The organism is Cupriavidus sp. FW306-1B-F12B, from assembly GCF_058781795.1.
On the sequence record NZ_JBYSXC010000002.1, the window covers coordinates 222,600 to 449,417 of the forward strand.

The following is a 226,818-nucleotide window of genomic DNA, read 5'->3' on the forward strand; positions in this document are numbered from 1 at the left end:
GACGATGTAGTAGCCGTGCGGCGAGACCGATTCCACATCCAGCAGCCGCACCATCTGCCCCAGCGACAGCCAGTGCCGTGCCATGCGCTGGCGCACCAGCGCCACGCCCTGGTTGGACGCGATCGCCTCCAGCATCAGGCCGATGTCATTGAACTGCGGCCCGGTTTGCGGCTCGGCCCAGTCCAGCCCGGCAGTCTCGAACCACGGCTTCCACGGCTCCAGCGGACTGCGCAGCAGCACCAGGCCGTGCAGGTGCTCGGGCTTGGTGATGGCGCGGCCGTTGACGCGCTCGTAGTACTCGCGCCCGCACGCCGGGAACACCGGCTCGACCAGCAGCCGGGTGGTCTTCAGGTCGGGGTAGCGGCCGGTGCCGTAGCGGATCTCGACATCGGTGTCCTCGGCCTTGACGTCCAGGAACGGGATCGCCAGGTGCAGCTCGAGGTCGATATGCGGATACAGCGCGCCGAACTCAGGCAGGCGCGGCACCAGGTGCTGGCGCCCGAAGGTGGGCGGGATCGCCACCCGCAGCCGGGTGCGCAGCTTGTTGTATTCGGGCCGCGCCAGCTCGTTGAGCGACTTGAGCGCGTCCTGCACGTTGCGCAGGTAGCGCGTGCCGGCGGCGGTCAGCCGCAGCGCCGCGTTGGCGCGCACGAACAGGTCTTCGCCCCACAGCTCCTCAAGATTCTTGATGCGGTGCGAGACCGCGCTGGGCGTGACCGACAGCTCTTCGGCCGCGCGCGCGAAGCTGCCCAGGCGCGCCGCTGCCTCGAACGCGATCAGCAGGTGCAGCGGCGGGACGCGGTTGAACATCGAGGCCATCTGCCCGGTACGCCTTACTGCGTGCCCGCGCGCGTGGCGCTGAAGATCTTGCCCGGGTTCAGGATGTGGTTGGGGTCCAGCGCGTCCTTGATCGCGCGCATCAGGTCGAGCGCGTCCTCGCCGTGTTCTTCCACCAGGAAGCGCTGCTTGTGCAGGCCCACGCCGTGCTCGCCGGTGCAGGTGCCGCCCATCGCCAGCGCGCGCTCGACGATGCGCTGGTTGATGGCCTCGGCCTCGGCCATCTCTTCGGGCTTGTCGGGGTCGACCAGGATCGCCACGTGGAAGTTGCCGTCGCCGACATGGCCGACGATGGGGCAGGGCAGCGCCGAGGCGTTCAGGTCCTTCTCGGTCTCGGTGACGCAGTCGGCCAGGCGCGAGATCGGCACGCACACGTCGGTGGTCACCGACTTGCAGCCCGGCTTGAGCTGCAGCATGGCGAAGTAGGCGGTATGGCGCGCGTTCCACAGCCGGCTGCGGTCTTCCGGGCGGGTGGCCCACTCGAAGCCCTGGCCGCCGTGCTCGGCGGTGATCTGCTGCACGGTCTCGGCCTGCTCGCGCACGCCGGCCTCGGTGCCGTGGAATTCGAAGAACAGGTGCGGGGTCTCGGGCAGGGTCAGGTTGTCGTGGCGGTTGATGGCGCGGATCGCCAGCGCATCGACGAACTCCACGCGCGCCACCGGCACGCCCAGCTGGATGGTCTGGATCACCGCCTGCACCGCGCTGCCCATGCTGGGGAAGGCGCACACCGCGGCGGAGATCGCTTCCGGCTGCGGGTAGAGCCGCACCGTCACCTCGGTGATGATGCCGAGCGTGCCTTCGCTGCCGATAAAGAGCCGGGTCAGGTCGTAGCCCGCCGACGACTTGCGCGCCTGCGTGCCGGTGCGGATCACGCGGCCGTCGGCGGTCACCACCGTCAGCGCCAGCACGTTCTCGCGCATGGTGCCGTAGCGCACCGCGTTGGTCCCGGAGGCGCGCGTGGCGCACATGCCGCCCAGCGAGGCGTCGGCGCCCGGGTCGATCGGGAAGAACAGGCCGGTGTCCTTAATTTCCTGGTTCAGCTGCTTGCGCGTGACGCCGGGCTGCACGGTCACGGTCAGGTCCTCGGGCTGCACCACCAGCACGCGGTTCATCTGCGACAGGTCCAGGCTGATGCCGCCTGCCACCGCCAGCAGATGGCCTTCCAGCGACGAGCCGGCGCCATACGGGATCAGCGGCACGCCATGCTGGTTGCACAGGCGCGCCACCTCGGCCACTTCCTCGGTGCTGTGGGCGAAGACCACGGCATCGGGCACGGCTGGCGGGAACGGGGATTCGTCGCGGCCGTGGTGTTCGCACACGCCTGCGGAGGTGGTGAAGCGGTCGCCGAAGCGCGCCGCCAGGGCTTCGCTGAAGGCGGGCGGCAGCGGACGGCGGGCGAGGGTGGCGGGCGGCGTGGGGTGGTTCATGCGGGTCTCCGGCGGGTCGGCGCTACGGTGGTGCCGGCGGCGGCAGTCCGGAGCAAGCTCCGGTCTGGCCGGCAGGGGCGCGACCCGGTTATCGAATGGACGATGAATGGGGGTACCGGCATTCTACGCCGCGCGGCGGCTCATGCACCCTGGCGGGGCACCGCGGCGGCCGGTACTGGCCGATAGCCGCACAGCATGCGCCGGGACACAAGCGCTTGGCGCGCCGAGGCGGTCCGGCGCGATAATGCGTCTTTCCCCCTGGCGCACCGCGTTGCAGGGTGGACCACAACTAGCACACGCTTACGAGGAGACCGGCATGGGCAACCGCCTGTCCAAGATTGCCACCCGCACCGGCGACGCCGGCACCACCGGCCTGGGCGACGGCAGCCGCACCGGCAAGGCCAGCCTGCGCATCGCCGCCATCGGCGACGTCGACGAACTCAACTGCCACGTCGGCGTGCTGCTGACCGAGGCCCTGCCGGACGACGTGCGCGCCGCCCTGCTGCATATCCAGCACGACCTGTTCGACCTGGGTGGCGAGCTGTCCATCCCGGGCTACACCCTACTCAAGCCTGAGCAGGTGGCGCAGCTCGACACCTGGCTCGCCGACTACAACGCCAACCTGCCGCGGCTGGCCGAATTCATCCTGCCCGGCGGCAGCCGCGCCGCGGCGCAGGCCCATGTCTGCCGCACCGTGTGCCGCCGTGCCGAGCGCGCGCTGGTGGCGCTGGGCGCGGCCGAGCCGCTGAACGACGCCCCGCGCCAGTACCTGAACCGGCTGTCGGACCTGATGTTCGTGCTGGCGCGGGTGCTGAACCGGGCCGGCGGCGGTTCCGACGTGTTGTGGCAGCGTGATCGCGACGCGCCGGGAGGTATGGAATAGGCCACTTTCGCCGACCGCGCCGCGCCGGCGGCTTAACCTGCGGCGGCGGATGCCGTTGATAGCGTGCAGAAACCCAGAAAATTACTCGGATTTACCGGTTCTGCCCTTGAAAAGCCCCCGGACGGCCACATTTCGGCCTCAGGTTGAATTGCAGCCGCGCGGATAGCGCCGGCTCAAGAGGAGAGAATAATGGGTAAGATCATCGGTATCGACCTCGGTACCACCAATAGCTGTGTCGCGATCCTGGAAGGCAACACCCCCAAGGTCATCGAAAACTCGGAGGGTGCCCGCACCACCCCGTCGATCATCGCCTACATGGAAGACGGCGAGATCCTGGTCGGCGCGCCGGCCAAGCGCCAGGCCGTCACCAATCCGCGCAACACCCTGTACGCGGTCAAGCGCCTGATCGGCCGCAAGTTCGAAGAGAAGGAAGTCCAGAAGGACATCGGCCTGATGCCGTATTCCATCGTCAAGGCCGACAACGGCGACGCATGGGTGTCGGTGCGCGACCAGAAGCTGGCGCCGCCGCAGGTTTCCGCCGAAGTGCTGCGCAAGATGAAGAAGACGGCCGAGGACTACCTCGGCGAGCCGGTGACCGAAGCCGTGATCACCGTGCCGGCCTACTTCAACGACTCGCAGCGCCAGGCCACCAAGGATGCCGGCCGCATCGCCGGCCTGGACGTCAAGCGCATCATCAACGAGCCGACCGCGGCTGCGCTGGCGTTCGGCATGGACAAGAACGAGAAGGGCGACCGCAAGATCGCCGTGTATGACCTCGGCGGCGGCACCTTCGACATCTCGATCATCGAGATCGCGGACGTGGACGGCGAGAAGCAGTTCGAAGTGCTGTCGACCAACGGCGACACCTTCCTGGGCGGCGAAGACTTCGACCAGCGCATCATCGACTACATCATCAGCGAGTTCAAGAAGGACCAGGGCGTGGACCTATCCAAGGACGTGCTCGCGCTGCAGCGCCTGAAGGAAGCCGCTGAAAAGGCCAAGATCGAACTGTCGAGCTCGCAGCAGACCGAGATCAACCTGCCGTACATCACGGCCGATGCCTCGGGTCCGAAGCACCTGAACCTGAAGATGACCCGCGCCAAGCTCGAATCCCTGGTGGAAGAGCTGATCACGCGCACCATCGAGCCGTGCCGCATCGCCATCAAGGACGCGGGCGTCAAGGTCAGCGACATCGACGACGTGATCCTGGTCGGCGGCATGACCCGCATGCCCAAGGTGCAGGAACAGGTCAAGGAGTTCTTCGGCAAGGAAGCGCGCAAGGACGTGAACCCGGATGAAGCCGTGGCCGTCGGTGCCGCGATCCAGGGCTCGGTGCTGTCGGGCGACCGTACCGACGTGCTGCTGCTGGACGTGACGCCGCTGTCGCTGGGGATCGAGACCCTGGGCGGCGTGATGACCAAGATGATCACCAAGAACACCACCATCCCGACCAAGCATGCGCAGGTGTTCTCGACCGCCGACGACAATCAGCCGGCGGTGACCATCAAGGTGTTCCAGGGGGAGCGTGAAATGGCCTCCGGCAACAAGCTGCTGGGCGAGTTCAACCTGGAAGGCATTCCGCCCGCAGCGCGCGGCACGCCGCAGATCGAAGTGTCGTTCGACATCGACGCCAACGGCATCCTGCACGTGGGCGCCAAGGACAAGGCGACCGGCAAGGAAAACCGGATTACCATCAAGGCGAACTCGGGCCTGTCGGAAGACGAGATCCAGCGCATGGTCAAGGACGCCGAGGCCAACGCCGAGGAAGACAAGAAGGCCCGCGAGCTGGCTGATGCCCGCAACCAGGCCGACGCGCTGATCCACTCGACCAAGAAGGCGCTCACCGAATACGGCGACAAGCTGGAAGCCGGCGAGAAGGAAAAGATCGAAGCCGCGATCAAGGAACTGGAAGACGCCGCTCGCGGCGGCGACAAGGCCGAGATCGATGCCAAGGTCAACGCGCTGTCCGAAGTCAGCCAGAAGCTGGGCGAGAAGGTCTACGCCGACATGCAGGCCAAGGCTGGCGAAGGCGCCACGGCCGGTGCCGCTGCCGGTGCCGGCGCGGCCGGTGGCCAGCAGGCGCAGCCGCAGGACGACAACGTTGTGGACGCCGAATTCAAGGAAGTCAACGACAAGAAGTAATCGGGACACGCGGGCGGCGGTGCAGGCACTGGCCGGCACCGCTCCCGCCCCGACGCCGGGCGCGGCCATCGGACCCAGCGGGAAACCGCCGTCGGATGCCTCGCTCGGCTTTTTTGCTATTCGCCGGTATCGCGCCGCATGTGCGTGCCGGCCAAAAGGGTTTGAGCCACCATGGCAAAACGTGACTATTACGAAGTGCTCGGGGTAGGCAAGAACGCGAGCGACGACGAGATCAAGAAGGCTTATCGCAAGCTCGCGATGAAGTACCACCCGGACCGCAATCCGGAAGGCAAGGACGGCAAGATCGCCGAGGAAAAATTCAAGGAGGTCAAAGAGGCCTACGAGATGCTTTCCGACCCGGAGAAGAAGGCGGCCTACGACCAGTATGGCCATGCCGGTGTCGACCCCAATATGGCGGGCGGCTTCGGCGGCGCGCAGGGCTACGGCGGTTTCGCCGAGGCCTTTGGCGACATCTTCGGCGACATCTTCGGCCAGCAGGCCGGCGGCCGTCGCGGCGGCGGTGGCCCGCAGGCCTATCGCGGCGCCGACCTGCGCTACAGCATGGAGATCTCGCTGGAGCAGGCCGCGCACGGCCACGAGGCGCAGATCCGCGTGCCGCACTGGGACGACTGCGACCACTGCCACGGCAACGGCGCGGAGCCGGGCTCGAGCGTGGAAACCTGCCCGACCTGCCACGGCGCCGGCCAGGTGCGCGTGTCGCAGGGCTTCTTCACTATGCAGCAGACCTGCCCGAAGTGCCACGGCAGCGGCAAGTACATCCCCAAGCCGTGCACCAAGTGCCACGGCCAGGGCAAGCTGAAGTCGCAGAAGACGCTGGAGGTGAAGATCCCGGCCGGCATCGACGAAGGCATGCGCATCCGCTCGTCCGGCAACGGCGAGCCGGGTATCAACGGCGGCCCCCCGGGCGACCTGTATGTGGAAGTCCACATCAAGGCGCACCCGATGTTCGAGCGCGACGGCGACGACCTGCACTGCCAGATGCCGATCTCCTTCGCCACCGCGGCGCTGGGCGGCGACCTGGAAGTGCCGACGCTGAGCGGCAAGGCCACCTTCCCGGTGCCTGAAGCCACCCAGTCCGGCAAGACCTTCCGCCTGCGTGGCAAGGGCATCAAGGGCGTGCGTTCCGGCTATCCGGGTGACCTCTATGTGCATGTGAACGTGGAGACGCCGGTCAAGCTGACCGAGGCGCAGAAGGACATGCTGCGCCAGTTCGACCGCTCGGTGCATGAGGGCGGCTCGCGCCACAGCCCGCAGGAGCAATCCTGGCTGGACAAGGTGAAGAGTTTCTTCAGCTGACCGGGTTTGCAGTATCGGACCGGCCACGTGCGAGCGTGGCCGGTTTTGTTTTTGGCGCGCGATAATGCCAAGGTTGTCCCCACCGCTCCTTTCCTGACGATTTCCCCGTGGTAGCAAGCATCCAGCCCCCGCCCTCTCCCCCGGCCCCTCTCCCGCAAGCGGGCGAGGGGAGCACACCGCCAGCAAGCGGAGAGGCCTTCGTCCTTCTCGACGACGCCACGGCCCCGGCGGCGCAAGCCGCATCACGCCTCTACACCGGCTTCATCCGTGAAGACGTCTTGCCCGCCGGCAGCGACATCGCGCAGCTCGACACCATGCTTGCCGACGGCTGGCGCCAGGGCTGGCATGCCACCCTGTTTGCCCCCTACGAATTCTCCGGCGCGCTGGTCGATGCCCCGGTGCACACTGGCAAGGCGATGCCGTTCCACGACGGCGCGCTGCGCCTGCTGTGGTTCCGCAACCTGCGCCGGCTCGATGCCGCGGCGGTCACGGCGTGGCTGCAGGCGAAAGCCGACCCCAGGCCGGCGGGCCTGATGGGCGTGGCTTCCGATACCTCCCGCGAGGTTTTCGACGACGCCGTCGCCCGCATCCACCAGTGGATCGAAGCCGGCGACACCTACCAGGTCAACTACACCCAGCGCCTGCACTTCGATGCCTTTGGCGACCCGGTGGCGCTGTACGCCGCGCTGCGCGCCGCGCAGCCGGTACCGTATGGCGTGCTGGCCAGCCTGCCGGATGGCGCCACGGTGCTGTCGCTGTCGCCCGAGCTGTTCGTGCGCCACGACGGCCAGGGCCACCTGCTGACCCGGCCGATGAAGGGCACCGCGCCGCGCTCGGGCGATGCCGTGCGCGATGCGCAGGCCGCCGCCGCGCTGGCCGCCGATGCCAAGAACCGCGCCGAGAACGTGATGATCGTCGACCTGCTGCGCAACGACCTGGGGCGCATCGCGCAGCCGGGCAGCGTGGCGGTGCCGGAGCGCTTTGCGGTGCAGCCGTTTGGCGCGGTGCTGCAGATGACCTCTACCGTCACCGCGACGGCGCGGCCCGGCACGCGCTTTGGCGCGCTGATGGCGGCGCTGTTCCCGTGCGGCTCCATCACCGGCGCGCCCAAGCGGCGCACCATGCAGATCATCGCCGAACTGGAAGGCACGCCGCGCGGGCTGTACACCGGGGCGATCGGCTGGATCGATGCGCCAACCGACGAAGGCACCGCGGGACCGTTCGCGCTGTCGGTGGCAATCCGCACGCTGGTACTGGCGCCTCTCGCGGATACCGGCCTGCGCGCGGGTGAAATGGGCGTGGGCGGAGGCATCGTCCATGACAGCGTCGCGGCGGAGGAATTCGATGAGTGCGGCTGGAAGGCGCGTTTCCTGACGCGGCACGATCCCGGCTTTACGCTGTTCGAGACCATGCGCGTGCAGGACGGCGAGTGCCTTTACCTGGCGCGGCACCTTGCGCGCATTGGCGCTTCGGCACATACGTTCGGCTTCGCTTTCGATGCCGATGCGGCACGCAACGCGGTGGCCGCGCAGGTAGCGCAGCTGGGCACGGGGAGATGGCGCCTGCGTATGAGCGTGGACAAGCGCGGCGCGCTCGCATTTGCCAGCGGCGCGGTGGTACCGATGCCGGCCGGTCCGGTCAGGATCGATATCGCCCCCGAGCCACTACCCGCCGCCGATCCGCTGCGCCGCCACAAGACCAGCGCGCGCGCAGTGTTCGATGCGGGCTGGCAGGCCGCCGAGCGTGCCGGTGGCTTTGACCGGCTGTTCTTCAACACGCGCGGTGAACTGCTGGAAGGCGGGCGCAGCTCGGTCTTCGTCCGCATCGATGGCCGCTGGCTGACGCCGCCGCTGTCGGCCGACATCCTGCCCGGCGTGATGCGCGCGGTGGCGCTGGACGAGGGTGGGGCGGCGCTGGGCGCCCCCGGCGAAGCGGTGACGGAAGCGGTGATCACGCGCGCGATGCTCGCGCGCGCCGAGGCCATCGTCCTGGTCAACGCCTTGCGCGGCGCGATGCCGGCGACGCTGGGCCAGTAAGCCTGAAGACTAAGGGTGGTGCGTGTCCAGCACGCCGTCGCCCAGCTTCCAGCGCACCACGCCCGGCAGGTTGATCAGCTCGCGGTCGTGGCAGATCATCACCACGGTGCGGCCTTCCGCGGCCAGGTCGCCGACCAGCCCAATCACCTGCTCGCGCGCATGGCCGTCCAGGCTCGAGGTAGGCTCATCCAGCAGCAGCAACTCCGGCTCCAGCACCTTGGCGCGCGCCAGCGCCACGCGCTGGATCTCGCCGCCCGACAGGTATTCGGGCGCGGTGTCCTGCAGGTGCGACACGCCGGCCCAGCCCAGCGCCTCGCCCACGCGGCGGGCGATTTCGTCGCGCGGCATCCCGCGTGCGTGCAGGCCGTAGGCGATGTTCTCGCGCACCGAGGTGCGGAACAGGTACGGATGCTGGTGCAGGTAGGCAATGCGCTGGCGCAGCGCCGGCGGCAGCGGGGAGAGGGGGGCGTCGTGCGCCTGGCCGTGCGCGTCGGTCCACTGCGCGCTGGCGCCGGGTGCCGGCTCCAGCCCGGCCAGCATGCGCAGCAGCGTGGTCTTGCCGGCGCCGTTCATGCCGGTCAGCACGATCGCGGTGGCGCGCGGGATCACCAGCCTGTCGATGGCAAAGAGCTTGCGCAGGCCGATGGTGCGCGCCAGTCCGCGCACAGTCAGCAGCGGGCTGTGGTCATGGGCAACCGAGGGTGTCATCGGCGGAAGCCTCCGGCACCCTGCAGCCAGGCCATGCCGATATTGACCAGCAGCGCCAGCGCCACCAGCACGATGCCCAGCGCAATGCCCTGGGCGAACTCGCCCTTGCTGGTTTCCAGCGCAATGGCCGTGGTGATGGTGCGGGTGGAGCCTTCGATATTGCCGCCGATCATCAGCGCCGAGCCGACCTCGGCAATCACGCGCCCGAAGCCGGCGACCACCGCCGCCATCAGCCCGAAGCGCAGTTCGCGGATCACCGTCAGGAAGGTGCGCCAGCGCCCGGCGCCCAGCACCCAGGCGGTCTCGCGCAGGCGCACGTCGGCGCCCTGCAGGGTCGACAGCGCAAACGCCAGCACCACCGGGAAGCCGATCACTGCCTGCCCCAGCACCATGCCCGCCGGCGTGAACAGCAGGTGCAGGCTGCCCAGCGGGCCCTGGCGCGTCAGCAGCAGGTAGAGGACCAGCCCGACCAGCACGGTCGGGAACGACAGGAAGGCCTGCGCCACCACCACCACCGCACGCCGGCCCGGGAACTGCCGCGTGGCGATCAGCCAGGCCGCGGCGATCGCCGGCACCGTGGCCAGCGCCAGTCCCAGCACCGCCACCATCAGCGAGGTCCAGACGATGAACCACAGGCCGGCGTCGCCGCTGGCCAGCAGGCGGAAGGCGTCGGCGGTGGCGGTGCCGATCTCCACCGGCTCAGGCGGAGAAGGTGTGCTCGGCGGCGGGGAAGCTGCCGTCCTTGACGGCGGCCACGTAGGCGCGCACGGCCGCCTCGATCGAGGCCTGGCCGTCCATGAAGTTGCGCACGAACTTGGCCTTGCGGCCCGGGTAGATATTGAGCATGTCCTGCAGCACCAGCACCTGGCCGGAGCAGTCCGCGCCCGCGCCGATGCCGATGGTGGGGACCGTCAGCGATTGCGTGATCTCGCCGGCCAGCGCTGCGGGCACCGCCTCCATCAGCACCACCTGCGCGCCGGCGGCCTGCAGCGCCAGCGCGTCGCGCTTGAGCTGGGCCGCGCCGGCGTTGGTCTTGCCCTGCACCTTGAAGCCGCCCAGCGCGTGCACCGACTGCGGCGTCAGGCCGATATGCGCGCATACCGGGATGCTGCGCTCGACCAGGAACTTGACGATCGGCGCCAGCCAGTCGCCGCCTTCGAGCTTGACCATCTGCGCGCCGGCCTTCATCAGCGTGACCGCGCTGGCAAACGCGGCCTCAGGCGTGGGATAGGTGCCGAACGGCAGGTCCGTCAGCAGCAGCGAGGTCTGGTTGCCGCGCGCCGCGCATTCGGTGTGGTAGGCCATCTGTTCCAGCGTGACCGGCAGCGTGGTCTGCTGGCCCTGCATCACATTGCCCAGCGAATCGCCGACCAGGATCATTTCCACGCCGCAGTAGTCGAGCAGCGCGGCGAAGCTGGAGTCGTACGCGGTCAGCATGGCGATTTTCTCGCCGGCGTCACGCATCGCCTGCAGTTTGGGAATCGTGATGGTCTTGCGGGAGGGATCGAGGAGGTAGCTCATGGCAGTGCCCATATAGGACGGCTTTGCCGGTGCCGGGAGGGCCGCCCGCACGGCAACGACAGCCGTCGTTATTGTGTTGGGTCTGGCAGGCGGAGCCTGTCAGGGCGCAGCGAGATTGAGAAAGGCCTTGCGGCCGCGCATGTTTTCGATGCGCGACAGTAGTGTACGGAAATCGTCATCATTGTCCACCGGATTGAAGTGGGCGGTGTCGACCACCATCACCGGGGCGTCGTCGTACCGGTGGAACAATTCGCCGTAGGCGCTGGCCAGGCGCTGCAGGTAGTGTTCGTCGATGCCGGCCTCGCCGGGCTCGCCGCGGCGCACGATGCGCTCGCGCAGGAGCGACGGGGTGGCCTGCAGCACGATCACCAGGTCGGCGCGCTGCGGCGGCAGGTCAAGGCGTGCGGCGATGGCGTCGTAGAGCGCCAGTTCGTCGTCGGACAGCGTCAGCGCCGCGTGCAGCCGGTCCTTGGCCATCAGGAAATTGGTGACCATGCGCTGTCCGGCCAGCACCCCCGCCTGCCATTGCTGCAGCTGCACCGCGCGCTGGGTCAGGCACCACAGCTGCAGCGCCAGCGCATGGCGCGCGGGATCGCGGTAGAAGGGTTCGAGGAAGGGGCTGCGGCGTGCGCTGTCGGGCAGCTCCTGGGCCTGCAGCGTGCGCGCCAGGCGCTGGGCCAGCGAGGTCTTGCCGGATCCGACGGGGCCTTCGACGACGATGCGGCGCAGGTGATCGAGCATGGCGCTCCGGGCTTCAGTGGGGTGGAAGGCTGCGCCGCGGGCGCCGCCGGGCGGGGTCAGCCAGGGCTGCCGCCATCGCCGGTCTCGCCAGCGGCGGCCTGCATGCGCAGGCACTTGCAGGTAGAGACCTTCTCGATGCGCTGCGCGCCCACGCCGGCCAGGTAGTCGGCGGCGCGTCCGCGCCCGGGGATGGCCAGCGCGGCGTCCAGCTCCAGCAGCGGTACCAGCGTGAAGGCGCGCTCGGTCAGGCGCGGGTGCGGCACCGTCAGGTGCTCGTGGTCGTGCTGCTCGTCGCCGAACAGCAGCAGGTCCAGGTCCAGCGTGCGCGGCGCGTTGCGGAACGGACGCTCGCGGCCGAACTGGTCCTCGATGTGGTGGCAGATGCGCAGGAGCTGCGCCGCGGTGAACGAAGTCTGCACCTTGACCACCGCGTTGTAGTAGTCGTCGCCGCCGGCATCGACCGGGGCGGTGCGGTAGAGCGATGAGCGCGCCAGCACCGTGATGCCGACCTGCTGGGCCAGACACACGATGGCGTCCTTGATGGCCTGGCGGGCATCGCCAAGATTGGCCCCGATGCCGATGAAGGCAAGCGTCATTTAGGTTTCCTCCGGCTGGCCGGGGCCGGCATGTGCTGCCTCGCCCGCGTCCGTGTCGCTCCGGGAAGACACTTTATCCGATTTCCGCGGACCGCGCCGGCGGCGCTTCTTGCGTGCCGGGCCTTCGCCCTCGGCGCCCTGGCCACCCTGACTGCCATGACCACCTTGACCACCTTGACCACCGGGGCCGCGCGCGCTGCGTACCGCGTCGATCAGGTCCTCGCGCTCGCCCGGGTCGGCGTCCTGGAAGTCCTGCCACCAGGCGGCCAGTTCCTCGGGCAGCTCGCCCGACTGGCAGCGCAGGTGCAGGAAGTCAAAGCCGGCACGGAAGCGCGGCGACTCCAGCAGGCGGAACGGCATGCGGCCCACGCGCTTTTCAAAGCGCGGCTGCATGCCCCAGATATCGCGCATGTCGGTGACGAAGCGGCGCTGGATCGCCAGCTGGCCGGTCTGCTTTTCCAGCACCATGTCCATGGCGGTGTTCAGCGCGGCAATGGCGTGCTCGCCCTCTTCGCGCAGCCTGGTCCAGCGCTGCAGCACGTGGTGCCACAGCAGCGCGGCGAACAGGAAGCCCGGCGAGACCGGCTTGCCGGCCTGCACGCGGCGGTCGGTGTTGTCCAGCGCCAGCTGCACGAAGCGCTGGCCCATGGGCTGCTCCAGCGCCACGTCCAGCAGCGGCAGCAGGCCCTGGTGCAGGCCTGCCTTGCGCAGCTCCTGCAGCGAGGCCCAGGCGTGGCCGGACATCAGCAGCTTGAGCATCTCGTCGAACAGGCGCGCGCTGGGCACGTTGTGGATCAGCGACGCCAGGCCGGCGATCGGGTGGCGCGTGGCCTCGTCGATGTCGAAGCCGGTCTTGGCGGCGAAGCGCACCACGCGCAGCATCCGGATCGGGTCTTCGCGGTAGCGCGTGACCGGGTCGCCGATCATGCGCAGCGTGCGCGCGCGGATGTCTTCCATGCCGTGATGGTAGTCATGCACGGTCTGCGCGGCCGGGTCGTAGTACATCGCGTTGATGGTGAAGTCGCGGCGTTCCGCGTCTTCGGCCTGCGAGCCCCACACGTTGTCGCGCAGCACCCGGCCCGAGGCATCGATCGCATGGGTCTTGCTGTCGAGCTCGGCGCGCTTGAGGCGGCGGCCTTCGGGCAGGGTCTCGCTGGCGATGGCGTCGACCAGCGCGCGGAAGGTCGAGACCTCGATGATTTCCTGCTCGCGCCCGCCGTAGAAGGTCACGTGCACGATCTGGAAGCGCCTGCCGATGATGCGCGAGCGCCGGAACAGCGCCTGCACCTGGTCGGGCGTGGCGTTGGTCGCGACGTCGAAATCCTTGGGCTTGATGCCGAGCAGCAGGTCGCGCACCGCGCCGCCCACGATGTAGGCCTGGTAGCCGGCCTGCTGCAGCGTGGAGGTGACCTTGACGGCATTGCGCGACAGCAGCGCGGGGTCGATCTGGTGTTCGTCGGCGCCGACGATGCGCGGCGTATGGGCGCGGCCGGTGCGGCGCAGCTTGGGGCTGGGTTTGCCCAGCAGCCGGGTAATGAGCTTCTTGATCACGTCAGAACAGATCCATGATGCGCCAGCCTGCCGCGGCGGCGTGGTGGCGCAGGCGATCGTCCGGGTTGGTGGCGATCGGCTCGGAGACTTTTTCCAGCAAGGGCAGGTCGTTGGCCGAGTCGCTGTAGAAGGTGGTCGTTTCGAAGTGGTCCCACTGCGCGCCCTGGCTCCTGAGCCAGGATTCGACGCGGGTGATCTTGCCTTCGCGGAAGCTGGGCACGCCGTGGACCTCGCCGGTGAACTGGCTTTCCGGCTTGCCGTCGATGGTGGCGGGCTCGGTGGCGATCAGGTGCTTGATGCCGAAGGCCGCGGCGATCGGCGCGGTGACAAAGCTGTTGGTGGCGGTCACCACGGCGCACAGGTCGCCGGCTTCCAGGTGCTTGTAGACCAGCGCGCGCGCCTGCGGCGTGATCACCGGGTCGATCACCTCGTGCATGAAGCGCACCCGCATGGCATCGAGCCGGTCGCGCGGGTTGGCCGCCAGCGGCGCCAGCGCAAAGCGCAGGAAGGCCTGGATATCGAGGGTGCCGGCCTTGTAGTGGCCGTAGAACTCGTCGTTCTTCTGCCGGTAGGTTTCCTCGTCGACGACGCCCAGGCGGACCAGGAAGCGGCCCCATTCATGGTCGCTGTCGGTCGGGATCAGGGTGTGGTCGAGGTCAAAGAGTGCCAGATTCATGGGCGGCGATTTTACCTTAAGGCGAGAGGTCGGGCGGGCAGGCAGGCAGGCGCCGGGGCCGCATTGGGTGCGGTATGGGCGCCGATCCGGCGCTAATCCCGGAATTCAGCAAACATTTCACGCAGCAGCGGCAGCGTCACAGGGCGCTTGCGTTCCAGCGAGTAGGTGTCGAGCGCGTCCAGCAGCGCCATCAGGCTGGGCATGTCGCGGTAATGCCGCGTCACAAGCCAGTGCGTGATCTCCGGCGACAGCTGCAGGCCGCGCTCGCGTGCCGCATGCAGCACAGCGGCCTTCTTGTCGTCGTCCGACAGCGGCGCGACCTGGTACACCAGGCCCCAGCCCAGGCGCGTGCGCAGGTCTTCGCGCACCGGCATCGCGCGCGGGGCCAGGCCGCCGGCCACCACCAGCGCGGTGCGCACGTGGGCGCGCACCTCGTTGTAGAGCGAAAACACCGCGATCTGGCGCGCTTCATCCAGCAGCTCGACGTCATCGACGGTGTAGAGGTGGCACCACGGGTCGAACAGGAAGTCCGACAGCGGGTGGTGCGGGCTCAGGTAGCGGCTGCGGATGCCGTGCTGCGGCCCGGCCTCGCATAGCGCGTGCAGCAGGTGGGTACGGCCGCAGCCGACCTCGCCCCACAGGTAGACCAGCCGGTCGCTGGCGTGCTCCTGGGCGAGCGCGGCGGGCAGTTCGCGCAGGCGCTGCACCGCCTCGCGGTTGGATGCCACCACGAAATTCTCGAAGGTCGAAGGCGGCGGGCTGCCCAGCTCGAGCGACAGTTGCTTGGGACGCGGGGACATGACGTATGGCTAACTTGCGGGTGTGGGCAGCAGTGGGGCAGCCGTTATTTTCGGTACAGGTCGCTGGCCAGGTAAACCCGCCGCAGCTGCCGCGCGCCGACCAGCAGCACGGCACAGGTCGGCAGCGCCAGCAGCACGCCGAAGAAGCCGAACAGCTGGCCGAAGGCGAGCAGCGCGAAGATCACCACCAGCGGGTGCAGGCCGATGCGCTCGCCCACCAGGCGCGGCGTCAGGTAGAAGCTCTCGATAAACTGGCCGAAGCCGTAGACCACCGCCACCGCGGCCAGCCCGTACCAGTTGCCGAACTGCAGCAGCGCGGCCAGGATCGCCATGACCAGCCCGACACCAAAGCCAATATACGGGATAAACACCGCCAGTCCCGTGAAGACCCCGACCGGCACGCCGATATCGAAGCCGGCGATGGTCAGGCCGATCGAGTAGATCGCCGCCAGGATCACCATCACCAGGATCTGGCCGCGCAGGTATTGCGACAGCAGCGCGTCGGTCTCGTTGGTCAGTTCGCGCACCTTGGGCACCCAGCGGCGCGGCACCACGCCCTCGATGCGGCGCATCACCATGTGCCAGTCCATCATCAGGTAGAACATGACGATGGGCACGATAAAGACGATGCCGGCCACCGTGATCAGCGCCGAGCCCGACATCTTGACGTAGTTCAGCAACACCACCAGCAGGTCTTCCGGGCTGGCGGAGAAGCGGTCCGACAGCATGTTGCGCAGGCCCGGGAAGTCAAAGCGGATGCGCACGCCGAACTCCGCCAGCCGGGGCGAGACCACGGAGTTGAGCTTCTTCAGCAGGATCGGCAACTGTTCGCGGATCTGCGGGATCTCGCGTTGCAGCACCGCGATCGCCAGCAGTACCAGCATCACGCAGATCACCGTCAGCAGCAGGATCATCAGCGTCACGCCGACCGCGCGCGGCACCCGGCGGCGCTGCAGCCAGTCCACGCCCGGGTTGAGGATATAGGCGAAGATGAACGCGAACAGGAACGGCGTCAGCACCGGCGCCAGCGCGATGATGGCGGCGAACAGCGCGACGGCCACGACGACCCAGAGCAGGATACGCTTGGCCTCTTGGTTCAACAGCGGGGCATTCATCAATAGTTGGGGGGACGGGCGACTGCGCCGTTTGCGGCGGAATCTCGCCGGAAACTGGAAGCGGGGGGCCTCTATCCGTTAAAATTGCAATTCTACTGGACTCGCGCCCGCCTTCCGATGCCAAGCAACGGAAGCCGCAGTGGCCCGAGCGCCGGATTCCTCACTTTATTTCCTCCAGGACAAGCAGGTTCCCATGAGCGCATCCCCGACCGCCGGCCAGGCAGGCCTTTCCTACCGCGACGCCGGTGTTGATATCGATGCCGGCGACGCACTGGTCGACCGCATCAAGCCGTTTGCCAAGCGCACCATGCGCGAAGGCGTGATGGCGGGCATCGGCGGGTTCGGTGCGCTGTTCGAACTGTCGAAGAAGTTCCAGGAGCCGGTGCTGGTGTCGGGCACCGACGGCGTCGGCACCAAGCTCAAGCTTGCGTTCCAGCTCAACCGCCATGACACCGTCGGCCAGGACCTGGTCGCCATGAGCGTCAACGACATCCTGGTGCAGGGTGCCGAGCCGCTGTTCTTCCTCGACTACTTCGCCTGCGGCAAGCTGGACGTGGACACCGCCGCCACCGTGATCCAGGGCATCGCCCGCGGTTGCGAACTGGCCGGCTGCGCCCTGATCGGCGGCGAAACCGCCGAAATGCCCAGCATGTACCCGGACGGCGAATACGACCTGGCCGGCTTTGCCGTCGGTGCGGTCGAAAAGAAGAAGATCATCGACGGCAGCACCATCACCCCGGGCGACGTGGTGCTGGGCCTGGCTTCGTCGGGCGCGCACTCCAACGGTTACTCGCTGGTGCGCAAGATCATCGAAGTGGCCAAGCCGGACCTGAACGCCGACTTCCACGGCCAGCGCCTGCAGGACGCGATCATGGCGCCGACGCGCATCTACGTGAAGCCGCTGCTGTCGCTGATCGAAACCCTGCCGGTCAAGGGCATGGCCCATATCACCGGCGGCGGCCTGACCGAGAATGTGCCGCGCGTGCTGGCGCAGGACGTCACCGCCGTGCTCAAGCGCGATGCCTGGACGCTGCCGCCGCTGTTCCAGTGGCTGCAAGCGCAGGGCCGCGTGGCCGACGACGAAATGCACCGCGTGTTCAACTGCGGCATCGGCATGGTCGTGATCGTGGCCAAGGAAGATGCTGAGCGCGCTATTCGCCACCTGCAAGCGGCCGGCGAGGCCGTGTGGCAGATCGGTGAGATCCGCGAACGCGCCGAGGGCGAGGCGCAGACCATCGTGGTCTGACGACACCGAAGCCTTCCGGCAAGAACGGCGCATGCCTTAGGGCATGCGCTTTTTTTTCGTCCAGCGTACGGCTCATCAGGGTTTACCCAAAGCCTCACACCCGCTTTGTGCCCTGCGCTGCCCGAGTCCCGTTTTCGTGCATCGCACCAAAATCCAGCATGCATCTGCACCAAGTCTGACAAACAATATTTTGCTTGATTGTATGGCGGTTTATCGCCTAATGTACTGAGCAAAGACGCGGCACACGTATGCCGCGTCCGGAGACAACGCCTCCGCGCGATGCCGGCAACCACCGGCGGCGCAGGGCGCAGGCCAGGACCATTGGAGGATCCACCATGCAAGCAGTCAGCATCGACGCAGCGGCAAAAGGCGCGTCGGCCCAGAAGCAGTCCGTCGCGCGCGTCGCCGGGGCCAGCCTCGCCGGCACCACGCTCGAGTTCTACGACCACTTCATCTACGGATCGGCCGCCGCGCTGGTCTTCCCCAAGCTGTTCTTCCCGCAGAGCGACCCGCTGACCGCGACGCTGCTGTCCTTTGCCAGCTACGGCGTGGCCTTCGTGGCGCGGCCGCTGGGCGCGGCGATCTTCGGCCATTTCGGCGACAAGATGGGCCGCAAGTCCATCCTGATCATTACGCTGCTGATGATGGGCCTGGCCACCTTCGGTATCGGCCTGCTGCCGACCTATGCCGCCGCGGGCGCGCTGGCACCGGTGCTGCTGGTGCTGCTGCGCGTGGTGCAGGGCCTGGCGCTGGGCGGCGAATGGGGCGGGGCGGCGATCATGGTCAACGAGCTCGACCCTGAAGGGAAACGGCGCGGCATCCTCGGCAGCCTGGTGCAGCTCGCCGCGCCGATCGGCCTGCTGCTCGCCAACGGCGTATTCGCGCTGGTGACCTGGCAGGTCTCGGAAGAAGCCTTCCTGAGCTGGGGCTGGCGCGTACCGTTCCTGCTGTCGGCGCTGCTGGTGGGCGTCGGGCTCTACATCCGCTCCAACGTGCGTGAATCCAGCATGTTCGAGAAGCTGGAGGAATCCCACGCCGAAGCGCGCGCGCCGATCATGGAAGTGCTGCGCAACTACAAGAAGCAGCTGCTGATCGCCTTCGGCGCGCGGCTGGGCGGCGACATCGCCTTCTATGTGTTCACCCTGTTCCTGCTGTACTTCGTGCCGACCAAGCTGGGCCTGCCCAAGAGCATCGCGCTCAATGCCGTGCTGCTGGGTGCGGTGGCGCAGATCCTGTTCATCCCGGTGGCCGGTTACCTGGCCGACCGCATCGGGCGCCGCCCGGTGCTGATGATCGGCGGCATCGGCGGTGCGGTGTGGGCCTTTGTCTTCTTCACGCTGGTCAAGACCGGCAGCCCGGCTTTGATCATGCTGGCCTCGTTCGTCGGCATGGTGCTGGTGTCGTTCATGTTCTCGCCGCTGGCGTCGTTCCTGCCGGAGCTGTTCGCCACCCGGGTGCGCGTGACCGGTGCTTCGCTCGGCTTCCAGTTCGCTGGTGTGTTCGGCGGCGCGCTGGCCCCGCTGATCGCGGTGGGCCTGCTCGACCGCTTCGGCAGCACCGCGCCCGTTGCGCTGTACCTGGCGGCGGTGTGCGCGCTGATCGCAATCGCCGCGGCGGCCGCGCGGGAAACCAATCGCATGCACCTGTCCGACGCGGACCGCTGAATGCGGACCAAGGCGAGCGGCAGCAACAATCTTCTCGTGAGCAGTATCGTGAAACAGTTCGACCTGATCATCCGCAACGGCACCGTGGTGACCGCCAGCGACACCATGCAGTGCGATATCGGCATCGCCGGCGGCCGCATCGTGCAACTCGGCCACGACCTGGGCGAGGCCGCGCAGACCATCGACGCCAGCGGCAAGCTGGTCTTGCCGGGCGGCGTCGATGCGCACTGCCACCTGGACCAGCCGATGCCGGACGGCCTCAGGATGGCTGACGACTTCCGCACCGGCTCGGTGTCGGCGGCCTGCGGCGGAACCACTACCGTGATCCCGTTCGCCGCGCAGGAGAAGGGCCATTCGCTGCGCGCGGCGGTGAACGACTACCACCAGCGCGCCGACGGCAAGGCTGTGGTCGACTACGCCTTCCACCTGATCGTGGCCGATCCTACCGAGGCGGTGCTGCAGGACGAACTGCCGGGGCTGATCCGCGAGGGCTATTCGTCGTTCAAGGTCTACATGACCTACGACGACCTCAAGCTGAACGACCGCGAGATCCTTGAGGTGCTGTCGGTGGCGCGCCAGGAGGGCGCGCTGGTGATGGTGCACGCCGAGAATTCGGACTGCATCGCCTGGCTGACCGAGAAGCTGGGAGCGGCGGGCAACACCGCGCCGAAGTTTCACGCGCTGGCCCGGCCGATGGCGATCGAGCGCGAGGCCACGCACCGCGCCATCACCTTCTCCGAACTGGTCGACGTGCCGATCCTGATCGTCCATGTATCGGGCAAGGAAGCGGTCGAGCAGATCCGCTGGGCGCGCAACCGCGGCATGAAGATCTTTGCCGAGACCTGCCCGCAATACCTGTTCCTGACCGCCGACGACCTCGATCAGCCCGGCTACCACGGCGCCAAGTGCGTGTGCAGCCCGCCGCCGCGCGATCGCAGCAACCAGGAAGTGATCTGGGACGGCCTGGCCGACGGCCTCTTCACCATCTTCTCGTCCGACCATGCACCGTTCCGCTACGAAGACGCGCAGGGCAAGAAGCCTGGCGGCAAGGAAGTCCCGTTCCAGTACATCCCCAACGGCATTCCCGGCCTGGAAACGCGGCTGCCGCTGCTGTTCTCGGCTGGCGTGGTGGGCGGCCGCATCTCGGTCAACCAGTTCGTCGCGCTGACCTCGACCAACCCCGCCAAGCTCTACGGCCTGCATCCGCGCAAGGGCACCATCGCCATCGGCGCCGATGCCGACCTGGCGATCTGGGATCCGCAGCGTGAGGTGACGATCCGCAACGCCGACCTGCATCATGCTGTCGACTACACCCCGTATGAAGGCCTGCGCGTGACCGGCTGGCCGGTGACCACGCTGGTGCGCGGCAAGGTCGTGGCGCATGAGGGCGAGGTGCTGGCCGAGGCCGGCCACGGCCGGTTCCTGCCGTGCGGCCTGCCGGAGATGGCCAGGCCGCGCTATCGCACCTCGGGTGGCAGCCTGTGACGGCAGCCTTGCCGATGCTTTGACTGAAACGACTGACATGGAACTGACCAACCGCCTGGACGCCACCACTATCGCGGCCCGCGTCGCCGCCGGCCGCCTCGATCCCGCCGAGGTGGTCGCCGCCTTCCAGGCCCGCATCGCGGCGCGCAATGACCAGCTCAACGCCGTGTTCGAGCAGCGCCAGGAACTGGTCGATGCCGACCTGGCGCAGCTGCGCGCGCGCCTGGCGCAGGGCGAGCGCCCGTTGCTGGCGGGCGTGCCGGTGATCGTCAAGGACGTGATCTGGAGCCAGGGCCGTCGCGTCACGCAGGGCTCGCAGCTGTACCGCGACTTCATTGCGCCCGCCGACGCGATTGCGGTCGAGCGCCTGCACCAGGCCGGCGCGATCGTGCTCGGCATGGGCAATACCTCGGAGTTCGCCTGCAAGGGCCTGACCACCAACAAGGTCTACGGGCTGACGCGCCATCCGCTCGATGCCACGCTGACCGCGGGCGGCTCGTCTGGCGGCTGCGCGGTGGCGGTGGCGGCCGGCATGGCGCCGCTGGCGCTGGGCACCGACGGCGGCGGTTCCAGCCGGCGCCCGCCAGCGCATGCCGGCGTGGTCGGCTTCAAGCCTTCCTACGGCGCGATTCCCGATTCGGTCGGCTTTCCCCATGCCTTCAATGGCATCCAGGTGATTGCGCCGATCACGCGCACGGTGGCTGACGCCGAGCTGATGTTCGAGGCGCTGGCCGGCGCCGATCCGCGCGATCCCGATACGCTGGGCTTCTCGCTTGGCGCCGCGCGCCCGCTGCATACGCTGAAGATCGCGGTCAGCCCGCGCCTGGGCCTGGACACCCCGGTCGACGACGATGTCGCGCAGGCCTTCGAGCAGGCCGTGGCCCGGCTGCAGGCCGCGGGCCTGACCATCGAGCGTGCCGACCCGGCCTGGCCGAAGGGCGCCGACGAGGCCGCGCTGATGCCGCTGCAGCATGTCGGCCTGGCCAATCTCTACGGCGAGGCCTGGCGCCGCGACCCGGAGCTGTTCGATCCCGACGTGGCGCGCCAGATCGAGCGCGGGCTGGCCTGGAGCGGCGCCGACGTGGCCCGCGCGCGCGAAGCCAGCCACCAGATCGCGCTGGCCATGGCCGGGTTCTTTACCGGCTATGACCTGCTGCTGTGCCCGACCACCCCGTGCGTGGCGTGGCGCAACGACCGGCTCGGGCCGGAGCGGATCGGCGGCGTGGCGGTGGAGCCGCGCGCCCATGCGGTGTTCACGCCCTTCTTCAACCATGCGCTGGCGCCGGCCATTTCGGTGCCCTGCGGCCATGGCCGCGACGGGCTGCCGGCGGGTCTGCAGATCGCCGGCCCGCGCGGTGCCGACCGCAACGTGCTGGCCGCGGCCAGGCTGGCCGAAAGCGTGCTGGCGCCGTTGCTCAACCCTGCCGGATAACGTCATGCGAATCCTTGTCCTGAATCCGAACACCAGCGCAGGCATCACCGCGCGGCTGATGGCCGCTGCCACCGAGGCCGCGGCCGCCGGCACCGAGCTGGTGCCGCTGACCGCCAGCCGCGGCGTGCCCTATATCGCCACGCGCGCCGAGGCGCAGATCGGCGGTGCCATCGCGCTCGAGATGCTGGCCGAGCACCATGGCCAGTTCGACGCGGCCATCATCGCGGCCTTCGGCGACCCCGGCCTGATGGGCGCGCGCGAACTGTTCGACCTGCCGGTGGTGGGCATGGCCGAGGCGGCGATGCTGTCGGCCTGCATGCTGGGCCGGCGCTTTGCCATCGTGACCTTTGCGCGGGCGCTGGGGCCCTGGTATGAGGAGTGCGTGGACATGCATGGCCTGCGCGGCCGGCTGGCCGGCATCCGCATGCTCGATGGCAGCTTTGCCTCGGTGTCGGACGTGCAGGAAGAGAAGGAAGCCGTGCTGGTGGAACTGGCCAACCGCGCCGTGGCGGAGGATGAAGCCGATGTGGTGATCCTGGCCGGCGCGCCGCTGGCCGGCCTGGCCGCGCGCGTGCGCGACCGCATTCCGGTGCCGGTGGTCGACCAGATGGCCGCCGCCGTCAAGCAGGCCGAGGCGCTGGTCGCGCTGCAGCCGCGCAAGGCCACAGCGGGCACGTTCCGCCGCCCGGATGCCAAGCCCACGCTGGGTTTGCCCGCGGCGCTGGCGGCGCGCATCGAGCACCGCTAAGCCGCCTCGCCGCCGATGACGCCGCGGCTCAGACCGCGGCGAACACCGCTTCCAGATCGACCTTTTCCTCAGCCGGCAGCTCCAGCCGCAGCGTGCTTTCGACATGGCCGAGGTGCTCCGCCATCAGCCGCGCGGCGCGCTCGCCGTCGCCGGCTTCCAGTGCATCGACGATGTCGTCGTGTTCATGGTGCGGGCACGACGGCACGCCCGGCGCGTCATAGAGCGCGATGATCAGGCAGGTCAGCGAGCACAGCTCGCGCATGTACTTGCCCAGGTACTGGTTGCCGGTCATTTCCGCCAGCTTGCAGTGGAACTCGCCCGACAGCCGGATGATGGCGCGGCGGTCGTTGCTGTCGCGCGCCTGTGCTTCCTGGCGCGTGGTTTCGCGCAGCGCGCGCACACCCGGCGCGCCGATGGCGCCGGCCAGGTCGCGCACCAGCGCGGGTTCCAGCAGGTGGCGTGAATGCAGCACCTGGCGCGCTTCGGCCACGCTCGGGCTGGAGACGAAGGTGCCGCGGTTGGGATGCACCGTCAGCACGCCTTCATGCGCCAGCTTGGCAAAGGCCAGCCGCACCTTGGTGCGGCTCACGCCGAACACGCCGCCCAGCTTTTCCTCGACCAGCTTGGTGCCCGGCGGCAGCCGGTGCTCCCAGATCGCGGTCAGGATGCGGTCGGCGATGGCCTCGACCGACGCGCCGCGCGCACTGTCCGCGTCGGTCTCATTGATACCGTCGGTGGCGGGCAGGTCGGCTTTGGTTCGTGGCATGGTGGTTGGCGTTGGCGGCCGGAAAAAAGACAGTCGATGTCGTTATTGTATGGCGGCTCGCCATCAAGTGTATAACAGCGGCGTCGGGCCGGTTGCCGTTCTTACTTCGCGCCGAGCTTGTCCAGCGCCTCGCCGGTCACGCGGCAGATGCGCCAGTCAGGAAGCACGTCGGCGCCCATGGCCTGGTAGAAGTCGATCGACGGCTGGTTCCAGTCCAGCACCGACCATTCGAAGCGGCCACAGCCGCGCTCGACCGCCAGCGCCGCGAGGTGCTTGAGCAGCGCCTTGCCCAGGCCGTGGCCGCGCCAGGCCGGATCGACATAGAGGTCTTCCAGGTACAGGCCGGGCCTGGCCAGGAAGGTCGAGAAATTGTGGAAGAAGAGGGCAAAGCCGACGGCTTGCCGGCCGCCATCGGTGCCGACTTCGACCAGCACCGCTTCGGCATGCGGCGTGGCGCGGAACAGTGCATCCTGGATCTTCTGCGGCGTGGCTTCGACGATATGCGTCAGCTTTTCGTATTCGGCCAGCGCCAGGATCAGGTTGAACAGCGTCTCGCTGTCGGCGGCGGTGGCGGGGCGGAGCGTGAAGGCGGGCTTGGACATGCTGGGTCGGCTCTCCGGAAAACAGGGATTCGGAATTATCGCCTGTGCGTCACTTGCCGCGCCAGCTTGCATGCAATCGGGTCAGTGCCCGAAGTCCGCCAGCTTGCGCACCTGGTCGACATACCCGGGCGCCAGGCAATCCACCACCAGCCGCTCGGGCGTGCTGCGCAGCCAGGTCAGCTGGCGCTTGCACAGCTGGCGCGTGGCGGCGATGCCGCGCTCGCGCATGGTGGCAAAGTCTGCGTCGCCGTCGAGGTACTCCCATACCTGCCGGTAGCCGACGCAGCGGATCGACGGCAAGCCCGGATGCAGGTCGCCGCGCCGGCGCAGCCGCTCGACTTCCTCGATAAAGCCGTTGGCCAGCATCGCGTCATAACGCTGCGCGATGCGCGCGTGCAGCGCCAGGCGGTCCGATGGCTCCAGCGCAATCACGCGGAAGCGCTGGTCCGCCGCGCCGGCAAAGGTGCGCCCCTCGGCCTGGCGCGCCAGCAGCGCCGACATCGGCTGGCCGGACAGGCGATGGATCTCCAGCGCGCGCTGGATGCGCTGCGCGTCATTGGGCGCGAGCCGCGCCGCGGTGACCGGGTCGACCTCGGCCAGCATCGCATGCAGCGCCGGCCAGCCGCGCTCGGCGGCAAGCTGGTCGAGCTCCGCGCGCAGCGCGGCATCGGCCTGGGGCAGGTCATTGAGCCCCTGCGTCAGGGCCTTGTAGTAGAGCATGGTGCCGCCGACGATCAGCGGCACATGGCCGCGCGCGCGGATCTGTGCGATCAGCCGTTCGGCATCGGTGACGAACTGCGCCGCGGAGTAGCTGTCGGCCGGGTCGATGATGTCGATCAGGTGGTGCGGCGCGGCTGCAAGTTCTTCGCGCGTGGGCTTGGCGGTGCCAATATCCATCTCGCGGTACACCAGCGCCGAATCCAGGCTGATGATCTCCACCGGCGCGTCGGCCGCCAGTGCCAGCGCAGCCGCGGTCTTGCCCGAGGCGGTGGGGCCGAGCAGGCAGACCACGGGCGGATGCGTGGCGGAATCGTGGGGTACGGCGGACATCGGAAACCTTGGATGAGTCGTGCGGGCGAGCGGCTTACTGCCCGCGCAGGAACAGCCGGTCCAGCTCGGTCACGGTCAGTTGCACCCAGGTCGGGCGGCCGTGGTTGCACTGGTCGGCGCGCTCGGTCTGCTCCATCTGGCGCAAGAGCGCGTTCATTTCCTCGAGCGTGAGCTTGCGGTTGGCGCGCACCGCGCTGTGGCAGGCGAGGGTGGCCAGCAGTTCGTTGCGGCGCTCGGCCAGCACGCGCGAGCCGCCATAGGCATGCAGGTCGCGCAGCACGTCGCGCGCCAGCGCTTCGGCATCGGCCTGCTGCAGCAGCGCCGGCACCGCGCGCACCGCGAGAGTGGTGGGCGACACCGGGGCGATATCGAAGCCCAGCAGCGTCAGCGTCTCCTGGTGTTCTTCGGCCACGCCGATCTCGACCGGGCTGCCGGGCAGCGTGACCGGGATCAGCAGCGGCTGCACCGCCAGGTCGCGCGCGTCCAGGCCGGCCTTGATCTGCTCGTACAGGATGCGTTCGTGCGCGGCATGCATGTCCACCAGCACCAGCCCGCGCGCGTTCTGTGCCAGCACATAGATGCCATGCAGCTGGGCGATGGCGTAGCCGAGCGGGTGGTCGTCGGGGGCGTCGGCAGGATCGGCAAAGCCGGCGCGCGCCGCCGGCGGCAGCCGGTCCAGCAGGCCGGGCGGGTCGTCGGCGCGTGCCGCCTGGGCGTCGGCCAGCCAGGCCGGCGGCTGCGCCGGGGTGCCGGGCATGGCGCCATAGGGCCGCGCCGCCGGTGCGGCGGCATCGCGCACCATGCCCAGGTAGGCCTGGCGTGGCTGGGCGATGCCGAGTTCGGTCTGGCGTGCCGCGGAATAATTGATCCACTGGCCGCCGCCACCACTGCCGCCGCCATAGCCTGGCCGTGCGCCGGCCGCCGGGGTCGCGCCGCCAGGCGGCAGGGTGATCTCGCCGTCGGCGTCGGTATGCAGGCTGTCGCCGTTCCCGCCGGCCTGCCGCGCCAGGCAGCGCTGCACCGCGTGGTAGACGAACTGGTGCACGGCGCGCGATTCACGGAAGCGCACTTCGATCTTCGACGGGTGCACGTTGACGTCGACCATCTCCGGCGGCAGGTCCAGGCACAGCACATAGGACGGGAAGCGGTCGCCGTGCAGCACGTCCTGGTAGGCGCTGCGCACCGCGTGGTTGAGCAGCTTGTCGCGCACGAAGCGGCCGTTGACAAAGAAGTACTGCTGGTCCGGCCGCCCGCGCGAGGCGGTGGGCAGCCCGGCAAAGCCATACAGGTGCAGCGTGTCGGCCTCTTCGTCCAGTGGCAGGCGGGCGCGGGCAAAGTCATTGCCCAGCACCTGCGCGGTGCGGGTCGCGACGTCGCCGGCATTCCAGTGCTCCAGCGGCTTGCCGTTGTGGTGGACCGAGATGGTCACGTCGGGCCGCGCCAGCGCCACGCGCCGCACCATCTCCAGGCAGTGCCCCAGCTCGGTTTGCTCCGATTTGAGGAACTTTCGGCGCGCTGGCGTGTTGAAGTAGAGGTGCTGCACGTCGACGGTGGTGCCGACCCCGCCCGAGGCAGGCTGCACCGTGCCGGTATCGGCGCTGACCTGGGTGGCATGGGCATCGGCCGCGGTGCGGCTGGTCAGGGCCAGCTGGGACACCGAGGCGATCGAGGCCAGGGCCTCGCCGCGGAAGCCCAGCGTCAGCACCGATTCCAGTTCGTCGAGCGACGCAATCTTGCTGGTGGCGTGGCGCATCAGCGCGACCGGCAACTCTGCCGCAGGGATGCCGCAGCCGTTGTCCGTGATGACGATGCGCCGCACGCCGCCTTCTTCCAACCGGATGCCGAGCTGCGTGGCGCCGGCGTCGAGCGCGTTTTCCAGCAACTCCTTGACCACCGAGGCCGGTCGTTCCACCACTTCGCCGGCGGCGATCTGGCTGATGAGCTGGTCCGGCAGCGGCCGGATCGGGCGCGGCTGCTGGGTGGTGCGCAGGGCGGTGCTGGAGGCGGAGGCAGGCATCCGGCGATTATACGTGGACGCCCGCACGGAGTCGGACGCGCAAAGGCGCCGCAGGTGACGGATTGGCGCGGCGGCTCTTGTATGATTCAGGCCAAGGCGGCCCAGGCCGCATCGGACAGAACGCAGTCAACCAAACCATCAACGGGGAACGACTTGGATCTCGCTTTGCAGCTCATCGACATGCTGGTGCATGTCGACAAATACCTCGGCACGGTCATCGACCAGTACGGCCACTGGGTCTATGCCATCCTGTTCCTGATCGTCTTTGCCGAAACCGGTCTGGTGGTCCTTCCATTCCTGCCGGGCGACTCGCTGCTGTTTATCGCGGGCGCCTTCTGCGCAACCGGCGCCATGAACGAGTGGGCACTGATCGGCCTGCTGCTGGTGGCGGCGATTTCCGGCAATACCGTCAACTACCTGGTGGGCAGCTGGATCGGGCCCAAGGTGTTCGACCACCAGTGGCGCTTCCTGGACCAGGATGCGCTGCGCCGCACCCATGACTTCTATGAGCGGCACGGCGGCAAGACGCTGGTGATGGCGCGCTTCGTGCCGATCGTGCGCACCTTCGCCCCGTTCGTGGCGGGCGTGTCGCAGATGACCTTTGCGCGCTTCCAGATGTTCAACGTGGTCGGCGCCGTGGCCTGGGTGGTCGGCCTGGTCTTTGCCGGCTACTTCTTCGGCAACCTGCCGTTCATCCGCCAGTACCTGAACCTGATCGTGCTGGCCGGCATCGGCGCGGCCGTGGTGCCGCTGGTGCTGGGCGGGCTGTGGAAGCTGGTGCGCGGCAACCGCCGCCGGCCCACGCGCGTGGAGCGCTGAGCCAGTGAGGGGCCGCGCAGCCTTCGCGCCCCTTTTTCACTATGAAGCGGGTTCTTAGTTGAGGCTGCGGCTCATCATCCGCAGCGCCGGCATGCGCTCGCGGATCTGGCCGATATCGGCCGCATCGGGCCGGGCCAGCACATAGGCTTCCAGGTCGGCCAGCGCGGGTCGGAAGCACTCCAGGTTGGCGTACGCCAGCCCCCGGTCGCGCACTTCCTCGATCGAACCCGGCAGCAGGATCACCAGCCGGTTCTGCACCGCCAGTAGCCGCTGCCAGCGCGACTCCTGCAGGTAGATTGCCTTCAGGTTGCGCAGCATGCGCGCGACGATCTCGCGGTGGCTGGCCGCGCGCAGGAACAGGCCCAGCGGCACCTGGCTGGCATCGCTGATGCCTTCGCGCTCCAGGTACGGATCCAGCATTTCCTGCAGCCGTTCCTTCGACAGGGTCTCGCCGGTGAGCGGGTCCAGGATCACCTCGCCGGCAGGAATCGTCATGCGCAGCAGGAAATGGTTGGGGAACGACACGCCCTTGAGCGGCAGGCCGATCTGCTGGCCCAGCTCCATGAACAGCACCGCAAGCGAGATCGGGATGCCGCGCCGCTGGCGCAGCACCACGTTCAGGTAGGAGTTGTCGGGGTCGTAGTAGTCGTTCGCGTTCGGGCCGAAACCCAGGTCGCGATAAAAGAAATGGTTCAGCAGGCGCAGCCGCTGGATCGCGGGGGTGCCTTCGGCGATCCGGCGCTTCAGGCGCAGCGCCAGCACGTCCAGCGCCGCAAGCTCGGCCTGCAGGTCCAGGTCGGGGTAGGCGTCCTGCGCGATGGACAGCGCGGTTTCGGTCAGCGGGATGCCGTTTTCGTCAGCCACGAGGCTGGCGAAATAATCCAGGACTTTGGTGGATGTCATGTCGGTTTCCCGGTGCAGCCGCCGGCACCGCGCGCAGCGTGGGTCACCATTGCCGGCTCGTTAGGTGGCCCATGCGTTGGCAGATTCGCTGGCCCATCAGCCGGCGCGGCGCCTGAAGGCAGAGTAGCGCAGTCCCATGAGCCACAGTGTACCGAAGTAGACCACCGCTGCAAGTACCAGGCACGAAGCCAGCAGCGCGATGCGCAGCAGCGGCGTCGCGCCCAGTCCGATCCAGTCGAAGTTGCGCGCGAACCAGAGCAGCATGCCGGACAGCAGCAGCACCGAGGCGCACAGCTGCGCCAGGAACAGCCACCAGCCCGGCGCCGGCCGGTACAGGCCGCGCCGGCGCAGGCCGAAGAACAGCAGCAGCGCGTTGATGGTGGCGCCGGCGCTGATCGACAGCGCCAGCCCGGCATGGCCGATCCACGGCACGAACGCATAGTTGCAGGCCTGCGTGATCACCAGCACCAGCAGTGCGATCTTCACCGGCGTGCGGATATCCTGGCGCGCATAGAAGCCGGGCGCCAGGATCTTGATCGAAATCAGCCCCATCAGGCCGACGCCGTACGAGACCAGCGCCTGGCGCGTCATCTCGACCGCGTGGGCGTCGAACTTGCCATAGTTGAACAGCACGGCGGTCAGCGGCGCGCCGAACACGAACAGCCCCACCGCGCAGGGCACCGCCAGCAGGAAGGTCAGGCGCAGGCCCCAGTCGAGCAGGCTCGAGTACTCGGCATGGTCGCCCGAGGCGTTGGCCTTGGACAGGCTCGGCAGCAGGATCGTCCCCAGCGCCACGCCCAGCAGCGCGGTCGGGAATTCCATCAGCCGGTCGGCATAGGTCAGGTAAGAGACGCTGCCCGCGGCCAGCCGCGAGGCGATATTGGTATTGATGATCTGGCTGATCTGCGCCACCGACACGGCCAGCAGCGCCGGCCCCATCTGCCGCAGGATGCGGCGCACGCCGGGATCGGACCACGCCGCGCGCAGGTTGAAGCTCAGCCGCGGCATCACGCCCAGGCGCCGCAGCGCCGGCACCTGGATCGCCAGCTGCAGCACGCCGCCGACCAGCACGCCCCACGCCTGCGCGTAGATCGGCTGGTCCATGTGCGGGCCGACGAACAGGGCCGCGATGATCAGGCACAGGTTGAGCAGCACCGGCGTGAAGGCCGGCACCGCGAACTTGCGCCAGGTATTGAGGATGCCGGACGCCAGCGCCACCAGCGAGATCAGGCCGATATACGGGAACATCACCCGCGTCATGAACACGGCCGCGGTATACGTTTCGCTTTGCCCGCGGAAGCCGGTGGCGACCGCGGTCATCACCAGCGGTGCCCCGATCACGCCAAGCAGGGACACGCCCATCAGCACCCAGGTCATGACCGTGGCGACGGCGTCGATCAGTGCCTTGGTCGGCTCGTTGCCGCGCTTGGTGTGGTATTCGCCGAGGATCGGCACGAAGGCCTGCGAGAACGCGCCTTCGCCGAAAATGCGGCGCAGCAGGTTGGGAATGCGGAAGGCCACGTTGAACGCGTCGGTCATCTCCGACGCGCCGAAGGCGCGGGCGATCAGGATCTCGCGCACGAGGCCGGTGACGCGCGAGAGCATCGTCAGGCTGCTGATGGTGGCGAGCGCTTTGAGCAGGTTCAAGGTGCGGGTCGGTGCGGGACGGTGGATCGGTGCGGGCGCACCGCATGCCGGGGACGCCACTGAGACGCGGTCCGGGCGATAAAGTTGCCGGCGCGCCACGTGCCCCGGCACAATGTGGCGTTTATTATACGGATCGGCCCGGCGCCCGCCCGGCCTGAGCTGGCAAAGTGTCCGCCGTGTTGCTTTGTGCGCCGGCATCTGTGTATAATTGCCGATTCACAAGGACAGTTGCGTTCCGGATTCGTGTGTCAGTGCATCCCGGGTCGCTCGATATGACTTAATTGTTGTGTCCCCCGCGGCACGCATCTGAATTCAGGATATTTTTACATGGCAAATTCCGCACAAGCTCGCAAGCGCGCCCGCCAGGCCGTTGCCCAGAACGCTCACAACTCCAGCCTGCGTTCGCGTCTGCGCACCGCCGTCAAGGCCGTCCGCAAGGCCATCGACGCTGGCGACAAGGCCGCTGCCGCCGAGATCTTCAAGAACTCGCAAGCCGTGATCGACAGCATTGCCGACAAGAAGATCGTGCACAAGAACAAGGCTGCACGTCACAAGTCGCGCCTGTCGGCCGCCATCAAGTCGATGGCTGCCTGATCGCTGCCCGGGCCGCCCCGGCGGTCCAGCAGAGGCGGGTGCCCAGGCATCCGCCAACAAAAAAGCTCGTCATCCGACGAGCTTTTTTGCTTTCCGGCGCCAGGCCGGCAGGCTTATTCCAGCGAACAGGCTTCAACCAGCTGCAGGTTGTTGTCGCGCGCAAAATTGAGCACGAAATCCAGCGCCTTGGGTTCAATGTCGCGCAGCCGCACGTCCACCACCACGCATTTGACATTGCCGGCGAAGATCGGCCGCACGTAAGGGGAGTAGGTCAGGCGCGGGTCGCCGCTGTCGCCCTCGGGGCGGAACTGCGCCATCACGCCGCACAGCCGTTCGGCCCAGTCGCTCGGGCGGAAGGTCTTGCCTTCCTTGGTAATGCCTTGGATAAAGAATTCGCGAACGTTGGGGTTCATGAGGCTGGACACTGCGGGTGAGGCGGACGACTCGACGGTAAACCCGCTGGACGGGCGCCCGTTTGACGCGGCCGGGGCGCGTTTGGTTCGCGCTGGTTCCAGCCGGAAGGCGGGGCGTCGGTGTCTTGCGGGGGCACTTTTGATGCCGGCGGCGGGCAGCGGCATGGGTATGCCGGGCCCCGCGTGAATCAGCGGGTATTATATCTTATATAAGAGTTGCGCATAAGGGCGAATCCTGTCGGGAACCTGTCAGCGGGCCCGGGCAAGTGCAGGGCGCAAGTCCGTGCCGGGTTGTCCCGGACTCGCCAAAGCAGAAATAATCCCTTATGATTCTTGCAGTTAAATTGCGTATGCGACGCGAAAGGCGGCTCCGCGGCGCGCTTGAGTCATGAACACTTCGTGACGGCGCGTCCCCACCGAGCCGCCTTCTTTGTTTTATGAGCTCAACCCCGATCAAGCATTACCTCCAGTTCAGCGACTTCACTCCCGACGAGTATGAGTACCTGCTGGATCGCGCGCGGATCCTGAAGGCCAAGTTCAAGAACTACGAGACCTGGCACCCGCTGCACGACCGCACGCTGGCCATGATCTTCGAGAAGAATTCCACGCGTACGCGCCTGTCGTTCGAAGCCGGCATCCACCAGCTCGGCGGCCACGCGGTGTTCCTGAACACGCGCGACTCGCAACTGGGCCGCGGCGAGCCGATCGAGGATGCGGCGCAGGTGATCTCGCGCATGGTCGACATCATCATGATCCGCACTTTCGGCCAGGACATCATCGAGCGCTTTGCCGCGCATTCGCGCGTGCCGGTGATCAACGGCCTGACCAACGAATACCACCCGTGCCAGGTGCTGGCCGACGTCTTCACCTACATCGAGCAGCGCGGCAGCATCCGCGGCAAGACCGTGGCGTGGATCGGCGATGCCAACAACATGGCCTACACCTGGATCCAGGCCGCCGAGCGGCTGGGCTTCACCTTCCATTTCTCGGCGCCGCCGGGCTACCAGCTCGATCCGGCCATGGTGCCGGCGTCGGCCGCCGGCCTGGTCAAGGTCTTCGACGATCCGCTCACGGCCTGCCAGGGCGCCAGCCTGGTCACCACCGATGTCTGGACCAGCATGGGCTTCGAGGCCGAGAACGACGCCCGCAAGCGCGCCTTCAAGGACTGGATGGTCACCACCCCGATGATGGACCGCGCCGAGCCCGACGCGCTCTTCATGCACTGCCTGCCGGCGCACCGCGGCGAGGAAGTCGAGGCCGCCGTGATCGACGGTCCCAAGAGCGTGGTCTGGGAAGAGGCCGAGAACCGCCTGCACGTGCAGAAGGCGCTGATGGAATACCTGCTCTGCGGCCGCTACTGAACCAGCGCGGCGCGGGGGCGAACAGGGAGGGGCCGCGATGGCCCCTCTTTTTACGTCTTTCGTACAGAAACCAAAGGAGATGGAAGTGAGCCAGTTCGACAACGTGTCGGTCGTCAAGAAAGCCAACCTGTACTTTGACGGCAAGTGCGTCAGCCACACCGTGCTGTTCCCGGACGGCACCCGCAAGACGCTGGGCGTGATCTTCCCGGCCGCGCTGACCTTCAACACCGGCGCGCCCGAGATCATGGAAATCAACGCCGGCACCTGCCGCGTGCGCCTGGCCGGTTCGGAAGACTGGCAGACCTATGGCGCAGGCCAGCAGTTCAGCGTGCCGGGCAACAGCAGCTTCGATATCGAGGTGCAGGAAACGCTGGACTACGTCTGCCACTTCGCGTGACAGGCGCGGCGGGCCGGTCCTGGCCCGCCTGCTTTACAGCACTACCGGCTCCGGTTCGATGCGCACGCCAAAGCGCGCCTGCACCGCATCGGCGATACGGTTGGCCAGTGCCAGCAGCATCGCGCCGGTGCCGCCGCCGTGGTGCACCAGCACCAGCGCCTGCTTGCCGTAGACGCCCACCGGCCCATCGGTTACGCCCTTGAAGCCGCAGCGGTCGATCAGCCAGCCGGCGGCCAGCTTGTACGAGCCGTCCGGCTGCGCATAGCTGACCAGGTCCGGGTTGGCCTGCAGCAGCGCGTCGCGCTGCGCGGCGCTGACCAGCGGATTCTTGAAGAAGCTGCCCGCATTGCCCAGCTGCGCCGGGTCGGGCAGCTTGCGCGAACGGATCGCGACCACGGTGTCGCGAATCGTGCCCGCATCGGGCGCGGCCCGGCCATCGAGTTCGCGCGCCAGCTCCCCGTACGACAGCACCGGTTGCCACGCCTTGGGCAGGCTCAGCGTCACCGCCGTGATGATGTAGCGGCTGGCGCCGGCGCGCTTGAACAGGCTGTCGCGGTAGCCGAAGCCGCAGGCCCGCAGGTCCAGCCACACGAATGCGCCGGTGTGGCGGTCATAGGCGCGCACGCCTTCGAAGCGCTCGCGCAGTTCCACCCCGTAGGCGCCGATGTTCTGGATCGGCGCGGCGCCCGCGGTACCGGGGATCAGCGCCAGGTTTTCCAGGCCGGGCATGCCGTCGGCGATGGTGCGGTTGACCAGCGCGTTCCAGTTCTCGCCGGCGCCGGCGGTGACCAGCCAGGCATCGCCAGTCTCCTCCGGGTGGTAGCCGGGGATTTCCATCAGCAGCACCAGCGCGTCCAGGTCGCCGGTCAGCACCACATTGCTGCCGCCGCCCAGGACCACCAGCGGCAGGCCGTCGGCACGCGGGTCGGCCAGGGCCGCGGTCAGGTCGCCTTCGCTGCGCACATGCACCGCAAAGCGCGCGCGCGCGTCGAATCCGAATGTATTGTGGCGACGCAGGGGATAGAATTCGTGGAAATCTGCCATGCAAGGGAAAGGTGACGCGGCCGCCGCTGGAGGGCAAGCGACCCGGAACTGCGAGGTAGGCTGGATTATACGGAAGGCGCCGTGCGCGGCCGGCTTCCGGGCATACGGATCACAAGGAGAATGCAATGCCGTCGTTTGATGTAGTGTGCGAAGCGAACATGGTCGAGGTGAAGAACGCCGTCGAGCAGGCCAACAAGGAAATCTCGACGCGCTTCGATTTCAAGGGTTCGGACGCCCGGGTCGAGCACAAGGAAAATGAACTGACTGCCTTTGCCGACGATGATTTCAAGCTGAGCCAGGTCAAGGATGTGCTGATCAACAAGATGGCCAAGCGCAACGTGGACGTGCGCTTCCTGGACTACGGCAAGATCGACAAGATCAGCGGCGACAAGGTCAAGCAGGTGATCACGATCAAGAAGGGCGTGACCGGCGACCTGTCCAAGAAGATCGTGCGCATCATCAAGGACAGCAAGATCAAGGTGCAGGCCAGCATCCAGGGCGATGCGGTGCGCGTGTCGGGCGCCAAGCGCGACGACCTGCAAAGCGTGATGGCGATGCTGCGCAAGGACGTGTCCGAGGCGCCGCTGGACTTCAACAACTTCCGCGACTGATTCTTGCCCTCCGCGCCGGCGCTCCTGCCGGCGCCGCCTGGCGCTGCCGCACTCAGCGAGGCTGCGGCAGTCCGCCGATTTTCGCGCCGGCCTTGATGCCTTTCTGCGCGAACCATCCCTTGTTCATTTCCAGCGCATAGCGGATCGCCGCCTTCGGGCAATGGTTGCTCTCCGTGCGCGGCGCCATGTCCTCGATATTGACGATGGTGCCGTCATCGGCCAGGAAGGCGATCGACAGCGGCAGCTCGGTGTTGCGCATCCAGAAGCAGTGGCCCGCCTTCTGCTCGAACACGAACAGCATGCCGGCGTTGGGGGCCATGGTCGTGCGGTACATCAGCCCCTGTTCGCGCGCTGCCGGCGTGGCGGCAACCTCGGCCTGGATCGCAAACATGCCCGCGGTGAGCGGCACCACCGGCAGCGCGGCCTGCGCGTGCGCGATCCCGGCGCTCAGCGCGAGCAGGCCGGCAATCGAGGAGCATCGTGACAACAGCGTGTTGGACAGGAAGGGCATGGTGTTCAGTCTGAAATGGCGCGGGCAGCAGCCGCAAGCATAGCGCACGCGCGCCGTGCCGATGTGCGGCGGGCGGTACGTCGCGCATCACGAGCAATCGCGGCAACAAAAAAGGCAGGCGCCTGGCGGCAGCCTGCCTTCTCTTTCCTGCCTCGCGAGCGCACGGGGCAGGGAGGGGCGCCAGCGATTACTGGGCAGCCGGGGCCGAAGCGGCGGGGGCAGCCTTCTTCTTGCTGTGCTTCTTGTGGGTGGTCTTCTTCTTGGTCGTGGTCTTCGGGGCTTCCTTGGTGGCCGCGGGCGCTGCAGCGTCGGCGGCAGCAGGTGCCGAAGCCTGGGCGAAGGCGCCGGTGGCGAACAGGCCAACAACCAGAGCAGCGATCAGTTTTTTCATGACGTATTACCTCGAAGGATGAGAACAGTCGGAAAGATTGACGCGTGATAGGACGTGTCCCCGACAAGAACGAGGCCGCGGTCGCCAGCGTTGACCCGCGACTTGTTAGTTTTTGTAACGAGAACGCCGCTTGGTGTCGTTCGCCTGTCTGGTCTTCGAGACATGGGATCGCGGTGCCGGCTCCTGGCGCATGTGCGGTGCTGCCGGTGCCAGTCCCAGTTGCGCGGGCAACACCTCGCAGCAGGCCCCGGGCGCGAGGCCGAGCGCCCGCAGGTCGAGCGGGCCGATCCCGACGCGCACCAGCCGCAATGTGGGAAAGCCGACCGCGGCGGTCATGCGGCGCACCTGCCGGTTCTTGCCCTCGCGGATCTTCAGCTCCAGCCACGCGGTCGGGATCGCCGCGCGAAAGCGCACCGGCGGCTGGCGCGGCCACAGCCAGTCTGGTGCCTCGATCGCGCGTACCCTGGCCGGCTGCGTGACGAAGTCGCCCAGGTCTACCCCGGCGCGCAGCCGGGCCAGCGCGGCGGCATCCGGAATGCCTTCGACCTGTGCCAGGTAGGTCTTCTCCAGCTTGTGGCGCGGGTCGGCGATGCGGGCCTGCAGCGCGCCGTCGTCGGTCAGCAGCAGCAGGCCCTCGCTGTCGGCATCGAGCCGCCCGGCCGGGTAGACGCCGGGCACGCTCACGCACGCGGCCAGCGTCGGGCGCGTCGGGTGTTCCGAGAACTGGCTCATGGTGCCAAACGGCTTGTTCAGGGCAATCAGGGTCATGGGGCGCAAGTATGCCCCAGCGGCGCGCCGGGCCGGGAGATCGAAGGATCTGGGGTCCGGCCCGATTGGCGGATGATGAAAAATTGCTGCATAATACGAAATTAGTCTTGTGTCTTATATAAGACTGAAGGCAGCCCAGGGTGGCGCAAGGGTGATGCAATGCAGCACGGGCGCGCGGTAAGGCCCGCTACAATGCCACAGCGCCATCTCCCCGAATCTCGCCGACCGGCCACGAACCGGCGGCAGTCACAACCGTTCCGTACTGGAGACGTCATGTACCAACATATCAAGGTTCCGGCCGGCGAAAAGATCACGGTCAACCAGGACTTTTCGCTGAATGTCCCGGACAATCCGATCATTCCTTACATCGAAGGCGACGGTACGGGCCTCGATATCACCCCGGTGATGATCAAGGTGGTCGATGCGGCCGTGGCCAAGGCCTATGGCGGCAAGCGCAAGATCGCCTGGATGGAGATCTACGCCGGCGAGAAGTCGACCAAGGTCTACGGCCCGGACGTGTGGCTGCCGGACGAAACCCTGGAGGTGCTCAAGGACTATGTGGTCTCGATCAAGGGCCCGCTGACCACGCCGGTGGGCGGCGGCATCCGCTCGCTGAACGTGGCGCTGCGCCAGCAGCTGGACCTGTACGTCTGCCTGCGCCCGGTGCGCTACTTTAAGGGCGTGCCCTCGCCGGTGCGTGAACCGGAAAAGACCGACATGGTGATCTTCCGCGAGAACTCGGAGGACATCTACGCCGGCATCGAATGGGCGGCCGAGAGCGAGCAGGCGAAGAAGCTCATTAAGTTCCTGCAGGACGAGATGGGCGTCAAGAAGATCCGCTTCCCGGCGACCTCGGGCATCGGCATCAAGCCGGTCTCGCGCGAGGGCACCGAGCGCCTGGTGCGCAAGGCGATCCAGTACGCCATCGACAACGACAAGCCGTCGGTGACGCTGGTGCACAAGGGCAACATCATGAAGTTCACCGAAGGTGGCTTCCGTGACTGGGGCTACGAACTGGCGCAAAAGGAATTCGGCGCCGAGCTGGTCGACGGCGGCCCGTGGTGCAAGTTCAAGAACCCGAAGACCGGCAAGGACATCGTGGTCAAGGACGCCATTGCCGACGCCTTCCTGCAGCAGATCCTGCTGCGTCCGGCCGAATACTCGGTGATCGCCACGCTGAACCTGAACGGCGACTATGTCTCCGACGCGCTGGCCGCGCAGGTCGGCGGCATCGGCATCGCCCCGGGTGCCAACATGTCTGACTCGGTCGCCATGTTCGAGGCCACCCATGGCACCGCGCCGAAGTACGCCGGCAAGGACTACGTCAACCCGGGCTCCGAAATCCTGTCGGCCGAAATGATGCTGCGTCACATGGGCTGGACCGAAGCCGCGGACCTGATCATCTCGTCGATGGAGAAGTCGATCCTGTCCAAGAAGGTGACGTATGACTTCGCCCGCCTGCTGGAAGGCGCGACGCAGGTGTCGTGCTCGGGCTTTGGCCAGGTGATGATCGACAATATGTAAGCACGGACTCCCGCTGCGGCGGGCGACCTGCCAAGGAAAACCCCGGTGCCGTCTGGTCGGCGCCGGGGTTTTTTCTTGCCCCGGGCGCCAGTGTTGCCTAGAACGTCAGGGGTTGGACTGACGGGCCTGGCGGCCCGAGGAGACAGGCATGGACGATCCCTTCCGCCGCACCGCGTTCGGTGCGGCCCTCTTCTACAAGGACCCGCTGGCGGCCCTGGACTGGCTGGAGCGCGCCTTCGGCTTTGAGCGGGTCATGGTGATCCGTGACCAGCAGGACCAGCTGGTGCATTCTGAAATGCGTTTCGGCGACAGCTACCTGATGGTGGGCAGCGAGTGGGCAGACTTTACCGCCAGCCCGGCCTCGATCGGGGGCAAGAATACCCAGACCCTGCACGTGCACCTGCAGGAAGGGCTGGACCAGCATTGCGAGCGCGCCCGCGCCGCCGGGGCCGTGATCCTGCGCGAGCCGCAGGACGAGTTCTACGGCGACCGGACCTATACGGCCCGGGACGCGGAGGGCCATGTCTGGACCTTCGGCCAGACTGTGCGCAAGGTCACCAGGGAAGAAGCCGAGCAGGCCAGCGGGCTCAAGATCGACGGCTGGGCCTGATGGCCCGGACCCCGGGGCCCAAGCAGAAAGCCCGGCGCAAGGCCGGGCTTTCGGTCGGATGTGGAGCGTGCAGCTGATCCGAGCCGGCACCCGCCGCGCCGCCGTGTCGGCAACGCGGGGCGCCGGCATCGATCCCGTCCCGGGGGAGCTCCCCCCACATCCTGGTTGACCGCTCCGCGGCTCTGCGGCCGGGATGCGGTCGCGGCGCGCTTTAGCTGGCGTCCTGGATATTGGTGGCTTGCTTGCCCTTGGGGCCCTGGACCACCTCGAACGAGACGCGTTGACCTTCCTTCAGCGTCTTGAAGCCGGACATCTGGATAGCCGAAAAGTGCGCAAACAGTTCTTCTTCGCCCTCGTCCGGCTTGATGAACCCGAAGCCCTTGGCGTCATTGAACCATTTGACGATACCGCTTGCCATATACTCCCCCACGAAATAGCAGATTTCAAAGCGGGGAAGCCTTGCCAGCCAGACGGCACGGACTGCGGCGCCATGACCTGCCGCGTCCTGAGGTGCGGCCGGCGATGACGCGCGGCGAGGTGCAATCGCGTGGCGGCCAGTCTCGATGCTGACTCGCCGCCGCGGCGGCCGTGGCCTCCCTGCTCACGGATCACCTGCCTCGGCTGTTGCTTTGGCTCGTTGGCCGTCGACAGGTGTGCGAACGATTCTTCTGGCAAAGCAGGATACTGTCAAGTTGGCGGATTCCCCACTGCCAGCAGGGTGTGGCGGGAATGGGACGGCACCTGGTGGTACCTTGGCGGCATGCGCCAGGGCCGCCGTGCTTGCTGTCCCGCCCGCGCCGGCCACGTGCCTTGCAATGCCTCCCGCGTGAAATCCCGCGTCCTTCCACCACCGGAAACAGGTGGCCCGGCTCTTGAATCCGGCGCCTTTTCCCCAAATTGCAGAGTTGCGAGTAAGGGTTAGAATAAAGCCATGGCTACACGGCTTGCGAATGTCCCACAACGCGAAGCAGGCACCATCCTGGAGCGGAAAGAGCAGGCGCTTAAACCGCCCGCCATGTTCAAGGTGGTGCTGCTTAATGACGACTACACTCCGATGGAGTTTGTAGTGATGATCCTGCAGCAGTATTTCAGCAGGGACCGGGAAACGGCGACGCAGATCATGCTCACCGTGCACCGGGAAGGAAAGGGCGTCTGCGGTATCTACACCAGGGATATTGCAGCGACCAAGGTCGAGCTGGTGTCAACGCACGCGCGGCAGGCGGGGCATCCCCTGCAGTGCGTGATGGAGGAAGCATGATTGCGCAAGAATTGGAAGTGAGCCTGCATATGGCGTTTGTCGAAGCCAGGCAGGCACGCCACGAGTTCATTACCGTGGAGCACCTGCTGCTGGCATTGCTCGACAATCCCACGGCAGCGGAAGTCTTGCGCGCCTGCGCGGCCAATATAGAAGACCTGCGCACCAGCCTTAAGAACTTCATCGCGGATAACACGCCGGTAGTGCCGGGTACCGACGAGGTCGATACCCAGCCCACGCTCGGTTTCCAGCGCGTGATCCAGCGCGCGATCATGCACGTCCAGTCCACTTCCAACGGCAAGAAGGAAGTGACGGGTGCCAACGTGCTGGTCGCGATTTTCGGCGAGAAGGATTCGCACGCCGTCTATTACCTGCAGCAGCAGGGCGTGACGCGGCTGGACGTGGTCAATTTCATCAGCCACGGCATCCGCAAGGACCAGTCCGAGCCCGCCAAGCATGGCGATGCCGCCGGCGAAGGCGAGGGCGGCGACGGCAAGGAAAGCCCGCTCGAGCAATACACCCAGAACCTGAACACGCTGGCCAAGGCCGGCAAGATCGACCCGCTGATCGGCCGCGAGAGCGAAGTCGAGCGGGTGGTCCAGGTGCTGTGCCGCCGGCGCAAGAACAACCCGCTGCTGGTGGGCGAGGCCGGCGTCGGCAAGACCGCGATCGCCGAGGGCCTGGCCTGGCGCATCACCAAGAACGAGGTGCCGGACATCCTGGAAAAGGCGACCGTCTACTCGCTCGACATGGGCGCGCTGCTGGCCGGCACCAAGTACCGCGGCGACTTCGAGCAGCGCCTGAAGGGCGTGCTGAAGTCGCTCAAGGACAATCCGAACGCGATCCTGTTCATCGACGAGATCCACACGCTGATCGGCGCGGGCGCTGCCTCGGGCGGGACGCTGGACGCCAGCAACCTGCTCAAGCCGGCGCTGTCGTCGGGCCAGCTCAAGTGCATCGGCGCGACCACCTTCACGGAATATCGCGGCATCTTCGAGAAGGACGCGGCGCTGTCGCGGCGCTTCCAGAAGATCGACGTGGTCGAGCCTTCGGTCGACCAGACCGTGCAGATCCTGCGCGGCCTGAAGTCGCGCTTCGAGGAGCACCACGGCGTCAAGTACGCGGCCTCGGCACTGACCGCGGCGGCGGAGCTGTCGGCCCGCTTCATTACTGACCGCCACCTGCCCGACAAGGCGATCGACGTGATCGACGAAGCCGGCGCGGCGCAGCGCATCCTGCCGAAGTCCAAGCAGAAGAAGACCATCGGCAAGGGCGAGATCGAGGACATCGTCTCGCGCATCGCGCGCATCCCGCCGCAGAGCGTGAACCAGGACGACCGCAGCAAGCTGCAGACCCTGGACCGCGACCTGAAGTCGGTGGTGTTCGGCCAGGATCCGGCGATCGAGGCACTGGCCTCGGCGATCAAGATGTCGCGCGCCGGCCTGGGCAAGACCGACAAGCCGATTGGCTCGTTCCTGTTCTCCGGCCCCACGGGCGTGGGCAAGACCGAGGTCGCCAAGCAACTCGCCTTCATCATGGGCATCGAGCTGCTGCGCTTCGACATGTCCGAGTACATGGAACGCCACGCGGTGAGCCGCCTGATCGGCGCGCCGCCGGGATACGTCGGCTTTGACCAGGGCGGCCTGCTGACCGAGGCCGTCACCAAGAAGCCGCACTGCGTGCTGCTGCTGGATGAAATCGAGAAGGCGCATCCGGATATCTTCAATATCCTGCTGCAGGTGATGGACCATGGTTCGCTGACCGACAACAACGGCCGGCGCGCCGACTTCCGCAACGTGATCATCATCATGACCACCAACGCGGGGGCGGAGACCATGAACCGCGCCACCATCGGCTTCACCAGTTCGCGCGAGCAGGGCGACGAGATGGCTGACATCAAGCGCATGTTCACGCCGGAGTTCCGCAACCGGCTGGATGCCATGATCAGCTTCCGCTCGCTGGACGAGGAAATCATCCTGCGCGTGGTCGACAAGTTCCTGATGCAGCTGGAAGAGCAGCTGCACGAGAAGAAGGTGGAAGCCAGCTTTACCGAGAAGCTGCGCAAGTTCCTGGCGCACAAGGGGTTCGATCCGCTGATGGGCGCGCGCCCGATGCAGCGCCTGATCCAGGACATGATCCGCAAGGCCCTGGCCGACGAACTGCTGTTCGGCAGGCTGGTTTCGGGCGGCAAGGTGGTGGTGGACCTGGACGAGCAGGACCAGATCAAGCTCGATTTCTCCGAGATCGAGCCGGAACCGCCCGAGGCGCCCGAGGAACAGCGCGCAGAAGCCTGAGCGGTTATCGGCCGCGTTGCCAGCAACGTGGCCGGTCATCGGGCAAAATACGGGGGCGGCAGTCATGCCGCCCCTTTTCTTTTTGTCCCGGCGGTCGCCGGCCATGCCCGTCGGGGCACGGGTTTGCGGCCGCAGCTGGCCGCGCAACCGGCCAGGAATCCAGCCTGAAAACCCTGATGTCCTCTGCCGAACGCACGCGGCGCCGCCGCCTGCTGCTCAAGATCCTGCCGCTGGGCGCCATGCCCGTCCCGATGCTCCACGCCGCTGCCGCCACCGGCGCCGAACCGCTGGCGGGCAACCGCCCGATCGCGCTGGTGCTGCCGTTCCCGCCAGGCGGGAGCGTCGACATCGTGGCCCGGCAGCTGCAGCCCGGGCTGAAGGCGGCGCTGGGGCAGACCGTGGTGGTCGACAACAAGCCGGGCGCGGGCGGCCTGATCGCATCGAGCACCGTGGCGCGCGCGAAGCCGGACGGCACCACCCTGTTGATGGCCTTCGACACCCACGCCATCAACCCTTTCGCCTACAAGCAGCTGCCCTACGACACCTTCCGCGATTTCTCGCCAATCTCGCAGCTGGTGCGCTTTCCGCTGGTGATTGCCGCCAATCCCGCGCTGCCCGTGGCCAATGTGCGCGAGCTGGTGGCGCTGGCCAAGGCCAGGCCCGAAGGCGTGCGCTATGCCTCGTCCGGCATCGGCAGCCTGAACCAGCTGGCGGCCGAGGCGCTGGCGACCGAAGCTGGCGTGCGTATGCTGCATGTGCCCTACAAGGGCGGCGGGCCGGCCGTGCAGGCGGTGCTGTCGAACGAGGTCGATATTTTCTTCAGCAGCTATGCCGCGGTGCAGGCGCACGTGGCCGCACGCACCATCAAGGTGCTGGGCGTGACCGGCACCAGCCGGCTGCGCCAGCTGCCCCAGGTGCCGACGGTGGCCGAGCAGGGGCTCAAGGGCTTCGAGGCCTACTCCTGGATCGGCGTGTTCGGCCCGGCCGGCCTGCCGGCATCCACGGTCACGCGCATTCACGACGCGCTGGTCGAATCGCTGCGCCAGCCGCGCGTGGTCGATGCGCTGGCCGCGCAGGGCTTCGAGATCGTGGGCGGCAGCCCGGCCGACCTCGGCAACCTGGTGCGCCGCGAGCATGACAAATGGCAGGCCGTGGCGCACAAGGCCAATATCCAGTTCGAATGACGATGTCCGGCGCCGGTGCGCCGTGAAACCGAGAGGATGCCGATGGCAACGCAAGCGGAAATGTTCGACCACGCCGTGGTGGTGTGCCCAGACCTCGATGCCGGGGCCCAGGCCTGGCGCCGGCTCGGCTTTACGCTGACGCCGCGCGGCTACCACACGCTCGGCTCGCAGAACCACTGCATCATGCTGCGGCGGGACTACCTTGAGCTGCTGCACGTGACCGCGCCCAGCCCCAACCGCCAGTACTACTGGGATGCGCAGGCGCATGGCGGCGGCTGCGCGGCGATGTCGTGCAAGAGCGCCGACGCCTTTGCCACCGCGGCACGGCTGCGTGCGGCGGGCTGGCACACCTCGGACCCGATCGAGTTCTCGCGTCCGGTGCGGCTGGATGACGGCAGCGAGCACCCGGCCACCTTCCGCGTGACCGCGCTCGACGATGCGCCGGGCGCGCGCTACTTCGTCTGCGAGCACCGTACGCCCGAACTGCTGTGGCGGCCCGAATGGACCCGCCATGCCAACGGCGCGCACAGCATCGCCACCATGTTCCTGGTGGTGGCGCCCGCGCTGGTGGACGCCGCCGCGCGCGCCTACGCGGAGCTGACCGGCGGCGAGCTGACGCAGCTGAGCGAACATGTCTGCAGCCTGGCGCTGGACGATGCCACGCTGGTGGTCAGCACGCCGCAGGCGCTGGCCTCGGCCACCGGCACCGCGCATATCCGGCGCGAGGGGCCGGGCTACGCGGCGATCCGCCTGCGCACCAATGACCTGGCGGCCGCGCGTGCCGGCTGGCGCGAACAGGGTGTGCCGACCCACGACCTGGGCCCGCGCGAGACCCTGGTGCTGGCGGATGCCGCCAGCGGCGTGGCGCTGCTGTTCGAGCAGCAGGGCTGAAATGCAAACTGGCGCCCCGCGGGGCGCCAGTGTCTTGTGCGGCCAGAGGCTGCGTCAGGCGCTGGCCTTGGCGTGATGCACGCCGGTCGAGCCAAAGCCGCCCGCGCCGCGTTCGCTGTCTTCGCTGAATTCTGCCACCGTCGAAAACACCGGCCGCAGCACCGGCACGAACATCATCTGCGCGATGCGCTCGCCCGGCTGGATCACGATCGGCTCGGTGCCGGGCGCGTTGCGGTTCCACACGCTGACCATGATCTGGCCCTGGTAGTCGGCATCGATCACGCCGATCGAATTGCCCAGCACCAGGCCCTTCTTGTGGCCCAGGCCCGAGCGCGGCACGATGGTCGCGGCCATGTACGGGTTGCCCATGTGCACGGCGATGCCGGCCGGCACCAGTTGCGCGGGCGTGCCCGGCGCGATCGATACCGGGGCGTCGACGCAGGCATGGAGGTCGATGGCTGCGGCCATTTCGCTCTGGTAGGCGGGCAGGCCCCATTCATTCAGGCGCGCATCGAGCACCTTGATTTCGACGGTCGGGTTCAGTGGCTGGGTCATGGGAATCCTGGGGGGAATCGGTTCAACGGAATAGGTGGCAGCCGCGCATGATACCGGACGCGCGCCCGCCATCAGGGCCGTGCGCGCCCGGGCAGGCGCTGGCCGATCGCCGCCACCAGCTGGCGCGCCAGCGACAGCTTGTCGGCGCGCGGCAGCCGCGTCATGCCGGCGGCGTCGAACAGCACGATCTCGTTGTCGTCCAGGCCGAAGGTATGGTGGCCGATATTGCCGACCAGCAGCGGCACGCCCTTGCGCTGGCGTTTCTGCTCGCCGTACTGCTCCAGGTTCTCGCTCTCGGCGGCAAAGCCGACGCAGTAGGGGGCGTCGGCCCGCGCCGCGACCGTGGCCAGGATGTCGGGGTTCTGCACGAACTGCAGCGTGGGGGTGTCGGTATCGTTGGCCTTCTTCAGCTTCTGCTGCGCGACTTCAGCCGGGCGCCAGTCCGCCACCGCGGCCACGGCGACAAAGACATCCACGCCGTGCAGCTGCGCGATCGCCGCGTCATGCATCTGCTGCGCGCTGCGCACGTCGGTGCGGACCACGCCACGCGGGGTGGGCAGGCCGGTGGGGCCGGCCACCAGCAGCACCTCGGCGCCGGCCTCGCGCGCCGCGCGTGCGATCGAGAAGCCCATCTTGCCGGACGACAGGTTGGTGATGCCGCGCACCGGGTCGATCGCCTCGAAGGTCGGGCCGGCGGTGATCAGCACGCGCTTGCCTTGCAGCGGCTTGGGCTGGAAGAAGGCGATGATGTCGTCGAGCAGTTCTTCGGGCTCCAGCATGCGGCCGTCGCCGACCTCGCCGCAGGCCTGGTCGCCGCTGCCGGGGCCCAGGATCATCACGCCGTCGGCGCGCAGTTGCGCGGCGTTGCGCTGGGTGGCGGGGGCGGCCCACATCTGGCGGTTCATCGCCGGTGCCACCAGCAGCGGGCAGTCGCGCGCGATGCACAGGGTGCTGAGCAGGTCGTCGCACAGCCCGTTGGCCAGGCGCGCCATGAAATCGGTCGAGGCCGGGGCGATGACGATGGCATCGGCCTCGCGCGACAGGTCGATGTGCGCCATGTTGTTGTCGATGCGGGCATCCCACTGCGACAGGAAGACCGGCCGGCCGGACAGGGCCTGCATCGTCACCGGCGTGATGAAATGCGTCGCCGCCTCGGTCATGGCCACCTGCACGGTGGCGCCGGCCTTGGTCAGCAGGCGGACCAGTTCGGCCGACTTGTAGCAGGCGATGCCGCCGGTCAGGCCGAGAACGATGTGCTTGCCGCGCAAATCCATGGTGGGGAACCTGGCTGGGGAGAAAGGGAAATGATACCGGGGAAGCCGGCTGAGGGTTGGCTCCCCATTCCCGCACGGCGGGAGTGGGGCCGGGGGTGAGGGCGGGCGGTTCTGGTGGCGTGGTGCCTTGCTGAACCGCCCCTCACCCTAGCCTCTCCCCGCGAGGGGAGAGGGGAACACAATCAGGGCGCTCAGTGGCGCCGCACCCTGCGCAGCTCGTCCACGATCAGCAGCACCGCGCCGACCGTGATCGCGCAGTCGGCCACGTTGAAGGCCGGCCAGTGGTAGTTGCGCACATAGAAGTCCAGGAAATCGACCACGTGCCCGTAGGCCACGCGGTCGATCACATTGCCGACCGCGCCGCCCAGGATCAGCGACACCGCGAAGCAGAACAGCCGCTGGCCGGTGTGGCGATACAGCAGCCACACGATGAACGCGCCCACCACGATGCCCAGCCCGGTAAAGAACCAGCGCTGCCAGCCGCCGGCATCGGCCAGGAAGCTGAACGCCGCGCCCTTGTTGTAGACCAGCACCAGGTTGAAGAAGCCGGTCACCGGGCGCGATTCACCATAGGTGAAGGTGCGCACGATGACGATCTTGAAGAACTGGTCGAGCACCACCACCAGCAGTGCGAAGGCCATCCACAGCAGCGGGGTGGTGCTGGCGGCCTTGTTGTTGCGGCGTGCCGGGCGCGCGGAACGGGACGTGGTCGATGCCATCAGGCATGGCTCCTGTGTTCACCGGCGCCGAACAGGTTGCTGTCGCAGCGCCCGCAGAGGGTCGGATGGTCCGGGTTGTGGCCGACATCGGCGCGGTAGTGCCAGCAGCGCTCGCACTTGGCATGGGCCGACGGGGTCACCGTGACCAGCAGGTCGCCGGCCTCGGGCGCGTGCGTTACCTTGGCCGACGAGGTCAGCAGCACGAAGCGCAGGTCGTCGCCCAGGCTCTGCAGCGCTTCCAGCACCGGGCCGCCGGCCTGGATGGTCAGCTCGGCCTGCAGCGACGAGCCGATCTCGCCTTCCACGCGCACCGCTTCGAGCTGCTTGGTGACTTCGGCGCGCACTTCGCGCAGCGTGTGCCACTTCTGCAGCAGGTCGTCGGCGCCGTCGTCGACTTCCGGCACCGCGTAGTAGGTGCTGGTGAAGATGGTGTCGGTGTGCTCGGTGCCGTGGGCGAAGATCTGCCACGCTTCCTCGGCGGTGAACGACAGGAACGGCGCCATCCAGTGCAGCATCGCCTGGGTGATGTGGTACAGCGCGTTCTGCGCCGCGCGGCGGGCCTTGGAGTCCGGCGCGGTGGTGTACAGGCGGTCCTTCAGCACATCGAGGTAGAAGCCGCCCAGGTCCTCGGAGCAGAAGGTCTGCAGCTTGGACACCACCGGGTGGAATTCATACGACTCGTAGTGCGACAGCACTTCCTTTTGCAGCTGCGCGGTCAGCGCCACGGCGTAGCGGTCGATCTCCAGCCATTCCGACGCCGGCAGGGCATGCCTGGCGTGGTCGTAGTCGGACAGGTTGGACAGCAGGAAGCGCAGCGTATTGCGGATGCGGCGGTAGCCTTCCACCACGCGCTTGAGGATCTCGTCCGAGATCGACAGCTCGCCGGAGTAGTCGGTCGAGGCCACCCACAAACGGATGATCTCGGCGCCCATCTTGTTCGAGATGTCCTGCGGCGACACGGTGTTGCCGATCGACTTGGACATCTTGCGGCCTTCGCCGTCGACGGTGAAGCCGTGCGTCAGCAGCGCCTTGTAGGGCGGCTTGCCGTACAGCATCGACGCGGTCAGCAGCGACGAGTGGAACCAGCCGCGGTGCTGGTCCGAGCCTTCCAGGTACAGGTCGGCGAGGCGGCCATCGGCTTCATCGGCGGACGGATCGTACAGGTCGTCGCGGTGCGAGCCGCGGATCACGGACCAGTGCGTGGTGCCGGAGTCGAACCACACGTCCAGCGTGTCGCGGTTCTTCTCGTACTGGCTGGCCTCGTCGCCCAGCAGCTCGGCCGGGTCCAGCGTCTGCCAGGCCTCGATGCCGTGCTGCTCCACGCGCCTGGCCACTTCTTCCAGCAGCTGCGGCGTGCGCGGGTGCAGCGCGCCGGTTTCCTTGTGCAGGAAGAAGGCCATCGGCACGCCCCACTGGCGCTGGCGCGACAGCGTCCAGTCCGGCCGGTTGGCGATCATGTTGTGCAGGCGCTGCTTGCCCCAGGCCGGGAAGAACTCGGTGGCGTCGATGCCGGCCAGCGCGGTCTCGCGCAGGGTGGGGCCGGTCTTGCCGTTCTCGTCGGCCGGGTCCACGTCCATGCCCGCGAACCACTGCGAGGTGGCGCGATAGATGATCGGCGTCTTGTGGCGCCAGCAATGCATGTAGCTGTGGGTGTACTTGTGCGAATTGAACAGGTTGCCCGAGGCCTGCAGCACCTCGACGATCTTCGGGTTGGCGTCCCAGATCGACAGCCCGCCAAAGAGCGGCAGCGTGCCGGCATAGACGCCGTTGCCCATCACCGGGCTGATGATGTCCGAATCGGCCATGCCGTGCGCCTTGCACGACTGGAAGTCTTCCACGCCGTAGGCCGGCGCCGAGTGCACGATGCCCGAGCCGGTATCGGTGGTGACGTAGTCGCCCAGGTAGACCGGCGACAGGCGGTCATAGCCCGCGTCCATCTTGGCCAGCGGGTGGTGGAAGCGGATTTCCGACAGTGCCGCGCCGGTGGTGGTGGCCACGACCTTGCCTTCCAGGCCGTAGACCTTGAGCTGCTCCTCGACGCGCTCGGTGGCCAGGATCAGGTAGCCGCGCGGGGTCTCGACCAGCGCGTATTCCACTTCCGGGTGCACGTTCAGCGCCTGGTTGCTCGGGATGGTCCACGGCGTGGTGGTCCAGATCACGATCCAGCCGGGCTTGCCGTCGAGCTGCTCGAAGGGCACCTTGAAGGCGTGCGCCAGCTTGTCGGCTTGCGCGAACGGGAAGCCCACGTCGATCGACAGGTCGACCTTGTCCTTGTATTCGACCTCGGCCTCGGCCAGCGCCGAGCCGCAGTCGAAGCACCAGTTCACCGGCTTCAGGCCCCGGAACACATAGCCCTTCTCCATGATCTTGCCGAGCGCGCGCAGTTCATCCGCCTCGTTGCTGTAGTTCATGGTCAGGTAGGGGTGGTCCCAGTCGCCGAGCACGCCCAGGCGTTCGAAATCCACCATCTGGCGCTTGATCTGCTCGGTGGCGTAGGCGCGCGCCTTGGCCTGGACCTCCTGCACCGGCAGGCCCTTGCCGAATTTCTTCTCGATCTGGATCTCGATCGGCATGCCGTGGCAGTCCCAGCCCGGCACGTAGACGGCGTCGAGCCCGGTCAGGCCGCGCGCCTTGATGATCATGTCCTTGAGCACCTTGTTGACGGCGTGGCCGATATGGATGTCGCCGTTGGCATACGGCGGGCCGTCATGCAGCACGAACTTCTTCGCGCCCTTGCGTGCCGCGCGGATCTTCTTGTAGAGCTGCTTGTCCTGCCACTGCTTGACCCACTGCGGCTCGCGCTTGGGCAGGTCGCCACGCATCGGGAAGGGCGTGTCGAGCAGGTTGACCGGATACTTGCTTTTCTCGGGCTTGGCGCGTTTGTCGTCAGACATTTCGATTCTCAGGGCAATTCGGGTTGGCGCGCGGGCGGCGGCAGGCCGGCGGGCGCGCGGAAAGACTGGGGCGGCGGCGTGCGTGCCGGGCCCGCGCCACTGGCGTGCGGGCGGGCGCCGGCCGCTACCTAATTCGGTCGGTGGCGGAGGTGGCGAAGTCGCGCCCGCCGCTGCCTTCGGCCGCGCCCGGGGCGGTCAGACCGAAGAAGGCGCGCGCATCGGCGCTGTCCTTGGCGATGGCGGCGGTGAGCTCGTCCAGGTTGTCAAAGCGCGCTTCGTCGCGCAGCTTCTTCATGAATTCAACCCGCACCAGCTTGCCGTACAGGTTCTCTTTGAAATCGAACAGGTGGACTTCCAGCAGCACCCGGCCGGCGTCCTCGATGGTGGGGCGCACGCCGATGCTGGCCACGCCCGGCAGGGGCTGGTCGGCGATGCCGTGCACCTGCACCACGAAGATGCCGCTGACTGCCGGCCGCTTGTGCGAGATGCGCAGGTTCAACGTCGGGAAGCCCAGGTCGCGGCCCAGCTTGCGGCCGTGGATCACGTGGCCGCTGATGGCATAGCCGTGGCCGAGCAGGCGCCGGGCATGCTCCAGGTCGCCGTCGGCCAGCGCCTGGCGCACCGCGGAGCTGGAGATGCGGATGCCGCCTTCGGACACCGATCCCATCTGCTCGACATCGAAGCCGTAGCGGCGCCCGGCTTCCTGCAGGTAGGTAAAGTCGCCGGCGCGCTTGGCGCCGAAGCGGAAGTCGTCGCCGACCAGCACCCAGCGCGCGTGCAGGCCATGCCAGAGCACGTTCTCGACGAACGCCTGCGGCGACTGGGCGGCAAAGTGGGCGTTGAAGTGTTCCACCACCACCCGGTCCACGCCGTTGCGGCGCAGGCTTTCCAGCTTGTCGCGCAGCAGCGCGATGCGGGTAGGGGCCTTGTCCGGGGTGAAGAACTCGCGCGGATGCGGCTCGAAGGTCATCACGCACAGCGGCAGGCCGCGTGCGTCGGCGGCTGCGCGCGCACGCGCGAGCAGCGACTGGTGGCCGCGATGCACACCGTCGAAATTGCCGATGGTGAGCGCGCAGGGCGCCCGGCTTTCGGCGTTGGGCAGGCCGCGGAAGACTTTCACGGGGACGGCGGGAAACGTTTCAGGTAAAGCGAGCATTATAAGGCGAATGGGTCCGCTTGCCGCTCCCGCCGCCCGCGGCCGGTGCCGCGCTGCTGTTTTTGTGCCGCAACCGGCCCTCGCGGCATGGCGCGATGCCGCAAAAGGCGGCATGATATGCCCCACTTCGGCTTCACTTCGGCGCTGGCACCTGCTGCCACCGACATCCGCCCATTCCAAGCCAGCCACACTTGAAAGCGCTGCCCAACCGGTTCTTTTCCCGGCTCCTGCCCCGAGTCCTGCCTCAGGCGACCGCCCAGCTCGACGTCGAGACGCGCGCCAAGCTGATGGCCATCGTGCACAAGAACTCGCCCACGGCGATCGTGGCCTCGGTGCTGCTGCCCGCGCTGACCACACTGGGATTCTGGAACGACGTGAGCCACTCGGCCTTGCTCGGCTGGTGCGCGGTGATGCTGCTGCTGACGGCCGGCGGCCTGTGGTTCTATGTCGGCTACCAGCGCGACCATGCCTCGATGAGCCGTTCCGCGCACACGCGCAAGTGGTGGAACAATATGCGCGCGGTTGCCTTCCTGACCGGCGTGACCTGGGGCAGCTCGGCGCTGCTGCATTTGTATGCAGGCTCGTCGGTGTTCTCCAGCGTGCTGTACCTGCTGACCCTTGGGGTGCTGGCAGGCGGCGCGGTGTCGCAGGCGCCGGTGCCGTCGAACCTGGTCTATGCCGGCGTGCCGATCCTCGTGCCCAATATCCTGATGGCGGAATTCGCCTTCCCCGGCCATGGCGTCTATGTGCAGGTGCTGCTGGTGATCTATGGTCTGATGCTGTCGCGCCATGCCTTGCACCTGCAGGTCACGCTGGTGCGCGCCATCCAGCTCGAGGGCGACAGCCGCCGCCTGGCCAAGCAGTTCCAGGAGGAAAAGGAGCGCGCGCTGCATGCCAGCGAGGAGAAGTCGCGCTTCCTGGCTGCCGCGAGCCACGACCTGCGCCAGCCGGTGCATGCGCTGGTGATGCTGGTGGAGGCGCTGCGCGCGCGCAACCAGTCGTCGGCGCTGCATCCGCTGGTGGAGCAGGTGGCGGCGGGTACCCAGACCATCGACCTCTTGTTCCGTTCGCTGCTGGACCTGTCCAAGCTGGAAGGGCGCAAGGTGTTGCCGACGCTGGAGCCATGCGAGCTGGGTGCGCTGATCCGCGACGTGATGAGCCAGTTTGCCGCCGATGCGCGCGAAAGCGGCCTGACCCTGACCCCGCGCGTGCCCGACGAGCTGTACGCCATGGCCGAGCCGGTGCTGTTGCGCCGGGCCCTGTTCAACCTGGTGCAGAACGCGCTGCGCTACACCCCGCGCGGCGGCGTGCTGGTGACCGCGCGCCAGCGCCGCAAGCATGTGCGGCTGGAAGTCTGGGATACCGGCGCCGGCGTGACACCCGAGCACCTGCCCGACATCTTTTCGCCGTACTACCAGGTCCATAACCCGCAGCGCGACCCGTCGCAGGGCCTGGGCCTGGGGCTGGCCATCTTCAAGGAATGCGTGCGCCTGATGCGCGGCACCTATGGCGTGCGCTCGGTGCCGGGCAAGGGTTCGGTGTTCTGGTTCGCGCTGGCGACGGTGCCGGCCGAGACCGTGGCCAGCGTGCGCGAGATGCGCGCGATGGCGCAGGCGGAAGAGGCCAAGCCCGACCGCCTGCAGGGCACGGTGCTGGTGGTCGACGACGACAGCCAGATCCGCAAGGCCTGGATCGCGCTGATGGAGGCCTGGGGCATCCGCGTGGCCTGCGCCGCGCACGGCGCCGAGGCCGACAAGCTGTTTGCCAAGGGCCTGCGCCCCGACATCATCTTCTGCGACCTGCGCCTGCCCGGCAGCGAGAACGGACTGGATTTGCTCGAGCGCTGGCAGAACACGCAGCCGCAGGCGCGCAGCGCGCTGCTGACCGGCGACCTGAAATCCGCCGCGCTGGCGGCGGCGGAAGAGGCGGGATATTTCGTGCTGCCCAAGCCGGTGGACCCGGCTTCGCTGCGGCTGCTGCTGCGACGCTGGCTGCGGCCGGCCTAGGGCGGGGTGCCGGCCTGCGTTACTGGCGCAGGCGGAACCGCTCCATGCGCGACATCACCTGCATGCGCGTGCGCACGCCCAGGCGCTGCAGGATGGCCGACACGTGCTCCTTGACGGTGTTCTCGGTCAGCCCCAGGCGGCGCGCGATCACCTTGTTCGGCAGGCCTTCCAGCACCAGCGCCAGCACCGAGCCCTGGCGCGGCGTCAGGCCGAGCTCGGCCGGCGTGACCGGAATGCCGTGGGCGGGCCCGAACGACTGCGCGCGGCCGTTCAGGGCCTCATCGGTGGGGAAGGAGGTGTCGCCTGCCAGCACCTTGCGCACCGCGGCGGTGAAGGCATTGGCATCAAGGTGCTTGCCGACGAAGCCGCAGGCCGACAGCGCGCGGGCGCGGCCGACGATCTCGGGGGTGGCCTCGGCGGACATGAAGATGAAGCGTGCGCCGGGGATGACGGTCTTGAACGACTGCATGGCATCGAAACCGGTGCCATCGTTCAGCCAGATATCGAGCAGCACGATATCGGGGCGCAGCCCCTGCTGCAGGCTTGTCAGGGCTTCGCGGGCACTGCCGGCGGCATGGACTGCCACATCCGGCATGACTTCGGCGAGGAAAGCCGTAGTGCCTGACAAAGCCATAGGATGATCATCGACCACCAACAACGTCGGTGCAGCGTTCGACATGCGAATTCCCGTTCAAATTCCCGTTTCGTCCTTGTTGTCACCAGCTCTTGGCGAGCACTGTGTCATGCACAGGGTTGGCGCGTGGACGTAGCGCCCACTCTAGCAGAGGGGGCGAAGCGTCACAATCCATCAATCGGGGGTATACGGGCATGCCGTCACATGTTAGACACATCGCGCCCTGTCCGAATCTCGTGAATTAAGCACGTAATGCGTTGGCTTTACCAGAGTTTAGCGCCTTGCCTTGGTAGAATTGCGCGATGAAAAAAATTGTCATCTTGATTTCCGGGCGAGGCTCCAATATGGAAGCCATCGTCCGTGCCTGCGCGGGTGGCGGCTGGCCCGCCCGGGTGGCGGCAGTACTGTCGAACCGGCCGGACGCCGCCGGGCTGCAATTCGCGCAGCAGCATGGCATCGAAACCGGCGTGGTCGACCATCGCCAGCACCCTGACCGTGCCGCTTTTGATGCGGCTTTGGCCGAGGCCATCGACGCCCACGCGCCCGACCTGGTGGTATTGGCCGGTTTCATGCGTATACTCACGCCCGGCTTCGTCGACCGCTATGCGGGCCGGCTGCTGAATATCCATCCGTCGCTGCTGCCATGCTTCCCGGGCCTGAACACCCACAAGCAGGCGCTGGACGCCGGCGTCAAACTGCATGGCGCCACCGTGCACTTTGTCACCCCAGAACTCGACCATGGCCCGATCGTGATCCAGGCTGCACTTGATGTGCAACCCGCGGACACGCCCGAGAGCCTGGCCGCGCGCCTGCTCGAATGCGAGCACGTGATCTATCCCCGCGCCGTGCAATGGTTCGTCGAGGACCGCCTGCAACTGCAGGACGGCGTAGTCAACGTTATCAACCCGGCCGAATCGCAATTGCTGATGGCCATCTCCGCCGATACCCCGGCGGGAGGAGTCAAGGCATGAGTCGCACCCAGGCAGGAACCCGATCCCCGCGCAGCGAAGGACATGCCCCCGCGCGCAGCAAGGGCAAGGGCAGCCCCATCCGCAAGTCGCCCAATGCCAACGGTGCCCCGGTCCGCTCGCATGGCGGCCTGCATGCCACCCATATCCAGCATATCGACCGCCTGCTGGGCAAGGTGATGCTGTTTGCGCGCCCGGCCGATGCCGTGGTGAGCTATTACTTCCGCGAGAACAGCAAGCTTGGCCACCGCGAGCGCGGCATCATCGCCGAGGCCATCTACGCGGTGCTGCGCCGGCGCGTCGAGTTTGCCCAGTTTGCCGAAAGCGGCACGGGCGCGACCTCGCGCCGGCTGGCGCTGCTGGGCCTGGCCGCGACCCTGGGCCGCGACACGCTGACGCCGTTCCTGCATCCCGAAGAAGCCGAGTGGCTGGACCGCCTGACCACGATCGAGCGCTCCAGCCTGGCGCCGCGCGTGCGCGCCAACCTGCCCGAGTGGCTGTACGACGAACTGGTGCGCGGCCACGGCGAGGCCTTCGCCGCGGCCCTGGGCGACGCGCTGCTGCGCCCGGCGCCGCTGGACCTGCGCGTCAACCTGGCCAAGACCAGCCGCGAGGCCGCGCTGGCCGAGCTGCACGCCGCCGGCCTGGGCGCCGAGCCCACGCCGATGGCGCCGGCCGGCATCCGCATGGCCGGCAAGCCGGCACTGAACCAGTTGCCGATCTTCGTCAACGGCCTGGTCGAGGTGCAGGACGAGGGCAGCCAGCTGCTGTGCAACCTGGTCGCACCCAAGCGCGGCGAGATGGTTGTCGACTTCTGTGCCGGCGCGGGCGGCAAGACCCTGGCGCTGGGCGCGGCGATGCGCTCGACCGGCCGGCTCTATGCCTTTGACGTATCGGAAAAGCGCCTGGCCAACCTGAAGCCGCGGCTGGCGCGCAGCGGGCTGTCCAACGTCCATCCGGTGCTGATCGACTCCGAGCGCGACGCCAAGATCAAGCGCCTGGCCGGCAAGGCCGACCGCGTGCTGGTCGACGCGCCCTGCAGCGGCCTGGGCACGTTGCGCCGCAACCCCGACCTGAAATGGCGGCAATCGCCGGAGTCGGTGCTGGAACTGACTGCCAAGCAGAGCGCGATCCTGGACTCGGCCGCGCGGCTGGTGAAGGGCGGCGGCCGCGTGGTCTACGCGACCTGCAGCGTGCTGGAAGCCGAAAACGAGCAGATCGTGCGCGACTTCCTGGCTGCGCACCCCAACTTCCGCCTGGTGCCGGCCGCCGAAGTGCTGGCCGAGCAGAAGATCGAAGTGACCGGGCTGCCGGACAACGGCATGTTTGCCCTGTATCCGCACCTGCACCAGACCGACGGGTTCTTTGCCGCGGTGCTGGAACGCACCAGCTGAACGCCGGTGCCTGCCGGGCCGCCCGCTGATCGCGCGGGCGGCCGCGCCAACCCTGAGTTTCCTCGATGAACGGTGAGACCCTGTCCGACCTGGGGGGCCTGAAAGACCTGAAGGCCTCCCCTTCCATGTTCGGCAAGATGCTGGACGACCTGATCCGCGACGCAGGCGGGCCGGGCTTCTTCTGGCAGTTGCTGGTGCTGGCCGGCTGCCTGCTGGTGGCATGGCCGCTGGCGCGCTTCGTGGTGCGGCGCCTGGAAGCGCGCTACCAAGGCTCAAGCTTTTCCGTGCGCTTTGCCGCCGCCAGCCTCGAGCGCGCCATGTTCCCGCTGGCCGGCTGGGTGCTGGTGCTGATGGCCCGCTTTGCGCTGGAGCCGCTGATCCCGATCAGCGTGCTGCGCCTGGCGCTGGTGCCGCTGTTCGGCATCACCTTCCTGAATTTCACCTTCTATGTGCTGCGCCGGGTGATGTCGGGCAGCGGCCAGCTGCATGGCATGCTGCTGCTGGTGGAGAAGGTGCTGACCACGCTGGTGTGGGCCGGCATGGCGTTGTACGTGCTGGGCGTGCTGGCGGACGTGGTGGCGTGGATGCAGGGCGTGCGCTTCGCGATCGGCGGCAAGCAGAAGATCAGCCTGGCCGAGACCCTGATGGCAGTGGTCTGGATCCTGCTGACGGTGCTGGTGGCGCTGTGGTTCGGTTCCTGGCTGGAAGAGCGGCTGATGCGCTCGGCCAACCTCGACGGCAACCTGAAGGTGGTGCTGACGCGCATCTCCAAGGCCTTGCTGCTGCTGGTGTCGCTGCTGCTGAGCCTGTCGCTGGTGGGGATCGACCTGACCGTGCTGTCGGTGTTCGGCGGCGCGCTGGGCGTGGGCCTGGGGCTGGGTTTGCAGAAGATCGCCAGCAACTACATCTCCGGCTTCATCATCCTGCTGGACCGCTCGGTCAAGCTGGGCGACCAGATCACGGTGGACAAGTACACCGGCATCGTGTCGCAGATCCGCACCCGCTATACGGTGGTGCGCAACGGCGATGGCGAAACCCTGGTGCCGAACGAGCAACTGGTGGCGCAGCCGGTGCAGAACCATTCGTTTTCCAATACCAATGTGCGCGTGGCTACCCGGGTGCAGGCAGACTACAACGCCGATCCGGAAACGGTGATCACGCTGCTGACCGCATGCGTGCGCGACCTGCCGCGCGTGCTGCCCGACCCGGAGCCCGCCGCTTTCCTGGTGCTGTTTGCCGACAGCGGCATCGAGTACGAGGTTGCGGTCTTCGTGGCCGATCCGCAGAACGGCAAGCTGGGCGTGCAGTCGGCGATGAACCGCGCGATCTGGCGCACGCTGCGCGAGCATGGGATTTCCATCCCCTATCCGCAGCGTGAACTTCGCGTGCTGGGCGAGGCACCCTTGCCCGGCAACGATCTGCCCCCATCTAAGGGGGTAGCGGATGCAGCGAATGCGGCGAGTGCCGCATAGACCGCAAGATGGGCGCAGCATGCGCCACTCACGGAACGAAAACTGTGGCGCCCCGTCCAAATCCGGGAAATAGCGTATGCTTGCGCGTCGCGCGATCCGGTAGAATGCCGGGTTGTCGCGGGTTGCAGCCTCAGGTTGCAGCGCACGCTCCCACATCAGACAGCCGCCAGATTGCAGCGGCTCGTACCTTGTCCCGCCAGCGCAGGGCCATCCCGGCGCCGGCGCGAGACTCGTGTGCCTGGGAGCCCGGAATGACTTCGGGTCCCGTGGCAGGCGCCAGAAAGCTATCGCAATCACTTGGATTCGCAGCCTTTTTTCTGCGCGTTGCGTGCACCGGCCCCGCCGGGCTGCACGGGAAAGTCCCTGTTTAACCGACGGAGAACAGTTTGTTCGACACTATTCTTGACTGGGCCGCCAACGGCCTTGCCAACTGGACCTGGTGGGAGATCGTCATCTACACGCTCGTGATGACGCATATCACGATCGCCAGTGTCACCATCTTCCTGCACCGCTGCATGGCGCACCGGTCGCTGGATCTGCACCCGATCGCCCAGCATTTCTTCCGCTTCTGGCTCTGGCTGACCACGGGCATGGTCACGCGCGAGTGGACCGCCATCCACCGCAAGCACCACGCCAAGTGCGAAACCGAAGAAGATCCGCACAGCCCGCAGACCCGCGGCATCCGCAAGGTGCTGCTGGAGGGAGCGGAGCTGTATCGTGCCGAATCCAAGAACAAGGAAACCATCGCCAAGTTTGGCCATGGCTGCCCCAATGACTGGGTCGAGCGCAATGTGTACTCGCGCTTCGGCTGGCAGGGTGTCGGCCTGATGCTGATCATCGACCTGGCGCTGTTCGGCGTGATCGGCATGACCGTTTGGGCCGTGCAGATGCTGTGGATCCCGATCCATGCCGCCGGCATTATCAATGGCCTGGGCCACTGGTGGGGCTATCGCAACTACGATTGCGAGGACGCCTCGACCAACGTGTCGCCGTGGGGCCTGATCATTGGCGGCGAAGAGCTGCACAACAACCACCACACCTACCCGACCTCGGCCAAGTTCTCGATCAAGTGGTATGAGTTCGATGTGGGCTGGGGCTATATCCGCGCGATGCAGGCAGTCGGCCTGGCCAAGGTCAAGAAGACTCCGCCCAAGGCACGCCTGGTGGAAGCCCGCCCGGTTGACCACAACACGCTGGAAGCGATCATCGCCAACCGCTATGACGTGATGGCGCGCTACGCCAAGGCCGTCAAGGGCGCGTTCCGCCAGGAACTGGAAAAGCTCAAGGAAGGCCGCGTGGCCGAGTACCGCAGCTTCAAGCCCGCCAGCAAGTGGTTCCACCGCGAGGAAACCAAGCTGGCCGCGCCGCAGCGCGAACAGCTAGCCAGCATCGTGGAACAGAACAAGGCGCTGCAGACCTTCGTCGAAATGCGCCGTGAACTGGCCGCCATCTGGGGCCGGTCCAACCTGACGCGCGAGCAGCTGCTGCAGCAGCTGCAGGCCTGGTGCCATCGTGCCGAGGCCAGTGGCATCCAGGCGCTGCAAGATTTCTCGCTGCGCCTGCGCCGCTACGCCTGATACAATCCGGCCGCGCCGTATGGTTTGACAAAGCCCCGCCCATGGCGGGGCTTTTGTTTTAGATAAACTCCCCAATATTCTGGCCGGGCCGCATCCTTGCTGGCGAAGGTCTAGAGGAGTACCGGAGATGACCCCACAATCGATCAAGACCGTCGAGTTCGAAAAGCCGAACCTGGCGGATGCCGAAAACGCCACTGGCAGCAGCTGCGTGGCCCATGCCTGGGCCAAGGTGCCGCCGGTGCTGACGCCCGACGAGCGCCAGTCCCTGAAGATGCGTATTCGCCGCCTGCTCAAGGAGCGCAATGCGGTGCTGGTGGCGCACTATTACGTCGACGCCGACCTGCAGGACCTGGCCGAGGAAACCGGCGGCTGCGTCTCCGACTCCCTGGAAATGGCCCGCTTCGGCCGCGACCACGAGGCCCGGACCCTGGTGGTGGCGGGCGTGCGCTTCATGGGCGAGACCGCCAAGATCCTGAGCCCCGAGAAGACCGTGCTGATGCCGGACCTGGACGCGACCTGCTCGCTCGACCTGGGTTGCCCGGCCGATGAGTTCGCCGCCTTCTGCGATGCGCACCCGGACCGCACCGTGGTGGTCTACGCCAACACCAGCGCCGCCGTGAAGGCGCGCGCGGACTGGATGGTGACCTCCAGCATCGGCCTGAAGATCGTCGAGCACCTGCATGTGCAGGGCAAGAAGATCCTGTGGGCGCCGGACAAGCACCTGGGCAGCTATATCCAGAAGCAGACCGGTGCCGACATGCTGCTGTGGCAGGGCTCGTGCCTGGTGCACGACGAGTTCAAGGGCATCGAGCTGGACCTGCTGCGCCGCGAATTCCCCAACGCCAAGATCCTGGTGCACCCGGAATCGCCGGAAAACGTGGTGGCACAGGCCGACGTGGTCGGCTCGACCTCGCAGCTGATCGAGGCCGCACAGAAGCTGGACGCGACCGAGTTCATCGTCGCCACCGACAACGGCATCCTGCACAAGATGCGCATGGCGGCGCCCGGCAAGCACTTCATTGAAGCGCCCACGGCCGGCAACAGCGCGACCTGCAAGAGCTGCGCGCACTGCCCGTGGATGGCCATGAACGCGCTCACCAACCTGGCCGAGGTGCTGGAAACCGGCCGCAACGAGATCCATGTCGACCCGGTGATCGGGCGCCAGGCGGTGACCTGCATCAACCGCATGCTGGACTTCGCCGCCGCGCAGAAGCGCAATGTGCGTCCGTCGGCAGACCTGGCCAAGGAACAGGCGCTGTTCCAGGGGATTGGCCCGGCATGAGCGTGAATTCGATTTTCGACAGCTACGGCCCGGCGCTGCAGGCAGCGCTGCAAGCCAATGTGCAGGCCGCCATTGACGAGGATGTCGGCAGCGGCGACCTGACCGGCCTGCTGGTGCCTGCGGCCAAGGCGGCACGCGCGCGCGTGATCGTGCGCGAGTCCGCAGTGCTGTGCGGCCAGCCGTGGTTCGATGCCTGCATGCGTGCGGTCGACCCGGCGCTGGAAGTGCACTGGCTGCAGCAGGAAGGTGCCCGCATGGCGCCCGATTCGGTGGTCTGCGAGATCACCGGCCCGGCGCGCTCGCTGCTGACGGCGGAGCGCCCGTCCCTGAATTTCCTGCAACTGCTGTCGGGCGTGGCCACCGCCACGCGCCGCTATGCCGACCTCATCGCCGGCACCCGCGCGCGCGTGCTGGACACGCGCAAGACGTTGCCGGGCCTGCGCCTGGCGCAGAAGTACGCGGTCCGCATCGGCGGCGGCGAGAACCAGCGGCTGGCGCTGTACGACGGCATCCTGATCAAGGAAAACCATATCGCGGCGGCTGGCAGCATCAGCGCGGCCATGCAGGCGGCGCTGGCGCTCGATACCAGGGCGTCGGTGCAGATCGAGGTGGAAACGCTGGCCGAACTGGAAGAAGCGCTTGCGGCCGGTGCGAAGTCGGTGCTGATCGATAACTTCACCGTGCCGATGATGCAGGATGCGGTCAGGATCAACCGGGGCAGGGCGCTGCTGGAGGTGTCGGGCGGCGTCAATGCCGATACTATCCGCACCTTTGCCGAAACCGGCGTGGACCGGATCTCGGTTGGTGCGCTGACCAAGGACGTGCGGGCGACGGACTATTCGCTGCGGATCATCGGCTGACGCTTCGCGCGATACCAGCAAAACGGGGTGGGGCCTTGCGGCCCCACCCCGTTTTGCTTTGCCTGGCCAGCCGTCAGCGCTTCCTTGTGGCTGGCGGCTGAATCACCGTCGGCAGCGCCTTGGGCAGGGTATCCGGATAGTCCCGGCTGAAGTGCAGGCCCCGGCTTTCATGGCGCGAGTAGGCGCTGTCCACGATCAGCGAGGCCACTTCGACCAGGTTGCGCAGCTCCAGCAGGTCGCTGGTGACGCGGAAGTTGGCGTAGTACTCGGCGATTTCCTCGCGCAGCAGGCCGATGCGGTGCTGAGCGCGCTCCAGCCGCTTGCTGGTGCGCACGATGCCGACGTAGTTCCACATCATGCGGCGCAGCTCGTCCCAGTTGTGCGACACCACCACTTCCTCGTCGGCATCGGAGACGCGGCTTTCATCCCAGGCCGGCAGCGTGATGTCAGGCAGGCCGGCCTTGTCCTTGGAAGCGATGTCCTCGGCCGCGGCGCGGCCGATCACCATGCATTCGAGCAGCGAGTTGGAGGCCAGCCGGTTGGCGCCATGCAGGCCGGTGCAGGCGGTTTCGCCCACCGCGTACAGATTGCCGATATCGGTGCGCCCGGAGGTGTCGGTGACCACGCCGCCGCAGGTGTAGTGGGCGGCCGGCACCACGGGAATCGGCTCGCGCGTGATGTCGATGCCGAGCTCCAGGCAGCGCGCGTGGATGGTCGGGAAGTGTTCTTTCAGGAAGGATTCGGGCTGGTGGCTGATGTCCAGGTAGACGCAGTCCAGGCCGCGCTTCTTCATCTCGAAGTCGATCGCGCGCGCCACCACGTCGCGCGGGGCCAGTTCGGCGCGCGCATCGTGTTCGGGCATGAAGCGGGTGCCATCGGGCAGCTTGAGCAGGCCGCCTTCGCCGCGCACCGCTTCGGAGATCAGGAAGGACTTGGCGTAGGGGTGGTACAGGCAGGTCGGGTGGAACTGGATGAACTCCATGTTCGAAACCCGGCAGCCCGCGCGCCAGGCCATGGCGATGCCGTCGCCGGTGGCCGTATCCGGGTTGGTGGTGTACAGGTAGACCTTGCCGGCACCGCCCGCGGCCAGCACGGTGTGCGTGGCGGTGAGGGTGCGCACCGCGCCGGTGCTGTCGTCCAGTACGTACAGGCCGTAGCAGCGGTTGCCCGGCAGCCCCAGCTTGCGCGAGGTGATCAGGTCGATCGCGAAGTGGTCTTCCAGGATGGTGATGTTCGGGTGCTGCATGGCCTGCTGCAGCAGCGTGCTGACCACGGCATGGCCGGTGGCGTCGGCGGCGTGGATGATGCGCCGGCGGCTGTGGCCGCCTTCGCGCGTCAGGTGGAAGCCCAGTTCGGCCTGCTCGTCGCGCGTGAACGGCACGCCGCGGTCGATCAGCCACTGGATGGCCTCGCGCCCATGCTCCACGATGAAGCGCGTGGCCTCTTCGTCGCACAACCCCGCACCGGCGACGAGCGTGTCCTGCGTATGCTCGTCATGGCTGTCGCCGGAATCCAGCACGGCGGCAATACCGCCCTGCGCCCAGTCGCTGGCGCCCTGGGTCATGGCGCGCTTGCTGAGGATGGCCACCCGGTGGGTGTCGGCCAGTTGCAGCGCGACCGTAAGGCCGGCCAGGCCGCTGCCGACGATGGCGACGTCGAAATTCATGGTGCGGAGTGCGCTGGGGGGCGCCAGGCAAAAAGGAGGAAACGGGAAAGTCTACACCTGAAGCGCCATCCCGCGCATCAGCGCGTCGCGTGGGGGTGGGCGCTTATCGCCGCGCGGGCCTGCGCGGCGCGCAGGCAACAAAAAGCCCCGCGGCATGGCGGGGCTTTCTGGCGGGAACCGGGATCAATTACTTGATCTTGGTTTCCTTGTAAGCGACGTGCTTGCGGGCGACGGGATCGAACTTCATGATCTCCATCTTTTCCGGCATGGTGCGCTTGTTCTTGGTGGTCGTGTAGAAATGACCCGTACCTGCGGTCGATTCCAGCTTGATCTTGTCGCGGCCGCCCTTGCTTGCCATGATGTGCTCCTAATTAGACTTCGCCGCGTGCGCGCAGGTCGGCGAGCACGGAGTCGATGCCTTTCTTGTCGATCAGGCGCAGGCCGGCGTTCGAGACGCGCAGGCTCACCCAGCGGTTTTCGGATTCAACGAAGAAACGACGATTCTGCAGGTTGGGCAGAAAACGGCGCTTGGTCTTGTTGTTTGCGTGGGAAACGTTGTTGCCGACCATCGGCGCTTTCCCGGTCACTTGACAGACGCGTGCCATGAAGCACTCCTAAATCTTCTATTCGTGGACAATGTTCGCAACAGATCAACAAAAGGCGCGCGGGCCCGGACTGCAGCGGTTGAGACTTCAGCAAAACGGGCATTATAGACCGGATTCCCTCGCCGAATCAATGCCTTCTGTGCTTTGGCGTTATCCGGTGTTGCTGCGCTGTATATGCCGTGGCGTTGGCGTCACAGCCCGGGCAGGCGGTCGCAGCAGTCGGCCAGCGAGCGGATTTCCTGGCCGGCCACGATGAAATGGTCGAGCAGCCGCACGTCGATCAGATCGAGGGTGCGCGCCAGTTCGTGGGTCAGGCGGATGTCGCTCTGGCTCGGCGCGGTGGTGCCGCGCGGGTGGTTGTGCGCGACGATGATGCCGGCCGCATTATGCACCAGGGCCTGGCGCGCCACCTCGCGCGGGTAGACGGCGGTGCGCGTCAGCGTGCCGCGGAACAGTTCTTCACTGGCCACCATGCGGTTGCGCGGATCCAGGAACAGGCACAGGAAGACCTCGTGCGGCAGCGGCGCCAGCGTCAGGCGCAGGTAGTTGCGCACCGCCGCCGGGCCGTCGAAGCCGGTGGGCAGGCGCAGCGATTCAGCCAGCGCGCGCCGGGCCAGCTCCGGAATGGCCTGCAGCTGGGCATACTTGGTTTCGCCCATGCCCCGGACGCTTGTCAGTGCGCGCCCCTCGGCCGCGAACAGGGCTGTCAGCGAGCCGAAGCGGTGCAACAGCTCGCGTGCGAGGTCCACGGCACTTTTTCCGGCAGCGCCCACGCGCAGCAGGATGGCCAGCAGCTCGGCGTCGGACAGGGCGGCGGCGCCGCTTTCCATCAGTTTCTCGCGGGGCCGCTCGCAGGCGGGCCAGTTGGCAATGGTCATGAGCACTCCAGGGTAGTCACGCCGTGATGAGGGTGAGGCCGGGCCCGGGGCGGCGGGCAATGGGCCAGTCGAATACAATACGGGTTGTTGACCGGTTGATCACCCATGAATTTGCAAACTTTCGCGTCGGAAACCGACGGCGGCACGGCTGGCCGCAAGACTGTCCAGGCCGACTCTTTCCTGACCCTGCACTACAGCATCGCGCTCGAGAACGGCACCGAGGTCGTCAGCACGTTCGAGGAGAAGCCCGCCACGCTGCTGCTCGGCCAGGGCCAGTTCGCGCCGACGCTGGAGCAGGCGCTGCTCGGCATGCCCGAAGGCGAGCGCATGACCTACCGGCTGGCGCCGGAGCAGGCCTTTGGCCCGCGCAACCCCGAGCTGCTGCAGTGGGTGTCGCTGGCCACGCTGCGCGAGAACAGTTCCTTCGAAGAGGACTACAGCCCGGGCGACCTGGTTGAGTTCAACGCGCCCGGCGGCGGCAAGTACGCGGGTGTGCTCAAGGAGTTCGGCGAGACCGCCGCGCTCTTTGACTTCAACCATCCGCTGGCCGGGCAGACCATCCTGTTCGACGTGCAGCTGATCGGCATTCTCTGAGCGCGCCGCACGTGTGCCGAACCATCCTGATACCGCAGCATGCCTGACCTGACCCCCGCACCCGACGCAGAAATCCTGATGGCGCAGCCGCGCGGCTTCTGCGCCGGCGTGGATCGTGCCATCGAGATCGTCGAGCGTGCGCTCGAGCGCTTCGGCGCGCCCATCTACGTGCGCCACGAGATCGTTCACAACGCCTATGTGGTGGCCGACCTGCGCCGCAAGGGCGCGGTGTTCGTGCGCGAGCTCGACGAGGTGCCCGCGGGCGCCACCGTCATCTTCAGCGCCCATGGCGTGTCGCGCGAAGTGCGTGCCGACGCCGCCGCGCGCGGGCTGCACGTGTTCGATGCCACCTGCCCGCTGGTGACCAAGGTGCATGTCGAGGTGAGCAAGATGCGCGCCGAGGGCTGCGAGATCGTGATGATCGGGCATCGCGGCCATCCGGAAGTGGAGGGCACCATGGGCCAGGCCAGCAGCGGCATGCTGCTGGTGGAGTCGGTGGCCGACGTCGCCACGCTGCAGGTTGCCGACCCGTCGCGGCTGGCCTACGTGACCCAGACCACGCTGTCGGTGGATGAGACCCGCGAGATCGTGGCCGCGCTCAAGGCGCGCTTCGCGCAAATCCGCGAGCCCAAGAAGCAGGACATCTGCTATGCCACGCAGAACCGCCAGGACGCGGTGAAGTTCATGGCGCCGCAGGTGGAGGTGGTGATCGTGGTGGGCAGCCCCAACAGCTCCAATTCCAACCGCCTGCGCGAGCTGGCCGAGCGCCTGGGCGTGCCGGCCTATATGGTGGACGCCCCCGAGCAGGTGCGCCCCGAATGGATCGCCGGCAAGCGCCGCATCGGCCTGACCGCCGGGGCTTCGGCGCCCGAGGCGCTGGCCCAGTCCATCGTCGAGCGCCTGCGTGAGCTTGGCGCGCGCCAGGTGCGCCCGCTTGACGGCATCGAAGAGAACATGGCCTTCCCGCTGCCGCGCGGGCTGCTGCCGGCCAGCGCCGCCGCCTGATCCGGTGCGGGCCGTGCCCGCCTGCCAGCCCCGCCTTGAACAAGGGCGCCGCTTGATGCGGCGCCCTTTGTCTTTGGTACGCCCGATTTGCAGCCGGCCGGCGCGAATAATGCACGGCGATGGTGCAGGTAATACATGGCTGTCCTGCGGATCAGACAAATCAGGGTAATCCCCCGGTTTGGGGTTTTCCCTATTATGGTGCGGCGCTACATTCTGCACATTAGAGAACGGTGCAGCTGAATTTAAATGAAACACCTAATTAATAAAGGCGCATTATAGGTGGTGCCGGCGATGCTTATCCGCCCCATCGGGCGGCGCAGGCACGATTCTTGTAAGTAGGTGAGGCGGCCGCGTCATGTGAGCGGGAATTGCCGCAATCTGTGCATTGGGGAAATTCCCTAGCTCATTTGACCGGTAAATGGTTAAGGATGTTGCGTCGCGTATTGCATCGACTAAGAAAGGGGATACAATGCGCGCGTTTCAAATTGAAACTAAACAAAGGCGGTCCAGGGAAACGTCCGGGAGGCGTTGAAAATCCCTGTCTTCGTGAATCCTAGGAGATCACTCATGCAAATCACGTTTGCCAAGATTCTGCCGATTGCGGCCGCAGTGGCGCTGGTAGCAGCTTGCGGCAAGAAGGAAGAGAAGCCGGCTGATGCGGCGCCTTCGGCGCCGGCGGCAGCCGCTCCTGCAGCGGGCGGCGGTGAAGTCGTCGTCAAGATCGGCCACGCGGCCCCGCTGACCGGCGGCATCGCGCACCTTGGCAAGGACAACGAAAACGGCGCCCGCCTGGCCGTGGAAGAAGTCAACAAGACCGGCCTGGAGATCGGTGGCAAGAAGATCAAGCTGGAACTGATCGGCGAAGACGATGCCGCTGACCCCAAGACCGGCACCTCCGTGGCGCAGAAACTGGTCGACGCCAAGGTCGTGGCAGTGGTCGGCCACCTGAACTCGGGCGTGTCGATCCCGGCCTCGAAGATCTACAGCGACGCCGGCATCGTGCAGATCTCGCCGTCGTCGACCAACCCGGACTACACCAAGCAGGGCTTCAAGACCACCTACCGCGTGGTCGCCACCGATGCCCAGCAAGGCCCGGCACTGGCCAACTACGCCGCCAAGACCCTGCATGCCAAGAGCGTGGCCATCGTCGACGATGCCACCGCCTACGGCAAGGGCCTGGCCGACGAGTTCGAGAAGACCGCGAAGGCGGCCGGCGTGAACGTGGTGGCGCGTGAAGCCACCAACGACAAGGCCACCGACTTCAAGGCCATTCTGACCAAGATCAAGGGCAAGAAGCCTGACGTCATCATGTACGGCGGCATGGACGCCACCGGCGGCCCGTTCGCCAAGCAGGCCAAGGAACTTGGCATCGGCGCCAAGATCGTCGGCGGCGACGGCGTCTGTACCGACAAGGTGGCTGAACTGGCCGGCGATGCCGTGTCGAACATCATCTGCTCGGAAGCAGGCCTGGCCCTGTCGAAGATGGAGACCGGCGCCGAGTTCAACAAGCGCTACCAGGCTCGCTTCAACGCCCCGGTGCAGATCTACGCACCGTTCACGTATGACGCCGTGATGGTCGTGGTCGACTCCATGAAGCGCGCCAACTCGACCGAGCCGGCTGCCATCCTGGCCGAAATGCCCAAGACCAATTACAAGGGCGTGATCGGCAATATCGCCTTCGACGAGAAGGGCGACATGAAGGAAGGCACCATCACGCTGTACGAGTACAAGGACAAGAAGAAGTCCGTCCTCGACGTCGTGAAGATGTAATCTGGGCTTACCGGCCCATCCGAACGGCACCGTGAGTATTTTGCGGTGCCGTTCTTTTTAGCCTCGCCTAATGTAGAAGCATCCTTACCATGGATGGAGCAGGGCAGGTCGCTTACCAGCAAACCAACCACCGCAACGTTACCCATTACACACCATGGTCCCCCCCCGGCATCCACACCATGCCGCAAGGTCCGGGACTGAAGCAGGAGTTTTCATGGATATCTTTATCCAGCAGATCGTGAACGGTCTGGTGCTCGGCAGCATCTATGCGCTGATCGCACTGGGCTACACCATGGTCTACGGTATTCTCGGCATCATCAACTTCGCCCACGGCGATGTGCTGATGATCGGCGCGCTGACCGCCCTGTCAGCCATCCTCGGATTGCAGAAGTTCGCCCCCGGCCTGCCTGAATGGCTGACGCTGGTGATCGCCACGCTGGTCGCGATGCCGGTCTGCGCGATCCTGTCCTATTCGATCGAGCGGATCGCCTACCGGCCCTTGCGCAATGCGCCACGGCTGGCCCCGCTGATCACCGCCATCGGCGTCTCCATCATCCTGCAGACGATGGGCATGCTGATCTGGTCGCGCAACCCGCTGACCTTCCCGCAGCTGCTGCCGTCTGAGCCGATCGACATCGGCACGACCGGCGCCACCATCACCGGCAAGGAAATGGTCATCATCGGCATGGCCGTGATGGTGATGTCCGGCCTGCTGGCCCTGGTCAACCGCACCAAGCTCGGCCGCGCCATGCGCGCCACCGCCGAGAACCAGAAGGTGGCCGGCCTGATGGGCGTGAACCCCAATTTCGTCATTTCCGCCACCTTCATGATCGGCGCCACGCTGGCCGCGCTGGCCGGCGTGATGATGGCCACCAACTACGGCAATGCCCACTTCTACATGGGCTTCATCCCCGGCCTGAAGGCGTTTACCGCCGCAGTGCTGGGCGGCATCGGCAACCTGGCTGGCGCCATGGTCGGCGGCATGCTGCTGGGCCTGATCGAAGCGCTCGGCGCCGGCTATATCGGCGACCTGACCAACGGCGTCTTCGGTTCGAATTACCAGGACGTCTTTGCCTTTATCGTGCTGATCACCGTGCTCGTCTTCCGTCCGTCCGGCATCATGGGCGAACGCGTGGCGGATCGCGCCTGAGGAGAGCGAATCCATGAATACTCCGATTCCATCCACGGCAGCCGTCGCGGCGCCCACCAAGGTGCCGGCCAAGACCCTGGCCGCACTGATTGGCTTCCTGGTGATCGCCCTGTGCGCACCGTTCTTCGTCCAGACCCTGGGCGGCAACTACTGGGTCCGCGTGCTGGACTTCGCGCTGCTGTACATCATGCTGGCGCTGGGCCTGAACATCGTGGTGGGCTTTGCCGGCCTGCTTGACCTGGGCTATATCGCGTTCTACGCGGTCGGCGCCTACCTGATGGCGCTGCTGGGCTCGCCCCACCTGGCGAACCAGTTCGAGTGGATCCAGCAACTGTTCCCCACCGGCATCCACCTGTCGATGTGGTTCGTGTTGCCGATCGCGATCCTGGTAGCCGCCACTTTCGGCGTGCTGCTCGGGGCGCCAACGCTGAAGCTGCGCGGCGACTACCTCGCCATCGTGACGCTGGGCTTCGGCGAGATCGTCCGCATCTTCATGAACAACCTTGACCGCCCGGTCAACATCACCAACGGGCCCAAGGGCATCACCGCGGTGGACCCGGTCCATATCTTCGGCTTCGACTTCTCGAAGTCGCACGAGATCTTCGGACTCAAGTTCACGCCGGTGTTCATGTACTACTACCTGCTGGTGTTCCTGGTCATCGTGATCGTGTTCGTGAGCCTGCGGCTGCAGACCTCGCGTATCGGCCGCGCTTTCGTGGCCATCCGCGAAGACGAGATCGCCGCCAAGGCAATGGGCATCAACACCCGCAACATCAAGCTGCTGGCCTTCGCCATGGGCGCTTCGTTCGGCGGCGCCTCGGGCGCGGTGTTCGGCGCATTCCAGGGCTTCGTGTCGCCGGAATCGTTCACGCTGTGGGAATCGATCTACGTGCTGGCCATCGTGGTGCTCGGCGGCATGGGCCATATCCCGGGCGTGATCCTGGGCGGCGTCCTGCTGGTGGGCTTCCAGGAGTTGCTGCGCGTGGTGGCGGAGCCGATGCAGACCGGCTTGTTCGGCCATGTCATCGTCGATGCCGAAGTGCTGCGCCAGCTGCTGTTCGGCCTGGCCCTGGTCGGCGTCATGCTGTATCGCCCGGCAGGCATCTGGCCGTCGCCGCGCAAGGAAGACCGCCCGGTGGTGCGCCGTGCGGGCAGCGTGGGCCGTTTCTGACCAGGAGGACAACATGAGCAACAACGATTTCCTCCTGTCGGTACAGGGGGTCAACAAGCGTTTCGGCGGCCTGCAGGCACTGTCCGAGGTGGGCCTGCAGATCAAGCCGGGCGAGATCTACGGGCTGATCGGCCCCAACGGCGCCGGCAAGACCACCTTCTTCAACGTGATCACCGGCCTGTACACGCCGGATTCAGGCGAGTTCGTGCTGGGCGGCAAGCCCTACCAGCCGACCGCCGTGCATGAGGTGGCCAAGGCCGGCATCGCGCGCACGTTCCAGAACATCCGCCTGTTCGGCGAGATGACCGCGCTCGAGAACGTGATGGTGGGGCGCCACGTGCGCTCCAAGGCCGGCGTGTTCGGGGCGATCTTCCGCCCGCCCGCGGTGCGCCGCGAGGAAGAGGGCATCGAGGACATGGCGCACGACCTGCTCGACTATGTCGGCATCGGCAAGTACGCCAACTTCACCGCGCGCAACCTCTCCTACGGCCACCAGCGCCGGCTCGAGATCGCGCGGGCGCTGGCGACCGAGCCCAAGCTGCTGGCGCTGGACGAACCGGCCGCGGGCATGAATGCGACCGAGAAGGTGGAGCTGCGCGGACTGCTCGACAAGATCCGCAACGATGGCAAGACCATCCTGCTGATCGAGCACGACGTGAAGCTGGTGATGGGCCTGTGCAACCGCATGACGGTGCTGGACTACGGCAAGGTGATTGCCCAGGGCCTGCCGCACGAAGTGCAGAACAACCCCGCGGTGATCGAGGCCTACCTCGGCGCATCGGCACACTGATGGCCGGAGGACAAGCAATGACACAGACAGTACTGAAGATCTCCGGCCTCAAGGTCGCGTACGGCGGCATCCAGGCCGTCAAGGGCATCGACCTGGAAATCCGGGACGGCGAGCTGGTGACGCTGATCGGCGCCAACGGCGCCGGCAAGACCACCACCATGAAGGCCATCACCGGCCTGCAGGGCTGGGCCAGCGGCGACGTGGAATACATGGGCAAGTCGATCAAGGGCGTGCCCAGCTACGCGCTGCTTAAGCAGGGCCTGGCGATGGTGCCGGAAGGCCGCGGCGTGTTCGCGCGCATGACCATCACCGAGAACCTGCAGATGGGCGCCTACACGCGCAACGACGACGCCGGCATCAAGGCCGACGTCGAGCGCATGTTCGGCATCTTCCCGCGCCTGAAGGAACGCGCCAACCAGCTGGCGGGCACCATGTCCGGTGGCGAGCAGCAGATGCTGGCAATGGCGCGCGCGCTGATGAGCCAGCCCAAGGTGCTGCTGCTGGACGAGCCATCGATGGGCCTGTCGCCGATCATGGTCGAGAAGATCTTCGAGGTCGTGCGCGACATCTCGGGCCAGGGCGTGACCGTGCTGCTGGTGGAGCAGAACGCGCGTCTGGCGCTGCAGGCTGCCCACCGCGGCTATGTGATGGAGTCGGGCCTGATCACCATGAGCGGGGACGCCAAGCAGATGCTCGACGATCCCAAGGTGCGGGCCGCCTACCTGGGCGAGTAAGGCGCGCGCTGCCGCCTCCCACCCCGCCGCAAGAGGGGTGAGGGAGAGGGCAGGCGCACGCAGGCGCAAGGCCTTTCCCCTTGCTGCGGGGCCCCGCGCAACGCCTGCTCAGGCTGGCGTGCGCGGGTTCTGCGGCGCTGGCTCTCTCCCTCACTCCTTTGCGGCACCACAAAGAAAAAAGCCTCGCGCGAGCGAGGCTTTTTTCCGTCTGGCGAATGAGCAGGCTCAGGCCAGCTTCTTCAGCAGCGTGCGCAGCATGCCGATCATCTGGTCGATCTCTTCGCGCGTCACGTTCAGCGCCGGCATGAAGCGCAGCAAATTGGCGCGCGGCGCGTTCAGCAGCAGGCCTTGCGGTGCCATGTCGCGGGCTTCTTCCACCAGTTGCGGGCCGATGTCCTTGCCCAGCATCAGCGCGCGCAGCAGGCCGTTGCCGCGTTCGCCGGCCAGGCCGAACTCGGCGGACAGCGCCAGCAGCTGTTCCCTCAGGTATTCGCCCTTGGCCTTGACGTCGTCGAGGAAGCCCGGCGCGGTCAGCTGCTCGATCACGGCGCTGCCCACCGCGGTCATCAGCGGGTTGCCGTTGTAAGTGCCGCCCTGGTCGCCGGCCTCGAAGCTGGCGACCTCGGCCTTGCACAGCAGCGCCGACAGCGGCACGCCGCCGCCGATGCCCTTGCCCAGCGTCATGATGTCCGGCTCCACGCCCGCCAGCTCGTAGGCGAACAGGGTGCCGCAGCGGCCGCAGCCGGTCTGCACTTCATCGACGATCAGCAGCAGCCTGTGCTTGTCGGCCAGCGCGCGCAGGCCCTGCATGAACTCCCGCGTGGCGGGGATCACGCCGCCTTCGCCCTGCACCGGTTCCAGCATGATGCCGACGGTATTGTCGGTGATCAGCTTCTCCACCGAGGCCAGGTCGTTGAGATCGGCGCGCGGGAAGCCCGGCACCTGCGGCGCGAAGATGGTGTCCCAGCCGGCCTTGCCCGACGCGCTCATGGTGGCGAGCGTGCGGCCATGGAAGCTGTGGTCCATGGTGATGATCTCGAAGGCGCCGTCCTTGTGCTTGCGGCCCCATTTGCGCGCCAGCTTGATCGCGCCTTCGTTGGCCTCGGCGCCGCTGTTGGCGAAGAAGACCTTGTCGAAGCAGCTGTGGTCGGTCAGCTGCCGGGCCAGCTTGAGCATCGGCTCGTTGTAGAAGGCCGGGCTCGGGTTGATCAGCCGGTGCGACTGGGCCACCAGCGCGTCGATCATGCCCTGGTTGGAATGGCCCAGGCAGTTCACTGCCCAGCCCTGCACGAAGTCCAGGTATCGCTTGCCGTTGTGATCCGTCAGCCAGGAGCCCTTGCCCTCGGTGAACACGAGCTCGGGCCGGTTGGTGATGTACATCAGGGATTGGACGGGATACTCAGCAAATGCCATGGCGGACTCCAGGGGTCGGCTTTAAACGATGGACGGACGGGCGTAACAACCGGGACAAAAACAAAAAGCCACGGGGGTTGCCCGTGGCTCGTTGACATGAACAGACGCAGTCGACGGTCAGCCGCGCGGCACCCCAGCGGGGAGCGACGTACGGAAGCTGCGGCGTCGGTTGAAGGTCATGTGCATGCGGGCAAATATAAGGCGCATGCGCCCGGGTGTCAAAACGAATTTTGGCTGGCCCAGGCATTGTTGCGCTGAGGGAACGGCTCTCGGGCGGCCTCAGGCCGCGGGAGTGGCCGGGTGCATGTCGGCCTCGGAGGTGAACGAGTCGGCGAAGAACGCGTCCTCGTGCAGCTTGCACTGGCGGGTGAAGTCGCCGCGCGCGGCATTGATCATCACCGGGGCGCCGCAGGCATAGACCTCGTGGCCCGACAGGTCGGGATGGTCGGCGATCACGGCCTGGTGGACAAAGCCGGTGCGGCCCTGCCAGTTGTCTTCAGGCAGCGCGTCGGAGATCACCGGCACGTAGCGGAAGTTGGGCAGCTCGCGCGCCCACTGCTCGCACAGCGCGTGCATGTACAGGTCCTTGGGCCGGCGGCCGCCCCAGTACAGGGTCATCGGGCGCTGGATGCCGGTGTAGGCGGCGTGCTCGACGATGGCCTTGATCGGCGCGAAGCCGGTGCCGGAAGCCAGCAGGATGATCGGGGCCTCGGACTCCTCGCGCAGGAAGAAGCTGCCCAGCGGGCCCTCGAAGCGCAGGATGTCGCGCTCCTTCATGGCCGGCTGGCCTTCCCTGGCGCCGAAGACATAGTCGGTGAAGGCGCCGCCGGGCATATGGCGGATATGCAGTTCGATCGGGCCGTCTGCATGCGGTGGCGTGGCGATCGAATAGCTGCGGCGCTTGCCGTCGCGCAGCAGGAATTCCACGTACTGGCCGGCCAGGTACTGCATGCGCTCGGTCGCCGGCAGCTGCAGCTTGATGGCGATCACGTCGTCGGCCAGGCGCTCGATCGCGGTCACGCGGCACGGCACCTTCTTGATCGGGATGTCGCCCGCGCCGTGGACTTCGCGGCACTCGATGGTGACGTCCGAGGCGGCGTTGGCGCAGCAGAACAGGGCGCGGCCCTCGGTCTTCTCCTGCGCGGTCAGTGCCGCCGGGGCGTGGTCGCCCTGCACGATGGTGCCTTCGAGCACGCGGCCCTTGCACGAGCCGCAGGCGCCGTTCTTGCAGCCGTAGGGCAGCCCGATGCTGTGGCGCAGGGCCGCGCCAAGGATGGTTTCGTCCGCTGCCACTTCAAACTTGTGGCCGCTGGGCATGACGGTTACTTGATAAGCCATAATCGGTCTATGAGCCAAATTCTGTCGAAGCTGCAGCCCTCGCGCCTCCCACAAGTCCCGCGGCTGCCGGCGCCTTCGCGCCGGCTGGGCCGCCCGCGCCTGTTGATCGTCGGCTGCGGGGATGTGGGGACGCGCTGCCTGCGAATCCTGTCGTCGCGCATGCGTGTCTTTGCCGTGACTTCACAGCCGGCGCGCCGCGCTGAACTGCGCGCCGCCGGCGCGGTGCCGCTGGTGGCGGACCTGGACCGGCCGGCCACGCTGGCACGGCTGCACGGGCTGGCCACGCAGGTGCTGGACCTGGCGCCGCCGCCCGGGCAGGGCGAAGGCGATCCGCGCACGCGTGCCTTGCTCGCCGCCTTGCGCCGGGCGGCCTGGCGCAAGGCCAGGACGTCGGCCGGCATGCTTCCCGGCGAGCCCGCCATTCTACCCGACCGGGGCAGGCCCCGCGCTGCGTTTGTCTACGCCAGCACGTCGGGCGTGTACGGCGACCGGCAGGGCGCCCGGGTCTCGGAATTCCACGCCGTGCGGCCCCAGACCGCCCGCGCGCGCCGCCGCGTGGCCGCCGAGCAGGCAGTGCGCGGCTTCGGCCGCGATGCCGGCTGGCGTGCCAGCATCGTGCGCATCCCCGGCATTTATGCCGAAGACCGCCTGCCGCTGGCGCGCCTGCACCGCGGCACGCCCGCGCTGGTGCCGCAGGACGATGTCTACACCAGCCATATCCATGCCGACGACCTGGCGCGCACCATGGTCGCGGCGCTGTTCCGCGGCCGCGCGCAGCGCGTGGTCCATGCCAGCGACGACACCGAGCTGCGCATGGCCGACTACTTCGACCTGGTCGCCGACCGCCGCGGCCTGCCGCGCCCGCCGCGCATCACGCGCGGGCAGGCGCATGAAGTGATCGACAAGACGCTGCTGAGCTTCATGAGCGAATCGCGCCGCCTCGACAACCGCCGCCTGAAACGCGAGCTGCGCCTGCGCCTGCGTTACCCCACCGTCACCTCCTTCTTCGACACCTGACCGCCTTGCCGGCGCGCCCCAGTGCGCCTGGCACGGGGTTTGCTGCGCCTTTGCGTCATTTTATTCCTGTCTATACAGCAGCACTTCCATGGCCCCGGCCTGGTGCCGGCACCGCAATCCGTGAACCGGGGTGGTGCGAGGCCTGTTGAGGAGTCCGCTCTGGAAAGCGCCTTTCAAGGTGTTTATCCGCCTGGTTGCTTGGTGGAAGCCCTACGTTGACTTGTATATACAGGTACTGTTTAATGTCCGAAAACGAGCGCGGCCGCACGCATGGCCTGCCGTCGACGGACACACCAAAGGAGCGTACAGATGAGGAATCACAGCAGGATTCGCGGTCGGATGGCAGTGCAGGCCGCGGTGCTGGTTGCGGCATTGGGGGCTGGTGCGGCCCAGGCGCAGAACACCCAGGTCACGCTGGGCATGAGCGGCTGGACCGGTTTCGCGCCGCTGACGCTGGCCGACAAGGCCGGCATCTTCAAGAAGCACGGCGTGGACGTCGACATCAAGATGATCCCGCAGAAGGACCGCCACCTGGCGCTGGCCTCGGGCGCGATCCAGTGCGCGGCCACCACGGTGGAAACGCATGTGGCCTGGAACGCCAACGGCGTGCCCATCACCCAGATCGTGCAGCTCGACAAGTCCTACGGCGCCGACGGCCTGGCCGTGCGCAGCGACGTCAAGACCTTTGCCGACCTGAAGGGCAAGACCATCGGCGTCGATGCGCCGGGCACCGCGCCGTATTTCGGCCTGGCCTGGATGCTGAAGAAGAACGGCATGACGCTCAAGGACGTCAAGACTACCACGTTGTCGCCGCAGGCGGCCGCGCAGGCCTTCGTGGCCGGCCAGAACGACGGCGCCATGACCTATGAGCCGTACCTGTCGACGGTGCGCCAGAACCCGGACAAGGGCAAGATCCTGGCGACCACGCTCGACTACCCGATGGTGACCGACACGCTGGGCTGCGGGCCGAAGTGGCTTAAAGAGAATCCCAAGGCCGCGCAGGCGCTGGTCGACAGCTACTTCGAGGCCCTGGAGATGATCCAGAAGGAGCCGGCCAAGGCCAACGACATCATGGGCGCTGCGGTCAAGCAGACCGGCGAGCAGTTCGCCAAGTCCTCCGCCTACCTGCGCTGGCAGGACCGCGAGGCCAACCGCAAGTTCTTTGCCGGCGAGCTCGCCAGCTTCAGCAAGGAAGCAGCGGCGGTGCTGCTGGAAATCGGCGTGATCCGCCAGGTGCCGGACGTGACGGCGCTGTATGACGCGCGTTTCCTCAAGTAACCGACAGTCTTCAGGAGGCGTGACGTCATGACGCAAGCCAGACTTGGAACACCCGCCCCGGCCGCTGCCGCGGCGGTCCCTGCCGCAGCGGCGGCGCCGGTGCGCCGGCGCCACCCGTGGCTGGCCCCGCTGGTGCCGGTGGCGCCCAACACGCGCTGGATGCTGGGCCTGTCCTTCTTCGTGCTGTTCTTCGGCATCTGGGCCGTGGTAACGCTGGGCGGCTTCGTGCCGCGCACGTTCCTGGCCGACCCGATGACGATGGCCAAAGAGGGCTTCATCCTGTTCACCGAGCACAACTTCATCGGCGACATCGGCATGACCGTGTGGCGCGTGGTCGGCGGCTTCGTGCTGGCCGCGGTGCTGGCGGTGCCGCTGGGCATCTTCATGGGCGCGTACAAGGCGGCCGAGGCGTTCTTCGAGCCCTTCGTGTCGTTCTGCCGCTACCTGCCCGCGTCGGCCTTTATCCCGCTGCTGATCCTGTGGGCCGGCATCGGCGAGACCCAGAAGCTGCTGGTGATCTTCATCGGCTCGTTCTTCCAGATCGTGCTGATGGTGGCGGTCGCCGTCGGCGGCGCGCGCAAGGACCTGGTGGAGGCGGCCTACACGCTGGGCGCCAACAGCGCCGGCATCGTGCGGCGCGTGCTGATCCCCGGCGCCGCGCCCGAGATCGCCGAGATCCTGCGGCTGGTGCTGGGCTGGGCCTGGACCTACGTGATCGTGGCCGAGCTGATCGGCTCGTCGTCGGGCATCGGGCACATGATCACCGACAGCCAGGCGCTGCTCAATACCGGGCAGATCATCTTCGGCATCATCGTGATCGGCTGCATCGGCCTGGTCTCGGACCTTGTCTTCAAGCGCGCCAACCAGCGCCTGTTCCCGTGGAGTTCGATCCAATGAGCGCACTGTCCATCCAGCAGGTCTCGCGCACCTTCTCCAACCCGCGCGGCGGCCAGACCCTGGCGCTGCAGCCGGTCGACTTCGAGGTCCGCGACAATGACTTCGTCACCATCCTCGGGCCTTCGGGCTGCGGCAAGTCCACGCTGCTGCGCATCGTCGCGGGGCTGGATACACCCTCCAGCGGCCGCGTGCTGCTCGACGGCCAGCCGGTGTCCGCCCCCGGCGCGGACCGCGGCATGGTATTCCAGTCGTACACACTGTTCCCGTGGCTGACGATCGAGCAGAACGTGCGCTTCGGCTTGCGCGAGCGCGGCATGAGCGCGGCCGAGCAGAAGGAGCGCAGCGACTTCTTTATCCAGCGCGTGGGACTGCGCGGCTTCGAGCACCATTTCCCCAAGCAGCTGTCGGGCGGCATGCAGCAGCGCACCGCGATTGCGCGCGCGCTGGCCAACGATCCCAAGATCCTGCTGCTCGACGAACCGTTCGGCGCGCTCGACAACCAGACCCGGGTGCTGATGCAGGAGTTGCTGCTGGGAATATGGGAGGCGTCGCGCAAGACGGTATTATTCGTGACCCATGATATCGACGAGGCCATTTTCATGGCCAACCGGGTGGCGGTGTTTTCTGCCAGGCCGGGTCGGATCAAAAGCGAGATCGCGGTGGATTTCCCGCATCCGCGCCATTACACCGTCAAGACCACTCCGGAGTTCTCCGCGCTCAAGGCGCGGCTGACCGAGGAGATCCGCGCCGAGGCCATGGCCTCGGCCGAGCACTAGGCATCCAACCAACGCCATGAACCACGCCGCCGGCACCGCTTCTTCCGCTTCTGCCTCTCCCACCGCGCTCTACCAGCAGGTGAAGGAGTACATCGCCCGCCAGATCCAGAGCGGCGCGTGGCAGCCGGGCGACCGGGTGCCGTCGGAGCAGGAGCTGGTGAACCGCTTCAGCGTCTCGCGCATGACCGTCAACCGGGCGCTGCGCGAGCTGCAAGAGCAGGGCCGGGTGGTGCGGGTGGCCGGCGTGGGCACCTTCGTGGCGGAGCACAAGCCGCAGTCGACGCTGCTGTCCGTGGTCAACCTGCAGGACGAGATCCGCATGCGCGGCCATGACTATGCCTGCGACGTGATCCTGGTTGAGCGCGTCTCGGCCTCGATCGAGGTGGCCGCCGCGCTGGAGCTGCGCACCGGCGAATCGGTGTACCACTCGGTCTGCGTGCATCGCGAGGACGGCGTGCCGGTGCAGCTGGAGGACCGCTATGTCAACCCGCGCGTGGCGCCGGACTTCATCGGCCAGGATTTCAGCGAGACCCAGCCCGGCGAATACCTGCTGCGCCATGTGCCCTACGATCAGGTAGAGCACGTGGTCGATGCCATTGCCGCCACGCCGGAGCAGGCCGCGCAACTGGAAATGCCGGCCACGCAACCTTGCCTGATGCTGACGCGCCGCACCTGGACCAACGGCGTGCCGGTGACTTTCGTGCGCTGCCTGCATCCGGGCAACCGCTACCGCCTCGGCAGCCGCTTCCGCGCCGACGGCAACCCTGCTTTCGGCTGAATTACAAGATCCGGCCGCGCGGTCCAACTTTTACTCTAAGCTGTATAGACAGGAACATACAAATGAGCGCCAGCCAACACGACGACCAAGCTTCCCGCCCGCTGCTGACCTTGCAGCCGGGCCAAGTCACCCTGGCCGACCTGCGCCGCATCTACCGCGGCGAGGTGCGCCTGGCCATGGCCGAATCGGCCTGGGCCGGCGTGCGCGCCGCGCAGGCCACGGTGCAGGACATCATCGACGCCGACGCCGTGGTCTACGGCATCAACACCGGCTTCGGCAAGCTGGCGCAGAGCCGCATCCCGCACGACAAGCTGGCCCAGCTGCAGCGCAACCTGGTGCTGTCGCACAGCGTCGGCACCGGCCCGGACCTGGCCGAAGACACCGTGCGCCTGATCCTGGCGATCAAGGCCGTGAGCCTGGCGCGCGGCCATTCGGGCGTGCGGCCGGAACTGATCGAGGCGCTGCTGGCGCTGGCCAACCACGGCGTGACGCCGTGCATCCCGGCCAAGGGGTCGGTGGGCGCCTCGGGCGACCTGGCGCCGCTGGCGCATATGTCGTGCACGCTGATCGGCGTGGGCGACGTGCTGGTCGACGGCAAGCGCGTGCCTGCCGCCGAGGGCCTGGCGCACGCCGGCCTGCAGGCCTTCGAGCTGGGCCCCAAGGAAGGCCTGGCGCTGCTCAACGGCACCCAGGTGTCGACCGCGCTGGCACTGGCCGGCCTGTTCGCCGCCGAAGACGCCTTTGCCGCCGGGCTGGTGGCGGGCGCGCTGTCGCTGGAAGCGATCAAGGGCTCGGTCAAGCCGTTCGACGCCCGCATCCATGAGGCGCGCGGCCAGGCCGGCCAGATCGCCGTGGCCGGCTCAGTGCGCGCGATGCTGGACCGCAGCGAGATCGTCGACTCGCACAAGACCTGCGGCCGCGTGCAGGACCCATACTCGATCCGCTGCCAGCCGCAGGTGATGGGCGCGTGCCTGGACAACCTGCAGCACGCCGCGCGCATCCTGCAGATCGAGTCCAACGCCGCCTCGGACAACCCGCTGGTGTTCTCCGCGCAGGGCGACGTGGTCTCGGGCGGCAACTTCCACGCCGAGCCGGTGGCCTTTGCCGCCGACATCATCGCGCTGGCGATTGCCGAGATCGGCGCGATTTCCGAACGCCGCCTGGCGCTGCTGCTCGATACCGGGCTGTCGGGCCTGCCGCCGTTCCTGGTGCGCGATGGCGGCCTGAACTCGGGCTTCATGATCGCGCAGGTGACCGCGGCCGCGCTGGCCTCCGAGAACAAGGCGCTGGCGCATCCGTCCAGCGTCGACAGCCTGCCGACCTCGGCCAACCAGGAAGACCATGTGTCGATGGCCACCTACGGTGCGCGCCGCCTGGGCGAGATGGCCGCCAACACCGCGGTGGTGGTCGGCATCGAGGCCATGGCCGCGGCGCAGGGCATCGAGTTCCACCGCCCGCTGAAGTCGTCGCCGCTGGTGGAGCAGGAACTCGCCCGCATCCGTGCGCGCGTGGCCTTTGTCGAAGAGGACCGCTATCTGGCACCGGATATCGAAGCGATGAAGCAATGGGTGGTGCAGGGCGATGCGGGCGCGGGCTGGCCCGATGCCGTGCGCGCGATCCTGCCGACCAACCTGTCGTAACGCGCCCCGCGCCGACACTGCCAGACCAGACCCGCAGCAGGAGAACAAGACATGAACGCCAACGAAAACCAATTCATCCAGCGCGGCCAGCGCGAAATCCGCGCGCCACGCGGCAGCCAGCTGCACTGCAAGAACTGGCTGATCGAAGCCGCCTACCGCATGATCCAGAACAACCTCGACCCGGACGTGGCCGAGCGCCCGCAGGACCTGGTGGTCTACGGTGGCATTGGCAAGGCGGCGCGCAACTGGGAGTGCTTCGACGCCATCCTGGACAGCCTGCGCCGCCTGGGTGAGGACGAGTCGCTGCTGGTGCAGTCGGGCAAGCCGGTGGGCGTGTTCCGCACCCATGCCGATGCGCCGCGCGTGCTGATCGCCAACTCTAACCTGGTGCCGCACTGGGCCAACTGGGACAAGTTCAACGAGCTGGACCGCGCCGGCCTGATGATGTACGGCCAGATGACTGCGGGCTCGTGGATCTACATCGGCACGCAGGGCATCGTGCAGGGCACCTACGAGACCTTTGTCGAGGCCGGCCGCCAGCACTACAACGGCGACCTGTCGGGCAAGTGGATCCTGACCGCGGGCCTGGGCGGCATGGGCGGCGCGCAGCCGCTGGCGGGCGTGCTGGCCGGCGCCTGCGTGCTGGCGATCGAGTGCCAGGAGTCGCGCATCGATTTCCGCCTGCGCACGCGTTATGTCGACAAGAAGGCCACCACGCTCGACGAGGCGCTGGCGATGATCGCCGAGGCCACGCAGAAGAAGGAAGCGATCTCGGTCGGCCTGCTCGGCAACGCCGCCGAGATCCTGCCGGAGCTGGTCAAGCGCGCGCAGGCCGGCGGCATGCGCCCGGACATCGTCACCGACCAGACCTCGGCGCACGACCTGGTCAACGGCTACCTGCCGGCCGGTTGGACTGTCGACCAATGGGAAGCGGCGCGCACGCAGGATCCCAAGTCGGTGGAAGCCGCCGCGCGCCCGTCCATCGTCAAGCACGTCCAGGCCATGCTCGACTTCCAGAAGATGGGCGTGCCGACGGTCGACTATGGCAACAATATCCGCCAGGTCGCGTTCGACGAGGGCGTGAAGAACGCCTTTGATTTCCCGGGCTTCGTGCCGGCCTATATCCGTCCGCTGTTCTGCCGCGGCAAGGGCCCGTTCCGCTGGGTCGCGCTGTCGGGCGATCCGGAGGATATCTACAAGACCGATGCCAAGATGAAGGAGCTGTTCCCCGAGGACAAGCACCTGCACCGCTGGCTCGACATGGCGCACGACCGCATCGCCTTCCAGGGCCTGCCCGCGCGCATCTGCTGGGTGGGTCTGGACGAACGCCACCGCGCCGGCCTGGCCTTCAACGAGATGGTCAAGTCTGGCGAGCTGAAGGCGCCGGTGGTGATCGGCCGCGATCACCTGGACTGCGGCTCGGTGGCTTCACCCAACCGCGAGACCGAGGCCATGCGCGACGGCTCGGATGCGGTGTCGGACTGGCCGCTGCTCAACGCGCTGCTGAACACCGCGGGCGGTGCCACCTGGGTCAGCCTGCACCATGGCGGCGGCGTCGGCATGGGCTTCTCGCAGCATTCGGGCGTGGTGATCGTGTGCGACGGCACCGATGCCGCGGCCCGGCGCATCGAGCGCGTGCTGTGGAACGACCCGGCCACCGGCGTGATGCGTCATGCGGATGCGGGCTATGACATCGCCATCGAATGCGCGCACGAGAAGGGCCTGAACCTGCCGATGGTGAAGGGCGCATGAGCCTGACGCTATTTCAACGATTCGCGCTGGCCGAGATCGCGCCCACGCGCTGGAAGAACGGTGGCGGCAACACGCGCGAGATCGCGGTGTGGCCGCCGGGCGCCGGCATGGATGAATTCATGTGGCGCCTGAGCGTGGCCGATATCGGGCAGGACGGCCCGTTCTCGGCGTTTCCCGGCATCGATCGCCAGATCGTGCTGCTGGAGGGCGCCGGCGTCACGCTGCGTGCGGACGACGCCAGCTTCAGCCACCGCCTTGAACATATCGGCGAGCCCTTCGCCTTCTCCGGCGATACCAGCCTGCAGGCGACGCTGATCGACGGCGTTACGCGCGACTTCAATGTGATGACGCGGCGCGGCCACTGCCGCGCGCGCGTCGAGGCGTTCCGGCATGGGTTTGCGCCTGGCGCCGGCGGCCATGCCGTCTGCCTGCTGGCCGTCAGCGGCGCATGGCAGGCGCAGGATGCCGGCCTGCTGCTGCAAGCGGGCGAAGGGGCGCTCTACGGCGCTGCGGAACCCCCATCCACGCCATCGTTTGAACCTGTGGGCGACGCGGCCCTGTGCCTGTGCGTCACCCTTGAGACGGAGCCCGGTCAATGACGCTACCCTCTGTATCGTCCGCGCCCAGCGCGGACGGCGTCTGGCACAACTGCCACCTGCTGCCCGATGCCGATCCGGCGCACGCGATCCCCGATGCCGCGCTGGTGGTGGAGCATGGGCGCATCGCCTGGCTGGGCGCCGCCGCGGACCTGCCCGACGCCTATCGCGGCGCGGCGCGCCATGATGCCCACGGGGCATGGATCACGCCCGGGCTGGTCGACTGCCATACGCACCTGGTCTACGGCGGCCAGCGCGCCGACGAGTTCGCGATGCGGCTGGCCGGCGCCGGCTACGAAGAGATTGCGCGCGCCGGCGGCGGCATCGTCTCGACCGTGCGCGCCACGCGTGCCGCAGATGAAGACACGCTGTTTGCCCAGGCCGCCGCGCGCCTGCAGCCGCTGCTGGCCGAGGGCGTCACCGCCATCGAGATCAAGTCGGGCTACGGGCTGAACCTTGAAGCCGAGCGCAAGCAGCTGCGCGTGGCGCGCCGGCTTGGCGAGCACTTTGGCGTCTCGGTCCACACCACCTTCCTGGGCGCGCATGCATTGCCGCCGGAATACGCGGGCCGTGCCGATGACTACATCGACCTGGTCTGCAACACCATGCTGCCGGCACTGTCCGACGAAGGGCTGGTCGACGCCGTCGATGCCTTCTGCGAATCGATCGGCTTTTCGATTGCGCAGACCGGGCGCGTGTTCGAGGCGGCGGCGCGCCATGGCGTGCGCGTCAAGCTGCATGCCGAGCAACTGAGCAACCTCGGCGGCGCCGCGCTCGCCGCTCGCCACCGCGCCTTGTCCGCCGATCACCTCGAGCATCTCGACGAGGCCGGCGTCGCGGCGATGGCGGAGGCCGGCACGGTGGCGGTGCTGCTGCCCGGCGCCTACTATTTCCTGCGCGACACCAACCTGCCGCCGATCGCGCTGCTGCGCCAGTACGGCGTGCCGATGGCAATCTCGACCGATCACAATCCGGGCACGTCGCCGGTCACTTCGCTGCTGCTGATGATGAATATGGCCTGCACCCTGTTCCGCCTGACCGTGCCCGAAGCGCTTGCCGGCGTGACCGGGCACGCCGCGCGTGCGCTGGGCGCATCGGATCGCCACGGGCGGCTGGAAGCGGGGCGCGTGGCCGACTTCGCGCTGTGGCGCATCGATTCGCCCGCCGAGCTGGCGTACTGGTTCGGCCGCAACCCGGTCGCGACGGTGGTGCGGCAAGGGCGTGTGCATGCGCACGAAGGAGCCTCGGCATGAGCGGCACGCAACTCTTCGCTCCGTTTGCGCTGCTGCCAACCGGCTGGGCGCGCGATGTGCTGCTGGCCTGGGATGAGCAGGGCCGCTTCACCACCGTGCAGACCGGCGTACTGCCGGGTGCAGGCGTGCCGCATGCGGCCGGTCCCGTGCTGCCCGGCATGCCCAACCTGCACTCGCATGCGTTCCAGCGCGGCTTTGCCGGCCTGACGGAATTCCGAAGCCGCCCGCAGGGCGACGATCCGGCTGGCGCCGATTCATTCTGGAGCTGGCGCACGCTGATGTACCGCTTCGCGCAGCGGCTCTCGCCGGACACGCTGGAGGCCATTGCCACCCAGCTTTATATCGAGATGCTGCGGGCGGGCTACACCAGCGTGTGCGAGTTCCACTACGTCCATCACGATGCCGGCGGCAAGCCCTATGCCGATGCCGCCGAGATGTCGCTGCGGCTGCTGCGCGCGGCGCAGCGCACCGGCATCGGCATGACGCTGCTGCCGGTGCTGTACCAGACCGCCGGCTTTGGCGGCAAGCCGCCGCTGGCCGAGCAGCGCCGCTTCCTGCACGACACCGACGCGATGCTGCGGCTGCTGGAACGGCTGGCTCCCGCGTGCGCGCAGTCCGGCGCGCGGCTGGGGCTGGCACCGCACTCGCTGCGCGCGGTGCCGGAGGAAAGCCTCGCGCACGCACTGGCGGGACTGCAGGCGATCGATCCGCAGGCGCCCATCCATATCCATATCGCCGAGCAGCAGAAAGAGGTCGACGACTGCATCGCGTGGTCGGGCACGCGCCCGGTGACGTGGCTGTTCGACCATGTACAGGTCGACGCGCGCTGGTGCCTGGTGCACGCTACCCATATGGACTGGGACGAGCGCCGGCGCCTGGCGCACAGCGGCGCGGTGGCTGGCATCTGCCCGACCACCGAGGCCAACCTGGGCGACGGCGTGTTCGAGGCCGCGCCCTACCTGGCGCAGCAGGGCGCATGGGGCATCGGCTCCGACAGCCATGCCAGCGTCAGCGTGGCCGAGGAGCTGCGCTTGTTCGAATACGGCCAGCGGCTCGGCCTGCAGCGGCGCAATGTGCTGGCGTCCGACACGCATGCACAGGTGGCTGACCGGCTGTATCTCGAAGCCGTGGCTGGTGGCACGCGTGCCAGCGGCCGCGCCGTGGCGGGGCTTGTGCCAGGGCAGCAGGCCGATTTCGTGGTGCTGGATGGCGCGCATCCGACGCTGGCGGGCCTCGACGGCCCGCAGGCGCTGGCCACCCATGTGTTTGCCTGCCACGGTCATGAGACACTAGCGGATGTCCGCACCGCCGGACGCAGCCGCGTGCAGCATGGCGCGCATCCGCTGCAGGCGGATGCGGGGCGCCTGTTCATCGCGGCGCGCGCCGGCCTGCTGGCCGACTGAAACCGGGCTACGCCCACTGCATCGCAAAGACAATGTCCTTCTCCACCGATACCCCCGCCTTCACCCTGCATCGCGGCACGCGCCCGTTGCTGGTATCGATGCCGCACGTCGGCACGCACCTGCCGGCTTCGGTCTCGCAGCGCCTGACGGCCGAAGCGCGCACCGTGCCCGACACCGACTGGCACCTGGAACGCCTCTACAGCTTCGCCCGCGAGCTGGGTGCGTCGGTGCTGGTGGCCACGCATTCGCGCTACGTGGTCGACCTGAACCGCCCGCCCGATAACGCCAACCTGTATCCCGGCCAGGACACCACGGGCCTGTGCCCGGTCGACACCTTCGACAAGACGCCGCTGTACGCCGACGGCAACGGCCCCGACGATGCGGAAATCGCCGCACGCCGCGATGCGATCTGGCGCCCGTACCACCAGGCGCTGGCCGCTGAACTGGCCCGCCTGAAGGCGGAGCACGGCACCATCGCGCTGTGGGATGCGCATTCGATCCGCTCGGTGCTGCCGCGCTTCTTCGAAGGCAGGCTGCCGGACTTCAACCTCGGCACGGCCAACGGCGAGAGTTGCGACGCGTCGCTTGCGGACCAGCTGCTCGAGCAGGCCGGCGCGGTGGCCGGCCATACCGCGGTGCTCAACGGGCGCTTCAAGGGCGGCTATATCACGCGCCAATACGGCAAGCCGCAGGACGGCGTGCACGCGGTGCAGCTCGAGCTGTCGCAGGTCGCCTACATGAGCGAGACGTATCCGTTCGCCTACGACGAGGCGCGTGCGGCGGCATTGCAGCCGGCTTTGCGAGGGATGCTGGCGACGGTGCTTGAGTTCGTCGAAACGCGCTAGGGCGCTGGCGCGGCACGATGGCTGCCGCGCAGCGCTGCCAGCTCACGCCAAGCGCTGACCAAGCCGCAGGCGGTAGAGCGAAGTGCTGGCGGCGATGAACAAGGCATTGCCCTCGGCGCCGCCGAAGGTGAGGTTGCCGACCTTCTCCGGCACGGGAATATGCGCCAGCCGCGTCCCGTCCGGATGGAAAACCTGCACGCCGCTGGCGCTGCTGGCAAAGAGCCAGCCGCGCCGGTCCACGCGAAATCCGTCCGGCAGTCCGGGCGCGATGACGGCGAAGACCCGCGGGTTGGCCAGCACCCGCCCCGCAACGACGTCGAAGGCGATGATGTGGTGATGACCATCGTCGCGCAATGCCGCCGAGGTATCGGAGACATAGAGCACGTCTTCATCGGGCGAGAATGCCAGCCCGTTTGGCTCTTCTATAAGGTCGCTGGCGACTTCCAGCGCACCGACGGCGGGATCGTAGCGAAACACATAGTTGTGCCGCAGCTCGGGATCGGCCCGGTGGCCTTCGCGGTCCGACAGGATCCCATACGGCGGATCGGTGAACCACAGGGTGCCATCGCGCTTGACCACGATGTCGTTGGGCGAATTCAGGCGACGCCCCTGATAGTGGCTGACGACCAGTTCGTCTTCGCCCTGGCGGGCACCGCTGCGATGCGTCCGCACGATGGCCCGCTGTCCGTGCGAGCAATGCAGCAGCGAGCCGTCCGCTTCCAGGGCGTGGCCGTTGGTGAACTCGGCGCCAGCGCGCCAGACCGACATGCCATCCGCGGCGCTCCAGCGCAGGATGCGGTCGTTGGGGATGTCGCTCCACAGCACCGCATCTTCGTCAGGCAACCATACCGCCCCCTCGCTCCAGGTCGCCCCGCGTGCCAGTTGCTCGAGCCGTTCGCCCGCCAGCGGCAGCTCGCGTGCGCGCTCATCGAATATCTGGACTGTATCCATGGTCTTCCTTTATCCCGTTGCAAAGACACCCAGGCGGTCTTTACACGAACTGCCACAGCAAGAGGACCAGGCCAAGGGCTGCGATACCGGCAAGCGTCGTCAGCACCGTCCAGCTCCTTAGTCCATCACCGACGCTCAGGCCCAGCATCCGGGTCACGATCCAGAAGCCCGCATCGTTGACATGGGAGACCGCCATGCCGCCCGCTCCCATCGCCAGGCCGATCAGGGCCAGATGGTTGGGGCCGAGCGATGCCTGCTTGACCAGCGGGGCGATGATGCCGGCAGTGGTCATCAGCGCTACGGTGGTGGGCCCCTGTGCCGCGCGCAACAGCATCGCCAGCAGGAACGCGAGGACGGCCAGCGGCAGACCCGAAGACTGCAGCGACGTCGCCAGCGCGGGGCCGATTCCGGTCGACACCAGGATCTTGGCGAAAGCGCCGCCGGCGCCGGTGATCAGGATCACCACCGATACGGTCGGGATGGCGGCGCCGGCCACCTCGGACACCGTCGCCAGCGGCGCGCCGCGACGGATGCCAAGCAGGTAGGCACAGAGCATCAGGCCCAGCAACAGCGCGACGTACGGGATGCCGAGAAATATCAGCGCCGAGCGCCCGAAGAAGTCTTGCGGCAACAGCAACTGGGCCAGCGTCCCGGCCAGGATCAGCACGATCGGCAGCGCGATCAGCCCGGCGACGAGACGGGCGCCTGGCGGCACGCCGCTGCCCAGACTGGCGGATGCCGCATGGACCTTTGGCGCGCTGCCTGTGACCTGGCCCGTTTCGGCGGCGATATCGGCTGCCATCTGGAACGGCCGCCTGGTCACTCGCCGCGATGCCAGGAAAGTCACGAGGCCAGTGACCAGCGCGACCGGCAGGCCGATCAGCAGCAGGCGACCGATCTCGATGCCGAGTTCTCCGGCCACTGCCACCATGCCCGGGTGCGGCGGCAGCAGGGCATGCACCACCAGCAACACCGCGCACACCGGCAGGCCAATCACCACCAGCGGAATGCCGCGGGTGCGCGTGAGCCCGTAGACCAGCGGCATCAGCATCATGACGCCGACTTCAAAGAACACCGGAATGCCGACGCCGAATGCGGTACAGGCCATCAGCCGGTTGGCCAGCACCTGCGCGCCGCCCGACAATTCAATCATGCGCCCGATCATCGCGCCGAAGGCGATGATCACCGCGACATGGCCCAGGGTCTTGCCCAGGCCGCCTTCGACCGCATCGGCGATCTGGCTCACCGGCACGCCGGCCACGACGGCGACGCCCGTGGCCACCAGGATCAGTGCCAGGAAGGGGTGCAGCTTTGCGATCAGGATCAGGGCGAGCAACAGCAGGATCGCTGCCGCACCGCCGAATATCAGTATTGCCACGTCTATTCCTTGTGTTCGGCCGGCCACGCCTGCGGCCGGTGCGTGCCGGACGACGATGCCGGCTGTGAGGGAAAGCTGGTGATGCCCCAGCCGATGGGCCGTCGTCGATTGCCCGGGTGCCTGGAATCGGGGCCCCAGATCGCCTGATAGGTGTCGATGCAGAAGCCCGCGTGCTGCAATGCCAGCGCGAGCGCCGCCAGCGTCAGCCACCAGGCGCCCAGCAGCAGCGGCATCCAGCGCGGCGCATCGGCGAGCGCGAGGCCGATGCCGATGGTTGCGATGGCAAGCGGCAGCGAACTCCAGCCAATGACCTTGTGCAGCCACTCGAACACGACCCGGCGCGCGCTCATGTCGTAGTGGTCGCCGCGCAGGCAGTCGCTGGTGGGCCCGCCCTTGCTGCCGCGCAACAGCCCGCCGCCTACCTGCAGCGCGGCGCAGGCCACCAGTGCCCAGCCGCCGAGGTGGTGCCAGCGCGCCAGCGCATCGGGCATGCCGCCGTGGCCCAGGACCAGCAGCACGCCCACCGACATCAGCGCAACGCCGCTGCCCTGCATCCACAAGTGGGCGCGCCACCAGGTCTTGCGATCGAGCACGGCAGGCCAGGCTTGCGACGGCGTCACCTTGAAGAAGCGGGCGACCAGGATGCCGAGCGGCAGCAATAGCCCCCAGCTGAGCACCATCAGGCGCCCATGCCAGGCGACCCAGGGCACGACGTGGTGCGGCGCGGCGGTGCCGGACAACGGCAGGCTCAGCCATTGCGCGGGCCTGCCGGGCGCGGCCAGCGCGGCGAGAATGACGAGGCAAAGCGTGAGGCCGAGCGGCAATATCCAGCGCACGGCTGCGGGAAGCGCAGGTGGCATTTCCGATCTCCTGATGCGCGGAGAATTCCTTTGAATGGGACAGAAGGTGAATGGCGGCGGCGAGGTTTCGCTATACCGGGATCGCCCGCGTGCTGGCGACGCGCTGTGGCCGGTGTTGTGCCGTCACCCTTGTCTGGCAGCGCGGGCGCAGCTAGATGGCGGTTGCGGCGGCCAGCAACGGCGCCGCATGTGATACGCCTGAATTGAGTGGGACAGCAGTTTGCATGACCGAATGTCTCCATCCACCCTTTCAAAGGGCGGTGATCTTATTGGAATGGGTAATTGGCGGCGCCGCGCAACCAGAATGCGGCTTGAGCCTGCTGCAGGGCCAATGGCCAGCGCGCAGGAAAGTGGAGACAACTATAGCAATGGCCGGAATATGCTTCTAATCAAATGATCGAATCTCCGCTTTACCTCAGGTTATCGCTTGGGGATTCTGGAAAACGCTGCGGCGTTATCGGGCGCAGGATCCGCTTGAGGGTTTGATCGCACCTCGGCCCCGACATAACGCAACACTGAACAAAAAAAGCCCGGCCTGAAGCCGGGCTGCGAGCCACGCCAGCGAAGGCCTATTTCTTCACGACATTCTTGTCGGCCTTGCTCCCCGTCGCCGCGTTGTACTTCTCCACATACGCTTCGAACAACTTGCGGATCGAGCGCCCGATCTTGGCGTAGTCAGCTTCATTCAGGTTGGCCAGCGACACCCGCCCTGACGGGTGGCGCGTGCCGAAGCCGCGGCCCGGCAGCAGCACCACGCCTGCCTCATCGGCCAGCTGGAACAGCAGTTCGTTCGGCTCGACCGAGTTCATCACCCATTTGACGAAGTCCGGACCGATCGCCTTGCCGCCCAGCTGCTCGATATCGAGCAGCGTGTAGTAGTCCACGGCATTCGGGTCGTCGCTTTCCGGCGCGATGCCGATCTCGCGGTACAGCGCGGCCTTGCGGCTGCGGATCAGCCGCTTCATCGCATTCTTGTAGTTGTCCGGCGTATCCATCAGCGAGAACAGCGAGAACAGCACCATCTGCACCTGCTGCGGGGTCGACAGGCCGGCCGTGTGGTTCAGCGCCACCGTGCGGCTGTCGGCCACCAGGCGGTCGATGAACTTGAGCTTCTGCGGCTCGGTGGTGATCGAGCTGTAGCGCTGGTTCAGTTGCTGGCGTTGCGCGTCGGGCAGCTTGCCGATCTGCAGGTCGAAGATATTGTCGCGGTGCGTGGCGATCACGCCCAGGCGCCAGCCGGTCGCGCCGAAGTACTTGGAGAACGAGTACACCAGGATGGTATTCTTCGGGCACATCGCGAACAGCGAGACGAAGTTGTCGGCAAAGGTGCCGTAGACGTCGTCGGTCAGGATGATCAGGTCCGGGCGCTCCTTGACGATCGAGGCCAGGTACTCCAGGCTTTCGTCGCTCATGCGCACCGAGGGCGGGTTGCTCGGGTTGACCAGGAAGAAGGCCTTGACCTTGGGGTCGCGCAGCTTGTCGAGCTCCTTCTTCGAATACTGCCAGTGCGACTCGGGATCGGCATTGACCGACACTTCCACCAGCTGGTAGTCGTTCAGTTCCGGGATCTCGATATACGGCGTGAAGATCGGCATGCCCAGCGCGATGGTGTCGCCGGCCTTGAGCAGGTGGTTCTCGCGAATGGAGTTGAACAGGTAGGTCATCGCCGCGGTGCCGCCTTCAACCGCGAACAGGTCGAAATCGCCGATGAACGGATGGTCGCCGATCATCTCCTTGCGGATGTACTGGCCGACCACGACCTCAGACAGCTTCAGCATGCGGTCCGGCACCGGGTAGTTGCAGGCCAGGATGCCTTCGCACATTTCATAGAGGAAATCTCCCGCGCTCAGGCCGAGCTGGTCGCGCACATACGACACCGCGCCGGCCAGGAACTTCACCCCCGGGGTGTCGGCAAACTCGCGCGCAAACAGGTTGAAGCGTTCCTCGATGCCTTCGCGGCGCGGGAAGCCGCCCACGCCCTCGGGCATGTAGGAGAACGAGCGCTCGGACTCGCGCATGGCAAACAGGCCCAGTTGCCAGAAGCCGTGGCGCGGCACGGTGGCGAGAAAGTTGGGGTTGCCGCGGCCGGCGTTCAGCATCAGGCGTTCCGCGTCGCTGCTGGCCAGCTTGATCAGCTCGTCCTTCAGCTCGAAGGGGGAGAGGCTGGACAGCTTGGAGATATCGAACTTGCTCATGGCTTGCTCCTGTGTGGACGCTTGTCGGTAGGGCTGGCGGGCCGGGGGGAGAGGGAAGACCCGCGCAGCAGGAGAGATATCGAAGGAAACGCGCGCTAGACGAGCCCGACCACCAGTGGCCCCAGCAGCGTTAGCAGCACGTTGGCCAGGGCGTAGGTGATGGCGAACGGCACCGTCGGCACCGGGCTTTCGGCCTTGTCCAGGATGCCGCCGAAGGCCGGGTTGGCACTGCGCGAGCCTGACAGCGCGCCAGCCAGCACGGCGGCGTTGTCGTACTTCAGCACGTAGCGGCCGAACAGCATCGTCAGGAACAGCGGCAGCAGCGTCACCACCGCGCCCAGCAGGAAGATGGTCAGCCCGCTCTGGCGCAGCGTGGTCACCGCCTGCAGGCCGGAGTTGATGCCGACGATGGCCACGAACGCGGCCAGCCCGAAGTCCTTCAGCAGCTGGCACGCCGCGGTCGGCATCGCGCCGAACATCTTGTGCTTGGACCGCGCCCAGCCAAACACCAGGCCCGACAACAGCGCGCCGCCGCCGGCGCCGAGCGTCAGCGGGATCGAGCCCACACGCCACACCAGCAGGCCGATCAGCAGGCCCACCAGCACCCCGGCGCCGAAGTAGACGAAGTCCGTCTTCTCGCTGGGCACCAGCTCATAGCCGGCGGTCTGCGCGGCACGCTTGGTGTCGGCGGGGGTGCCGTACAGCGTGATGATGTCGCCGTGCTGCAGCTTGAGGTCCGGCAGCAGCGGCAGCGGATGGTCGAAGCGCTCGATGCGCTCGATATACACGCCGTGGCGCATGTCGCGGCCGACAGTGTCGACGATCTCGGCCACGGTCTTGTTGTTCATGCCCTTGGCGGTGAACACCACGTTGCGTGACTGCATCACCGCGCCCATACCGTCGGCATCGGCCACTTCCACGCCGATCTGCGCGGCCGTCGGCACGATTGCATCGCGGCGACCGACCAGCAGTACCAGGTCGTCGTGCTGCAGCACCAGGTCCTGCGTGACTTCGATCTGCTTGCCGCCGCGCTGCACCTTCTCCACGGTCACCAGGTCCTCGCCGCCGATCTCTAGCTGCGAGACGGTCTTGCCGGAGGCATCGTTCACGCGGTACAGCCGGCCCACCAGGCGCGGCAGCGCGCCGCGCTGGCCCGGGCCATATTGCGGCAGGCCGCCGCTGAGCTGGGCTTCCATCTTCTTGGCGTCGGTCTTCAGGTCCGACTTCATGAAGCGCGGCAGAATGTTCACGCACACGATGATCGCACCCAGCGAGCCGAACACATAGGTCACGGCATAGCCGATTGCCACATTGGCCTGCATCGTCTTGACCTGGTCGGGCGGCAAGCCCAGCTTGGTGATGGCGTCACCTGCGGTGCCGATGATCGCCGACTGGGTCATGCCGCCGGCGGCCAGGCCAGCCGCCAGGCCCTTGTCGAGGTGGAACAGCCTGGCCAGCACCACCACCGTGACCAGGCCGCACACCGCCATGAACACCGCCATGGCGATCTCGCGCAACGAGCTGCGGTTCAGCGAGTTGAAGAACTGCGGACCGCTTTCATAGCCCACGGCGTAGATGAACACCGCGAACATCACGGCCTTGACGCCGTTGTCGATCTCGACGCCGACCTGGCTGATCACCACCGCGGCGAGCAGCGAGCCAGCCACGCCGCCCAGCTGGAAGCGCCCGAAGGTGATCTTGCCGATGGCGTAGCCGACCGACAGCGCAAGGAACAGCGCCGATTCCGGCGACTTCTGGAAAATCTCATGCAACCATTCCATCGAAGGCTCCTGAAGCGAGTGATGCGGGTTGGGTGAGTCGTTGCATCGGATTGCGGGGGTGGCGGAAATTCGGGGCAGGACGGGGCAGCGCAGGACTACGGGTGCGGGGCGAGCGGAGGCGGGGCATGTCCATGGCGCGGCGGCGTGTCCTTCGGGCATGAAGGTGATCATGGCGATCACGGCAATCACGGTGGCGGCGCGCACACCGCAGCTGGCAGGTGCAGCGTTGGCGCCGCGGATCGCGCATGCAGTGGCGCGACCGCATCAACCGCGTTAATGCAGCGTGAGGCATTATCCCCGCCGGTTTCCGAACAGCGTAGTGAAAGCTTTTGTCGGCGAATTAAGCGCAGTCAACACGCCGCGCGCATGACGGCGCGAGTGTGGAAGCGGTGTCGGGAGCGGTGCGCGAGGGAAGTGACGCGGGGCAGTCGGGAGGGAGGTGCCGCCTCACCCGAACGGGTGCGGCGGCAAGGGCAAATGCGCCGCTGTCAGCGCCCGCCGGCCAGGCGGGCTTCGATATGCTTGGCGCGCTCCAGCGATCCCGGGTGCGAGCTGAGCATGCTCGACTGTCCGCCATCGAGGGTCGACATCTTGCGGAACGCCGATGCCAGGGCCTGGCGGTTGGCGCCGTTTTTGGTCAGCAGGTCGAACGAATAGTCGTCGGCCGCGGTTTCCTGCCGCTGCGAGAACTGCGCATTGACGAACTGCTCGGCGAGCGCGCCGATCTGCGACGACGACAGCGCCGTCAGCGAAGCCACGCCAGTCGACCCCAGCAGCCCGCGCGCCGCAGCCGTGGTGTAGGCCACCTGCATCGCGGCCTTGGTATGGCCCAGCGACACATGGCCGATTTCATGGCCCACCACGCCACGCACTTCATCGTCGCTGAGCAGGTCCATCAGGCCGCTGTAGACCCGCACGCAACCGTTGGCCATGGCCCAGGCATTGACGTCCTTGGTCACATACACCTTGGCATTGAGTGGCAGCCCGGTGTTGCCCAGCCCGCTCATCACATTGGCCAGGCGCTTGGCGTAGGTGCTGTCCGCCGGCGCGATGGTGTTCTTCTGGTCCATTTCCGCGCAGGACTGGTCGGACAGCATCTTGACGTTGCTGTCCGACAGCGTGGCGGCGGTAAAGAGGCTGCCGCCGGCCTGCGTCAGGCTTTCCATATTGGCGCCGGCACAGCCGGCCAGCAGCGCGGAACAGGCGAGGGCGGAAAGGGCGAGTCGCTTCATGGTTCGCTCCGGGAACGGGGGTTGGCAATGCCATAGGATAGGAAGCCGGGCGAGGGCGCGCCAGTGGGCGCCGTCCGACAGGCGCTCAGGCAAAGTGGCTGGCAGGGCACGTCCGAGGCCAGGAGGCGTGCGCCGACCCGCGGCCGGGATGGCACCACGGAGGCAATGCTGGGAACTAGTCGGGAAGAAGCTGATGGTGCCCGGGGTCGGACTCGAACCGACACGCCTTGCGGCGGGGGATTTTGAGTCCCCTGCGTCTACCTGTTTCACCACCCGGGCAGGGTGTAGGGCACCGGAACCGGTACCTTGCTGAGCCGGCGATTATGCCGGAAATCCCGTCGTCGGACAACCGGCGCGGGGCCGCGCAAATCCGGTAGCATGGCGCCCAGCCTCTCACACGCCCACCGTCCCGATCACTCCCGAACTGCCATGACCGACCAAGCTTCGCTGGCGCGCCTCGCCAGCCTGCCTTCGCAGGACCCCGGCTTCTACGACCGGGAATACAACAACCGTGCCAATGTGCCGGACAACGCCGTGCATATGGCGCGCTGGGCGCAGTGGTCCGCCGGCGTGCGCGCACGCAGCCGTTATCTGGCGGACCTGAGCTATGCCGGCGAGGACTCGCGCCATGCGCAGGGCGAGACGCTGGACTACTTCCCCGCGCAGCGGGCCAACGGGGCGCTGCCGCCGCTGCTGGTCTTCGTGCACGGCGGCTACTACCGGGCGCTGGACAAGCACGACCACAGCTTTGCCGCCAGCGCGCTGCCGGCGCTGGGGGTGTCGGTGGCGGTGGTGAATTACACGCTGGTGCCCGCGGTGACGGTGCCGGAGATCGTGCGGCAGGTGTTGCGCAGCGTCGCCTGGCTGTACCGGCAGGCGAACCGGCTGGGCCATGATCCGGACAAGCTTTTCCTGGCCGGGCATTCCGTCGGCGGCCACCTGGTGGCGATGCTGATGGCCGCGCGCTGGCCGCAGCTGGGCGCGGACCTGCCGGCCGACCTGGTCAAGGGCGGGCTCTCGGTCAGCGGGCTGTACGACATGGAGCCGCTGCGGCGCGCGGCCTTCCTGCAGCGCGACCTGCGGTTCTCTGAAGACGATGTCGCGCGGCTGTCGCCCGCGTATATGCCGCCGGCCAGCGGTGCCCCGCTGGCGATCGCGGTGGGGGAACTCGAGGCCGCCGAATACCACCGCCAGCACGCGCTGATCCGCGCGGCGTGGCCGGCCAAGGTTGCGCATCCGGCCGCGAGCGACCTGGTGCTGCCGGACTGCCATCACTTCAATGTGCTGGACAGCTTTGCCAGCCCGGACGGTGCCCTGACGCGCGCGGTGCTGCGGCTGATGGAGCGCTGAGCGCGCACCGGGCGCGAGGGCGTCAGCCCTCCAGCACGCGCAGCAGCGACGAGGTGTCGTCCTTGCCCCAGCCATTGGCCATCAGCGCGCGCAGCTGCGCCGAGGTGGCCTGCATCGCGGGCAGGTCCAGGCCGATTTCTTCGGCGATATCGCGCGCCAGCCCGAAGTCCTTGTCGTGCAGCCGCGCCTCGATGCCGGCGGCAAAGTTGCGCGCCACCATCTTGGGGCCCATCAGGTCGAGCATGCGGCTGCCGGCCATGCCGGTCGCCATGGCTTCGAACACGCGGCCGGTGTCGACGTTCTGCGCGGCGGCAAAACGCATGGCCTCGGCAATGCCTTCGATATTGACCACCTGCGCGATCTGGTTGCACAGCTTGGCAACCTGGCCCGCGCCGTGGTCGCCGATATGGGTGATGGTCTTGCCCAGCTGCTGCAGCAGCGGGCGCACGCGCTCGAGCATCTCGGGCTTGCCGCCGACCATGATGGTCAGCGTGCCCGCCTCGGCGCCCATGGTGCCGCCCGAGACCGGGCAGTCCAGCGCCTCGATGCCGCGCGCGGCCAGCGCCGCGGCGATCTCGCGCGTGACGATCGGCGAGATGGTGCTGTGGTCCACGCAGATGGTGCCCGGCGCGGCGCCGTGGATCACGCCCTGCTCGCCCAGCAGCACTTCGCGCACGTCTTCGGACGAGGTCACGTTGGTGAAGACGACGCTGGCGCCGCGTGCCGCTTCGGCGGGGGTGAAGAAGGGCTCCGCCCCCAGTGCGCGCGCGGCCCCGGCGGCTTCCGGGCGACGCACGAAGGCGCGCACGGTGTGGCCGGCGGCCAGCAGGTGGCGGACCATGTGCGAGCCCATGGCGCCCAGGCCGATGAAGGCGACGGTGGTGGGGGTGAGAGTGGTGCTCATGCCATGCTTCCTTTCTTGATGCGGCGGGCTACTTATCGCCCGCATAGGCGAACTTGCCGTTGCGGATCACCCCCATCACGCGCGAACGCTGGTCGAAGCCCTGGTGGTCCTTCGGGTTCAGGTTCATCACGCCGTTGGGGATGGTGAGATTGGTGGTGGCTTCCAGCGCGTCGCGCATGGCGGCGCGGAAGTCGCGCGTGCCGGGCTGGGCGCCGGTCTTCAGCGCGCGGCGGGCGGCGTCGTCCAGCAGCATCCACGCGCCCCAGGCGTCGCCGGCAAACTGCGTGACGCTGTCGGCGCCGTACTTGCTTTCGTAGCGGTTGACGAAGTCCAGCGCCACCTTGCGCACCGGGTGGCTCTCGGGCAGCTGGCGCGCGACCACCACCGGCCCGGTCGGGAACAGCGTGCCTTCCACATCCTTGCCGCCCATGCGCAGGAAGTCCCAGGTGGCGATGCCGTGAGTCTGGTAGACCTTGCCCTTGTAGCCGCGCTCGCCCAGCGTCTTCTGCGGCAGTACGGACGGCGTGCCGGCACCGGCGATCAGGATCGCGTCCGGGTTGGCAGCCATCAGCTTGAGCACCTGCCCGGTCACCGAGGTGTCGTTGCGCGAGAAGCGCTCGTTGGCGACCACCTTGATCTTGCGCACCTCGGCCAGCTTCGAGAACTCGCGCCACCAGCTCTCGCCGTAGGCGTCGGCAAAGCCGATAAAGCCGACGGTCCTGACGCCATGGTTGCTCATGTACTCGGTCAGCACGGTCGCCATGTGCGAGTCGTTCTGCGGCATCTTGAAGGCCCAGCGGCGCTTGGCGTCGGTCTGCGGCTCGACGATGGAGGCCGAGGCGGCCAGTGCCACCATCGGGGTCTCGCCCTCGGCCACGGCGTCGAGCGCGGCGATGGCGGTGGGGGTGATGTTGGGGCCGACGATCACGTCGACCTTTTCCTCGGAGATCAGCTTGCGCACGTTGCGCACCGCCGCGGCCGGGTCGCTGCCGTCGTCCAGGATCACGTAGTGCGCCTTCTGGCCGCCCAGCGTCTGGGGCCACATCAGCACGGTGTTCTTGGAGGGGATGCCGATCGAGGCCGCCGGACCGGTGGTGGACACATCGATGCCGACACGGATGTCGGCATGTGCGGCGGCGCTGGTGAAGAGCAGGGCGCCGGCCAGCAGCAGGGGGCGCAGGGGCAGGGTCAGCATGGTCTCCTCCGTTCTTATATGTGACGGGAAGGATAGCCGAACTCGGCCGCCGGGGCACGCCTGCGCCCCGCCACGGCCGTGCTGGTCAGCGCACGCCCAGGCGCCAGAGCGTGGTCACCTCGGCGGAACGCGCCGCGTGCAGCGGGTCGGCGGCATCCGTCGCGCGCGGGTGGCGCGGGCGGATATCGGAGCGGCCCAGCACCTTCAGCCCGGCGGCGTCGATCCAGCCCATCAGTTCCTCGCGCGGACGCAGGCCGAGATGCTCGGCCAGGTCCGACAGCAGCAGCCAGCCTTCGCCGCCCGGCGCCAGATGCTCGGCCAGCCCCTGCAGGAAGCCGCGCAGCATGGCGCTGTCAGGGTCGTAGACCGCGCGCTCCACTGGCGAGCTGGGCCGGGCCGGCACCCAGGGCGGGTTGCACACTACCAGCGGGGCCCGGCCTTCGGGGAACAGGTCGGCCTGGACGATCTCGACCTGCCCGGTGTAGCCAAGCTGGGCGATGTTCTCGCGCGCGCAGGTCAGCGCACGCGGATCCTGGTCGGTGGCGACCACGCGCTGCACGCCGCGGCGGGCCAGCACCGCGGCCAGCACGCCGGTGCCGGTGCCGATATCGAAGGCGAGGGTCTTGGCCGGCAGCGGCTCGGTCGCGGCCAGGTCGACATACTCGCCGCGCACCGGCGAGAACACGCCGTACCAGGGGTGGATGCGGTCTTCCAGCGCCGGGATCTCCACGCCCTTCTTGCGCCATTCATAGGCGCCGATCATGCCCAGCAGCTCGCGCATCGATGCCACGTAGGGCTCGCTGGCCGGGCCGTAGACCTGTTCGCAGGCGTCGCGCACATCCGGCGCGCGGCGCAGCGGCACCTCGTGGCTGGCATTGAACGGCAGCAGCAGCATGCCCAGCGTGCGGGCGCGCTGCGACTGGGCCAGCCGGTGCAGGTTGAAGGCCTCGATTGGCGAAACGGCCCCGCCCTTGGCCTTGTCCTTGGCTTTCTGGCCGGGGCGGCTGGCCTTCTTGGGCTTGCGCTCGGTGCGGCGGGCCAGCGCGTGCAGCAGCTGGCGCGCGTTCTGGAAGTCGCCGCGCCACAGCAGCGCGGTGCCCTCGCAGGCCAGGCGATAGGCGGTGTCGGCGCTGGTGGTGTCGTCGGCGATGACCACGCGGCGCGGCGGCGGCAGGCCGGCTTCAGAGCGCCAGGCGGCGCTGCGCTCGACGCCGTCCTCGGTCCAGTGAATGCGGGGCAGGTCGCTCACAGGGCCTCCGGCCGGCAGGGCATGATGGGCAGCAGATGCATGGTTGGGTTTGCTTCTTATATAGGGAGAGGCGGCGGCGGGCCGTCCTCAGAGTTCGTAGGCTTCGTGTTCGCCGGACATGGCCTGCTCAACCAGCTTGCGGTTGAGCGTCGGCGAGAACAGCTCGATGAAGGTGTAGACAAAGCTGCGCAGGTAGGCCCCCTGCTTGACGGCCAGGTGGGTCACGTTGCTGCCGAACAGGTGGCCGGCCGAAATGCCGCGCAGGTTGCGGTCGCGCTCGGCATCATAGGCGACGCCGGCGACGATGCCCACGCCCAGCCCGATCTCCACATAGGTCTTGATCACGTCCGCGTCGATGGCCTCCAGTACGATGTCCGGCTCCAGGTGGCGCAGCGCGAAGGCCTTGTCGATCTTGGTCCGGCCGGCAAAGTTGGCATCGTAGGTGATCAGCGGGTAGCCCATCAGGTCTTCCAGCGCCAGGTGCTTCTTGTCGAGCAGCGGATGCTCGGGTGGCGTAATCACCATATGGGTCCACTGGTAGCCCGGCAGCGACACCAGGTTCTTGTCGGCGGAGATGCCTTCGGTCGCGATGCCGATATCGGCCTGGTCGTGCAGCAGCATGTCGGCGATCTGCGCCGGGTTGCCCTGCTGGATCGACAGCCGCACCTTGGGGTAGCGCTTGGTGAACTCGCTGATCACCCGTGGCAGGGCATAGCGCGCCTGGGTGTGGGTGGTGGCGATGGTGAAGTTGCCCTGGTCCTGTGCCGCATAGTCCATGCCGACGCGCTTCAGGCTTTCCACCTCCTGCAGGATCTTCTCGACCGAGCTCAGGATGCGGCGGCCCGGCTCGGTCAGGCTGCGGATGCGCTTGCCGTGGCGGGTAAAGATATCGACGCCCAGCTCTTCTTCCAGCTCGATGATGGCCTTGGACACGCCGGGTTGTGACGTGTAGAGCGCTTTTGCGGCCTCAGTCAGGTTGTAGTTCTGCCGGACGGCCTCACGCACGAAGCGAAACTGGTGCAGGTTCATATATCTGGGTTCGTATAAACAAACAACTTCTTATTAGTTTGAGGTATGAGGCCAGTTTATTACGATTCTCGAACTTTGTTAATTAATGGCCAGCCCTCAGTGCGTCCTCTCGCAGCAGCCACTTTGTGATGCGAGACCCACGGGCCAGGTTCCCACCGAGTCCCCCATGTCTGTTGCCTATACGGTTTCCGGTCTGTTTGTAGGCGTCCTCGTCGGTCTGACCGGGGTGGGTGGGGGCTCGTTGATGACGCCGCTGCTGACGTTGCTGTTCGGCTTTTCGCCGGCCACCGCGGTTGGCACCGACCTGGCCTTCGCCGCCATCACCAAGGGCTTCGGCACCATCGCGCACCGTGCCCACGGCCATGTGCAGTGGCAGGTGGTGCGGCGCCTGTGCATCGGCAGCCTGCCGGCGGCAGTGGCCGCCATCCTGGTGCTAAAGAGCGCCGGCGAGCTCAACGCCCAGTGGCTGCACGCGATTCGCGTGACCATCGGCGTGTCGGTGCTGCTGACCGTATTGTCGCTGCTGTTCCGCAAGCAGATGCTGGCCTGGCTGGAACGCAATCCGCGCTTCCAGCTGCACGGCCGCGCCCAGGTCATTGCCACCATCGTGGTCGGCGCCGTGATCGGCGTGCTGGTGACGGTGTCGTCGATCGGCGCCGGCGCGGTTGGCGCCACGCTGATCCTGCTGCTGTATCCCCATATGAAGCCGGCTGAAGTGGCCGGCACCGACATTGCCTACGCCGTCCCGCTGACGGCGCTTGCCGGGCTGGGCCATGTGTGGCTCGGCACGGTCGACTGGAATTTGCTGCTGGCGCTGCTGGTGGGTTCGATCCCCGGCATCTGGCTGGGCGCGCAACTGTCGCGGGCGCTGCCCGAACGGCTGGTGCGTGCCGCACTGGCGACCACGCTGACGCTGGTCGCCATCAAGCTCGTTTCCTGAATTCAACGAATACTGAACGGACCCCGCCATGTATCAGTACGACCAATATGACCAGCGCATCGTCGCCGAGCGCGTCGCCCAGTTCCGTGACCAGGTGCGCCGCCGCCTGTCCGACGAGCTGACCGAGGAAGAATTCCTGCCGCTGCGCCTGCAGAACGGCCTGTACATGCAGCGCCATGCCTACATGCTGCGCGTGGCGATTCCGTACGGCCTGCTGTCGTCGAAGCAGATGCGCAAGCTGGGCCATATCGCGCGCGAGTACGACCGCGGCTATGGCCACTTCTCCACGCGCCAGAACATCCAGTACAACTGGATGGAGCTGGAGCGCGTGCCCGACGTGCTGGCCGAGCTGGCCAGCGTCGAGATGCACGCCATCCAGACCTCGGGCAACTGCGTGCGCAACATCACCACCGACCACTTCGCCGGCATCGCGCCGGACGAGTCGGTGGACCCGCGCGTGCTGGCCGAACTGCTGCGCCAGTGGAGCACCTTCCAGCCGGAGTTCGCCTTCCTGCCGCGCAAGTTCAAGATCGCCATCTCGGCCTCGGCCAATGACCGCGCCGTGGTGCAGATGCATGATATCGGCATCTACGCCTACAAGAACGCCGAAGGCGAAACGCGCCTGCGCATCCTGGCCGGCGGCGGCCTGGGCCGCACGCCGATCCTGGGCACGATCATCAAGGACGACCTGCCGTGGCAGCACATGCTGTCCTACGTCGAGTCGGCCATCCGCGTGTACAACCGCTATGGCCGCCGCGACAACAAGTACAAGGCGCGCATCAAGATCCTGGTGAAGGCCATCGGCGCAGAGAAGTTCGCGCAGGAAGTCGAGGAAGAGTGGCAGCACAGCAAGGACGGCCCGGCCACGCTCACGCAGGCCGAGTTCGACCGCGTGGCGCAGTACTTCACGCCGCCCGCCTATGAAAAGCTGGCCGACACCGATGCTTCGTACGAGAACCACCTGCTGGAAGACAAGGCCTTTGCCCGCTGGGTCAGCCGCAACGTGCACGGCCACAAGGTGCCGGGCTACGCCGCGGTGACGCTGTCGACCAAGCCGGGCGTGGCCTCGCCCCCGGGGGACGCCACCGACGCGCAGATCGAAGCCGTGGCCGACCTGGCTGACCAGTTCGGCTTCGGCGAGCTGCGCGTCGCGCACGAGCAGAACCTGATCCTGCCGGACGTGAAGAAGCAGGACCTGTACGCGCTGTGGCAACTGGCCAAGAAGGCCGGCCTGGCCACCCCGAACATCGGCCTGCTGACCGACATCATCGCCTGCCCGGGCGGCGATTTCTGCTCGCTGGCCAACGCCAAGTCGATCCCTATCGCGCAGGCGATCCAGGACCGCTTCGACGACCTCGACTATGTCTATGACCTGGGCGAGATCTCGCTGAACATCTCGGGCTGCATCAACGCCTGCGGCCACCACCACGTCGGCAATATCGGCGTGCTGGGCGTCGACAAGGACGGTTCGGAGTGGTACCAGGTCACGCTGGGCGGCGCCCAGGGCAACCAGACCGCGCTGGGCAAGGTGATCGGCCCGTCGTTCAGCGCCGAGGAAATGCCCGAGGTGGTGACCCGCATCATCGACACCTTCGTGGCCAACCGCATCGAAGACGAACGCTTTATCGAAACCCTGTCCCGCATCGGCATCGCCCCGTTCAAGGAGCGCGTTTATGCCGACAAGCAGCCGCGCGAGCGCGCTGAAGCCTGAGGACCGGAGACTGAACATGGCAAAGATCATTCAACTGCAACAGGACGGCGCTACCGTCGCCCCCGTCATCGTCGATGACGCCTGGACCGTGCTGCGCGGCACCGCCGAGCAGCCGCTGACCGACGAGCAGATCGCAGCGGCCGTGCAAAGCCAGGACGCGGTGCTGTTCCCGCTGTCGGTGTTCAAGGCCAACGAAGCGCTGCTGGCCGGCCGCGACGCGGCCCGCACCGGCGTGTGGCTGGCCCCGGAAGACGAGCCGGGCGATGCCGAGGCGTACTTCGCGCGCGTGGCGCTGGTGGCGGTGGACTTCCCGGTGTTCCGCGACGGCCGCGGCTTTTCCACGGCCTACCTGCTGCGCACCCGCTACCACTGGAAGGGCCAGCTGCGCGCCATCGGCGACGTGCTGCGCGACCAGCTCAACTTCATGAAGCGCTGCGGCTTCGATGCCTTCGCGGTGCGGGCCGACAAGAACATCGAGGACGCCATCAAGGGCTTCACCGAGTTCACCGTGACCTATCAGGCTTCGGTGGATGAGCCGCTGCCGCTGTTCCGCCGCGCGCGGGCAGAGGTTGGCGCGCAACCGAAGGAAACGGCATGAGCACGGTGCTGAGCGAAATCGCCGTGGTCGACGCCGGTGCGGCGTCGGTGCTGCGTCCGCCTGCGCTGTGGGTTGCGCCGGAATACACCGGCAGCATTGCCGCGCTGGAGCAGAAGGAGCGCGAGCTGGGCGAGCGCCTGGCGGGCATCGCCGGCCGCTTCTTCCGCGCGCGCTTTGCCTCGAGCCTGGCGGCCGAGGACATGGTGCTGACCGACGCGATCCTGCGCGGCACCGAAGCCGTGCGCGCCGGCATCCGCGTGTTCACGCTGCAGACCGGGCGCCTGCACGCCGAGACGCTGGCGGTGCTGGACAAGGTGCAGGCGCACTACGGCTACAGCATCGAGCAGTTCACGCCGGACGCCGAGGCCGTCGAGAACTACCTGAAGAAGCATGGCCTGAACGGCTTCTACGACAGCATCGACCTGCGCAAGGAATGCTGCGGCATCCGCAAGGTCGAGCCGCTCAACCGCGCGCTCTCGCACGCCGACGCCTGGCTGACCGGCCAGCGCCGCGAGCAGGCGGTCACGCGCGCCGAGCTGCCGTTCGAGGAACTGGACGAAGCCCGCGGCATCCCGAAGTTCAACCCGCTGGCGGACTGGAGCGAGCCGGAGGTGTGGGCTTACCTGAAGCGCCACAACGTGCCGATCAATGACCTGCACGCCAAGGGCTATCCCAGCATCGGCTGCGAGCCGTGTACGCGTGCGGTGCGCGCGGGCGAGGATGTGCGCGCGGGACGTTGGTGGTGGGAGAGCAAGGACTCGAAAGAGTGCGGGCTTCACGAACAGAACATCAAGCATTGAGGCCGGACAAAATGGGCATCATGAACGACATCGCAGAAGCCACCAGCAGCGTGGCGCACCTGTTGCAAGTACAGAACGATCACCTCGACCGCCTCGAAGCGGAGTCGATCTACATCATCCGCGAGGTGGTGGCCGAGTGCCGCAACCCGGCGCTGCTGTTCTCGGGCGGCAAGGACTCGATCGTGATGCTGCACCTGGCGCTGAAGGCCTTCCGCCTGGGCGAGCGCAAGATCGAGCTGCCGTTCCCGCTGGTGCATATCGACACCGGCCACAACTATCCGGAAGTGATCGCCTTCCGCGACCAGCGCGTGGCTGAGCTGGGCGCGCGCCTGGTGGTGGGCCATGTCGAGGACTCGATCAAGCGCGGCACCGTGCGCCTGCGCAAGGAAACCGATTCGCGCAACGCGGCCCAGGCCGTGACGCTGCTGGAAACCATCGGCGAGCACCAGTTCGACGCGCTGATGGGCGGTGCCCGCCGCGACGAAGAGAAGGCCCGCGCCAAGGAGCGCATCTTCTCGTTCCGCGACGAGTTCGGCCAGTGGGACCCCAAGGCCCAGCGCCCCGAGCTGTGGAGCCTGTACAACGCCCGCATGGCGCAGGGCGAGCAGATGCGCGTGTTCCCGATCTCGAACTGGACCGAGCTGGACGTGTGGCAGTACATCGCCCGCGAGAAGCTGGCGCTGCCGCCGATCTACTATTCGCACCAGCGCGAAGTGGTGCGCAAGAACGGCCTGCTGGTGCCGGTCACGCCGATCACGCCCAAGCAGGACGGCGACGTCAGCGAAGTGCTGTCGGTGCGCTTCCGTACCGTTGGCGACATCAGCTGCACCTGCCCGGTGGCCAGCGTTGCCGATTCGCCGGAAGCGATCATCGCCGAGACCGCGGTGACCGAGATCACCGAGCGCGGCGCCACCCGCATGGACGACCAGACGAGCGAAGCCTCGATGGAACGCCGCAAGAAGGAAGGCTACTTCTAAGCCGCACGCAGCAAAGGATCCAGAAATGACTCACCAAGCAACCCATCAAGGCCTGCTGCGCTTTATCACCGCCGGCTCCGTCGACGACGGCAAGAGCACGCTGATCGGCCGCCTGCTGTACGACAGCAAGGCCGTGCTGTCGGACCAGCTGACCGCGCTGGCCAATGCCAAGAACAAGCGCACTGCCGGCGAGCAGATCGATTTCTCGCTGCTGACCGACGGCCTGGAAGCCGAGCGCGAGCAGGGCATCACCATCGACGTGGCTTACCGCTACTTCTCGACCGCGCGCCGCAAGTTCATCATCGCGGATACGCCGGGCCACGAGCAGTACACCCGCAACATGGTCACCGGCGCCTCGACCGCGGACGCGGCCATCGTGCTGGTCGATGCCACGCGCGTCACCGTCACCGACGGCCGTGCCGAGCTGCTGGCGCAGACCAAGCGCCACTCGGCGATCCTGAAGCTGCTGGAGATCCGGCACGTGATCGTGGCCGTCAACAAGATGGACCTGGTCGACTACAGCGAACAGCGCTTCAACGAAATCCGCACCGCCTACACCGAACTGGCCGAGCAGCTGGGCCTCAAGGACGTGCGCTACGTGCCGGTCTCCGCGCTGCGCGGCGACAACATCGTGCACGAGAGCGATGCCATGCCGTGGTACCAGGGCGAGCCGCTGCTGCCGTTGCTGGAAGAACTGCCGGTGGAAGAGGCCGCGCCCGAGGACGACGCCGCGCTGCGCTTCCCGGTGCAGCTGGTGATCCGCCAGGACGGTTCGCAGTCGGACGACTTCCGCGGCTATGCCGGCCGCATCGAAGCCGGCACCGTGCGCGTGGGCCAGAAGCTGCGCGTGCTGCCGGCCAACCGCGAAGCCGTGGTGGCTGAAGTGCTGACGCCCAATGGTGCCGCTGAATCGGCCAACGTCGGCGATACCGTCACGGTGCGCCTGGCCGAGGACGTCGATGTATCACGCGGTGACATGTTTGTTGCCGCCGATGCGACCACGGCTTCGGCAAAGAAGCTGCAGGCCGACCTGTGCTGGTTCGACGACGAGTCGCTGAACCCGGCGCGCAAGTACGTGCTCAAGCACACCACGGCCAGCGTGTTCGCGCGCGTGTCGGCGGTGGACCGCGTGCTGGACGTGCACACGCTGTCGCACGAGACCGGTCGCCACGATATCCGCCTGAACGACATCGGTTCGGTGCAGATCTCGCTGCAGAAGCCGATCGTGTGCGATGCATACGGCGACAACCCGGCAACGGGCGCCTTTGTGCTGATCGACGAAGCGACCAACCACACGGTGGCCGCAGGCATGATCCGTGCGTTCTCCTGATCGGTAACGACAGGAAAGGGGCAGCAGATGGACAAGCAGGCGCAGAAGACTTACGGCAAGGTGTTCCTCATCGGGGCAGGCCCCGGTGCGGCAGACCTCATTACGGTGCGCGGTGCACGGCTTTTGGGCGAAGCCCAGGTGGTGCTGCATGATGCACTGGTAGCGCCGGAGATGCTGGCCTGGTGTCCGCAGGCCGAGCTGGTCGAGGTGGGCAAGCGCTGCGGGCAGCGCTCCACCGCGCAGCTGTTCATCAACCGCCAGATCGTCGACCTGGCCGGCAAGTACGAGCGCGTGGTGCGCCTGAAGGGCGGCGACCCGATGCTGTTCGGTCGTGCCGACGAGGAACTGCAGGCGCTGGAAGCCGCTGGCATCGAGTATGAAGTGGTGCCGGGCATCACTGCGGCGCTGGCGGCTGCTTCGGCGATCGGCAAGCCGCTGACCAAGCGCGGTGTGTCGCGCAGCGTGGCGTTTGCCACGCAGGCGAAGGCTGCGGATGGCGAGGGCTCGGCCGATATCGAAGCGGCGGTCAAGGCCGATACGCTGGTCTACTACATGGGCCGCGACCAGGCGGCGTCGATTGCCGCGCAGCTGATCGCGCATGGCAAGCCGGCGTCGACGCCGGCGTGGGTGGTGGAAGCCGCCAGCACGCCGCGCCAGCGTAGCCGTGAATTCACGCTGGGCCGGATGGCAGCAGGCGAGGCCGGTGCCTGGATCGATCCGGTGCAGCCGAGCCTGCTGATGATCGGGGCGGCGCTGGCTGCGCGGGCTACCGAAACGCCGCGCGAAGGCGTGGGCGAAACCGTCGTGCAGACGCCGCGCGCTGCCTGATCACGTTCCGCGCCACTAAGCAAAAAGCCCTGTATCGGCATGCCGGTACAGGGCTTTTGTCATGGAGGCCGCCTTGCAGCTCAGGGCTGGCCGCTTGTGGGCAATGAGGCAACGCAGTACGCCGCCATCGCATCCAGCACCGGATCGGCCTCGCCCACGGCCGTCGCGCAATGGATGCGCAGCCCGGGATGCGCTTGCCGGCATTGGTCGAGCAAAGCCGGCAGGTCACGCCGCAGGTGGCCGCCCTGGCCCAGGAACACTGGCACCACGGTGGCGTCGGACACGCCGCGCGCTGCCAGGTCGGCGAGCGCGTCGGGCAGCGCGGGCGTCATCAGTTCCAGGAACGCCAGCCGCACCTCGCATCCGGGCAGGGCAGCGGCCACCTTCTGCTGCAGGCGGTCGAACGGCTCGCGCCAGCGCGCATCGCGCGCGCCATGCGCAAACAGGACCAGGGCCCGGGTGGGTGCGGTCATGGCAGCCCGCCCCTCAGTGCCGGTCCACCCACCGCAGTGCCAGCAGCGCCACCATCAGGTAGAGCGTGCCGGGCACCAGTGCCGAGATGATCGGCGGCCAGGTATGCAGCAGGCCGACGTGCGAGAACAGCGTGTTCGACAAGTGGAACGACAGCCCCAGCATGATGCCCCCGAACACCTTCACGCCGACGGCGCCGGCACGGGCGTGCAGGTAGGCGAAGGGCAGGGCCAGCGCCATCATCACGAACAGCGTCAGCGGGTAGATCACCTTCTTCCAGAAGGCGATCTCATAGCGCTGCGTGTCCTGCTTGTTGTCGCGCAGGTGGCGGATATAGCGGAACAGGTCCAGCGTCGACATCCGCTCAGGCGTCACCAGCAGCACCGACAGGATTTGCGGCGTCAGCTCGGAATGCATGGTCACGCGCGGGAACTTGACTTGCTCGGCGCGGAAATCCGGGGCCAGCGAATCGCGTGCCGGCTTCGCGCCCTGGGCCGGGGGCGCCAGTTCGATGAAACGGGTCTCGTTGACGCCCTGCAGCTCCCACAACTGGCCACCCTGGTAGCGCCCCTCCTGCGCCACGCGGATCACGCGCAGGCGGTATTGCGGGTCGAACTCATACATGGTGATGCCGGTGATGGTCTGGTCCGGCCGCAACCCCGCCACGTTGACGAAGCGGGTGATCTCGCCGCCGCCGGTGGCGGCATCCTTGTCGCGGTCCTTGACCCAGACGCCGGAACGGAAGCCTGACGACACGGTTGCGCCGATCGCCTCGAGCTTGATCTTCTGCGCGTACTGCTCGGCGCGGGGGCCGATGAACTCGCCGAAGATAAAGGTCACGATGGCCAGCGGCACCGCCAGCTTGAACAGCGAGAACAGCGCCTGGCGCGTGTTCAGGCCGGCCACGCGGAAGATGGTGTACTCGGACTGGCTGGCCAGCTGCGAGAACACATAGATCGCGCTGATCAGCACCGCGATCGGCAGCACCTCATACACCCGCGTGGGTGCCTGCAGCAGGACGTGGAACAGCGCGACCAGCGAGGTGTACTGGTTGTTGACGTTCTCCAGCTCGTTGAGCATGTCGAAGAACACGAACAGGGACAGCACCGCGAACAGGATGAAGGCGAACACGCCATAGACCAGCCGGCCGAAGTAGCGTTCGTAGACGCGCAGGATCCTCATGCCCGGCCTCCGGTGGCTGCGGCATCACGCCTGCGCAGGCCGAACACGGCGCGCCACCCGCCCAGGCTGCGGTTCTGGCGGTAGCGGAACAGCAGCAGCGCCCCCAGGAACACCGCCAGGTGGATCGGCCACCACGCCAGCCAGAACGGGATCGCGCCCGAGCGCACCCAGGACTGCGTCAGGTTGATCAGGTTGCTGTAGGTCAGGTAGATCAGCACCGCGAACACCAGCGGCGTGTAGCGGCCCAGGCGCGGGTTAACGTAGGCCAGCGGGATTGCGATCATGACGAAGTTGAAGGCCAGGATCGGCAGCGAGATGCGCCAGATCAGCTCGCCCAGGTTCTCGCGCGTGGGGTTGCGGATCAGCTCGATGGTGTCGCGGCTCTTGGGTGGCAGCTTGGCTTCGGACTCGGGAGCCTTGTTGTCCACCTTGACCGCGTAGCGTTCGAACTCGACGATGCGGTAGTCGATCTGGCCGGGCGTGCCCGAGTAGCGGCGGCCGTTTTCCATCACCACCAGGCGGTCGCCGTTGGGCATGGTCTCGAACTTGCCCTGGTGCGCCAGCGCCACGCCGATCTTGTCGGCCTCGGAGTTGGCGACGAAGACATTGCGCGCGTACTTCATGTCGGCATCCATGCCCTCGATGAACAGCACGTAGTTGGCCTTGGCCGGCTCGATGAAGCGCCCCGCGGCAATCATCGACATCACGCCGCGCTGCTCGAAGCGGTCGCGGAACAGCGCGCTCTGCTGGTTGGCCCAGGGCCAGGCAAACATGCCCAGCAGCAGCGCCAGCACGACGAAGGGTGCCGCGAACTGCAGCACCGGCTTGACCAGGTCGCGCAGCGAGATGCCCGCCGAGAACCACACCACCATCTCCGAATCCTTGTACCAGCGCGTCAGCACGATCAGGGTGGAGATGAAGAGCGTGGCCGACAGCAGGATCGACAGGTAGCCGATGGTGGCCAGGCCGATCAGCATCAGCACGTCGTTGGGACTGGCCTTGCCGCTGGCAGCCATTCCCAGGATGCGGATCACGAGCGAGGTGAGCATGAAGGTCAGCATCACCAGGAACACCGCCCCGGCGGTGTAGGCAAGCTCGCGTCGCAGGGCTTGTTGAAGGATCATGCGGGTTCGGTTCCGGGCTGCCGGCCGGAGCGGGCGATGTGCCGTGCGAGGTGCCTGGCAGAACAGCTGGCTGGCAGCACAGCATGCTGTCAGCGTGACCGGGGCGTATCAGCGGCGGCAGGTCGCGGGATAAAAATCGCGGATAATGGAGGCTTTCGTGTCTAACGAGCCCCTGGAAGGAAGCGCGATGGAATTTAGCACAAAAGCCTTGGATTGGAGCAAAGCCGGCCAAAATGGTTTCCTGGCGACCAAGACCGACTGCCTGGTGGTCGGCCTGTTCGAAGGCCAGAACCTGGCCGGAGTGGCCAAGGCACTGGACGTGGCCACCAAGGGCTTGGTGGGACGGCTGGTCAAGCAGGGCGACTTCGAAGGCAAGCGCGGCACCCAGCTGATGCTGCATGAGGTGGCCGGCGTGGGCGCCGCGCGCGTGCTGCTGGTGGGCCTGGGCAAGGAAGCCGACTTCAGCGACAAGGCCTTTGCCGACGCGGTCCGCACCGCCGTGCGTGCCTTGTCGTCCACGCGTGCGGCCTCGGCCCTGTGGTGCCTGGCGCAACAGGCGCCGCAGCAGCGCGATGTCGCCTGGGCGGTGATCACCACCATCACGCTGGTGCGCGAAGCCGGCTATCGGCTGCTGGAGCGCCATCCGGGCCTGAAGCGCGCCAATGCCAACGGCAAGCCCAACGGCAACGACAAGTCCTCGCTGCGCAAGGTCGTGATCGCGGTCGACAGCGGCGATGCCCGCGCCGCCACCCAGGCCGTGGTGCGCGGCACCGCCATCGCCAACGGCATGGAGCTGACGCGCGACCTGGGCAACCTGCCGTCCAATATCTGCACGCCGACCTACCTGGCCAATACCGCCCGCGGCATTGCCAAGCGCCACAAGCTCAAGGCCGAGGTGCTGGGCCGCAAGCAGATCGAGGCCCTGAACATGGGGGCCTTCCTGGCCGTGACCAAGGGCAGCGAAGAGCCGCCGCAGTTCATCGTGCTGCGCTACGACGGCGCCGGCGCCAAGCAGGCCCCGGTGGTGCTGGTGGGCAAGGGCATCACCTTCGATACCGGCGGCATCTCGCTCAAGCCGGGCGAGGGCATGGACGAGATGAAGTACGACATGTGCGGCGCCGCCTCGGTGCTGGGCACGATCCAGGCCGTGGCCGAGATGGGCCTGAAGCTCAACGTCATCGCCGTGGTGCCGACCTGCGAGAACATGCCCAGCGGCATCGCCACCAAGCCGGGCGACGTGGTCACCAGCATGTCCGGCCAGACCATCGAGATCCTGAACACCGACGCCGAAGGCCGCCTGATCCTGTGCGACGCGCTGACCTATGTGGAGCGCTTCAAGCCGGCCGCGGTGATCGACGTGGCCACGCTGACGGGCGCCTGCATCATCGCGCTCGGCCACATCAACAGCGGCCTGTACGCGCGCTCCGACGCGCTTGCCGATGCCCTGCTGCAGGCCGGCCGCCGCGCCATGGACACCGCCTGGCGCATGCCGCTGGACGACGAGTACCAGGACCAGCTCAAGTCCAACTTTGCCGACATGGGCAATATCGGCGGCCGCCCGGCCGGCAGCGTGACGGCGGCATGTTTCCTGTCGCGCTTTACCGAGAAATACGACTGGGCCCACCTGGACATCGCCGGCACCGCCTGGAAGAGCGGCGCGGCCAAGGGGGCCACCGGCCGCCCGGTGCCGTTGCTGGCGCAGTTCCTGATGGACCGCGCGGCCTGATGGCGGCGGCAGGCAACAGAGGCAGCAAGGGTCCATGACGCGCATCGATTTCCACAGCAACGTGCCGGACGTGCTCGGCTATGTCTGCCGGCTGGTCCGCAAGGCCTACGGCGCCGGGCAGAAGGTGGTGATCCACGGGGCGCCGGCGCAGCTGGCGGACCTGGATGCGCGCTTGTGGACCTTCTCCGCGCTGGACTTCCTGCCGCATTGCGGGCTGGAAAGCCCCAATGCGGCGGTCACGCCGATCCTGCTGGCCGCCACCACCGAAGGCGTGCCGCATCACCAGCTGCTGATCAACCTGGCAGACCAGGCCCCGGCGCAGTTTGCCAGCTTCGAACGGCTGATTGAAGTGGTGGGCGCGGGCGATGCCGCGCGCGAGGCCGGCCGCCAGCGCTACCGTTTCTACCGCGAACGCGGCTATCCGCTGACGCACCACGACATCGGCCAGCCCAAGGGAGACGCCGCATGAGCGAACGCACCACCTCGCGGGTGATCCCGCGGCTCGATCCGAACGACAGCATCCCGCTGCTGACCGAGGTGTTCGAACTGCCGGACGCAGGGGCAGCAGCGCCGGCTGCCGCTGCGCAGGAGGGCGTGATCGATACCTTCGGCATGGCCGATTCGGGCCTGGTCATGCATGTCGGCGATACCGGCGACGCCGTGGCGGACGAGGGCGCCGCACCGGCGATGCCGGCAGATAGCGGCGCGCCGGGCGAGGACGACCTGCGCGCGGTGCGCACCGAGTTGCTGACGCGCGTGATGATGCGCTTCCGGACCGAATGGCCGCAGGTCGTGGCGGCCCATACCGAGGCCACGCTGCAGTCGCGCCTGGCGCCGCTGACGGCGCAACTGGCCAGCGAGCTGACGCAGTCGCTGGAGGCGCGGCTGGTGGAATGGCTGGATGCGACGCTGGAGGAGATCGAGAAGACGCCAGGTGAGGATTAACGGCGGCTGAAGGGCTGGAGCGGACCGGCGGGTCTCGACAGACGTCGGCAAACAAAAAAGCCTGCGATCGCTCGCAGGCTTTTTTGCATTAGCGCGGCCGAGAGTCAGTCCGTCACTGCACCCTTGCTCGCCGTCGACGCCAGCTTCGAGAATTTCGCCAGCACCCCACGCGTATAACGCGGCGCCGGCTGCTTCCAGTTGGCCCGGCGCCTGGCCAGTTCTTCATCCGCCACGTTCAGCTGCAGCAACAGCTTGTGCGCATCGATGGTGATCGAATCGCCTTCCTGCACCAGCGCAATCGTGCCGCCCACATACGCTTCCGGCGCCACGTGGCCAACCACCATGCCCCAGGTACCACCAGAGAAGCGGCCGTCGGTAATAAAGCCGACCGATTCGCCCAGCCCCTTGCCGATGATGGCCGAGGTCGGGGCCAGCATTTCCGGCATGCCGGGGCCGCCCTTGGGGCCGAGGTAGCGCAGCACCAGGATGTCGCCGGCGTTGATCTTGTCGGCCAGGATCGCTTCCATCGCGCTCTGCTCGTCTTCGAACACGCGCGCCGGGCCAGTGATGACCGGGTTCTTCAGGCCGGTGATCTTGGCGACCGCGCCTTCTTCGGCCAGGTTGCCCTTCAGGATGGCCAGGTGGCCTTCGGCGTAGAGCGCCTTCTCGATCGGCAGGATCACGTCCTGGTCGGCACGCGGGGTGTCGGGAACGTTTTCCAGCTCTTCAGCCAACGTGCGGCCGGTGATGGTCAGGCAGTCGCCATGCAGCATGCCGGCCTTGAGCAGGATCTTCATGACCTGCGGGATGCCGCCGGCCTTGTGCAGGTCGGTCGCCACGTACTGGCCCGACGGCTTCAGGTTGCAGATCACCGGCACCTTGCGGCGGATGCGCTCGAAGTCGTCGATGGTCCATTCCACCTCGGCGGCGTGGGCGATGGCCAGGTAGTGCAGCACGGCGTTGGTCGAGCCGCCCGTGGCCATGATCAGCGCCACGGCATTCTCGATCGACTTGCGCGTGATGATGTCGCGCGGCTTGATGTCCTGCTTGATCGCCTCGACCAGCACGCGCGCCGATTCGGCGGCGCTGTCGACCTTCTCCTGGTCCGGGTTGGCCATGGTCGACGAGTACAGCAGCGACATGCCCAGCGCCTCGAACGACGAGCTCATGGTGTTGGCGGTGTACATGCCGCCGCACGAACCGGTCGACGGGCAGGCGTTCTTTTCCACGCCCTCGAAGTCTTCCTGGCTCATGCGGCCGGCGGTGAATTCGCCCACGGCCTCGAACGACGACACGATGGTCAGGTCCTTGCCCTTCCAGTTGCCCGGCTTGATGGTGCCGCCATAGACGTAGATGCCCGGCACGTTGGTGCGCGCCAGCGCGATCATGCCGCCCGGCATGTTCTTGTCGCAGCCGCCGATCACGACCACGCCGTCCATCCACTGGCCCTGCGCGGCAGTCTCGATGCAGTCGGCGATGACCTCGCGCGAGATCAGCGAGTACTTCATGCCCTCGGTGCCCATCGACATGCCGTCCGAGATGGTCGGGGTGCCGAACACCTGCGGGTTGGCGTCCGAGGCCTTGATCGCGTCGATGGCCGCATCGGCCAGGCGCTGCAGGCCCGCGTTGCAGGGGGTGATGGTCGAGTGGCCGTTGGCGATGCCCACCATCGGCTTGTCAAAGTCTTCCTTCTTGTAGCCGAGTGCGTAGTACATCGAACGGTTGGGCGAACGCGCCACGCCTTGCGTGATGTTCTGCGAGCGTTTGTTGAATGCCATGATGGGGAATCTCCGGGGGGTCTTCAGTGCCGCTCCGCGCTGCGCCCGAAGACCTGGAGGCACGAACGCACGGCGGCGATGTTGTGGACCAAAGAATGACGCTTGCGTTTTGGAGTGTCAAATATATTATTTGACCTTTATTGAGTCGAAAAACATATCAGGAGCGCGTTTGGACCTGCGTCAGTTGCGTTACTTCATCACTGTGGCGGAAGAGTTGCATTTCGGCCGCGCGGCAGGCCGCCTGTCGATGACGCAGCCGCCCTTGTCGCAGCAGATCCAGGCGCTGGAAGAGGAAATCTGCGTGCAGCTGTTCGTGCGCACGCGGCGCTCGGTGGCGCTGACGCCGGCCGGCCAGCAGTGGCTGCCCGAGGTGCGGCGCGTGCTGGCCGATGCCGCGGCGCTGCCCGGGCTGGCGCAGCGGCTGGCGCGCGGCGAGGTGGGGTCGCTGTCGCTGGCCTTTGTCAGCACCGCCGACTACGGCATCCTTCCCGACTTGTTGCGGCGCTTTCGCGCCCGGCACCCGGAGGTGCAATTGCAACTGCGCGAGGCCACCAGCGACGTGCAGCTCGAGGGGTTGATGGAGGGGGCGATCGACGCCGGCCTGGTGATCCGGCCGCAGCTGCCGGCCATGCCGCACGGGCTGGCCTACCTGCCGCTGGTGAGCGAGCCGCTGGTGCTGGCCGTGCCCGACGGCTGGCGGCCGGCGGGCGCGGTGCTGGCGGGCGACGCCGCGGTGTCGCTGCGCGAGGCCGCCCATGAACCGCTGATCATCTTCCCGCGCCGAAGCGCGCCGGCGTTTTATGACATCATTACGGGCTACTATGCGCGCGAGGGCCTGGTGCCCGTGATCGCGCAGGAAGCCATCCAGATGCAGACCATCGTCAGCCTGGTATCGGCGGGCATGGGCGTGGCGCTGGTGCCGGCCTCGCTGTGCAACCTTCGCCGCACCGGGGTGTCCTACCTGGCGCTGCGCGAGGCCGGCCCGCAGATCGAGACCGGGCTGGTCTGGCGCGACGGCGCGTCTGCCGGCGTGGCGCCGGTGCTGCGCTCGTTCATCGATATTGCGACCGCGCTCGCGCAAGAAGCAGGCGCAGCCGGGCCCGCCCCTCGCTGACACGTCACCAATGTCACCGAGGCCACTGACAATACGCAGGCCGCGGCCTTTACAACCTCCATTCACGCCAACATGCTGATTCATCCCCAGTTCGACCCGGTTGCCATCCACCTGGGCCCGCTTGCCATCCGCTGGTACGGGCTGATGTACCTGGCCGGGTTCATCATGTTCCTGGGCTTCGGGCGCCTGCGCATCCGCCAGCCGCATATCGCGGCCAAGGGCTGGACCACGCGCGACCTGGACGACATGCTGTTCTTCGGCGTGCTGGGCGTGATCCTGGGCGGGCGGCTGGGCTATGTGCTGTTCTACAAGCCGTCGTACTACCTGGCCCATCCGCTCGAGATCCTCAAGGTGTGGGAAGGCGGCATGGCCTTCCATGGCGGCTTCCTGGGCGTGGTCGTGGCGATGTGGCTGTTCGGCAAACTGCGCCGGCGCCACTGGATGGAGGTGACCGACTTCATCGCGCCGATGATCCCCTGCGGGCTGGCCGCCGGCCGCATCGGCAACTTCATCAACGGCGAGCTGTGGGGCCGCGCCACCGACCTGCCGTGGGGCATGATCTTCCCGCAGGCGGGCGACAACATCCCGCGCCATCCGTCGCAGCTGTACCAGTTTGCCGGCGAGGGCGTGGCGCTGTTCATCGTCCTGTGGCTGTTCGCGCGCAAGCCGCGGCCGATGGGCGCGGTGTCGGGGGTATTCCTGATCGGCTATGGCGCCTTCCGCTTTGCCGCGGAATTCGCGCGCGAGCCCGACAACTTCCTGGGCCTGCTGGCGCTGAAGCTGTCGATGGGCCAGTGGCTGAGCCTGCCGATGATCCTGGCCGGCATCGCCATGGTGGTCTGGGCCTACCGGCGCCAGCCCGGCGCCGGCGCATCACAGCCGGCGGCCTGAGAATCCGCCGGCGCTATTTGCCGGCGCGGCGCAAGGCGTCGATGCGCGCCTGCGTTTGCGGGTGGGTCGACATGAAGTCCTGGCCGCGTTCCGGCTCGGCGTCCGACGCCGCACCGCGCCGATTGTCCAGCCTGACCAGCACATCGGCCAGCGCCGCGGGCGGCAGGCCGTTGCGCTGCATGACCTCGATCGCAAAGGCGTCGGCCTCGCGCTCATGGTCGCGTGAATAGCGCAGCGTCAGGATCGCGGCCGGCACCCCGGCCAGCACCGTCGAGATATCCCCGAACAGGTAGGCCGACAGCGCCGCCAGCGCCGACCCCTGGATCACCTGCTGCAAGCCGTGCCGGTTGGCGACATGGCCGGCTTCATGGGCCAGCACGCCCATCATGCCGGCACCGGTGCCGGCCAGGCTGACCAGTTCGTCGGTGACCACGATGGTGCCGCCCGGCAGCGCCAGCGCATTGGCGCCGATCTCGCCGCCCTGGCGGAACAGGATCTGGTAGTCGTGGCCGGCATCGCGCGGGCGCTTCAGCGCCGCGAAGGCCGAGCGGATGCGTTGCTGCTCGGCGGGCGGCAGCTGCGTCGGCTTGACCATGCCGTTGTCCAGGCTCGCCAGCGTCAGCTTGCCGAGATGGGCCTCCACCTCGGGCGGCACCGTGCGCGCCATCATGCCGGCGCCCCATGGCAGCAGCACGTAATAGCCCAGCACCAGCACCGCCACCAGCCCCGCCACGGCCAGGCCGGCCAGGCGCCAGCTGTTCTGCGCGCGCGCCACCAGGCTGTCGCGATGGCCGGTGGCGGCCAGCAGGTGGTCTAAGGCGGCGTGGTCGGTGATCTCGCAGAAGGCGCCGTCGGCAAAGGTGACCAGCCGCGGCGCGCGGCGCACGCGCTCGGACACGCGCACGTCCGACAGCGGCGCGCGCCGCAGCTCGGCGCCGGAGTCGTCGCGCAGCACGGCCTGCTGCGCCTCAACGGCCAGCGTGGCCGGATGCGCGCGCGACGAGCGGCCATCGAAGAAGGTGACTGGGATCATGGTGCGGGCGGGGTCAGCGCACGGCGTGCTCAGAGCGCGATGTCGATGTCGTACCAGTCTACCGCCGCATCGCCCAGCGCACCGACTTGTTGCGCCTCGCCGGCCACGAAGGTGTCGAGCGGGCCCGCCGCCAGCATGGTCACGCATTCGAGCCGGTAGCGCGCCGAACGCACCCGCGCGAACGGCAGGTACAGGCCCAGCGTCAGCGCGATCGCGATCAGGTTGGTGACGAAGATAAAGACCATGCGGCCGGCCCCCACCTCGCTGCGGAACGCATGCGGCGCCAGCGTGGTGTGGCTCCACACGACATTCTGCAAGCGTGCCATCACGTAAGGGCTGACGGCCAGCAGCGCCAGGTAGAAACCGGTCACGCCGATGCCGAACGACAGCATCGCGCCCGCCTTGCCCGACGCGGTCACGCCCAGCACGAAGCCGGCCAGTGCCGCGGCCGCCACCAGCGCGACCATCACGCCGAAGGCACGCAGGTAGACGCCATAGAAATCGCCCGCGCCGGCGTCGAAGGCAAACGGTGCGGTGCCGAAGCGGGTGTGGTTGTGCTGGTAGCGCTTGAAGCGCTGGTGCGCCAGCGGCCCAAGCAGGCCCAGCGTGGCCACCGCGGCCAGCGGCCACAGCACGAACACCTTGTAGGCATCGGCATCGCCGCCGGTGAAGGCGAAGCGCAGGCCGCGGTAGCTGGAGTTGGCCATGCGGAAACGCAATGAGCGCACCAGCAACAGGGGGAACACCGCCAGCAGCGCCACCAGCATCGCCAGCGCAAGGAAGGGCGAGACCGTCGAGGCGAACTGGAAGGCGAGCACCAGCGCGAACACGATGGCGCGGCCTTTCAGGATCGCGGACGGCTTGCCGTGGTAGTCAAAACTCGCGCCGTCGAGCCGCGTGTTGCGATAGAAATACTGCAGCGTGCGCACCTTGGCCCAGGCCGAATAAATGCCGAAGGTGACGATGGTCAGCAGTGCATTGACGATCCAGATACGGAAGTACTCTGAACCGGATCCGGTAAAGGACAGGCCCAGCGGCCGCGGCACGGCGTAGCGCGGCTCGGCAGGCGCCGGTGTCTCGTCTGCCGGGGTACCGGCCAGGGTGAAATCGCTGCCAGCTTGCATGGCGGAGCTCCAGTGTGTGTGGAAAGCGACAGTCAGGATTGCGGCCTCGGCCGCAGTTTCAGAAATGCAACCACTTTAGATCGGGTATTTGCGGCGATGCGCTCACATTCTCGCACTGATAAATAGCGACCACGGCACAATCTGCATATGCCATTGCCGCCAGGCGGGCACGCGTATAAGAAAATGTGGGAAAACCCTCGTAACACTCTAGAAACATCCTGTTACACTAGACGTATTCTGTAACAACTTTCCAATGCGTGTTGCCAATAAAATCAGTGACTTATTCACGCTGGCACGTAAATCGCTATCTTGATTGTTACAAAGATGAGCGGCAAGCCACAGCCGCCAACGGAAGTGCCAGGGAGGGAGTGACGGCTGACAGGCCACACTTGCCGGCACTTCACGTACAGCCAGGGCGACGGGAAAATCCGCGCGCAAGCGCGTTTCAAAGGGGGGCGCAGGGCCAGCGCCGGCAATCCATGGACCCACGCGGCAGATACTTTTGAAAGTACCCGCCGACGATGAAAAGCAGTACTGCAGTACTTTCAGGCGCGGGCGTTTCCTTGCAGGGAGGCATGGAAACGCCCGCCGCACCTCATATCGCACCCACGCCGTACCCCACGGACCGCATCTCGCCGGTCAACCACCAGAACACCACCACCCGCTCCGGCTTGTTTGCAGCGCAGCATCGAAATTCCTTGTATCGTTCGCGTCCTAATCCATAATTATGAATTATGGCTGACCGGGCGCATCTGCCTGGCCGACGCCAGATCGTGACCGGGACGCGTCGGTCACGCGATCCGACCCGGGGGAAGCATGCGCATCGTCCAGCAGGCGTTGTACCTGGAAGTGGCAGACCGGCTGCGCGCCATGATTGACGCGCATACGCTGGTGCCCGGCGCATGGATCGACGAGAGCGCGATGGCCGAAACGCTGGGCATCTCGCGCACGCCGCTGCGCGAAGCGCTCAAGGTGCTGGCCGCCGAAGGCCTGGTGCGGCTGGAGCCGCGGCGCGGCTGCTTCGTCAATGAGCTGTCCGAGCAGGACCTGGACGAGATCTTCCCGCTGATGGCACTGCTGGAAGGGCGCTGTGCCTACGAGGCCGCGCGCAACGCCACGCGCGCCGACCTGGACGCACTGGACGGCCTGCATGCCGACCTGGCGCGCTATGCGCAGGCGGGCGACATCGACGCCTACTACGAAACCAACTTCCAGATCCACGAATCGATCCAGCGGCTGGCCGGCAACCGCTGGCTGTCGGGCCTGATCAGCGACCTGCGCAAGGTGCTGCGGCTGTCGCGCCACAAGAGCCTGAAGCTGCCGGGCCGGATCCAGGAATCCTGCGCCGAGCACCTGTCCGTGTTTGCCGCGCTCAAGGCCCGCGACCCGGAAGGCGCCGAGGCGATGATGAAGACCCACCTGCTGCGCCAGCGCGCGGCGCTCAAGACGCTGGATGCCGGCGCCACCGCCGGCGCAGCCGAGGCCCAGGCCGTGCGCGCGCCGCCGGTGCTGCGCGTGGCCGGCGCCGAAGAGTAGCCGCGGCGCCGCAACCCCAGTCCGATGTTTTTCCCACATTCCGATCGATGCATCAAGGCAGGTACCGCATGAATTCCTTCGACACGGGTGACCAGAAGATCAGTGCGCCGCTGGGCGAAAGCGAGCCGGCAGGTTCCAAGTTCCTGTCGCGGCTGGGCCGCTGGTGGGGACGCAAGGGCGAGGGCGACGCCAAGGCCAGCGCCAAGGCCCCGGCAACGCCGGTCGATGGCGAGGCGCCGCTGCCGGCGCGCGCGGTGCGCCGCCAGCGCGAGCAGCTGCGGCTTTGCTTCGACGCGCGCCTGACCGATGGCGCCGCCAATGCCGCCGCGCAGGCATGGCAGGCCGAGTATGAGGCCGCCGGCGAGGCCACCCGGCGCGGCATGCTGGCGGTGCTGGGCGAAGTCGCCAGCAGCGGCGGCAAGGGCAGCGAAGAAGCCGGGGCCGACGGCGACAAGGGCGCGCGCGCCGCCCGCGCGCAGGCCGCGTCTTCGGGCCTGGCCCAGGCCCTGTCCAATGCGCGCATCCGCTTCTTCAAGCGGCTCGCCGCGCTGCACGGCCAGCGCGGCAACAGCGCTTGCGGCCTGCACTTCTTGATCCAGCTGCGCGCCGACATGCTGCGCTGGCAGCGCCGCATGCCGGGGCTGCGCCCGCTTGACGACGATCTCGAGGCGCTGTTCTCCAACTGGTTCGACGTGGGCCTGCTGGAGCTGCAGCCGATCACCTGGGATTCGCCGGCATCGCTGCTGGAAAAGCTGATCCGCTACGAGGCCGTGCATGAAATCGCTTCATGGACCGACCTGCGCAACCGCCTCGATTCCGACCGCCGCTGCTATGCGTTCTTCCACCCGCGCATCCCGCGCGAGCCGCTGATCTTTGTCGAGGTGGCATTCGCGCCGGAGATGGCGGCCAATGTCCATACATTGCTGGATGAAGCCGCGCCGCTGGAAGACCTGCGCCGCGTCAAGTGGGCCATCTTCTATTCGATCAGCAATACGCAGGCGGGCCTGCGCGGCGTGAGCTTCGGCAATTTCCTGCTCAAGCGCGTGATCGAGGAGGTCCAGCGTGAATTCCCAAAAGTGAATCAGTTCGCCACGCTCTCGCCGATCCCCGGGTTTGCCGACTGGCTGCGCAAGCAGGATGGCGATGCCATTGCGCGCGTGCTGGGCGACAAGCGCCTGGCGCGCTGGAGCGAGCGCCACGGCAAGGCGCCAGCGGACGGCGCCGGGTGGCTGGAGGCGCTGGTGCCGGACGCCGCCGATACCGTGATCCGCGATACCGCGATGACCCTGGCCGCGCATTTCCTGGTGCGCGAACGCAACCAGTCGATGCCCGCCGACCCGGTCGCGCGCTTCCACCTCGGCAACGGGGCCTGCGTGGAGCGGCTGAACTGGGGCGCCGACCTGTCGCGCAAAGGCCGCAGCCAGAGCTGCGGGATGATGGTCAATTATCTTTACGTGCCCGAGGCGCTGGATGACAATCTGGCACGCTTGGGCGCCGGCAACCCGCGCATCAGCCGTAGCGTCGGGAAGCTGCTGTGACCCTGGTCCGGTCACGCGGGTCGCCCCCGCACCCGCGGCGCCTGGCGCGCCGCGTTTTCTTGTCGGGACCTGAGCAGTAACTTCGCGCCGCGGCAGTGCCGCGCGGCCATCAGATTGACTTTCCGCAGAAGAGAGAGGAGACAACCAATGAATCGTCGTCAGTTCAGCCTGGCCGCGTGCGCGCGCGCAACGGGCGTGGCCCTGGGCCTGGCCGGCCTCGGCACCGGCGCAATGCTCGCCGCACCCGCAGCGCATGCCGATACCTGGCCGTCCAAGCCCGTCACCGTGATCGTGCCGTTTCCCGCCGGCGGCGGCACCGACGCCTTTGCGCGGCCGCTGACCGCGCAGTTGTCCAAGCAGCTCGGCAAGCAGTTCGTGATCGACAACCGCGGCGGCGCCGGCGGCACGGTCGGCGCCAGCATTGCGGCCAAGGCTGCGCCGGACGGCTACACGGTGTTCATCGGCGGCGCGCACCACGCGATTGCGCCGTCGTTCTACAAGAAGCTGGACTACGACATCGAGAAGGACTTCATCCCGGTCACGGTGATCGCTCAGCCGCCGCAAGTGGTGGTGGTCAATCCCAACCGCGTCAAGGCCAACACGCTGCAGGAGCTGATTGCCTACGCCAAGGCCAATCCCGGCAAGCTGAACTACGGTTCGGCCGGCAACGGCTCGTCGCACCACCTGGCGGGCGAGCTGTTCAAGCTCCAGACCAAGACCTTCATCACCCACATCCCCTACAAGGGTGCGGGCCCGGCGCTGTCCGACCTGATCGCGGGCCAGGTCGACCTGATGTTCGACGGCCTGGGCTCGTCGGCACAGCATATCCGCGCGGGCCGCATCAAGGCGCTGGCGGTGGCTTCGAGCAAGCGCTCGGCGGCGTTCCCCAACGTGCCGACCGCGGCCGAGGCAGGCGTGCCCAACTATGACGTGTCGACCTGGTATGCGATGTGGGTGCCCAAGGGCACGCCCAAGGAGATCGTCGACCGCCTGCATGCAGAGACCGAGAAGGCGCTGAACACGTCGGAGCTCAAGCAGGTCTGGCTTAACAACGGCTCCGAGACGCCGGCGTTTACGCAGGAGCAGTTCGCGCAGTTCCAGCACGCCGAGATTCGCCGCTGGGCCCAGGTGGTGCAGCAGTCCGGCGCCAAGATCGACTGACGGGGCGCCATGTCAACGCTGATCCGATGCAAGGGGGCGCGGCGATGAGCGGCACCGTATTGTTTGCCACGCAGGGCACCACCGCCACCGTGACGCTGTCGCACGCGGGCAAGCTCAACGCCATTTCCGCGCAGATGTGGCGCGAGCTGGCCGCGGGCTTTGCACGCCTGTCCGCCGATACCTCGCTGCGCTGCGTGGTGGTGCGCGGTGCCGACGGCAACTTTGCCGCCGGCGCCGACATTGCCGAGTTCCCGGCAGAGCGCGCCGACGAGGCCGCGGTGCGCCACTACCACATGGCCACCATCGCGCCGGCACTGGCGGCGGTGGCGCAATGCACGCACCCCACCGTGGCGATGATCGAAGGCGTATGCGTGGGCGGCGGGCTGGAAATCGCCAGCCACTGCGACCTGCGCATCGCCGCCTCGGACAGCCGCTTCGGCGTGCCCATCAACCGCCTGGGCTTCCCGATGGCGCCCGGCGAGCTGCAGGGCCTGCTGGCGCTGGCGGGCCGCGCCGCCGCGCTGGAGATCCTGCTGGAAGGCAGGGTCTTCGACGCCGCCGAGGCGCGCGACAAAGGGCTGCTGACCCGCGTGGTCGAGCCCGGCGCGCTGGCCGCTGAGGTCGAGGCCACGGCGCGCCGCATTGCCGCCGGCGCGCCCGTTGCCGCCCGCATCAACAAGGCCACCATCCGCCGGCTGGCGCCGCTGCCGGCACCGCTGTCGCCCGCCGAGCTGGACGCGCATTTTGCCTACGCCGAAGGCGCGGATCATGCGGAAGGGGTGGCCGCCTTCCTCGCGCACCGGCCACCGCAGTTCCGTGGGGAGTAGGGCACGCCGCCAGCACTGCTTCCACACGCCATTGTTTTCTTCGTTTTCCTCAGCCTTTCGTTCGATCCCCGACATGAACGCCAACCTGTTCGCCCTGTTCGAATCCCGCTTCCCCGCCGACCGCACCGCCTGCTGCATCGAGACCCATGACGGACTGTACTACAGCTGGGACGACCTTGACCGCGCCACCGCCAAGCTCGCCAACCTGCTGGCCTCGCTGCACCTGCCCGAAGGCGCACGCGTGGCGGTGCAGGTGGAGAAGTCCCCCGAAGCGCTGTTCCTGTACCTGGCCACGCTGCGCGCCGGCTACGTCTACCTGCCGCTGAACACCGCCTACCAGGAGGCAGAGATCGACTACTTCGTCGGCAATGCCGAGCCGTCGGTGGTGGTGTGCAGCAGCAAGAATTTCGGCTGGGTGTCCAAGGTGGCGTTCCGCCACGGCGTCAACCACGTCTTTACCCTGGACGACGACCGCAGCGGCTCGCTGCTGTCGCGCGCGGCGGGCAAGTCAGATACCTTCGAGACGGTCGCACGCCAGGATGACGACCTTGCCGCCATTCTCTACACCTCCGGCACCACCGGCCGCAGCAAGGGCGCGATGCTGACGCACCGCAACCTAGCCTCCAATGCGCAGACGCTGCATGAATTCTGGGGCTGGCGCAGCGACGATGTGCTGCTGCACATGCTGCCGATCTTCCACGTGCATGGCCTGTTCGTGGCTTCGCATGGCGCGCTGCTGGCCGGTGCCAAGATGATCTGGGCGCCGAAGCTGGACATGGCACAGGTGCTGAAATTCCTGCCGCGCTGCACGGTCATGATGGGCGTGCCGACCTACTACGTGCGCATGCTGCAGGAGCCGCGCTTCGACGACGACACCTGCCGCCGCATGCGGCTGTTCGTGTCCGGCTCGGCGCCGCTGCTGCTGGAGACCTTCGATGCCTTCCGCGAGCGCACCGGCCATACCATCCTGGAACGCTACGGCATGAGCGAGACCGTGATGCTGGTGTCCAACCCATACGATGCCGCGCTGGGCGAGCGCATCGGCGGCACCGTCGGCATGCCGCTGCCGGGCGTGTCGGTGCGCGTGGTCGATGGCGAGGGCCAGCCGTGCACGCCGGGCGAGATCGGCAATGTCGAGGTCAAGGGCCCGAACGTGTTCAAGGGCTACTGGCGCATGCCGGAGAAGACCAGGGAAGAGTTCACCGAGGACGGCTGGTTCAAGACCGGCGACGTCGGCCGCTTCGGCGGCGCCATTGCCAGCCAGGCCGGCGAGCGCGCGGTGCCGGACAACTACCTGACCATCGTCGGGCGCAGCAAGGACCTGATCATCTCGGGCGGCTACAACGTCTACCCGAAGGAAATCGAGAGCTTTATCGACGAGATGCCAGGCGTGGCCGAGAGCGCCGTGATCGGCGTGCCGCACGCGGATTTCGGCGAGGCCGTGGTGGCAGTGGTGGTGCGCAAGCCGGGTGCGGATATCGATGAAGCGGCGCTGATCGGCACGCTCAAGGGCCGCATCGCCAACTTCAAGGTGCCCAAGCGCGTGCACGTGGTGGACGAGCTGCCGCGCAATACCATGGGCAAGGTGCAGAAGAACGTGCTGCGCGAGCAGTTCGCGGTGCTCTGAGGGTCTTTGGGAAAGGCTGAGCGACTTCAACTGCTGCGGGTTTGCTCCCTCTCCCGCAGGCGGGAGAGGGAGCAAACAGAGGGGCGGCAGCGTGCCCTTCTTCGTTACTTCAGCATCTGCACCGACCCGTTGACCGACACCGTCACCTGCGTCTTGCCGCCCTCAACCGGCACCGCCACCGCGGCGTCGGCCATCATGGCCTTGGCAGCACCGTACATGCGCGGCATCGGCGGCACCACGCCGGTTTCATTCAGGCTGACTTCGCGGATCGTGTAGCTGTTGTAGCCGAACAGCTTGGTGGTCGACTGCGCCTTGCTGCGGAACGAGGCGATGGCCTGCTCGGCCAGCTTGGCTTCGGCCGCCTCGCGCGCTTCGCGCGACAGCGAGAAGGCGATGTTCTGCACCTGCATCTGGCTGGCCAGCTCGCCAGCGAGCTTGGACACGGCCGAGAAATCGCGCGACTTCAGGATGACTTCGGAACGCCCGCGCCAGGTGCTGATGCGGCCGTTGCGGTCGGTGTTGGGGTGGATGGTGAAGCCGCCCGACTCGGCGGTCACGCCCTGGACGCGGCGCGCCTGCGTGATGACGGCCTGCGTCCGGGTCGACAGGCCCGAGGAAATCGCGGCCGGTTCAGCGCCTTCCTGCTCGGCGGCAAGCGTCAGGTGCACGATATCGGTCGGCACTTCGGTGACCGCCTGCGCGCTCAGCGAGAGCACGCCCGACGGCGTTTCAGTGGGGCCACCGTGCGCCGAGGCAACGATGGCGGTGGTGCCCAGCAGGGTGGCGGCAAGCCATTGTTTCATGTTGTTCTCCCGTTCAAACGTGATGGGTATCAGACGTGACCGGGTGCCCGATCGTTCCGCGACATTGCAAACGATTGTTGCGAAGCCGGCGCGGGCGCGCCTCCCCCGTCCGGGTCAGAATGCCTGCCAGGCCTTCCACAACATATAGCTCGCCAGGCACAGCAGCAGCGCGGCAAAGACCTTGCGCAACTGGCTCACATCCATGCGGTGCGCGGTGCGCGCGCCCAGCGGCGCGGTCATTACGCTGGCCGCTGCGATCACCAGCAGGGCCGGCAGGTAGAGATAGCCGAGCGATCCCGCCGGCAGCCCCGGCGTCTGCCAGCCGCTCCAGACATAGCCGGCCACGCTGGCCGCTGCAATCGGAAAGCCGAGCGCGGCCGAGGTCGCCACCGCGTTGTGGATCGGCACGTTGCACCACGTCATGAACGGCACCGAGACAAAGGCGCCGCCCGCGCCAACCAGGCTGGACAGGAAGCCGATCACGCCGCCCGCGCCCGCCATGCCGGCAAGGCCGGGCAGCTGCCGGCCGGGCCTGGGACGACGGTTGCGCAGCATCTGCAGCGCGGAAAACCCGACGAAGCCGGCAAACGCCAGCGACAGCCAGCTGGTCTTGAGCGCCGCGAACACCTTGCCGCCGCCGATCATGCCGCCGAGCACGATGCCCGGCGCCAGCGCCAGCACGATCGGCCAGCGCACCGCGCCGCGCTGGTGGTGCGCGCGCACGGACGACAACGAGGTGAACAGGATGGTGCCCATCGAGGTGGCGATCGCCATATGGACGATGGCCTCGTCGGCAACGCCCAGGCTGGTGAACAGCAGCGTCAGGAAGGGCACCATCATCATGCCGCCGCCGACGCCGAGCAGCCCGGCGCAGAAGCCGGTGAAAGCGCCCAGGGCAAGCAGGGCAGGAACCAGCACCGGCAGGTTGTCGAACTGCATCGTGTCTTCAGGGTTGTTGTGATCAGCCTTGCCTGGGCCGGCCGGGCAGGGTTCAGCGCATCAGCTTGCCGGTGATGAAGCGCCATTCGGCCGGTGTCACCGGCGTGATCGACAGCCGGTTGCCGCGACGCAGCACCACCATGTCGGCCAGTTCCTCATGCTCGCGCAACGCGGCCAGCGGGATCAGCGCGCTCTTGCGTTCGAAGCGCACGTCGACCAACAGCCAGCGCGGCGCGTCGGCCTTGGAGGCGGCGTCATAGTACGGGCTCTTGCGGTCGAACTGGGTGGGGTCGGGGTAGGGCACGGAGCAGACCTCGGCCAGGCCGGCAATGCCGGGCTCCGGGCACGACGAGTGGTAGAACAGCACGCCGTCGCCGATCCGCATGGTGTCGCGCATGAAGTTGCGCGCCTGGTAGTTGCGCACGCCGGTCCAGGGCAGCGTGCCTTCCCGGGCCAGGTCGTCGATGCTGGCTTCATCCGGTTCTGATTTCATCAGCCAGTACTGGCGGGCGCGTTGGTTCTGGTTCGGGCTCACGGCGCAGCTCAGGAATGGAAGCAGATCAGGGCGCCGCGTGCACAGCGTGTGCACGCGGACGCGCAGGCAAGAAAAAAGGCGATGGTTCAGAAAACCACCGCCTTTTTAAGGGGTCCCCGCCTTGGCCGCTGGGTCGGCATCCTGAACCCAAGTGAGGTTCAGAGTGGCTGCGGAAGTCGCATTTCGGGTACATCATCCACTCAGGGAGTCCAGGCCAGGCCCAGACTATGAATGCGACGACGCGCTCGCCCACGCGACATGATCCCGCACCATGCAATGCATATCGGTTCAAGGAGTTTATGACCCTCACGAACCAGGCAGGGAAACTGTCAAACGTCTGACTTTCCAGGCGCATCATCGTGCCCGGAAAACCGGATCCGCGTGCGGGATGTCAGACGTTTGCCGTTTCTGACTAGGATGGGATGAGAACGGCGGCCGGGCGCGATAACCTGGCCTGTAGCTGCACATCTATGGTGCCTCGTGCAGTCTGGCTACACTATACACCGCGTTGCAGGGCATACCAAGTCCACTCGCGCGTATCGTTACATTTTGCGCGGCAGCGCGGCATCCGCAGCACATCCCCCTTTCATTGCTCAGCCGCGCGTACCGGTGCCCACGTGCGCATACTGGCGCAGGGCTTCGTCGGCGCGGTCGTTGAGTTCGCGGATGCGCGCGCGGATGGCATCGACCGGGATCGCGCCCTCGGCCTGCTGCTTGCGCTGCATCGACAGCAGGTCCGAGGCGATGCTGATGGCGGCCATGACCGCCACGCGCTCCACGCCCTTGGCCGCGGTGCCGTTGCGCAGCTTGTTCATTTGCGTGTCGACCAGAGCCACGGCTTCGAGCAGCGCGGCCTCGTTCTCGGGCGCGATGGCAAAGCGGTAGGGCTGGCCGGCGATATTGACTTCGACTTGCTTGTTGCTCATGCGTGTTCTCCGGGAGCCTTGTGCGGCTCGGCGTCCTGCGCCGCAGCCTCTTCGCCGAGCAGGTCGAGCTGGCGCGTGTCGCTGGCAGTCGGCAGCTTGTCAAGGATGGACTGGATGCGCAGCTGCGCTTCCTCGATCTTGATATTGAGCAGTTCGCGGTCGGCTGCCATGGCCTCGCGCTCGCCGCGCAACTGCGCGGCTTCGCCCTCCAGCCGGGCGATCTCGTCGCGCAGCCGCTGGTTCTCCGCCGCCAGGGTGTCCGCATGGTGCAGCACGCGCCCGATCTTGGCGGCCAGTTGTTCGAGTTCGGTGAGCATAGGGCCTGTCATGATGGGAGAAGTGTCAGGTATCGCGATTCTAGCCGATGCGCCGGCTTGCACAATGCGGAGGAAAGGGTTTGTGACTGGCGACCCGCGTGGAAGTTGCAGGCTTCTGCACCTAAAACGCCACCAGAGTTGTGACAAAACACTACTGGCAGCCGCGTTGACGCGGGGGGCGAAACGCCCTAGACTCGCGCACGTTCCAGGTGCTCGCCCTTTTCGTCCCTGGCGAAAGGGCAGTTCAACGGGAAACAGGGAGCCGGGCCGGCTGCGCGCCGGACAGGCCAACCTGTGCTGCCCCCGCAACGGTAAGCGACCGCGGTGCGCATCTGCCAGACCCCGACATAGCCGACAGCCAGCCTGCCGGCAACGCCGCTGGCAAGGCCGGATTCCATTCCCGGCCACACGCACCGCAGGACCGGCCACACGCCACTGAACCGCAGGTTCGGGAAGGCGCCGGCCCAGTGTCGCCAGCCCGGATACCGGCCTGAACGCGGGCTGCCGCCCGTGCGCGGCACGCCTCATCGCCATATGGTCCGCGGGGGAACGGGCCCGGCCGTTCCTATCCAGTCCTGCATCATGCGTTCATCGCTCCACAGGTCGACCCGCCCGGCAACCCCGGCGGTGCGTCCGTCCGTGCCCGCCATCCTGGCGGCCATTGCCTCGTTCACCCTGGCTCCGGCCACTTCGTTCGCGCAGGCGGCCGACAGCGGCACCGACAGCCGCACCACGCAGCTCGCGCCGGTGGTGGTCACCTCCACCCGTACCGCGCAAGCCATTACCGAGGCGCTGCCTCACACCACGGTGGTGACGCAGCAGGACATCGTCAATTCGCAGGCGCCCGACCTGCGCACGCTGCTGCGCAACCAGGCCGGCGTGGAGTTCTCGGCCAACGGCGGCATGGGCACCAACACCACGCTGTTCATGCGCGGCGCCAACTCCAACCAGACCCTGATCCTGATCGACGGCGTGCGGGTATCGTCAGCGAGCAGCGGCACCGCGCAGCTGGCCAATATCCTGCCCGACCAGATCGAGCGCATCGAGGTGGTGCGCGGCAATGTGTCGGCGCTGTACGGCTCGGACGCCATCGGCGGCGTGGTGCAGATCTTCACCAAGAGCGGCGCGGGCCAGGCGCCGGCGGCCAATGCGCAGGTGGAATACGGCAGCAACAACACGCGCCAGGGCACGGTCGGCTATGGCGGCCAGGTCGGCGATACCTCGTTCAACCTGACCGGCTCGGCGTTCAAGACCGACGGCTTCTCGTCGATCAACACGAAGCAGGCGCCGCGCGCCAATCCCAACGACAACCCGTACGAGAACCAGAGCGTGTCGGGCCAGGTCAAGCACCGCTTCGCGCCGAACTGGGACGCGGGCTTCACCGGCTATTACTCGAAGAGCAAGCTGTCGTTCGACAGCGCCTTCGGCCGCCCGACCGACGACAACCGCACCAACAGCGAGCTGTACACGCTGTCGGCCTTCGTCAACGGCAAGGTGGGGACGGACTGGTCCACCCATTTCAAGCTGTCGCAGAGCGAGGACCGCAGCGACACCTTCCTCAACGGCAGGCCCAACGGCACCTTCAATACCCGCAACCGCCAGTTCAACTGGCAGAACGAGTATGCGCTGGCCGCCAACCACACGCTGCTGTTCGGCACCGACTACCTGCAGCAGGAGCTCGACTCCAGCGCCTACGGCGCGCCCACGCGCAATGTGTTCTCGGTGTTCGGCGGCTATGACGGGCGCATCGGCAAGCACCAGCTGCAGCTCAACGCGCGCAACGACCATTATTCCGACTTCGGCAACCAGGGCAGCTTCCGCGCCGGCTACGGCTACTACGTGACCGATGCGCTCAAGCTGATCGCCAGCGTCAGCAATGCCTTCCGCGCGCCGACCTTCAACGAGCTTTACTTCCCCAACTTCGGCCAGCCGAACCTGCAGCCCGAACGTGCCAAGTCGGTCGAGGCCGGCGTGCAGTACGCCACCGCCAGCGCCGGCCTGCTGCGCGTGACCGCCTTCGAGACGCGCTACGACGACCTGATCGTGTCGGCGCAGCAGCCCAGCGGCATGTTCCTGGCGCAGAACGTCAACAAGGCCAAGGTGCAGGGCATCGAGGCTTCGTGGCGCGCCACCGTGTATGGCACCGACTTCGGCGCCAGCGTGACCTTCCAGAACCCGGTCGACGAGCAGACCAACACCCAGCTGCTGCGCCGCGCGCGCCGCCATGCCGCGCTCGACGTGGGCCGCGACTTCGGCAACTGGCGCTTCGGCGGCGAATGGCTGGTGTCGTCGTCGCGCATGGATTCCGGCTCGCGCCGGCTGGGCGGATACGGTATCGTCAACCTGAACGCCCGCTACAACATCGACAAGCAATGGTTCATCGCCGCCCGCGTCGAAAACCTGTTCGACAAGGATTACCAGCTCGCCTACCCCTACAACACGCAGGGGCGCGCGGGCTTCATCACGCTGGGCTGGCGCCAGCGATGAGCGCACGGGCGCGCCATGTCTGAGTTCCGGCGCGCCCTGGCGATCTGGCTGGTGCTGGCGCTCGCGGCGCTGCTGGCGTTCGCGTTGTCGCTGGCGCTGGGCAGCGTGCCACTCGATGCGCGCGAGCTCTGGCTTGCGCTCAGCGGTGCCGACACCGGCACCGCCGCAGCGATCGTGCGCGAACTGCGGCTGCCGCGCGCGGCAGCGGCGTTTGCCTGCGGCGGGCTGCTGGCCCTGTCCGGCGCGCTGATGCAGGTGCTGCTGCGCAACCCGCTGGCCGAGCCCTATGTGCTGGGCGTGTCGGGCGGCGCCTCCACTGCCGCGCTGCTGGCCATGCTGCTGCTGGCGCCGTGGTGGGGCGTGCAGGCCGCCGCCGCCGCCGGTGCACTGGGGGCGATGGTGCTGGTGGCGTCGCTGGCGCGGCGCGACCTGCTGCATCCGCAGGTGCAGGGCGGCCACCGCGAGGCGGGCGCCCGGCTGCTGCTGACCGGCGTGATCCTGGCCGCGGGCTGGGGCGCGGTCATTACCCTGATCCTTTCCATTGCGCCGGAGTCGCGCCTGCGCGGCATGCTGTTCTGGCTGACCGGCGACCTGGGCGGCACCGCCGCCTACGGCGGCGCGCTGGCCATGCTGGTGGTGGCGCTGCTGCTGGCCATGCCGATGGCGCGCGCGCTCAACGTGATGCTGCTGGGCGAGACCGTGGCGCAGTCGCTGGGCGTGCGCGTGGGCCGCGTGCGGCTGGCGACCTTCCTGCTGGCGTCGCTGTGCATTGCCGCTGCCATCACCACGGCCGGCTCGATCGGCTTTGTCGGGCTGGTGGTGCCGCACCTGGTGCGCCTCGCCTGGGGCAACGACCAGCGCCTGCTGCTGCCGGCCGCCACGCTGCTGGGCGGCGCGCTGCTGATGGCCGCCGACCTGATCGCACGCACCGTGGTCGCGCCCGCGCAGCTGCCGGTGGGCGTGATCACCGGGCTGCTGGGCGTGCCGACCTTCCTCTACCTGCTGCTGCGGAGGCCGCGATGAGCCAGGCCCCGCACTGGTCCCATCCGCTCACTGCCTGTCCGCAGCTCGTGCTGCGCGATGTGAAGCTGCGCACCGGCCAGCGCGTGCTGGTGGAGCGCCTGACGATGACCATCGGCGCGGGGCAGCTGTGGTGCATTGCCGGACCCAACGGTGCCGGCAAGTCCACGCTGATGACGGTGCTGGCCGGGCTGCGCCACGCCGACGGCGGCAGCGCGGAGATCGACGGCACCGCGGCGGCGCAGATCGCGCCGGCGGTGCTGGCGCGCCAGCGCGCCTACCTGCCGCAGGCCGTGCATGACACCTTCTCGATGTCGGTGCAGGATGCCGTGCGCGTGGGGCGGCATCCGCACCTGTCCGGCTGGGGCTGGACCGGGCGCGAGGATGACCGCATCGTGCACGAAGTGATCCGCGCGATGGATATTGAGGCGCTGGCCGCGCGCGATGTGCTGACCCTGTCCGGCGGCGAGCGCCAGCGCGCCTCGCTGGCCGCGGCGCTGGCGCAGCAGGCGCCGCTGCTGCTGCTGGACGAACCGGTCTCGCACCTGGACCTGCGCCACCAGATCCTGGTGCTGGAACAGCTGGCCGCGCTGGCCCGGGCCGGGCGCCATGCCATCGTGGTGATCCTGCACGACCTGACGCTGGCGCTGCGCTACGCCACCCACGCCCTGCTGATGGCCGAAGACGGCACTACGCTGCATGGCACTGCCGCCCAGGTGCTGACCCCTGAACACTGCTCGCGCGCGCTGCGCACCGCCATCGTCAGCGTCACCGACGGCGCGCATACTGCGCTGATCCCCGACGGCGCCGCCCCACCCATACCCGACACACGTCATGACTGATACCCAGACCCCCCCTGCAGAAGACCCGGACCGCGATGCCCGCCACAAGGCGCGCATGGAGCGCAAGAAAGAAATCGTCGACGCCAAGATTGCCGCCGCGCAGGATGAGCGCGGCGTGATCGTCATCACCACCGGCAACGGCAAGGGCAAGTCCAGCTCGGGCTTTGGCATGGTGGTGCGCGCGCTTGGCCACGGCATGCGCACTGGCGTGGTCCAGTTCATCAAGGGCGCGCAGCCCACCGGCGAAGAGATGTTCCTGCGCCGCTTCCCGGACGAGTGCGCCTTCCACGTGATGGGCGAGGGCTATACCTGGGAAACGCAGGACCGCGCCCGCGACGTGGCCAAGGCCGAGGCGGCCTGGGAAGTGGCGCGCGGCATGCTGCGCGACCCCGGCATCGGCCTGGTGCTGCTCGACGAACTGAACATCGCGCTCAAGCTGCACTATCTTGATGTGGAGCAGGTCATTGCCGACCTGCGCGCGCGCCCGCCGATGCAGCACGTGGTCATCACCGGCCGTGGCGCGCCGCCGGCCCTGGTGGAGGCGGCCGACACCGTCACCGACATGACGCCGGTCAAGCATGCCTTCCAGCAGGGCATCAAGGCGCAGCGCGGCGTCGAGATGTAGCCGCATCGTTTTTGAATACAAGGTCAACGCATCATGCAGTTTCCGGAAATCACTCCCCTCGACGATGCCCTGCGCCCCGAGCTGCAGGCCGCCATCGACGACAAGACCAAGCCGCTCGGCGCACTGGGCCGGCTGGAATCGCTGGCCTTGCAGCTGGGCCTGATCCTCGGCACGGCGCGGCCGGTGTTGCAGCGCCCGACGGTGATCGTGTTTGCGGCCGACCACGGCGTGGCCGACGCCGGCGTCAGCGCCTATCCGGCCGAGGTCACCGCGCAGATGGTGCAGAACTTCCTGTCTGGCGGCGCGGCGATCAATGTGTTCTCGCGCCAGCACGGCATTGCGCTGGAGATTGTCGACGCGGGCGTGCGCGTGCCGCTGCCGGCGGCACCGGGCCTGGTCAACTGCCGCATTGCCGACGGCACCCGCAACTTCGCCGTCGAACCCGCGATGACGCCGGAGCAGGCCGCCGCGGCGATGACTGCCGGCATGGCGCGCGTGCTGCGCCATGCGCAGCAGGGCTGCAACGTGATCGGCTTCGGCGAGATGGGCATCGCCAATACCTCGGCGGCCGCCTGCCTGATGCAGCGGCTGACCGGCCTGCCGCTGGCAGACTGCATCGGGCGCGGCACCGGGCTGGACGATGCCGGCCTCGCGCGCAAGCGCGAGGTGCTGGAGCGCGCGCTGGCGCTGCATGCCGATGCGCAGGCGCCGCTGGATGTGCTGGCCACCTTCGGCGGCTTCGAGATCGCGATGATGGCAGGCGCCTTCCTGGCCGCCGCCGCGAGCCGCATGGTGATCCTGGTCGATGGCTTTATTGCCACGGCCGCGCTGCTGGTGGCGCAGCGCCTGGACCCCAATGTGCTGCAGTACTGCGTGTTCACGCACTGCTCACATGAGCGCGGCCACCGTGCGCTGCTGGACCAGTTCGGCGCCGCGCCGCTGCTGGCGCTGGACCTGCGCCTGGGCGAGGGCACGGGCGCCGCGCTGGCGTGGCCGTTGCTGGCCTCGGCGGCGGCGTTCCTGAACGAAATGGCGACCTTCAGCGGCGCCGGCGTCAGCACCGCCTCGCCATGAGCGTGCCGTCCGACCCGGTGCCTGCACAAGGCAGCGCCGCCGGCGTGGCCGGCGAGTTGCGCTATTTCCTGACGGCGCTGGGCTACTTCACGCGCGTGCCGCTGCCGGGCTGGCTGGCGCGCTGGGCCGGATTCGAACCGCACTACCTGCACGCCGCCGCGCGCTACTTCCCGCTGGTCGGGCTGCTGGTGGGCGGCGTGGGCGCGCTGGTCACCTGGGGCGCGATGCTGTGGTGGCCGCCCGGCGTGGCCGTGCTGCTGGGCATGGCCGCCACGCTGCTGCTGACCGGCGCCTTCCATGAAGACGGCCTGGCCGATTGCGTCGATGCCTTCGGCGGCGCGTGGCAGCGCGAGGACGTGCTGCGCATCATGCATGACTCGCGCATCGGCGCGTTCGGTGCGATCGCGCTGGTGGTGGCGTTGCTGCTCAAGTGGCAGTTGCTGGTGGCGATCGCGGGGCGCGGCGGGTTGATGGTGCTGCTGGCGGTGATCGTCGCCGCGCACGCCGCCAGCCGCGCGATGGCGGTCAGCTATCTGGCCACGCTGACCTACGTGCGCGCGCAAGGCAAGGCCAAGCCGGTGGCGCAGAAGCTGGCCGGCGCCGGGCTGGCGTTCGCGCTGCTGTGCGGGCTGGTGCCGCTGTGGCTGGTGTCGCCGTGGTTCTGCGCGGCGGCAGTGGTCGCGCTGCTGGGGCTGCGCCTGCTGCTCGGCCGCTACTTCGTGCGCCGCATCGGCGGCTATACCGGCGACTGCCTCGGCATGGCCCAGCAGTGCGCCGAGATCCTGCTCTACCTGGTGGCCGCGGCATGGATGTGGTCCTGATCCGCCATGCGCAGCCGCAGGTGCCGGCGGGCACCTGCTATGGCTGCCTCGACCTGCCGCTGGTGGCGCCGCTGGCGCCCGCGGCGGCGCGGATCGCCGCGGGCCTGCCCACGCCGGATCGCATTGTCGCCAGCCCGCTGGCGCGCGCGCTCGGCACCGCGCAGGCGCTGGTGCAGGCGCTGCCGGGCGGTGCACCGGCCATCGACACCGAACCCCGGCTGCGCGAAATCGATTTCGGCAGCTGGGAGGGCGTCGCCTGGGATTCGATCGACCGCGCCGCGCTCGACCAGTGGGCGGCCGACCTGCTGCACGCGCGCCCGCATGGCGGCGAAGCGCCGGCGCAGGCCATGGCGCGGGTTGCCGGCTGGGCGGGAACGCTTGCCACGGATCGCGCCGAGTGTCTCTGGGTGGTCGGCCATGCCGGCCCGATGCGCATGCTGGCCGCGCACTGGCTGGGCGTGCCGCTGGCGACGACGGTCAACTGGGCGTTGGGCTTCGGGGCTAGTTGTGGCTTCACGCTGGGGCCGGGCGGGGTCCGGCTCGGCTGGTGGAACCGCGCCGCCTGATCAGCGTGCGGGCCGGCGCTTGCGCGCCGTGTCGAGGTCCTTGCAGATCAGCTCGGCGCCTTGCGCCACGCGCGGACCGGCGCGGTTGACCAGGTCGCCGTCGATCACGAACAGGTTGTTGCGCGCCACCGCCGTGACCTGCTTCCAGCGCCGCCACATCTCGAAATCCGGCAGCGGCTGATCCGAGCGCGTGGCGCCCATGCCCGCCGTCAGCATCGCCTCCGGGTTGCCCGCGATCACCGCTTCGACCGACACGGTCGGCACCAGCGGCGTCTCGGCCGCGAACAGGTTGCGCCCGCCGCACAGCGCCAGCATGTCGCTGACCAGGTGCTGGCCGTTGAGGGTCATCAGCGGCTGCTGCCAGACCTGGTAGAACACCGTCACCGGCGGGCGGGCCGCGTAAGTCTTGCGCAGCGTCTCCACCTGCTGGCGGAAGCCGTCGGCAGCGCGCCGCGCGGTGGCTTCGGTGCCCAGCAGCGTGCCGAGCTTCTCCATGTTCTCCGGGATCGCGGCCAGCCTGCGCGGCTCGCTGTAGAACAGCGGGATGCCGAGCGCGCGCAGGCGGTCGGTCTGCTTCTGCGCATTGCCGTGGCGCCAGACCACGATCAGGTCCGGCTTGAGCGCGGCGATGCGCTCCAGGTCCAGCGCCTTGTTGTCGCCCACGCGCGCGATCTCGCGCGCCTGCGGCGGGTAGTCGCTGTAGCTGACCGTGCCGACGATGCGGTCGCCGCCGCCGGCCGCGAAGATCATCTCGGTGACGTGCGGCGCCAGCGAGATCACGCGGCGCGCGGGCTGCGGCAGCGTCACCGTCTGGCCAGCGTCGTCGACGGCAGACACCGCGGCGGCGGCAGGCAGGGCTGCCAGCAGCAGCGTGGAAGCGATAACGGGCGTCAGGCGGTTCAGCATGGAATCGGGGAAAGTGGTTCAGGCAGTGACCGCGGCCAGTGCCGCTTCCAGCCGCTGCCAGGCGTGCGGCTGGTCCGGCGGCAGGCCCAGGCGCAGGCTCGGCGGACAGCCGCCGGCGGCGTCGAAGCAGCGGGTCCAGACGCCATGCTGCGCGAGCCCGTGCTGCAGCCGTGCGGCGTCGCCATGCGGCACCCAGCAGAACAGCGGATGCATCACCGGCGCCAGGCCATGGCGGTCCAGCAGCGCGGCCAGCTTCGCCCCGCATGCTTGCAGCCTCGCTCGGTTGGCATCGTGCCAGGCATGGTCGGCCAGGGCGTGCCGCGCGACCTCGCGTGCCGGGCCCGATACGGTCCAGTGGCCCAGGCGCTGGCGCAGCGCGTCGAGCAGTGCCGGCTGCGCCAGCACGAAGCCGCAGCGGATGCCGGCCAGGCCATAGAACTTGCCGATCGAGCGCAGCACCACCAGGCCGGCCTTGCCGCTGTGCGCGGCCACCGAGCCATCGGGCAGGCAGTCGATAAAGGCTTCATCGACCAGCAGCGTGCCGCCGCGCGCCGCCAGCTTCGCATGCCAGCCCAGCAGCGTGGCGGCGGGCAGCACGCGGCCGGTCGGGTTGTTCGGGTTCACGACGACGAGATGGTCGAGTTCGTCGGCGAGCGCCGCCTGCGTGAAAGCCGCTTCATCCAGCGGCGCCACCGCATGGCCCGCGGCAGCGAAGGCCGGCGCGTATTCGCTGTAGCCGAGCGCGGCGATGCCAACGCGGCCCGGGCGCAGCAGACCCGGCAGCGTGCGGATGGCGGCCTGCGAGCCGGCGACGGGCAAGGCCCGCGGCGCGCCGCAGGCCTGCGCGGCCAGCTCGGCCAGTCCGTCGTCATCCTGCGGCAGCCGTTGCCACGCTTGCGCAGGCAGAGTCGGCACCGGATAGCCGTCGGGATTGATGCCGGTGGACAGGTCGAGCCAGTCGCCGGCGGGGCGGCCGTAGCGGCGCACCGCGGCAAGCAGGTCGCCGCCGTGGCGGATCGGGGGCAGGGCGGTGTTCATGCCGGCGTGGCAAGCGCAAGGACGGCCAGCGCGCTGGCGCCTGCCAGCGCGAGCCACAGCCACAAGGTGCGCTCGACCAGCCGCAGGCAGGCCATCACGTGCGCGGCTTGCGGCGCAGGGCCAGCACCCAGCGGCGGGCGTTGCTCGATCTCGCCGTGATAGCGCGCCGGGCCGCCGAGCCGCACGCCCACCGCACCGGCGCCCGCGGCCATCACGGGGCCGGCATTGGGACTCGACCATGCCGGCGCCTGCGTGCGCCAGCAATGCAGCGCCTGCGCGGTGGCGCCGAGCAGCGCATAGGACAGCGCGGTCAGGCGCGCGGGCACGAGGTTGAGCCCGTCGTCGATGCGCGCCGCGGCCCAGCCAAAATACAGCAGCCGCGGCGTGCGGTAGCCCCACATCGCATCGAGCGTATTGGCCAGCCGGAACACGATCACGGCGGGCGCGCCGCCGACCAGGAACCAGAACAGCGCCCCGAAGACCGCGTCGTTGCCGTTCTCCAGCGCCGACTCGCAGGCGGCACGGGCCAGTGCTTCAGCATCGGCATCGGCGGTGTCGCGCGAGACGATGCGCGCGGTCAGCGTGCGCGCGGCGGGCAGGTCTGCGGCGGCGAGGGCGGTGGCGATCGGGGCGATATGCTGGTGCAGGCTGCGCGCGCCGAGTGCCGCGTACAGCGCCACCGCATGCAGCGCCAGGGCGGCAACAGGATGCAGGCTGGCCGCAGCGTCGACCAGCCACCATGCGAGCGCTGCCGGCACCAGCACCAGCACACACCAGCCGGCGAGACCGGCAAGGCGCTGGCGCCAGGGCGCGCCGCGGTGCGGCGCAGGGTTGAGCCGCCGCTCAAGTGCGGCAGCGATGCGGCCGAAGCCCACCAGCGGATGCCAGCGGCGCGGCTCGCCCAGCCAACGGTCCAGCACAACGCCCGTCAGTGCCGCTGCCACGCATGCCGGCCAGGCCAGCATCAGCATGTGGGATCGGCGCCTTTCACCGCAACCGGAATGCCTGCCACCATCAGCCGCACGCAGTCGGCGGCGGCGGCCAGCTTCTGGTTCAGGCGGCCCAGTTCATCGACATAGAAGCGGGTGATGGCGCCCATCGGGATCACGCCGAAGCCGATCTCGTTCGAGACCAGGATCACATGGCCCGGCAGCGTCGGCAGCGCGGTGAGCAGCGCTTCGATTTCCTCGGTGAAGGCATCCGGCGGCGTGATCACGCCATGCTCAGGGTACGCGCGGCCGTCGGGGAAGATCAGATTGTTCATCCACAGCGTCATGCAATCCACCAGGATGCAGCCGTCGTGGCGCGCGTTGGCGTAGAGCGCATCGGCCAGGTGCACCGGTTCTTCCACCAGGCGCCAGTCGGCGGGGCGGCGGGCGCGGTGCAGGGCGATGCGGACCTCCAGCTCCTGGTCGGCGTGCGCCGGGTCCTGGTGCGCGGTGGCGATGTAGGTGACCGGGCCGCCGGTGATGGTGGCATGGTCGGTGGCGAGCTGTTCGGCGTAATGGCTCTTGCCGGAACGCGCGCCGCCCAGCACCAGGGTGAGCTGGCGGTTACCGTGTCCGCCGGCGGCACGCGGCTGGCTGGCGGTGTCGGGGGCGGAGGCGGGTGCGATGGCCGGGGTTTCCATCCGCGTATTGTAGCCGCCGCATCCGGGCATCGCACGGGGAGGTGTTGCAGGCACCGGTGCGATAATCCGCCAATGCAGACCGACTCCTCGCAATCCCTGCCGCCGGGTGCCCTGCGCGGCACGCTGATGGTCCAGGGCACGACTTCCGATGCCGGCAAGAGCACCATCGTGGCCGGCCTGTGCCGGGTGCTGGCGCGTGCCGGCACGCACGTGGTGCCATTCAAGCCGCAGAACATGGCGCTGAACAGCGCGGTCACCGCCGACGGCGGCGAGATCGGCCGCGCGCAAGCGCTGCAGGCACAGGCCGCGCGGCTGGCACCGCATACCGACATGAACCCGGTGCTGCTCAAGCCCAGCAGCGACACCGGCGCGCAGGTGATCATCCACGGCCGCGCGCGGCTGGACCTGGATGCGCGCGCCTACCATGCCTACAAGCCCGAGGCGATGAAGGCCGTGCTGGCTTCGCACACGCGCCTGGCGCAGGCCTATGAGGTGGTGCTGGTGGAGGGCGCCGGCAGCCCGGCCGAGGTCAACCTGCGCGAGCGCGACATCGCCAACATGGGCTTTGCCGAGCGCGTCGACTGCCCGGTGGTGCTGGTGGCGGACATCGACCGCGGCGGCGTATTTGCGCACCTGGTCGGCACGCTCGACTGCCTGTCCGACAGCGAACGCGCGCGCGTGACCGGCTTCATCATCAACCGCTTCCGCGGCGATATCGGCCTGCTGGAGCCGGGACTGGACTGGCTGGTGGCGCGCACCGGCAAGCCGGTATTCGGCGTGCTGCCCTACCTGCACGGCCTGCATCTCGATGCCGAGGACGCCATCATCGGCGCGCAAGCGGACAAGGCCGGCACGCCGGCGCAGCGCCTGCGCGTGATCGTGCCGGTGCTGCCGCGCATCGCCAACCATACCGACTTCGACGCGCTGCGCGCGCACCCGCAGGTGGACCTGCAGTTCGTCGGGCCCGGCATGCCGATCCCGCCCGCGGACCTGGTGGTGCTGCCCGGCAGCAAGAACGTGCGCGGCGACCTGGACTTCATCCGCGTCAATGGCTGGGACGCGGCGCTGGCCCGGCACCTGCGCTACGGCGGCAAGCTGATCGGGATCTGCGGCGGCATGCAGATGCTGGGGCGGCAGGTGCACGATCCCGATGGCCGCGAAGGCCCGGCCGGCAGCAGCGCCGGGCTGGGCTGGCTGGACTTCGAGACCACGCTGGCCGCAGAGAAGCAACTGCGCCAGGTCGGCGGCCGGCTGGCGCTGGATCAGGCCGATGCGCCGGTGCGCGGCTACGAGATCCACCTTGGCGTCACCACGGGCGCGGGGCTGGAGCAGCCGGCCCTGTGGCTCGAGCGCGGCGACGGCACGGTGCGGCCCGACGGCGCGCGCTCGGCCGACGGCCAGGTGCTGGCCACCTATGTCCACGGCCTGTTCGACGAGCCTGCCGGTTGCCAGGCGCTGCTGCGCTGGGCCGGGCTCGACGGCGCCCAGGCGGTGGACCTCGATGCATTGCGCGAAGCATCGATCGAGCGGCTTGCCGACACCATGACCGCGCACCTGGACCTGGAAGCGATGCTGGCGCCGCTGCGGCGCTGACGCACGCGGCACGGCCGCCTGGCAGGGCCCTGCTAGAATCGCGAATCTTTCGCATTTGCATTCTGCGTGGAGGTGGCTTGTGCGCCATATTCCACGCAGGCAGCGTCCGCTCAACGTACTTCAGCCCCCACATGGTCACCGGCCGCCTGCGCGTCGTCCTCGTCAAACTGCACCTGTATATCGGCCTGAGCCTTGGCCTGCTGTTCGTCCTGTTTGGGCTGACCGGCATGACCATCGCCTGGCGCGAAGAACTGGATGCCTGGCTCAACCCTGACCTGCTGGTGGCGTCCGCGCCGATGACGCAGCCGGTGTCGCCGGCCACGGTCCAGGCAGTGACCGAGCGGCTGGCCGCGCCCCCCTACGGCAAGCCCAACCTGCTGATGCTGCCGGTCCATGCCGACGGCGTCTTTATCGCCTGGTATCCGGTCAAGGGGCCCGACGGCGTGGTGCCGGGCCGCTCGCGCCAGGTGATGGTCGATCCGGTCACGCTTGCGGTGAAGGGCGAACGCGTCTGGGGCGAGGCGGGCCTGTCGCGCCGGCTGCTGCTGCCGACGCTGTTCCACCTGCATCGCTACCTGCTGTCGGGCGACACCGGCAAGACCATCACCGGCATCGCCGGCATGCTGCTGTTGCTGACCACGCTGGTGGGCGTGGCGGTGTGGTGGCCCAAGATGAAGCTGCGCTCGGTGGTGCAGGCGTTCCGCATCACCCATGGCGGATCATGGTCGCGCTTCAACTATTCGCTGCATCGCGCCGGCGGCATCCTGGCCGCGCCGGTGCTGGCCACCATCGCCTTTTCGGGCTGGTACCTGAACCTGCCGAAGTGGGTGACACCGATGGTGGCCGGCGTGATGACCGTGACGCCGCCGGTGAAGCACGTCTCGGCACCGGCGCCGGCCGGGGCCCGGCCGCTGGGCGCGGGCGAGATCATGGCGGCGGCGCAGGCCCAGTACCCGCAAGCGCAGGTGACCCGCATCAGCTTCCCGCGCAAGCCGGGCGATGCGTTCGAGATCCGGCTGCGCCAGCCCGGCGAGGTGCGCAAGGATACCGGTGCGACGCGGCTGTGGCTCGATGCCTGGAGCGGCAAGCCGCTGGGCGTGCGTGATCCGCAGCAGGCGCCGGCGGGGGACACGTTGCTGAACTGGCTGTTCCCGCTGCATACCGGCGAGGCCTTCGGGCTGCCGGGGCGGATCTTCATCACGCTGTTCGGGCTGGCGCCGCTGGCGTTTGCCGTGACCGGCGTGCTGATCTGGTGGAAGCGGCGGCGGGGACACCAGCGGCATGTGGTGAAGGCCGCACAGCGATCCGGCATGCGCCGGGCATGAAAAAAGCAGGCCGCCGGCCTGCTTTTTTTGTCTGGCGCGGCGCCGCCGCTCAGATTTCCAGGTTGTCGATCAGCCGGGTCGCGCCCAGCTTGGCGGCAGTCAGGATCACCAGCGGCTCGCCGGCGAGAAATTCCTCGCGCGTCGGCGCCTGCAGGTCGACGCGCTTGCGGATCGACACGTAGTCCGGCTTCCAGCCGCGCCTGGCCAGCGATTCCTTCGCATTCGCCTCGACCGCAAGCAGGTCGGCGGAAGCGCGGTCGCTGCCCAGCACGGTGTCGCGCACGTCATGCAGCGTGCGGTACAGCACCGGCGCCTCGGCGCGTTCGTCGGGGGTCAGGTAGCGGTTGCGCGACGACAGCGCCAGGCCGTCTTCGGCTCGGATGGTCTCGGCGGGGATGATGTCGATCGGCAGGGCAAACTGCTGCACCATGCGGCGCACGATCATCAACTGCTGGTAGTCCTTCTTGCCGAACACCGCCACGCGCGGCTGCGCGCACGAGAACAGCTTCATCACCACCGTGCACACGCCCTTGAAGAAGCCGGGGCGGAACTCGCCTTCCAGGATGTCACCCAGGTCATGCGGCGGCTCGACGCGGTATTCCTGCGGTTCGGGGTACATATCGCGCTCGGACGGCGCGAACAGCACGTAGACGCCTTCCTTCTGCAGTTTTTCGATATCGTCCTGCAGCGTGCGCGGGTACTTGTCGAAATCCTCGTTCGGGCCGAACTGCAGGCGGTTCACAAAGATCGATGCCACCACCGGGTCGCCGTGCTGGCGCGCCAGGCGCATCAGCGACAGGTGGCCTTCGTGCAGGTTGCCCATGGTGGGGACGAAGGCAGCGCGGTTCTGGCCGCGCAGTTGGTCGCGCAGCTCTTGGATGGAGGAAATGACTTTCATCTGCCTTGGTGTGCTGGTCGTGGTAGGTGTGACCCGGGCGCCGGTCCGTCGAGGGGCGGCACATGGACTACCGGTCTCGGCCTTCTGTCGGGCGCGGGGCCTTCTGGCACTTGCCTGCGGGGCCTGCACCGTGGGCCATTTGGCCGGCTGTCGGCGGATTGTAGAACATGTTGGGACGGGGCCGGACCCCGCAGCGCGGGTGGGTCAGGTCGGGCTGTACGCCAATCGCACATAAATTGGTGCGAACGGTTCGGCCTGGGTGATCTCCACCAGCGCTTCGCGCGACAGCTCCAGCATGGCGATAAAGTTCACCACCACCACCGGCACGCCCTTGCCGGAGCGCACCGCGTCCTCGAACAGCTCGGAGAATTCCATGAAGCGCGCGTGCTGCAAGCGGCGCAGGATCTGGCTCATGTGCTCGCGCACCGACAGTTCCTCGCGCGAGATCTTGTGGTGCTGGTTGAGCTTGGCGCGCTTGAGCACATCGGCCCAGGCGGCCTGCAGGTCGATCGTCTCCACTTCCGGGAAGCGCGGCGCCAGGCTCTGCTCGATATACACCTGCGAGCGCAGGAAGTCGCGGCCCAGCTGCGGCACCGTGTCCAGGCGCTGCGCGGCCAGCTTCATCTGCTCGTATTCCAGCAGGCGGCGCACCAGCTCGGCGCGCGGGTCCTCGGCCTCATCGTCGCTGTCGGCCTTCTTGACCGGCAGCAGCATGCGCGACTTGATCTCGATCAGCATGGCCGCCATCAGCAGGTATTCGGCGGCCAGCTCGAGGTTGGTCTTGCGGATCTGCTCGATGTAGGACAGGTACTGCCGGGTGACCTGCGACATCGGGATGTCGAGGACATTGAAGTTCTGCTTGCGGATCAGGTACAGCAGCAGGTCCAGCGGGCCCTCGAAGGCTTCCAGGAAGATCTCGAGCGCATCCGGCGGGATGTACAGGTCCTGCGGCAGCTTGAACAGCGGCTCGCCGTACAGGCGCGCGAAGGCCATCCCGTCGACCATGTCGGCGGGGCCGGCTGCAACGGCCGGGGCCACGGCAGGCAGCTCGACGGGCAGTGGCAGCTTGTCCTGGTCGCCTGCGCTCATGGGCGGCGTGCGCTCGCGGGGGCGGCGGGAATCAGTTGTCCTGCGCGTAGACGTATGGCTTCTGCGCCACGCGCGAAGCTTCGGCGCGGGCGCGCTCTTCCAGGTCGATCGGCGACTTGTCCCACAGCAGGGCACGGCCGTCGCGCTGTTCGGCCTCCAGCGTCGGGCGCTCTTGCTTGAGCTGCTTCAGGAACTGGGTGATATCGGATTCGTAGATGGCCATGTTCAACCGTGATGCGCCCGCGCGGGCGCCAGATAGGTACAGTGGGCCACGATTTTACAGTATCGGCCCCCCGGGATGCATCCAGGCCGGGTGCAAGGCGCCGGAAAGTTCCGGGCACAAGGCCGGGTGTGGTCAAATACCGACTTTGTATGTGTGGACAATCGGCGATGCCGCAAGACACCGCTATTACCGCTGACTCTGCTGGCCGCGCGCGCGTGGCCGTTCGCGTACTGGCCGCGCTGGGCGCGGTGCTGGCGCTGGCGGCCGCCCCGGCGCGCGCCGCCTACAAGGTCGAAGTCGAGGCGCCCAAGCCGATCCGCGAGATGCTGGAAGAGCATCTGGACCTGGCACGCTACCAGGACCGCGCCGACCTTTCGCCGGACCAGCTCGACTATATGATCGAGACCGTCGGCGAGCAGGTGCGGGCGTTCACCTCAACCGAGGGCTACTTCGACCCGACCACCACCACCCGCGTGGAAGGCGAGGGCGACAAGCGCGTGGTCCACGTGATGGTCGACCCCGGCGCGCGCACGCTGATCCGCAATGTCGACGTCCAGGTGACGGGCCCGGCGGCCACGCGCTCGCCCGAACAGGTGGCCGAGCTGCAGGCCAAGTGGGGACTGCCGGTGGGCGAGCCGTTCCGGCAGGGTGACTGGGACAAGGCCAAGGAGGACGCGCTGGTCACGCTGCAGAGCCACAACTACTACGGCGCGCGCCTGGCCGCGTCGCAGGCGCGCGTGGAGCCGGACGACCAGCGCGCGGACCTGTCCGCGCATTACGCCAGCGGCCCGGCCTACCTGCTGGGGCCGCTGAAGGTGACCGGCACGCGCCGCTATCCGGAACAGATCATCTACAACGTCAACCCGCTGAACGAGGGCGAGCCGTACCGCGTGGAGCGGCTGCTCGAGCTGCAGCGCGCGATCCAGAACCAGCCGTACTTCTCCAACGTGCAGGTCGACCTGGAACCGCCCCCGGACGCCGACAAGGCGGCAGACGGCGTGGTGACCGCGCCGGTCTCGGTGCGCGTGCGCGAATATCCGGCGCACCGGCTCAACAGCGGCGTGGGCTTTACCACCGACACCGGCGCGCAGGTCGAAGGCCGCTATTCGTACTACAACCTGTTCAACCGCGCCTGGACCTTCGACTCGCAGGCGCGGCTGGAGCAGAAGCGCTCCTATCTGTTCGCCGAGGCCGCGATGCCGCCGGACCGGGGCAACTACCGCAACAGCGTGTACAGCAGCTACGAGCGCACCATCGACATCGAGAACACCGACACCACCAGCCTGCGCGCGGGCCTGAAGCGCTCGCGCTCGCGCGAGAAGTACGATGTGACGACGTCGCTGGATTTCTACTACGACAAGCTGCTGCCGGATGGCCAGGCCAGCCAGATCAGCAAGGCACTGGTGCCGGCCTTTGCCTGGACGCGGCGCGACGTCGACAATCCGGTGTTCCCGCGCCGCGGCAACGTCATCAGCACCCAGATCGGGGTGGCCGCCAGGGGTTTCCTCAGCGATGCCACCTTCCTGCGGCTGTACGGCCGTATCCGCCAGTACATACCGGTGGGCAAGCGCGACCTGGTGGTGGCACGGCTGGAACTCGGTGCCGACCTGACCGGCGACAGTTCCAGCCAGATCCCGGCCACGCTGCGCTTCCGCGCCGGCGGCACCGATTCGATTCGCGGCTACACCTACCAGTCGATCGGCACGCCCAGCGGCTCCAGCATCTTGCCGGCCAAGTACCTGGGCACCGGCAGCCTGGAGTACCAGTACTGGTTCAAGCCGGACTGGGGCGTGGCGGTGTTCTGGGATCTCGGCACCGCCGCCGACAACCTGCGCGGCGTGACCATCTACAACGGCGTGGGCGTCGGCGTGCGCTGGCGCACGCCGGTGGGCCCGCTGCAGCTGGACGTGGGCTACGGCATCCAGGAGCAGCAGTTCCGCCCGCATATCTCGCTGGGGGTGGCGTTCTGATGCGGCACCCTCGTCTTTCACGCCTGACCCGGACGCCGGCATGAGCGCCCACGATCTGCCTTCGGTGCCCGGCAGCGATTCGGCCCGGACTCCGACCCCGCCCGCGCCGCGCAGGCGGCGGCGGTTGTGGCGCGTGCTGGCCTGGCTGGCCGGCATCCTGCTGCTGCTGATGGTGGCGCTGGCGGCGGCGGGCGTGGCGGCGCTGCGCACCGAGACCGGCACCCGCCACCTGTGGACGCTGGCCACGCGGCTGTCGGCCGGCATGCTCAGCGGCCGCCTGGAAGGCGGCACCGTGGCGCACGGCCTGCGCCTGCGCGACGTGGTGTTCGCCAGCGGCCAGACGCGCGTGGCGGTGGACCGCGTGGATGGCAACTGGGTGCTCGGCTGGCAGGCACGGCACCTGCACGTGCAGTGGCTGCGCATCGGCAAGGCCGAAGTGAGGCTCGGCCCGTCCGAGCCGAGCACCGAGCCGATGCAGAAGCCCACCTCGCTCGAACTGCCGCTGGCCATCGATGTCGATTCGCTGACGCTTGAGCGGCTGTCGCTGCTGCAGGGCACGGCGCCCGCGGCCGAGCCGATGGTGTTCAGCAACCTGGCCGGCGCGCTGCACAGCGACGGCCAGCGCCACCGCGTCAGCGTGGACAAGCTGGAAACACCGTACGGCAAGCTGGCGGCCAACGCCCAGGTGGGCGCACGCGCGCCGTTTGCGCTCAGCGCCGAAGCCTTGCTGGAGAGCAGCTGGCAGGATGAGTCCTTTGCCGTCAACGCCACCGCCAAGGGCAACCTGGACGCGCTGCGCGCCGAACTGCAGGCCAGCGGCGACCGCATCCACCTGCGCGCCGGCGTCGACCTGATGCCGTTCGGCAAGGTGCCGTTCACGCACCTGCTGGTCGATGGCGATCGCATCAACCCGCGCCTGTTCAGCCCGTCGGCGCCCCAGGCCAACCTGACCGTGCATGCCGAACTGCGGCCGGTGGGCGGCGTGGCGGCATCGGCGCCGCCGGCGGCATCGGGGGTCTCCGCATCCGCCCCTGCCGCTGCGCCTGCGCCCGCACCGCTGGCTGTCGCCGGCGACATCGAGATCCGCAACCTGGAAGCCGGTCCGCTGGACAAGGAGCGACTGCCGGTGCAGTCGGTGCGCGCCCATGTCGAGCTGAGCGAGATGGCACAGGCCGTCTCGGACCTGCGCGTGGCGCTGGCCGGCAAGGCCGAGATCTCCGGCGGCGGTTCGCTGCGCGGCGGCCGGGGCGGTTTCGACCTGGACGTGCGCAGGCTGGACCCGGCCGCGCTGCATGGCTCGCTGACCAGCGCCAGCCTGTCCGGCCCGGTGGTGGTGCGGATGGAGCCGGGCCGGCAAAGCGTGGCGCTGGACCTGTCGGGCGGGCCGCTCAAGCTTTTCGCCGATGCCAGCATCGATGCCGAGGCGCTCACGCTGGCCACGCTGCGCGCCGCGGTGGGCCCGGGTCTGCTGACCGCGGAAGGCAAGCTCGGCCTGAAGGACAAGCAGCCGTTCAGCTTCAAGGGCAAGCTGGCCTCGTTCGATCCCTCGCGCCTGGCCAAGGTTGCCGCCGGCCGCATCAATGCGGACTTCACCACGACCGGCGAGATCGCGCCCGAGCTTGGCGTGGCGCTGGATTTCGCCGTGCATGAGAGCGAATACGCGGGCCTGCCGATGACCGGCGGCGGCAAGGTGCGCCTGGCGGGCGAGCGGCTCTTGCCGAGCGAGGCTTCGCTCAGCATGGCCGGCAACCAGGCCAACCTGCGCGGCAGCTTCGGCGCGCGCGGCGATGCGCTCAAGCTGGCGGTCGATGCGCCGCAGCTGGAGCGGCTCAAGTTTGGCGTGGCCGGCAAGCTCAAGCTCGACGCCACCATCACCGGCACGCTGAAGAAACCCGAAGTGGTGGCCGACTACAACGCGCAGGCGCTGGAAGTGGGCCCGCACAAGGTGGCCAGCGCCAGCGGCCGCGCCGAGGTGCGTGGCGGCCTGGACGGCCCGCTCTCGGTGCAGCTGGCCGCGCGCGACTACCGTGGCCCGCAGGCCAGCCTGAGCACGCTCGACGCCACGCTCAACGGCACCCAGGCCAACCATACCTTCGACGTCAAGGCGGCCGGCAGCCTGAACAAGCGGCCATTGCAGCTGGCGCTGGCGGGGCAGGGCGCGTGGAAGGGCAAGGACGGCTGGAACGGCACCATCCGCACGCTGGAAGAGCGCGGCACCGTCAACCTGCGCCTGGCCGCGCCGACGCAGCTGCTGGTGGCCGACCAGCGCGTGCGCCTGGGCGCAGCGCGCCTGCTGCTGGACCGCGCCACCCTGACCATCGACAGCCTGGACTGGGACCACGGCCGCATCCGCAGCGCGGGCAGCCTGGACGGCCTGCAGGTGGGCCATGTGCTGGAGCTGATGGAAACCATCACCGGCGAGAAGCCGCCGGTGCGCTCCGACCTGGTCATCGACGGCCGCTGGAACCTGGCGCTGGCCGAGACCGCGACCGGCTTTGCCGAACTGCGCCGGCGCAGCGGCGACCTCTCGGTCAACGCCGGCCGGGGCTTCACCACGCTCGGCCTGGGCGAGACCAGCCTGCGCGCCGACGCCGGCGGCAACCGCATCGCGCTGCGCGGCGGCATGGTGTCGGGCCGCATCGGCAAGGTGGTGGTGGACGCCTCCGCCGGACTGGTGCAGGAGCAGGGGCTACAGACCGTGGGCCCGGCCTCGACCCTGGGCGGCACGGTCACCGTCGACGTGCCGCGGCTGAAATCGCTGGAAGCGCTGACCGGCCCGCAGTACGCCTTCGACGGCAAACTGGCCGCGGCGATGCGCCTGGCCGGCACGATCGGCGCGCCGCTGCTGACCGGCACCGTCGACGGCGACAACCTCGCCGTCACGCTGTACGACCTGGGCCTGCGCCTGACCGACGGCACCGTGCGCGTGGTGCTGGACCAGAACACGGTCGAGCTCAAGCACGTGGAATTCCACGGCGGCGACGGCAAGATCACCGCCACCGGCAACGTCAAGCTGGGCGAGGCCGATCCCAACCTGACCGGCAAGATCGTCGCCGACAAGCTGCAGCTGTTCGCCAGCCCCGAGCGCACGCTGGTGGTCTCGGGCGATGCCACCATCGCCAACGAGAACAAGCAGGTCGTGATCCGCGGCAAGATCCATGTCGACCGCGGCCTGTTCGACCTGCCCAAGGCCGGCGCGCCGGTGCTGGGCGACGATGTGGTGGTGATCCGGCGCAAGGACCAGCGTGCCGTGAAGACTGCCGCCACGCAGGCGCCGGAGACCAAGCCGGCAAGCAAGTTCAGCCCGGTGATCGACCTGACCGTGGACCTGGGCAACAACTTCCGCTTCCGGGGCGCGGGCGCGGACCTGTTGCTGGCCGGCCAGATGGGTGTCAAGAGCGAACCCCTGGCACCGATGAAGGCCACCGGCACGGTGCGCGTGACCGACGGCACTTATGAAGCCTTCGGGCGCAAGCTCGACATCGAGCGCGGCATCATCAACTTCAACGGCCCGATCGACAACCCGAACATGAACATCCGCGCCATGCGCCGCAACCAGGAAGTGGAGGCGGGCGTGGAGGTGACCGGCACGGTGCGGCTGCCGCGCGTGCGGCTGGTGTCGGAACCCAATGTGCCGGATGAGGATAAGCTCTCGTGGCTGATGTTCGGCTACGGCGCCGAAAGCGCCGGTGCCGGCCAGCAGCGCCAGCTGGGTGGTGCCGCGCTGGGCGGCGCGGCGCTGGGCATGATCGGCGGCAAGGCCGGCAAGGGCATCGTGCAGCATTTCGGCATCGACGAATTCTCGATCGGGCCCAGCACCGCGGGTCTCAATGACCAGCAGGTGGTCAGCATGGGCAAGGCCATTACCGAGCGTATGTCGGTAGGCTATGAGCAGAGCCTGACATCGGCCTCGAACGTGGTGAAGCTGACCTGGCAGTTTTCACGGCGCTGGTCGCTGATTGCCAAGGGCGGGTCCATCAACGGTTTGTCGGTCTTGTTCAACCGCCGCTTCGACAGCTGGGCGAACCTGTTCAGCGGGACCTCGGGTCGCAGCGACACCAGAAGGAGCCAGCAGGATGAGAGCCAGCCAACCAGTCCCGACAGCGCGGCACAGGCAGCCTCGGCAGCCATCGCCGAGCCCGTGCGCCGCTGACGGACGCCCCGCAACTTTCGCGTCGCCGCGACGCCTTGCCGCCATGGGACTCTTTGCCTCTTTGCTTGCGTTGTTCGGCTGCGACCAGCAGAAGGTCGATGAAGCCATGAAGAAGGCGGGCGACACCGCCCGCAACACCTGGAACGCGATCAAGCCCGACAGCGAGCTGTTCAAGGGCATCGTTCCCGGCCAGTCCACCGAGGAAGACCTGCGGCGCCAGGCCGGCAAGCCGGAGATCGTCTGGGAAGAAGCGGACGGCGGGCGCCGGCTTGAATACCCGCGCGGCCCGGAGGGCACTACCACCTGGATGGTCACCATCAGCGCCGATGGCAAGGTCGCGAAGATCGAGCAGGTGCTGTCAGCCGAGAACTTCGCCCGCGTGCGCGCCGGCATGAGCAAGGACGACATCCGCCGCTTGCTGGGCAAGCCCACCAAGGTGGAGGCGTTTGCGCTGAAGAAGGAAGAGGTATGGGGCTACCGCTGGATGGAAACCTCCACCGACAAGGCCTTCTTCAACGTGCATTTCAACAGCGACGGCACCGTCACCACGACCTCGCGCAGCGACGATCCGTCGAAGATGCAGGGCGGCTGACGCGCGCCCCGGTCGTCAGTGGAGCAGGTGGCAGGCGGCCACGTGCGCCGGCGCGGCTGAGCCGGCGGCCGGGTCCAGCCGCAGCACGCGGGGGATCTCGGTGGCGCAGGCCGGCACCGCGCGCGGGCAGCGCGGATGGAACTTGCAGCCCGCTGGCGGGTTCAGCGCCGAGCCGATATCGCCCAGGATCAGCCCCTCGGCCGGCTGGTGGTCGGGGTCGGGCCGCGGCGCCGAGCCCAGCAATGCCTGCGTGTAGGGGTGGCGCGGGGTGCTGAACACCGCCGCGCTGGGCCCGCTTTCGGCCATATTGCCCAGGTACATCACGCCCACCGCCGAGCTGAAGTGCTCCACCAGCGCCAGGTCATGGGCGATCACCACATAGGCCAGGCCGAAGCTGCGCTGGATATCGGACAGCAGGTTGACGATCTGCGCCCGGATCGAGACATCCAGCGCCGAGGTGGGCTCGTCCAGCACGATCAGCCGCGGCTGCAGCGCCAGCGCGCGCGCCACGGCAATGCGCTGGCGCTGGCCGCCGCTGAACTCGTGCGGGTACAGGTCGAGCGCGCCGGGCGGCAGGCCGACGATCTCCAGCAGCTCCAGCAGCCGGCGGCGCAGCGCGGCGCGGTCGCCGCCCTGGCCGTGCGCAAGCAGCGGCTCGGCCAGCAGCATGCCCACTTTCAGGCGCGGATTGAGCGACGAGGACGGATCCTGGAACACCGCCTGCACCTGGCGCCGGTAGCCCAGCACGCCCTTGCGGTCCAGCGCCAGCACGTCCTGGCCGTCGAAGCGGATGGTGCCGGCGCTGGGGCGCTCAAGCAGCAGCAGCTGCCTGGCGATGGTGGTCTTGCCGCAGCCGGACTCGCCCACCAGCGCATAGGTCTGGCCGGCATCCACGGCAAAGCTGACGCCGTCGACGGCGCGCACGGTGCCGCCGCCGCGCGCGGGGAAATGCTTCTTCAGGTTTTCGACTTCGAGCAGCATGGCCGCCTCCTGGGTTCTCAGCCGGCCGACGCCAGCCAGCAACTGACCTTGTGGCCCGATTCAAGTTCGATCTCGGGGGGATAGGCGTCATCGCACAGCGGCTTGCGGTGCGGGCAGCGCGCCGCGAAGCGACAGCCGTGCGGCGGGTCGATCAGGCTGGGCGGGCTGCCCTGGATGGCGTAGAGCCGCTCGCGCTTTTCGCCGAAGTGGGGAATGGCCTGGAGCAGGGCCTGCGTGTAGGGATGGGCGGGGCGCTGGTACAGTGTGCGCACATCGCCGGTCTCGACAATGCGCCCGGCGTACATCACCGCGACCCGGTGGCAGATGCTGGCTGCCACGCCCAGGTCGTGCGTGATCAGGATGATGCCGACACCGGTCTGCGCCTGGATCTTGCGGAACAGCGCCATGATCTGCACCTGGATGGTCACGTCCAGTGCCGAGGTGGGCTCGTCCGCCACCAGCAGGCGCGGCGCGCTGGCGATGGCCATGCCGGTCACCACGCGCTGGCGCATGCCGCCGCTGAACTGGTGCGGATAATCGTCCAGCCGCGTCTCGGGCGAGGGGATGCGCACGCTGTCCAGCACCTGCACCACCTGGCGCCGGCGCGCCTCGCGGCTGTCGGCGCGGCCGTGGTAGCGCAGCGGTGCGCCGACCTGGTCGCCCACCGTGAAGACCGGGTTCAGCGAGGTCAGCGGATCCTGCGAGATCATCGCGATCTTGCGGCCGCGGTACTGCGTGCTCATGGTCTTCTCGGGCAGCTGCAGCAGGTCAACGCCATCGAGCAGCACCTTGCCGCCCAGTTGCACGCCGCCCTGGCGCGGCAGCAGGCGCAGGATCGACAGGATGGTCATGGACTTGCCGGAGCCGGATTCGCCCACCACGCCCAGGGTCTCGCCCTCATGCACGTGCAGGTCGACCCCGTCCACGGCGCGCACCGTGCCGCGGCGCAGTCCTAGGTGCGTGGTCAGCCCCTGCACCGACAGCATGGGCGCGCCGCGGGGGGAGCCCCCGGCGGCGGGCGAGGGCGACGGGCATTGCGTCACGTGCGGATCGGGGCCGGTCATAGCTGCCTCCTTTTCGGGTCGAAGTGGTCGCGCAGCCAGTCGCCCAGCAGGTTGGACGCCAGGCAGGTGGCCATGATGGCCAGTCCGGGCATGGTGATGGCCCACCATGCGTTGGTGATGTAGTTGCGCGCATCGGCCAGCATCAGCCCCCACGACACATCGGGTTGCTGGATGCCCAGCCCGAGAAAGCTGAGCGAGGCCTCGAAGATGATCACCTGGCCCACCTGCAGCGTGGCCAGCACCAGCAGGGTGTTGAGCAGGTTGGGCAGCAGGTGGCGGCGGAAGATGGTGAGCGTGCCGCAGCCGGCCACGCGCGCCAGCGCCACGTAGTCGCGCTGCTTGAGCGACATCACCTCGCCGCGCACGATGCGCGCGTACCAGGTCCAGTAGGTCACCACGATCACCAGCACCACGGTGTTGAAGCCCGGGCCCAGCACCGCGGCCAGCACCAGCGCCAGCGCCAGCGCGGGGATCGACATCTGGATATCGACCAGCCGCATGATGAGCGCGTCCAGGCGTCCGCCGAAGTAGCCGGCCAGCATGCCGGCGGCGGTGCCGATGCCGCCCGAGATCAGGATCGCGTACAGCGCGACCACCAGCGAGATGCGCGTGCCGGCCATGATGCGCGAGAGCAGGTCGCGCCCCATGTTGTCGGTGCCCAGCGGATAGGCCCAGCTGCCGCCCGCCAGCCAGGCCGGCGGCTGGAAGGCCAGGCCGAGGTCGAGGCCGTTGGGGTCGTGCGGCAGCAGCGCCTCGCCGCCGACGGCGCAGACCAGCAGCACGGGGAAGATTGCCAGCGCAAACCAGGGCAGGCCACCCAGGTCACGCCGCTGGCGCTTGCGGGCCGGCGCCGCCGTGGCGCTGGCAGGAGGAACGGCGATCTCAGGCATGGCGGATCCTCGGGTCGATCAGGCCGTAGCTCAGGTCGACCAGCAGGTTGGACAGCACGAACAGCACGGAGGTGAGCATCACGCCCGCCTGCACCACGGGAAAATCGCGCGCGAACACGGCCTCGACCACGGTGCGGCCGACGCCTGGCCAGGCGAAGATGACTTCGACCACGAAGGCGCCGCCCAGCATCGCCGCGAAGTACACACCGAGGATGGTCACCAGCGGAATCGCCGCATTGCGCAGCGCGTACTTCCAGATCAGCACGTGCTCGGGCAGGCCCATGGCGCGGCCCATGCGGATGTAGTCGCTGTCCAGCACATCCAGCATGGCCGAGCGCACCACGCGGGTCTGCGCGGCCACCGGATACCAGCCCAGCGCAATCGCGGGCAGCACCAGGCTGTTCCACGATTCGCGCCCGAACGCGGGCAGCCAGTTCAGCTGCACCGCGAAGAACAGGATCAGCAGCAGTCCGACCCAGAAGTTGGGCATGGCCTGGCCGAGCATGGCGAAGACCTTGGCAAAGCGGTCGAACCAGGAGCCGCGGTAGACCGCCGACAGCACGCCGAACGGCACCGCCATCGCAATCGAGAAGCCCAGCGCGGCCAGCGCCAGTTCCACCGTGGCCGGCAGCCGCTCCAGGATCAGCCCCAGTGCCGGTTCCTGCCAGCGGTAAGAGTTGCCGAAGTCGCCGGTGACGGCATGGCCGAGGAAGACCAGGTACTGCGCCACCAGGGGCTGGTCCAGGCCGAGATGGCGGCGCGTTGCCTCGATCACCTGTGGCGGCGCGTCGGCCGGCAGCAGCAAGGCAAGCGGGTCGCCGGACAGGCGCGAGATCAGGAAGATGATCACGCTCGCGCCAAGGATGCTGATCAGGCCGTGCAGCAGGCGTTTTGCAATAGGCATGACAGGCTCCGTCGGAGATTCGTCAGCGGGGATGCCGCGTCCGGCACGGGCGCCGGGCGCGGCGGCGGATCAGCGCTGCTTCCAGCTGACTTCCTGGAATGAGCGCCAGTAGTCGCGGATGGGCCAGGGCACGTAGTCGATCTTGTTGTCGCGCCAGGCAAAGGTCACCAGCGGCCGGTAGGTCGGCAGGCCGCCCAGCATGCGCTCCTGCTTGAGCCGCGCGATCTGGCGCAGCAGCGCGGTGCGCGCCGCGGGGTCCATGGTCTGACGCTGCTTCTCCAGCAGCGCGTCGACCTCGGGGTCGCTGGTGTAGGAATAAGTGCCCCAGCCGCCGCCGCTCTGGTAGCTGTGCAAATGGCCGGACCAGGCCAGTCCCGGGTCGCCGGGCAGGCCCTGCGACCACATCCAGCTCAGCACGCCGTCCATCTCCGGCGGGCCTGAGCGGCCGCGCTTGCCCAGGCTGATCCAGGCCCCGTACTCCAGGTTGCGCACCTGGCAGCGGATGCCCACGGAACTCAGGTAGGCATACATGGCTTCGCCCACTTCCTTCACGCCCGGTTCGCGCGGCGTGGTGAGGTTGTAGCAGGGGGTCTCGAAGCCATTGGGGTAGCCCGCCTGCCTGAGCAGCTCGCGCGCACGCTTCTGGTCGAAGGCGTAGGGCTTGAGTTCGGGGTCGTAGCCATTCGACTCCTTGCCCACCTGCGCATAGCGCTCGCCCTGGCCGAACAGCACGCGCTTGATGATGGCGTCGACGTCGATGGCGTGCGCGGCCGCCTGCCGCACGCGCACATCGTTGAACGGCGACTTCGGCATCTGCGTGTTGAAATTGAGGAAGAGGTTGTTGCCGCTCACCAGCGTGACGGTCTTCACGCCCGGCATCTTCTTGAACTCTTCGACCATCGAAGGCGGTACGTTGTCGATGAAATCGACCTTACCGGTCTTGAAGGCCGCCACCCGGGTCAGGTCCTCGGGAATCACCTTGATGGTCAGTTCCTTGACGCCGGGCCGCTTTTCCTTGTTCCAGTAGCCGTCAAACGCTTCCAGCTTCAGCTCGTCCTTGACCGTGCGCGAGACAAACTTCCATGGGCCGGTGCCGACCGGCTTGCGGGCGAACTCTTCTTCGCCGACCTTCTGGATGTACTTCTTGGGCATGGCCCACAGCTGCATGTTGCCGACGATGAACTGCGCATCCGGCTCCTTGAAATGCAGCCTGAAGCGGTGCGCATCCACGATCTCGAAACGCTCGACCGACGAGACATAGTGCGAGAAGAAGCTGCTCTTGGGGTCGCGCTGGCGTTGCCAGGAGAACTCGAGGTCCTCGGAGGTCAGCGGGTCGCCGTTGTGGAAGCGCACGCCCTTGCGCAGCTGCACGTCGAGAACGGGCTTGCCGTCCTTGCCGGTTTCCAGCTTCCAGTTCTCCGCCAGCCAGTTCTCGTCCTTGAGCGCGGCATTGCGGCGCACCAGCATCTCGAAGATCTGGCCGACAAAGTAGTGGTCGACGCCGGCCGAGATCTTGACCGGATCGAGCGTGGTCGACTCCGCGCCGAAGGCGACGGTGAGGCTGCCGGTGGCCGGCGAGGGCGGGGCGGCCTGGGCCGCGGGGATGGTGGCGGCGGCCAGCATGCCGGCCAGCAGGCGGCGCCGGGCGGCGTCGGTCAACTTCACTTGCATGGTGCTCCTCCTGTTGCGCCGTCTCGTGGCGGCGCTGTTGGTGTGGATAACGGATGCGCTCAGCGCGGGAAGCTGCCTTCCAGCTGGCGTACCACCTCCAGCAGGCGCGGGCGCACCTCGTCGAGCAGGAATGAAGGGGACAGGCGGAACGACGGTCCGCCCACGTTGAGGGCCATGGGCGGCATGCCATGGCCGGGCTCGAAGCCGCGCGCGATGCCGTTGACGTCTGGCTGCCAATCGCCCATCGAGCAGGTCACGCCCAGGGTGAGGTGGTCCGCCAGGCCCTGTTCGATGCCCTGGCGCAGGCGCGGCCACGCCATGTCGTCGACGTCGCGCACCTGTTCCATGAAGGCCTGCCGCTCTTCGTCCGGCACCACCGCCAGCCAGGCGCGGCCGATGGCCGAGGTGGCGACCGGAATGCGCGAGCCGGTATCGAGCGTCAGCGCAATCGCGGCGCAGCTGCGGCAGTGCTCGACATAGATCATCGAGAAGCGGTCGCGCGTGCCCAGCGACACCGTGCCGCCGGAAAAGTCCGCCAACTCCTGCATCAGCGGTCGCGCCACCTTGCGGATGTCCAGCCGCGACAGCATGGCGCTGCCCAGCCGCAGGCAGGCCGTGCCCAGGCTGTACTTGTGGCTGCCTTCGGCCTGCGCCAGGTAGCCCAGCCGGGTCAGGGTGGAGGTCAGGCGCGATACGGTCGACTTGGGCAGCCCGCAGCGCCGGGCGATTTCCTGGTTGCCCAGCACGCGGTCGCTGGTGCGGAAGCAGGCCAGCACTTCCAGCCCGCGCGCCAGCGCGGTGACGAAGTGGCGGTCTTCCTTGAAGGCATTGCCGGTGGATCGGTCCTGCATAACCGTTGGCTCCCTCGTTGTGCCGTTGCACGCCAGCCGCGCTTGTTCGACGCGCAGGCGTGCCGGACGCGCGCGCGGCGTCCTGGTCCGGTACGGCGGTACTACCCGACAGCGGTCCCGTTCAGCCGCCGGCCTCGGTATCCAGCAAGGCCTGCAGCTCGACCTTGCGCACCTTGCCGGTGGCGGTCAGCGGGAACTCGGGCAGGATGCGGATCTCGGGCACCTTGTAGACCGCCATCTGCTCGCGGCACCATGCATGCAGCGTGTCGGCAGTGATGCCGTCGGCGTGCTCGGCGCGCAGGCGGATAAAGGCCACCGGCACCTGGCCCTTGTCCGGGTCGGGGCGGCCCACCACGGCCGACCCCAGCACCGCCGGGTGGCGCGACAGCAGCACCTCCAGCTCGGACGGGAACACGCTCATGCCGCGCACCTTGAGCATCTCCTTGCGCCGTCCCAGGAAATGCAGGTAGCCCGCCTCGTCATAGGCGCCGATATCGCCGGTGCGGAACCAGCCGTCGCGGAATACCTCGGCATCGACGTCGGGGCGGCCCCAGTAGCCCTTGAACAGCGACGGCGTGCTGACCACGATCTCGCCTTCCTCGCCGACCGGCAGCACCGCGCCGGTGTCGAAGTCGCAGATCTTGATGCGCGTGCCCGGCACCGGCAGGCCGACAAAGACCGGGCGGCCGCGCAGGTCCATGTCGTCGTCCTGCATGCCGGTGGTGAAGGTGTCGCTGGTATGGGTCTCGGTCATGCCCCAGGCGCCTTCGGCAATGATGCTGCCGGTCAGCGCGTGCCAGCGCTGGCGGATGTCGGGGGTGATCTTGCGGATGAACGAGGCGGCGCGCGTGTGCTGCAGCGAACGCAGGTCGTAGCGGCCGGATTCGGGGTGGTTCATCAGTTCGACCGCGTTGTCCACCACCACGAAGGTGCGGTTGACGCGATAGCGCTCGATCGCGGCCATTACCGCCACCGGGTCCCAGCGCGCCAGCAGCACCACGGTCGCGCCGCTGAAGATCGGATAGATCAGCCCGAGGTTCTCGCCCGCGATCCAGAACATCGGCAGGAAGTTCAGCATCACGTCGTTCGAGCCCTCTGCCAGCCGTTCCGCATCGACACCGCCGGTGAGCGCGTAGGAAGCCGCTGCGGTGTAGACCATGTCGCGCTGCGTGTGCATGCAGCCTTTGGGCAGGCCGGTGGTGCCGCCGGTGTAGTTCAGCGCGGCCAGCGCGTCCATGTCGACCGGGGGCAGTGCGACCGGCGTGGTGTCGCGCAGCGCCTGCAGCAGGTCGATGGTGCCTTCCACTGCCAGCGGAGGCGCGTCGAGGCCCGCTGGCAGCGGCAGGTCCGGCTGCGCCGGCAGCATCGCGCCGGCACTGGTGGTGTAGACGGTGTGCAGCCGCGTCTGTGCGCGCACCGACATCAGCAGCGGCGCAAGCTGGTCCTGCACGATGGCGGTGGTGGCGCCGGCATCGTTCAGTTCGTAGACCAGCTCCTGTTCCTTGAAGAGCGGGTTGACCGGCACATAGACCGCGCCCAGCTTCAGGATACCGTAGAAGACCACGTGGAATTGCGGGCAGTTGCCCATCATCACCGCCACCCGGTCGCCCGCGCCCACGCCGCGGTCCTTGAGCAGCGCGGCGCAGCGCTCGGACAGGTCGTCGAGCTCGGCATAGGTCACGGTGGTGCCGTACCAGACCAGCGCGGCGTGGTCCGGGCGCTTGCGCGCCCACGCGCGCAGGTAGTCGCCCAGCGGAGCCTCGCCATGGGGATAGACCGGTGCATCGGGCAGGCCTGCGGGCCAGATCTTGCGATGCCGGGCTTCCAGGTCCTCGAAGAACGCCTGTTCGTTCATCTGCTGTCTCCTCTTGCTTTCGCTCTGGTTCTGTCTGCCGCCGCGCCTACCAGGCGTCGACGAAGGTGCGCATCGGGCGCTGGGGATTGGCGGCACCGGCCTCGAGCCCGCTGACCACCCACTGGCGGGTGGCGGCAGGGTCGATCACGGCGTCGAGTTCCAATGCCGCAGCGGCGTTGATGGCATGGCCGCGCTCGTACATCTGCGCCACCAGCTGCTGGTACAGCGCATCGCGCTGCGGGCCGGCCGGCAGCGCTTCCAGCTCCTTGCGGAAGCCCAGCCGCACCGCGCCCTCCAGGCCCATGCCGCCGAATTCGCCGGTTGGCCACGAGACCGTGAAGGTCGGCGCGCGGAAGCCGCCCGCGGCCATCGCCATCGCGCCCAGGCCGTAGCCCTTGCGCAGCACCACCGCCAGGAACGGCACGCGCAGCTTGGCGCCGGCGACGAACATGCGCGACACATGGCGCACCTGGGCGCGGGCCTCGACCTCCGGGCCCACCATGAAGCCCGGAGTGTCGATCAGCGATACGATCGGCAGCCCGTGCGCATTGCACACCTGCATGAAGCGCGCGGCCTTGTCGGCGGCGTCGGCATCGATGGCGCCGCCGAGGTGGCGCGGGTTGTTGGCGAGAATGCCCACGGGCCGGCCTTCGATGCGCGCCAGCGCGGTGTGGATGCCGGTGCCGAAGCCGGCGCGCAGTTCCAGCACGCTGCCCGCGTCGGCCAGGCCGGCGATGGCGGCGCGCGTGTCATAGACGCGCAGGCGGTTTTCCGGCACCACCTGGCGCAGCGCCAGCGCGTCAGGCGCCTGCCAGTCGTCGACACGGCCCTGGAACATCGACAGGTAATGCCTGGCCGCGGCCACCGCGTCGGCCTCATCGTCGACCAGCAGGTCGACCACGCCGTTGTGGTACTGCACCGTGGCCGGGCCGATGTCCTCGGGGCGGAACACGCCCAGGCCGCCGCCTTCGATCATGGCCGGGCCGGCCATGCCGATGTTGGCGTTGCGCGTGGCGATGATCAGGTCGCAACAGCCCAGCAGCGCGGCATTGCCGGCAAAGCAGCGCCCGGATGCGATGCCCACCACCGGCACTTCGCCGCTCAGCTCGGCGAAGGCGGCGAACGAAGGCTGGTACAGGCCGGCCACGGTGGGGAAGTCGATGTCGCCCGGGCGGCCGCCGCCGCCTTCGGCAAAGATCACCGTCGGCAGCCGGTTCCGCAGCGCCACCTCCAGGATGCGGTCGGTCTTGATATGGTTGCGCTTGCCCTGGGTGCCGGCCAGCACGGTGGCGTCGTAGGCCAGCACCGCGCAGCGCGCGCGCTCCGGTGCGAACAGGCTGCCGTTGACGGCGCCGGTGCCGGTGATCAGCCCGTCGGCAGGGGTGTTGGCGATCAGGTCGGCCTCGCTGCGCCGGCTGGCCTGTGCCGCCAGCGCCAGGCCGCCGTATTCGCGGAAGCTGCCGGCATCGCACAGGTCGTCGACGTTCTCGCGCGCGGTGCGCTGGCCGCGCGCATGGCGGCGTGCCACGGCCTCGGGGCGGGCCGCGTCGTACAGGAAGGCATGGCGGTCGAGCACGCGCTGCAGGTCGGCGCGGATCGCTGACGGGTCGGTGTGCTCGGCCTCGCCGTCGGCATGGGCGCCAGCGTCGGCAGGCTCCAGCACCAGCATGACCTGGCCCTCGGCGACTTGCTCGCCGGAAGCGGTGCGCAGGTCGATCACGCGGCCCGCGTGCTCGGCCACGATGGCATGTTCCATCTTCATCGCATCGAGCACGGCCACGGTCTGGCCAGCCTTGACCAGGTCGTTCTCGCGCGCCAGTTCGATCACGCGTCCGTTCATGGGCGCGCGCACCGCGCACAGGCCCTCGCCCAGTTGCTCCTCGAAGCTTGCCGTGCTGGAAGGTGCCGCCACCCTGGGGGCGCTGCCTCCTGCGAGGGCCTGCCGCGCCGCGTCGTGCGCCGCAATCTGCGCGGCGCGTTCCAGCAGGGCGGGCAGCGCGGCTTCCATATAGCGCGTATGCACGTGCTGGCTGGCAAAGTCGTCGCGCTCGGCCAGCGCCCGCAGCAGGTCGAGGTTGGTGGCGATGCCGCCGATATTGAATTCCCCGAGCGCGCGCTGCAGGCGCCGCACTGCGTCAGCGAAGTTGTCGCTGACCGAGGTGACGATCAGCTTGGCCAGCAGCGTGTCGTAATGCGCGGACGGTGCATAGCCGGTATAGCCGTGGGTGTCGACGCGCACGTCCGGCCCGGTGGGCGGATCGAAGCGCTCCAGCCGCCCCTGTGCCGGGCGTGCCAGCCCTTGCGCATCGGTGGCCTCGGCATTCACGCGCACCTGGATGGCATAGCCGCGCACGCGCGGCGGGTGCTGCGGGTCCAGCCCCAGTTCCGCCAGGCGCCGGCCTTCGGCCAGCCCCAGCTGCACGGCCACCAGGTCCATGCCGGTGACCTGCTCGGTGACGGTGTGCTCGACCTGCAGGCGCGGGTTGGCTTCGATAAAGACAAAGGGCAGGGCCGCGCCATCGCGGCGCGCACCGTCCTCGGGCTCTTCGACCAGGAATTCAAACGTGCCCAGGCTGCGGTAGCGCGCTTCGCGCGCGAGCGTGCAGGCGGCATCGACAATGCGCTGGCGCAGCGCCGGATCGAGCGCCGGGCTGGGCGCGATCTCGACCACTTTCTGGAAACGGCGTTGCAGCGTGCAGTCACGCTCGCCCAGTGCGATCACATGGTGGCCGTCGCCGGCGATCTGCACTTCGATATGGCGCGCGCGGGCCACCAGCCGTTCGGCGTAGATGGCATCGATGCCGAAGGCCGAGCGTGCTTCGGAGCGGCAGCGCGCATAGGCTTCGGGCAGCGCGTCGCGCTCGCGCACCACGCGCATGCCACGCCCGCCGCCGCCGCCCACCGCCTTGAGCACCACGCCGGCGCCGTCCTGTTCGTCGAAGAATGCGGTCACCGCATCGAGCGTGGCGCCGCCCGCGGTGGCGGGCATCACCGGTACGCCGCAGCGCGCGGCCAGCGCCAGCGCGCGGCCCTTGTCGCCGAACAGGGCCAGCTGCTCGGGCTCGGGGCCGACAAAGACGATCTCCGCGGCTGCGCAAGCGCTGGCAAAGTCGGCGCGCTCGCTGAGAAAGCCATAGCCAGGGTGGATGGCGTCGCAGCCGGTGGCGCGCGCTGCGCTGATGATGGCGGGAATGTCGAGATAGGCAGCGGCCCCCTGGCCCTGCAGCGCAACAGCTTCGTCGGCCAGCAGGCGGTGCCGGCTGGCATCGTCGTCGGTGGCATAGACCGCCACGGTGGCGATGCCAAGGTCTCGTGCGGCGCGTTGCACGCGCAACGCAATCTCGCCACGATTGGCGATCAGGAGCTTCTTCACAAATGTCCCCTTCCATGCGAAGCGGCATCGCGCAAGCAGCGTTGCGTGGCCGGCTTCTGTTTTTTGGTTGGTGATTCTGCGAGGTGGAATCTACGCGGCTCGTCCAGGGGTCACAAGCGCGATGCGCCGGAACCATGTATGACATGCCGCGCGTGCATAGCGCGGGAGCAAGGGGGAGGGGGAAGGGCTGCCCGTTCTGTTCTGCATTGCAGAATCTCGGGCGGTGTGGCGGGTCGATCCAGAGGCCTGGCTGGCCTTGGATCGCTACCGATGGAACGCGCGGAACATGGCGTTACCGCGGATTTGCCGCCCTCTCCCGACAGCGGGAGAGGGGAACGGCGATGAGTGCCCTGCTTCAGCCGATGCGCATGCCCGGCACCGCGCCCTCGTGCGGCTCCAGGATATACAGGCCCGGCGCGGCCTTCTCATCCGCCGCAGACGCAGCCAGCACCATGCCTTCGGACACGCCGAACTTCATCTTGCGCGGGGCCAGGTTGGCCACCACCACGGTCAGCTTGCCGACCAGCTGCTCCGGCGTGTAGGCCGACTGGATGCCGGAGAACACGTTGCGGGTGCGGCCTTCGCCCAGATCCAGCGTCAGCTGCAGCAGCTTGTTCGAACCTTCCACCTTCTGGCATTCGACAATCTTCGCGACGCGCAGGTCCACCTTGGCGAAGTCGTCGATGGTGATGGTGTCGGCGATCGGCTCGATCGCCGCGCCCGCGGCGGCCGGCGCCGCGGTTGCCTGCAGCGATTCGCGGTTGGCAGCCAGCAGCGCATCGACCTGCTTGGCATCGACGCGCGTCATCAGGTGCTGGTAGGCCTGCACCGGGCTGGCAGCCGACAGCTGCTTGTCGATGGCACGCCAGTCCAGCGGCTCGACGTTCAGGAAGCGCTCAACGCCGGCAGCCACGTTCGGCACCACCGGCTTCAGGTAGACCGTCAGCAGGCGGAAGGCTTCCAGCGAGACCGAGCATGCCGCATGCAGCGCCGCGCGCTTGTTTTCGTCCTTGGCCAGTTCCCACGGCTTCTCGGTGTCGACGAAGGCGTTGACCGCATCGGTCAGCTCCATCACCAGGCGCAACGCCTTGCTGTACTCGCGGGTTTCGTAGAGGTGTGCGACCTGCGGTGCGGCCTGGCGCAGCTGCTCGAGCAGCGGGTGGGCCAGCGCGGCTTCGTCGACCTTGCCTTCGAAGCGCTTGACCAGGAAGCCCGCGGCGCGGCTGGCGATATTGACGTACTTGCCGATCAGGTCGCTGTTCACGCGCGCAATGAAGTCATCGAGGTTCAGGTCGAGGTCTTCCATGCTCGCGTTGAGTTTGGCGGCGAAGTAGTAGCGCAGCCATTCCGGGTTCATGCCGGTGTCGACATAGCTCTGCGCGGTGATGAAGGTGCCGCGCGACTTGCTCATCTTGGCGCCGTCCACGGTCAGGAAGCCGTGGGCGAACACATTGGTCGGGGTGCGGTAGCCCGAGAAGCGCAGCATCGCCGGCCAGAACAGCGTGTGGAAGTACAGGATGTCCTTGCCGATGAAGTGGTACTGCTCGGCGGTGGAATGCGGGCCGACCCAGGCGTCGAAGTCGATGCCCTTCTTCGCGGCCAGGTTCTGGAAGCTGGCGTAGTAGCCGATCGGGGCGTCCAGCCACACGTAGAAATACTTGCCGGGCGCGCCGGGGATCTCGAAGCCGAAGTAGGGCGCATCGCGCGAGATGTCCCAGTCGGACAGGGTCGAGGCCTCGCCCTCGGCGCCCAGCCATTCCTGCATCTTGTTGGCGGCTTCGGGCTGGGCCAGGTCGGCCACCCATTCGCGCAGGAAGGTCTCGCAGCGCGGATCGGACAGCTTGAAGAAGTAATGGGCCGACGACTTGCGCACCGGCGTGGCGCCGGACACCACCGAATACGGGTTCTTCAGGTCGGTCGGCACGTAGGTGGTGCCGCAGACCTCGCAGGAGTCGCCGTACTGGTCCTTGGCGCCGCACTTGGGGCACTCGCCCTTGATGAAGCGGTCCGGCAGGAACATGTTCTTGACCGGGTCGAAGAACTGCTCGACCTCGCGCTCGGCGATCAGGTCCTCGGCCTTCAGGGCCAGGTAGATCTTTTCGCACAGCTCGCGGTTTTCTTCCGCGTCGGTGCTGTAGTAGTTGTCGAACGACACCAGGAAGCTGTCGAAGTCGCGCTTGTGCTCGGTCCAGACGCGGTCGATCAGTGCCTTGGGCGTGATGCCTTCCTTCTCTGCGCGCAGCATGACCGGCGTGCCGTGGGTGTCGTCGGCGCCGACGTAGTAGACCTCGTTGCCCATCATGCGCTGGAAACGCACCCAGATATCGGTCTGGATGTATTCCACCAGGTGGCCGATATGGATCTGGCCGTTGGCATAAGGCAGGGCGGATGTGACGAGGATGCGACGTGCGGTCATAAACAGGAGCCGGTCAGGAGCGGGGAAGTATCAGGGGACGGCGCCAGCCAGGAGGGGAGGCGCGTGCCGGGAAGGGGCTATTTTAGCAACTGGCCAGCGCCTGCGCGCGGTTCCGCATGGCGGAATGACGAAGCCGGCGGATCCGTTCGGCCAAAAAAAAGCGCCGGTCAGAGCCGGCGCAGCTTTCCACAACGGAAAAGGAGGAGAAATCAGGTACCGCCCGGGAGGTCAGCCACCCATCGCGAGCCAGCAACGGTGGCAAGCGGCACCTGTTTCTATGACTAGGTCATCCTTGAATTGGTTTCAAAAAAATTTCGACGCGGCGATTTTGTGCCCGTCCGGCCTCCGAGCCGTTGTCCGCAACTGGCTGGGATTGCCCGCGCCCTTCGGCCGTCAGGCGGTTGCGTGCGACGCCGCGATCACCCAGGTAGCCGGCCACGCTCTGGGCGCGGCGCTGCGACAGCTGCATGTTGTAGCTGGGGTTGCCGGTGCTGTCGGTATGGCCCACCACGTTGGCGCTCACGTCCTGGTGCTGGCCCAGGGTCTGCGCGACCTGGTCGAGCACCGAGCGGAACGACGGCTTGATGGTGGCGCTGTCGGTATCGAAGGTAACCTGGCTGGGGATGTTGACCTTGAGCGTGCCATCCGGCTGCTCGGTGATCTGGGTGCCCGTGCCCGCGGTGTCCTTGTTCAGCTTGCCGCGGATGGCGTTCCAGTTGTAGCCGGTTGCGCCGCCGATGGCACCGCCCACTGCCGCGCCCACCAGCGTGCCGGTGGTATTGCCGCCGATCAGGTTGCCAAGCCCGGCGCCGACCGCGGCGCCCACGCCGGTGCCGACTGCCGTATGGGTCTGCTGTTCAGTGGCGCAACCTGCGGCCAGCAGCGTGGCAGCGGCGAGCGAGACAGTAACGAGCTTGATCTTCATGCTTTCTCCTTCTGATGTTCCCGTAAATGTTCTTGGTACCGCATCGCGATGGTAACGCCAAGGCTAGCGGCAGGTAACCCTTTGTACGCGTCGGGCCCGGCCGGTGCGGGCAACCGCCTGCGATGCCGGCGTACCGGGCCGTCCAACCGCACTACAATATGGATATGGCGGCGCGCGCACAAGTGCAAGCTTGTGAGATTTGTAAATGTCTGTAATCCCACACCCAATGCAGGGTATTGCGCGCGGATTTCCGGCGTTCATGGCCGGTGCTGCATACTTTGATACATTAGGCGCAGGCCATCATGCGCCAATCCCCCAAATCATCGAAGCGGAGTTTGTCTTGAGCGTCAGCACTGAGCAGGTCACCGAAGCCCTGCGCACCGTCATCGATCCCAATACGGGCAAGGACCTGGTGTCCACCCGCTCGGCCAGGAATATCCGCGTCGACGGCGGCGATGTCTCGCTGGAAGTCGAACTCGGCTACCCCGCGAAGAGCCAGTTCGATCCGATCCGCAAGCTGGTGGTTGCTGCGGTGCGGCAAGTGCCGGGCGTGAGCAATGTCAGCGTCGCCGTGACCATGAAGATCGTCGCGCACGCGGTGCAGCGCGGGGTCAAGCTGCTGCCGGGCGTGAAGAACGTGATTGCGGTGGCGTCGGGCAAGGGCGGGGTGGGCAAGTCCACCACGGCCGTGAACCTGGCGCTGGCGCTGGCGGCAGAGGGCGCGCGCGTCGGCATGCTCGACGCAGACATCTACGGCCCGAGCCTGCCGATGATGCTGGGCATCGACGGCCGCCCGGAATCCGCCGACGGCCAGACCATGGAGCCGCTGGAAGGACATGGCCTGCAGGCCAACTCGATCGGCTTCCTGATCGAGCAGGACAACCCGATGGTATGGCGCGGCCCGATGGTGACCTCGGCGCTGGAGCAGCTGCTGCGCCAGACCAACTGGCACGACCTGGACTACCTGATCGTCGACATGCCGCCGGGCACCGGCGATGTCCAGCTGACGCTGTCGCAGAAGGTGCCGGTCACCGGCGCGGTGATCGTCACCACGCCTCAGGATATCGCGCTGCTGGATGCCAAGAAGGGCCTGAAGATGTTCGAGAAGGTGGGCATTCCCATCCTGGGCATCGTCGAGAACATGGCGGTCTACTGCTGCCCGAACTGCGGCCATGTCGAGCATATCTTCGGCCACGGCGGCGGCGAGAAGATGTGCGCCGACTACGGCGTTGACCTGCTGGGCAGCCTGCCGCTGAACCTGCAGATCCGCGAGCAGGCCGACTCCGGCCGTCCGACCGTGGTGGCCGAGCCCGACAGCCCGGTGGCCGAGATGTACCGCGCCATCGCGCGCAAGGTGGCGATCAAGGTCGCCGACAAGGCGCGCGACATGACCAGCAAGTTTCCGAGTATCGTGGTGCAAAACACCTGAGCGCGCGCCGCGCGCAGCAACCATGGCAAGCCAGCCTGCCCCCGACCTGCCGGCACCCGCTGCCCGCCCCGCCGTGACCATGGCGGTGGTGATGCGCAAGGTCGCGCTGGCCAACCGCTGGCAGCCGTGGAAGTGGGAGCTGGACGCGGTGCTGCCGGACCTTGGCGAGTTCGGCACGCACCCCGTGTGCCTGGAGCACGACGCCCACGGCGCGCACTGGCTGTACCCGGGGTTCGAGGTGACGCTGTTCCGCGACCAGGGCGAAGGCTATTACCTGAACCTGACTTCGACCACGCCGTGCTGGTTCGTGCTGTGGCGCATGCCGGAGGACGAAGTCCCTGGCGAAGAGGCCCATCCGGTGCCGATGACCGTGACGCTGTCGTACAACGAGGCTGGCCGCTGGCTCGATGCCGGCGAGACCGTCGAGAACGTGCCGCTGGCGCCCGAGCAGCGGGAGTGGCTGCAGGCCTATGTCGACCAGCACTACCGGCCCGAGCCCAAGCAGCGGCGCCGGCCCGAATCCTTCAAGGCGCCGGAAGACCGCGCCCGCTACTGATTACTGATCCTGACGACCTGAGCTTGCCCTGCCGATGAGCGATTCGTCCTTCCTGTCGCGCTGGTCGCGCCGCAAGGCCGCGGTGCGGGAGGGCGTGCCCGTGCCGGCAGAGCCGGCACCACCAGCGCATGCCGAAGCCGTCCCCGCGACCACCGGCGCAGCACCCGAAGCGCCGCAGGTACCGGCCCCGACGCTGGAGGACGTGGCCGCGCTGCGCCCCGGCGACGAGATCGCCCGGTTCGTGGCCCGCGGCGTGGATGAGTCGGTCAAGCGCGCGGCGCTGAAGACGCTGTTCGCCGATCCGCACTTCAACGTGATGGACGGGCTCGACATCTATATCGACGACTACAGCAAACCCGATCCGATCCCGCCGGAAATCCTGCGCCAGCTGCGCCAGTCCGAGACACTGGGCCTGTTCGAGCCGACCGACGAGGAACGCGCGGCGGCACAGGCCGCGGCCGCCGCCGCGGGGCCTGTGGATGTACCGCCGGCGGCGCCCGCCGAGTTCGCCGAATCCGGCGAGACCGCCGACACTACGGACATACCCGCACCAATCGAAACGCCGCAGCAAACTGTAAGTCAAAGCGCAGAACAGGGCCTGCAAGACCCGGATAAATGCGCGTAGCCTCACAGGTGCAGCGCAGCCTACAATAGGCATCCCCACAATCCGCCGGCCCGCAGACCCCTCACCAAGAAGGACGTCCGGACCGGTCAGCCGCATTCGCCATGCCGACGCTGATCTGCAACTGCAACGACACCATGCCGCTTGACGGGGCGGCATTGTCCGAAGCAACCAAGGACGCCAACCAGGGCCCCTTGAAGGTCCATCGCCTGCTGTGCCGGCGCGAGATCGGCGACTTCACCGCCGCGCTCGACGGCACCGACGACGTCATCGTCGCCTGCACCCAGGAACGCCAGCTCTTTACCGAAGTCGCAGCGCAGGCCGCGCAGGGCAGCGATGGCCGCCCGGTGGTGACCGCGCCGGTGCGCTTCGTCAATATCCGCGAGACCGGCGGCTGGTCACAGGGCGCCCGGCGCGACCCGAAGACCGCCAATGCCAAGATCGCCGCGCTGCTGGCCGTGGCCGCGCTGCCCGAACCTGACCCGGTGCCGGTGGTGGATTACCGTTCCGACGGCGCGGTGCTGGTGCTGGGCCCGGCCCAGCGGGCGCTGCCGTGGGCCGAGCGGCTGGCCGCGATGCAGCTGGAGGTCACGGTGCTGCTGACCGGCAGCGACAGGCGTGAAGGCGCCGCCGCGCAGCCGGCGGCGCGCGCTTATCCCGTTCACAGCGGCCGGCTGGCCTCGCTGACAGGCTGGCTGGGAGCGTTCGAGGCCAGCTGGGAGACCGGTGCCGGCCGCAGCAACCCGATCGACCTGGACCTGTGCACCCGCTGCAACGCCTGCATCGACGCCTGTCCCGAGGACGCGATCGACTTCAGCTACCAGATCGACCTGTCGCGCTGCCGCTCGCACCGTGCTTGCGTGCGCGCCTGCGGCGCCGCCGCGGCGATCGACTTCGACCGCCCGCAGGGCACAGTGCAGGGACGCTTCGACCTGGTCTTCGACCTGTGCGACACGCCTGCCTTCACCATGCACCAGCCGCCGCAGGGCTACCTGCACGCCGGCACCGATGCCGCGCGCCAGCAGGCCCAGGCGCTGATGCTGGCGGGGCTGGTGGGCGAGTTCGAGAAGCCCAGGTTCTTCCGCTACAAGGAAAACCTGTGCGCGCATGGCCGCAACCAGACTACCGGCTGCACCGCCTGCATCGACATCTGCTCGACCGAGGCCATCGGCTCGCGCTGGCATGACGGCAAGGGGCGCATCGAAGTCACGCCCAACCTGTGCATGGGCTGCGGCGCCTGCACCACCGTCTGCCCGAGCGGGGCCATCAGCTATGGCTACCCGGGGCCGGAGGTGACCGGCGCGCGCCTGCGCACGCTGCTGTCGGCGTACCGCCAGGCCGGCGCACGCGATCCGGTGGTGCTGCTGCATGGCGAGGAATATGGCACGCCGGCGCTGCTGGCGCTGGGCCGTTCCGCCCGCGGCGGCAAGGCCAAGGGCGTGCCCGCCAATGTGATGCCGTTGTCGCTGTTCCACCCGGCCTCGGCCGGGCTGGAGTTGTGGCTCGCCGCGCTGTGCTGGGGCGCCAGCCGCGTAGCGGTGCTGCTGACCGGCGAGGAGGCACCGCAGTACCGCACCGCGCTGCTGGAGCAGATCGCGGTCGGGCGCGCTCTGCTGGCGGGCCTGGGCTATGACGGCGAGGTGCTGTCGCTGGTCGAGGCCGCCGATACCCCGGCGCTGGATGCCGGCCTGGCGGCGCTGCGCCCGGGCCGCAACGCGCTGCCGCCGGCGCCGTTCGGCCCGGTCGCGGCCAAGCGCGAGATGCTGGACTTTGTGCTGGACCACCTGGCCCGGCACGCGCCGGTGCCCGCGCCAAGCGTGCCGCTGCCGGCCGGCGCGCCGATCGGCGCGATCGCAGTGGATACGGGCAAGTGCACCATGTGCATGGCCTGCGTCGGCGCGTGCCCGTCGCAGGCGCTGCGCGACAATCCCGAGCGCCCGGTGCTCAGCTTTATCGAGCGCAACTGCGTGCAATGCGGGCTGTGCGAGAAGACCTGCCCGGAAGACGCCATCAGCCTGGTGCCGCGCCTGCTGGCCGGCGACGCGGCGCGCCGCCCGGTAACCCTCAACGAGACCCAGCCGTTCCATTGCATCCGCTGCGCCAAGCCGTTCGGCACGGCGCAGATGGTGGAGTCGATGCTGGTGCGCCTGGCCGGCCATCCCGCATTTGCCGGCGCCGCGGCCGAGCGCCTGAAGATGTGCCCTGACTGCCGCGTCATCGACATGATAGAGCGCGATACGGGAACCGCCACCGGCGCCACGCTGCGCTGACGGCGGCGGGGCCACCCAGGACAAATCATCACGACATGACAGATTTCCAGCCGATCCAGCTCACCGCCGCGCCGCCGGCCGACGATGCCGAAGACACCGCCCGCGCCGACCTCTACGGCCTGCTCGCCACGCTGTTCTACCACGCGCCCGACGCCGCGCTGCTGCACCACATCGCCGCCAACCGCGCCGTGGGCGATGACGCGAACACCGTGCTGGGCAAGGCGTGGAATGCGTTGTGCGATGCAGCATCGGAGACCACCGCGGCCGAGGCCGAGGAGGAGTACCGGCTGCTGTTCGTGGGCGTGGGCCGGCAGGATGTGTTCCTGTACGGCTCCTTCTACATGACCGGCTTCCTGAACGAGCGCCCGCTGGTGGCGCTACGCGAAGACCTCGCCCGCTACGGCCTGGAGCGTCATGAAGATGTCAGCGAGACCGAGGACCATATCGCCACGCTGTGCGAGGTGATGCGCTTCCTGGTGGCGGGCGACGACCTGGCGGTGTCCAACCTGGGCGAGCAGCAGCGCTTCTATGCGCAGCACCTGCAGCCCTGGGTGGAGCGATTGTGCGATGCAGTGACGGCGCACCCGCAGGCGCGTTTCTATCGCGGCGTGGCCGGCTTGCTGGGCGCGTTTGCCGGCGTTGAGGCGGTGGCGCTCGAGATGCATTGAGCGCGGGCATTGAATATCGGCACGCTTGCGGGCTTCTTTAGCGCCGCGAGGCCAAGGCAGCCGCTTACACGAAAATGAGTTGGAAAGTAGGGAAAAACCCGCGCATATCATGGTCTTTCCTGCTAGTTGAATCTAGAATATGCATAACAACGCATAACGGCTAAATCCATCGGGCTTTGTCAGCCGAGGAGCCCCCACATGACAGAGAAGCAAACCAGGGTCGCGCGCCGCACGTTTCTCGCGGGCGCTGGAGTTGTGGCTGCCGCTACGGGCGCGGCAGCGCTGACCGCGCGCGGTCCGGCCATGCCGGGCCAGGCCACCGCTCTGCCGGAACCCACCGATCCTCCGTCGGACAGCAAGGGTTACCGGGTCTCTGACCACATCCGCAAGTACTACCGGACCACGCTGGTGTAGCTGCCTAGGGCGGTGTGGTCTGCCGCGCCGCCTGCAACCGGACGCAACCGGCGTCCGCATCTGAGGTGAGACATGATCTTGACCCGCAAACGCGCGGCGCAGGGCGCATCCGCCCGCCTCGCTGACGGCCTGGCCAACCGGCCTGAACCTGCCGGCGCAGCCTCCGGCCGACTCTCGCAACGGCTCGCGGCCAGCCTGGCCGGCGCAATGCCGACCATGGACCGCCGCAGCTTCCTCAAGCGCTCTGGCATCGGCGTCGGTGCCGGGCTGGCGGCCTCGCAGCTGACGCTGATCCGCAAGGCGGACGCTGCCGACGACAAGAAGGCGGCCGCCGACGGCAAGACCGGCATCGTGGTCAGGCGCACCGTGTGCGGCCACTGCTCGGTCGGCTGCGCGGTCGACGCGGTGGTGCAGAACGGCGTGTGGATCCGCCAGGAGCCCGTGTTCGATTCGCCCATCAACCTGGGCGCGCACTGCGCCAAGGGTGCGGCGCTGCGCGAGCACGGCCATGGCGAATACCGCCTCAAGTACCCGATGAAGCTGGTCAACGGCAAGTACCAGCGCATCAGCTGGGACCAGGCGCTGGACGAGATCACCGCCAAGATGAAGGAGATCCGCCAGCAGACCGGCCCGGACTCGATGTTCTTCGTCGGCTCGTCCAAGCACAGCAACGAGCAGTCCTACCTGCTGCGCAAGTGGGTGTCGTTCTTCGGCACCAACAACACCGATCACCAGGCGCGCATCTGCCACTCCACCACCGTGGCGGGTGTGGCCAACACGTGGGGCTATGGTGCGATGACCAACTCGTACAACGATATGCAGAACTCGAAGGCAGCTCTGTATATCGGCTCCAACGCGGCCGAGGCGCACCCGGTGTCGATGCTGCACCTGCTGCACGCCAAGGAGAACGGCTGCAAGGTGATCGTGGTCGACCCGCGCTACACGCGCACCGCGGCCAAGGCCCAGCATTATGTGCGCATCCGCTCGGGCACCGACATCGCGTTCCTGTTCGGCATGCTGTACCACATCTTCCAGAACGGCTGGGAAGACCAGAAGTACCTGAACGACCGGGTCTATGGCATGGACAAGGTCAAGGAAGAGGTGCTGGCCAAGTGGACCCCCGACAAGGTCGAGGAAGTCTGCGGCGTGCCCGAGGCGCAGGTGAAGATGGTCGCCGAGATCATGGCCAAGAACCGCCCCAGCACGCTGGTGTGGTGCATGGGCCAGACCCAGCACACCATCGGCAACGCGATCGTGCGGGCCTCGTGCATCGTGCAGCTGGCGCTGGGCAATATCGGCGTGTCGGGCGGCGGCGCCAACATCTTCCGCGGCCATGACAACGTGCAGGGCGCCACCGACGTGGGCCCCAACCCGGACTCGCTGCCGGGCTACTACGGCCTGGCCACCGGCGCGTGGAAGCACTACGCCGCGGTGTGGGGCGTGGACTACGAATGGATCAAGAAGCAGTTCGTGTCGCAGGCGATGATGGAGAAGTCCGGCACCACGGTGTCGCGCTGGATCGATATCGTCACCGAGAAGAATGAGCTGATCGACCAGGACAACAATGTGCGCGGCGTGTTCTTCTGGGGCCATGCCCCGAACTCGCAGACGCGCGGCCTGGAGATGAAGAAGGCGCTGGACAAGCTCGACCTGCTGGTGGTGGTCGACCCCTATCCGTCGGCGACCGCGGCCATGGCCAACATGCCGCCGGCCGAGGGCGACAAGGTCAACCCGAACCGCGCGGTCTACCTGCTGCCGGCCTGCACGCAGTTCGAGACCTCGGGCACGTGCACCGCGTCGAACCGCTCGCTGCAATGGCGCGAGAAGGTCATCGAGCCGCTGTTCGAGTCGATGCCCGACCATACGCTGATGCAGGCGTTTGCCGACCGGCTCGGCTTCGGCAAGGAGCTGTCGAAGAACATGAAGCTGATCGAGGTCAAGCGCGCCGGCCGTACCTGGATGGAGCCTGAGCCGGAATCGATCCTGCGCGAGATCAACGCCAGCAACTGGACCATCGGCTACACCGGCCAGTCGCCGGAGCGGTTGAAGGCGCATATGCGCAATATGCAGATGTTCGACGTCAAGACGCTGCGCTGCAAGGCGGGCAAGGACCCGGTCACCGGCTACGACCTGAGCGGCGACTACTTCGGCCTGCCGTGGCCGTGCTACGGCACGCCGGAACTGAAGCACCCGGGCTCGCCCAACCTGTACGACACCAGCAAGCACGTGATGGACGGCGGCGGCAACTTCCGCGCCAACTTCGGCGTGGAGCGCGACGGCGTCAACCTGCTGGCCGAGGACGGCTCTTGCTCGCTGGGCGCGGAGATCACCACCGGCTATCCGGAGTTCGACCATGTGCTGCTGAAGAAGCTGGGCTGGTGGGACGACCTGACCGATGCCGAGAAGGCCAAGGCCGAAGGCAAGAACTGGAAGACCGACCTGTCGGGCGGCATCCAGCGCGTGGTGATGAAGAACCATGGCTGCCATCCGTTCGGCAACGCCAAGGCGCGCGCGGTGGTATGGAACTTCCCCGACGCGATCCCGCAGCATCGCGAGCCGCTGTACTCCACGCGCCCGGACATGGTCGCCAAGTACCCGACCCACGACGACAAGATGGCGTTCTGGCGGCTGCCGACGCTGTACAAGTCGGTGCAGCAGCGCAATATCGAGAACAAGGTCTATGAGAAGTTCCCGATCATCCTGACCTCCGGGCGGCTGGTCGAGTACGAGGGCGGTGGCGAGGAAACCCGCTCCAACCCGTGGCTGGCCGAACTGCAGCAGGAGAACTTCGTCGAGATCAACCCGCGCGCGGCGTCCGACCGCGGCATCCGCAATGGTGACTTCTGCTGGGTGAAGACGCCCACCGGGGCCCGCATCAAGGTGCGCGCGCTGGTGACCGAGCGGGTTGGGCCCGATACCGCGTTCATCCCGTTCCATTTCTCGGGCTGGTGGCAGGGCAAGGACCTGAAGGACTACTACCCCGCGGGCGCGATGCCGGTGGTGCGGGGCGAGGCGGTCAACACGGCCACCACCTACGGCTATGACTCGGTGACGATGATGCAGGAAACCAAGACCACCGTTTGCCAGATCGAGCGGTTTGCCTAAGCGCAGAGGGACACCATGGCACGCATGAAATTTATCTGTGACGCCGAGCGCTGCATCGAGTGCAACAGCTGCGTCACTGCCTGCAAGAACGAGCACGAGGTGCCCTGGGGCGTGAACCGGCGCCGCGTGGTCACCGTCAACGACGGCATGGTCGGCGCCGAGAAATCGATCTCGGTGGCCTGCATGCACTGTTCGGACGCGCCCTGCATGGCGGTCTGCCCGGTCGACTGCTTCTACCGCACCGAGGACGGCGTGGTGCTGCACGACAAGGACGTCTGCATCGGCTGCGGCTACTGCTCCTACGCCTGCCCGTTCGGCGCGCCGCAGTTCCCGTCGACCGGCACCTTCGGCGTGCGCGGCAAGATGGACAAGTGCACCTTCTGCGCTGGCGGCCCGGAAAAGAACGGCTCGGAAGCTGAGTTCGAGAAATACGGCCGCAACCGCCTGGCCGAAGGCAAGCTGCCGCTGTGCGCCGAGATGTGCTCGACCAAGGCGCTGCTGGGCGGCGACGGCGATGTGATTGCCGACATCCTGCGCAACCGCGTGATCAAGCGCGGCACCGGCGGCGACGTGTTCGGCTGGGGCACGGCCTACGGCACCGCCAAGGGCGGCGCGGCCCAGCCGGCCCAACCGGCACAGCCGGCGCCCGCCGCACCGGCCGCACCCGCGGCCCCGGGAGGGCAAGCGTCATGAACCGCGTCCGCGTTGTTGCATTGCTGTCGCTGTGCGGCGTGCTGCTGGCAGCTTGCGGCGAGAAGCCGCAGACCATCGGCCCGTCGCACCGCAAGGCTGACGCCCAGGCCTTCCAGGGCGCCCCGGACGATCCGTTCGTGGCCAAGGGCTGGAAGCAGGGCGACAAGACCAGCTGGGACAACCAGATTCGGCAGCGCAACCAGTTGCAGAACGAGTACAACCGCACGCAATGAAGGCGCTGCAGCTGGGCCGCCCCGGCAGCCGGGCGCCGGCCCTCGACGATCCGAAGGAGTGCACATGACGCCGTCGCAGAATGCATGCCGCGCAGGCTGGCGGCGCTGGCTCAGCGCCGGCGCGCTGGCGCTGGCGGCCTTTGCCGGCACCGCCGCCGCACAGGCGCCGGCCTCGGCACCGCCGGCACCGGCCGCCGCGCAGGCCAATGCCGACACCAACAACCCGGCCACGCACCCGGTCCAGCCGCTGGCCGGCATCGCATCCGAGAATATCTTCAACATACCGCGCCGCGATATCGCCGCCGAGGCCCAGTCGCAGCAGCAGCGCACCGTCACGCAGCCCGGCAACAATGCGCCGGTCTGGCGCGAGGTCAATTCCGACCAGCGCCACTACAGCAGCCTGCCCGACAAGGAAGCGGGCGTGCTGATCCAGCGCACCGGGCAGCAATGGCGCCTGTTCCGCAACGGCGTCATCACCGTCTGGGGCGGCTGGCTGCTGCTGGTGGTGCCGCTTGCCATCCTGGGCTTCTTCCTCTGGCGCGGCACCATCCCGCTGCGCACGCCGCGCACCGGCCGCATGATCGAGCGCTTCACGCCGCTTGAGCGCATCGTCCACTGGACCATGGCGATCTCGTTCGTGGTGCTGGCGGTGTCGGGCATCGTGCTGCTGCTGGGCAAGCATTTCCTGCTGCCGCTGATGGGCCACATGCTGTTCGGCTGGCTGACCTACGTGCTGAAGAACCTGCACAACGTGATCGGCCCGATCTTCACGCTGTCGGTGATCGTGGCCTTCGTGGTGTTCGTGCGCGACAACCTGCCCAACCGCGACGATATGCGCTGGGTCACCAGCCTTGGCGGCCTGGCATCCGGCAAGCATGTGCCGAGCGGGCGCTTCAATGCCGGCGAGAAGATGTGGTTCTGGATCGGCGTGTTCGTGTTCGGGCTGGTGCTGTCGGCATCGGGCTGGGTGCTGGACATGATCGTGCCGGGCATGGACTACTACCGCGCGACCATGCAGATCGCCAACGTGATCCATGGGATCTCGGCCGTGCTGATGATCGCGATGGCGTGCGGCCATATCTACATGGGCACGGTCGGCATGGAAGGCGCCTACCGCGCCATGCGCGACGGCTGGGTGGACGAGGCCTGGGCCAGGGAGCACCACGAGCACTGGTACGACGACATCAAGTCCGGCAAGATCCCGGCCCAGCGATCGGCCAGCCCGGAAGCCGCCGCGGGGCGCAGCACCCGGCATACCCCTGGCGAAGCCTGAGGCCGGCGCCAACCAGACCATGCGGAACCCACGATGACGAAGACACGCACCCTGACGCTGGTTGCCCTGTGCGCGGGCGCCACCCTTGCCACCGGCGCGCTGGCCAAGCTGCCGCCGCCGACCGAGGCCCAGCAGGCCAAGGCCGCCGAGACCAAGGCGCGCGCCGCTTGGGCCGACAAGGTCGCCGCCTACCAGTTGTGCCGCGCGCAGGACAAGACCGCGGCGCGTTACTTCGCCGAGCGCAAGGCCCACGGCCAGGAAGCCCGCGCGCCGTCGCAAGCCGCCGCGTGTGCCGATCCGGGCCCGTTTGTGGCGCCGACCGCCGCTGCGCCTGCCGCCCCGGCGCCAGCCGTGGCCAGCACCGCGGCCGATGCCAAACCAGCCGCGGCCGGCGCGGTACAATCTCCTGCAAAGGCGCCGTAACCACAGCCCCATGCACGCCGCGCGCGGCGCGGGGCCCTCACCAGCAGCCCCGAGCCCCTCGTCATGACCCTGCGTCCCGAGCTTACCCAGGCAGCCGTTCCCCTGATCGAAGAGGTTGAAGTCGTCGACGAGCAGGGCCGCGTGCGCGCGGCCTACCTGCCGGGCGAGCGTCCGCTGACGGTCTACCTCGACAAGCGCGAGCTGGTCACGCTGATGACCCTGGGCGGCGCGCCCGAGCACCTGGTGCTGGGCTACCTGCGCAACCAGCGGCTGGTGGAATCGATCGAAGACATCGCCGCGGTGCAGGTCGACTGGGAAACCGAGTCCGCCGCCGTGACCACGCGCAATGGCGTGGACCGCATCGAGGAACGCACCGCGCGCCGCGTGGTGACCACCGGCTGCGGGCAAGGCACCGTGTTCGGCTCGCTGCTCGATGAGGTCGACAACATCCGCCTGCCGGTTGGCGCCACGCTGGACCAGGACACCCTGTACGGCATCATCGACACCATCCGGCTGCAGCAGTCGGTCTACAAGCAGGCTGGCTCGGTGCACGGCTGCGCGCTGTTCCAGGGCACCGAGCTGCTGATGTTCATCGAGGACGTGGGCCGCCACAACGCCGTGGACGCCATCGCCGGGCGCATGTGGCTGGAAGGCATGACGGGCAGCGACAAGATCTTCTACACCACCGGGCGCCTGACTTCCGAGATGGTGATCAAGGGCGCGCAGATGGGCATCCCGTTCCTGCTGTCGCGCTCGGGCGTGACGCAGATGGGCTACCAGATGGCCCGGCGCGTCAACCTGACGCTATTTGCGCGCTGCACCGGCAAGCACTTCCTGCTCTACACCGGGCGCGAGCGCTTCCGCCACCGGCTGCCTGAAGACGCAGTGGCGTAAGCGGCACTTGGTTGTTTGCGTTTGCTTAAAGGGGTGGGCGCGATTGGTTGTACAATGCGGCGCACTCCGAGCCAGTGTGTTTACCCTCCCAACCTTATGAGCATCAAATCCGACAAGTGGATCCGCCGCATGGCGGAGCAGCACGGCATGATCGAGCCGTTCGCGCCAGGCCAGGTCCGGGAGCAGGACGGGCGCAAGATCGTTTCGTACGGCACCTCGAGCTACGGCTACGACATCCGCTGCGCCGACGAATTCAAGATCTTCACCAATATCAACAGCACCATCGTCGATCCGAAGAATTTCGACGAGAAGTCGTTCGTGGATTTCAAGGGCGATGTCTGTATCATCCCGCCCAATTCGTTCGCGCTGGCGCGCACGATGGAATACTTCCGGATCCCGCGCAGCGTGCTGACCATCTGCCTGGGCAAGAGCACCTACGCCCGCTGCGGCATCATCGTCAATGTGACGCCGTTCGAGCCGGAGTGGGAAGGCTATGTGACGCTGGAGTTTTCCAACACCACGCCACTGCCCGCCAAGATCTACGCCGGCGAGGGTTGCGCCCAGGTGCTGTTCTTCGAAAGCGACGAAGTCTGCGAGACCTCGTACCGCGACCGCGGCGGCAAGTACCAGGGCCAGCACGGTGTCACACTGCCGAAGACCTGAGCGCATTACAATGCCGGCGTTTGCCGGAAGGCTGGCCCCGAGAATGGCCGCCACACCTGACGTCAGAGCCACATGTCGCCGCAGCGGGGAACCTCCCGCCGGCCATGTGGCTCAAGTCCTTTATGTCCTGCTTTCCATCAAGGATGCCCGATGAAATTCCGTTTCCCCGTCATCATCATTGACGAAGACTTTCGCTCCGAGAACATCTCCGGCTCGGGCATCCGCGCGCTGGCCGAGGCGATCGAGAAAGAGGGCATGGAGGTCATGGGCCTGACCAGCTACGGCGACCTGACGTCGTTTGCGCAGCAGTCCAGCCGGGCATCGACCTTTATTGTCTCGATCGACGACGACGAGTTCACGCGCGACGGCGATGACCAGCTCGAGGCCGCCGCGATCGAAAAGCTGCGCGCCTTCGTTACCGAAGTGCGCCGCCGCAACTCGGACCTGCCGATCTTTCTGTACGGCGAGACCCGCACCTCGCGCCATATCCCCAACGATATCCTGCGCGAGCTGCACGGCTTCATCCACATGTTCGAGGACACGCCGGAATTCGTGGCACGCCACATCATCCGCGAAGCCAAGGTCTACCTCGACACGCTGGCGCCGCCGTTCTTCAAGGCGCTGATCGACTACGCGCAGGACAGCTCGTACTCGTGGCACTGCCCGGGGCACTCGGGCGGCGTGGCGTTCCTGAAGAGCCCGGTGGGCCAGGTGTTCCACCAGTTCTTCGGCGAGAACATGCTGCGCGCCGACGTCTGCAACGCGGTCGACGAACTGGGCCAGCTGCTGGACCACACGGGTCCGGTGGCCGCGTCGGAGCGCAATGCCGCGCGCATCTTCAACTCCGACCACATGTACTTCGTCACCAACGGCACCTCCACCTCGAACAAGATGGTGTGGCATGCCAATGTGGCGCCGGGCGACATCGTGGTGGTGGATCGCAACTGCCACAAGTCGATCCTGCACGCGATCATGATGACGGGCGCGATCCCGGTCTTCCTGATGCCCACGCGCAACCACTACGGCATCATCGGCCCGATCCCGAAGAGCGAGTTCGATCCGGAGACGATCAGGAAGAAGATCGCCAACCACCCGTTCGCCAGCAAGGCCAAGAACCAGAAGCCGCGCATCCTGACCATCACCCAGGGTACGTACGACGGCGTGCTGTACAACGCCGAGCAGATCAAGGAAATGCTGGCCGCCGAGATCGATACGCTGCACTTCGATGAGGCCTGGCTGCCGCATGCGGCCTTCCACGATTTCTATCGCAATATGCACGCGATCGGCAAGGACCGCCCGCGCAGCAAGGACGCGCTGGTGTTCGCCACGCAGTCGACGCACAAGCTGCTGGCCGGCCTGTCGCAGGCCTCGCAGATCCTGGTGCAGGATTCCGAGACGCGCAAGCTGGACCGCTACCGCTTCAACGAGGCGTACCTGATGCACACCTCGACCAGCCCGCAGTACTCGATCATCGCCTCGTGCGACGTGGCCGCGGCGATGATGGAAGCGCCGGGCGGCACCGCGCTGGTGGAAGAGAGCATCCAGGAGGCGATGGATTTCCGCCGCGCCATGCGCAAGGTCGAGGGCGACTACGACGACGGCAACAACGGCGACTGGTGGTTCAAGGTGTGGGGCCCGGACGCACTGATCGAAGACGGCATCGGCGACCGCGAAGAATGGATGCTCAAGGCCAATGAGCGCTGGCACGGCTTCGGCGACCTCGCCGACGGCTTCAACCTGCTCGACCCGATCAAGGCCACCATCATCACCCCGGGCCTGGACGTGGACGGCGAGTTCAGCGAACGCGGCATCCCGGCGGCCATCGTCACCAAGTACCTGGCCGAGCACGGCATCATCATCGAGAAGACCGGGCTGTACTCGTTCTTCATCATGTTCACCATCGGCATCACCAAGGGCCGCTGGAACTCGCTGGTGACCGAGCTGCAGCAGTTCAAGGACGACTACGACCAGAACCAGCCGCTGTGGCGCGTGCTGCCGGAATTCGTCGCCAAGCATCCGCAATACGAGCGCATGGGCCTGCGTGACCTGTGCGATGCGATCCACAGCGTGTACAAGGCCAACGACGTGGCCCGCGTGACGACGGAGATGTACCTGTCGGACATGGAGCCGGCGATGAAGCCGTCCGATGCCTGGGCCATGATGGCGCACCGCGAGATCGAGCGCGTGCCGGTCGACGACCTGGAGGGCCGCGTCACCGCCATCCTGCTGACGCCGTACCCGCCGGGCATTCCGCTGCTGATTCCGGGCGAGCGTTTCAACCGCACCATCGTGCAGTACCTGAAGTTCGCGCGCGAGTTCAACAAGCTGTTCCCTGGCTTCGAGACCGACATCCATGGCCTGGTCGAGGACGAGGTCGACGGCAAGACGGCGTACTTTGTCGACTGCGTGAAGCAGGGCGGCTGAACGCCAGTCCGCGTCCCGCTGACGTGAGCAGGGCCCCGCTATGCGGGGCCCTTTCTTTTGGGGTGAGGCTAGGTGAACGGATTCAGCAGCATCGCGCCCGTGCCGCGGAAGTCCTCAACATTGCGCGTGACAATGGTCAGGTCGTGGATCAGCGCGGTGGCGGCAATGAACTTGTCCAGCGCGTGCTCAGGCCGCGGTGCGCGCAGCTGGCCCCAGACCTGGGCGACGTCGGCATCGACCGGCAACACCAGCCGGCCAAAATCCTCCAGCACGGTTGCCAGCCATTGCTCCAGCACCTCGGCCTGCGCCGTATCGCCGCGGTGGCGGATCAGCGCTACGCCACGCTGGAGTTCGCCCACGGTCAGCGCCGACAGGTAGAGCGCGGCACCTTCCCGCGCCGCCTGCCGGAAGAACGCGCGCACGCCGGGGTTGGCGCGTTCGCGCTTGCGCGTTTCGCTGATGACGTTGGTATCAATCAAATACACGCGGCGCCTCGCCTGGATTCTGGATCCGCTCGAAGTCGGCGTCTTGCCCGACGTCCGGGATGCTGGCCAGCACCTCGGCCAGGCTGCGCCGGCGCGTGCCGCCCAGCGCCTGCGCCAGGATGGCGCGGTGCTCGGCCTCGGCGCTGCGGCCGTTGGCGACGGCCCGCTCGCGCAGGCGCTGGACCAGGGATTCATCGATGCCACGAACGAGTAGTGTTGCCATCTTGACCTCCTCACCATCGGATGGGGGAATGATAGCATTGTTATCAGTGCGGCGGTCACGTATCGAGGGCAGGCCATACATTGTGGCGGTGCCGGGCCGGTCCAAGGCTTTGGTGATTTGCATGTTGATCTCCTGGATCAAGTCGCTGAACGCAGGAGCCAGTCTGGGCGCGCCGGGGCGCCGGTCGATGAGCCGATTCGCAATCGCGCGCCCGTCTCGTTCCCGCAACGCTCCCTTTCACAATACCGCCGCACCGCGGATCAGCGCTGCGCCAGGACTTCCTCCAGCGTGACATGGCCCTGGAAGCCGCCTTGGCTTTGCGCCGGCGCCTGCCGCTCGACGGCGTGGGCGAAGCGTACCGCCGGATCGGCTTCCAGCTGGTTGTAGAGGCGCTGCAGGTTCGGATAGTCCTCGCGGTTCAGCACCGCGTGGTACTTGGTCCAGCGGGCGATGCCGATGAAATAGGCGTCGGCCACCGTGCGGTGCTCGCCAAGCAGCCACCGCCGGTCGCCCAGCATGGCTTCAAGCTCGGCATGCACGTTGCGGACTTCCGCCGCGCCATAGCGGGTCAGGGCCTCGAGTTCGGCCCCTTGCACGCCATGCTCCAGCGCGTACCAGAGCGGCGCGAAGGCGCTGAAAAAGCTGGTGTTGAGGTAGCCCAGCATCTGGTTGAGCCGGTCGAAATCCCGCGTGTCCTGCGCAAAGCCGAGCTTGCGGGCGATGCCGCGCGCGCCGATGTGGTTCATGATCGCCTGGCTTTCGCTGAGGAAGTTGCCTTGCGCGTCCATCAGCGTGGGCGTTTCACCAATCGGGTTGATGCGGCGGTAGGCGTCGCTGGTCACGATTTCCGGCATCTCGATGCGGCTCAGGCGATACGGTTCGCCCAGCCATTCAAGCGCGACGATCGAACCGAACGAGCAGCCAGAGGGGACGCCATAGAAGAGGGTGGTGGTAGGCATGGGCTCCTGGTTTGGGTAGCGCCCGCCGATCGGGCATAGCGGAACTGTAGATGTGTGGACTTTGCGCGAGTAGTGGGCAAAAATCCGACCTATCGTCTACATGTGTAGACTTTGCGCCGTCATGCTGAACCTGAACGACCTGCGCTTCTTTGTCATGGCCGTGGCCAATGGCGGCTTTGCCGCCGCCGGGCGCGCGCTGGGCGTGCCCAAATCCACCGTCAGCAAGCGCGTGGCCGAACTGGAGCAGGCGCTGCAGGCGCGGCTGCTCTACCGGAGTTCACGCAGCTTTACGCTGACCGATGCCGGCCGGGATTTCTACGAGCATGCGCGCGCGGCACTGATCGAGGCCGAGGCGGCGCAGGAGGCTGTGCAGCGGCGCGTGGCCGAACCCAGCGGCACGGTGCGCATCACGGCGTCGGTGCCTACCGCGCAGCAGTATCTGGCCATGCACCTGCCCGCGCTGGCCCGTGCCTATCCGCGCCTGCACGTGCAACTGGAGGTGTCCGACCGGAGGGTCGACCTGGTGCAGGAGGGCTTCGACATTGCCGTACGCAGCCATTTCGCGCCGCTGCCGGACTCGGGCCTGGTGCAGCGCCAGCTTGCAGTGGACGAGATCGTGCTGGTGGCGTCGCCCACCTACCTGTCGGGCCGCGGCACGCCGCAAGCGCCCGCGCAGCTGTCCGACCATGATGGGCTGCTGACCGGGGCCGCCGCCGGCACCTGGCGCCTGCGCGGGCCGGCCGGCACGGGTGCGGAAGTCACGCCGGTGCCCCGCATGACCGTGAACGAATCCGCCGTGCTGCTCGGTGCCGCCGTGGCGGGGCTGGGTATCGTGCCGCTGCCGCAGGAACTTTGCCGCGCGGCGCTGGCGGCCGGCGAACTGGTGCGCGTGCTGCCGGACTGGACCGCGGGCAGCGTGACCACCACGCTGCTGATGCCGGCGCGGCGCGGGCAGTTGCCCGGCGTGCGCGCGACGGTGGATTTCCTGGTGCAATGCCTGGCGCCGGCCGGCGCCGGGGCGGACGCGCGCCCATGAAAAAGCCCCGCATTGCTGCGGGGCCCTGGGTCTGCCATCCGGGTCAGTTCTTCTTTTCGAACTCGAACTGCGGTGTCGCGGGCTCAGGCGCCGGTGCCGCGCCTGGCAGTTCCAGCGAACCCGGCGGGGCGGCCGGTCCTGGCGCCGACGCCGGTTTCTCCGGCTCTGCGCCAAGCGGGATACTGACCTCCGCCGCGTTGCTGTGCTTGAGCGAACCCTTGTCCAGCAGCCCTGTCACCATGCCCGGCCAGAACATCACCAGCAGCACCATCGCCATCTGCAGCCCGACCCAGGGCAGGGCACCCCAGTAGATGTCGGAGCTCTTCACTTCCTTCGGCGCGATGCCACGCAGGTAGAACAGCGCGAAGCCGAACGGCGGGTGCATGAACGAGGTCTGCATGTTCACGCACAGCATCACGCCGAACCACACCAGTGCCGCCGTCGCCGCGGCTTCCGGGTTGCCGCCCATGGAGTCGGCCACCACCGGTGCCAACACCTTGACCGCCACCGGCGCCAGCATCGGCACCACGATGAAGGCGATTTCGAAGAAGTCCAGGAAGAAGGCCAGGAAGAAGATAAACAGGTTCACCACGATCAGGAAGCCGATCCAGCCGCCTGGCAGCGAGGTGAACAGATGCTCCACCCAGGCGCCGCCGTCCACACCCTGGAACACCACCGAGAAGCAGGTGGAGCCGATCAGGATGAACACCACCATCGCGGTGATGCGCGCGGTCGACTGGTAGGCATCGACGATCAGCAGGCGCAGCTCGGTCATCTGGCCGGCGCGCAGCAGCAGCCAGAGGATGACCAGGTACACCACCGCCAGCGGGATGCGGAACACGTGCGAGCCGAAGGCGAAGAAGCCCACCGCCGCGGCCACCAGCGTGGCGGCGATGCCGACGCGGTAGATCTGGCGGTCGATCCGGGTAAAGGCCTTGTCGCGGATCACTGCCAGCACCAGCGCGCCGACCGCACCCATGGCGCCGGATTCCGTCGGCGTGGCAATGCCCAGCATGATGGTGCCCAGCACCAGGAAGATCAGCACTGCGCAGGGGATAATGCCGCGCAGGCATTTGCGCCACAGCGGCCAGCCGCGCAGCGTGCGCGCTTCGGCGGGAACCGGCGGCAGCCAGTCGGGCTTGAAGCGCGTCAGGAAGAAGGTGTAGAGCGCAAACAGCGCGATCTGGATCACCGACGGGCCCCAGGCGCCCAGGTACATGCTGCCCACGTCGGCGCTGCCCATCGGGGTCTTGAGCTGGTCTGCCAGCACCACCAGCACCAGCGACGGCGGCACCAGCTGCGTGATGGTGCCCGATGCGGCCAGCACGCCGGTGGCGTACTTCATGTTGTAGCGGTAGCGCATCATCACCGGCAGCGAGATCATCGCCATGGCGATCACCTGTGCGGCCACCGTGCCGGTGATCGCACCCAGGATAAAGCCGACCAGGATCACCGAGTAGCCCAGGCCGCCGCGCACCGGGCCGAACAGCTGGCCCATGGAGTCCAGCATGTCCTCGGCCAGCCCGCATTTCTCCAGGATGGCGCCCATGAAAGTGAAGAACGGGATCGCCAGCAGCAGCTCGTTGGCCAGCACGCTGCCGAACACGCGGCTCGGCACGGCCTGCAGGAAGCTGGCCGGGAAGTAACCCCATTCGATTGCCAGGAAGCCGAAGGCCAGGCCCACCGCCGACAGCGAGAACGCGACCGGGAAGCCGATCAGCATGAACAGCACCAGGCCGCCGAACATCATCGGCGGCATATATTCCAACGGAATCATTGAACCGGCCTCTCGTACTTGGATTCGATGCGCACCAGGCCCTTGAGGGCGGCGAAGCGCTTGATCAGTTCGGACACGCCCTGCAGCGTCAGCAGGGCAAAGCCGATGGGCACCACCAGCTTGATCGGGTAACGCGGCAGGCCGCCGGAATTGCCCGATTGCTCGAGGATGCGCCACGAGGGCAGAAACAGCGATTCCCACGACAGCCAGGTGAACAGCACGCACGAGGGCAGCAGGAATACGACGATGCCGAAGATGTCGATCCAGTGCTGCGCGCGTTCCGACACGTTGCCGTAGATCAGGTCTACGCGCACGTGCTCATTGCGCTGGAAGGTGTAGGAGGCGCCGAACATCACGGCAATGGCAAACATGTACCACTGCAGTTCGAGTGGCCAGTTGTCGCTCAAGTTGAAGCCATAGCGCAGAAGGGCGTTGCCTGCGCTGATCAGGCACGACAGCAGGATCATGATGTTTGCAAGCCTGCCAGTGTGCTGATTCAACCTGTCGATCTGTCGTGACAGACCAAGCAAGTAATACATGGGTTGTCTCCCCGGTTTTTGCGGCGCCTAGTTTATCTGTAACAAAATTCGCAGGCGCTAGGGGCTACTACCTACGGGGGCGACGAGATTGCGCCAGAATGGGGAATGCCAACAAAAAAAGCCACCGGGCTCGCGCCGCGGTGGCTTCTTCTTGCGCAAAACTTACGCGAAACTTACAGGGGGTCCCGCTGTTACAGCGCCGCGCGCGCGGCCGCGATGGCGGCGCGCACCTGCGCCGGCGCCGTGCCGCCGATATGGTCGCGCGCGGCGACCGAGCCTTCCAGCGTCAGCACCGCGTGCACGTCGTCGCCGATCAGCGCGGCCTTGTCGCCCAGGCCCGAGACCTCGCGCAGCTCGGCCACGCTCAGGTCGGCCAGGTCGCACTGGCGGCTGTCGCAGGCGCGCACCGCGTGGGCCACGGCTTCGTGGGCGTCGCGGAAGGGCAGGCCCTTCTTGACCAGGTAGTCGGCCAGGTCGGTGGCGGTGGCATAACCCTGCAGCGCGGCGGCGCGCATCGCTTCGGGCTTGACGGTGATGCCCGGCACCATGTCGGCAAAGATGCGCAATGTGTCCACGACGGTATCGACCGTATCGAACAGCGGCTCCTTGTCTTCCTGGTTGTCCTTGTTGTACGCCAGCGGCTGGCCCTTCATCAGCGTCAGCAGGCCGATCAGGTGGCCGTTGACGCGGCCGGTCTTGCCGCGCGCCAGTTCGGGCACGTCGGGGTTCTTCTTCTGCGGCATGATCGAGCTGCCGGTGCAGAAGCGGTCGGCGATGTCGATAAAGCCCACACGCGGGCTCATCCACAGCACCAGCTCTTCCGAGAAGCGCGACACGTGCGTCATCACCAGCGCGGCGGCGGCGCAGAATTCGATGGCGAAGTCGCGGTCCGACACGGCGTCCAGCGAGTTGCGGCACACGCCGTCGAAGCCAAGCTGCTGCGCCACGAACTCGCGGTCGATCGGGTAGCTGGTGCCGGCCAGCGCGGCGGCGCCCAGCGGCAGGCGGTTGACGCGCTTGCGGCAGTCGGCCATGCGCTCGGCATCGCGCGTGAACATCTCGTTGTAAGCCAGCAGGTGATGGCCGAAGGTGACGGGCTGCGCCACCTGCAGGTGGGTGAAGCCCGGCAGGATGGTGTCGGCATGCTTATCCGCCAGGTCCAGCAGCGAAATGCGCAGCGCGCCGAGCAGGGCGACGATGTTGTCGATCTCGCTGCGCAGCCACAGGCGGATATCGGTGGCGACCTGGTCATTGCGCGAGCGGCCGGTGTGCAGGCGCTTGCCGGCATCGCCCACCAGCGCGGTCAGGCGCGCCTCGATGTTCAGGTGGACGTCTTCCAGGTCCAGCTTCCACTCGAAGCCGCCGGCCTCGATCTCGGCGCTGATCTGCGCCATGCCGCGCTCGATCTCGGCGCGGTCGGCCTCGGCGATGATGCCCTGCTTTGCCAGCATGGCCGCGTGGGCCAGCGAGCCCTGGATGTCGAACAGGGCCAGGCGCTTGTCGAAGAACACCGAGGCGGTGTAGCGCTTCACCAGGTCGGACATCGGTTCGGAGAAGCGGGCGGACCAGGCTTCGCCTTTCTTGGCAAGTTGGGAGGTGGACATGGACGTCGGCTGCAGTGGCTCGCGCGGGCAGGCGCCGGCGTGCGGACGGCGGCGGGCGCGAGAAATTGGGAAACGGCGATTATATCGCCCGCCGGCCCGCTGGCGGCGTCGGCCGGCGCGGCAGCGCCGTTCATCAGAGCCGGCTGTGGATCACAGGCCCCTTGAACACCACCGGGCCGCTTGGCCCATCGGCATTGGGCGAGCCGCCCGGCGGCTCGATGCTGACCGCCAGCGCGGGCACCGCCGCGGGCAGTTGCGCCAGCGCCAGCCGGGCTTCGGGTGTCCGGCCGATCACGCCGAGCGACTGCGGCTTGCCGCTTGCAGGCAACGCCCACAATTGCAATACCTGCTCGTCGCTCAGCGCCAGGTGATCCAGGCGGCGCACGATCAGGCTGCGTGCGCCGGCATCCCACGACACCAGCATCGCAGGCTGGGCACGGTCGTCGTTCAGCACGGCGACGACCTCGGCCGGCGCCGCCTGATCCCGTCGGGCCAGCTGGATGCCGATGCCGACGGCCAGCACCGCCACCATGGCCATTGCCGCCGCGGCGCCACGCCAGAACACCGGGGCCGACCACAGGCGCTGCCACCAGCCGTCCGCGGGGCGGGTGTCAGGGGCCGGGCGGTCCGGCTGACCGGCCGGATCTGCCACCTTCCAGCCGAGGCGATCCTCGATCCCGCACCAGACCTTGTCGACCGGCTCGGCGGCCGCCTGCAACTCGGCCACGCCCGCCAGCCGCGCCTGCCAGCGGTGGATCGCGGCGCGCACCGCGGGCTCTTCGCGCGCGAGTTGTTCCAGGCGGCGCCGTGCGCCGCCGCGCAGCACTCCCAGCGCGTACTGCGCGGCGATGCGGTCGAGCAGGTCGGGATGGCTGGCCAGCTTCATGCCGCGCCCTCCATGCAGCTGCGCAGCCGCTCCAGGCCGCGCCGGATCCAGGACTTGACCGTTCCCAGCGGCGCGCGCAGGCGGGCGGCCAGCTCGGCGTGGCTCAGGTCCTGCAGGTAGGCCAGCATGATGGCCTGGCGCTGCGGCTGCTCCAGGCGCTGCAGGCAGCGGTTGAGCGCGCGTGCCTGCTGGCTGGCATCGGCCAGTTCCGCGGGCCCGGCAGTGTCGTCGGCCAGCCATTCGCCCAGGTCTTCGTCAAGCTCGACCGTCTGCCCGACGCGTGCCGCGCTCGCCCGGCGCAGGCAGTCCAGCGCGCGGTTGCGCACGATCGCGGTCATCCAGGTCATCGGCGCGGCCAGGTGCGGCCGGTAGTCGCCGGCGTGGTGCCAGATGCTGACAAAGCTTTCCTGCACGACATCCTCCGCCCAATCGCGCCTGCCAGTGATACGCAGCGCAAGGCCAAACAGTTTCGTCGCGGTGAGGTCATAGAGGCCGCGCAGCGCCTGCCGCTCGCCGATGGCCACGGCCTGGAGCAGGGCCGCAAGCCGCTCGGCGCCGGGCGGCGCGGCGTAGGTTTCGGCGGAAGGGGACACCGGAGAGGGGGGCACCGGGGCGTCTCGCGAAAGGGTGTTGCCGGATTATAGGCACGACCTTGCATCCGATTGGCCCCGGCGTGCGTATCAGGTGGCAGGCGCACGATGGCGGCCCCAGACTGCGGGCCGCGGCGCCGTTGATCCCACACAGGAGAACACCATGGAACGCATGCGCACGACTGCCGCCACGGCAGATCCGGCCGATTCCCGTGACCGCATTGTGACCGCGCCCGATGCGCGCCGCCGCGGGCTGCTCAAGGCGCCGGGCCTGTTCGCACTGGGCTCGCTCGCCGTCATCAGCCTAGGCGAGTCCATGCCGGCCTGGGCGCAGACCCAGTCGGGCAGCACCAGGGACGACATCAATATCCTGAACACCGCGCTGGGACTGGAATACCAGGCGATCGCCGCCTACCAGGTCGGCGCGGAAAGCGGCCTGCTGCAAAAGCCGGTGCTCGCCACCGCGGTCAAGTTCCAGGACCACCACAAGGCGCACGCGCAGGTGCTGGCCGGGACGGTGTCGAAGCTGGGCGGCACCCCGGTGGTGGCGAAGAAGGCGTCGGAATACACCTTCCCGACTGACAAGCTGAAGACCCAGGCCGATGTGCTGCGCTTTGCCGCGGGGCTGGAGAGGGGCGCCACCGCCGCCTACCTGGGCGTGCTGCCGAACTTCCACAACCGCGAACTGACCCGCGCCGCCGGCAGCATCCTCGGGGACGAGGCGATGCACTGGGCGGTGCTGCTGCACGCGCTGGGTGAAGATCCGGTGCCGGGGGCGTTTGTGGGGTGAGGGGTCAGACTGGCGCCATTTGAAAGAGCTGCCGCCCGATGTGGACGCGCCCCTCTCCCGCTCGCGGGAGAGGGGCGCAGACCGGCAGCATTCTGACGCCAATCAGCCCGTATTGCGCAGGCCCGCCGCGACCCCGTTGATGGTCAGGTGGATGCCGCGCCGCACCCGGATGTCATCGCCATCCTTGCCCGAGCGGAAGCGCTTGAGCAGCTCGACCTGCAAGTGGTTCAGCGGATCGAGATACGCAAAGCGGTTCTTGATCGAGCGCGCCAGCAGCGGGTTGTCCGCCAGGCGTTCCTGGTGGCCGGTGACCAGCGTCAGCATCTCGCAGGTCAGGTGCCATTCCTTGCTGATGCGGTTGAACACGGTGCGGCGCAGGGCCGCGTCGTCGCACAGCTGGGCGTAGCGCGAGGCCACGGCCAGGTCGGTCTTGGCCAGCACCATGTCCATGTTGGACAGCAGCGTCGAGAAGAACGGCCAGGTCTTGACCATGCGGCGCAGCGTGGTCACGGCCAGCTTGCGCGCCTTGTCGTCCGGCGCGGTGTCCAGCAGCGACTTGACCGCGCTGCCGAAGCCGTACCAGCCCGGCAGCAGCAGCCGGCACTGGCCCCACGAGAAGCCCCACGGAATCGCCCGCAGGTCTTCGATGCGGCGGTTCTTCTTGTCCATGAGCTTGCGCGAGGCCGGGCGCGAACCCAGGTTCAGGTCGGCGATCTCGGTGATCGGCGTGGTGGCGAAGAAGTAGTCCTTGAAGCCCGGGGTCTCGTAGACCAGGTCGCGGTAGGCGGTGAAGGCCCGGTCCGACAGCTGCTGCATCACGGCCTCGAACATGTCGAGGTCCCTGGGTGCGTTCTGCTGCGGCAGCAGCGAGGCTTCCAGCGTGGCGGCGACCACGGTTTCCAGGTTACGCCGGCCGATCTCGGCGTTGGCGAACTTGCTGTTGATGATCTCGCCCTGCTCGGTCAGCCGGATCTGGCCGTTCACCGTGCCCGGCGGCTGCGACAGGATGGCCTGGTAGGTCGGGCCGCCGCCGCGGCCGACGGTGCCGCCGCGGCCGTGGAACAGGCGCAGCTTGACCTGGCGCTGCTCGAACAGCTGCACCAGCTCCAGCTCGGCCTTGTACAGCTCCCAGGTTGAAGTCAGGAAGCCGCCGTCCTTGTTCGAGTCCGAGTAGCCCAGCATCACTTCCTGCTCGACGCCATGGTGCGCGATCACCGAATCAAAGCCCGGCAGGTCCAGCAGCGACTGCATGATGCCGGCGGCGTTGCGCAAGTCCTCGATGGTCTCGAACAGCGGGATCACCATCAGCTCCATGCGCGCCGGGTCGGTCTTGCTGCCCAGCGTGCCCTGCAGCATGCCGGATTCCTTCTGCAGCAGCATCACTTCGACCAGGTCCGACAGGGTCTCGGTGTGCGAGATGATGTAGTTGCGCGCAATGCGCTTGCCATAGCGCGCGCGCAGCTCGCGCGCGGCGGCGAAGATCGCCAGTTCCTTGCGGGTCTGCTCGGAATACTCGTGCCACGGCAGCGTCAGCAGGCGCGGCTGGCGCAGTTCGGCCAGCAGCAGTTCCAGCTTGCGCGCCTCGGGCAGGGCGGCGTAGTCGGGAGCGATGCCGGCGGCGGCGAACAGCTCGGCGATGACCGCCTCGTGCACGTCCGAGACCTGGCGCATGTCGACCGATGCCAGGTGGAAGCCGAACACGCCGATGGCGCGCGCCAGCGCGTCGATGCGGCCGTTGGCCAGCGCCTGGCCATGGTTGGCGCGCAGCGAGTCGACCACCACCTGCACGTCGGCGGCAAAGGCCTCGGCGCTGTCATAGGGCTCGGCCGGCGCCACCGGGCGGCGCGGCACGGCGTGGCCGGTCAGCGCCTTGCTGGTTGCGGCCAGGCGCGCGTAGATGCCGATCAGCGCGCGGCGGTAGGGTTCGTCGGCGCGATGCTCGGAGTGGTCGGGCGAGCGCTCGGCCAGCGCCAGCAGTTCCGGGCTAGCGTCGACCATCAGCGTCGACATCGACAGCTCCGCGCCCAGCGCATGGACCTCATCCAGGTACCAATCGATGATCATCTGCCCCTGCTGGCTGGCGGCGTGCTCCAGCGTCTCGGCGGTGACGTTGGGGTTGCCGTCGCGGTCGCCGCCGATCCAGGAGCCCATCTGCAGGAACGGCGCCAGCGGCGCCGGCTGCGCGCCCGGGGTGCCCTTGCGCTTGCGCGTGGTCGGGAACACCGCGGCGATGTCTTCTTCCAGCTCGCTCATCAGCTGCGGGATGCCGCGCAGGAAGCAGGTGCGGTAGTAGGACAGGGCGTTTTCGATCTCGTCGGCCACCGTCAGGCGCGAATCGCGCAGCATGCGGGTCTGCCACAGCGTGGTGACCTTGGCGCGCAGCTGCGCGGTGTTGCGGTCGCGCTCGCGCGCGGTCATCGGCAGGTCGCGCTCGGCCAGCAGGCGGGCGATCTCGCGTTCGGCGTCGAGAATGCTCTTGCGCTGGACTTCGGTCGGGTGCGCGGTCAGCACCGGCACGATCAGAGCCTCGTCCAGGAACTTGCGCAGCTGCTTGCCGGTCACGCCGGCGGCGTCGATCGCCTCCAGCGCGTGGGCCAGGCTGCCCGCCTGCGGCGGCGAGCCGGCCAGCGCGTGCACGCGCCGGCGGCGGTTGTGGTGCTGGTCCTCGGCGATATTGGCCAGGTGCGAGAAATAGCTGAAGGCGCGCACGACCTGGTTGGTCTGGTCGCGTGACAGGCGCTTGAGCAGGCGGTCCAGCTCGGCGCCGGCGGCGCGGTCATTCTCGCGGCGGAAACGCACCGCGGTCTGGCGGATGGTCTCGACCACCTCGAAGGCGGCGTCGCCTTCCTGTTCGCGCAGGCATTCGCCCAGCAGGCGGCCCAGGAAGCGGATGTCCTCGCGCAGCGGCACGTCCTTGTCGGCGGTGCGGCGGGCGGTGGGGGCGATGGTGGTTCCGTTGCTCGACACGATGGAAAGCTTGGGCTTGGGGGAACGTTTGGTCCCGCTGCGGCTGGCGGGGCGTTTCGGTTCGGCGGTGGATGCGCCGTTTGCGTCACCCTGGCCGGCGCCGAGGGCAGGGCTTTGGTCTTTCGCAGCCGGGGCGGTCCGCCGGCCGTTGGGGCGCGCAGCATGCTGCGTCATGCAATCTCCTCGTTCTGCTTCTAGCTTATCTATTGATGCGGAGGGACTATTGGGTCGCGTGCTACCATTGACGCATGTCGTCTGCCACCCTGTCTTCCTCTACCGCTGTCGTGTCTCGCAATCTTCCGCAAAAGCTCGTCATTGCCTCCCGAGAGAGCCGTCTGGCCCTGTGGCAGGCAGAACATGTGCGTGCTGCATTGCAACAATACTATCCCGCGTGCGACGTGTCCATTCTTGGCATGACCACGCGCGGAGACCAGATTCTAGACCGTACGCTGTCCAAAGTCGGCGGCAAGGGTCTGTTTGTCAAAGAACTGGAGTTCGCGATGGACGAAGGCCGGGCGGACCTGGCGGTGCATTCGCTCAAGGATGTGCCGATGGAGTTGCCCGAAGGCTTCGCCCTGACCGCGGTGATGGAACGCGAGGATCCGCGCGACGCGCTGGTGTCTTCCGCCTACGCCTCGCTGGACGAGATGCCGGCCGGCACCGTGGTCGGCACCTCCAGCCTGCGCCGTGAAGCCGCGCTGCGCAGCCGCTATCCGCAGCTGGTGATCAAGCCGCTGCGCGGCAACCTGGACACGCGGCTGGGCAAGCTGGATCGCGGCGAATACGGCGCCATCATCCTGGCCGCCGCCGGCCTCAAGCGCCTGGGCCTGGGCGAGCGCATCCGCGCGCTGATCCCGATCGAGGTGTCGCTGCCGGCCGCAGGCCAGGGCGCCCTCGGCATCGAGATCCTGGCCAACCGGCCTGAACTTGCGCAATGGCTGGCGCCCCTGAACCACCAGCCGACGGCGCTGGCCGTGAGCGCCGAGCGCGCCGTGTCGCGCATGCTGGGCGGCTCGTGCCAGGTGCCGCTGGCCGCCCATGCGCGCTGGGAAGGCGATCAGCTGAAGCTGGACGCCTTTGTCGCCTTGCCCGATGGCACGCGCGCCATCCGCGCTGCCGCGTCCGGCCCGGCAGTTGACCTGGCCGCCGCCGAAGCGCTTGGCCAGGCCTGCGCGCGCGACCTGCTGGCGCAGGGTGCCGCAGCCATCCTCGCGGCACTGGCCGATTCTGGCGATCCCGCCGGCTCCCAAGCTCCTGCCTGAGGCTGCCCCATGCCCAGCCCGACCGTCGTTGTCACACGACCCGCCGGGCAGTCCCGGCAACTGACCGAGGCGCTGCAGGCCGCGGGCCTGGACGTACTCAGCTTTCCCTTGCTGGGCATCGGCCCGGCCGTTGACGACGCGCCGCTGCGCGCGGCGCTGGTGCGGCTGAACACCTTCGCGCTGGTGGTCTTTGTCAGTCCCAATGCCATTGCCTACGCGCTCGACACACTGGCTGGCGTGCAGGGCGTGGCCGTGGCCCAATGGCCGGCGCAGGTGCCGGTGGCGGTGGTCGGGCCGGCCAGCGTCGCGGCCCTGGCCGAGCGCGGCATCGCGCCGCCCGCGTGCCGGGTGATCGCGCCCGCGGGCGCTGCCGCAAACGGGCAGGGCCCCGATGACGCCGCACCGGAGGCCGAAGCGCTGCGCTTCGACTCCGAGGCCCTGTGGGCCCAGCTCGATCCCGCCGCGCTGGCGGGCAAGCCGGTCCTGATCATCCGCGGCAACGGCGGGCGCGACTGGCTGGGCGACCGCCTGCGCGAGGCCGGCGCCCAGGTCGAGGCCGTCGAGGCCTACCAGCGCACGCTGCCCGAACCCAGCGCCATGCAGTGGCAGGCCGTGCGCGACAACCTGCGTCCCGGCGCGGCGCCGCATGCGTGGCTCCTAACCAGTTCTGAAGCGGTGCGCAACCTTGACGCGCTGGCACGCCAGCATCTGTCGCCTGAGGAAGACGCTGCCCTGCGGCAGGTGCAGTGCATCGCGCCGCATGCGAGAATCGCCGAACAGGCGCTGGCGCTGGGCTTTCCCCATATCCTGCGCGCCGCCCCGGGCGATGCCGGCCTGCTGGCGGCGTGCCTGCAGTGGGCCGATGCCCATGCCGGTCCGGCGCCGGCAAGCATGGCCAGCGCGGCAATCGACGCCAGCCCGCCCAGCGCCACAGCCGAAGCGCCGCCGGCCCCCGTGCCGGACGCAGCAGTTCCCGCAACGTCAACGAAGGTCGAACGCGTGACGCAAGAAACCACGTCCTCCTCCGCTACGCCGCCGCCCACGGCGGCCTCCGCAGCATCGGCGCAAGCAGCGTCCGCGCCGGGCCCCGCTACCCCCGCTGCTCCCAGTGCAGCCTCACGGCGGTCCGCTGCGTTGTGGGCGCTCGTCGCCGTGCTGGTGGTGGCGACGGCTGGCGGCTTCTGGTGGCTGCAGCAGCGCGTTGACCACCTGACCGGCGAGCTCGCGCGCCGCCAGCAAAGCAATGATGCGCTGGTGCAGGAGTCGCGCGTGCTCACCCGCAACGCGCAGGACACGGTCAAGGAACTGCAGGCCAAGGTCGGTGCACTGGAGAACCAGGTCGGAGAGACCCGCGACAAGCAGGTGGCGCTGGAACAGGTCTACCAGGACCTGATGCGCAACCGCGACGACTGGGAAATCGCCGAGATCCAGCAGTTGCTGACCAGTGCCGGCCAGCAACTGCAGCTGACCGGCAACGTGCAGGTGGCGCTGGCCGCGCTGCAAAGCGCCGACGCCCGCCTGGCGCGCGCCGACAAGCCGCAATACAACCTGCTGCGCCGCGCCATCGCGCGCGACGTCGCGCGCATGAAGGCGGTGCCCGACACCGACCTGACCGGCTCTGCAATTAAACTGGACGAGGCCATCAACCAGGTCGATTCACTGCCGCTGCTGTCCAGCGAACGCATGCTGGAGCGCAGCGAGGCCGACGCCCGCAAGGGCGCCGCGGCCAACGGTGCCAGCGCGCCGGCCGCCGCCAACGGCGCGGGCCCGGGCTGGTTCACGCGCCTGTGGGATTACCTGCGCGAAGAACTGGCGCAGGTGGTCCGCATCCGCAAGGTCGACGACGCCGAGGCGCTGCTGCTGTCTGGCGACCAGGGCTGGTTCCTGCGCGAGAACGTCAAGCTGCGCCTGCTCAATGCGCGCCTGGCATTGCTGTCGCGCAACGAACCCGTGTTCCGCAACGACCTGGCCGCCGCGCAGGCGATGATCGGCCGCTATTTCGATACCAAGTCGCGCCGGGTGCAGGGGGTGCTGACGCTGCTGCGGCAGGCGCAGGCCGGCGCGGTCACGGTGCAGTTGCCGACCATGTCCGAAAGCCTGGGCGCGCTGCATGCCCTGAAGAAGGAGTAAGCCCATGCGCCTTCTGTTCTGGGTTGCGGTCCTGTTTGGCGGCGCCGTCGGGCTGGCCCTGTTCACGCAGTTCAACCACAGCAATGTGGTGCTGTTCTATCCGCCGTATCGCGTCGAGCTGTCGCTGAACCTGGCGCTGGCCTTGCTGCTGTTGCTGTTCTTCGTGGTGTGGACGGTGATGTCCACCGTCCGCCATCTGGCCGACATGCCGCGCCGCGCCGCCGCCTACCGCGAGCGCAGCCGCATGAGCAAGGCACAGGCGGCGCTGCGCGAGTCGATCGAAAACCTGTTTGCCGGCCGCTTCGCCCGCGCCGAGCGCGCCGCGCGCGAGGCGCAGTCCTGGGACGACCAGGCCCAGACCGCCGCGCTGATCGGCGCCCGCGCCGCGCACCGGATGCAGGAAACCGAGCGGCGCGACGCCTGGATGGCGCAGGTCACCGACCCCGAGCGCGAGCAGGCGCGGCTGGTGTCGATGGCCGAGTTGCTGGTCGATGCCCGCGACGCCGACGGCGCGCTGGAGACCATCGCCCAGCTGCAGTCGCAGGGTGCGCGCCAGATCCACGTGCAGCGCATCGCGTTGCGCGCGCACCAGCACCTGAAGAACTGGACCGAGGTGCTGCGCCTGGCGCGCTCGCTGGAAAAGCGCAACGCGCTGCATCCGGTGCTGGCGCTGCGGCTCAAGCAGATGGCCGTCGAAGCCATGCTGGAGGAACGCCGCCACGACGCCGACGCGCTGACCGAGTTCTGGCGCTCATTGTCCGCCGACGAACGCCGCGCCACCCGCATCGCCGAACCCGCGGCGCGTTACTTCGCGGCGCTGGGCCGGCAGAATGAAGCCCGCCGCATCATCGAAGACGCGCTCAAGGTCAACTGGGACAGCCGCCTGGTGCTGCGCTATGCCGATTGCGCCGTTCCCGGCCACGCGCTGCCGCAGATCCAGCAGGCCGAGAAGTGGCTGGCCGCGCATCCCGCCGACGCCGACCTCTACTACTCGCTGGGCGTGCTGTGCCTGGGCGAGAAGCTGTGGGGCAAGGCCCAGTCCAGCTTCGAGCGCGCACTGAAATATGCCGAGCCCGACCAGCAGCGCCGGCTGCGCGTGCGCACGCACCTGGCGCTGGCGCGGCTTTTTGAGGAAACCGAGCGCTTCGACGACGCGCAGCGACATTATCGCGAGAGCGCGATGCTGGCGGCCTGAGGATTTCAGGCGCTCGCGAACTCACCGCTGACAAAGCCTGCAAACTGACGGCTTGCTCCCTCTTCCGCTTGCTGGAGAGGGAGCACACAAACGGTTGCCCAGAGCTCCGTGGCGCTTGTCATCCCGGGCCATCAACCATCCTTACGTACTTTCCATTCCATGACACTCGACCGCATCCTCCAATCCCAGGGCTTTGGCACGCGCCGGTACTGCGGCGACCTGATCGCCGCCGGGCTGGTCGAGGTCAACGGCGAACTGTGCGAAGACCCGCGCGCGCAGTTTGAAGTCGACGGCCTGCGGCTCACCGTCGACGGCGAGGAATGGCTGGCCTGCACCAAGGCCTACCTGATGCTGAACAAGCCCACCGGCTACGAGTGCTCGCAGCGTCCGCGCCATCATCCCAGCGTCTACAACCTGCTGCCGGTGCCGCTGCGCCAGCGCGAGGTGCAGGCCGTGGGGCGGCTGGACCACGACACCACCGGATTGCTGCTGCTGACCGACGATGGCCAGTTCATCCACGCCCAGACCTCGCCCAAGCGCAAGGTGCCCAAGATCTATGAAGTGACGACCGCCGAGCCGGTCACGCCGGAGCAGGCCGATGCGCTGTGCAGTGGCGTGCAGCTGCTCGACGAACCGGCACCGATCGCGGCAGAAGCGTGTGAGATCACCGGCGAACGCAGCCTGCGGCTGACCCTGGTGCAAGGCAAGTACCATCAGGTCAAGCGCATGGTGGCGGCGGCCGGCAACCATGTCAGCGCGCTGCATCGCAGCGCCATTGGCGGCCTGCAGCTCGATCCGGCCCTGGCCGAAGGTGAGTGGCGCTGGCTGACGGCACAAGAGCTGGCCGCCCTGACCCGCAAGGATTGAGCCAAACGGCAGTTCCAGAGCGTGGCCGGGCGCTCATTGCTGCACTGCAGCGCCCGCCAATCTTTTCCGGAAGACCCCCGGCGATTTGATAAAATGCAAGGCATGGCGAAGCCCGAAGCACCTATCAATCTGACCAATCAGTTCCTGATTGCCATGCCTGGCATGGCCGATCCGACCTTTTCGGGTTCCGTCGTCTATATCTGCGAACACAATGAGCGTGGCGCGCTCGGGCTGGTGATCAACCGGCCCATCGACATCGACATGGCCACGCTGTTCGACAAGATCGACCTCAAGCTTGAAATCCAGCCAGTCGCGCACCAGCCGGTCTACTTCGGCGGCCCGGTGCAGACCGAGCGCGGTTTCGTGCTGCATGACCCGGTGGGCGTCTATGTGTCGTCGCTGGCCGTGCCCGGCGGGCTGGAGATGACCACCTCCAAGGACGTGCTCGAGGCCGTGGCCAACGGCAGCGGCCCGCACCGCTTCCTGCTGACGCTGGGTTACTCCGGCTGGGGCGCCGGCCAGCTGGAGGAAGAGCTCAGCCGCAACGGCTGGCTGACGGTCCAGGCCGACCCCGAGATCATCTTCAGCGTGCCGCCCGACGATCGCTTCGCCGCCGCCATCCGGCTGCTGGGCATCGACTTCACCATGCTGTCCGGCGAGGCCGGGCATGCCTGATGCCGTGGGGCGTGAACTGCCCCGCGACGGCACGGTCCTGGCATTCGACTACGGCGAAAAAAAGATCGGCGTTGCGCTGGGCAACTTCATCACGCGCGAGGCGCGTGCGCTGACCATTCTCCCCAATATCACCGTGGAAGGCCGCTTCGAGGCCGTGGCGGCGCTCATCCAGGCGTGGAACCCGGTGCAGCTGATCGTCGGCATGCCGGTCAACCCCGAAGGGGGCGAGCAGCCCTCGATGAAGCTGGCGCGGCGTTTCGGCAACCAGCTCAACGGCCGCTTCGGCCTGCCGGTGGAGTGGGTGGACGAGCGCTATACCTCGCGCGCCGCGTCGATGGCCGGCGCCCGCCGCGGCGAGCTCGATGCCGAGGCCGCCCGCATCATCCTGCAACAGTATTTCGACCAATTCCCGCTATGACGCAGATTTCCGTTCCCGACGCCGAGTCGCTGTACCGCAAGCTGCTGGACCAGGCCCGGGCCCTGATCCCCGAGGCCGAGCGTGCGCGCTGGTCGGTGGCCGGCATCCATTCTGGCGGCGCATGGATCGCCGCGCGGCTGGCCGCTGACCTGAAGCTGCCCGAGCATGGCGTGATCAACGTTGCCTTCCATCGCGACGACTATGCCAAGAAGGGCCTGCACAGCCAGGCCCAGCCGACCACGCTGCCGTTTTCGGTGGATGACCGCAACATCCTGCTGATCGACGATGTGCTGGCCACCGGCCGCACCATCCGTGCCGCCGTCAACGAGCTGTTCGACTACGGCCGCCCCGCGCGCGTGGCGCTGGGCGTGCTGGTCGACCGCGGCGGGCGCCAGCTGCCGATTGCCGCCGACCTGACTGCCGCCGAGATGGCGCTGCCGCCCGGCACCACGCTGGTGCTGTCGCGCCAGGGCGAGGGTGCCGGCGCACAATTCGCCTTTGCGACCGAACCTACCGATTCCGCCACCGGCTAAACCGGCCCGCATGCCCCAGGCGCGCCCGTGCGCGCCTGGCCCCCAGCTCCGAGACCAGACCACCCCCGTTTTTTGCCCGCGCCCGACCAGCCATGACCAAGACGTTCCGCAACCCGCAGCTCACCAAGAACGGCGAACTGAAGCACCTGTTGTCGATCGAGGGGTTGTCGCGTGACATGATCACGCACATCCTCGACACCGCCAGCCAGTTCGTATCGCTGTCCGACTCAGACCGCGATGTCAAGAAGGTGCCGCTGCTGCGCGGCAAGAGCGTGTTCAACCTGTTCTTCGAGAACTCCACCCGCACCCGCACCACTTTCGAGATCGCCGCCAAGCGGCTGTCGGCGGACGTGCTGAACCTGAACATCAACGCCTCGTCGACCAGCAAGGGCGAGTCGCTGCTGGACACCATCAACAACCTGTCGGCGATGTCCGCCGACATGTTCGTGGTGCGCCATGCCAGCTCGGGCGCACCTTACCTGATCGCCGAGCACGTCGCGCCGCACGTGCACGTGATCAATGCCGGCGACGGCCGCCACGCGCACCCGACGCAAGGCCTGCTGGACATGTACACGATCCGGCACTTCAAGAAGGATTTCACCAACCTGACGGTGGCCATCGTCGGCGACATCCTGCACTCGCGCGTGGCACGCTCCGACATCCACGCGCTGACCACGCTGGGCGTGCCCGAAGTGCGCGCCATCGGTCCGCGCACGCTGCTGCCGTCGGGGCTGGAGCAGATGGGCGTGCGCGTCTTCCACGACATGGAAGAGGGCCTGAAGGGCGTGGACGTGGTCATCATGCTGCGGCTGCAGAACGAGCGCATGAGCGGCGCGCTGCTGCCGTCGGCGCAGGAATACTTCAAGGCCTATGGCCTCACGCCCGAGCGCCTGGCACTGGCCAATCGCGACGCCATCGTGATGCACCCGGGACCCATGAACCGTGGCGTCGAGATCGATTCCGCCGTGGCCGACGGCCCGCAGTCCGTGATCCTGAACCAGGTGACCTTTGGCATCGCCGTGCGCATGGCGGTGATGGGCATCGTGGCCGGGAACAGCGACGAATGACAACAGGGCTGACCCACGAAACGCGCCAGACCACACCGAACCAGCCAAGCGACACGACAAGCCAAGCTATGAAGATTCACATCAAGGGCGGCCGCCTGATCGATCCGGCCAGCAACACCGACGCCACGCAGGACCTCTACATCGCCGCCGGCAAGATCGTCGGCGTTGGCAGCGCCCCGGCGGACTTCACCGCCAACAAGACCGTCGATGCCAGCGGCCTGATCGTGTGCCCCGGCCTGGTCGACCTGTCCGCGCGCCTGCGCGAGCCCGGCTACGAATACAAGGCCACGCTCGAATCCGAAGTGGCCGCCGCCACCGCCGGCGGCGTGACCAGCCTGGTCTGCCCGCCCGATACCGATCCGGTGCTCGACGAACCGGGCCTGGTGGAAATGCTGAAGTTCCGCGCCCGCACCCTGAACCAGACCCACGTGTACCCGCTGGGCGCGCTGACGCTGGGCCTGAAGGGCGAGACGCTGACCGAGATGAACCAGCTGACGGAAGCCGGCTGCGTCGGCTTCAGCCAGGCCGAGGCCCCTGTCCTCAACACCCAGGTGCTGCTGCGCGCGCTGCAGTACGCCCAGACCTTCGGCTTCACCGTCTGGCTGCGCCCGGAAGACCCGTTCCTGGGCGGCGGCGTCGCCGCCAGCGGCGCGGTGGCATCGCGCCTGGGCCTGTCCGGCGTGTCAGTGATCGCCGAAACCGTGCGCCTGCACACCATCTTCGAACTGATGCGCAGCACCGGCGCGCGCGTGCACCTGTGCCGCCTGTCGTCCGCCGCCGGGCTGGAACTGGTGCGCCAGGCCAAGCGCGAAGGCCTGAAAGTGACCTGCGACGTCAATATCCACCACGTCTCGCTGACCGACATGGATATCGGCTACTTCAACTCGCAGATGCGCTTCTCGCCACCGCTGCGCAGCCCGCGCGACCGCGACGCCATCGTCGCCGCGCTGGCCGACGGCACCATCGACGCCCTGTGCTCCGACCACACGCCAGTGGACGACGACGAGAAGCTGCTGCCGTTCGCCGAGGCATCGCCGGGCGCAACCGGCCTGGAACTGCTGCTGCCGCTGACCCTGCGCTGGGCCGCCGAGCACAAGGTCCCGCTGGTCCAGGCACTGGCCCGCATCACCGCCGAACCCGCGCGCGTGATCGGCCTGAAGGCCGGCACCCTGGCCGTCGGCAGCGCCGCCGACGTGTGCGTGTTCGACCCCAGGCAGGTCTGGAAGGTCGACCGCCGCTCCATCAAGAGCCAGGGCAAGAACTCACCGTGGCTCGGCTACGAGATGGAAGGCAAGGTCCGCATGACCCTGGTCGGCGGGCAAGTCGTCTACGGAAACCACGCCCACGCATGATCTGGCTGCGCAAGACCGCGCTGGTGCTGCACCTGCTGCGCGGGCTGGTGACCTGCGCCTTGCTGTTCCCGTGGCTGGGCGTGCGCACGCGCGAGTGGCATATTCGCCGCTGGTCACGGCGGTTGCTGCGGATTTGCGGGGTGGAGGTGGAAGTGGTGGACGCCACCGGCGCAGCGTCGCACGGCGCTGGCCGCCAGGGCGCGATGGTGGTTTCCAACCATATTTCATGGCTGGATATCTACGTCATCCACAGCTGGCAGCCGGTGCGGTTTGTCGCCAAGTCAGAGATCCGCAGCTGGCCGCTGATTGGGTGGCTGTGCGACAAGACGGGAACGATCTTCATCGAACGGGCGCGCAAACGCGATGCCCACCGCGTGCTGCACGACATCACCGACGTGATGCTGCAGGGCGACCTCGTCGGCGTGTTCCCGGAAGGCACCACGACCGACGGCACCGAGGTGCTGCCATTCCACGCCAACCTGATGCAGGCGCCGATTTCTGGCGGGTTGCCAGTTCAGCCCCTGGGGCTGAACTACCTCGATGCCGCTACGGGGCAACCAACGCTTGCCGCCGCCTACATCGGCGAGACCACGTTGCTGCAGTCACTGGAAGCGGTCTTGCGAGCACCCCGGATCAAGGCCCGGCTGGTGATCGGGCCCGCGCTGGCGTCGGCCTCGGGTGACCGTCGCGAGCTTGCGAACTCCGCCAGGGAGGTGGTCGCCCACCTCAGCCAGGGCGCGCCGGAACACGCTGCCGCCGCGGCCCGACGGCTGAACCACCCCGTCGAGCCCGGTGGCGTGCCCCAGCCAAGCTCCGCTGCCATCAGCTAGCCGTCCTGTCGTCCCCGCCAACGCGGGATTGCCAGTCAGGCCAGCGGGTCACAATATTGCGGGCAATCAACCTGAACGACGGTCCGTTCGGCAGGATCCTGTGCCAACCGGGCCGCCGTCAGCTTGCCACCCCAGACGCAGCCAGTATCCAGCGCCATCAGATTCGGCCGCATGACCAGGCCCAGCGTCGACCAATGGCCGCATACCACGGTCACATCCTCGGTACGCCGCCCCGGCACGTCGAACCACGGCATGAACCCGTCCGGCGCCTTGCCCAGGCCTTCCTTGGTCTTGAAGTCCATCACGCCATCGACAGTGCAGTAGCGCAGCCGGGTGAGGGCATTGACCACCACCCGGTGGCGTTCGATGCCGCGCAGGCCGTCGTGCCAGCGGTCGGAGGCGTTGCCGAAGATGTCGGCGAGGAAGCGTTGCCAGTTGGGGCCTTGGAGTTGATCTTCGACTTCGCGGGCGAGGTCGATGACCTGGGAGGCGGTCCATTGGGGGAGGACGCCGGCGTGGACCAGGAGGAAGTTGTTTTCCAGCAGGGCCAGGGGGCGATGGCGGAGCCAGATTAGCAAGTCCTCACGGTCGGGGGCGGTCAGGATGTCGTCCAGGGTGTCGGATTTGCCTTTTTTGCGCACGCCAGCGGCGACGGCGAGGAGGTGGATGTCGTGGTTGCCGAGGACGGTTTCGGCGCGGCTGCCCATAGCGCGGATGGCACGGAGGGTTTGGAGGGAGGCTGGCCCGCGGTTGACCAGGTCGCCGACGAAGCGGAGGGCTGGCGGGGTCGGCAATTCTGCCAGTAGTGTGTCCAGTGAGGCGGCACAACCTTGTAGGTCGCCGACAGCGTGGAGTGTCGAATGAGGCGCTTTATTGTTGGGCATCAGAGCCGGAGAAAAAGTATTTCGCTTCTATTTGTAGTTTTGTGACCGATATACCGTGGCATGGTTACATGAGGCTACAAAAAGAGGGGGAGGTGACGTAGGTTAGAGCAATCCGTCGGATAGAATACCGCCACTTCTGCAGGCACTTAACGCCCCGCCGTCCAGGATGCGGACAAGGTGGGCGCTCGGCTTTTGCCGGGTCATCGAAACATATCGAGGCAAGGAGCAAGTTTTGTCGCATATTTTGGTCACAGGCGGTGCCGGGTTTATCGGCGCCAATTTCGTTCTAGCATGGTTGGGCGACAAGTCGGCGGATGGGGTCATCAACGTCGATAAACTCACCTATGCAGGCAATCGGAAGACGCTGGCGTCGGTCGAAGACGATCCACGGCACGTGTTCTCGCAAACGGATATTTGTGACCGTGATGCCTTGGACGAGCTCTTCGCGACCTACAAGCCGCGCGCAGTCGTGCACTTCGCAGCGGAAAGCCACGTAGACCGGTCCATCCATGGTCCGGGCGAATTCATCCAGACGAATATCGTTGGTACCTTCACGCTCCTGGAAGCGGCTCGCGCTTACTGGGGCAGCCTCGAAGGGCAGGCCAAGTCAGACTTCCGCTTCCTGCATGTCTCGACCGACGAGGTTTTCGGCTCGCTGAGCGAGACCGATCCCCAGTTCTCGGAAACGACGCCGTACGCGCCCAACAGCCCGTACTCGGCATCCAAGGCGGCCTCGGATCATCTGGTGCGCGCATACCACCATACCTACGGCTTGCCGGTCCTGACGACGAACTGTTCCAACAACTACGGTCCGTATCATTTCCCGGAAAAGCTGATCCCGCTGATTATCGCCAATGCGCTGGCGGGCAAGCCGCTGCCGATCTATGGCGATGGGCTGAATGTGCGTGACTGGCTGTACGTGCGTGACCACTGCTCGGCGATCCGTGAAGTGCTTGCCAAGGGCCGACTCGGCGAGACCTACAACGTCGGCGGCTGGAACGAGAAGACCAACCTGGACGTGGTGCACACGCTGTGCGATCTGCTGGACGAACTGCGTCCGAAGGCCACCGGTTCTTACCGCGACCAGATTACCTTCGTGAAGGATCGTCCGGGGCATGACCGCCGCTATGCCATCGATGCTCGCAAGCTGGAGCGCGAGTTGGGTTGGAAGCCGGCGGAGACGTTTGAATCCGGCATGCGCAAGACGGTGCAGTGGTACCTGGATAACCAGGCGTGGGTGCAGGATGTGATGTCTGGCGAGTACCGGAACTGGGTGGCGAAGCAATATGCAGCGTAATCCCGCGGTTCCGACCATTCTCGTAACGGGCAGCAACGGGCAGGTGGGGTTTGAACTGCGCCGGAGCCTTGCGCCGCTGGGAAACGTGGTGGCACTGGATCGCACTGGCTGCGACCTGTCGCGACCGGACGAAGTCCGTCGTCTGGTGCGTGATTGCCGGCCCGACGTGATCGTCAATCCGGCGGCCTACACCGCGGTGGACAAGGCGGAAACTGAGGTGGATCTGGCCTTTGCCATCAACGGCACGGCACCCGGCATCCTCGCCGAGGAGGCAAAGGCTCTCGGCAGTCTGCTGGTCCACTATTCGACCGACTATGTCTTTGACGGCACCAAGGACGGTGCCTATGTCGAAAGCGATGCCGTCAATCCGCAATCGGTCTATGGCAAGAGCAAGCTGGCCGGGGAGCAGGCAATTGCCGCGGCCGGTGGTGCCGCCCTGGTTCTGCGGACCTGCTGGGTGGCTGGTGCTCATGGCGGTAACTTCGCCAAGACCATGCTCAAGCTCGGCCGCGAGCGCGACAGCCTGCGCGTGATTGCCGACCAGTTCGGCGCTCCCACCACGGCCGCGCTGATCGCCGATGTGACCGCACAGATCGTGGCGCGACACTGGCTCCACGGCAACCGCCAGGCCTTTGCCTCCGGCATCTACCACCTGGCAGCCGCCGGCGAGACCACCTGGCACGCCTACGCCACCGAAGTGCTGCGCTACGCCGCGACCCAAGGCATCGACCTGAAGGTGGATCCAGCCCGCATCGAGGCCATCCCCGCCACGGCGTATCCCCTGCCTGCTCCGCGTCCGGCCAACTCCCGCCTGGACACCGGCAAGCTGCGCCAGACCTTCGGTATCCATCTTCCAGATTGGCAGCAAGGTGTGCACCACCTGCTGAACCAGATCTTTTCCTGAGCAAGACATCATGCGCAAGGGCATTATCCTCGCCGGAGGTTCCGGTACTCGGCTCTATCCGATCACGCGATCGGTCTCGAAGCAGTTGCTGCCGGTGTACGACAAGCCGATGATTTACTACCCACTGTCCACGCTGATGCTGGCGGGGATTCGGGACATTCTGATCATCTCCACTCCGGAAGATACCCCGCGTTTTGTCGATATGCTCGGCGACGGGAGCAAGTGGGGCATCAACCTGCAGTATGCGGTGCAGCCGTCGCCGGACGGGTTGGCGCAGGCTTTCATCATCGGGCGTGACTTTGTCGGCAACGATCCGTCCACGCTGATTCTTGGCGACAACATCTTCCATGGCCACGATCTGGTTAGCCAGTTGACTCGCTCGGCCCAGCAGTCGGTGGGGGCAACGGTCTTTGCATATCACGTGCATGATCCCGAGCGTTATGGCGTCGTTGAGTTCGATGAGAACTTCCGTGCGTTGTCGCTCGAAGAGAAGCCGCTGAAGCCGCGTTCCCACTACGCTGTTACTGGGCTGTATTTCTATGACAACCAGGTTTGCGATATTGCCGCTGATATCAAGCCTTCTGCACGCGGCGAGCTCGAGATTACCGATGTCAACAAGCGTTATCTGGAGATAGCGCAGTTGGATGTGGAGATCATGGGGCGGGGGTATGCTTGGCTTGATACCGGGACGCATGAGTCGTTGCTGGAAGCAGCCAGCTTTATTGCCACACTGCAGAACCGCCAGGGGCTGATGGTGGCTTGCCCTGAAGAGATTGCTTACCGCAGCAAATGGATCAGTGCGGAACAGGTCGCCGCGCTGGCCATGCCACTTACCAAGAACGGGTACGGCAAATACCTGCAGCAAATCATCTCGGAGTCCATCAAATGAGTCTGAACGTCATTCGCACTGCGATTCCGGACGTCATGATCATCGAGCCAAAGGTGTTCGGCGACGATCGTGGGTTTTTTTTCGAGAGCTTTAATGCTCGTCAGTTCGAGGAAGCGACTGGCGTGAGGCGGGAGTTCGTGCAGGACAACCATTCCCGTTCAGTCCGTGGGGTCCTCCGCGGCCTGCATTATCAGATCAAGAACCCGCAAGGCAAGCTGGTGCGCGTGGTGGCCGGCGAGGTCTTCGACGTTGCCGTGGATATCCGCAGGCAATCCCCGACATTCGGTCAATGGGTCGGTGTCGCGCTCTCCGCCGAGAACAAGCGCCAGCTGTGGGTGCCTGAAGGGTTTGCGCATGGCTTTGTCGTGACTTCAGAGTACGCAGAGTTCCTGTACAAGACCACTGACTACTGGTACCAGGAGTTCGAACGTAGCATTGTCTGGAATGATCCGACGCTATCGATCGACTGGCCGATAGCCGAACCGATGCTCGCAGCGAAGGATGCTGCAGGCCAGCGCTTCGACGCGGCGGAAGTTTTCGAAGACGCAGTTTGAGTTTGCTCTCTTTCTGCCTGATGCTGGTAGCGAGGACGATGTGAGTCTAATTCCAATCATTCTGAGTGGCGGCGCTGGCTCCCGGCTCTGGCCGGTATCGCGCGAACACCATCCTAAGCCATTTATCCGGCTCGCGGATGGACAGAGCCTGCTGCAGAAGGCCTATCTTCGGGCGGCGGGCTTGCCTGAGGTTGAGCATGTCATCACGGTGACCAATCGAGAGCTCTTTTTCAAGACCGTCGACGAGTACCGGGAAGTCGGTATCGATGGCGTTCGCACGTCGTTTCTGCTGGAACCTGCGGGGCGCAATACTGCAGCCGCGATCGCGGTAACTGCGCGGTATGTGGCCGATACGTTCGGTGAGGACCAGGTCTTGCTGGTCCTCACCGCCGATCACCTGATCGCCGATCAGTCTGCGTTCGCTGAAGCCGTTGCACGTGCGGAAGCACTATCGCGCGATGGCAAGATCGTGACGTTCGGGATCCAGCCCGATTTGCCGGAAACCGGCTTTGGTTATATCGAGGCGGATGGAACGAAGGTTGTTCGCTTCGTAGAGAAGCCAACGCTGGAAAAGGCTCAGGAATATCTTGCGTCTGGGCGTTTCCTGTGGAACTCCGGCATGTTCTGTTTTACCGCCGGCAGCATCCTCCGCGAACTGAATGAGCACCGGCCGGACATTCTTGCCGCCGCTACCGAATGCATGAAGCAATCGCATGTCGCAGCTGGCCCGGAGTGGACCCAAATCGATTTGGATTCCATAGCTTTTCGAGCGGTTCCTGATGAGTCACTTGATTATGCCGTGATGGAGAAGTGCACGAGTGCCTCGGTGGTGCCTTGCAACATTGGATGGAGCGACATCGGGTCATGGAAGGCGCTTGGCGACCTACAGAAGGCTGACGCGCACGGAAACAGAATCGACGGCGACGTGGTCATGTATGACGTCACTAACTGTTTCGTGATGAGCCATGAACGCCTGATTGGAGCGGTGGGCGTCGAAAATCTCGTTGTGGTCGATACGCCCGACGCGCTGCTGATTGCCCACAAGGATCGCACGCAGGATGTGAAGCACATCTACGGCGAGCTGAAGAAGCGCGGTCACGATACCTATAAGCTACATCGCACTGTGCGCCGGCCTTGGGGTACCTATACGGTGCTCGAAGAGGGTCCGCGTTTCAAAATCAAGCGGATAGAGGTGAAGCCGGGCGCGAGTCTCAGCCTGCAAATGCATCACCATCGCAGCGAACACTGGATCGTGGTGCGCGGCACCGCGAAAGTGGTCAACGGCGAGAAATCGTTTCTGGTTGCCACGGATGAATCAACCTACATCCCCGCGGGACACAAGCACCGGCTTGAGAATCCGGGTGTTGTCGATCTCATCATGATCGAAGTGCAAAGCGGAGATTACCTCGGGGAGGACGACATCGTCCGATTCGAAGACGTGTATGGACGTGTCTGATATGGATATTGCAGCAACTGGACGCACGGAACGGCATCTTGCGGAGCATGCCGGGAACGATGACCTGATCATCGGCATTCGCTCGGCGCGGATCTGGGGAACGCTGGGCTGGCATGACATCAAGCAGCGGTATCGACGCTCGGTCATTGGACCATTCTGGTTCACGCTGAGCACGGCAATCATGGTCGTGGTTCTTGGGGCGTTGTATTCAACGTTGCTGCACCAGGAAATCCGCGACTATCTTCCATACTTGGCCGTCGGCCTGGTGGTATGGCAGTTCATCGGTGCAGTGGCCAATGAAGGCTGCTTGTCGTTTATCGGGGCGGCTTACCTGATCAAACAGGTTCGGATTCCGTTGACAATTCACGTTTGTCGGATTGCGTGGCGTAATTTTGCGATCTTGCTCCATAGCCTCCCGGTAGTAGTGATCGTGCTGATCGCGTTCGGTCACTGGCCGACCTGGGAGTTTTTTCTGGTGCCGCTGGCTCTCGCGCTGTTGCTTCTGCACGGCATTTGGGTCGGTGTCTCGCTCGGCGTCTTGTGCGCGCGGTTCCGCGACATTCCGCCAATCGTCGGCAATTTGATCCAGGTCGTGTTTTTCTTCACGCCGGTTATGTGGTCGCCGGAGATATTGAAAGAGCGCAGCTGGGTGGCCGAATATAACCCGTTGTACCACCTGATCGAGACGGTTCGCGCGCCCATCACCGGCCGGCCTCTCCATTGGGAGTCGTGGGCATGGTCAATCGGTTTGCTGGTGTTTGGCTTTGCGGTCGCGCAGCTGTTGATGCGTCGCTATCGCAACCGTGTTCCTTATTGGCTGTGACATTGTGAGCTCATACATTAATGCCCGGGAAATTTCGGTTTCCTTTCCCATCTACGAAAACTCGCATCGTTCACTCAAAAAGGCGGTGTTGAACCTGACAACTGGCGGCCGGATTGGCCGGGACGCAGGCAATCACGCGGTAGTGACGGCGCTGGATCAGCTTAGCTTCCGCTTTTCTGACGGCGAGCGGATTGCTTTGGTCGGCCACAACGGTTCTGGCAAGACCACGCTGTTGCGGACACTGTCCGGAGTCTACGCCCCGGTGAGCGGCATGCTGGAAACGAAGGGCAAGATCGCCTCGCTGCTGGACGTGTCAATGGGACTGGATCCTGATGCGACAGGCTTCGAGAACATTTATCTTCGCGGCATTCTGGATGGCCTGACACCGGCAAAGATCCGCAGCAAGATTGATGAGATTGCTGATTTCAGCGAGTTGGACGAATACCTGAACTTGCCGGTACGGACGTATTCGAGCGGCATGATGTTGCGCCTGGCGTTTGCTATCTCGACGAGTGTTGAGGCAGACATATTGATCATGGACGAATGGTTGAGCGTCGGTGATGCGGCTTTTGCCGAGAAGGCCGAAAAGCGGCTCGGTGCACTGGTTCAGAATGCATCGATCCTGGTGGTTGCCTCACATGACCCGAATATGGTGCAGCGGATTTGCACTCGGCGAATCGAAATGCAGCACGGCAGGATCGTATCCGATACTCCGATTGCTCCCGCAGTGGCCGAAGAAGTGGCGTGGCAGGAGGCAAGCTGACTTACAGACGAAAGTCTGGACAAGAAATGCCGCGACGTTGCTGATCGCGGAACAGAGAGCTGGAAAGACAATCACCCATTGTGGCGACCGACATGCATCGGCCGCCAGCAATGCGGCAGAAGCCCAATTGAATTGAGATGCGAGCTGATCACCCTTTGCTCCAGTACGGCGAAACGCTTTTTGCACACCAGCCATTGAGGCTGGCCAAAGGCATCGTAGGCGGCTATGTCGCCTATCCGATCGCCCATCGCATGGAGCGACGTGACGTGACCGCCAAAGTGGCGGAGCTCCGCCATCACTACAAATTGCCGTTTCCGCAACGTCGCGCCATTGCACTAGGGCGGTTGCGTGACATTCTGTGCTTTGCCGGCTCCGAGGTGCCGTACTACCGAGACCTGTTCCGAGCGATCTCATTCAATCCCGAAAAGGTCACGGATGCGCGCCAGCTTGAAGTACTTCCCTATCTGACGAAGGACATCATCCGCGAACAGGGCAATCGACTGCTCTCCAGGCCGTTGGAAAGCCTTCGTCATCACGCTTGCAAGACTGGTGGTTCTACTGGTCTGTCGTGCACGATATTCTACGACCAGCCTGCTGCCGACTATTCGTCATCCGTAACGTATTTCGCACGCCAGGCAATCGGCAAGCTGCGCCATCGTTCGGAGCTGCACTTTGCGTGTCGTTTTCCCAACGATCCAACTCCCGAATGGCCATCGCGCGAAGACTTCAAATGTTTCGCGATGAATCGCAGCAATATCTTCTTTGACCGTATCGACGATGTCGGCCTGGAGGAGATCTGGACGACACTGAAGCGGCGCAAGCCCTATCTCGTGCACGCGCATCCGTCGACGATCCATGCGTTGGCCGCCTATGTTCAACGTCGATATGGCGGCGGCAAAACATTTGCCGTGTTCGAGTCGAGCGGTGAGTTGCTCGAGCCAAAGGCGCGCGAGCTGATTGCGTCGGCATTGCGTTGCCGCGTAGTGGATCGTTACGGCCTGGCCGAGCTGGGAGTGATGGCTTATGAATTGAACGGTTCTGGAAAGGGCTTGCAGGTCCTCGAGTCGGAAGGCTGGCCCGAGAGTCGGCCGCTTTCCGACAACGCCGATGGTGCGCATGAACTTGTTTTCACCGGTTTTCGCAACAAGCTTATGCCGTTGATCCGTTACGCCACCGGCGACCTTGCTGCCGTTGAAGAGCGTCCGGACGCGTTCGTTCTGACAAATATCATAGGCCGTATCCACGATGTCGTCCCGATCAACGGCGTCGACTATCCCACCCACCACATTCAGGACATCCTCGACCATCGAGTTGGTGGAATTCAGGAGTTCCAGATCGATCTGCGTACGACGTTGCCGACGCTGCGACTCGTGCTCGAACCATGGGCGAATCCCGACGAGACGCGCCAGAAGCTCAGGGCGTTTTGGCCGTCGGGGTTCGATATCGCCTTCGTAGGACATGATGACTTCGTGCGCGTGGGGCGCCGCGCAAAGTTCAGGCACGTGGTGACAGGATGATCGGCGTATTGTTCGCGCAACCGTCGAGTACAGCGGGCCGGCTTGTTGTCGCGGCCCTGCGCCGATCGGTCAGCCGCGCGCAAGTTGCCCTGGCCGGACACGGTGCACTAGATGTCGGCTATCCGATACTTGCCGCCGTCGATTTACCCGATTCCTGGGGGGATCTACTGGTCGGCTGGCTGCGCGGTGGGCGCCGGAAGCTGATTCTTTTCGGCACGCTTCCCCCTGTATTGGCAGACAGGCTTGGATGGGCATCCGCAGAATGGCCGGCGTCGCTACCTGAAGCGAGCCGGAGCCAGGCGGCGCCAAGCCGCGCCTGGCGTGCCAGCCCAGCAGTTGTCGCCTATGGTGAGCGTGCCGCCATACTAGGCGGTGCGAAGTGGGAACGGGCCTTCGAGCGATTCGACTTCACAGACGAGTGGAATAACCTTGGCTTCGGCGCGATCCGGGCTGATGGTTCGCCCTGGGCCGTGTCTCGCGCGATGGACGCAGGCGCCGATGAAATTGCTGCAGTTACTGTCGATGGCGTTCGTGCCGGTTCGTATGCCGCACTCGGAGAGTTGGCCGACGCGAGCGTGTTGTGGTTCAACCGTCCAGTTGGGCCTTGCGATTCGTTCGAATGGCGGATTGTTGAGGCATTTCTCGCGAACCATCGCGCCGAGACCTTGCCATGCCAACCAGTTCTGAGCGAGATCCCATGGGGCTATGATGCCGCGATCACATCGCGCTTGGATTGCGACGAGGACGTGGAATCAGCACGCCCGTTGTGGGACGCATATCGTGACATGGATATCCCATTCAGCCTCGCGGTTCACACAAGTAATCTCGCCGCCGCGCGCAATATTCCGCTGCTTAACGAGTTGCTTGCTCAAGGCGGTGCGCTTCTGTCGCACACGGCCACACATGCACCCAACTGGGGGGGCAGCTACGAGGCTGCTTTGCAGGAAGGCTCACAGTCCGTCATCCGTCTCCGTGAGGCAACAGGATGCCACGTGCGCTACGCCGTTTCGCCGTTTCACCAGTCGCCAGGCTATGCGCTTCATGCCCTGGCCGACATAGGCTACCAAGGTTGCATCGGTGGCATCATCCGCAATGATCCCGAATTCGTTCTCGCGCGCGGCGGGGAACTTGCCGGGTTGCCGGCCGGTTTCATCGGACATAGTCAGCAATGCATGCTGCACGGCGAATGCATGCTGGCAGAAGGCGATCCACTGGCGATCTTCAAGCAGGCGTTTGATGTTGCTCGGGACACCGGCACACTGTTTGGCTACCTTGATCACCCGTTTTCCGAGCGTTACGCCTATGGTTGGCAGGATGAGCGGAGCCGGATCGACGCGCATCGTGCGCTAGTCGCCTATATCCGCCAGTCGAGCGACAAGCCGCTCTTCATGAATGAGGATATCGCCATGGACTTCGTGCGCGCCAAGTCGTTGACGCAAGTCGTAGCTGGAGGCGATGGCTACAGGATCGCGGCGGCACCGGTGCATGTCGGTGCCCTCGGCTTCGCGGTTGAATACAAGGGCCACCGTTTGCCGGTATCAAAGGAGTTGTGCTTGTCATGAAGGTCTTGGTCGTCATGGGTACGCGCCCGGAAGTCATCAAGCTGGCCCCAGTTATCACCGCTCTGCGGCCGCTAGTGGATACCGTTGTTTGTAGCAGCGGCCAGCATCGCGAGATGCTTGAGCACGCCATGTCGTTTTTTTCGCTCAAGCCGGACCTGCGGTACGACGCAATGGTTCCAGGTCAGTCGCTGAATGCGCTGACAGCACGTCTGATAGCGCAGTTCGACGAGGCATTTGAGGTGGAGCAGCCAGACTGGGTGCTCGTGCAGGGGGACACGACTACAGCGCTGTGCGCGGGCTTGGCAGCTTTCCATCGCGGGATCAAGATCGGGCATGTGGAGGCGGGCTTGCGCACAGGCGATCTTGCGAGCCCATTTCCGGAGGAGGCAAATCGGAGTCTGCTTGGCCGCATTGCTACTCGGCATTTCGCGCCGACTGCACGCGCACGCGCGAGCCTTCTCAGCGAAGGTGTTCGCGATGATGCGATTGTCGTGACCGGCAATACAGTTGTTGATGCTATCAATGCAGTGCGGCAGAGTTGGAACGAAGCCCCGCCGTCGGTGCCGGCGGAGCTTGCCGCACTGAAGGATGGAGCGCCCCAGATTCTCGTCACTTGCCATCGTCGGGAGAATCATGGCGAGGTGTTGCTTGCTATTTGCCGGATGCTCAGGCGCCTCTGTGCCCGGTATCCGGAATATCAGTGGGTCTTCCCGGTCCATCTGAATCCAAAAGTTCGGAAGCCGGTTCTCGAAGAGTTGTCGGGCATCGCGAATCTTGTTTTGCTTGAGCCGGTCGACTACCCGACCAGTCTCTATCTGATCAGCCGCAGTGTGCTGGTCGTCAGTGATTCTGGTGGGATCCAGGAGGAGGCTCCCACGTTTGGCGTGCCTACTGTCGTCATGCGTGATGTGACAGAGCGAATGGAAGGCATCGATGCCGGCTATGCCACATTGGCCGGGCGTTCCGATATCAACATAGAGCAGGAAGTGATTCGCTGGCTGGAAGAACCCACACGCCGGGAGGCTCTGGCTGCCAGAAGCAATCCCTATGGCGACGGCCGCGCTGCGGAGCGGATTGTGGCGAGCCTGACTGGCGAGCCAATGGAGGCGTTCCTTGGGTAGCCATCAAGTGTCTGGCGCCGTTGGCGATTGCGTGCTGTTTTCTACCGCAGACTGGGACGAGCCGTATTGGACTAACAAGCAGCATACGGCGCGCGTCCTTGCCCGCATGGGCTGGCGTGTTCTCTATGTGGAGAGCGTTGGGCTGCGTGCACCACGCATGGCGAGCCAGCGCGACTGGGGCCGACTCTGGCGCCGGCTCTGGCGTGGCATGCAGTCAGTGCTGCTTGGCGCTCCCAGGCGCGATACCAATATATGGGTGTTCTCGCCCCTGGTCGTGCCCGCCCTTCACCACTGGCCGCTGGTCCGACGTTTCAATCAGGCATTGCTGCGCAGCGGCATCAGCCGCTTTGCGCGCGCGCGCGGTATTCACAAACCGCTGGTTTGGACGTATCACCCGTTCATGATGGATGCCGTCGACAGCCTGGAACGCGGTGCGCTGGTTTATCACTGTGTTGATGACCTGGCCGCAGTTCCTGGTGTCGATGTGGAGGCATTCAACATGGCAGAGCGGCGGCTGCTGGCCGAGTGCGATGTAGTGTTCGCCACGGCAATGTCGCTCAAAGAACGTTGTCAGTCATTCAATCCGAACACGTACTTTCTTGCTAATGTCGTGGATGATCGCCACTTCGGTCAGGCACTTGAGCCAGGACAGTTGCCACCGGAACTGGCCGCGATCCCCGAGCCGCGCGTCGTCTACCATGGTGTGTTGTCTGATTTCAAGGTTGACTTCGGTCTGCTGCTTGCGGCAGCACGCGCGCGCCCAGACTGGCAGTGGGTATTCATCGGCGAGGAGCGCGAGGGTCAGCGGAGTAAGCCGGTCGCTGAACTTGCACAATTGTCCAATGTGCATTTCCTGGGCTACCGCAGCTATGCTCAGTTGCCGGACTACCTTCGGGCCATGTGCGTCGGTTTGCTGCCGACATTGCTCAACGACTACACGAAGTCCATGTTCCCGATGAAGTTTTTTGAGTACCTTGCAGCCGGCCTGCCGGTCGTATCTACGCCGCTCGCGTTTACCGAGGCACATTCGGACGGCCTCGAGGTCGGCGCTGACGCCGACAGCTTTGTCGCTGCAATCGAGAAACAGCTCGCGCGCGGCAAGCTGAGTCGTGACGAGGCATGCCGTTTCGTTGGCGACAATACCTGGGAAGCACGTACCACCAAGATGCTGGATACGGTTCGCAGCCTGGAGGCACGCGCATGAACGATATGCGATTGCCTGTATATCCCCCTGGATGCGCTACCAGTGCTGACGGCGGCGGCGTGAAGCCGCTTCGCGTGCTGCATATCTATCGCACTTACTTTCCTGATCCGCCGGGTGGCCTTCAGGAAGCTATTCGGCAGATTGCGCTGTCTTGCTCTGAGCGCGGAATCGAATCGCGGATATTCACGCTGTCGCCGACGCCAGAGCCGGAAGTCGTGAGTTTGCCTGAGGCTCAGGTCGTTCGTACCAGGTCGTGGGCGGAGCCGGCTTCTTGCGATCTCGGTGGACCCCAGTCCCTTCTCCGCTTTCGCGCGCTCGAGCGTTGGGCTGATGTGCTTCACTTTCATTTCCCGTGGCCATTCGGCGACGTGCTGCGCATGCTGGGTCGAAGGAACAAGCCGGCGGTGATGACCTATCATTCGGATATTGTTCGGCAGCGCTATCTGGGAATGCTGTACAAGCCGCTAATGCGGCGAATGCTTGACTCAATGGATGCGGTAGTTGCGACGTCCCCGACGTATGCACACACGAGTCCGGTACTCAGAACGATGGTGAACAAGCGGCGGCTGCATTCGATTCCGCTGGGTATCGGGGACTACGCCAGCGCGACGCCGACATCGAACGACGCGGCGCTGCTTGCGCGCTTTGGCCTGGATGATGATTGCGCCGGTGCTCCAATCTTCCTGGCGCTCGGCGTGCTCCGCTATTACAAGGGCCTGCACACACTGATTGAGGCTGCAGGTGATGTACCGGCAACGATCGTGATCGCAGGATCCGGCCCTGAGATGGAAAGCCTGAGGGCGCTGGCTGTGAAGCATCGCGCTGACCGGGTTGTGTTTGCCGGTCAGGTTTCCGACGCAGAGAAGGTCGCACTATTACGTCGCTGCCGCGCGCTTGTGCTCCCGTCGCATCTCCGATCGGAGGCATTCGGCATGGTGCTGGTCGAAGCCGCAATGTTCGGCAAGCCAATGGTCTGTTGTGAAATTGGCAGTGGCACATCGTTCGTGAACGAGCACGGTGTGACCGGCTTCGTGGTTCCGCCTGAGGCGCCAACAGAGATGGCCGCAGCGCTTCGCCAATTACTGGCTGATTCGGCACTTGCTACGAGGATGGGCAAGGCCGCGCGTGAACGGTATTTGCGCTTGTTTTCGGGCACCGCGCTTGGCAAGGCTTATGACGATCTGTACCAGGAGGTCGCTCAGACGCATTACGCTGCGCACAGGGTCACTGGAGCAGGCGCGACGGAAGGCTCGTGTTGATCGGGAATGCCGAACAATTGGCAAGCCCGACTGTGATGTCGACGGCGGGCGTGGAGGTTGCTCTGACTGACGGTGGCCGGCGGCACGCACGGCGCAATGAATAACGCGTGACCCGCGTGGTCGCGGACTGTAGTGAAGAGTACTGCGAATGAAGGCACTATTTTCTACCTATCCAATGGCATTCCACACCCCCGGCGGTGGGGAGATCCAGTTGCTGGCGTACCAACGCTATCTTTCGCGATTCGGTATCGACGTCACGCTGTTTGACCTTTGGAATCCACGCTTCCTCGATCACGAACTGGTTCATTTCTTTTCGTGCGTGGGTGGTTCGGTCCACTACTGCAATTTCGTCCGGCAACTGGGCTTGCCCCTGGTCGTATCGTCCAGCTTGTGGGTTACTGAAGAAACCGCACACCTGTATCCGATGGCCGAGATAGCACACCAGTTTTCGCTGGCCGATCGTGTCATCGCGAACTCGGAGATTGAATGCGACACGCTCGCGCGCGTATTCGACCAGCCCCGCGAGCGCTTCGTCTCGGTGCTCAATGGTGTAGAGCCGATGTTCTATGAGGCGGTTTCGCCTGATCTGTTCCGCGAACATTTCGAAATAGGCGGCGATTTTGTGCTCAATGTCGGGAACATTGAGCCGCGCAAGAACCAGCTTTCGCTGGTGCGGGCGATGAAAGCTTTCCCCGAGCGCAAGCTCGTTCTGATTGGCCACCAGCGCGATCCGGCCTACGCGCGCCAATGCCTGGAGGAGGGCGGCAACCAGGTGGCCTATCTGGGCCCCCTCCCACATGATTCCCTGCTGTTGCGCTCGGCCTATGCGGCGTGCGATGTGTTTTGCCTGCCAAGTACGCTTGAGACGCCCGGCCTCGCAGCCCTCGAGGCCTACGCAGCCGGCTGCCGTATTGCTGTTACCCAAGTTGGGTCTACCTGTGAGTATTTCGGCGACGACGCTGCCTACCTGGATCCGGCCGATACCCAAAGTATCGTTCGCGCGATTCTGGCCGCCATCGGCGGCTCAATTGGTTCCAGTCAGCATACCCCGACGCGGGACTTTCGCTGGTCTGCTGTGCTTGAACCCATGGCGACAATCTATAGCTCTGTGATTACGAAATGAAAATCCAACTGAAAGCATTCAGGAACGTCGAGGCCGCCACGGAAGCCGCGTTCCAGTGGCAAGCAATCTCCGGGGATCCTCAATTCCTGATAGAGGGCTGGGAGCAGATGCGTGAACAGGTTGTACGGTTCTCATTCAGGCTTGCCACCAAGCATCTGCGCCGTTCGCCCTGCGTGCTCTATGTTGATGTCGGTGCGGGCCTGTCGGAGCAGGGTGCTATCTATTTCAATGTCGATCCTGATGGTTTCGTAGATCAGGAGATCGTTTTCCCGGCGTCGCTGCGCGGTTTGCGATTCGATGCGGTCTCGCATCCGGGCTTGTTCTCGGTGCTTGATCTGCGTATCGAGATTGTCGGCGGTATCGATCAGGCCGAGCCCGACTCGCGGCGCATAGTTGTGACGGATAAGAATATCGGCAATGGTCCGAGCTGCGCAGGTAATCAGGTTGATCTTAGCTACGACCGCTGGATCGAGAACAACGAGCCGTCGCCAACGAACTACCCGCGCTATCGCGAATGCGCTGCGCGTTGGGCTCAGCGGCCGCTGATCAGCATTGCGATGCCGACCTACAACACGCCGGCACAATGGCTCCAAAAGGCTATCGAGTCGGTAGCCGCGCAGGTCTACGATCGCTGGGAGCTTTGCGTCGCGGACGACTGTTCGACCGAACCGCATGTTCGCGAAATGCTCGATGCCTATGCCGCACGCGATCCGCGCATCAAGGTGACTTATTGCGAGACCAACGGTCACATCAGTGCGGCGAGCAATACCGCAATCGAGATGGCGGCGGGCGAGTATGTCGGCCTGCTGGATCACGACGATGAGCTGCATCCACTTGCGCTGTTCCACATGGTCGAGGCGATCAACGCAAGGCCGGATGCCGTGCTGTTCTACAGCGACGAGGACAAAATTTCCGTGGAAGGTGTCCGCTCGGAGCCTTATTTCAAGTGCGATCTCAACTATGCGCTCTTCCTGAGCCAGAATATGATCTGTCACTTTTCCGTCTACAAGACGGCCGCATTGCGTGAAGTGGGAGGGTTTCGCATAGGCTTTGAGGGTGCGCAGGACTATGACCTCGCATTGCGTGTGATGGATGCCTACGGCAGGGAAGCCGTGCACCACGTGCCCAGGGTTTTGTATCACTGGAGACTGATTCCGCAGAGTACCGCGTCCAGCCATGAGGTGAAGCCTTATGCTTCGACTGCTGCGCACCGTGCTATCGCCGATCACCTAGTGCGTATAGGCGTCTCAGGCACGGTAGAGCCGGCACCGCGAGCGAGCGGCTTCAACAAGGTTGTCTATTCCCTGCCGGAAAAGTTGCCGCGGGTGGAGATCATCATCCCAACGCGCGACGCTGCAGTTCTCGTGCGCCAGTGTGTCGATTCGATTCGTGAGAAGACGACATACGCGAACTATGTGATCACCATCATCGACAACGGTTCGACCGAGCAGTCGACATTTGATCTGTTCGCATCCTATGCGGGCGATGCACACATCCGCGTTTCACGTGACGAATCCCCCTTTAACTATTCGAGAATCAATAACCGAGTAGCACTGGCCAGCGATGCCGACTTCGTCTGTCTGATGAACAATGACATCGAAGTCATTGATCCGGACTGGCTTACCGAGATGGTGTCATTGGCGGTTCAGGACAGGGTCGGTGCGGTGGGTGCGAAGCTGCTCTATCCCGACGATACGGTTCAGCACGCCGGTGTGATCGTCGGTCTGGGAGGCGTAGCGGGGCATTCGCACAAGCATTCGCCCCGCCACGCCCCAGGCTACTTCTATCGGCTGCTGCTGCGCAGCGACATGAGCGCCGTGACGGCAGCCTGCCTGCTGATTCGCGCATCTATCTACAAGGAGGTTGGAGGTCTCGACGAGCAGCTGGAAGTCGCCTTCAACGATGTCGACTTCTGCCTGCGCGTGCAGCGGGCTGGTTATCGTAACGTGTGGACGCCGTATGCCGAGCTTTATCATCACGAATCGGCGTCGCGAGGATATGAGGATACGCCTGAGAAGAAGGCGCGGTTTGACCGCGAGATTGCCTTCGTCAAATCCCGCTGGGGTGAGAAACTCCTGAATGACCGCTGCTACTCCCCCAATCTCACTCTGGATTCGGAAGACTTCGCGATTGCCATGTATTCGCGTGTCCCCGGTTCGCATTGAACTCGCATGAAGTCGAATATTACCGGTTGGCTTGCCGAATACCGCCACCCCCTCGAAAGTGCACCCTTCGCGTTACCTAGCGCGATCTATTTCCTGATTAAATTCCGGGCTGACTTGGCGCACTTCGAAAGCCGCACCGTTCGTGGGCGGATGGTGCTGTATTTCTGGTGGAAGGCCCTCGGTCGAAAGGACTATCCAGACTTCGACTGGGAACTTCGCGAACAGGATGTGGCATTCATAAATCAGTTCGATAGCAAGACGCTGATCGATGAATTCCCGGAATGCGTAGCGCTATGGCTGCGCAGCACGACCCCGGATGTGCTAGAGCCCGAACCCCTGATTCGTGCGCTGAGCGAGCGCCGCCCCATTGCCGGTAGCGGAATAGAGGAATTCCCGCGCTTTCTGGATCTGATCATCAACAGCAGACCGGACCTGCGCCGGACGCTGGACCTGTCTACATTCGCTGGGCAACTAGCGGCGATGAATTGGTGGGAATCACACGGACGGGAAGAGTACCCGCGCCTCAATTGGAGTTCGACTGCGATATGGCTACACCTGAGTGAGCCTGCCGGTGTTCCGATGGCGCTGGAGATACCTGCACCTCGATTTCTCCCAATGCTTCTGGCCGAACGGCCAGACCTCAAGCCCGTACTTACGACGAATACGCTGCTCGGGATGTTCGCATGCGTAGACTGGTGGGAGCGGCATGGTAAGCAAGAGTACCCTCGTCTCATCTGGTCCACTGCAGGCATTTGGACCGGGATGAATGAGATCGAGCGTATCGACGCACAGACCGGGCTGCGGCTACCCCGTTTTCTGGAAACTCTGTTGGCGGAGCGTCCGGATTTCCCGCTTTCGATGACGACTGATTCCCTGAGGGGCCTGTTCGAGTGTGCGAATTGGTGGGAGCGCCATGGCCGGCATGAGTACTCGAAACTGGCCTGGAGTACAACGCCGCTTTGGAACTATCTGAACGGCGTGGCTGACGATCCGCAAGCCATCTTGAGGCTGCCGCGTTTCCTAGCGGTCATTTTTGGCATGCGCCCGGATTTGCAGAAGGCAATGCAGCTGGGCACATTCACCGGACAGTTGGCATGCTACGAATGGTGGAGCCGGTATGGCCGCAATGAATATCCCATGCTTGAATGGTCGGCGGATGGGCAGTGGGAACGCCTGCTAGAGCCATACCATGCGCGCGGTAGCCTTCATCCGTTGCCAAAGTTCCTCTACGCACTGTGGTTGGAGCGCCCAGATCTTCATGCAAGTTTCGACCTGAGCAACGTCGAAGGCATACGCGGACTTGTGCAGTGGTGGCAAAGCTCAGGGAGTAAGGAGTGCAAGGCACTGACTGGCTTGCACGTTCAACTCGACGATGAGCGTGGTCAATACGTAGGTGCGGCGACGCAGCGCTTTGGCATGCTGCCGTTTGGCGTCAATATCGTTGGCTTTCCACAAGGCTCCCTTGGTCTTGGGGAGGACGCACGAACAGCAGCGCGCGTATTCGAACGCCTGTCGGTCCCGGTGGTGCTTGTCAACGCGCCAATGGTGGGGCCGGCAAAGCGCGACCACTCTGCCGATCATCTGCTCAGTTCCGATCTACGCTACGGCGTATCCCTGTTCTGCTTGCCGCCACCGGAGATGGTCCGTCTTGCGCTCGAAGGCGGCCGTCGGATCATCAATTCAAATTCGTACAGGATTGGTGCATGGCCGTGGGAGCTGCCCCATTGGCCCCAGGCGTTCGGTGAGGTGCATGGCTTTGTGGACGAGATCTGGGCGCAGAGTCGATTCGTCGATGCTGTCTATAAGCGCCTTGGTCACTCACGTGTTGTCCACATGCCGATGGCCGTTGAGATTCCAGAGCCAGTGAACCCGGATCGTCAGCGTTTTGGAATGGCTGAAGATCGCTTCCTGTTCTATCTGATGTTTGACGGTAACTCCTGGCTCAGCCGCAAGAACCCAATAGCGGGGGTGCAGGCTTTTCAGAAGGCATTCGGCTCGGACAACGAGCCGGTCGGTCTTGTGATCAAGGCAATGAACGTGCGCGACTCCGATCCGACTTGGCAAGGTGTACTACGGATGGCGGAAGCGGATCCACGTATTCAGATCGTGTCCGAACACATGAGCCGACAGGACTCGGTCGATTTCATGGCCGCTTGCGACGCATACATCTCGCTACACCGCAGCGAGGGCTTTGGGCGTGTGATCGCCGAAGCCATGGGTCTTGGCCAACCTGTCGTGGCGACCAATTTCTCTGGCAATGTCGACTTCTGCGACCCGCAGACTTCGTACCTTGTGGACGGCGAACTCGTTCCGTTGCGTGCCGGTGAGTATCTGTTCAGTGAAGGCCAGTACTGGTGTGATCCAGACGTGTCGATCGCAGCTCAACAGCTTCGCCGACTTTACGAAATTCCCGAGGAGCGCGCGCGCATTGCGGCCGCTGGTCAAGAGCGCATCAAAGACAGTTACTCGCTTGCCGCGGTCGCACGCGCTTACGAGACGCGCTTGAAAGCCATCGTTGCGGAAGGCGGAGTACCAGGGGGGCAGCGATGAGGCTGATGATCTGCGCTATCGACATCTTCGTCGGAGACGCCGTTGGCAATCACTGCCTCGGCATTGCGCGTTGCGCGCAGCGGTCCGGCTGGGAAGTGCGGTTGTACGCGCGCAATTTCGATATCGGCGTCGCGGATATCCGCCCGATAAGCGCCTTGTTCGACGAGATCGCTCCTGAGGATTTATTGCTGGTGAGCTACTCTATTGTCGATCCGCAGCTCGACAGGCTGCTGGCGCTTCCGAATCGCAAGGCTTGCTATTTTCATGGTGTCACGGATCCTGAGCTGCTTCAGGAGTTCGAGCCCCGCACGGCCGAACTCTGCGCGGAGGCAATCCGCCAGTTGCCGCGCCTCGTCGGATTCGATGTGCTAGTGGCAAACTCGCACTTCACAGCGAGAAGCCTAGCTCAGGCAGTGGATAACAGACCGGTACATGTCATACCACCGGTGTTCGCCGATATGCCGGGCTTCGAGCGCAGGCGCCCGCGCGCCCGCTCGAACGGGCTCCGGAACCTGTTGATGGTTGGGCGCGTGGTCCCGCACAAGCGGATCGAAGACGCGCTGGAGGTCCTGCAAGTCCTCCGGCACGATAACGTCGAGGTATCCCTGTCGATCGTCGGCAGTACGCCCAACCACGAGTATTTGCGTTACCTGATCAATCGCGCCCGCGCGCTGGGTATTCTGGAGTATCTGGATTTCAAAGGGGTGCTCGATGACGAGGATCTGCTCGATTGCTTCGAGGATAGCGACGTCATGTTGGTCATGAGCCGTCACGAGGGTTTCTGCGTGCCGGTGCTCGAAGCGATGTTCAGGGGCATGCCTGCGCTTGTCCGGGGTGGTACGGCTGCCGAGGAGCTGTGCGATGCAGGGGACGTCTACGCGCCGGATGCGACTGCTGGCAAGTGGGCTGCTGGCATCGTCCGGTACCTGGATAGGTCTTCAGTTGACCGCGCGGCGCGCGTTTCGCGTGCATTGGGAGTGCTGGACAGGGCATCGGATTCGCACTGGGCGGAAGTGCTGGCCTCTGCCAGAGAGGGAGGTCGCAAATGAACGGCTTGAAGTTCTTGCTTACGACTTACAGCACGGCTTTCGCCACCAGCGGCGGTGGCGAATCTGAAATGGTGCAGGTGGCGGAGATTCTCAACGCATCGGGTATTCACGCGGATATCTATGGCATCGGCAGCCGCCCATTCAGCTTCTATGATGGAATCATGCATTTCTCGGTTCACGCCGATGGCGATGCGATGATTCGTGAGGCTCGGCACCGCAACAAGCCAATTTTCCTGTGGCCGAATGTCTGGTGGAACGAGCCGCCGTCGCAATCAGAAGTCGCCCGGATAGAGGGCATCATCGGCGTGGTGCACAAGCTGCTGTTCAAATCCGAGTCTGAGCTGCTGAACTTCAGTCGTTACGTGAACTTGCCTGATGGCAAGGCGGAGGTCGTCCCGGCCTGCGTGTCCCGGCGCTTTCTCACACCGGTTGATAAGGACTT

The 226,818-nt window shown here is 66.9% G+C and carries 201 protein-coding genes, 1 tRNA gene and 1 other RNA gene (2 of these 203 running past the window's edge); 118 read left to right on the forward strand and 85 right to left on the reverse strand.

Features of this window, described 5'->3' with window-relative positions; translation table 11 throughout:
- Positions 1-819, reverse strand: the 5' portion of a protein-coding gene (locus tag AC3WLE_RS04335; RefSeq protein WP_114133744.1) for a LysR substrate-binding domain-containing protein. It extends 72 nt beyond the left edge of the window; the window shows 819 of its 891 coding nt (coding positions 1-819); the start codon lies at positions 817-819; the stop codon falls past the left edge of the window.
- 14 nt (positions 820-833) lie between these two features.
- Positions 834-2,264, reverse strand: a complete 1,431-nt coding sequence (locus tag AC3WLE_RS04340; RefSeq protein WP_492357525.1) for an FAD-binding oxidoreductase — start codon at positions 2,262-2,264, stop codon at positions 834-836.
- Between the two features lie 316 nt (positions 2,265-2,580).
- Between AC3WLE_RS04340 and AC3WLE_RS04345 the strand changes: the two genes are divergently transcribed.
- From AC3WLE_RS04345 to AC3WLE_RS04360, 4 genes are all read left to right on the forward strand, one after another.
- On the forward strand, positions 2,581-3,147 hold the full coding sequence (locus AC3WLE_RS04345) for a cob(I)yrinic acid a,c-diamide adenosyltransferase (protein ID WP_492357526.1): 567 nt from the start codon (positions 2,581-2,583) through the stop codon (positions 3,145-3,147).
- A gap of 189 nt (positions 3,148-3,336) precedes the next feature.
- Complete coding sequence (gene dnaK / locus AC3WLE_RS04350; RefSeq protein ID WP_010815035.1) at positions 3,337-5,289, forward strand: molecular chaperone DnaK; 1,953 nt, start codon at positions 3,337-3,339, stop codon at positions 5,287-5,289.
- Positions 5,290-5,460: 171 nt separating this feature from the next.
- Complete coding sequence (dnaJ, locus tag AC3WLE_RS04355; RefSeq protein ID WP_492319632.1) at positions 5,461-6,606, forward strand: molecular chaperone DnaJ; 1,146 nt, start codon at positions 5,461-5,463, stop codon at positions 6,604-6,606.
- A gap of 107 nt (positions 6,607-6,713) precedes the next feature.
- Positions 6,714-8,642 carry a chorismate-binding protein gene (locus AC3WLE_RS04360; protein WP_492363563.1) on the forward strand — a complete coding sequence of 643 codons (1,929 nt, stop codon included), beginning with the start codon at positions 6,714-6,716 and terminating at the stop codon, positions 8,640-8,642.
- Positions 8,643-8,651: 9 nt separating this feature from the next.
- Here AC3WLE_RS04360 and AC3WLE_RS04365 read toward each other — a convergent pair whose 3' ends face one another.
- From AC3WLE_RS04365 to AC3WLE_RS04405, 9 genes are all read right to left on the reverse strand, one after another.
- Complete coding sequence (locus AC3WLE_RS04365) at positions 8,652-9,350, reverse strand: ATP-binding cassette domain-containing protein (RefSeq protein WP_010815031.1); 699 nt, start codon at positions 9,348-9,350, stop codon at positions 8,652-8,654.
- Positions 9,347-10,045, reverse strand: coding sequence for an ABC transporter permease (locus tag AC3WLE_RS04370; RefSeq protein ID WP_010815030.1), 699 nt, complete (start codon positions 10,043-10,045; stop codon positions 9,347-9,349). Before AC3WLE_RS04370 ends, AC3WLE_RS04365 begins: the two co-directional genes overlap by 4 nt.
- 4 nt (positions 10,046-10,049) lie before the next feature.
- Positions 10,050-10,871 carry a 3-methyl-2-oxobutanoate hydroxymethyltransferase gene (gene panB / locus AC3WLE_RS04375; protein WP_492357326.1) on the reverse strand — a complete coding sequence of 274 codons (822 nt, stop codon included), beginning with the start codon at positions 10,869-10,871 and terminating at the stop codon, positions 10,050-10,052.
- Between the two features lie 99 nt (positions 10,872-10,970).
- A complete protein-coding gene (locus tag AC3WLE_RS04380) occupies positions 10,971-11,612 on the reverse strand; it encodes a deoxynucleoside kinase (RefSeq protein WP_492357325.1) in 642 nt (213 codons plus the stop codon).
- Between the two features lie 56 nt (positions 11,613-11,668).
- The gene (gene folK / locus AC3WLE_RS04385; protein WP_010815027.1) at positions 11,669-12,208 is read right to left on the reverse strand and encodes a 2-amino-4-hydroxy-6-hydroxymethyldihydropteridine diphosphokinase; all 540 of its coding nucleotides are present in this window, start codon (positions 12,206-12,208) and stop codon (positions 11,669-11,671) included.
- A complete protein-coding gene (gene pcnB, locus AC3WLE_RS04390; protein ID WP_492357324.1) occupies positions 12,209-13,759 on the reverse strand; it encodes a polynucleotide adenylyltransferase PcnB in 1,551 nt (516 codons plus the stop codon).
- A 1-nt stretch (position 13,760) separates the two neighbouring features.
- Positions 13,761-14,435, reverse strand: a complete 675-nt coding sequence (locus AC3WLE_RS04395) for a histidinol-phosphatase (protein ID WP_058697802.1) — start codon at positions 14,433-14,435, stop codon at positions 13,761-13,763.
- Positions 14,436-14,527: 92 nt separating this feature from the next.
- Positions 14,528-15,235, reverse strand: a complete 708-nt coding sequence (gene hda, locus AC3WLE_RS04400; protein ID WP_492319635.1) for a DnaA regulatory inactivator Hda — start codon at positions 15,233-15,235, stop codon at positions 14,528-14,530.
- A 44-nt stretch (positions 15,236-15,279) separates the two neighbouring features.
- Positions 15,280-16,350 (reverse strand): AI-2E family transporter, encoded by a 1,071-nt coding sequence (locus AC3WLE_RS04405; protein ID WP_492319636.1) that lies wholly within the window; start codon positions 16,348-16,350, stop codon positions 15,280-15,282.
- Positions 16,351-16,543: 193 nt separating this feature from the next.
- Here AC3WLE_RS04405 and purM point away from each other — a divergent pair, with 193 nt between their 5' ends.
- The 5 genes from purM (at position 16,544) to AC3WLE_RS04430 (ending at position 22,925) form a co-directional block, all read left to right on the forward strand.
- A complete protein-coding gene (gene purM / locus AC3WLE_RS04410; protein ID WP_492319637.1) occupies positions 16,544-17,596 on the forward strand; it encodes a phosphoribosylformylglycinamidine cyclo-ligase in 1,053 nt (350 codons plus the stop codon).
- 335 nt (positions 17,597-17,931) lie between these two features.
- Complete coding sequence (locus AC3WLE_RS04415) at positions 17,932-19,260, forward strand: MFS transporter (RefSeq protein WP_492357323.1); 1,329 nt, start codon at positions 17,932-17,934, stop codon at positions 19,258-19,260.
- Between the two features lie 48 nt (positions 19,261-19,308).
- Positions 19,309-20,745 (forward strand): dihydropyrimidinase, encoded by a 1,437-nt coding sequence (hydA, locus tag AC3WLE_RS04420; RefSeq protein ID WP_492319638.1) that lies wholly within the window; start codon positions 19,309-19,311, stop codon positions 20,743-20,745.
- A gap of 37 nt (positions 20,746-20,782) precedes the next feature.
- Complete coding sequence (locus AC3WLE_RS04425) at positions 20,783-22,177, forward strand: amidase (RefSeq protein ID WP_492319639.1); 1,395 nt, start codon at positions 20,783-20,785, stop codon at positions 22,175-22,177.
- Between the two features lie 4 nt (positions 22,178-22,181).
- A complete protein-coding gene (locus AC3WLE_RS04430; protein WP_492319640.1) occupies positions 22,182-22,925 on the forward strand; it encodes an aspartate/glutamate racemase family protein in 744 nt (247 codons plus the stop codon).
- A gap of 28 nt (positions 22,926-22,953) precedes the next feature.
- Here AC3WLE_RS04430 and AC3WLE_RS04435 read toward each other — a convergent pair whose 3' ends face one another.
- The 4 genes from AC3WLE_RS04435 to mutL all read right to left on the reverse strand — a co-directional run bounded on the left by AC3WLE_RS04435 (position 22,954) and on the right by mutL (position 27,360).
- On the reverse strand, positions 22,954-23,691 hold the full coding sequence (locus AC3WLE_RS04435; protein ID WP_492319641.1) for a GntR family transcriptional regulator: 738 nt from the start codon (positions 23,689-23,691) through the stop codon (positions 22,954-22,956).
- A gap of 101 nt (positions 23,692-23,792) precedes the next feature.
- Entirely contained in the window at positions 23,793-24,293 is a 501-nt protein-coding gene (locus AC3WLE_RS04440) for a GNAT family N-acetyltransferase (protein ID WP_492357322.1), read from the reverse strand.
- A gap of 81 nt (positions 24,294-24,374) precedes the next feature.
- Positions 24,375-25,343 (reverse strand): tRNA (adenosine(37)-N6)-dimethylallyltransferase MiaA, encoded by a 969-nt coding sequence (gene miaA / locus AC3WLE_RS04445; protein WP_439668232.1) that lies wholly within the window; start codon positions 25,341-25,343, stop codon positions 24,375-24,377.
- A 34-nt stretch (positions 25,344-25,377) separates the two neighbouring features.
- On the reverse strand, positions 25,378-27,360 hold the full coding sequence (gene mutL / locus AC3WLE_RS04450; RefSeq protein WP_492351199.1) for a DNA mismatch repair endonuclease MutL: 1,983 nt from the start codon (positions 27,358-27,360) through the stop codon (positions 25,378-25,380).
- 165 nt (positions 27,361-27,525) lie between these two features.
- Between mutL and AC3WLE_RS04455 the strand changes: the two genes are divergently transcribed.
- The gene (locus AC3WLE_RS04455; protein WP_035821236.1) at positions 27,526-28,179 is read left to right on the forward strand and encodes a VTT domain-containing protein; all 654 of its coding nucleotides are present in this window, start codon (positions 27,526-27,528) and stop codon (positions 28,177-28,179) included.
- A gap of 54 nt (positions 28,180-28,233) precedes the next feature.
- Here AC3WLE_RS04455 and AC3WLE_RS04460 read toward each other — a convergent pair whose 3' ends face one another.
- Both AC3WLE_RS04460 and murJ read right to left on the reverse strand, forming a co-directional pair.
- Positions 28,234-29,082, reverse strand: coding sequence for a SirB1 family protein (locus AC3WLE_RS04460; RefSeq protein WP_340524264.1), 849 nt, complete (start codon positions 29,080-29,082; stop codon positions 28,234-28,236).
- A gap of 96 nt (positions 29,083-29,178) precedes the next feature.
- Entirely contained in the window at positions 29,179-30,729 is a 1,551-nt protein-coding gene (gene murJ, locus AC3WLE_RS04465) for a murein biosynthesis integral membrane protein MurJ (protein WP_492340364.1), read from the reverse strand.
- Between the two features lie 327 nt (positions 30,730-31,056).
- Between murJ and rpsT the strand changes: the two genes are divergently transcribed.
- Positions 31,057-31,323 carry a 30S ribosomal protein S20 gene (gene rpsT, locus AC3WLE_RS04470; protein ID WP_010815010.1) on the forward strand — a complete coding sequence of 89 codons (267 nt, stop codon included), beginning with the start codon at positions 31,057-31,059 and terminating at the stop codon, positions 31,321-31,323.
- A 113-nt stretch (positions 31,324-31,436) separates the two neighbouring features.
- Here rpsT and AC3WLE_RS04475 read toward each other — a convergent pair whose 3' ends face one another.
- Entirely contained in the window at positions 31,437-31,736 is a 300-nt protein-coding gene (locus AC3WLE_RS04475; protein ID WP_010815009.1) for a DUF3579 domain-containing protein, read from the reverse strand.
- 437 nt (positions 31,737-32,173) lie between these two features.
- On the opposite strand from AC3WLE_RS04475, the gene argF reads away from it, so the two are divergent.
- Both argF and ppnP read left to right on the forward strand, forming a co-directional pair.
- Positions 32,174-33,097, forward strand: a complete 924-nt coding sequence (gene argF, locus AC3WLE_RS04480; protein WP_035821233.1) for an ornithine carbamoyltransferase — start codon at positions 32,174-32,176, stop codon at positions 33,095-33,097.
- An 85-nt stretch (positions 33,098-33,182) separates the two neighbouring features.
- Complete coding sequence (gene ppnP / locus AC3WLE_RS04485; RefSeq protein ID WP_010815007.1) at positions 33,183-33,494, forward strand: pyrimidine/purine nucleoside phosphorylase; 312 nt, start codon at positions 33,183-33,185, stop codon at positions 33,492-33,494.
- Between the two features lie 33 nt (positions 33,495-33,527).
- On the opposite strand, the gene murB is transcribed toward ppnP, so the two are convergent.
- Complete coding sequence (gene murB / locus AC3WLE_RS04490) at positions 33,528-34,538, reverse strand: UDP-N-acetylmuramate dehydrogenase (RefSeq protein ID WP_492351198.1); 1,011 nt, start codon at positions 34,536-34,538, stop codon at positions 33,528-33,530.
- Positions 34,539-34,663: 125 nt separating this feature from the next.
- Here murB and AC3WLE_RS04495 point away from each other — a divergent pair, with 125 nt between their 5' ends.
- Positions 34,664-35,149: a YajQ family cyclic di-GMP-binding protein gene (locus AC3WLE_RS04495; protein WP_018311553.1), complete on the forward strand. Its 486-nt coding sequence runs from the start codon at positions 34,664-34,666 to the stop codon at positions 35,147-35,149.
- 52 nt (positions 35,150-35,201) lie between these two features.
- On the opposite strand, the gene AC3WLE_RS04500 is transcribed toward AC3WLE_RS04495, so the two are convergent.
- The 3 genes from AC3WLE_RS04500 to AC3WLE_RS04510 form a co-directional block, all read right to left on the reverse strand.
- Entirely contained in the window at positions 35,202-35,660 is a 459-nt protein-coding gene (locus AC3WLE_RS04500) for a DUF192 domain-containing protein (protein WP_492319648.1), read from the reverse strand.
- Positions 35,661-35,847: 187 nt separating this feature from the next.
- Positions 35,848-36,051: a hypothetical protein gene (locus AC3WLE_RS04505; RefSeq protein ID WP_340524285.1), complete on the reverse strand. Its 204-nt coding sequence runs from the start codon at positions 36,049-36,051 to the stop codon at positions 35,848-35,850.
- A 105-nt stretch (positions 36,052-36,156) separates the two neighbouring features.
- Positions 36,157-36,819, reverse strand: a complete 663-nt coding sequence (locus tag AC3WLE_RS04510) for a pseudouridine synthase (protein ID WP_492319649.1) — start codon at positions 36,817-36,819, stop codon at positions 36,157-36,159.
- Between the two features lie 273 nt (positions 36,820-37,092).
- Between AC3WLE_RS04510 and icd the strand changes: the two genes are divergently transcribed.
- Positions 37,093-38,343: an NADP-dependent isocitrate dehydrogenase gene (gene icd, locus AC3WLE_RS04515; protein WP_492319650.1), complete on the forward strand. Its 1,251-nt coding sequence runs from the start codon at positions 37,093-37,095 to the stop codon at positions 38,341-38,343.
- A gap of 148 nt (positions 38,344-38,491) precedes the next feature.
- Positions 38,492-38,953, forward strand: a complete 462-nt coding sequence (locus tag AC3WLE_RS04520; protein ID WP_010815000.1) for a VOC family protein — start codon at positions 38,492-38,494, stop codon at positions 38,951-38,953.
- A 211-nt stretch (positions 38,954-39,164) separates the two neighbouring features.
- On the opposite strand, the gene AC3WLE_RS04525 is transcribed toward AC3WLE_RS04520, so the two are convergent.
- Positions 39,165-39,371 (reverse strand): cold-shock protein, encoded by a 207-nt coding sequence (locus tag AC3WLE_RS04525; RefSeq protein WP_010814999.1) that lies wholly within the window; start codon positions 39,369-39,371, stop codon positions 39,165-39,167.
- A gap of 513 nt (positions 39,372-39,884) precedes the next feature.
- Here AC3WLE_RS04525 and clpS point away from each other — a divergent pair.
- The 4 genes from clpS to AC3WLE_RS04545 all read left to right on the forward strand — a co-directional run bounded on the left by clpS (position 39,885) and on the right by AC3WLE_RS04545 (position 44,577).
- Positions 39,885-40,211 (forward strand): ATP-dependent Clp protease adapter ClpS, encoded by a 327-nt coding sequence (gene clpS, locus AC3WLE_RS04530; RefSeq protein ID WP_010814998.1) that lies wholly within the window; start codon positions 39,885-39,887, stop codon positions 40,209-40,211.
- Positions 40,208-42,502: an ATP-dependent Clp protease ATP-binding subunit ClpA gene (gene clpA, locus AC3WLE_RS04535; RefSeq protein WP_010814997.1), complete on the forward strand. Its 2,295-nt coding sequence runs from the start codon at positions 40,208-40,210 to the stop codon at positions 42,500-42,502. Before clpS ends, clpA begins: the two co-directional genes overlap by 4 nt.
- A gap of 176 nt (positions 42,503-42,678) precedes the next feature.
- The gene (locus AC3WLE_RS04540; RefSeq protein ID WP_492319651.1) at positions 42,679-43,686 is read left to right on the forward strand and encodes a tripartite tricarboxylate transporter substrate binding protein; all 1,008 of its coding nucleotides are present in this window, start codon (positions 42,679-42,681) and stop codon (positions 43,684-43,686) included.
- A gap of 42 nt (positions 43,687-43,728) precedes the next feature.
- Positions 43,729-44,577 carry a VOC family protein gene (locus tag AC3WLE_RS04545; protein WP_492319652.1) on the forward strand — a complete coding sequence of 283 codons (849 nt, stop codon included), beginning with the start codon at positions 43,729-43,731 and terminating at the stop codon, positions 44,575-44,577.
- A 54-nt stretch (positions 44,578-44,631) separates the two neighbouring features.
- On the opposite strand, the gene dut is transcribed toward AC3WLE_RS04545, so the two are convergent.
- The 5 genes from dut to AC3WLE_RS04570 all read right to left on the reverse strand — a co-directional run bounded on the left by dut (position 44,632) and on the right by AC3WLE_RS04570 (position 51,139).
- Entirely contained in the window at positions 44,632-45,132 is a 501-nt protein-coding gene (gene dut, locus AC3WLE_RS04550; RefSeq protein WP_011615967.1) for a dUTP diphosphatase, read from the reverse strand.
- Between the two features lie 71 nt (positions 45,133-45,203).
- Entirely contained in the window at positions 45,204-46,406 is a 1,203-nt protein-coding gene (coaBC, locus tag AC3WLE_RS04555; RefSeq protein ID WP_492319654.1) for a bifunctional phosphopantothenoylcysteine decarboxylase/phosphopantothenate--cysteine ligase CoaBC, read from the reverse strand.
- Positions 46,407-46,597: 191 nt separating this feature from the next.
- Entirely contained in the window at positions 46,598-47,125 is a 528-nt protein-coding gene (gene lspA / locus AC3WLE_RS04560; RefSeq protein ID WP_492319655.1) for a signal peptidase II, read from the reverse strand.
- The gene (gene ileS / locus AC3WLE_RS04565) at positions 47,125-50,019 is read right to left on the reverse strand and encodes an isoleucine--tRNA ligase (RefSeq protein WP_492319656.1); all 2,895 of its coding nucleotides are present in this window, start codon (positions 50,017-50,019) and stop codon (positions 47,125-47,127) included. Before ileS ends, lspA begins: the two co-directional genes overlap by 1 nt.
- Positions 50,020-50,143: 124 nt before the next feature.
- Positions 50,144-51,139, reverse strand: a complete 996-nt coding sequence (locus AC3WLE_RS04570; RefSeq protein WP_035821206.1) for a bifunctional riboflavin kinase/FAD synthetase — start codon at positions 51,137-51,139, stop codon at positions 50,144-50,146.
- A 227-nt stretch (positions 51,140-51,366) separates the two neighbouring features.
- Between AC3WLE_RS04570 and AC3WLE_RS04575 the strand changes: the two genes are divergently transcribed.
- Positions 51,367-53,181: a hybrid sensor histidine kinase/response regulator gene (locus AC3WLE_RS04575; RefSeq protein WP_492319657.1), complete on the forward strand. Its 1,815-nt coding sequence runs from the start codon at positions 51,367-51,369 to the stop codon at positions 53,179-53,181.
- A gap of 19 nt (positions 53,182-53,200) precedes the next feature.
- On the opposite strand, the gene AC3WLE_RS04580 is transcribed toward AC3WLE_RS04575, so the two are convergent.
- On the reverse strand, positions 53,201-53,860 hold the full coding sequence (locus AC3WLE_RS04580) for a response regulator (RefSeq protein WP_011615962.1): 660 nt from the start codon (positions 53,858-53,860) through the stop codon (positions 53,201-53,203).
- 257 nt (positions 53,861-54,117) lie between these two features.
- Between AC3WLE_RS04580 and purN the strand changes: the two genes are divergently transcribed.
- The 6 genes from purN (at position 54,118) to nadC (ending at position 61,368) form a co-directional block, all read left to right on the forward strand.
- Positions 54,118-54,786 (forward strand): phosphoribosylglycinamide formyltransferase, encoded by a 669-nt coding sequence (gene purN, locus AC3WLE_RS04585; protein ID WP_492319658.1) that lies wholly within the window; start codon positions 54,118-54,120, stop codon positions 54,784-54,786.
- A complete protein-coding gene (locus tag AC3WLE_RS04590) occupies positions 54,783-56,177 on the forward strand; it encodes an RsmB/NOP family class I SAM-dependent RNA methyltransferase (protein ID WP_492319659.1) in 1,395 nt (464 codons plus the stop codon). The genes purN and AC3WLE_RS04590 overlap by 4 nt, the downstream gene beginning before the upstream one ends.
- 65 nt (positions 56,178-56,242) lie before the next feature.
- Positions 56,243-57,649, forward strand: coding sequence for a mechanosensitive ion channel family protein (locus AC3WLE_RS04595; RefSeq protein ID WP_492356541.1), 1,407 nt, complete (start codon positions 56,243-56,245; stop codon positions 57,647-57,649).
- A 386-nt stretch (positions 57,650-58,035) separates the two neighbouring features.
- Positions 58,036-59,226, forward strand: coding sequence for a DesA family fatty acid desaturase (locus AC3WLE_RS04600; protein WP_492319661.1), 1,191 nt, complete (start codon positions 58,036-58,038; stop codon positions 59,224-59,226).
- Positions 59,227-59,353: 127 nt separating this feature from the next.
- Positions 59,354-60,508: a quinolinate synthase NadA gene (gene nadA / locus AC3WLE_RS04605; protein WP_492356540.1), complete on the forward strand. Its 1,155-nt coding sequence runs from the start codon at positions 59,354-59,356 to the stop codon at positions 60,506-60,508.
- A complete protein-coding gene (gene nadC, locus AC3WLE_RS04610) occupies positions 60,505-61,368 on the forward strand; it encodes a carboxylating nicotinate-nucleotide diphosphorylase (protein ID WP_492319663.1) in 864 nt (287 codons plus the stop codon). The genes nadA and nadC overlap by 4 nt, the downstream gene beginning before the upstream one ends.
- A 73-nt stretch (positions 61,369-61,441) precedes the next feature.
- Here nadC and nadB read toward each other — a convergent pair whose 3' ends face one another.
- The 4 genes from nadB to radC all read right to left on the reverse strand — a co-directional run bounded on the left by nadB (position 61,442) and on the right by radC (position 64,517).
- Complete coding sequence (gene nadB / locus AC3WLE_RS04615) at positions 61,442-63,034, reverse strand: L-aspartate oxidase (RefSeq protein WP_010814981.1); 1,593 nt, start codon at positions 63,032-63,034, stop codon at positions 61,442-61,444.
- Positions 63,035-63,221: 187 nt separating this feature from the next.
- Positions 63,222-63,392 carry a 50S ribosomal protein L33 gene (gene rpmG, locus AC3WLE_RS04620; RefSeq protein WP_010814980.1) on the reverse strand — a complete coding sequence of 57 codons (171 nt, stop codon included), beginning with the start codon at positions 63,390-63,392 and terminating at the stop codon, positions 63,222-63,224.
- Positions 63,393-63,405: 13 nt separating this feature from the next.
- The gene (gene rpmB, locus AC3WLE_RS04625) at positions 63,406-63,639 is read right to left on the reverse strand and encodes a 50S ribosomal protein L28 (protein ID WP_006575661.1); all 234 of its coding nucleotides are present in this window, start codon (positions 63,637-63,639) and stop codon (positions 63,406-63,408) included.
- Between the two features lie 191 nt (positions 63,640-63,830).
- Entirely contained in the window at positions 63,831-64,517 is a 687-nt protein-coding gene (gene radC / locus AC3WLE_RS04630) for a RadC family protein (protein WP_492351193.1), read from the reverse strand.
- 105 nt (positions 64,518-64,622) lie between these two features.
- On the opposite strand from radC, the gene AC3WLE_RS04635 reads away from it, so the two are divergent.
- The 7 genes from AC3WLE_RS04635 to AC3WLE_RS04665 all read left to right on the forward strand — a co-directional run bounded on the left by AC3WLE_RS04635 (position 64,623) and on the right by AC3WLE_RS04665 (position 71,731).
- On the forward strand, positions 64,623-65,111 hold the full coding sequence (locus AC3WLE_RS04635; protein ID WP_010814978.1) for an FKBP-type peptidyl-prolyl cis-trans isomerase: 489 nt from the start codon (positions 64,623-64,625) through the stop codon (positions 65,109-65,111).
- Between the two features lie 39 nt (positions 65,112-65,150).
- Positions 65,151-66,116, forward strand: a complete 966-nt coding sequence (gene ispH / locus AC3WLE_RS04640) for a 4-hydroxy-3-methylbut-2-enyl diphosphate reductase (protein ID WP_492319665.1) — start codon at positions 65,151-65,153, stop codon at positions 66,114-66,116.
- A gap of 567 nt (positions 66,117-66,683) precedes the next feature.
- Entirely contained in the window at positions 66,684-67,886 is a 1,203-nt protein-coding gene (locus AC3WLE_RS04645) for a branched-chain amino acid ABC transporter substrate-binding protein (RefSeq protein ID WP_492319666.1), read from the forward strand.
- Between the two features lie 214 nt (positions 67,887-68,100).
- A complete protein-coding gene (locus AC3WLE_RS04650; RefSeq protein WP_439668224.1) occupies positions 68,101-69,036 on the forward strand; it encodes a branched-chain amino acid ABC transporter permease in 936 nt (311 codons plus the stop codon).
- Positions 69,037-69,049: 13 nt separating this feature from the next.
- Entirely contained in the window at positions 69,050-70,207 is a 1,158-nt protein-coding gene (locus AC3WLE_RS04655; RefSeq protein ID WP_010814974.1) for an ABC transporter permease subunit, read from the forward strand.
- A 13-nt stretch (positions 70,208-70,220) separates the two neighbouring features.
- Positions 70,221-70,997, forward strand: coding sequence for an ABC transporter ATP-binding protein (locus AC3WLE_RS04660; RefSeq protein ID WP_492319667.1), 777 nt, complete (start codon positions 70,221-70,223; stop codon positions 70,995-70,997).
- Between the two features lie 17 nt (positions 70,998-71,014).
- On the forward strand, positions 71,015-71,731 hold the full coding sequence (locus AC3WLE_RS04665) for an ABC transporter ATP-binding protein (RefSeq protein ID WP_492319668.1): 717 nt from the start codon (positions 71,015-71,017) through the stop codon (positions 71,729-71,731).
- A 225-nt stretch (positions 71,732-71,956) separates the two neighbouring features.
- Here the strand turns inward: AC3WLE_RS04665 and AC3WLE_RS04670 are convergent, their stop codons facing one another.
- Together AC3WLE_RS04670 and AC3WLE_RS04675 are read right to left on the reverse strand one after the other, a co-directional pair.
- Complete coding sequence (locus AC3WLE_RS04670) at positions 71,957-73,144, reverse strand: acetylornithine transaminase (protein WP_492356539.1); 1,188 nt, start codon at positions 73,142-73,144, stop codon at positions 71,957-71,959.
- Between the two features lie 279 nt (positions 73,145-73,423).
- The gene (locus AC3WLE_RS04675; protein ID WP_492319670.1) at positions 73,424-74,482 is read right to left on the reverse strand and encodes a CDP-6-deoxy-delta-3,4-glucoseen reductase; all 1,059 of its coding nucleotides are present in this window, start codon (positions 74,480-74,482) and stop codon (positions 73,424-73,426) included.
- Between the two features lie 9 nt (positions 74,483-74,491).
- Here AC3WLE_RS04675 and AC3WLE_RS04680 point away from each other — a divergent pair, with 9 nt between their 5' ends.
- The 11 genes from AC3WLE_RS04680 (at position 74,492) to hutG (ending at position 86,717) form a co-directional block, all read left to right on the forward strand.
- Positions 74,492-75,499, forward strand: coding sequence for an NAD-dependent epimerase/dehydratase family protein (locus AC3WLE_RS04680; protein WP_011615959.1), 1,008 nt, complete (start codon positions 74,492-74,494; stop codon positions 75,497-75,499).
- Positions 75,500-75,808: 309 nt separating this feature from the next.
- Positions 75,809-76,777: an ABC transporter substrate-binding protein gene (locus AC3WLE_RS04685; protein ID WP_492356538.1), complete on the forward strand. Its 969-nt coding sequence runs from the start codon at positions 75,809-75,811 to the stop codon at positions 76,775-76,777.
- Positions 76,778-76,804: 27 nt separating this feature from the next.
- Positions 76,805-77,674 (forward strand): ABC transporter permease, encoded by an 870-nt coding sequence (locus AC3WLE_RS04690; RefSeq protein ID WP_010814967.1) that lies wholly within the window; start codon positions 76,805-76,807, stop codon positions 77,672-77,674.
- On the forward strand, positions 77,671-78,450 hold the full coding sequence (locus AC3WLE_RS04695; protein WP_010814966.1) for an ABC transporter ATP-binding protein: 780 nt from the start codon (positions 77,671-77,673) through the stop codon (positions 78,448-78,450). Before AC3WLE_RS04690 ends, AC3WLE_RS04695 begins: the two co-directional genes overlap by 4 nt.
- A gap of 16 nt (positions 78,451-78,466) precedes the next feature.
- Positions 78,467-79,228, forward strand: coding sequence for a histidine utilization transcriptional repressor HutC (gene hutC / locus AC3WLE_RS04700; RefSeq protein WP_492319673.1), 762 nt, complete (start codon positions 78,467-78,469; stop codon positions 79,226-79,228).
- Between the two features lie 62 nt (positions 79,229-79,290).
- Positions 79,291-80,868, forward strand: a complete 1,578-nt coding sequence (gene hutH, locus AC3WLE_RS04705; protein WP_492356537.1) for a histidine ammonia-lyase — start codon at positions 79,291-79,293, stop codon at positions 80,866-80,868.
- Positions 80,869-80,919: 51 nt separating this feature from the next.
- Positions 80,920-82,620 carry a urocanate hydratase gene (gene hutU, locus AC3WLE_RS04710; RefSeq protein ID WP_492319675.1) on the forward strand — a complete coding sequence of 567 codons (1,701 nt, stop codon included), beginning with the start codon at positions 80,920-80,922 and terminating at the stop codon, positions 82,618-82,620.
- Positions 82,617-83,219, forward strand: coding sequence for a HutD/Ves family protein (locus AC3WLE_RS04715; RefSeq protein WP_492351187.1), 603 nt, complete (start codon positions 82,617-82,619; stop codon positions 83,217-83,219). Before hutU ends, AC3WLE_RS04715 begins: the two co-directional genes overlap by 4 nt.
- On the forward strand, positions 83,216-84,469 hold the full coding sequence (gene hutI, locus AC3WLE_RS04720) for an imidazolonepropionase (protein WP_492319677.1): 1,254 nt from the start codon (positions 83,216-83,218) through the stop codon (positions 84,467-84,469). The genes AC3WLE_RS04715 and hutI overlap by 4 nt, the downstream gene beginning before the upstream one ends.
- Positions 84,466-85,872, forward strand: a complete 1,407-nt coding sequence (locus AC3WLE_RS04725; RefSeq protein ID WP_492319678.1) for a formimidoylglutamate deiminase — start codon at positions 84,466-84,468, stop codon at positions 85,870-85,872. The genes hutI and AC3WLE_RS04725 overlap by 4 nt, the downstream gene beginning before the upstream one ends.
- A gap of 32 nt (positions 85,873-85,904) precedes the next feature.
- Entirely contained in the window at positions 85,905-86,717 is an 813-nt protein-coding gene (hutG, locus tag AC3WLE_RS04730) for an N-formylglutamate deformylase (RefSeq protein ID WP_492319679.1), read from the forward strand.
- Positions 86,718-86,759: 42 nt separating this feature from the next.
- Here the strand turns inward: hutG and AC3WLE_RS04735 are convergent, their stop codons facing one another.
- From AC3WLE_RS04735 to AC3WLE_RS04765, 7 genes are all read right to left on the reverse strand, one after another.
- Positions 86,760-87,668 (reverse strand): SMP-30/gluconolactonase/LRE family protein, encoded by a 909-nt coding sequence (locus tag AC3WLE_RS04735; RefSeq protein WP_492356536.1) that lies wholly within the window; start codon positions 87,666-87,668, stop codon positions 86,760-86,762.
- Positions 87,669-87,708: 40 nt separating this feature from the next.
- Entirely contained in the window at positions 87,709-89,046 is a 1,338-nt protein-coding gene (locus AC3WLE_RS04740; protein ID WP_492356535.1) for a GntT/GntP/DsdX family permease, read from the reverse strand.
- Positions 89,047-89,048: 2 nt separating this feature from the next.
- Positions 89,049-89,906, reverse strand: coding sequence for a cytochrome b561 domain-containing protein (locus AC3WLE_RS04745; protein ID WP_492356534.1), 858 nt, complete (start codon positions 89,904-89,906; stop codon positions 89,049-89,051).
- A gap of 569 nt (positions 89,907-90,475) precedes the next feature.
- Positions 90,476-92,101, reverse strand: coding sequence for a bifunctional aspartate transaminase/aspartate 4-decarboxylase (locus AC3WLE_RS04750; RefSeq protein WP_492319682.1), 1,626 nt, complete (start codon positions 92,099-92,101; stop codon positions 90,476-90,478).
- A 95-nt stretch (positions 92,102-92,196) separates the two neighbouring features.
- Positions 92,197-93,882, reverse strand: a complete 1,686-nt coding sequence (gene aspT / locus AC3WLE_RS04755) for an aspartate-alanine antiporter (protein ID WP_492319683.1) — start codon at positions 93,880-93,882, stop codon at positions 92,197-92,199.
- A 488-nt stretch (positions 93,883-94,370) separates the two neighbouring features.
- Positions 94,371-95,114: a metalloprotease LoiP gene (loiP, locus tag AC3WLE_RS04760; protein WP_010814953.1), complete on the reverse strand. Its 744-nt coding sequence runs from the start codon at positions 95,112-95,114 to the stop codon at positions 94,371-94,373.
- Positions 95,115-95,308: 194 nt separating this feature from the next.
- Positions 95,309-95,393: transfer RNA gene (locus AC3WLE_RS04765), tRNA-Leu, on the reverse strand.
- A gap of 150 nt (positions 95,394-95,543) precedes the next feature.
- On the opposite strand from AC3WLE_RS04765, the gene AC3WLE_RS04770 reads away from it, so the two are divergent.
- Entirely contained in the window at positions 95,544-96,464 is a 921-nt protein-coding gene (locus tag AC3WLE_RS04770) for an alpha/beta hydrolase (protein ID WP_492356533.1), read from the forward strand.
- Positions 96,465-96,486: 22 nt separating this feature from the next.
- On the opposite strand, the gene AC3WLE_RS04775 is transcribed toward AC3WLE_RS04770, so the two are convergent.
- The 4 genes from AC3WLE_RS04775 to AC3WLE_RS04790 all read right to left on the reverse strand — a co-directional run bounded on the left by AC3WLE_RS04775 (position 96,487) and on the right by AC3WLE_RS04790 (position 100,841).
- Positions 96,487-97,413: an NAD(P)-dependent oxidoreductase gene (locus AC3WLE_RS04775; RefSeq protein ID WP_492319685.1), complete on the reverse strand. Its 927-nt coding sequence runs from the start codon at positions 97,411-97,413 to the stop codon at positions 96,487-96,489.
- A complete protein-coding gene (locus tag AC3WLE_RS04780; protein ID WP_492351181.1) occupies positions 97,397-98,563 on the reverse strand; it encodes an ABC transporter substrate-binding protein in 1,167 nt (388 codons plus the stop codon). The genes AC3WLE_RS04775 and AC3WLE_RS04780 overlap by 17 nt, the downstream gene beginning before the upstream one ends.
- Before the next feature lie 85 nt (positions 98,564-98,648).
- The gene (locus tag AC3WLE_RS04785; RefSeq protein ID WP_492356532.1) at positions 98,649-99,812 is read right to left on the reverse strand and encodes a methyltransferase; all 1,164 of its coding nucleotides are present in this window, start codon (positions 99,810-99,812) and stop codon (positions 98,649-98,651) included.
- 87 nt (positions 99,813-99,899) lie between these two features.
- Complete coding sequence (locus tag AC3WLE_RS04790; protein ID WP_010814948.1) at positions 99,900-100,841, reverse strand: CysB family HTH-type transcriptional regulator; 942 nt, start codon at positions 100,839-100,841, stop codon at positions 99,900-99,902.
- Between the two features lie 166 nt (positions 100,842-101,007).
- On the opposite strand from AC3WLE_RS04790, the gene AC3WLE_RS04795 reads away from it, so the two are divergent.
- From AC3WLE_RS04795 to cobA, 7 genes are read left to right on the forward strand one after another with little or no spacing between them, the layout of a single operon-like run.
- Positions 101,008-101,781, forward strand: a complete 774-nt coding sequence (locus tag AC3WLE_RS04795) for a sulfite exporter TauE/SafE family protein (protein ID WP_492319688.1) — start codon at positions 101,008-101,010, stop codon at positions 101,779-101,781.
- A gap of 28 nt (positions 101,782-101,809) precedes the next feature.
- Entirely contained in the window at positions 101,810-103,492 is a 1,683-nt protein-coding gene (locus AC3WLE_RS04800) for a nitrite/sulfite reductase (protein WP_492356531.1), read from the forward strand.
- Positions 103,493-103,508: 16 nt separating this feature from the next.
- Complete coding sequence (locus AC3WLE_RS04805; RefSeq protein ID WP_492298988.1) at positions 103,509-104,090, forward strand: DUF934 domain-containing protein; 582 nt, start codon at positions 103,509-103,511, stop codon at positions 104,088-104,090.
- Entirely contained in the window at positions 104,087-104,890 is an 804-nt protein-coding gene (locus AC3WLE_RS04810; RefSeq protein WP_492351178.1) for a phosphoadenylyl-sulfate reductase, read from the forward strand. The genes AC3WLE_RS04805 and AC3WLE_RS04810 overlap by 4 nt, the downstream gene beginning before the upstream one ends.
- An 11-nt stretch (positions 104,891-104,901) precedes the next feature.
- Entirely contained in the window at positions 104,902-105,867 is a 966-nt protein-coding gene (gene cysD, locus AC3WLE_RS04815; protein ID WP_010814943.1) for a sulfate adenylyltransferase subunit CysD, read from the forward strand.
- A 25-nt stretch (positions 105,868-105,892) separates the two neighbouring features.
- Positions 105,893-107,197: a sulfate adenylyltransferase subunit 1 gene (locus tag AC3WLE_RS04820; protein WP_492319693.1), complete on the forward strand. Its 1,305-nt coding sequence runs from the start codon at positions 105,893-105,895 to the stop codon at positions 107,195-107,197.
- A 27-nt stretch (positions 107,198-107,224) separates the two neighbouring features.
- A complete protein-coding gene (cobA, locus tag AC3WLE_RS04825; RefSeq protein WP_492356530.1) occupies positions 107,225-108,025 on the forward strand; it encodes a uroporphyrinogen-III C-methyltransferase in 801 nt (266 codons plus the stop codon).
- Between the two features lie 80 nt (positions 108,026-108,105).
- On the opposite strand, the gene AC3WLE_RS04830 is transcribed toward cobA, so the two are convergent.
- From AC3WLE_RS04830 to lptF, 3 genes are read right to left on the reverse strand one after another with little or no spacing between them, the layout of a single operon-like run.
- The gene (locus tag AC3WLE_RS04830; protein WP_492356529.1) at positions 108,106-108,498 is read right to left on the reverse strand and encodes a sirohydrochlorin chelatase; all 393 of its coding nucleotides are present in this window, start codon (positions 108,496-108,498) and stop codon (positions 108,106-108,108) included.
- Between the two features lie 13 nt (positions 108,499-108,511).
- A complete protein-coding gene (gene lptG / locus AC3WLE_RS04835) occupies positions 108,512-109,678 on the reverse strand; it encodes an LPS export ABC transporter permease LptG (protein ID WP_492319694.1) in 1,167 nt (388 codons plus the stop codon).
- Positions 109,675-110,802: an LPS export ABC transporter permease LptF gene (gene lptF, locus AC3WLE_RS04840; RefSeq protein ID WP_492319695.1), complete on the reverse strand. Its 1,128-nt coding sequence runs from the start codon at positions 110,800-110,802 to the stop codon at positions 109,675-109,677. The genes lptG and lptF overlap by 4 nt, the downstream gene beginning before the upstream one ends.
- A 187-nt stretch (positions 110,803-110,989) precedes the next feature.
- Here lptF and AC3WLE_RS04845 point away from each other — a divergent pair, with 187 nt between their 5' ends.
- From AC3WLE_RS04845 to AC3WLE_RS04855, 3 genes are read left to right on the forward strand one after another with little or no spacing between them, the layout of a single operon-like run.
- Positions 110,990-112,528, forward strand: coding sequence for a leucyl aminopeptidase (locus tag AC3WLE_RS04845; RefSeq protein WP_492351175.1), 1,539 nt, complete (start codon positions 110,990-110,992; stop codon positions 112,526-112,528).
- Positions 112,529-112,562: 34 nt separating this feature from the next.
- The gene (locus AC3WLE_RS04850; protein ID WP_010814936.1) at positions 112,563-112,997 is read left to right on the forward strand and encodes a DNA polymerase III subunit chi; all 435 of its coding nucleotides are present in this window, start codon (positions 112,563-112,565) and stop codon (positions 112,995-112,997) included.
- Entirely contained in the window at positions 112,994-113,473 is a 480-nt protein-coding gene (locus tag AC3WLE_RS04855; protein WP_492319698.1) for a hypothetical protein, read from the forward strand. Before AC3WLE_RS04850 ends, AC3WLE_RS04855 begins: the two co-directional genes overlap by 4 nt.
- 104 nt (positions 113,474-113,577) lie before the next feature.
- Here the strand turns inward: AC3WLE_RS04855 and ilvD are convergent, their stop codons facing one another.
- On the reverse strand, positions 113,578-115,251 hold the full coding sequence (gene ilvD, locus AC3WLE_RS04860; RefSeq protein ID WP_010814934.1) for a dihydroxy-acid dehydratase: 1,674 nt from the start codon (positions 115,249-115,251) through the stop codon (positions 113,578-113,580).
- A 169-nt stretch (positions 115,252-115,420) separates the two neighbouring features.
- Here ilvD and AC3WLE_RS04865 point away from each other — a divergent pair, with 169 nt between their 5' ends.
- Positions 115,421-116,365: a LysR family transcriptional regulator gene (locus AC3WLE_RS04865; RefSeq protein ID WP_492356528.1), complete on the forward strand. Its 945-nt coding sequence runs from the start codon at positions 115,421-115,423 to the stop codon at positions 116,363-116,365.
- Positions 116,366-116,437: 72 nt separating this feature from the next.
- Positions 116,438-117,256: a prolipoprotein diacylglyceryl transferase gene (gene lgt / locus AC3WLE_RS04870; RefSeq protein ID WP_492351173.1), complete on the forward strand. Its 819-nt coding sequence runs from the start codon at positions 116,438-116,440 to the stop codon at positions 117,254-117,256.
- 13 nt (positions 117,257-117,269) lie between these two features.
- Here lgt and AC3WLE_RS04875 read toward each other — a convergent pair whose 3' ends face one another.
- The gene (locus tag AC3WLE_RS04875) at positions 117,270-118,289 is read right to left on the reverse strand and encodes a M48 family metallopeptidase (protein ID WP_492319701.1); all 1,020 of its coding nucleotides are present in this window, start codon (positions 118,287-118,289) and stop codon (positions 117,270-117,272) included.
- Positions 118,290-118,318: 29 nt separating this feature from the next.
- Positions 118,319-119,413 carry a YjgN family protein gene (locus AC3WLE_RS04880; RefSeq protein WP_492319702.1) on the reverse strand — a complete coding sequence of 365 codons (1,095 nt, stop codon included), beginning with the start codon at positions 119,411-119,413 and terminating at the stop codon, positions 118,319-118,321.
- Between the two features lie 816 nt (positions 119,414-120,229).
- On the opposite strand from AC3WLE_RS04880, the gene AC3WLE_RS04885 reads away from it, so the two are divergent.
- From AC3WLE_RS04885 to AC3WLE_RS04905, 5 genes are all read left to right on the forward strand, one after another.
- Entirely contained in the window at positions 120,230-120,949 is a 720-nt protein-coding gene (locus tag AC3WLE_RS04885; protein ID WP_011615942.1) for a GntR family transcriptional regulator, read from the forward strand.
- Between the two features lie 68 nt (positions 120,950-121,017).
- Positions 121,018-122,487 (forward strand): malonyl-CoA decarboxylase domain-containing protein, encoded by a 1,470-nt coding sequence (locus tag AC3WLE_RS04890; RefSeq protein WP_492319703.1) that lies wholly within the window; start codon positions 121,018-121,020, stop codon positions 122,485-122,487.
- 147 nt (positions 122,488-122,634) lie between these two features.
- A complete protein-coding gene (locus AC3WLE_RS04895) occupies positions 122,635-123,648 on the forward strand; it encodes a Bug family tripartite tricarboxylate transporter substrate binding protein (RefSeq protein WP_492319704.1) in 1,014 nt (337 codons plus the stop codon).
- Between the two features lie 44 nt (positions 123,649-123,692).
- Positions 123,693-124,475 (forward strand): enoyl-CoA hydratase/isomerase family protein, encoded by a 783-nt coding sequence (locus AC3WLE_RS04900; RefSeq protein WP_010814926.1) that lies wholly within the window; start codon positions 123,693-123,695, stop codon positions 124,473-124,475.
- A 73-nt stretch (positions 124,476-124,548) separates the two neighbouring features.
- Positions 124,549-126,102, forward strand: a complete 1,554-nt coding sequence (locus AC3WLE_RS04905) for a malonate--CoA ligase (protein WP_492319706.1) — start codon at positions 124,549-124,551, stop codon at positions 126,100-126,102.
- Between the two features lie 104 nt (positions 126,103-126,206).
- Here AC3WLE_RS04905 and AC3WLE_RS04910 read toward each other — a convergent pair whose 3' ends face one another.
- From AC3WLE_RS04910 to AC3WLE_RS04935, 6 genes are all read right to left on the reverse strand, one after another.
- A complete protein-coding gene (locus AC3WLE_RS04910; RefSeq protein WP_492319707.1) occupies positions 126,207-126,905 on the reverse strand; it encodes an SIMPL domain-containing protein in 699 nt (232 codons plus the stop codon).
- Positions 126,906-127,019: 114 nt separating this feature from the next.
- On the reverse strand, positions 127,020-127,844 hold the full coding sequence (locus tag AC3WLE_RS04915) for a sulfite exporter TauE/SafE family protein (protein WP_492319708.1): 825 nt from the start codon (positions 127,842-127,844) through the stop codon (positions 127,020-127,022).
- A 52-nt stretch (positions 127,845-127,896) separates the two neighbouring features.
- Positions 127,897-128,379, reverse strand: coding sequence for an EVE domain-containing protein (locus AC3WLE_RS04920; protein ID WP_010814922.1), 483 nt, complete (start codon positions 128,377-128,379; stop codon positions 127,897-127,899).
- A gap of 109 nt (positions 128,380-128,488) precedes the next feature.
- Positions 128,489-128,706, reverse strand: a non-coding RNA gene (ssrS, locus tag AC3WLE_RS04925) — 6S RNA.
- Between the two features lie 266 nt (positions 128,707-128,972).
- Positions 128,973-129,305, reverse strand: a complete 333-nt coding sequence (locus tag AC3WLE_RS04930; protein ID WP_035823521.1) for a cell division protein ZapA — start codon at positions 129,303-129,305, stop codon at positions 128,973-128,975.
- Complete coding sequence (locus tag AC3WLE_RS04935; protein ID WP_010814920.1) at positions 129,302-129,622, reverse strand: hypothetical protein; 321 nt, start codon at positions 129,620-129,622, stop codon at positions 129,302-129,304. Before AC3WLE_RS04935 ends, AC3WLE_RS04930 begins: the two co-directional genes overlap by 4 nt.
- A 582-nt stretch (positions 129,623-130,204) precedes the next feature.
- Here AC3WLE_RS04935 and AC3WLE_RS04940 point away from each other — a divergent pair.
- The 7 genes from AC3WLE_RS04940 to AC3WLE_RS04970 are packed head-to-tail and all read left to right on the forward strand — an operon-like array spanning position 130,205 to position 137,057.
- Positions 130,205-132,109, forward strand: coding sequence for a TonB-dependent receptor domain-containing protein (locus AC3WLE_RS04940; RefSeq protein WP_492319709.1), 1,905 nt, complete (start codon positions 130,205-130,207; stop codon positions 132,107-132,109).
- A gap of 15 nt (positions 132,110-132,124) precedes the next feature.
- Complete coding sequence (locus AC3WLE_RS04945; protein WP_492319710.1) at positions 132,125-133,132, forward strand: FecCD family ABC transporter permease; 1,008 nt, start codon at positions 132,125-132,127, stop codon at positions 133,130-133,132.
- Complete coding sequence (locus AC3WLE_RS04950; RefSeq protein WP_492319711.1) at positions 133,129-133,971, forward strand: ABC transporter ATP-binding protein; 843 nt, start codon at positions 133,129-133,131, stop codon at positions 133,969-133,971. The genes AC3WLE_RS04945 and AC3WLE_RS04950 overlap by 4 nt, the downstream gene beginning before the upstream one ends.
- Entirely contained in the window at positions 133,964-134,596 is a 633-nt protein-coding gene (gene cobO, locus AC3WLE_RS04955; protein WP_492356527.1) for a cob(I)yrinic acid a,c-diamide adenosyltransferase, read from the forward strand. Before AC3WLE_RS04950 ends, cobO begins: the two co-directional genes overlap by 8 nt.
- Positions 134,597-134,629: 33 nt before the next feature.
- Positions 134,630-135,670 carry a nicotinate-nucleotide--dimethylbenzimidazole phosphoribosyltransferase gene (cobT, locus tag AC3WLE_RS04960; protein ID WP_492319713.1) on the forward strand — a complete coding sequence of 347 codons (1,041 nt, stop codon included), beginning with the start codon at positions 134,630-134,632 and terminating at the stop codon, positions 135,668-135,670.
- Positions 135,667-136,491: an adenosylcobinamide-GDP ribazoletransferase gene (locus tag AC3WLE_RS04965; RefSeq protein ID WP_051591649.1), complete on the forward strand. Its 825-nt coding sequence runs from the start codon at positions 135,667-135,669 to the stop codon at positions 136,489-136,491. The genes cobT and AC3WLE_RS04965 overlap by 4 nt, the downstream gene beginning before the upstream one ends.
- Positions 136,476-137,057, forward strand: coding sequence for a histidine phosphatase family protein (locus AC3WLE_RS04970; protein WP_492319714.1), 582 nt, complete (start codon positions 136,476-136,478; stop codon positions 137,055-137,057). Before AC3WLE_RS04965 ends, AC3WLE_RS04970 begins: the two co-directional genes overlap by 16 nt.
- Here the strand turns inward: AC3WLE_RS04970 and AC3WLE_RS04975 are convergent, their stop codons facing one another.
- The 4 genes from AC3WLE_RS04975 to cobU are packed head-to-tail and all read right to left on the reverse strand — an operon-like array spanning position 137,058 to position 140,661.
- Complete coding sequence (locus tag AC3WLE_RS04975; RefSeq protein WP_492319715.1) at positions 137,058-137,963, reverse strand: cobalamin-binding protein; 906 nt, start codon at positions 137,961-137,963, stop codon at positions 137,058-137,060.
- Between the two features lie 18 nt (positions 137,964-137,981).
- Positions 137,982-139,001, reverse strand: a complete 1,020-nt coding sequence (cobD, locus tag AC3WLE_RS04980; RefSeq protein ID WP_492319716.1) for a threonine-phosphate decarboxylase CobD — start codon at positions 138,999-139,001, stop codon at positions 137,982-137,984.
- The gene (gene cbiB / locus AC3WLE_RS04985) at positions 138,998-139,972 is read right to left on the reverse strand and encodes an adenosylcobinamide-phosphate synthase CbiB (RefSeq protein WP_492319717.1); all 975 of its coding nucleotides are present in this window, start codon (positions 139,970-139,972) and stop codon (positions 138,998-139,000) included. The genes cobD and cbiB overlap by 4 nt, the downstream gene beginning before the upstream one ends.
- Entirely contained in the window at positions 139,966-140,661 is a 696-nt protein-coding gene (gene cobU, locus AC3WLE_RS04990; protein WP_492319736.1) for a bifunctional adenosylcobinamide kinase/adenosylcobinamide-phosphate guanylyltransferase, read from the reverse strand. The genes cbiB and cobU overlap by 7 nt, the downstream gene beginning before the upstream one ends.
- A 42-nt stretch (positions 140,662-140,703) precedes the next feature.
- On the opposite strand from cobU, the gene AC3WLE_RS04995 reads away from it, so the two are divergent.
- Together AC3WLE_RS04995 and AC3WLE_RS05000 are read left to right on the forward strand one after the other, a co-directional pair.
- Positions 140,704-142,224, forward strand: coding sequence for a cobyric acid synthase (locus AC3WLE_RS04995; RefSeq protein WP_492319718.1), 1,521 nt, complete (start codon positions 140,704-140,706; stop codon positions 142,222-142,224).
- Between the two features lie 131 nt (positions 142,225-142,355).
- The gene (locus AC3WLE_RS05000) at positions 142,356-143,549 is read left to right on the forward strand and encodes a PepSY-associated TM helix domain-containing protein (protein ID WP_492319719.1); all 1,194 of its coding nucleotides are present in this window, start codon (positions 142,356-142,358) and stop codon (positions 143,547-143,549) included.
- Positions 143,550-143,598: 49 nt separating this feature from the next.
- On the opposite strand, the gene panC is transcribed toward AC3WLE_RS05000, so the two are convergent.
- From panC to AC3WLE_RS05015, 3 genes are all read right to left on the reverse strand, one after another.
- Positions 143,599-144,447, reverse strand: coding sequence for a pantoate--beta-alanine ligase (gene panC, locus AC3WLE_RS05005; protein ID WP_492319720.1), 849 nt, complete (start codon positions 144,445-144,447; stop codon positions 143,599-143,601).
- Between the two features lie 204 nt (positions 144,448-144,651).
- Positions 144,652-145,536 (reverse strand): segregation and condensation protein A, encoded by an 885-nt coding sequence (locus AC3WLE_RS05010; protein WP_492319721.1) that lies wholly within the window; start codon positions 145,534-145,536, stop codon positions 144,652-144,654.
- A gap of 31 nt (positions 145,537-145,567) precedes the next feature.
- Entirely contained in the window at positions 145,568-145,759 is a 192-nt protein-coding gene (locus AC3WLE_RS05015) for a DUF3460 family protein (RefSeq protein ID WP_010814904.1), read from the reverse strand.
- A gap of 167 nt (positions 145,760-145,926) precedes the next feature.
- On the opposite strand from AC3WLE_RS05015, the gene AC3WLE_RS05020 reads away from it, so the two are divergent.
- The 3 genes from AC3WLE_RS05020 to bamE are packed head-to-tail and all read left to right on the forward strand — an operon-like array spanning position 145,927 to position 152,474.
- Positions 145,927-147,729, forward strand: a complete 1,803-nt coding sequence (locus tag AC3WLE_RS05020; RefSeq protein ID WP_492356526.1) for an autotransporter assembly complex protein TamA — start codon at positions 145,927-145,929, stop codon at positions 147,727-147,729.
- 40 nt (positions 147,730-147,769) lie between these two features.
- Positions 147,770-151,882: a translocation/assembly module TamB domain-containing protein gene (locus AC3WLE_RS05025; protein WP_492319723.1), complete on the forward strand. Its 4,113-nt coding sequence runs from the start codon at positions 147,770-147,772 to the stop codon at positions 151,880-151,882.
- Between the two features lie 43 nt (positions 151,883-151,925).
- Entirely contained in the window at positions 151,926-152,474 is a 549-nt protein-coding gene (bamE, locus tag AC3WLE_RS05030) for an outer membrane protein assembly factor BamE domain-containing protein (protein WP_492319724.1), read from the forward strand.
- A 15-nt stretch (positions 152,475-152,489) separates the two neighbouring features.
- Here bamE and AC3WLE_RS05035 read toward each other — a convergent pair whose 3' ends face one another.
- The 10 genes from AC3WLE_RS05035 to AC3WLE_RS05080 all read right to left on the reverse strand — a co-directional run bounded on the left by AC3WLE_RS05035 (position 152,490) and on the right by AC3WLE_RS05080 (position 167,404).
- Positions 152,490-153,455 (reverse strand): ABC transporter ATP-binding protein, encoded by a 966-nt coding sequence (locus AC3WLE_RS05035; RefSeq protein ID WP_492319725.1) that lies wholly within the window; start codon positions 153,453-153,455, stop codon positions 152,490-152,492.
- A gap of 17 nt (positions 153,456-153,472) precedes the next feature.
- Positions 153,473-154,519 carry an ABC transporter ATP-binding protein gene (locus AC3WLE_RS05040; RefSeq protein ID WP_492319726.1) on the reverse strand — a complete coding sequence of 349 codons (1,047 nt, stop codon included), beginning with the start codon at positions 154,517-154,519 and terminating at the stop codon, positions 153,473-153,475.
- Complete coding sequence (locus tag AC3WLE_RS05045) at positions 154,516-155,409, reverse strand: ABC transporter permease (RefSeq protein WP_492319727.1); 894 nt, start codon at positions 155,407-155,409, stop codon at positions 154,516-154,518. Before AC3WLE_RS05045 ends, AC3WLE_RS05040 begins: the two co-directional genes overlap by 4 nt.
- Entirely contained in the window at positions 155,402-156,313 is a 912-nt protein-coding gene (locus AC3WLE_RS05050; RefSeq protein ID WP_492351163.1) for an ABC transporter permease, read from the reverse strand. Before AC3WLE_RS05050 ends, AC3WLE_RS05045 begins: the two co-directional genes overlap by 8 nt.
- 69 nt (positions 156,314-156,382) lie before the next feature.
- Positions 156,383-157,984, reverse strand: coding sequence for an ABC transporter substrate-binding protein (locus AC3WLE_RS05055; protein ID WP_492356525.1), 1,602 nt, complete (start codon positions 157,982-157,984; stop codon positions 156,383-156,385).
- A gap of 59 nt (positions 157,985-158,043) precedes the next feature.
- Positions 158,044-158,835 carry an IclR family transcriptional regulator gene (locus AC3WLE_RS05060; protein ID WP_492319730.1) on the reverse strand — a complete coding sequence of 264 codons (792 nt, stop codon included), beginning with the start codon at positions 158,833-158,835 and terminating at the stop codon, positions 158,044-158,046.
- A gap of 121 nt (positions 158,836-158,956) precedes the next feature.
- Positions 158,957-160,690: an AMP-binding protein gene (locus AC3WLE_RS05065; RefSeq protein WP_492319731.1), complete on the reverse strand. Its 1,734-nt coding sequence runs from the start codon at positions 160,688-160,690 to the stop codon at positions 158,957-158,959.
- A gap of 46 nt (positions 160,691-160,736) precedes the next feature.
- On the reverse strand, positions 160,737-164,063 hold the full coding sequence (locus AC3WLE_RS05070) for an acetyl-CoA carboxylase family protein (RefSeq protein WP_492356524.1): 3,327 nt from the start codon (positions 164,061-164,063) through the stop codon (positions 160,737-160,739).
- Positions 164,064-164,418: 355 nt separating this feature from the next.
- Entirely contained in the window at positions 164,419-166,479 is a 2,061-nt protein-coding gene (gene metG, locus AC3WLE_RS05075; RefSeq protein WP_492356523.1) for a methionine--tRNA ligase, read from the reverse strand.
- 286 nt (positions 166,480-166,765) lie between these two features.
- A complete protein-coding gene (locus AC3WLE_RS05080) occupies positions 166,766-167,404 on the reverse strand; it encodes a YiaD family glycine zipper/OmpA-like lipoprotein (protein WP_492319734.1) in 639 nt (212 codons plus the stop codon).
- A gap of 340 nt (positions 167,405-167,744) precedes the next feature.
- Here AC3WLE_RS05080 and apbC point away from each other — a divergent pair, with 340 nt between their 5' ends.
- The 14 genes from apbC to AC3WLE_RS05150 all read left to right on the forward strand — a co-directional run bounded on the left by apbC (position 167,745) and on the right by AC3WLE_RS05150 (position 183,071).
- Positions 167,745-168,833, forward strand: coding sequence for an iron-sulfur cluster carrier protein ApbC (gene apbC / locus AC3WLE_RS05085; RefSeq protein ID WP_013952601.1), 1,089 nt, complete (start codon positions 167,745-167,747; stop codon positions 168,831-168,833).
- Positions 168,834-168,855: 22 nt separating this feature from the next.
- Positions 168,856-169,389: a DUF3305 domain-containing protein gene (locus tag AC3WLE_RS05090; RefSeq protein ID WP_492356364.1), complete on the forward strand. Its 534-nt coding sequence runs from the start codon at positions 168,856-168,858 to the stop codon at positions 169,387-169,389.
- Positions 169,390-169,423: 34 nt separating this feature from the next.
- Entirely contained in the window at positions 169,424-170,014 is a 591-nt protein-coding gene (locus AC3WLE_RS05095; RefSeq protein ID WP_492356365.1) for a DUF3306 domain-containing protein, read from the forward strand.
- A gap of 101 nt (positions 170,015-170,115) precedes the next feature.
- On the forward strand, positions 170,116-172,281 hold the full coding sequence (locus AC3WLE_RS05100) for a 4Fe-4S binding protein (protein WP_492356366.1): 2,166 nt from the start codon (positions 170,116-170,118) through the stop codon (positions 172,279-172,281).
- 35 nt (positions 172,282-172,316) lie between these two features.
- The gene (locus AC3WLE_RS05105) at positions 172,317-172,949 is read left to right on the forward strand and encodes a TorD/DmsD family molecular chaperone (RefSeq protein ID WP_492318882.1); all 633 of its coding nucleotides are present in this window, start codon (positions 172,317-172,319) and stop codon (positions 172,947-172,949) included.
- Between the two features lie 198 nt (positions 172,950-173,147).
- The gene (locus AC3WLE_RS05110; RefSeq protein WP_316151187.1) at positions 173,148-173,363 is read left to right on the forward strand and encodes a formate dehydrogenase; all 216 of its coding nucleotides are present in this window, start codon (positions 173,148-173,150) and stop codon (positions 173,361-173,363) included.
- A 72-nt stretch (positions 173,364-173,435) separates the two neighbouring features.
- Positions 173,436-176,468 carry a molybdopterin-dependent oxidoreductase gene (locus AC3WLE_RS05115; protein ID WP_492351463.1) on the forward strand — a complete coding sequence of 1,011 codons (3,033 nt, stop codon included), beginning with the start codon at positions 173,436-173,438 and terminating at the stop codon, positions 176,466-176,468.
- 15 nt (positions 176,469-176,483) lie between these two features.
- Complete coding sequence (gene fdh3B / locus AC3WLE_RS05120; protein WP_010813848.1) at positions 176,484-177,161, forward strand: formate dehydrogenase FDH3 subunit beta; 678 nt, start codon at positions 176,484-176,486, stop codon at positions 177,159-177,161.
- Positions 177,158-177,394 (forward strand): hypothetical protein, encoded by a 237-nt coding sequence (locus AC3WLE_RS05125; protein ID WP_035816587.1) that lies wholly within the window; start codon positions 177,158-177,160, stop codon positions 177,392-177,394. Before fdh3B ends, AC3WLE_RS05125 begins: the two co-directional genes overlap by 4 nt.
- Positions 177,395-177,458: 64 nt before the next feature.
- The gene (locus AC3WLE_RS05130) at positions 177,459-178,667 is read left to right on the forward strand and encodes a formate dehydrogenase subunit gamma (protein ID WP_492318880.1); all 1,209 of its coding nucleotides are present in this window, start codon (positions 177,459-177,461) and stop codon (positions 178,665-178,667) included.
- Between the two features lie 33 nt (positions 178,668-178,700).
- On the forward strand, positions 178,701-179,090 hold the full coding sequence (locus AC3WLE_RS05135; protein ID WP_492351461.1) for a hypothetical protein: 390 nt from the start codon (positions 178,701-178,703) through the stop codon (positions 179,088-179,090).
- A 63-nt stretch (positions 179,091-179,153) separates the two neighbouring features.
- A complete protein-coding gene (locus AC3WLE_RS05140; RefSeq protein ID WP_010813844.1) occupies positions 179,154-179,984 on the forward strand; it encodes a formate dehydrogenase accessory sulfurtransferase FdhD in 831 nt (276 codons plus the stop codon).
- Between the two features lie 96 nt (positions 179,985-180,080).
- Complete coding sequence (gene dcd, locus AC3WLE_RS05145; protein WP_010813843.1) at positions 180,081-180,647, forward strand: dCTP deaminase; 567 nt, start codon at positions 180,081-180,083, stop codon at positions 180,645-180,647.
- Between the two features lie 150 nt (positions 180,648-180,797).
- Complete coding sequence (locus AC3WLE_RS05150; protein ID WP_010813842.1) at positions 180,798-183,071, forward strand: arginine/lysine/ornithine decarboxylase; 2,274 nt, start codon at positions 180,798-180,800, stop codon at positions 183,069-183,071.
- A gap of 68 nt (positions 183,072-183,139) precedes the next feature.
- Here AC3WLE_RS05150 and AC3WLE_RS05155 read toward each other — a convergent pair whose 3' ends face one another.
- The 3 genes from AC3WLE_RS05155 to AC3WLE_RS05165 form a co-directional block, all read right to left on the reverse strand.
- Positions 183,140-183,556, reverse strand: a complete 417-nt coding sequence (locus AC3WLE_RS05155; RefSeq protein WP_037023550.1) for a type II toxin-antitoxin system VapC family toxin — start codon at positions 183,554-183,556, stop codon at positions 183,140-183,142.
- On the reverse strand, positions 183,543-183,779 hold the full coding sequence (locus tag AC3WLE_RS05160) for a FitA-like ribbon-helix-helix domain-containing protein (protein WP_010813840.1): 237 nt from the start codon (positions 183,777-183,779) through the stop codon (positions 183,543-183,545). Before AC3WLE_RS05160 ends, AC3WLE_RS05155 begins: the two co-directional genes overlap by 14 nt.
- A gap of 260 nt (positions 183,780-184,039) precedes the next feature.
- Complete coding sequence (locus AC3WLE_RS05165) at positions 184,040-184,738, reverse strand: glutathione S-transferase family protein (protein ID WP_492318878.1); 699 nt, start codon at positions 184,736-184,738, stop codon at positions 184,040-184,042.
- A gap of 121 nt (positions 184,739-184,859) precedes the next feature.
- On the opposite strand from AC3WLE_RS05165, the gene AC3WLE_RS05170 reads away from it, so the two are divergent.
- Positions 184,860-185,774: a LysR substrate-binding domain-containing protein gene (locus tag AC3WLE_RS05170; RefSeq protein WP_492318877.1), complete on the forward strand. Its 915-nt coding sequence runs from the start codon at positions 184,860-184,862 to the stop codon at positions 185,772-185,774.
- A 43-nt stretch (positions 185,775-185,817) separates the two neighbouring features.
- On the opposite strand, the gene AC3WLE_RS05175 is transcribed toward AC3WLE_RS05170, so the two are convergent.
- The 5 genes from AC3WLE_RS05175 to AC3WLE_RS05195 all read right to left on the reverse strand — a co-directional run bounded on the left by AC3WLE_RS05175 (position 185,818) and on the right by AC3WLE_RS05195 (position 191,173).
- On the reverse strand, positions 185,818-187,551 hold the full coding sequence (locus tag AC3WLE_RS05175) for a TRAP transporter large permease (RefSeq protein WP_492318876.1): 1,734 nt from the start codon (positions 187,549-187,551) through the stop codon (positions 185,818-185,820).
- Positions 187,548-188,090, reverse strand: a complete 543-nt coding sequence (locus tag AC3WLE_RS05180; RefSeq protein ID WP_454751231.1) for a TRAP transporter small permease subunit — start codon at positions 188,088-188,090, stop codon at positions 187,548-187,550. Before AC3WLE_RS05180 ends, AC3WLE_RS05175 begins: the two co-directional genes overlap by 4 nt.
- 191 nt (positions 188,091-188,281) lie before the next feature.
- Positions 188,282-189,694, reverse strand: coding sequence for an argininosuccinate lyase (gene argH / locus AC3WLE_RS05185; protein WP_492318875.1), 1,413 nt, complete (start codon positions 189,692-189,694; stop codon positions 188,282-188,284).
- A gap of 133 nt (positions 189,695-189,827) precedes the next feature.
- Complete coding sequence (locus AC3WLE_RS05190; protein ID WP_492356367.1) at positions 189,828-190,580, reverse strand: anti-sigma factor; 753 nt, start codon at positions 190,578-190,580, stop codon at positions 189,828-189,830.
- Positions 190,577-191,173 carry a sigma-70 family RNA polymerase sigma factor gene (locus AC3WLE_RS05195; protein WP_010813835.1) on the reverse strand — a complete coding sequence of 199 codons (597 nt, stop codon included), beginning with the start codon at positions 191,171-191,173 and terminating at the stop codon, positions 190,577-190,579. Before AC3WLE_RS05195 ends, AC3WLE_RS05190 begins: the two co-directional genes overlap by 4 nt.
- A 160-nt stretch (positions 191,174-191,333) precedes the next feature.
- Here AC3WLE_RS05195 and AC3WLE_RS05200 point away from each other — a divergent pair, with 160 nt between their 5' ends.
- Positions 191,334-191,960, forward strand: coding sequence for a ferritin-like domain-containing protein (locus AC3WLE_RS05200; RefSeq protein WP_492351456.1), 627 nt, complete (start codon positions 191,334-191,336; stop codon positions 191,958-191,960).
- 102 nt (positions 191,961-192,062) lie between these two features.
- Here the strand turns inward: AC3WLE_RS05200 and ppc are convergent, their stop codons facing one another.
- Positions 192,063-195,101, reverse strand: coding sequence for a phosphoenolpyruvate carboxylase (ppc, locus tag AC3WLE_RS05205; protein WP_492356368.1), 3,039 nt, complete (start codon positions 195,099-195,101; stop codon positions 192,063-192,065).
- A gap of 74 nt (positions 195,102-195,175) precedes the next feature.
- On the opposite strand from ppc, the gene hemC reads away from it, so the two are divergent.
- From hemC to AC3WLE_RS05255, 10 genes are all read left to right on the forward strand, one after another.
- Entirely contained in the window at positions 195,176-196,189 is a 1,014-nt protein-coding gene (gene hemC / locus AC3WLE_RS05210) for a hydroxymethylbilane synthase (protein ID WP_492356369.1), read from the forward strand.
- A gap of 9 nt (positions 196,190-196,198) precedes the next feature.
- Positions 196,199-198,319 (forward strand): fused uroporphyrinogen-III synthase HemD/membrane protein HemX, encoded by a 2,121-nt coding sequence (gene hemDX, locus AC3WLE_RS05215; RefSeq protein WP_492356370.1) that lies wholly within the window; start codon positions 196,199-196,201, stop codon positions 198,317-198,319.
- Positions 198,320-198,323: 4 nt separating this feature from the next.
- Complete coding sequence (locus AC3WLE_RS05220; protein WP_492356371.1) at positions 198,324-199,514, forward strand: heme biosynthesis protein HemY; 1,191 nt, start codon at positions 198,324-198,326, stop codon at positions 199,512-199,514.
- A 159-nt stretch (positions 199,515-199,673) separates the two neighbouring features.
- Positions 199,674-200,381: a pseudouridine synthase gene (locus tag AC3WLE_RS05225; RefSeq protein ID WP_492356372.1), complete on the forward strand. Its 708-nt coding sequence runs from the start codon at positions 199,674-199,676 to the stop codon at positions 200,379-200,381.
- 102 nt (positions 200,382-200,483) lie between these two features.
- Positions 200,484-201,056, forward strand: a complete 573-nt coding sequence (locus AC3WLE_RS05230; protein ID WP_010813828.1) for a YqgE/AlgH family protein — start codon at positions 200,484-200,486, stop codon at positions 201,054-201,056.
- Positions 201,049-201,474 carry a Holliday junction resolvase RuvX gene (ruvX, locus tag AC3WLE_RS05235; RefSeq protein ID WP_012353630.1) on the forward strand — a complete coding sequence of 142 codons (426 nt, stop codon included), beginning with the start codon at positions 201,049-201,051 and terminating at the stop codon, positions 201,472-201,474. The genes AC3WLE_RS05230 and ruvX overlap by 8 nt, the downstream gene beginning before the upstream one ends.
- Positions 201,471-202,007, forward strand: a complete 537-nt coding sequence (gene pyrR / locus AC3WLE_RS05240) for a bifunctional pyr operon transcriptional regulator/uracil phosphoribosyltransferase PyrR (RefSeq protein ID WP_492318869.1) — start codon at positions 201,471-201,473, stop codon at positions 202,005-202,007. Before ruvX ends, pyrR begins: the two co-directional genes overlap by 4 nt.
- A gap of 92 nt (positions 202,008-202,099) precedes the next feature.
- Positions 202,100-203,074, forward strand: coding sequence for an aspartate carbamoyltransferase catalytic subunit (locus AC3WLE_RS05245; RefSeq protein ID WP_010813825.1), 975 nt, complete (start codon positions 202,100-202,102; stop codon positions 203,072-203,074).
- A gap of 68 nt (positions 203,075-203,142) precedes the next feature.
- Positions 203,143-204,426: a dihydroorotase gene (locus AC3WLE_RS05250; protein ID WP_492351450.1), complete on the forward strand. Its 1,284-nt coding sequence runs from the start codon at positions 203,143-203,145 to the stop codon at positions 204,424-204,426.
- Entirely contained in the window at positions 204,423-205,256 is an 834-nt protein-coding gene (locus tag AC3WLE_RS05255; RefSeq protein WP_492351449.1) for a lysophospholipid acyltransferase family protein, read from the forward strand. Before AC3WLE_RS05250 ends, AC3WLE_RS05255 begins: the two co-directional genes overlap by 4 nt.
- A 35-nt stretch (positions 205,257-205,291) precedes the next feature.
- Here AC3WLE_RS05255 and AC3WLE_RS05260 read toward each other — a convergent pair whose 3' ends face one another.
- Positions 205,292-206,140 carry a symmetrical bis(5'-nucleosyl)-tetraphosphatase gene (locus AC3WLE_RS05260; protein WP_492351448.1) on the reverse strand — a complete coding sequence of 283 codons (849 nt, stop codon included), beginning with the start codon at positions 206,138-206,140 and terminating at the stop codon, positions 205,292-205,294.
- Between the two features lie 232 nt (positions 206,141-206,372).
- On the opposite strand from AC3WLE_RS05260, the gene rfbB reads away from it, so the two are divergent.
- The 17 genes from rfbB to AC3WLE_RS05345 all read left to right on the forward strand — a co-directional run.
- Positions 206,373-207,437 (forward strand): dTDP-glucose 4,6-dehydratase, encoded by a 1,065-nt coding sequence (rfbB, locus tag AC3WLE_RS05265; RefSeq protein ID WP_492351447.1) that lies wholly within the window; start codon positions 206,373-206,375, stop codon positions 207,435-207,437.
- On the forward strand, positions 207,427-208,341 hold the full coding sequence (rfbD, locus tag AC3WLE_RS05270) for a dTDP-4-dehydrorhamnose reductase (RefSeq protein WP_492356373.1): 915 nt from the start codon (positions 207,427-207,429) through the stop codon (positions 208,339-208,341). Before rfbB ends, rfbD begins: the two co-directional genes overlap by 11 nt.
- A gap of 10 nt (positions 208,342-208,351) precedes the next feature.
- Positions 208,352-209,230 carry a glucose-1-phosphate thymidylyltransferase RfbA gene (gene rfbA / locus AC3WLE_RS05275; protein ID WP_492351445.1) on the forward strand — a complete coding sequence of 293 codons (879 nt, stop codon included), beginning with the start codon at positions 208,352-208,354 and terminating at the stop codon, positions 209,228-209,230.
- A complete protein-coding gene (gene rfbC, locus AC3WLE_RS05280; protein WP_492351444.1) occupies positions 209,227-209,784 on the forward strand; it encodes a dTDP-4-dehydrorhamnose 3,5-epimerase in 558 nt (185 codons plus the stop codon). The genes rfbA and rfbC overlap by 4 nt, the downstream gene beginning before the upstream one ends.
- Positions 209,785-209,824: 40 nt before the next feature.
- Positions 209,825-211,240: a mannose-1-phosphate guanylyltransferase/mannose-6-phosphate isomerase gene (locus tag AC3WLE_RS05285; protein WP_492351471.1), complete on the forward strand. Its 1,416-nt coding sequence runs from the start codon at positions 209,825-209,827 to the stop codon at positions 211,238-211,240.
- Position 211,241: 1 nt separating this feature from the next.
- Positions 211,242-212,063: an ABC transporter permease gene (locus AC3WLE_RS05290; RefSeq protein WP_492351470.1), complete on the forward strand. Its 822-nt coding sequence runs from the start codon at positions 211,242-211,244 to the stop codon at positions 212,061-212,063.
- Position 212,064: 1 nt separating this feature from the next.
- A complete protein-coding gene (locus tag AC3WLE_RS05295; protein ID WP_492351469.1) occupies positions 212,065-212,826 on the forward strand; it encodes an ABC transporter ATP-binding protein in 762 nt (253 codons plus the stop codon).
- 137 nt (positions 212,827-212,963) lie between these two features.
- Positions 212,964-214,343 (forward strand): phenylacetate--CoA ligase family protein, encoded by a 1,380-nt coding sequence (locus AC3WLE_RS05300; RefSeq protein WP_492356374.1) that lies wholly within the window; start codon positions 212,964-212,966, stop codon positions 214,341-214,343.
- Positions 214,340-215,905, forward strand: a complete 1,566-nt coding sequence (locus tag AC3WLE_RS05305; protein WP_492351442.1) for a polysaccharide deacetylase family protein — start codon at positions 214,340-214,342, stop codon at positions 215,903-215,905. The genes AC3WLE_RS05300 and AC3WLE_RS05305 overlap by 4 nt, the downstream gene beginning before the upstream one ends.
- Complete coding sequence (wecB, locus tag AC3WLE_RS05310; RefSeq protein WP_492351441.1) at positions 215,902-217,026, forward strand: non-hydrolyzing UDP-N-acetylglucosamine 2-epimerase; 1,125 nt, start codon at positions 215,902-215,904, stop codon at positions 217,024-217,026. The genes AC3WLE_RS05305 and wecB overlap by 4 nt, the downstream gene beginning before the upstream one ends.
- Before the next feature lie 31 nt (positions 217,027-217,057).
- Entirely contained in the window at positions 217,058-218,230 is a 1,173-nt protein-coding gene (locus AC3WLE_RS05315; RefSeq protein WP_492351440.1) for a glycosyltransferase, read from the forward strand.
- Entirely contained in the window at positions 218,227-219,489 is a 1,263-nt protein-coding gene (locus tag AC3WLE_RS05320; RefSeq protein ID WP_492356375.1) for a glycosyltransferase, read from the forward strand. Before AC3WLE_RS05315 ends, AC3WLE_RS05320 begins: the two co-directional genes overlap by 4 nt.
- Before the next feature lie 148 nt (positions 219,490-219,637).
- Positions 219,638-220,612, forward strand: a complete 975-nt coding sequence (locus AC3WLE_RS05325; RefSeq protein WP_492356376.1) for a glycosyltransferase family 4 protein — start codon at positions 219,638-219,640, stop codon at positions 220,610-220,612.
- Complete coding sequence (locus AC3WLE_RS05330; RefSeq protein ID WP_492356377.1) at positions 220,609-222,777, forward strand: glycosyltransferase family 2 protein; 2,169 nt, start codon at positions 220,609-220,611, stop codon at positions 222,775-222,777. Before AC3WLE_RS05325 ends, AC3WLE_RS05330 begins: the two co-directional genes overlap by 4 nt.
- Positions 222,778-222,783: 6 nt before the next feature.
- Positions 222,784-225,327, forward strand: coding sequence for a glycosyltransferase family 4 protein (locus AC3WLE_RS05335; protein WP_492356378.1), 2,544 nt, complete (start codon positions 222,784-222,786; stop codon positions 225,325-225,327).
- Positions 225,324-226,376: a glycosyltransferase family 4 protein gene (locus AC3WLE_RS05340; protein WP_492356379.1), complete on the forward strand. Its 1,053-nt coding sequence runs from the start codon at positions 225,324-225,326 to the stop codon at positions 226,374-226,376. Before AC3WLE_RS05335 ends, AC3WLE_RS05340 begins: the two co-directional genes overlap by 4 nt.
- On the forward strand, positions 226,373-226,818 hold the beginning of the coding sequence (locus tag AC3WLE_RS05345) for a glycosyltransferase family 4 protein (protein WP_492356380.1). Its footprint extends 538 nt past the window's final position; the window shows 446 of its 984 coding nt (coding positions 1-446); the start codon lies at positions 226,373-226,375; the stop codon falls past the right edge of the window. Before AC3WLE_RS05340 ends, AC3WLE_RS05345 begins: the two co-directional genes overlap by 4 nt.

What these genes read in the sequence shown, in the direction of transcription:
- AC3WLE_RS04540 (WP_492319651.1), top strand. Translation starts at nt 42,679, where the DNA reads ATGTCCTCTGCCGAACGCACGCGGCGCCGCCGCCTGCTGCTCAAGATC.
- AC3WLE_RS05165 (WP_492318878.1), bottom strand. Translation starts at nt 184,738, where the DNA reads ATGCCTACCACCACCCTCTTCTATGGCGTCCCCTCTGGCTGCTCGTTC.
- AC3WLE_RS05130 (WP_492318880.1), top strand. Translation starts at nt 177,459, where the DNA reads ATGACGCCGTCGCAGAATGCATGCCGCGCAGGCTGGCGGCGCTGGCTC.
- folK (WP_010815027.1), bottom strand. Translation starts at nt 12,208, where the DNA reads ATGACGCTTGCCTTCATCGGCATCGGGGCCAATCTTGGCGATGCCCGC.
- rpmB (WP_006575661.1), bottom strand. Translation starts at nt 63,639, where the DNA reads ATGGCACGCGTCTGTCAAGTGACCGGGAAAGCGCCGATGGTCGGCAAC.
- AC3WLE_RS04635 (WP_010814978.1), top strand. Translation starts at nt 64,623, where the DNA reads ATGAATTTGCAAACTTTCGCGTCGGAAACCGACGGCGGCACGGCTGGC.
- AC3WLE_RS04425 (WP_492319639.1), top strand. Translation starts at nt 20,783, where the DNA reads ATGGAACTGACCAACCGCCTGGACGCCACCACTATCGCGGCCCGCGTC.
- AC3WLE_RS04460 (WP_340524264.1), bottom strand. Translation starts at nt 29,082, where the DNA reads ATGACATCCACCAAAGTCCTGGATTATTTCGCCAGCCTCGTGGCTGAC.
- AC3WLE_RS05065 (WP_492319731.1), bottom strand. Translation starts at nt 160,690, where the DNA reads ATGAACGAACAGGCGTTCTTCGAGGACCTGGAAGCCCGGCATCGCAAG.
- AC3WLE_RS05335 (WP_492356378.1), top strand. Translation starts at nt 222,784, where the DNA reads ATGAAGTCGAATATTACCGGTTGGCTTGCCGAATACCGCCACCCCCTC.
- hutC (WP_492319673.1), top strand. Translation starts at nt 78,467, where the DNA reads ATGAACCACGCCGCCGGCACCGCTTCTTCCGCTTCTGCCTCTCCCACC.
- ruvX (WP_012353630.1), top strand. Translation starts at nt 201,049, where the DNA reads ATGCCTGATGCCGTGGGGCGTGAACTGCCCCGCGACGGCACGGTCCTG.
- lptF (WP_492319695.1), bottom strand. Translation starts at nt 110,802, where the DNA reads ATGATCCTTCAACAAGCCCTGCGACGCGAGCTTGCCTACACCGCCGGG.
- AC3WLE_RS04685 (WP_492356538.1), top strand. Translation starts at nt 75,809, where the DNA reads ATGAGGAATCACAGCAGGATTCGCGGTCGGATGGCAGTGCAGGCCGCG.
- panC (WP_492319720.1), bottom strand. Translation starts at nt 144,447, where the DNA reads ATGAAAGTCATTTCCTCCATCCAAGAGCTGCGCGACCAACTGCGCGGC.
- cbiB (WP_492319717.1), bottom strand. Translation starts at nt 139,972, where the DNA reads ATGCTGATGCTGGCCTGGCCGGCATGCGTGGCAGCGGCACTGACGGGC.
- argH (WP_492318875.1), bottom strand. Translation starts at nt 189,694, where the DNA reads ATGTCCACCTCCCAACTTGCCAAGAAAGGCGAAGCCTGGTCCGCCCGC.
- hemDX (WP_492356370.1), top strand. Translation starts at nt 196,199, where the DNA reads ATGCCCAGCCCGACCGTCGTTGTCACACGACCCGCCGGGCAGTCCCGG.
- hutU (WP_492319675.1), top strand. Translation starts at nt 80,920, where the DNA reads ATGAACGCCAACGAAAACCAATTCATCCAGCGCGGCCAGCGCGAAATC.
- cobO (WP_492356527.1), top strand. Translation starts at nt 133,964, where the DNA reads ATGACTGATACCCAGACCCCCCCTGCAGAAGACCCGGACCGCGATGCC.
- AC3WLE_RS04915 (WP_492319708.1), bottom strand. Translation starts at nt 127,844, where the DNA reads ATGCAGTTCGACAACCTGCCGGTGCTGGTTCCTGCCCTGCTTGCCCTG.
- AC3WLE_RS05330 (WP_492356377.1), top strand. Translation starts at nt 220,609, where the DNA reads ATGAAAATCCAACTGAAAGCATTCAGGAACGTCGAGGCCGCCACGGAA.
- AC3WLE_RS04770 (WP_492356533.1), top strand. Translation starts at nt 95,544, where the DNA reads ATGACCGACCAAGCTTCGCTGGCGCGCCTCGCCAGCCTGCCTTCGCAG.
- AC3WLE_RS05100 (WP_492356366.1), top strand. Translation starts at nt 170,116, where the DNA reads ATGCCGACGCTGATCTGCAACTGCAACGACACCATGCCGCTTGACGGG.
- ileS (WP_492319656.1), bottom strand. Translation starts at nt 50,019, where the DNA reads ATGTCTGACGACAAACGCGCCAAGCCCGAGAAAAGCAAGTATCCGGTC.
- AC3WLE_RS04690 (WP_010814967.1), top strand. Translation starts at nt 76,805, where the DNA reads ATGACGCAAGCCAGACTTGGAACACCCGCCCCGGCCGCTGCCGCGGCG.
- AC3WLE_RS05140 (WP_010813844.1), top strand. Translation starts at nt 179,154, where the DNA reads ATGACCCTGCGTCCCGAGCTTACCCAGGCAGCCGTTCCCCTGATCGAA.
- AC3WLE_RS04520 (WP_010815000.1), top strand. Translation starts at nt 38,492, where the DNA reads ATGGACGATCCCTTCCGCCGCACCGCGTTCGGTGCGGCCCTCTTCTAC.
- purM (WP_492319637.1), top strand. Translation starts at nt 16,544, where the DNA reads ATGAGCGCATCCCCGACCGCCGGCCAGGCAGGCCTTTCCTACCGCGAC.
- AC3WLE_RS04820 (WP_492319693.1), top strand. Translation starts at nt 105,893, where the DNA reads ATGACTCACCAAGCAACCCATCAAGGCCTGCTGCGCTTTATCACCGCC.
- AC3WLE_RS04905 (WP_492319706.1), top strand. Translation starts at nt 124,549, where the DNA reads ATGAACGCCAACCTGTTCGCCCTGTTCGAATCCCGCTTCCCCGCCGAC.
- AC3WLE_RS05045 (WP_492319727.1), bottom strand. Translation starts at nt 155,409, where the DNA reads ATGCCTGAGATCGCCGTTCCTCCTGCCAGCGCCACGGCGGCGCCGGCC.
- AC3WLE_RS04995 (WP_492319718.1), top strand. Translation starts at nt 140,704, where the DNA reads ATGCAGACCGACTCCTCGCAATCCCTGCCGCCGGGTGCCCTGCGCGGC.
- AC3WLE_RS04500 (WP_492319648.1), bottom strand. Translation starts at nt 35,660, where the DNA reads ATGCCCTTCCTGTCCAACACGCTGTTGTCACGATGCTCCTCGATTGCC.
- lptG (WP_492319694.1), bottom strand. Translation starts at nt 109,678, where the DNA reads ATGAGGATCCTGCGCGTCTACGAACGCTACTTCGGCCGGCTGGTCTAT.
- radC (WP_492351193.1), bottom strand. Translation starts at nt 64,517, where the DNA reads ATGACCATTGCCAACTGGCCCGCCTGCGAGCGGCCCCGCGAGAAACTG.
- rpsT (WP_010815010.1), top strand. Translation starts at nt 31,057, where the DNA reads ATGGCAAATTCCGCACAAGCTCGCAAGCGCGCCCGCCAGGCCGTTGCC.
- AC3WLE_RS04415 (WP_492357323.1), top strand. Translation starts at nt 17,932, where the DNA reads ATGCAAGCAGTCAGCATCGACGCAGCGGCAAAAGGCGCGTCGGCCCAG.
- AC3WLE_RS04595 (WP_492356541.1), top strand. Translation starts at nt 56,243, where the DNA reads ATGAACGGTGAGACCCTGTCCGACCTGGGGGGCCTGAAAGACCTGAAG.
- AC3WLE_RS05225 (WP_492356372.1), top strand. Translation starts at nt 199,674, where the DNA reads ATGACACTCGACCGCATCCTCCAATCCCAGGGCTTTGGCACGCGCCGG.
- AC3WLE_RS04745 (WP_492356534.1), bottom strand. Translation starts at nt 89,906, where the DNA reads ATGCCACCTGCGCTTCCCGCAGCCGTGCGCTGGATATTGCCGCTCGGC.
- AC3WLE_RS05305 (WP_492351442.1), top strand. Translation starts at nt 214,340, where the DNA reads ATGATCGGCGTATTGTTCGCGCAACCGTCGAGTACAGCGGGCCGGCTT.
- AC3WLE_RS05040 (WP_492319726.1), bottom strand. Translation starts at nt 154,519, where the DNA reads ATGACCGGCCCCGATCCGCACGTGACGCAATGCCCGTCGCCCTCGCCC.
- AC3WLE_RS05125 (WP_035816587.1), top strand. Translation starts at nt 177,158, where the DNA reads ATGAACCGCGTCCGCGTTGTTGCATTGCTGTCGCTGTGCGGCGTGCTG.
- AC3WLE_RS04900 (WP_010814926.1), top strand. Translation starts at nt 123,693, where the DNA reads ATGAGCGGCACCGTATTGTTTGCCACGCAGGGCACCACCGCCACCGTG.
- AC3WLE_RS04590 (WP_492319659.1), top strand. Translation starts at nt 54,783, where the DNA reads ATGAGTCGCACCCAGGCAGGAACCCGATCCCCGCGCAGCGAAGGACAT.
- ispH (WP_492319665.1), top strand. Translation starts at nt 65,151, where the DNA reads ATGCCTGACCTGACCCCCGCACCCGACGCAGAAATCCTGATGGCGCAG.
- bamE (WP_492319724.1), top strand. Translation starts at nt 151,926, where the DNA reads ATGGGACTCTTTGCCTCTTTGCTTGCGTTGTTCGGCTGCGACCAGCAG.
- AC3WLE_RS05090 (WP_492356364.1), top strand. Translation starts at nt 168,856, where the DNA reads ATGGCAAGCCAGCCTGCCCCCGACCTGCCGGCACCCGCTGCCCGCCCC.
- AC3WLE_RS04655 (WP_010814974.1), top strand. Translation starts at nt 69,050, where the DNA reads ATGAATACTCCGATTCCATCCACGGCAGCCGTCGCGGCGCCCACCAAG.
- dnaK (WP_010815035.1), top strand. Translation starts at nt 3,337, where the DNA reads ATGGGTAAGATCATCGGTATCGACCTCGGTACCACCAATAGCTGTGTC.
- nadA (WP_492356540.1), top strand. Translation starts at nt 59,354, where the DNA reads ATGACCCCACAATCGATCAAGACCGTCGAGTTCGAAAAGCCGAACCTG.
- AC3WLE_RS05190 (WP_492356367.1), bottom strand. Translation starts at nt 190,580, where the DNA reads ATGAAGCTGGCCAGCCATCCCGACCTGCTCGACCGCATCGCCGCGCAG.
- AC3WLE_RS04780 (WP_492351181.1), bottom strand. Translation starts at nt 98,563, where the DNA reads ATGCTGACCCTGCCCCTGCGCCCCCTGCTGCTGGCCGGCGCCCTGCTC.
- AC3WLE_RS05050 (WP_492351163.1), bottom strand. Translation starts at nt 156,313, where the DNA reads ATGCCTATTGCAAAACGCCTGCTGCACGGCCTGATCAGCATCCTTGGC.
- AC3WLE_RS05010 (WP_492319721.1), bottom strand. Translation starts at nt 145,536, where the DNA reads ATGAGCGCAGGCGACCAGGACAAGCTGCCACTGCCCGTCGAGCTGCCT.
- AC3WLE_RS05025 (WP_492319723.1), top strand. Translation starts at nt 147,770, where the DNA reads ATGAGCGCCCACGATCTGCCTTCGGTGCCCGGCAGCGATTCGGCCCGG.
- AC3WLE_RS04775 (WP_492319685.1), bottom strand. Translation starts at nt 97,413, where the DNA reads ATGCGGGCGATAAGTAGCCCGCCGCATCAAGAAAGGAAGCATGGCATG.
- loiP (WP_010814953.1), bottom strand. Translation starts at nt 95,114, where the DNA reads ATGAAGCGACTCGCCCTTTCCGCCCTCGCCTGTTCCGCGCTGCTGGCC.
- argF (WP_035821233.1), top strand. Translation starts at nt 32,174, where the DNA reads ATGAGCTCAACCCCGATCAAGCATTACCTCCAGTTCAGCGACTTCACT.
- ilvD (WP_010814934.1), bottom strand. Translation starts at nt 115,251, where the DNA reads ATGGCATTCAACAAACGCTCGCAGAACATCACGCAAGGCGTGGCGCGT.
- aspT (WP_492319683.1), bottom strand. Translation starts at nt 93,882, where the DNA reads ATGGAATGGTTGCATGAGATTTTCCAGAAGTCGCCGGAATCGGCGCTG.
- hda (WP_492319635.1), bottom strand. Translation starts at nt 15,235, where the DNA reads ATGTCCCCGCGTCCCAAGCAACTGTCGCTCGAGCTGGGCAGCCCGCCG.
- dnaJ (WP_492319632.1), top strand. Translation starts at nt 5,461, where the DNA reads ATGGCAAAACGTGACTATTACGAAGTGCTCGGGGTAGGCAAGAACGCG.
- AC3WLE_RS04805 (WP_492298988.1), top strand. Translation starts at nt 103,509, where the DNA reads ATGGCAAAGATCATTCAACTGCAACAGGACGGCGCTACCGTCGCCCCC.
- murB (WP_492351198.1), bottom strand. Translation starts at nt 34,538, where the DNA reads ATGGCAGATTTCCACGAATTCTATCCCCTGCGTCGCCACAATACATTC.
- AC3WLE_RS05300 (WP_492356374.1), top strand. Translation starts at nt 212,964, where the DNA reads ATGCGAGCTGATCACCCTTTGCTCCAGTACGGCGAAACGCTTTTTGCA.
- cysD (WP_010814943.1), top strand. Translation starts at nt 104,902, where the DNA reads ATGGGCATCATGAACGACATCGCAGAAGCCACCAGCAGCGTGGCGCAC.
- cobU (WP_492319736.1), bottom strand. Translation starts at nt 140,661, where the DNA reads ATGCCCGGATGCGGCGGCTACAATACGCGGATGGAAACCCCGGCCATC.
- AC3WLE_RS05035 (WP_492319725.1), bottom strand. Translation starts at nt 153,455, where the DNA reads ATGCTGCTCGAAGTCGAAAACCTGAAGAAGCATTTCCCCGCGCGCGGC.
- hemC (WP_492356369.1), top strand. Translation starts at nt 195,176, where the DNA reads ATGTCGTCTGCCACCCTGTCTTCCTCTACCGCTGTCGTGTCTCGCAAT.
- purN (WP_492319658.1), top strand. Translation starts at nt 54,118, where the DNA reads ATGAAAAAAATTGTCATCTTGATTTCCGGGCGAGGCTCCAATATGGAA.
- AC3WLE_RS05180 (WP_454751231.1), bottom strand. Translation starts at nt 188,090, where the DNA reads ATGTATTACTTGCTTGGTCTGTCACGACAGATCGACAGGTTGAATCAG.
- AC3WLE_RS04790 (WP_010814948.1), bottom strand. Translation starts at nt 100,841, where the DNA reads ATGAACCTGCACCAGTTTCGCTTCGTGCGTGAGGCCGTCCGGCAGAAC.
- AC3WLE_RS04665 (WP_492319668.1), top strand. Translation starts at nt 71,015, where the DNA reads ATGACACAGACAGTACTGAAGATCTCCGGCCTCAAGGTCGCGTACGGC.
- hutH (WP_492356537.1), top strand. Translation starts at nt 79,291, where the DNA reads ATGAGCGCCAGCCAACACGACGACCAAGCTTCCCGCCCGCTGCTGACC.
- clpS (WP_010814998.1), top strand. Translation starts at nt 39,885, where the DNA reads ATGGCTACACGGCTTGCGAATGTCCCACAACGCGAAGCAGGCACCATC.
- AC3WLE_RS04715 (WP_492351187.1), top strand. Translation starts at nt 82,617, where the DNA reads ATGAGCCTGACGCTATTTCAACGATTCGCGCTGGCCGAGATCGCGCCC.
- AC3WLE_RS05230 (WP_010813828.1), top strand. Translation starts at nt 200,484, where the DNA reads ATGGCGAAGCCCGAAGCACCTATCAATCTGACCAATCAGTTCCTGATT.
- AC3WLE_RS05060 (WP_492319730.1), bottom strand. Translation starts at nt 158,835, where the DNA reads ATGCAGGACCGATCCACCGGCAATGCCTTCAAGGAAGACCGCCACTTC.
- coaBC (WP_492319654.1), bottom strand. Translation starts at nt 46,406, where the DNA reads ATGGATTTGCGCGGCAAGCACATCGTTCTCGGCCTGACCGGCGGCATC.
- AC3WLE_RS04695 (WP_010814966.1), top strand. Translation starts at nt 77,671, where the DNA reads ATGAGCGCACTGTCCATCCAGCAGGTCTCGCGCACCTTCTCCAACCCG.
- AC3WLE_RS04510 (WP_492319649.1), bottom strand. Translation starts at nt 36,819, where the DNA reads ATGACCCTGATTGCCCTGAACAAGCCGTTTGGCACCATGAGCCAGTTC.
- AC3WLE_RS05115 (WP_492351463.1), top strand. Translation starts at nt 173,436, where the DNA reads ATGATCTTGACCCGCAAACGCGCGGCGCAGGGCGCATCCGCCCGCCTC.
- AC3WLE_RS05245 (WP_010813825.1), top strand. Translation starts at nt 202,100, where the DNA reads ATGACCAAGACGTTCCGCAACCCGCAGCTCACCAAGAACGGCGAACTG.
- AC3WLE_RS05105 (WP_492318882.1), top strand. Translation starts at nt 172,317, where the DNA reads ATGACAGATTTCCAGCCGATCCAGCTCACCGCCGCGCCGCCGGCCGAC.
- AC3WLE_RS05290 (WP_492351470.1), top strand. Translation starts at nt 211,242, where the DNA reads ATGGATATTGCAGCAACTGGACGCACGGAACGGCATCTTGCGGAGCAT.
- AC3WLE_RS04365 (WP_010815031.1), bottom strand. Translation starts at nt 9,350, where the DNA reads ATGACACCCTCGGTTGCCCATGACCACAGCCCGCTGCTGACTGTGCGC.
- AC3WLE_RS04670 (WP_492356539.1), bottom strand. Translation starts at nt 73,144, where the DNA reads ATGGCATTTGCTGAGTATCCCGTCCAATCCCTGATGTACATCACCAAC.
- lgt (WP_492351173.1), top strand. Translation starts at nt 116,438, where the DNA reads ATGCTGATTCATCCCCAGTTCGACCCGGTTGCCATCCACCTGGGCCCG.
- AC3WLE_RS04810 (WP_492351178.1), top strand. Translation starts at nt 104,087, where the DNA reads ATGAGCACGGTGCTGAGCGAAATCGCCGTGGTCGACGCCGGTGCGGCG.
- mutL (WP_492351199.1), bottom strand. Translation starts at nt 27,360, where the DNA reads ATGCCTGCCTCCGCCTCCAGCACCGCCCTGCGCACCACCCAGCAGCCG.
- rfbD (WP_492356373.1), top strand. Translation starts at nt 207,427, where the DNA reads ATGCAGCGTAATCCCGCGGTTCCGACCATTCTCGTAACGGGCAGCAAC.
- AC3WLE_RS04435 (WP_492319641.1), bottom strand. Translation starts at nt 23,691, where the DNA reads ATGCCACGAACCAAAGCCGACCTGCCCGCCACCGACGGTATCAATGAG.
- AC3WLE_RS04545 (WP_492319652.1), top strand. Translation starts at nt 43,729, where the DNA reads ATGGCAACGCAAGCGGAAATGTTCGACCACGCCGTGGTGGTGTGCCCA.
- AC3WLE_RS04850 (WP_010814936.1), top strand. Translation starts at nt 112,563, where the DNA reads ATGACGCGCATCGATTTCCACAGCAACGTGCCGGACGTGCTCGGCTAT.
- AC3WLE_RS04830 (WP_492356529.1), bottom strand. Translation starts at nt 108,498, where the DNA reads ATGACCGCACCCACCCGGGCCCTGGTCCTGTTTGCGCATGGCGCGCGC.
- AC3WLE_RS04750 (WP_492319682.1), bottom strand. Translation starts at nt 92,101, where the DNA reads ATGAGCAAGTTCGATATCTCCAAGCTGTCCAGCCTCTCCCCCTTCGAG.
- AC3WLE_RS04380 (WP_492357325.1), bottom strand. Translation starts at nt 11,612, where the DNA reads ATGCTCGATCACCTGCGCCGCATCGTCGTCGAAGGCCCCGTCGGATCC.
- AC3WLE_RS04660 (WP_492319667.1), top strand. Translation starts at nt 70,221, where the DNA reads ATGAGCAACAACGATTTCCTCCTGTCGGTACAGGGGGTCAACAAGCGT.
- dut (WP_011615967.1), bottom strand. Translation starts at nt 45,132, where the DNA reads ATGACCCAGCCACTGAACCCGACCGTCGAAATCAAGGTGCTCGATGCG.
- AC3WLE_RS05250 (WP_492351450.1), top strand. Translation starts at nt 203,143, where the DNA reads ATGAAGATTCACATCAAGGGCGGCCGCCTGATCGATCCGGCCAGCAAC.
- AC3WLE_RS04725 (WP_492319678.1), top strand. Translation starts at nt 84,466, where the DNA reads ATGAGCGGCACGCAACTCTTCGCTCCGTTTGCGCTGCTGCCAACCGGC.
- AC3WLE_RS05020 (WP_492356526.1), top strand. Translation starts at nt 145,927, where the DNA reads ATGCCGCAAGACACCGCTATTACCGCTGACTCTGCTGGCCGCGCGCGC.
- AC3WLE_RS04845 (WP_492351175.1), top strand. Translation starts at nt 110,990, where the DNA reads ATGGAATTTAGCACAAAAGCCTTGGATTGGAGCAAAGCCGGCCAAAAT.
- AC3WLE_RS04965 (WP_051591649.1), top strand. Translation starts at nt 135,667, where the DNA reads ATGAGCGTGCCGTCCGACCCGGTGCCTGCACAAGGCAGCGCCGCCGGC.
- AC3WLE_RS04795 (WP_492319688.1), top strand. Translation starts at nt 101,008, where the DNA reads ATGTCTGTTGCCTATACGGTTTCCGGTCTGTTTGTAGGCGTCCTCGTC.
- dcd (WP_010813843.1), top strand. Translation starts at nt 180,081, where the DNA reads ATGAGCATCAAATCCGACAAGTGGATCCGCCGCATGGCGGAGCAGCAC.
- AC3WLE_RS04650 (WP_439668224.1), top strand. Translation starts at nt 68,101, where the DNA reads ATGGATATCTTTATCCAGCAGATCGTGAACGGTCTGGTGCTCGGCAGC.
- AC3WLE_RS05095 (WP_492356365.1), top strand. Translation starts at nt 169,424, where the DNA reads ATGAGCGATTCGTCCTTCCTGTCGCGCTGGTCGCGCCGCAAGGCCGCG.
- hutG (WP_492319679.1), top strand. Translation starts at nt 85,905, where the DNA reads ATGTCCTTCTCCACCGATACCCCCGCCTTCACCCTGCATCGCGGCACG.
- AC3WLE_RS04505 (WP_340524285.1), bottom strand. Translation starts at nt 36,051, where the DNA reads ATGAAAAAACTGATCGCTGCTCTGGTTGTTGGCCTGTTCGCCACCGGC.
- AC3WLE_RS04675 (WP_492319670.1), bottom strand. Translation starts at nt 74,482, where the DNA reads ATGGCTTATCAAGTAACCGTCATGCCCAGCGGCCACAAGTTTGAAGTG.
- AC3WLE_RS04855 (WP_492319698.1), top strand. Translation starts at nt 112,994, where the DNA reads ATGAGCGAACGCACCACCTCGCGGGTGATCCCGCGGCTCGATCCGAAC.
- AC3WLE_RS04800 (WP_492356531.1), top strand. Translation starts at nt 101,810, where the DNA reads ATGTATCAGTACGACCAATATGACCAGCGCATCGTCGCCGAGCGCGTC.
- AC3WLE_RS05000 (WP_492319719.1), top strand. Translation starts at nt 142,356, where the DNA reads ATGGTCACCGGCCGCCTGCGCGTCGTCCTCGTCAAACTGCACCTGTAT.
- AC3WLE_RS04935 (WP_010814920.1), bottom strand. Translation starts at nt 129,622, where the DNA reads ATGCTCACCGAACTCGAACAACTGGCCGCCAAGATCGGGCGCGTGCTG.
- AC3WLE_RS05200 (WP_492351456.1), top strand. Translation starts at nt 191,334, where the DNA reads ATGGAACGCATGCGCACGACTGCCGCCACGGCAGATCCGGCCGATTCC.
- AC3WLE_RS05340 (WP_492356379.1), top strand. Translation starts at nt 225,324, where the DNA reads ATGAGGCTGATGATCTGCGCTATCGACATCTTCGTCGGAGACGCCGTT.
- AC3WLE_RS04395 (WP_058697802.1), bottom strand. Translation starts at nt 14,435, where the DNA reads ATGAATCTGGCACTCTTTGACCTCGACCACACCCTGATCCCGACCGAC.
- AC3WLE_RS04475 (WP_010815009.1), bottom strand. Translation starts at nt 31,736, where the DNA reads ATGAACCCCAACGTTCGCGAATTCTTTATCCAAGGCATTACCAAGGAA.
- lspA (WP_492319655.1), bottom strand. Translation starts at nt 47,125, where the DNA reads ATGGCATCGACCACGTCCCGTTCCGCGCGCCCGGCACGCCGCAACAAC.
- AC3WLE_RS05325 (WP_492356376.1), top strand. Translation starts at nt 219,638, where the DNA reads ATGAAGGCACTATTTTCTACCTATCCAATGGCATTCCACACCCCCGGC.
- AC3WLE_RS05255 (WP_492351449.1), top strand. Translation starts at nt 204,423, where the DNA reads ATGATCTGGCTGCGCAAGACCGCGCTGGTGCTGCACCTGCTGCGCGGG.
- pyrR (WP_492318869.1), top strand. Translation starts at nt 201,471, where the DNA reads ATGACGCAGATTTCCGTTCCCGACGCCGAGTCGCTGTACCGCAAGCTG.
- fdh3B (WP_010813848.1), top strand. Translation starts at nt 176,484, where the DNA reads ATGGCACGCATGAAATTTATCTGTGACGCCGAGCGCTGCATCGAGTGC.
- AC3WLE_RS05055 (WP_492356525.1), bottom strand. Translation starts at nt 157,984, where the DNA reads ATGCAAGTGAAGTTGACCGACGCCGCCCGGCGCCGCCTGCTGGCCGGC.
- AC3WLE_RS05260 (WP_492351448.1), bottom strand. Translation starts at nt 206,140, where the DNA reads ATGCCCAACAATAAAGCGCCTCATTCGACACTCCACGCTGTCGGCGAC.
- AC3WLE_RS04875 (WP_492319701.1), bottom strand. Translation starts at nt 118,289, where the DNA reads ATGATCCCAGTCACCTTCTTCGATGGCCGCTCGTCGCGCGCGCATCCG.
- AC3WLE_RS05160 (WP_010813840.1), bottom strand. Translation starts at nt 183,779, where the DNA reads ATGGCAACACTACTCGTTCGTGGCATCGATGAATCCCTGGTCCAGCGC.
- panB (WP_492357326.1), bottom strand. Translation starts at nt 10,871, where the DNA reads ATGAGCTACCTCCTCGATCCCTCCCGCAAGACCATCACGATTCCCAAA.
- AC3WLE_RS04440 (WP_492357322.1), bottom strand. Translation starts at nt 24,293, where the DNA reads ATGTCCAAGCCCGCCTTCACGCTCCGCCCCGCCACCGCCGCCGACAGC.
- AC3WLE_RS05110 (WP_316151187.1), top strand. Translation starts at nt 173,148, where the DNA reads ATGACAGAGAAGCAAACCAGGGTCGCGCGCCGCACGTTTCTCGCGGGC.
- wecB (WP_492351441.1), top strand. Translation starts at nt 215,902, where the DNA reads ATGAAGGTCTTGGTCGTCATGGGTACGCGCCCGGAAGTCATCAAGCTG.
- rfbC (WP_492351444.1), top strand. Translation starts at nt 209,227, where the DNA reads ATGAGTCTGAACGTCATTCGCACTGCGATTCCGGACGTCATGATCATC.
- AC3WLE_RS05170 (WP_492318877.1), top strand. Translation starts at nt 184,860, where the DNA reads ATGCTGAACCTGAACGACCTGCGCTTCTTTGTCATGGCCGTGGCCAAT.
- AC3WLE_RS04880 (WP_492319702.1), bottom strand. Translation starts at nt 119,413, where the DNA reads ATGCAAGCTGGCAGCGATTTCACCCTGGCCGGTACCCCGGCAGACGAG.
- AC3WLE_RS04945 (WP_492319710.1), top strand. Translation starts at nt 132,125, where the DNA reads ATGTCTGAGTTCCGGCGCGCCCTGGCGATCTGGCTGGTGCTGGCGCTC.
- rpmG (WP_010814980.1), bottom strand. Translation starts at nt 63,392, where the DNA reads ATGGCAAGCAAGGGCGGCCGCGACAAGATCAAGCTGGAATCGACCGCA.
- AC3WLE_RS04430 (WP_492319640.1), top strand. Translation starts at nt 22,182, where the DNA reads ATGCGAATCCTTGTCCTGAATCCGAACACCAGCGCAGGCATCACCGCG.
- cobD (WP_492319716.1), bottom strand. Translation starts at nt 139,001, where the DNA reads ATGAACACCGCCCTGCCCCCGATCCGCCACGGCGGCGACCTGCTTGCC.
- AC3WLE_RS05135 (WP_492351461.1), top strand. Translation starts at nt 178,701, where the DNA reads ATGACGAAGACACGCACCCTGACGCTGGTTGCCCTGTGCGCGGGCGCC.
- nadC (WP_492319663.1), top strand. Translation starts at nt 60,505, where the DNA reads ATGAGCGTGAATTCGATTTTCGACAGCTACGGCCCGGCGCTGCAGGCA.
- AC3WLE_RS04975 (WP_492319715.1), bottom strand. Translation starts at nt 137,963, where the DNA reads ATGCTGAACCGCCTGACGCCCGTTATCGCTTCCACGCTGCTGCTGGCA.
- AC3WLE_RS04580 (WP_011615962.1), bottom strand. Translation starts at nt 53,860, where the DNA reads ATGTCGAACGCTGCACCGACGTTGTTGGTGGTCGATGATCATCCTATG.
- miaA (WP_439668232.1), bottom strand. Translation starts at nt 25,343, where the DNA reads ATGTCCGCCGTACCCCACGATTCCGCCACGCATCCGCCCGTGGTCTGC.
- AC3WLE_RS05220 (WP_492356371.1), top strand. Translation starts at nt 198,324, where the DNA reads ATGCGCCTTCTGTTCTGGGTTGCGGTCCTGTTTGGCGGCGCCGTCGGG.
- AC3WLE_RS05175 (WP_492318876.1), bottom strand. Translation starts at nt 187,551, where the DNA reads ATGATTCCGTTGGAATATATGCCGCCGATGATGTTCGGCGGCCTGGTG.
- AC3WLE_RS05320 (WP_492356375.1), top strand. Translation starts at nt 218,227, where the DNA reads ATGAACGATATGCGATTGCCTGTATATCCCCCTGGATGCGCTACCAGT.
- rfbA (WP_492351445.1), top strand. Translation starts at nt 208,352, where the DNA reads ATGCGCAAGGGCATTATCCTCGCCGGAGGTTCCGGTACTCGGCTCTAT.
- AC3WLE_RS04495 (WP_018311553.1), top strand. Translation starts at nt 34,664, where the DNA reads ATGCCGTCGTTTGATGTAGTGTGCGAAGCGAACATGGTCGAGGTGAAG.
- AC3WLE_RS04895 (WP_492319704.1), top strand. Translation starts at nt 122,635, where the DNA reads ATGAATCGTCGTCAGTTCAGCCTGGCCGCGTGCGCGCGCGCAACGGGC.
- cobA (WP_492356530.1), top strand. Translation starts at nt 107,225, where the DNA reads ATGGACAAGCAGGCGCAGAAGACTTACGGCAAGGTGTTCCTCATCGGG.
- metG (WP_492356523.1), bottom strand. Translation starts at nt 166,479, where the DNA reads ATGACCGCACGTCGCATCCTCGTCACATCCGCCCTGCCTTATGCCAAC.
- AC3WLE_RS04910 (WP_492319707.1), bottom strand. Translation starts at nt 126,905, where the DNA reads ATGAAACAATGGCTTGCCGCCACCCTGCTGGGCACCACCGCCATCGTT.
- AC3WLE_RS05080 (WP_492319734.1), bottom strand. Translation starts at nt 167,404, where the DNA reads ATGAAGATCAAGCTCGTTACTGTCTCGCTCGCCGCTGCCACGCTGCTG.
- AC3WLE_RS05150 (WP_010813842.1), top strand. Translation starts at nt 180,798, where the DNA reads ATGAAATTCCGTTTCCCCGTCATCATCATTGACGAAGACTTTCGCTCC.
- AC3WLE_RS04735 (WP_492356536.1), bottom strand. Translation starts at nt 87,668, where the DNA reads ATGGATACAGTCCAGATATTCGATGAGCGCGCACGCGAGCTGCCGCTG.
- AC3WLE_RS04940 (WP_492319709.1), top strand. Translation starts at nt 130,205, where the DNA reads ATGCGTTCATCGCTCCACAGGTCGACCCGCCCGGCAACCCCGGCGGTG.
- AC3WLE_RS04645 (WP_492319666.1), top strand. Translation starts at nt 66,684, where the DNA reads ATGCAAATCACGTTTGCCAAGATTCTGCCGATTGCGGCCGCAGTGGCG.
- AC3WLE_RS04345 (WP_492357526.1), top strand. Translation starts at nt 2,581, where the DNA reads ATGGGCAACCGCCTGTCCAAGATTGCCACCCGCACCGGCGACGCCGGC.
- AC3WLE_RS04885 (WP_011615942.1), top strand. Translation starts at nt 120,230, where the DNA reads ATGCGCATCGTCCAGCAGGCGTTGTACCTGGAAGTGGCAGACCGGCTG.
- cobT (WP_492319713.1), top strand. Translation starts at nt 134,630, where the DNA reads ATGCAGTTTCCGGAAATCACTCCCCTCGACGATGCCCTGCGCCCCGAG.
- AC3WLE_RS04405 (WP_492319636.1), bottom strand. Translation starts at nt 16,350, where the DNA reads ATGAATGCCCCGCTGTTGAACCAAGAGGCCAAGCGTATCCTGCTCTGG.
- clpA (WP_010814997.1), top strand. Translation starts at nt 40,208, where the DNA reads ATGATTGCGCAAGAATTGGAAGTGAGCCTGCATATGGCGTTTGTCGAA.
- AC3WLE_RS05015 (WP_010814904.1), bottom strand. Translation starts at nt 145,759, where the DNA reads ATGGCCATCTACGAATCCGATATCACCCAGTTCCTGAAGCAGCTCAAG.
- hutI (WP_492319677.1), top strand. Translation starts at nt 83,216, where the DNA reads ATGACGCTACCCTCTGTATCGTCCGCGCCCAGCGCGGACGGCGTCTGG.
- nadB (WP_010814981.1), bottom strand. Translation starts at nt 63,034, where the DNA reads ATGAATTTCGACGTCGCCATCGTCGGCAGCGGCCTGGCCGGCCTTACG.
- AC3WLE_RS04890 (WP_492319703.1), top strand. Translation starts at nt 121,018, where the DNA reads ATGAATTCCTTCGACACGGGTGACCAGAAGATCAGTGCGCCGCTGGGC.
- icd (WP_492319650.1), top strand. Translation starts at nt 37,093, where the DNA reads ATGTACCAACATATCAAGGTTCCGGCCGGCGAAAAGATCACGGTCAAC.
- AC3WLE_RS04340 (WP_492357525.1), bottom strand. Translation starts at nt 2,264, where the DNA reads ATGAACCACCCCACGCCGCCCGCCACCCTCGCCCGCCGTCCGCTGCCG.
- ppc (WP_492356368.1), bottom strand. Translation starts at nt 195,101, where the DNA reads ATGACGCAGCATGCTGCGCGCCCCAACGGCCGGCGGACCGCCCCGGCT.
- AC3WLE_RS04950 (WP_492319711.1), top strand. Translation starts at nt 133,129, where the DNA reads ATGAGCCAGGCCCCGCACTGGTCCCATCCGCTCACTGCCTGTCCGCAG.
- AC3WLE_RS04680 (WP_011615959.1), top strand. Translation starts at nt 74,492, where the DNA reads ATGAGCCAAATTCTGTCGAAGCTGCAGCCCTCGCGCCTCCCACAAGTC.
- AC3WLE_RS04525 (WP_010814999.1), bottom strand. Translation starts at nt 39,371, where the DNA reads ATGGCAAGCGGTATCGTCAAATGGTTCAATGACGCCAAGGGCTTCGGG.
- AC3WLE_RS04930 (WP_035823521.1), bottom strand. Translation starts at nt 129,305, where the DNA reads ATGAGCAACAAGCAAGTCGAAGTCAATATCGCCGGCCAGCCCTACCGC.
- AC3WLE_RS04970 (WP_492319714.1), top strand. Translation starts at nt 136,476, where the DNA reads ATGGATGTGGTCCTGATCCGCCATGCGCAGCCGCAGGTGCCGGCGGGC.